The 226,645-nt window shown below is 67.3% G+C and carries 222 protein-coding genes (2 of these 222 only partly in view); 90 read left to right on the forward strand and 132 right to left on the reverse strand.

The genetic code is table 11. The features are described 5' to 3' along the window. Positions 1-2,451, forward strand: the 3' portion of a protein-coding gene (locus ACFK0J_RS24995; RefSeq protein WP_378731256.1) for a TIGR02680 family protein. The gene continues 1,734 nt to the left of window position 1, outside the view; only the last 2,451 of its 4,185 coding nucleotides appear in the window; its start codon lies off the left edge, out of view; its stop codon occupies positions 2,449-2,451. On the opposite strand, the gene ACFK0J_RS25000 is transcribed toward ACFK0J_RS24995, so the two are convergent. Then, positions 2,448-3,038, reverse strand: coding sequence for a TetR/AcrR family transcriptional regulator (locus ACFK0J_RS25000; protein WP_378731258.1), 591 nt, complete (start codon positions 3,036-3,038; stop codon positions 2,448-2,450). The two genes, ACFK0J_RS24995 and ACFK0J_RS25000, sit on opposite strands and share 4 nt — an antisense overlap. A 124-nt stretch (positions 3,039-3,162) precedes the next feature. On the opposite strand from ACFK0J_RS25000, the gene ACFK0J_RS25005 reads away from it, so the two are divergent. From ACFK0J_RS25005 to ACFK0J_RS25035, 7 genes are all read left to right on the forward strand, one after another. After that, complete coding sequence (locus tag ACFK0J_RS25005; RefSeq protein ID WP_378731261.1) at positions 3,163-4,332, forward strand: hypothetical protein; 1,170 nt, start codon at positions 3,163-3,165, stop codon at positions 4,330-4,332. A 228-nt stretch (positions 4,333-4,560) separates the two neighbouring features. Continuing rightward, positions 4,561-5,991 carry an amino acid permease gene (locus ACFK0J_RS25010; RefSeq protein WP_378731264.1) on the forward strand — a complete coding sequence of 477 codons (1,431 nt, stop codon included), beginning with the start codon at positions 4,561-4,563 and terminating at the stop codon, positions 5,989-5,991. Beyond that, entirely contained in the window at positions 5,988-7,085 is a 1,098-nt protein-coding gene (locus tag ACFK0J_RS25015) for an alpha-hydroxy acid oxidase (RefSeq protein WP_378731266.1), read from the forward strand. Before ACFK0J_RS25010 ends, ACFK0J_RS25015 begins: the two co-directional genes overlap by 4 nt. Then, positions 7,082-7,429: a RidA family protein gene (locus tag ACFK0J_RS25020; protein ID WP_378731268.1), complete on the forward strand. Its 348-nt coding sequence runs from the start codon at positions 7,082-7,084 to the stop codon at positions 7,427-7,429. The genes ACFK0J_RS25015 and ACFK0J_RS25020 overlap by 4 nt, the downstream gene beginning before the upstream one ends. A 22-nt stretch (positions 7,430-7,451) precedes the next feature. Next, on the forward strand, positions 7,452-8,462 hold the full coding sequence (locus ACFK0J_RS25025; RefSeq protein ID WP_378731270.1) for a hypothetical protein: 1,011 nt from the start codon (positions 7,452-7,454) through the stop codon (positions 8,460-8,462). A gap of 118 nt (positions 8,463-8,580) precedes the next feature. Beyond that, on the forward strand, positions 8,581-8,979 hold the full coding sequence (locus tag ACFK0J_RS25030; RefSeq protein ID WP_378731272.1) for an FAD-binding oxidoreductase: 399 nt from the start codon (positions 8,581-8,583) through the stop codon (positions 8,977-8,979). Then, complete coding sequence (locus tag ACFK0J_RS25035) at positions 8,976-9,329, forward strand: FAD-linked oxidase C-terminal domain-containing protein (RefSeq protein ID WP_378731274.1); 354 nt, start codon at positions 8,976-8,978, stop codon at positions 9,327-9,329. The genes ACFK0J_RS25030 and ACFK0J_RS25035 overlap by 4 nt, the downstream gene beginning before the upstream one ends. A 4-nt stretch (positions 9,330-9,333) precedes the next feature. On the opposite strand, the gene ACFK0J_RS25040 is transcribed toward ACFK0J_RS25035, so the two are convergent. The 8 genes from ACFK0J_RS25040 to ACFK0J_RS25075 all read right to left on the reverse strand — a co-directional run bounded on the left by ACFK0J_RS25040 (position 9,334) and on the right by ACFK0J_RS25075 (position 16,618). Then, positions 9,334-10,731: a serine hydrolase domain-containing protein gene (locus ACFK0J_RS25040; RefSeq protein WP_378731276.1), complete on the reverse strand. Its 1,398-nt coding sequence runs from the start codon at positions 10,729-10,731 to the stop codon at positions 9,334-9,336. A gap of 28 nt (positions 10,732-10,759) precedes the next feature. Then, positions 10,760-11,779, reverse strand: a complete 1,020-nt coding sequence (locus tag ACFK0J_RS25045; RefSeq protein ID WP_378731279.1) for an alpha/beta hydrolase — start codon at positions 11,777-11,779, stop codon at positions 10,760-10,762. 178 nt (positions 11,780-11,957) lie between these two features. After that, positions 11,958-12,488 carry a M15 family metallopeptidase gene (locus ACFK0J_RS25050; RefSeq protein ID WP_378731281.1) on the reverse strand — a complete coding sequence of 177 codons (531 nt, stop codon included), beginning with the start codon at positions 12,486-12,488 and terminating at the stop codon, positions 11,958-11,960. Positions 12,489-12,539: 51 nt separating this feature from the next. Further along, positions 12,540-12,788: a hypothetical protein gene (locus ACFK0J_RS25055; RefSeq protein WP_378731283.1), complete on the reverse strand. Its 249-nt coding sequence runs from the start codon at positions 12,786-12,788 to the stop codon at positions 12,540-12,542. 71 nt (positions 12,789-12,859) lie between these two features. Next, on the reverse strand, positions 12,860-13,120 hold the full coding sequence (locus ACFK0J_RS25060; protein ID WP_378731285.1) for a hypothetical protein: 261 nt from the start codon (positions 13,118-13,120) through the stop codon (positions 12,860-12,862). 489 nt (positions 13,121-13,609) lie between these two features. Then, positions 13,610-14,077, reverse strand: a complete 468-nt coding sequence (locus ACFK0J_RS25065; protein WP_378731287.1) for a hypothetical protein — start codon at positions 14,075-14,077, stop codon at positions 13,610-13,612. 199 nt (positions 14,078-14,276) lie between these two features. After that, on the reverse strand, positions 14,277-15,620 hold the full coding sequence (locus ACFK0J_RS25070) for a diguanylate cyclase domain-containing protein (protein WP_378731289.1): 1,344 nt from the start codon (positions 15,618-15,620) through the stop codon (positions 14,277-14,279). A 140-nt stretch (positions 15,621-15,760) separates the two neighbouring features. Then, positions 15,761-16,618 carry a class I SAM-dependent methyltransferase gene (locus ACFK0J_RS25075; RefSeq protein WP_378731291.1) on the reverse strand — a complete coding sequence of 286 codons (858 nt, stop codon included), beginning with the start codon at positions 16,616-16,618 and terminating at the stop codon, positions 15,761-15,763. A gap of 258 nt (positions 16,619-16,876) precedes the next feature. Here ACFK0J_RS25075 and ACFK0J_RS25080 point away from each other — a divergent pair, with 258 nt between their 5' ends. Next, complete coding sequence (locus tag ACFK0J_RS25080) at positions 16,877-18,043, forward strand: alkane 1-monooxygenase (RefSeq protein WP_378731293.1); 1,167 nt, start codon at positions 16,877-16,879, stop codon at positions 18,041-18,043. An 8-nt stretch (positions 18,044-18,051) separates the two neighbouring features. On the opposite strand, the gene ACFK0J_RS25085 is transcribed toward ACFK0J_RS25080, so the two are convergent. Continuing rightward, a complete protein-coding gene (locus tag ACFK0J_RS25085) occupies positions 18,052-19,728 on the reverse strand; it encodes a fumarate hydratase (RefSeq protein WP_378731295.1) in 1,677 nt (558 codons plus the stop codon). 270 nt (positions 19,729-19,998) lie between these two features. Here ACFK0J_RS25085 and ACFK0J_RS25090 point away from each other — a divergent pair, with 270 nt between their 5' ends. Then, positions 19,999-20,469, forward strand: a complete 471-nt coding sequence (locus ACFK0J_RS25090; RefSeq protein ID WP_218469954.1) for a MarR family winged helix-turn-helix transcriptional regulator — start codon at positions 19,999-20,001, stop codon at positions 20,467-20,469. 4 nt (positions 20,470-20,473) lie between these two features. Here ACFK0J_RS25090 and mftD read toward each other — a convergent pair whose 3' ends face one another. Beyond that, entirely contained in the window at positions 20,474-21,712 is a 1,239-nt protein-coding gene (gene mftD / locus ACFK0J_RS25095; RefSeq protein WP_378731297.1) for a pre-mycofactocin synthase MftD, read from the reverse strand. Continuing rightward, positions 21,709-22,455 (reverse strand): mycofactocin biosynthesis peptidyl-dipeptidase MftE, encoded by a 747-nt coding sequence (mftE, locus tag ACFK0J_RS25100; protein WP_378731299.1) that lies wholly within the window; start codon positions 22,453-22,455, stop codon positions 21,709-21,711. The genes mftD and mftE overlap by 4 nt, the downstream gene beginning before the upstream one ends. A gap of 40 nt (positions 22,456-22,495) precedes the next feature. Here mftE and mftR point away from each other — a divergent pair, with 40 nt between their 5' ends. The 7 genes from mftR to ACFK0J_RS25135 all read left to right on the forward strand — a co-directional run bounded on the left by mftR (position 22,496) and on the right by ACFK0J_RS25135 (position 28,404). Continuing rightward, positions 22,496-23,089 carry a mycofactocin system transcriptional regulator gene (gene mftR, locus ACFK0J_RS25105; protein ID WP_378731301.1) on the forward strand — a complete coding sequence of 198 codons (594 nt, stop codon included), beginning with the start codon at positions 22,496-22,498 and terminating at the stop codon, positions 23,087-23,089. 127 nt (positions 23,090-23,216) lie between these two features. Next, on the forward strand, positions 23,217-24,122 hold the full coding sequence (locus tag ACFK0J_RS25110; RefSeq protein ID WP_218469957.1) for an STAS domain-containing protein: 906 nt from the start codon (positions 23,217-23,219) through the stop codon (positions 24,120-24,122). Positions 24,123-24,137: 15 nt separating this feature from the next. Continuing rightward, on the forward strand, positions 24,138-24,527 hold the full coding sequence (locus ACFK0J_RS25115) for an STAS domain-containing protein (RefSeq protein WP_218469958.1): 390 nt from the start codon (positions 24,138-24,140) through the stop codon (positions 24,525-24,527). Beyond that, on the forward strand, positions 24,505-24,930 hold the full coding sequence (locus tag ACFK0J_RS25120) for an ATP-binding protein (protein ID WP_218469959.1): 426 nt from the start codon (positions 24,505-24,507) through the stop codon (positions 24,928-24,930). Before ACFK0J_RS25115 ends, ACFK0J_RS25120 begins: the two co-directional genes overlap by 23 nt. Next, positions 24,923-25,558 (forward strand): SpoIIE family protein phosphatase, encoded by a 636-nt coding sequence (locus tag ACFK0J_RS25125; RefSeq protein ID WP_218469960.1) that lies wholly within the window; start codon positions 24,923-24,925, stop codon positions 25,556-25,558. Before ACFK0J_RS25120 ends, ACFK0J_RS25125 begins: the two co-directional genes overlap by 8 nt. A 7-nt stretch (positions 25,559-25,565) precedes the next feature. After that, positions 25,566-27,914 carry a SpoIIE family protein phosphatase gene (locus ACFK0J_RS25130; RefSeq protein ID WP_378731304.1) on the forward strand — a complete coding sequence of 783 codons (2,349 nt, stop codon included), beginning with the start codon at positions 25,566-25,568 and terminating at the stop codon, positions 27,912-27,914. Between the two features lie 151 nt (positions 27,915-28,065). Next, positions 28,066-28,404 (forward strand): STAS domain-containing protein, encoded by a 339-nt coding sequence (locus ACFK0J_RS25135; RefSeq protein WP_378742995.1) that lies wholly within the window; start codon positions 28,066-28,068, stop codon positions 28,402-28,404. Positions 28,405-28,480: 76 nt separating this feature from the next. Here the strand turns inward: ACFK0J_RS25135 and ACFK0J_RS25140 are convergent, their stop codons facing one another. Next, complete coding sequence (locus tag ACFK0J_RS25140) at positions 28,481-29,521, reverse strand: LLM class F420-dependent oxidoreductase (protein ID WP_378731306.1); 1,041 nt, start codon at positions 29,519-29,521, stop codon at positions 28,481-28,483. A 184-nt stretch (positions 29,522-29,705) separates the two neighbouring features. Here ACFK0J_RS25140 and ACFK0J_RS25145 point away from each other — a divergent pair, with 184 nt between their 5' ends. The 4 genes from ACFK0J_RS25145 to ACFK0J_RS25160 all read left to right on the forward strand — a co-directional run bounded on the left by ACFK0J_RS25145 (position 29,706) and on the right by ACFK0J_RS25160 (position 33,439). Next, the gene (locus tag ACFK0J_RS25145) at positions 29,706-30,365 is read left to right on the forward strand and encodes a cyclodeaminase/cyclohydrolase family protein (protein WP_378731307.1); all 660 of its coding nucleotides are present in this window, start codon (positions 29,706-29,708) and stop codon (positions 30,363-30,365) included. A gap of 77 nt (positions 30,366-30,442) precedes the next feature. Next, on the forward strand, positions 30,443-31,423 hold the full coding sequence (locus ACFK0J_RS25150; RefSeq protein ID WP_378731309.1) for an LLM class F420-dependent oxidoreductase: 981 nt from the start codon (positions 30,443-30,445) through the stop codon (positions 31,421-31,423). A gap of 214 nt (positions 31,424-31,637) precedes the next feature. Next, the gene (locus tag ACFK0J_RS25155; protein WP_378731311.1) at positions 31,638-32,387 is read left to right on the forward strand and encodes a L,D-transpeptidase family protein; all 750 of its coding nucleotides are present in this window, start codon (positions 31,638-31,640) and stop codon (positions 32,385-32,387) included. Between the two features lie 143 nt (positions 32,388-32,530). After that, positions 32,531-33,439: an alpha/beta hydrolase gene (locus ACFK0J_RS25160; RefSeq protein ID WP_378731313.1), complete on the forward strand. Its 909-nt coding sequence runs from the start codon at positions 32,531-32,533 to the stop codon at positions 33,437-33,439. Here the strand turns inward: ACFK0J_RS25160 and ACFK0J_RS25165 are convergent. After that, positions 33,436-35,193 (reverse strand): ABC transporter ATP-binding protein, encoded by a 1,758-nt coding sequence (locus ACFK0J_RS25165; RefSeq protein ID WP_378731315.1) that lies wholly within the window; start codon positions 35,191-35,193, stop codon positions 33,436-33,438. The two genes, ACFK0J_RS25160 and ACFK0J_RS25165, sit on opposite strands and share 4 nt — an antisense overlap. An 84-nt stretch (positions 35,194-35,277) precedes the next feature. On the opposite strand from ACFK0J_RS25165, the gene ACFK0J_RS25170 reads away from it, so the two are divergent. Continuing rightward, positions 35,278-35,703: a MarR family winged helix-turn-helix transcriptional regulator gene (locus ACFK0J_RS25170; RefSeq protein WP_378731316.1), complete on the forward strand. Its 426-nt coding sequence runs from the start codon at positions 35,278-35,280 to the stop codon at positions 35,701-35,703. A gap of 195 nt (positions 35,704-35,898) precedes the next feature. Then, the gene (locus ACFK0J_RS25175) at positions 35,899-36,657 is read left to right on the forward strand and encodes a hypothetical protein (protein WP_378731318.1); all 759 of its coding nucleotides are present in this window, start codon (positions 35,899-35,901) and stop codon (positions 36,655-36,657) included. 52 nt (positions 36,658-36,709) lie between these two features. On the opposite strand, the gene ACFK0J_RS25180 is transcribed toward ACFK0J_RS25175, so the two are convergent. Continuing rightward, entirely contained in the window at positions 36,710-37,561 is an 852-nt protein-coding gene (locus ACFK0J_RS25180; protein WP_378731320.1) for a bifunctional 5,10-methylenetetrahydrofolate dehydrogenase/5,10-methenyltetrahydrofolate cyclohydrolase, read from the reverse strand. Positions 37,562-37,798: 237 nt separating this feature from the next. On the opposite strand from ACFK0J_RS25180, the gene ACFK0J_RS25185 reads away from it, so the two are divergent. Continuing rightward, entirely contained in the window at positions 37,799-38,671 is an 873-nt protein-coding gene (locus ACFK0J_RS25185; protein ID WP_378731322.1) for a YdcF family protein, read from the forward strand. Between the two features lie 120 nt (positions 38,672-38,791). Next, a complete protein-coding gene (locus ACFK0J_RS25190; protein ID WP_378731324.1) occupies positions 38,792-39,598 on the forward strand; it encodes a putative protein N(5)-glutamine methyltransferase in 807 nt (268 codons plus the stop codon). 5 nt (positions 39,599-39,603) lie between these two features. Here ACFK0J_RS25190 and ACFK0J_RS25195 read toward each other — a convergent pair whose 3' ends face one another. Further along, the gene (locus tag ACFK0J_RS25195) at positions 39,604-40,434 is read right to left on the reverse strand and encodes an SDR family NAD(P)-dependent oxidoreductase (protein WP_378731326.1); all 831 of its coding nucleotides are present in this window, start codon (positions 40,432-40,434) and stop codon (positions 39,604-39,606) included. Positions 40,435-40,463: 29 nt separating this feature from the next. Continuing rightward, positions 40,464-42,035: a succinic semialdehyde dehydrogenase gene (locus ACFK0J_RS25200; protein ID WP_378731329.1), complete on the reverse strand. Its 1,572-nt coding sequence runs from the start codon at positions 42,033-42,035 to the stop codon at positions 40,464-40,466. 171 nt (positions 42,036-42,206) lie between these two features. On the opposite strand from ACFK0J_RS25200, the gene ACFK0J_RS25205 reads away from it, so the two are divergent. After that, positions 42,207-42,881: a TetR/AcrR family transcriptional regulator gene (locus ACFK0J_RS25205; protein WP_378731331.1), complete on the forward strand. Its 675-nt coding sequence runs from the start codon at positions 42,207-42,209 to the stop codon at positions 42,879-42,881. A 178-nt stretch (positions 42,882-43,059) separates the two neighbouring features. Here ACFK0J_RS25205 and ACFK0J_RS25210 read toward each other — a convergent pair whose 3' ends face one another. After that, positions 43,060-44,553 (reverse strand): flavin-containing monooxygenase, encoded by a 1,494-nt coding sequence (locus tag ACFK0J_RS25210; protein ID WP_378731333.1) that lies wholly within the window; start codon positions 44,551-44,553, stop codon positions 43,060-43,062. Between the two features lie 555 nt (positions 44,554-45,108). Between ACFK0J_RS25210 and ACFK0J_RS25215 the strand changes: the two genes are divergently transcribed. The 8 genes from ACFK0J_RS25215 (at position 45,109) to ACFK0J_RS25250 (ending at position 53,761) form a co-directional block, all read left to right on the forward strand. Next, entirely contained in the window at positions 45,109-46,158 is a 1,050-nt protein-coding gene (locus ACFK0J_RS25215) for a 3-oxoacyl-ACP synthase III family protein (protein ID WP_378731335.1), read from the forward strand. Positions 46,159-46,166: 8 nt separating this feature from the next. Further along, the gene (locus ACFK0J_RS25220; RefSeq protein WP_378731337.1) at positions 46,167-47,075 is read left to right on the forward strand and encodes a hypothetical protein; all 909 of its coding nucleotides are present in this window, start codon (positions 46,167-46,169) and stop codon (positions 47,073-47,075) included. Further along, entirely contained in the window at positions 47,072-48,754 is a 1,683-nt protein-coding gene (locus ACFK0J_RS25225) for a fatty acid CoA ligase family protein (RefSeq protein ID WP_378731340.1), read from the forward strand. The genes ACFK0J_RS25220 and ACFK0J_RS25225 overlap by 4 nt, the downstream gene beginning before the upstream one ends. Next, a complete protein-coding gene (locus ACFK0J_RS25230) occupies positions 48,751-49,020 on the forward strand; it encodes a hypothetical protein (RefSeq protein WP_378731342.1) in 270 nt (89 codons plus the stop codon). Before ACFK0J_RS25225 ends, ACFK0J_RS25230 begins: the two co-directional genes overlap by 4 nt. Then, positions 49,017-50,063, forward strand: a complete 1,047-nt coding sequence (locus ACFK0J_RS25235; protein WP_378731344.1) for an NAD-dependent epimerase/dehydratase family protein — start codon at positions 49,017-49,019, stop codon at positions 50,061-50,063. Before ACFK0J_RS25230 ends, ACFK0J_RS25235 begins: the two co-directional genes overlap by 4 nt. Before the next feature lie 32 nt (positions 50,064-50,095). Next, positions 50,096-51,346 carry a peptide synthetase gene (locus ACFK0J_RS25240; RefSeq protein WP_378731346.1) on the forward strand — a complete coding sequence of 417 codons (1,251 nt, stop codon included), beginning with the start codon at positions 50,096-50,098 and terminating at the stop codon, positions 51,344-51,346. After that, positions 51,343-53,457, forward strand: coding sequence for an MMPL family transporter (locus ACFK0J_RS25245; protein WP_378731348.1), 2,115 nt, complete (start codon positions 51,343-51,345; stop codon positions 53,455-53,457). Before ACFK0J_RS25240 ends, ACFK0J_RS25245 begins: the two co-directional genes overlap by 4 nt. Positions 53,458-53,560: 103 nt before the next feature. Then, positions 53,561-53,761, forward strand: a complete 201-nt coding sequence (locus tag ACFK0J_RS25250; protein WP_378731350.1) for a hypothetical protein — start codon at positions 53,561-53,563, stop codon at positions 53,759-53,761. Positions 53,762-53,785: 24 nt separating this feature from the next. Here the strand turns inward: ACFK0J_RS25250 and ACFK0J_RS25255 are convergent, their stop codons facing one another. Beyond that, positions 53,786-54,829, reverse strand: a complete 1,044-nt coding sequence (locus ACFK0J_RS25255; RefSeq protein WP_378731351.1) for an NAD(P)/FAD-dependent oxidoreductase — start codon at positions 54,827-54,829, stop codon at positions 53,786-53,788. Positions 54,830-54,884: 55 nt separating this feature from the next. On the opposite strand from ACFK0J_RS25255, the gene ACFK0J_RS25260 reads away from it, so the two are divergent. Both ACFK0J_RS25260 and ACFK0J_RS25265 read left to right on the forward strand, forming a co-directional pair. After that, entirely contained in the window at positions 54,885-55,490 is a 606-nt protein-coding gene (locus ACFK0J_RS25260) for a helix-turn-helix domain-containing protein (protein ID WP_378731353.1), read from the forward strand. A 168-nt stretch (positions 55,491-55,658) separates the two neighbouring features. Then, on the forward strand, positions 55,659-56,414 hold the full coding sequence (locus tag ACFK0J_RS25265; RefSeq protein ID WP_378731355.1) for a nucleotidyltransferase domain-containing protein: 756 nt from the start codon (positions 55,659-55,661) through the stop codon (positions 56,412-56,414). 24 nt (positions 56,415-56,438) lie between these two features. Here the strand turns inward: ACFK0J_RS25265 and ACFK0J_RS25270 are convergent, their stop codons facing one another. The 4 genes from ACFK0J_RS25270 to ACFK0J_RS25285 all read right to left on the reverse strand — a co-directional run bounded on the left by ACFK0J_RS25270 (position 56,439) and on the right by ACFK0J_RS25285 (position 59,587). Next, complete coding sequence (locus ACFK0J_RS25270) at positions 56,439-56,669, reverse strand: ferredoxin (protein ID WP_378731357.1); 231 nt, start codon at positions 56,667-56,669, stop codon at positions 56,439-56,441. An 11-nt stretch (positions 56,670-56,680) separates the two neighbouring features. Continuing rightward, positions 56,681-57,883, reverse strand: coding sequence for a cytochrome P450 (locus ACFK0J_RS25275; RefSeq protein WP_378731359.1), 1,203 nt, complete (start codon positions 57,881-57,883; stop codon positions 56,681-56,683). A 106-nt stretch (positions 57,884-57,989) separates the two neighbouring features. Next, on the reverse strand, positions 57,990-58,586 hold the full coding sequence (locus tag ACFK0J_RS25280) for a TetR family transcriptional regulator (RefSeq protein WP_378731361.1): 597 nt from the start codon (positions 58,584-58,586) through the stop codon (positions 57,990-57,992). 65 nt (positions 58,587-58,651) lie between these two features. Further along, positions 58,652-59,587, reverse strand: a complete 936-nt coding sequence (locus ACFK0J_RS25285; RefSeq protein WP_378731363.1) for an alpha/beta hydrolase — start codon at positions 59,585-59,587, stop codon at positions 58,652-58,654. A 463-nt stretch (positions 59,588-60,050) separates the two neighbouring features. Here ACFK0J_RS25285 and ACFK0J_RS25290 point away from each other — a divergent pair, with 463 nt between their 5' ends. After that, complete coding sequence (locus ACFK0J_RS25290) at positions 60,051-60,254, forward strand: cold-shock protein (protein WP_069166293.1); 204 nt, start codon at positions 60,051-60,053, stop codon at positions 60,252-60,254. Positions 60,255-60,610: 356 nt separating this feature from the next. Here ACFK0J_RS25290 and ACFK0J_RS25295 read toward each other — a convergent pair whose 3' ends face one another. The 8 genes from ACFK0J_RS25295 to recC all read right to left on the reverse strand — a co-directional run bounded on the left by ACFK0J_RS25295 (position 60,611) and on the right by recC (position 72,207). After that, a complete protein-coding gene (locus tag ACFK0J_RS25295) occupies positions 60,611-61,120 on the reverse strand; it encodes a methylated-DNA--[protein]-cysteine S-methyltransferase (protein WP_378731365.1) in 510 nt (169 codons plus the stop codon). A gap of 62 nt (positions 61,121-61,182) precedes the next feature. Continuing rightward, positions 61,183-61,461: an Ada metal-binding domain-containing protein gene (locus ACFK0J_RS25300; protein WP_378731367.1), complete on the reverse strand. Its 279-nt coding sequence runs from the start codon at positions 61,459-61,461 to the stop codon at positions 61,183-61,185. Continuing rightward, positions 61,448-62,176, reverse strand: a complete 729-nt coding sequence (locus ACFK0J_RS25305) for a 2OG-Fe(II) oxygenase (RefSeq protein ID WP_378731369.1) — start codon at positions 62,174-62,176, stop codon at positions 61,448-61,450. Before ACFK0J_RS25305 ends, ACFK0J_RS25300 begins: the two co-directional genes overlap by 14 nt. A 32-nt stretch (positions 62,177-62,208) precedes the next feature. Further along, positions 62,209-62,826, reverse strand: a complete 618-nt coding sequence (locus tag ACFK0J_RS25310; protein ID WP_378742997.1) for a methylated-DNA--[protein]-cysteine S-methyltransferase — start codon at positions 62,824-62,826, stop codon at positions 62,209-62,211. Beyond that, positions 62,826-63,299, reverse strand: coding sequence for an RNA polymerase sigma factor (locus ACFK0J_RS25315; RefSeq protein WP_378742999.1), 474 nt, complete (start codon positions 63,297-63,299; stop codon positions 62,826-62,828). Before ACFK0J_RS25315 ends, ACFK0J_RS25310 begins: the two co-directional genes overlap by 1 nt. Before the next feature lie 49 nt (positions 63,300-63,348). Next, the gene (recD, locus tag ACFK0J_RS25320; RefSeq protein ID WP_378731370.1) at positions 63,349-65,262 is read right to left on the reverse strand and encodes an exodeoxyribonuclease V subunit alpha; all 1,914 of its coding nucleotides are present in this window, start codon (positions 65,260-65,262) and stop codon (positions 63,349-63,351) included. Further along, complete coding sequence (locus ACFK0J_RS25325; RefSeq protein WP_378743001.1) at positions 65,259-68,639, reverse strand: UvrD-helicase domain-containing protein; 3,381 nt, start codon at positions 68,637-68,639, stop codon at positions 65,259-65,261. The genes recD and ACFK0J_RS25325 overlap by 4 nt, the downstream gene beginning before the upstream one ends. A gap of 127 nt (positions 68,640-68,766) precedes the next feature. After that, complete coding sequence (gene recC / locus ACFK0J_RS25330; RefSeq protein WP_378731372.1) at positions 68,767-72,207, reverse strand: exodeoxyribonuclease V subunit gamma; 3,441 nt, start codon at positions 72,205-72,207, stop codon at positions 68,767-68,769. 656 nt (positions 72,208-72,863) lie between these two features. On the opposite strand from recC, the gene ACFK0J_RS25335 reads away from it, so the two are divergent. Beyond that, positions 72,864-73,709, forward strand: a complete 846-nt coding sequence (locus tag ACFK0J_RS25335; protein ID WP_378731374.1) for a tat pathway signal sequence — start codon at positions 72,864-72,866, stop codon at positions 73,707-73,709. 22 nt (positions 73,710-73,731) lie between these two features. Here the strand turns inward: ACFK0J_RS25335 and ACFK0J_RS25340 are convergent, their stop codons facing one another. Further along, the gene (locus tag ACFK0J_RS25340) at positions 73,732-75,183 is read right to left on the reverse strand and encodes a cytochrome P450 (protein ID WP_378731376.1); all 1,452 of its coding nucleotides are present in this window, start codon (positions 75,181-75,183) and stop codon (positions 73,732-73,734) included. 292 nt (positions 75,184-75,475) lie between these two features. Between ACFK0J_RS25340 and ACFK0J_RS25345 the strand changes: the two genes are divergently transcribed. The 3 genes from ACFK0J_RS25345 (at position 75,476) to ACFK0J_RS25355 (ending at position 78,393) form a co-directional block, all read left to right on the forward strand. Then, the gene (locus ACFK0J_RS25345) at positions 75,476-76,969 is read left to right on the forward strand and encodes an NAD(P)/FAD-dependent oxidoreductase (RefSeq protein WP_378731377.1); all 1,494 of its coding nucleotides are present in this window, start codon (positions 75,476-75,478) and stop codon (positions 76,967-76,969) included. Positions 76,970-77,316: 347 nt separating this feature from the next. Then, positions 77,317-78,033: a hypothetical protein gene (locus ACFK0J_RS25350; RefSeq protein WP_378731379.1), complete on the forward strand. Its 717-nt coding sequence runs from the start codon at positions 77,317-77,319 to the stop codon at positions 78,031-78,033. A gap of 216 nt (positions 78,034-78,249) precedes the next feature. Then, on the forward strand, positions 78,250-78,393 hold the full coding sequence (locus tag ACFK0J_RS25355; RefSeq protein WP_378731381.1) for a hypothetical protein: 144 nt from the start codon (positions 78,250-78,252) through the stop codon (positions 78,391-78,393). On the opposite strand, the gene ACFK0J_RS25360 is transcribed toward ACFK0J_RS25355, so the two are convergent. From ACFK0J_RS25360 to ACFK0J_RS25380, 5 genes are all read right to left on the reverse strand, one after another. Further along, positions 78,370-79,026 carry an urease accessory protein UreD gene (locus ACFK0J_RS25360; RefSeq protein ID WP_378731383.1) on the reverse strand — a complete coding sequence of 219 codons (657 nt, stop codon included), beginning with the start codon at positions 79,024-79,026 and terminating at the stop codon, positions 78,370-78,372. The genes ACFK0J_RS25355 and ACFK0J_RS25360 overlap by 24 nt on opposite strands. Continuing rightward, positions 79,016-79,735, reverse strand: a complete 720-nt coding sequence (gene ureG / locus ACFK0J_RS25365) for an urease accessory protein UreG (RefSeq protein WP_378731385.1) — start codon at positions 79,733-79,735, stop codon at positions 79,016-79,018. Before ureG ends, ACFK0J_RS25360 begins: the two co-directional genes overlap by 11 nt. Before the next feature lie 26 nt (positions 79,736-79,761). Further along, positions 79,762-80,403 (reverse strand): urease accessory protein UreF, encoded by a 642-nt coding sequence (locus ACFK0J_RS25370; protein WP_378743003.1) that lies wholly within the window; start codon positions 80,401-80,403, stop codon positions 79,762-79,764. A 456-nt stretch (positions 80,404-80,859) separates the two neighbouring features. After that, positions 80,860-81,729, reverse strand: coding sequence for an SDR family NAD(P)-dependent oxidoreductase (locus ACFK0J_RS25375; RefSeq protein ID WP_378731387.1), 870 nt, complete (start codon positions 81,727-81,729; stop codon positions 80,860-80,862). A gap of 160 nt (positions 81,730-81,889) precedes the next feature. After that, positions 81,890-83,392 (reverse strand): MFS transporter, encoded by a 1,503-nt coding sequence (locus ACFK0J_RS25380; RefSeq protein WP_378731389.1) that lies wholly within the window; start codon positions 83,390-83,392, stop codon positions 81,890-81,892. 91 nt (positions 83,393-83,483) lie between these two features. Here ACFK0J_RS25380 and ACFK0J_RS25385 point away from each other — a divergent pair, with 91 nt between their 5' ends. Both ACFK0J_RS25385 and ACFK0J_RS25390 read left to right on the forward strand, forming a co-directional pair. Next, a complete protein-coding gene (locus ACFK0J_RS25385; RefSeq protein ID WP_378731391.1) occupies positions 83,484-84,164 on the forward strand; it encodes a TetR/AcrR family transcriptional regulator in 681 nt (226 codons plus the stop codon). A 53-nt stretch (positions 84,165-84,217) separates the two neighbouring features. Further along, positions 84,218-85,216, forward strand: a complete 999-nt coding sequence (locus ACFK0J_RS25390; protein WP_378731393.1) for a zinc-binding dehydrogenase — start codon at positions 84,218-84,220, stop codon at positions 85,214-85,216. 6 nt (positions 85,217-85,222) lie between these two features. Here the strand turns inward: ACFK0J_RS25390 and ACFK0J_RS25395 are convergent, their stop codons facing one another. Both ACFK0J_RS25395 and ACFK0J_RS25400 read right to left on the reverse strand, forming a co-directional pair. Continuing rightward, positions 85,223-85,900: an O-methyltransferase gene (locus tag ACFK0J_RS25395; protein ID WP_378731395.1), complete on the reverse strand. Its 678-nt coding sequence runs from the start codon at positions 85,898-85,900 to the stop codon at positions 85,223-85,225. A 64-nt stretch (positions 85,901-85,964) separates the two neighbouring features. After that, positions 85,965-86,597, reverse strand: a complete 633-nt coding sequence (locus ACFK0J_RS25400) for a TetR/AcrR family transcriptional regulator (protein WP_378731398.1) — start codon at positions 86,595-86,597, stop codon at positions 85,965-85,967. 70 nt (positions 86,598-86,667) lie between these two features. Here ACFK0J_RS25400 and ACFK0J_RS25405 point away from each other — a divergent pair, with 70 nt between their 5' ends. Next, the gene (locus ACFK0J_RS25405) at positions 86,668-87,075 is read left to right on the forward strand and encodes a DUF6463 family protein (protein WP_378731400.1); all 408 of its coding nucleotides are present in this window, start codon (positions 86,668-86,670) and stop codon (positions 87,073-87,075) included. Here the strand turns inward: ACFK0J_RS25405 and ACFK0J_RS25410 are convergent. From ACFK0J_RS25410 to ACFK0J_RS25430, 5 genes are read right to left on the reverse strand one after another with little or no spacing between them, the layout of a single operon-like run. Then, a complete protein-coding gene (locus ACFK0J_RS25410; protein ID WP_378731402.1) occupies positions 87,072-88,781 on the reverse strand; it encodes a hypothetical protein in 1,710 nt (569 codons plus the stop codon). The two genes, ACFK0J_RS25405 and ACFK0J_RS25410, sit on opposite strands and share 4 nt — an antisense overlap. Beyond that, positions 88,778-90,601, reverse strand: coding sequence for a hypothetical protein (locus tag ACFK0J_RS25415; protein ID WP_378731405.1), 1,824 nt, complete (start codon positions 90,599-90,601; stop codon positions 88,778-88,780). The genes ACFK0J_RS25410 and ACFK0J_RS25415 overlap by 4 nt, the downstream gene beginning before the upstream one ends. Then, positions 90,598-91,896: an ABC transporter substrate-binding protein gene (locus ACFK0J_RS25420; RefSeq protein WP_378731407.1), complete on the reverse strand. Its 1,299-nt coding sequence runs from the start codon at positions 91,894-91,896 to the stop codon at positions 90,598-90,600. Before ACFK0J_RS25420 ends, ACFK0J_RS25415 begins: the two co-directional genes overlap by 4 nt. Before the next feature lie 37 nt (positions 91,897-91,933). After that, the gene (locus tag ACFK0J_RS25425) at positions 91,934-93,232 is read right to left on the reverse strand and encodes an SPFH domain-containing protein (protein WP_378731408.1); all 1,299 of its coding nucleotides are present in this window, start codon (positions 93,230-93,232) and stop codon (positions 91,934-91,936) included. Then, a complete protein-coding gene (locus ACFK0J_RS25430; RefSeq protein ID WP_378731410.1) occupies positions 93,232-93,663 on the reverse strand; it encodes an NfeD family protein in 432 nt (143 codons plus the stop codon). Before ACFK0J_RS25430 ends, ACFK0J_RS25425 begins: the two co-directional genes overlap by 1 nt. 141 nt (positions 93,664-93,804) lie before the next feature. On the opposite strand from ACFK0J_RS25430, the gene ACFK0J_RS25435 reads away from it, so the two are divergent. The 3 genes from ACFK0J_RS25435 to ACFK0J_RS25445 all read left to right on the forward strand — a co-directional run bounded on the left by ACFK0J_RS25435 (position 93,805) and on the right by ACFK0J_RS25445 (position 95,680). Beyond that, positions 93,805-94,632: a DUF3097 domain-containing protein gene (locus tag ACFK0J_RS25435; protein ID WP_378731412.1), complete on the forward strand. Its 828-nt coding sequence runs from the start codon at positions 93,805-93,807 to the stop codon at positions 94,630-94,632. A 90-nt stretch (positions 94,633-94,722) separates the two neighbouring features. After that, entirely contained in the window at positions 94,723-95,538 is an 816-nt protein-coding gene (locus ACFK0J_RS25440; protein ID WP_378731414.1) for a hypothetical protein, read from the forward strand. Continuing rightward, positions 95,438-95,680, forward strand: a complete 243-nt coding sequence (locus tag ACFK0J_RS25445) for a trypsin-like serine protease (protein ID WP_378731416.1) — start codon at positions 95,438-95,440, stop codon at positions 95,678-95,680. The genes ACFK0J_RS25440 and ACFK0J_RS25445 overlap by 101 nt, the downstream gene beginning before the upstream one ends. 32 nt (positions 95,681-95,712) lie before the next feature. Here the strand turns inward: ACFK0J_RS25445 and ACFK0J_RS25450 are convergent, their stop codons facing one another. The 10 genes from ACFK0J_RS25450 to ACFK0J_RS25495 all read right to left on the reverse strand — a co-directional run bounded on the left by ACFK0J_RS25450 (position 95,713) and on the right by ACFK0J_RS25495 (position 105,596). After that, complete coding sequence (locus ACFK0J_RS25450) at positions 95,713-96,237, reverse strand: hypothetical protein (RefSeq protein ID WP_378731418.1); 525 nt, start codon at positions 96,235-96,237, stop codon at positions 95,713-95,715. 71 nt (positions 96,238-96,308) lie between these two features. After that, a complete protein-coding gene (locus tag ACFK0J_RS25455; protein WP_378731420.1) occupies positions 96,309-97,370 on the reverse strand; it encodes a ferrochelatase in 1,062 nt (353 codons plus the stop codon). A gap of 15 nt (positions 97,371-97,385) precedes the next feature. Continuing rightward, positions 97,386-98,222 carry an NADH-dependent enoyl-ACP reductase InhA gene (inhA, locus tag ACFK0J_RS25460; protein WP_378731423.1) on the reverse strand — a complete coding sequence of 279 codons (837 nt, stop codon included), beginning with the start codon at positions 98,220-98,222 and terminating at the stop codon, positions 97,386-97,388. A 44-nt stretch (positions 98,223-98,266) separates the two neighbouring features. Continuing rightward, entirely contained in the window at positions 98,267-98,989 is a 723-nt protein-coding gene (gene fabG1, locus ACFK0J_RS25465; RefSeq protein WP_218470024.1) for a 3-oxoacyl-ACP reductase FabG1, read from the reverse strand. Between the two features lie 58 nt (positions 98,990-99,047). Then, the gene (locus tag ACFK0J_RS25470) at positions 99,048-99,713 is read right to left on the reverse strand and encodes a molybdopterin-dependent oxidoreductase (protein ID WP_378731425.1); all 666 of its coding nucleotides are present in this window, start codon (positions 99,711-99,713) and stop codon (positions 99,048-99,050) included. A 280-nt stretch (positions 99,714-99,993) separates the two neighbouring features. Beyond that, a complete protein-coding gene (locus ACFK0J_RS25475; protein WP_218470026.1) occupies positions 99,994-100,995 on the reverse strand; it encodes a VWA domain-containing protein in 1,002 nt (333 codons plus the stop codon). Next, positions 100,992-101,948, reverse strand: a complete 957-nt coding sequence (locus tag ACFK0J_RS25480; RefSeq protein ID WP_378731428.1) for a DUF58 domain-containing protein — start codon at positions 101,946-101,948, stop codon at positions 100,992-100,994. Before ACFK0J_RS25480 ends, ACFK0J_RS25475 begins: the two co-directional genes overlap by 4 nt. A gap of 26 nt (positions 101,949-101,974) precedes the next feature. After that, entirely contained in the window at positions 101,975-103,192 is a 1,218-nt protein-coding gene (locus ACFK0J_RS25485) for an AAA family ATPase (protein ID WP_378731430.1), read from the reverse strand. 148 nt (positions 103,193-103,340) lie between these two features. Continuing rightward, a complete protein-coding gene (locus ACFK0J_RS25490; protein WP_378731432.1) occupies positions 103,341-104,756 on the reverse strand; it encodes an NlpC/P60 family protein in 1,416 nt (471 codons plus the stop codon). 264 nt (positions 104,757-105,020) lie between these two features. After that, a complete protein-coding gene (locus ACFK0J_RS25495) occupies positions 105,021-105,596 on the reverse strand; it encodes a DUF6676 family protein (RefSeq protein WP_378731434.1) in 576 nt (191 codons plus the stop codon). Positions 105,597-105,963: 367 nt separating this feature from the next. Between ACFK0J_RS25495 and ACFK0J_RS25500 the strand changes: the two genes are divergently transcribed. Continuing rightward, positions 105,964-108,783 (forward strand): aconitate hydratase, encoded by a 2,820-nt coding sequence (locus ACFK0J_RS25500; RefSeq protein WP_378731436.1) that lies wholly within the window; start codon positions 105,964-105,966, stop codon positions 108,781-108,783. An 87-nt stretch (positions 108,784-108,870) separates the two neighbouring features. Further along, on the forward strand, positions 108,871-109,437 hold the full coding sequence (locus ACFK0J_RS25505) for a TetR/AcrR family transcriptional regulator (RefSeq protein ID WP_218470032.1): 567 nt from the start codon (positions 108,871-108,873) through the stop codon (positions 109,435-109,437). 97 nt (positions 109,438-109,534) lie between these two features. Here ACFK0J_RS25505 and ACFK0J_RS25510 read toward each other — a convergent pair whose 3' ends face one another. The 4 genes from ACFK0J_RS25510 to ACFK0J_RS25525 form a co-directional block, all read right to left on the reverse strand. Continuing rightward, complete coding sequence (locus ACFK0J_RS25510) at positions 109,535-110,356, reverse strand: SDR family NAD(P)-dependent oxidoreductase (protein ID WP_378731438.1); 822 nt, start codon at positions 110,354-110,356, stop codon at positions 109,535-109,537. A 195-nt stretch (positions 110,357-110,551) separates the two neighbouring features. Then, positions 110,552-110,686: a hypothetical protein gene (locus ACFK0J_RS25515; RefSeq protein WP_378731440.1), complete on the reverse strand. Its 135-nt coding sequence runs from the start codon at positions 110,684-110,686 to the stop codon at positions 110,552-110,554. A gap of 95 nt (positions 110,687-110,781) precedes the next feature. Further along, positions 110,782-112,308 (reverse strand): amidohydrolase family protein, encoded by a 1,527-nt coding sequence (locus ACFK0J_RS25520; protein ID WP_378731442.1) that lies wholly within the window; start codon positions 112,306-112,308, stop codon positions 110,782-110,784. A 75-nt stretch (positions 112,309-112,383) separates the two neighbouring features. After that, positions 112,384-112,890 carry a MarR family winged helix-turn-helix transcriptional regulator gene (locus tag ACFK0J_RS25525; protein WP_378731444.1) on the reverse strand — a complete coding sequence of 169 codons (507 nt, stop codon included), beginning with the start codon at positions 112,888-112,890 and terminating at the stop codon, positions 112,384-112,386. Positions 112,891-113,047: 157 nt separating this feature from the next. Between ACFK0J_RS25525 and ACFK0J_RS25530 the strand changes: the two genes are divergently transcribed. The 4 genes from ACFK0J_RS25530 (at position 113,048) to ACFK0J_RS25545 (ending at position 115,668) form a co-directional block, all read left to right on the forward strand. Further along, positions 113,048-113,461, forward strand: a complete 414-nt coding sequence (locus ACFK0J_RS25530; RefSeq protein WP_378743005.1) for a cupin domain-containing protein — start codon at positions 113,048-113,050, stop codon at positions 113,459-113,461. 20 nt (positions 113,462-113,481) lie between these two features. Further along, complete coding sequence (locus ACFK0J_RS25535) at positions 113,482-113,958, forward strand: acyl-CoA thioesterase (protein WP_378731446.1); 477 nt, start codon at positions 113,482-113,484, stop codon at positions 113,956-113,958. 274 nt (positions 113,959-114,232) lie between these two features. Continuing rightward, complete coding sequence (locus ACFK0J_RS25540) at positions 114,233-114,694, forward strand: hypothetical protein (protein WP_378731448.1); 462 nt, start codon at positions 114,233-114,235, stop codon at positions 114,692-114,694. A gap of 44 nt (positions 114,695-114,738) precedes the next feature. Further along, positions 114,739-115,668, forward strand: a complete 930-nt coding sequence (locus tag ACFK0J_RS25545) for a hypothetical protein (protein WP_378731450.1) — start codon at positions 114,739-114,741, stop codon at positions 115,666-115,668. Here the strand turns inward: ACFK0J_RS25545 and ACFK0J_RS25550 are convergent. The 3 genes from ACFK0J_RS25550 to ACFK0J_RS25560 all read right to left on the reverse strand — a co-directional run bounded on the left by ACFK0J_RS25550 (position 115,662) and on the right by ACFK0J_RS25560 (position 118,289). After that, positions 115,662-116,222, reverse strand: coding sequence for a dihydrofolate reductase family protein (locus ACFK0J_RS25550; RefSeq protein ID WP_378743007.1), 561 nt, complete (start codon positions 116,220-116,222; stop codon positions 115,662-115,664). The two genes, ACFK0J_RS25545 and ACFK0J_RS25550, sit on opposite strands and share 7 nt — an antisense overlap. A gap of 121 nt (positions 116,223-116,343) precedes the next feature. After that, the gene (locus ACFK0J_RS25555) at positions 116,344-116,577 is read right to left on the reverse strand and encodes a helix-turn-helix domain-containing protein (RefSeq protein WP_040736162.1); all 234 of its coding nucleotides are present in this window, start codon (positions 116,575-116,577) and stop codon (positions 116,344-116,346) included. A gap of 80 nt (positions 116,578-116,657) precedes the next feature. Next, entirely contained in the window at positions 116,658-118,289 is a 1,632-nt protein-coding gene (locus tag ACFK0J_RS25560) for an ABC-F family ATP-binding cassette domain-containing protein (RefSeq protein ID WP_378731452.1), read from the reverse strand. Between the two features lie 161 nt (positions 118,290-118,450). On the opposite strand from ACFK0J_RS25560, the gene ACFK0J_RS25565 reads away from it, so the two are divergent. From ACFK0J_RS25565 to ACFK0J_RS25580, 4 genes are read left to right on the forward strand one after another with little or no spacing between them, the layout of a single operon-like run. Further along, positions 118,451-119,215: an SDR family oxidoreductase gene (locus tag ACFK0J_RS25565; RefSeq protein ID WP_378731454.1), complete on the forward strand. Its 765-nt coding sequence runs from the start codon at positions 118,451-118,453 to the stop codon at positions 119,213-119,215. Positions 119,216-119,231: 16 nt separating this feature from the next. After that, entirely contained in the window at positions 119,232-120,371 is a 1,140-nt protein-coding gene (locus ACFK0J_RS25570) for a lycopene cyclase family protein (protein WP_378743009.1), read from the forward strand. Then, positions 120,368-121,297 carry a Ku protein gene (locus ACFK0J_RS25575; RefSeq protein WP_378731456.1) on the forward strand — a complete coding sequence of 310 codons (930 nt, stop codon included), beginning with the start codon at positions 120,368-120,370 and terminating at the stop codon, positions 121,295-121,297. Before ACFK0J_RS25570 ends, ACFK0J_RS25575 begins: the two co-directional genes overlap by 4 nt. Positions 121,298-121,331: 34 nt before the next feature. Further along, a complete protein-coding gene (locus ACFK0J_RS25580) occupies positions 121,332-121,886 on the forward strand; it encodes a GNAT family N-acetyltransferase (protein WP_218470043.1) in 555 nt (184 codons plus the stop codon). 2 nt (positions 121,887-121,888) lie between these two features. On the opposite strand, the gene ACFK0J_RS25585 is transcribed toward ACFK0J_RS25580, so the two are convergent. Beyond that, on the reverse strand, positions 121,889-122,266 hold the full coding sequence (locus ACFK0J_RS25585) for a nuclear transport factor 2 family protein (protein WP_378731458.1): 378 nt from the start codon (positions 122,264-122,266) through the stop codon (positions 121,889-121,891). Positions 122,267-122,352: 86 nt separating this feature from the next. Between ACFK0J_RS25585 and ACFK0J_RS25590 the strand changes: the two genes are divergently transcribed. Then, entirely contained in the window at positions 122,353-123,168 is an 816-nt protein-coding gene (locus tag ACFK0J_RS25590; RefSeq protein ID WP_378731460.1) for a helix-turn-helix domain-containing protein, read from the forward strand. Position 123,169: 1 nt separating this feature from the next. Here ACFK0J_RS25590 and ACFK0J_RS25595 read toward each other — a convergent pair whose 3' ends face one another. From ACFK0J_RS25595 to ACFK0J_RS25605, 3 genes are all read right to left on the reverse strand, one after another. Further along, positions 123,170-123,655, reverse strand: coding sequence for a hypothetical protein (locus tag ACFK0J_RS25595; RefSeq protein WP_378731462.1), 486 nt, complete (start codon positions 123,653-123,655; stop codon positions 123,170-123,172). Between the two features lie 178 nt (positions 123,656-123,833). Continuing rightward, positions 123,834-124,436 (reverse strand): hypothetical protein, encoded by a 603-nt coding sequence (locus ACFK0J_RS25600; RefSeq protein ID WP_378731464.1) that lies wholly within the window; start codon positions 124,434-124,436, stop codon positions 123,834-123,836. A gap of 191 nt (positions 124,437-124,627) precedes the next feature. Then, positions 124,628-125,494 (reverse strand): MetQ/NlpA family ABC transporter substrate-binding protein, encoded by an 867-nt coding sequence (locus ACFK0J_RS25605; protein ID WP_378731466.1) that lies wholly within the window; start codon positions 125,492-125,494, stop codon positions 124,628-124,630. 132 nt (positions 125,495-125,626) lie between these two features. On the opposite strand from ACFK0J_RS25605, the gene ACFK0J_RS25610 reads away from it, so the two are divergent. The 3 genes from ACFK0J_RS25610 to ACFK0J_RS25620 are packed head-to-tail and all read left to right on the forward strand — an operon-like array spanning position 125,627 to position 128,222. Further along, the gene (locus ACFK0J_RS25610; protein WP_378731468.1) at positions 125,627-126,502 is read left to right on the forward strand and encodes a MetQ/NlpA family ABC transporter substrate-binding protein; all 876 of its coding nucleotides are present in this window, start codon (positions 125,627-125,629) and stop codon (positions 126,500-126,502) included. After that, positions 126,499-127,548 carry a methionine ABC transporter ATP-binding protein gene (locus ACFK0J_RS25615; protein WP_378731471.1) on the forward strand — a complete coding sequence of 350 codons (1,050 nt, stop codon included), beginning with the start codon at positions 126,499-126,501 and terminating at the stop codon, positions 127,546-127,548. The genes ACFK0J_RS25610 and ACFK0J_RS25615 overlap by 4 nt, the downstream gene beginning before the upstream one ends. Positions 127,549-127,559: 11 nt before the next feature. Beyond that, positions 127,560-128,222 (forward strand): methionine ABC transporter permease, encoded by a 663-nt coding sequence (locus ACFK0J_RS25620; protein WP_218470050.1) that lies wholly within the window; start codon positions 127,560-127,562, stop codon positions 128,220-128,222. Here ACFK0J_RS25620 and ACFK0J_RS25625 read toward each other — a convergent pair. The 5 genes from ACFK0J_RS25625 to ACFK0J_RS25645 form a co-directional block, all read right to left on the reverse strand. Then, positions 128,111-128,521, reverse strand: coding sequence for a DUF4189 domain-containing protein (locus tag ACFK0J_RS25625; RefSeq protein ID WP_378731475.1), 411 nt, complete (start codon positions 128,519-128,521; stop codon positions 128,111-128,113). The two genes, ACFK0J_RS25620 and ACFK0J_RS25625, sit on opposite strands and share 112 nt — an antisense overlap. Before the next feature lie 7 nt (positions 128,522-128,528). Further along, positions 128,529-128,954 carry a DUF4189 domain-containing protein gene (locus tag ACFK0J_RS25630; protein ID WP_378731477.1) on the reverse strand — a complete coding sequence of 142 codons (426 nt, stop codon included), beginning with the start codon at positions 128,952-128,954 and terminating at the stop codon, positions 128,529-128,531. 176 nt (positions 128,955-129,130) lie between these two features. Further along, on the reverse strand, positions 129,131-129,556 hold the full coding sequence (locus tag ACFK0J_RS25635; RefSeq protein ID WP_378731479.1) for a DUF4189 domain-containing protein: 426 nt from the start codon (positions 129,554-129,556) through the stop codon (positions 129,131-129,133). A gap of 150 nt (positions 129,557-129,706) precedes the next feature. Next, a complete protein-coding gene (locus ACFK0J_RS25640; RefSeq protein WP_378731481.1) occupies positions 129,707-130,204 on the reverse strand; it encodes an LppA family lipoprotein in 498 nt (165 codons plus the stop codon). Between the two features lie 76 nt (positions 130,205-130,280). Further along, positions 130,281-131,972: an alpha/beta hydrolase gene (locus ACFK0J_RS25645; protein WP_378731484.1), complete on the reverse strand. Its 1,692-nt coding sequence runs from the start codon at positions 131,970-131,972 to the stop codon at positions 130,281-130,283. A 91-nt stretch (positions 131,973-132,063) separates the two neighbouring features. On the opposite strand from ACFK0J_RS25645, the gene ACFK0J_RS25650 reads away from it, so the two are divergent. Next, positions 132,064-132,381: a WXG100 family type VII secretion target gene (locus ACFK0J_RS25650; RefSeq protein ID WP_378731486.1), complete on the forward strand. Its 318-nt coding sequence runs from the start codon at positions 132,064-132,066 to the stop codon at positions 132,379-132,381. A gap of 67 nt (positions 132,382-132,448) precedes the next feature. Here ACFK0J_RS25650 and ACFK0J_RS25655 read toward each other — a convergent pair whose 3' ends face one another. The 11 genes from ACFK0J_RS25655 to ACFK0J_RS25705 all read right to left on the reverse strand — a co-directional run bounded on the left by ACFK0J_RS25655 (position 132,449) and on the right by ACFK0J_RS25705 (position 143,782). Further along, on the reverse strand, positions 132,449-132,958 hold the full coding sequence (locus tag ACFK0J_RS25655; protein ID WP_378731489.1) for a hypothetical protein: 510 nt from the start codon (positions 132,956-132,958) through the stop codon (positions 132,449-132,451). After that, entirely contained in the window at positions 132,955-135,330 is a 2,376-nt protein-coding gene (locus ACFK0J_RS25660) for a hypothetical protein (RefSeq protein WP_378731491.1), read from the reverse strand. Before ACFK0J_RS25660 ends, ACFK0J_RS25655 begins: the two co-directional genes overlap by 4 nt. Before the next feature lie 76 nt (positions 135,331-135,406). Then, the gene (locus tag ACFK0J_RS25665) at positions 135,407-135,673 is read right to left on the reverse strand and encodes a hypothetical protein (protein WP_378731493.1); all 267 of its coding nucleotides are present in this window, start codon (positions 135,671-135,673) and stop codon (positions 135,407-135,409) included. 292 nt (positions 135,674-135,965) lie between these two features. Then, complete coding sequence (locus ACFK0J_RS25670; protein WP_378731496.1) at positions 135,966-136,334, reverse strand: metal-sulfur cluster assembly factor; 369 nt, start codon at positions 136,332-136,334, stop codon at positions 135,966-135,968. Next, entirely contained in the window at positions 136,327-136,827 is a 501-nt protein-coding gene (gene sufU / locus ACFK0J_RS25675; RefSeq protein WP_378731499.1) for a Fe-S cluster assembly sulfur transfer protein SufU, read from the reverse strand. The genes ACFK0J_RS25670 and sufU overlap by 8 nt, the downstream gene beginning before the upstream one ends. Before the next feature lie 3 nt (positions 136,828-136,830). Continuing rightward, positions 136,831-138,120: a cysteine desulfurase gene (locus ACFK0J_RS25680; protein ID WP_378731501.1), complete on the reverse strand. Its 1,290-nt coding sequence runs from the start codon at positions 138,118-138,120 to the stop codon at positions 136,831-136,833. A gap of 1 nt (position 138,121) precedes the next feature. Beyond that, complete coding sequence (sufC, locus tag ACFK0J_RS25685) at positions 138,122-138,940, reverse strand: Fe-S cluster assembly ATPase SufC (RefSeq protein ID WP_378731503.1); 819 nt, start codon at positions 138,938-138,940, stop codon at positions 138,122-138,124. A gap of 38 nt (positions 138,941-138,978) precedes the next feature. Continuing rightward, entirely contained in the window at positions 138,979-140,202 is a 1,224-nt protein-coding gene (gene sufD / locus ACFK0J_RS25690) for a Fe-S cluster assembly protein SufD (RefSeq protein WP_378731505.1), read from the reverse strand. Positions 140,203-140,225: 23 nt separating this feature from the next. After that, entirely contained in the window at positions 140,226-141,662 is a 1,437-nt protein-coding gene (gene sufB / locus ACFK0J_RS25695; RefSeq protein WP_218470065.1) for a Fe-S cluster assembly protein SufB, read from the reverse strand. Further along, complete coding sequence (locus tag ACFK0J_RS25700) at positions 141,659-142,462, reverse strand: helix-turn-helix transcriptional regulator (RefSeq protein WP_378731507.1); 804 nt, start codon at positions 142,460-142,462, stop codon at positions 141,659-141,661. Before ACFK0J_RS25700 ends, sufB begins: the two co-directional genes overlap by 4 nt. A gap of 528 nt (positions 142,463-142,990) precedes the next feature. After that, positions 142,991-143,782, reverse strand: a complete 792-nt coding sequence (locus ACFK0J_RS25705; RefSeq protein WP_378731509.1) for a TetR/AcrR family transcriptional regulator — start codon at positions 143,780-143,782, stop codon at positions 142,991-142,993. Between the two features lie 94 nt (positions 143,783-143,876). Between ACFK0J_RS25705 and mptB the strand changes: the two genes are divergently transcribed. The 5 genes from mptB (at position 143,877) to pip (ending at position 151,520) form a co-directional block, all read left to right on the forward strand. Next, positions 143,877-145,571 (forward strand): polyprenol phosphomannose-dependent alpha 1,6 mannosyltransferase MptB, encoded by a 1,695-nt coding sequence (gene mptB / locus ACFK0J_RS25710; protein ID WP_378731511.1) that lies wholly within the window; start codon positions 143,877-143,879, stop codon positions 145,569-145,571. A gap of 73 nt (positions 145,572-145,644) precedes the next feature. Continuing rightward, complete coding sequence (locus ACFK0J_RS25715; protein WP_378731513.1) at positions 145,645-146,577, forward strand: ABC transporter ATP-binding protein; 933 nt, start codon at positions 145,645-145,647, stop codon at positions 146,575-146,577. Further along, on the forward strand, positions 146,574-147,365 hold the full coding sequence (locus ACFK0J_RS25720; protein ID WP_378731515.1) for an ABC transporter permease: 792 nt from the start codon (positions 146,574-146,576) through the stop codon (positions 147,363-147,365). The genes ACFK0J_RS25715 and ACFK0J_RS25720 overlap by 4 nt, the downstream gene beginning before the upstream one ends. A 177-nt stretch (positions 147,366-147,542) precedes the next feature. Continuing rightward, positions 147,543-148,511: a heme A synthase gene (locus ACFK0J_RS25725; RefSeq protein ID WP_378731517.1), complete on the forward strand. Its 969-nt coding sequence runs from the start codon at positions 147,543-147,545 to the stop codon at positions 148,509-148,511. A gap of 2,022 nt (positions 148,512-150,533) precedes the next feature. Next, on the forward strand, positions 150,534-151,520 hold the full coding sequence (pip, locus tag ACFK0J_RS25730; RefSeq protein WP_378731519.1) for a prolyl aminopeptidase: 987 nt from the start codon (positions 150,534-150,536) through the stop codon (positions 151,518-151,520). A gap of 61 nt (positions 151,521-151,581) precedes the next feature. Here pip and ACFK0J_RS25735 read toward each other — a convergent pair whose 3' ends face one another. Genes ACFK0J_RS25735 through ACFK0J_RS25785 form a run of 11 tightly spaced genes read right to left on the reverse strand, consistent with a single transcriptional unit; the run spans position 151,582 to position 161,263 of the window. Further along, positions 151,582-152,193, reverse strand: coding sequence for a TetR/AcrR family transcriptional regulator (locus ACFK0J_RS25735; RefSeq protein WP_378731521.1), 612 nt, complete (start codon positions 152,191-152,193; stop codon positions 151,582-151,584). Further along, positions 152,190-152,864 (reverse strand): TetR/AcrR family transcriptional regulator, encoded by a 675-nt coding sequence (locus tag ACFK0J_RS25740; RefSeq protein WP_378731523.1) that lies wholly within the window; start codon positions 152,862-152,864, stop codon positions 152,190-152,192. The genes ACFK0J_RS25735 and ACFK0J_RS25740 overlap by 4 nt, the downstream gene beginning before the upstream one ends. 38 nt (positions 152,865-152,902) lie before the next feature. Next, positions 152,903-153,484 carry a hypothetical protein gene (locus tag ACFK0J_RS25745; protein WP_378731526.1) on the reverse strand — a complete coding sequence of 194 codons (582 nt, stop codon included), beginning with the start codon at positions 153,482-153,484 and terminating at the stop codon, positions 152,903-152,905. Positions 153,485-153,499: 15 nt separating this feature from the next. Continuing rightward, the gene (locus ACFK0J_RS25750) at positions 153,500-154,444 is read right to left on the reverse strand and encodes an MlaD family protein (RefSeq protein ID WP_378731528.1); all 945 of its coding nucleotides are present in this window, start codon (positions 154,442-154,444) and stop codon (positions 153,500-153,502) included. After that, positions 154,441-155,460, reverse strand: a complete 1,020-nt coding sequence (locus ACFK0J_RS25755) for an MlaD family protein (protein WP_378731530.1) — start codon at positions 155,458-155,460, stop codon at positions 154,441-154,443. The genes ACFK0J_RS25750 and ACFK0J_RS25755 overlap by 4 nt, the downstream gene beginning before the upstream one ends. Beyond that, positions 155,457-156,506 (reverse strand): MCE family protein, encoded by a 1,050-nt coding sequence (locus ACFK0J_RS25760; protein WP_378731532.1) that lies wholly within the window; start codon positions 156,504-156,506, stop codon positions 155,457-155,459. Before ACFK0J_RS25760 ends, ACFK0J_RS25755 begins: the two co-directional genes overlap by 4 nt. Beyond that, on the reverse strand, positions 156,506-157,552 hold the full coding sequence (locus ACFK0J_RS25765) for an MlaD family protein (RefSeq protein WP_378731534.1): 1,047 nt from the start codon (positions 157,550-157,552) through the stop codon (positions 156,506-156,508). Before ACFK0J_RS25765 ends, ACFK0J_RS25760 begins: the two co-directional genes overlap by 1 nt. After that, positions 157,549-158,556: an MlaD family protein gene (locus ACFK0J_RS25770; RefSeq protein WP_378731536.1), complete on the reverse strand. Its 1,008-nt coding sequence runs from the start codon at positions 158,554-158,556 to the stop codon at positions 157,549-157,551. Before ACFK0J_RS25770 ends, ACFK0J_RS25765 begins: the two co-directional genes overlap by 4 nt. Continuing rightward, positions 158,553-159,581, reverse strand: a complete 1,029-nt coding sequence (locus tag ACFK0J_RS25775) for an MlaD family protein (protein ID WP_378731538.1) — start codon at positions 159,579-159,581, stop codon at positions 158,553-158,555. The genes ACFK0J_RS25770 and ACFK0J_RS25775 overlap by 4 nt, the downstream gene beginning before the upstream one ends. 3 nt (positions 159,582-159,584) lie before the next feature. Next, positions 159,585-160,454, reverse strand: a complete 870-nt coding sequence (locus ACFK0J_RS25780) for an MlaE family ABC transporter permease (RefSeq protein WP_378731540.1) — start codon at positions 160,452-160,454, stop codon at positions 159,585-159,587. After that, on the reverse strand, positions 160,454-161,263 hold the full coding sequence (locus ACFK0J_RS25785; RefSeq protein WP_378731542.1) for an MlaE family ABC transporter permease: 810 nt from the start codon (positions 161,261-161,263) through the stop codon (positions 160,454-160,456). Before ACFK0J_RS25785 ends, ACFK0J_RS25780 begins: the two co-directional genes overlap by 1 nt. Before the next feature lie 80 nt (positions 161,264-161,343). On the opposite strand from ACFK0J_RS25785, the gene ACFK0J_RS25790 reads away from it, so the two are divergent. The 4 genes from ACFK0J_RS25790 to ACFK0J_RS25805 all read left to right on the forward strand — a co-directional run bounded on the left by ACFK0J_RS25790 (position 161,344) and on the right by ACFK0J_RS25805 (position 165,999). Continuing rightward, positions 161,344-161,730 carry an NAD(P)-dependent oxidoreductase gene (locus tag ACFK0J_RS25790; RefSeq protein ID WP_378731544.1) on the forward strand — a complete coding sequence of 129 codons (387 nt, stop codon included), beginning with the start codon at positions 161,344-161,346 and terminating at the stop codon, positions 161,728-161,730. A gap of 128 nt (positions 161,731-161,858) precedes the next feature. After that, entirely contained in the window at positions 161,859-162,563 is a 705-nt protein-coding gene (locus tag ACFK0J_RS25795; protein ID WP_378731547.1) for a TetR/AcrR family transcriptional regulator, read from the forward strand. Next, positions 162,560-165,169 (forward strand): PEP/pyruvate-binding domain-containing protein, encoded by a 2,610-nt coding sequence (locus ACFK0J_RS25800; protein ID WP_378731549.1) that lies wholly within the window; start codon positions 162,560-162,562, stop codon positions 165,167-165,169. The genes ACFK0J_RS25795 and ACFK0J_RS25800 overlap by 4 nt, the downstream gene beginning before the upstream one ends. A 20-nt stretch (positions 165,170-165,189) precedes the next feature. Further along, entirely contained in the window at positions 165,190-165,999 is an 810-nt protein-coding gene (locus ACFK0J_RS25805; protein WP_378731551.1) for an alpha/beta hydrolase, read from the forward strand. Here the strand turns inward: ACFK0J_RS25805 and ACFK0J_RS25810 are convergent. Further along, positions 165,996-166,781, reverse strand: coding sequence for a transporter substrate-binding domain-containing protein (locus tag ACFK0J_RS25810; RefSeq protein ID WP_378731554.1), 786 nt, complete (start codon positions 166,779-166,781; stop codon positions 165,996-165,998). The genes ACFK0J_RS25805 and ACFK0J_RS25810 overlap by 4 nt on opposite strands. Before the next feature lie 4 nt (positions 166,782-166,785). Continuing rightward, entirely contained in the window at positions 166,786-167,136 is a 351-nt protein-coding gene (locus ACFK0J_RS25815; RefSeq protein ID WP_378731555.1) for a hypothetical protein, read from the reverse strand. A 61-nt stretch (positions 167,137-167,197) separates the two neighbouring features. Here ACFK0J_RS25815 and ACFK0J_RS25820 point away from each other — a divergent pair, with 61 nt between their 5' ends. After that, positions 167,198-168,163 carry a quinone oxidoreductase family protein gene (locus ACFK0J_RS25820; protein WP_378731557.1) on the forward strand — a complete coding sequence of 322 codons (966 nt, stop codon included), beginning with the start codon at positions 167,198-167,200 and terminating at the stop codon, positions 168,161-168,163. 12 nt (positions 168,164-168,175) lie between these two features. Here ACFK0J_RS25820 and ACFK0J_RS25825 read toward each other — a convergent pair whose 3' ends face one another. Next, the gene (locus ACFK0J_RS25825; protein ID WP_378731559.1) at positions 168,176-168,772 is read right to left on the reverse strand and encodes a TetR/AcrR family transcriptional regulator; all 597 of its coding nucleotides are present in this window, start codon (positions 168,770-168,772) and stop codon (positions 168,176-168,178) included. A 91-nt stretch (positions 168,773-168,863) separates the two neighbouring features. Here ACFK0J_RS25825 and ACFK0J_RS25830 point away from each other — a divergent pair, with 91 nt between their 5' ends. After that, positions 168,864-170,285: an FAD-dependent monooxygenase gene (locus ACFK0J_RS25830; RefSeq protein WP_378731561.1), complete on the forward strand. Its 1,422-nt coding sequence runs from the start codon at positions 168,864-168,866 to the stop codon at positions 170,283-170,285. 3 nt (positions 170,286-170,288) lie between these two features. Here ACFK0J_RS25830 and ACFK0J_RS25835 read toward each other — a convergent pair whose 3' ends face one another. Then, on the reverse strand, positions 170,289-171,278 hold the full coding sequence (locus tag ACFK0J_RS25835) for a heme o synthase (protein WP_218470091.1): 990 nt from the start codon (positions 171,276-171,278) through the stop codon (positions 170,289-170,291). A gap of 560 nt (positions 171,279-171,838) precedes the next feature. On the opposite strand from ACFK0J_RS25835, the gene tkt reads away from it, so the two are divergent. The 6 genes from tkt to ACFK0J_RS25865 all read left to right on the forward strand — a co-directional run bounded on the left by tkt (position 171,839) and on the right by ACFK0J_RS25865 (position 180,775). Continuing rightward, a complete protein-coding gene (gene tkt / locus ACFK0J_RS25840) occupies positions 171,839-173,998 on the forward strand; it encodes a transketolase (protein WP_378731564.1) in 2,160 nt (719 codons plus the stop codon). Positions 173,999-174,004: 6 nt separating this feature from the next. Then, positions 174,005-175,135, forward strand: coding sequence for a transaldolase (gene tal / locus ACFK0J_RS25845; protein ID WP_378731567.1), 1,131 nt, complete (start codon positions 174,005-174,007; stop codon positions 175,133-175,135). 5 nt (positions 175,136-175,140) lie between these two features. Next, complete coding sequence (zwf, locus tag ACFK0J_RS25850; protein WP_378731569.1) at positions 175,141-176,700, forward strand: glucose-6-phosphate dehydrogenase; 1,560 nt, start codon at positions 175,141-175,143, stop codon at positions 176,698-176,700. Then, on the forward strand, positions 176,697-177,605 hold the full coding sequence (opcA, locus tag ACFK0J_RS25855; protein ID WP_378731571.1) for a glucose-6-phosphate dehydrogenase assembly protein OpcA: 909 nt from the start codon (positions 176,697-176,699) through the stop codon (positions 177,603-177,605). The genes zwf and opcA overlap by 4 nt, the downstream gene beginning before the upstream one ends. Beyond that, entirely contained in the window at positions 177,598-178,383 is a 786-nt protein-coding gene (pgl, locus tag ACFK0J_RS25860) for a 6-phosphogluconolactonase (protein WP_378731573.1), read from the forward strand. The genes opcA and pgl overlap by 8 nt, the downstream gene beginning before the upstream one ends. 103 nt (positions 178,384-178,486) lie before the next feature. Next, positions 178,487-180,775, forward strand: a complete 2,289-nt coding sequence (locus tag ACFK0J_RS25865; protein ID WP_378731575.1) for a thiamine pyrophosphate-dependent enzyme — start codon at positions 178,487-178,489, stop codon at positions 180,773-180,775. A gap of 3 nt (positions 180,776-180,778) precedes the next feature. On the opposite strand, the gene ACFK0J_RS25870 is transcribed toward ACFK0J_RS25865, so the two are convergent. Genes ACFK0J_RS25870 through ACFK0J_RS25895 form a run of 6 tightly spaced genes read right to left on the reverse strand, consistent with a single transcriptional unit; the run spans position 180,779 to position 186,510 of the window. Continuing rightward, on the reverse strand, positions 180,779-182,011 hold the full coding sequence (locus ACFK0J_RS25870) for a cytochrome P450 (RefSeq protein ID WP_378731576.1): 1,233 nt from the start codon (positions 182,009-182,011) through the stop codon (positions 180,779-180,781). Continuing rightward, positions 182,008-183,291, reverse strand: coding sequence for a cytochrome P450 (locus ACFK0J_RS25875; RefSeq protein ID WP_378731578.1), 1,284 nt, complete (start codon positions 183,289-183,291; stop codon positions 182,008-182,010). The genes ACFK0J_RS25870 and ACFK0J_RS25875 overlap by 4 nt, the downstream gene beginning before the upstream one ends. Further along, complete coding sequence (locus ACFK0J_RS25880) at positions 183,288-183,902, reverse strand: ATP/GTP-binding protein (protein WP_378731580.1); 615 nt, start codon at positions 183,900-183,902, stop codon at positions 183,288-183,290. The genes ACFK0J_RS25875 and ACFK0J_RS25880 overlap by 4 nt, the downstream gene beginning before the upstream one ends. Further along, positions 183,883-184,251: a DUF742 domain-containing protein gene (locus tag ACFK0J_RS25885; RefSeq protein WP_378731582.1), complete on the reverse strand. Its 369-nt coding sequence runs from the start codon at positions 184,249-184,251 to the stop codon at positions 183,883-183,885. The genes ACFK0J_RS25880 and ACFK0J_RS25885 overlap by 20 nt, the downstream gene beginning before the upstream one ends. Positions 184,252-184,294: 43 nt before the next feature. After that, positions 184,295-184,711, reverse strand: a complete 417-nt coding sequence (locus ACFK0J_RS25890) for a roadblock/LC7 domain-containing protein (protein WP_378731584.1) — start codon at positions 184,709-184,711, stop codon at positions 184,295-184,297. Next, positions 184,708-186,510 (reverse strand): ATP-binding protein, encoded by a 1,803-nt coding sequence (locus tag ACFK0J_RS25895; RefSeq protein ID WP_378731586.1) that lies wholly within the window; start codon positions 186,508-186,510, stop codon positions 184,708-184,710. Before ACFK0J_RS25895 ends, ACFK0J_RS25890 begins: the two co-directional genes overlap by 4 nt. A gap of 454 nt (positions 186,511-186,964) precedes the next feature. Between ACFK0J_RS25895 and ACFK0J_RS25900 the strand changes: the two genes are divergently transcribed. Further along, positions 186,965-187,444, forward strand: a complete 480-nt coding sequence (locus tag ACFK0J_RS25900; RefSeq protein WP_378731588.1) for a hypothetical protein — start codon at positions 186,965-186,967, stop codon at positions 187,442-187,444. 68 nt (positions 187,445-187,512) lie between these two features. Here the strand turns inward: ACFK0J_RS25900 and ACFK0J_RS25905 are convergent, their stop codons facing one another. Continuing rightward, a complete protein-coding gene (locus tag ACFK0J_RS25905; RefSeq protein ID WP_378731589.1) occupies positions 187,513-188,115 on the reverse strand; it encodes a hypothetical protein in 603 nt (200 codons plus the stop codon). Between the two features lie 137 nt (positions 188,116-188,252). Then, complete coding sequence (locus ACFK0J_RS25910; protein WP_378731591.1) at positions 188,253-189,242, reverse strand: alpha/beta hydrolase; 990 nt, start codon at positions 189,240-189,242, stop codon at positions 188,253-188,255. 55 nt (positions 189,243-189,297) lie between these two features. On the opposite strand from ACFK0J_RS25910, the gene ACFK0J_RS25915 reads away from it, so the two are divergent. Next, positions 189,298-190,146, forward strand: coding sequence for an SDR family NAD(P)-dependent oxidoreductase (locus ACFK0J_RS25915; protein ID WP_378731593.1), 849 nt, complete (start codon positions 189,298-189,300; stop codon positions 190,144-190,146). A gap of 55 nt (positions 190,147-190,201) precedes the next feature. On the opposite strand, the gene ACFK0J_RS25920 is transcribed toward ACFK0J_RS25915, so the two are convergent. Then, the gene (locus ACFK0J_RS25920) at positions 190,202-191,035 is read right to left on the reverse strand and encodes a LysR family transcriptional regulator (protein ID WP_378731595.1); all 834 of its coding nucleotides are present in this window, start codon (positions 191,033-191,035) and stop codon (positions 190,202-190,204) included. 69 nt (positions 191,036-191,104) lie between these two features. Here ACFK0J_RS25920 and ACFK0J_RS25925 point away from each other — a divergent pair, with 69 nt between their 5' ends. Next, positions 191,105-192,238: a YbfB/YjiJ family MFS transporter gene (locus tag ACFK0J_RS25925; RefSeq protein ID WP_378731597.1), complete on the forward strand. Its 1,134-nt coding sequence runs from the start codon at positions 191,105-191,107 to the stop codon at positions 192,236-192,238. Here the strand turns inward: ACFK0J_RS25925 and secG are convergent. Continuing rightward, positions 192,225-192,458: a preprotein translocase subunit SecG gene (gene secG / locus ACFK0J_RS25930; RefSeq protein WP_378731599.1), complete on the reverse strand. Its 234-nt coding sequence runs from the start codon at positions 192,456-192,458 to the stop codon at positions 192,225-192,227. The two genes, ACFK0J_RS25925 and secG, sit on opposite strands and share 14 nt — an antisense overlap. A 114-nt stretch (positions 192,459-192,572) precedes the next feature. On the opposite strand from secG, the gene ACFK0J_RS25935 reads away from it, so the two are divergent. Beyond that, positions 192,573-193,376 (forward strand): maleylpyruvate isomerase family mycothiol-dependent enzyme, encoded by an 804-nt coding sequence (locus ACFK0J_RS25935; RefSeq protein ID WP_378731601.1) that lies wholly within the window; start codon positions 192,573-192,575, stop codon positions 193,374-193,376. Here the strand turns inward: ACFK0J_RS25935 and ACFK0J_RS25940 are convergent. From ACFK0J_RS25940 to ACFK0J_RS25965, 6 genes are all read right to left on the reverse strand, one after another. After that, positions 193,373-195,028, reverse strand: a complete 1,656-nt coding sequence (locus ACFK0J_RS25940; RefSeq protein ID WP_378731603.1) for an MFS transporter — start codon at positions 195,026-195,028, stop codon at positions 193,373-193,375. The genes ACFK0J_RS25935 and ACFK0J_RS25940 overlap by 4 nt on opposite strands. Next, positions 194,983-195,537 carry a flavoprotein gene (locus ACFK0J_RS25945; RefSeq protein ID WP_378731604.1) on the reverse strand — a complete coding sequence of 185 codons (555 nt, stop codon included), beginning with the start codon at positions 195,535-195,537 and terminating at the stop codon, positions 194,983-194,985. The genes ACFK0J_RS25940 and ACFK0J_RS25945 overlap by 46 nt, the downstream gene beginning before the upstream one ends. A 27-nt stretch (positions 195,538-195,564) precedes the next feature. Next, on the reverse strand, positions 195,565-196,776 hold the full coding sequence (locus tag ACFK0J_RS25950) for a multiprotein-bridging factor 1 family protein (protein WP_378731606.1): 1,212 nt from the start codon (positions 196,774-196,776) through the stop codon (positions 195,565-195,567). An 830-nt stretch (positions 196,777-197,606) separates the two neighbouring features. Beyond that, positions 197,607-198,515: a DMT family transporter gene (locus ACFK0J_RS25955; protein ID WP_378731608.1), complete on the reverse strand. Its 909-nt coding sequence runs from the start codon at positions 198,513-198,515 to the stop codon at positions 197,607-197,609. A gap of 226 nt (positions 198,516-198,741) precedes the next feature. Beyond that, positions 198,742-199,299, reverse strand: a complete 558-nt coding sequence (locus ACFK0J_RS25960) for a hypothetical protein (protein ID WP_378731611.1) — start codon at positions 199,297-199,299, stop codon at positions 198,742-198,744. 9 nt (positions 199,300-199,308) lie between these two features. Further along, positions 199,309-199,938: a TetR/AcrR family transcriptional regulator gene (locus ACFK0J_RS25965; protein ID WP_378731613.1), complete on the reverse strand. Its 630-nt coding sequence runs from the start codon at positions 199,936-199,938 to the stop codon at positions 199,309-199,311. Between the two features lie 170 nt (positions 199,939-200,108). On the opposite strand from ACFK0J_RS25965, the gene ACFK0J_RS25970 reads away from it, so the two are divergent. Both ACFK0J_RS25970 and ACFK0J_RS25975 read left to right on the forward strand, forming a co-directional pair. Further along, the gene (locus ACFK0J_RS25970; RefSeq protein ID WP_378731615.1) at positions 200,109-201,527 is read left to right on the forward strand and encodes a lipase family protein; all 1,419 of its coding nucleotides are present in this window, start codon (positions 200,109-200,111) and stop codon (positions 201,525-201,527) included. 48 nt (positions 201,528-201,575) lie between these two features. Beyond that, complete coding sequence (locus tag ACFK0J_RS25975; protein WP_378731617.1) at positions 201,576-202,358, forward strand: META domain-containing protein; 783 nt, start codon at positions 201,576-201,578, stop codon at positions 202,356-202,358. 121 nt (positions 202,359-202,479) lie between these two features. Here ACFK0J_RS25975 and tpiA read toward each other — a convergent pair whose 3' ends face one another. The 9 genes from tpiA to ACFK0J_RS26020 form a co-directional block, all read right to left on the reverse strand. Then, positions 202,480-203,280: a triose-phosphate isomerase gene (gene tpiA / locus ACFK0J_RS25980; protein ID WP_378731619.1), complete on the reverse strand. Its 801-nt coding sequence runs from the start codon at positions 203,278-203,280 to the stop codon at positions 202,480-202,482. Positions 203,281-203,294: 14 nt separating this feature from the next. Then, a complete protein-coding gene (locus ACFK0J_RS25985) occupies positions 203,295-204,509 on the reverse strand; it encodes a phosphoglycerate kinase (protein ID WP_378731621.1) in 1,215 nt (404 codons plus the stop codon). 4 nt (positions 204,510-204,513) lie between these two features. Next, a complete protein-coding gene (gap, locus tag ACFK0J_RS25990; RefSeq protein WP_107657914.1) occupies positions 204,514-205,533 on the reverse strand; it encodes a type I glyceraldehyde-3-phosphate dehydrogenase in 1,020 nt (339 codons plus the stop codon). A gap of 542 nt (positions 205,534-206,075) precedes the next feature. Beyond that, positions 206,076-207,059 (reverse strand): DNA-binding protein WhiA, encoded by a 984-nt coding sequence (gene whiA / locus ACFK0J_RS25995; protein ID WP_218470117.1) that lies wholly within the window; start codon positions 207,057-207,059, stop codon positions 206,076-206,078. Continuing rightward, the gene (gene yvcK / locus ACFK0J_RS26000; RefSeq protein ID WP_378731624.1) at positions 207,050-208,096 is read right to left on the reverse strand and encodes a uridine diphosphate-N-acetylglucosamine-binding protein YvcK; all 1,047 of its coding nucleotides are present in this window, start codon (positions 208,094-208,096) and stop codon (positions 207,050-207,052) included. The genes whiA and yvcK overlap by 10 nt, the downstream gene beginning before the upstream one ends. 76 nt (positions 208,097-208,172) lie before the next feature. After that, a complete protein-coding gene (gene rapZ, locus ACFK0J_RS26005; protein WP_378731626.1) occupies positions 208,173-209,153 on the reverse strand; it encodes an RNase adapter RapZ in 981 nt (326 codons plus the stop codon). A gap of 253 nt (positions 209,154-209,406) precedes the next feature. After that, complete coding sequence (gene uvrC, locus ACFK0J_RS26010; protein ID WP_378731628.1) at positions 209,407-211,434, reverse strand: excinuclease ABC subunit UvrC; 2,028 nt, start codon at positions 211,432-211,434, stop codon at positions 209,407-209,409. Between the two features lie 76 nt (positions 211,435-211,510). After that, a complete protein-coding gene (locus tag ACFK0J_RS26015) occupies positions 211,511-211,948 on the reverse strand; it encodes a hypothetical protein (protein ID WP_378731630.1) in 438 nt (145 codons plus the stop codon). A 159-nt stretch (positions 211,949-212,107) separates the two neighbouring features. Continuing rightward, on the reverse strand, positions 212,108-212,803 hold the full coding sequence (locus ACFK0J_RS26020) for an HAD family hydrolase (RefSeq protein ID WP_378731632.1): 696 nt from the start codon (positions 212,801-212,803) through the stop codon (positions 212,108-212,110). A 211-nt stretch (positions 212,804-213,014) separates the two neighbouring features. On the opposite strand from ACFK0J_RS26020, the gene ACFK0J_RS26025 reads away from it, so the two are divergent. Next, positions 213,015-214,976: a gamma-glutamyltransferase family protein gene (locus ACFK0J_RS26025; RefSeq protein ID WP_378731634.1), complete on the forward strand. Its 1,962-nt coding sequence runs from the start codon at positions 213,015-213,017 to the stop codon at positions 214,974-214,976. 540 nt (positions 214,977-215,516) lie between these two features. Here the strand turns inward: ACFK0J_RS26025 and ACFK0J_RS26030 are convergent. The 5 genes from ACFK0J_RS26030 to ACFK0J_RS26050 all read right to left on the reverse strand — a co-directional run bounded on the left by ACFK0J_RS26030 (position 215,517) and on the right by ACFK0J_RS26050 (position 219,219). Then, the gene (locus tag ACFK0J_RS26030) at positions 215,517-216,083 is read right to left on the reverse strand and encodes a hypothetical protein (protein ID WP_378731636.1); all 567 of its coding nucleotides are present in this window, start codon (positions 216,081-216,083) and stop codon (positions 215,517-215,519) included. A 49-nt stretch (positions 216,084-216,132) separates the two neighbouring features. Beyond that, on the reverse strand, positions 216,133-216,624 hold the full coding sequence (locus ACFK0J_RS26035; protein ID WP_378731638.1) for a PH domain-containing protein: 492 nt from the start codon (positions 216,622-216,624) through the stop codon (positions 216,133-216,135). Between the two features lie 80 nt (positions 216,625-216,704). Beyond that, complete coding sequence (gene ribH / locus ACFK0J_RS26040; protein WP_218470125.1) at positions 216,705-217,184, reverse strand: 6,7-dimethyl-8-ribityllumazine synthase; 480 nt, start codon at positions 217,182-217,184, stop codon at positions 216,705-216,707. Between the two features lie 30 nt (positions 217,185-217,214). Next, positions 217,215-218,459 (reverse strand): bifunctional 3,4-dihydroxy-2-butanone-4-phosphate synthase/GTP cyclohydrolase II, encoded by a 1,245-nt coding sequence (locus ACFK0J_RS26045; RefSeq protein ID WP_218470126.1) that lies wholly within the window; start codon positions 218,457-218,459, stop codon positions 217,215-217,217. A gap of 136 nt (positions 218,460-218,595) precedes the next feature. Then, the gene (locus ACFK0J_RS26050; protein ID WP_218470127.1) at positions 218,596-219,219 is read right to left on the reverse strand and encodes a riboflavin synthase; all 624 of its coding nucleotides are present in this window, start codon (positions 219,217-219,219) and stop codon (positions 218,596-218,598) included. Between the two features lie 575 nt (positions 219,220-219,794). Here ACFK0J_RS26050 and ACFK0J_RS26055 point away from each other — a divergent pair. Next, complete coding sequence (locus ACFK0J_RS26055; protein ID WP_378731640.1) at positions 219,795-220,265, forward strand: hypothetical protein; 471 nt, start codon at positions 219,795-219,797, stop codon at positions 220,263-220,265. Between the two features lie 18 nt (positions 220,266-220,283). Here ACFK0J_RS26055 and rpe read toward each other — a convergent pair whose 3' ends face one another. Then, positions 220,284-220,940, reverse strand: a complete 657-nt coding sequence (gene rpe / locus ACFK0J_RS26060) for a ribulose-phosphate 3-epimerase (protein ID WP_378743011.1) — start codon at positions 220,938-220,940, stop codon at positions 220,284-220,286. Positions 220,941-221,035: 95 nt separating this feature from the next. Here rpe and ACFK0J_RS26065 point away from each other — a divergent pair, with 95 nt between their 5' ends. Next, the gene (locus ACFK0J_RS26065; protein ID WP_218470129.1) at positions 221,036-221,458 is read left to right on the forward strand and encodes an ATP-binding protein; all 423 of its coding nucleotides are present in this window, start codon (positions 221,036-221,038) and stop codon (positions 221,456-221,458) included. Continuing rightward, positions 221,458-222,429, forward strand: a complete 972-nt coding sequence (locus ACFK0J_RS26070) for an RNA polymerase sigma factor SigF (protein ID WP_378731643.1) — start codon at positions 221,458-221,460, stop codon at positions 222,427-222,429. The genes ACFK0J_RS26065 and ACFK0J_RS26070 overlap by 1 nt, the downstream gene beginning before the upstream one ends. 8 nt (positions 222,430-222,437) lie before the next feature. Here the strand turns inward: ACFK0J_RS26070 and ACFK0J_RS26075 are convergent, their stop codons facing one another. Continuing rightward, positions 222,438-222,788 (reverse strand): MmcQ/YjbR family DNA-binding protein, encoded by a 351-nt coding sequence (locus ACFK0J_RS26075; RefSeq protein WP_378731645.1) that lies wholly within the window; start codon positions 222,786-222,788, stop codon positions 222,438-222,440. Positions 222,789-222,913: 125 nt separating this feature from the next. On the opposite strand from ACFK0J_RS26075, the gene ACFK0J_RS26080 reads away from it, so the two are divergent. Next, the gene (locus ACFK0J_RS26080; RefSeq protein WP_378731647.1) at positions 222,914-223,288 is read left to right on the forward strand and encodes a VOC family protein; all 375 of its coding nucleotides are present in this window, start codon (positions 222,914-222,916) and stop codon (positions 223,286-223,288) included. Positions 223,289-223,327: 39 nt separating this feature from the next. Here the strand turns inward: ACFK0J_RS26080 and ACFK0J_RS26085 are convergent, their stop codons facing one another. The 4 genes from ACFK0J_RS26085 to fmt form a co-directional block, all read right to left on the reverse strand. Then, positions 223,328-223,963: an HD domain-containing protein gene (locus ACFK0J_RS26085; protein ID WP_378731648.1), complete on the reverse strand. Its 636-nt coding sequence runs from the start codon at positions 223,961-223,963 to the stop codon at positions 223,328-223,330. Positions 223,964-224,162: 199 nt separating this feature from the next. Beyond that, positions 224,163-225,728 carry an RsmB/NOP family class I SAM-dependent RNA methyltransferase gene (locus tag ACFK0J_RS26090; protein WP_378731650.1) on the reverse strand — a complete coding sequence of 522 codons (1,566 nt, stop codon included), beginning with the start codon at positions 225,726-225,728 and terminating at the stop codon, positions 224,163-224,165. Positions 225,729-225,829: 101 nt separating this feature from the next. Then, the gene (locus ACFK0J_RS26095) at positions 225,830-226,045 is read right to left on the reverse strand and encodes a hypothetical protein (protein WP_378731652.1); all 216 of its coding nucleotides are present in this window, start codon (positions 226,043-226,045) and stop codon (positions 225,830-225,832) included. Next, on the reverse strand, positions 226,042-226,645 hold the 3' portion of the coding sequence (fmt, locus tag ACFK0J_RS26100) for a methionyl-tRNA formyltransferase (protein WP_378731654.1). It continues 320 nt past the right edge of the window; only the last 604 of its 924 coding nucleotides appear in the window; its start codon lies off the right edge, out of view — the gene reads right to left on this strand; the stop codon is at positions 226,042-226,044. Before fmt ends, ACFK0J_RS26095 begins: the two co-directional genes overlap by 4 nt.

Consider the following 226,645-nt stretch of genomic DNA (forward strand, 5'->3'; position numbering starts at 1 on the left):
GCACGGACGAGGCAGCCGGACGACCGGACCGGCGCCCCGCTGTGGCGACTGGTCCGCTTCGCCGACGACGTGACACCGGAAGCGGCCGCGGGTATCGAAGCCGCGCTGCACGCCGCCGATCTGCTCGACGGCTGGGTCTGCGCGGAACTGCCGTCGACATACGACTCGGACCAATTCCTTGTCCCGCTGCCCGCGAAGGAACGGCCGAAGGGCCGCACGCTCGCCGATGTCCTTGTCGTCGAGGAGGATTCGGACGAGCTCACGGTGCCGCGACAGACGGTCGCCGACGTACTGGCCTCCATTGCCCTGCACGAGGGCAAGGGTGATCCGGCGTCCGGGATCGCGGTCAGCACCGCGGGCGGCTTCCGGCAGGGCGTGCAGGTGGGCAGGCACCACAAGGCCGACGCCGAGTTCATCGGCGCCACCGCCCGTGCCCGCCGCCGTGAACTCCGGCTGACCGAACTCGCCGCCGCGCTCGAAGCCGCGACCGAAACCCAGCGGCTGGCACAGGACGAGGAGGCGGCCGCCACCGCCGAACTGGCCCGAATCTCGGCCGCCGCCAAGGCCTTGCCGCGCGCGACCGCGGTCAGCGCCGCGTTGCGCGCGGTCTCCGAGACGGCGGGCATGATGCGTTCGCGCACCGAGGCCGCCGCGCAGGCCGAACGCGATCTCGACCAGGCGGTCGCCGAGGTCACCTCGGTCGAGAAGAAGCTGCGCGCGGCAGCCACGAAACATCGGACCCCGCGCGATCCCCGCGAACTCGACGCGTTGGCCGCGGCCATCCGGCATTTCGAGAACACCGGCACCGGCCTGCTGCGACTGCGCACCGAACACGACCGGGAGCGGGAACGCGAACGCGAGGGCAGCGACCGCTACGCCGAGGCCAAGGACCTGGCCGAAGCGTTCGCCGAGGAAGCCGAGGCGGCTGAATCCGGCTACCAGGAGCAGCTGCGCAAACTCGAAACCCTGCGCGAGGCACTGGGTGCCGGCGCCGCCGATATCGATCAGGAACTCGACCGAGCGCGCGCGAAGATCGAGGCGACCAAGGCCGAGCAGAAAGCCGCCCGCAAGGCCGCCAACGAGGCGATCGAGGCCATCGGCGACGCCGAAGCCGCCTACCGCACCGCACACGAATCCCTGGGTACCGCGCTCACCGAGGTGCTCGCCGACGTGAAAGCCCTTGCCCCGTACGCCCGGCCGGACCTGCTCCGGCTGCTCGGCGCCTCGACCGAGGGCCGCTGGCCCAGCAGCGAGGCCGCCTGGTCGACACCCGAACAGCTGCTGTACCGGATCGCCAAGGCCGGACCGGACGCCGAACCGCGGGTACTGCCCGAGGAAGTCGCCGAACTGTTCGAAAGCCTCAGCACCGCAACGGCTTCGGTGCGGGCCAGCGAGGCGACCCGCAAGTCCACCCGCAGCGCGGTGACGGCCGCGCTGCAGGAGTTCGATGCCGCGCTCGCCGGGTCGGGTCGCGACTACCGGTTGCAGTGGGACGCCGCCGACGGGCTGACCGTCGTGCAGGTCCAGGACGATGACGGCATGTCGGCGCTCGCCGATTTCGCCGCCCGCATCGACAGCGCCCGCAAGGATCAGGAGCTACTGCTCACCGACGCGGAGCGACGCATCCTGGAAGACGCGCTGCTGACCGGGCTCGCCCAGCAGATCTACGAACGCACCAGCGACGCACGCGATCTCATCGCCCGGATGGGCGCGGAGATGAAGCAGCGGCGGATGTCCTCCGGCAACACCATCGGTGTGCACTGGGTGCTGGCCGACACGCTCTCCGACCCGGCCCGAGCCATGTGCAAACTGCTCGACCGGGACGCGTCGGCGCTCGGCGCGGACGAACTCGCGACGATCCGAGCGCATTTCGCGTCCGAGATCCGGGCGGCCCGGGCCGCGCACCCGGAACGCTCCTACCCCGAAATCCTGGCGGCCACCCTGGATTACCGCACCTGGCGGGTGTTCTCGTTCACCCTGATCTCGGCCGATGGCAGCGAGGACAAGCTCACCGTCGCCAGGCACAGCGCGTTGTCCGGTGGCGAGCAGTCGGTGTCGCTGCACCTGCCGCTGTTCGCGGCCGCGCACGTCATGCTCGATTCGGCCGACCCGCAGGCGCCGCGCCTGCTCGCGCTGGACGAGGCGTTCGCCGGTGTCGACGACAACGGCCGCAGCGAATTGCTCGGGCTCAGCGTGCAATTCGATCTCGACCTGTTCATGACCGGCTACGACCTGTGGATCACCTACCCGCACGTGCCCGGCTGCGCGCACTACGATCTCGCGCACGCCGCCGCCGAGAACACCGTCAGCGCAACGCTTCTGGTGTGGGACAGCGGCGACCTGCTCGCCGAACACGACGGCACCGACCTGACCGCCGCCCTCGGCTCGCCCAACCGCCGTCGCGTCCCGACGACCATCGAAGGCGGGATCGAGCTGACGCCGGTCGGCTAGACGCGGATGGCGAGGGCGCCCGCGGCGGCGCGGGCGAGCTGGTCGGTGACGCGGTCAGCCGACCAGTGCTGGTGCACGGTGAGGTCGTAGACGACACGTTCATCGAAGATGGTGATCCACATCAGCACCGCGAAGGTGCGATCGCTCAGTGCTGTCTTGCCTTGCCGGACAAGCGCGTCCAGTACGTCGGCGAGGATGTCGTGCAGCGCGGTGATCGAGGCGTCGCCCGCGGCGAGTCGTTCGATGAAGCCCTTGTGGCTGCGGATGTAGCGGACCGCGGGACCCCACTGCCGCGCCTGCGCGACCCAGGTGCGGCAGAACCGGTGGAACCGCTCGACCGGGTCGGTGGTCGGGTCGATCGCGCCGAGCGCCTCCAGCAGTTGTTCGATCGCCCGGCGATGGAACGCCTGCATCGCGTCCTGCGGTGTCGGGAAATGCCGGTACGCGGTGGCGACACCGACACCGGCGGCACCGGCCAATTCGGGGATCGAGAAGCCGACCCGGCCCTCGTCCAGCAGGTTGCCGATCGCGTCGACCAGCACCGCTCTACTGCGCTGGGCATCGCTGCGGGTGTTCACCGTTGGCACGACTCCATCCTGCCCGTTGCACAGCGGGCATTGCCGTCCATCTGGATCGACACGCTTGAGTAGAGAAGATCTTCTCAGTTTGCTACCTTGTCAACCGAGAAGATCTCCTCACTTGGGAGGGTGGATGCGCTCAGCTGCTCCCGGCATGTTGCTCGTGCTGATCATGGCTCAGCCCAACATGGCGACCGGCATGATGCCGTACTACCGCCATGCCTGGGACCTGGCGCCGCTGCTGATCACCGTCATCTTCGCCGCGTACCTGTTCGCGCTGACACCGACCCTCTCGTTCATCGGCACCCCGCCCGCGCGCGCGGCCTGGTGGTGGCGGATCGGACTGGGCAGCGCCTGCGGCATCGGTGCGGACATCGCGATGAGTCTGGCCGATTCGGCGGGGCCCGCCCAGGTGGCGCGGGTGCTGGCGGGGCTCTCGGTCGGGCTGGTCACCGGGTCGCTGGCCGGGCTGATCCTGGAGCGGTCCGGCGAAGGGGGCCGGACCGCGATGGCCACCGCGACCGTGCTCGGTTCGGCACTCGGCACCCTGGCGGCCGCGTGGGTCGCTCAGTATCTGCCCGCGCCGGGTGTCACGGTCTATCTCGGTCATGCGGTGTTGCTCGGTGTCGTCGCGGTGGTCGTGCTGCTCGATCGAAGCGTGCGGGATCGCGTTTCCGTCGGCACACACCGACCGGTGCAGCCGCCCACCGAACCTCCGACCGCGGGGTACCTCAACGGAATTGCCGCGTGGGTGTCGGCGGGGCTGGTGGTGGCGCTGCTGCCGAGCTATGGAGCCGAACTGCTCGACACGACGAGCCTGCCGCTGCTGGCGCTGCCGGTCACGCTGTATCTCGTCAGCGCCTGGGTCGTCCAGCGCGCGGTGCCGCCGGGCGCCTTGCCCGCCGAACCGATCCTCGGTCAGCTGACGATCATCGTCGGTGTCGCGCTGGCCGCGACCGTGGCCGCGACCCCGAGTCTCGCGTTGCTGTTGACCGGCGCGGTGGTCGCGGGGTGCGGGCAGGGTATCGCCTACCGCACCGGCCTGCGCATCGTCAGCGCCGCGACCCCACCCGATCAGCACGCGCGGGTGGCGTCACGCTACGCCGCCGTCGCGTATCTCTGCGCGGCCGTCGCGACCATCGGTTTCGGTGTCGTCGCCACCCTCGGCACGATGCAGGACGCCGTCATCGCCGCCGCGCTGGTGTTGCTCGCGGTCGCGGCGGCCACCGTTCTCGTCCGGAAACGTGCAGTGCCGCACGCCATTACAGCCGCGCCCACCGCGGCAGCCGAAACAACCGCATAGCCGGATATTCGTCACCGAATTATCCGCCGATCACTCGATGCAGCGCAGCGCTCCGCTGCGCATTTCGGCGTTGCCGAACTACTTGATAAACAATAGTTTTCACGGATCGGGCGAAACAGACACGTTACCTGAGTTCACCAGAACACAAAGGACGGCTGATTTACTGAATTACAACCACCGAGAAGTACCGGTGTAATTCATATTTCGCACAGCGATCGGACCGTTGACATGGCCGCACCGACACAGCTCCGCCCCGTTACTCACCGCCGCTGCAACCCGTCTCGATTCGCCGCGACCCGTGCGGCGGAGGCTGCCGGAACCCAGCCGCTCAAACGCACGCTCGGCCGTTTCGACCTGGTCGCGATGGGTGTCGGCGCCATTGTCGGCGCGGGCATCTTCGTCACCACCGGCGTTGCCGCCGCTACCAAGGCGGGACCGGCGATCGTGCTGTCGTTCGTGCTGGCCGGGACGATCTGCGTGCTGGTCGCCCTGTGTTACAGCGAACTCGCCTCGATGACACCGCTTTCCGGCAGCGCGTACACCTACACCAGGGCGACGCTAGGCGAAGCACCCGCGTTCCTGGTCGGCTGGAATCTACTGCTCGAATACGCGGTCGCCGCGGCCGCCGTCGCCATCGGCTGGTCCGGACTGTTCACCGCTATGCTCAATTCCCTTTTCGGCGTGACACTTCCACGTGAAATAACCGCGGGCCCGGCCGATGGCGGCATCGTCAATCTGCCCGCCCTGTTGATCACCGCCGCGATAATATCGGTGCTGATATTCGGTGTCGAGCTCACCGCGGCGGTAGTGAAGGCATTGGTGGCGGTGACGGTCGTCGTTCTGATAGTGGTGATCGCAATCGGCGCACCGCAGGTGGACACCACCAATTGGACGCCATTCATGCCGTTCGGCGTCAATGGCATCGCCGCGGGCGCGGCACTCGCCTTTTTCGCCTACCTCGGTTTCGATATCGTCGCCACGTCCGCGGAGGAAACCCGCGACCCGGCGCGCGATCTGCCCTGGGGCATCATCGGTTCCGTTGTTGTCGCCACCGGACTGTATGCGGCCGTCAGCGCCGTACTCACCGGCGTCGCGCCCTACCCGAGCTTGAACAACGCCGCCCCGGTTGCCACCGCGCTCGGCGCGATCGGCGCGGGCTGGATCGGCCAGGTCATCCTGGTCGCCTCGGTGATCGCGCTGACCAAGGGCCTGCTGATGCTGTGCTACGGGCAGACCCGGCTGATCTTCGCGATGAGCCGGGACGGAATGCTGCCACGCGCGCTCTGCCACACCAGCCCCCGCGGCGCGCCGGTCCGCCTGAGCCTGCTGCTCGGTGCGGCCATCGCCCTGGTCGCGGCATTGCTGCCGATCGGGACGGTCGCCGAGCTGGTGAATATCGGCGCGCTCTTCGCATTCGTCATCGTCGCGCTCGGCGTGCTGATCCTGCGCCGCAGCGCTCCGGATCGGCCGCGCCCATTCCGCACGCCGCTGGTGCCGTTGGTGCCGCTCGCCGCGATCGCCGGATGCATCTGGTTGGCAACCACTTTCGAGGGCCTCACCTGGCTGCGATTCGCGCTGTGGAGCGCGCTCGGTGCGGCCGTGTACTTCGGCTACGGCCGCCGTCATTCCGTTGTTGCCGCACAGGAAGGATTCCGGTGACCGCACAGCTCGACAGCATGTACCCGACCACGGTCGACTTCGGCACGCTCGACGAGATCCATCGGGCCGCCCGTGCCGTGCTGCCCGCGGCGGTATTCGACTTCGTGGAAGGTGGTGCGGGGCGCGAGATCACATTGCGGGCCAATCGGGAGGCGTTCGACCGGTGGCGGATCCTGCCGGACCCGATGAGCGGGGTGGCGAATCCGTCCACCCGCACCTCGTTGCTCGGCAGGACGCTCGAAACGCCCATCCTCACCGCACCGTTCGGGGGCGATGCGATGTTCCATGCCGACGGGCATCTGGCGGTGGCACGGGCGGTGCGGCGGCACGGGACGGTGACGATCGTCCCGGAGGCGGGTAGTTACTCCTACGAGCAGATCCGTGCGGCCGCCCCGGATGCGGCGCTGATTGCTCAGCTGCATCCGTTCGCCCACGCGCCCGCCGTCGCCGAACGGATCTACCGCGCGGGCTATGCCGCGCTGTGCGTGACGGTCGACTGCCCGATCGGCGGCTTCCGCACCCGCAACATGGCCAACCGCTTCGCGCCCGACATGCGGCAGTTCGGCGGGAACCTCACCGGCCGCGACGGCGCTCCCGGCGTCGCCGAGGTGTTCGGGAAGCTGCTCGAACACGGTGCCGCGGCCTGGAATTGGGCCGATCTGCGGGAGGCTGCCGCACTGTTCCGGCTGCCATGGATCGCCAAGGGCGTGCTCACCCCCGATGCGGCCGAACGGGCGCTGGCCGCAGGCGCTTGCGCGATCGTGGTGTCCAACCACGGTGGCCGCCAACTGGACCCGGCACCGGCCAGCCTGGACATGTTGCCGCCCATCCGGGCGGCGGTGGGCCCGGAGCTGCCGATCCTGTTCGACAGCGGAATACGCACCGGCAGCGACGTTTTCCTCGCGCTGGCATTGGGCGCGAACGCCGTGGTGATCGGCCGGTCGGCGATCTACGGCCTCGCCGCCGCGGGCGAGGCGGGGGTGAGCCGGGTGCTCGAGCTGCTCACCGAGGAACTCCGCACCCTGATGACCCTGTCCGGTGCCGCGACCATCGACCGAATCGACGCCACCCGACTGATCGGAGCGCAACCATGAGTAGTGCACCCTTTCCGTCCGCTCGCCGTGGTTCCGGGCTGGTGTTCACCTCGGGGCTCGCCGCGATCGACCCCGCCACGCTGACCCCCACCGCGACCACCTTCGCCGCGCAGGTCGAATCGGTGCTCGACCAGCTGGACAAAGCACTCACCGAGGCGGGCAGCTCCCGAGCGCAGACACTGAAGCTGGACTGCTATCTGGCGGACCGCCATTGGTTTCCGGAATGGAACGCCGCGTTCGCCGAGTTCTTCGGCGCCACCGCTCCAGCTCGCACCACCACCGTCACCACCCTGCCCATCGAGGGGCTGCTCATCGAAATCCAGGTAATCGCGCTCGCCGATTAGCCGTGTATCAGGAGGATCCGCCATGACCGCTGCAACAACCACCGTCGCGCTGTTCAACCACGCACCGCCCGCCGGGCTCACCATCCGCGATGTCGTCGAGGGGCAGACCGCCGCGCAACTGGTAGTGGCCGCCGACGATTGGGGATGGTGGGCAACGCTGTTGAACGGCGACTCTATCGCGCCGACCAGCGGCATTCAGCAGACCGTCAGCGACGGCTTGGTCCGCGCCGGGTTCCTCACCCGCCGCGGGCACCGGTTCCAGCTGACGCACACCGGCCACGATGTCGCCAAGAACCGCGGCTTCGTCCGAATGGTCACGCGCGGTTGGGAACCCACCTTCCGGCAGCTGGCCGACAGCGCCGATCGGGCGTTCATCCCCGCCGCCACCGATGCGGGCGCGGTGGCGCGTGGCTGCACGGATATCGCGCGGCGGCGCCCGGAGATCCTGCAAGGCATCGGAAAAGCCATCGCCGCAAGCGGTCCCGGCTGCACGGTCGACCTCGGCTGCGCGGACGCGGGCCGGGTGCGCGCACTCGCCCAGGTGGCTCCGGCGGAGCAGTTCATCGGCGTCGATATCGAGGCCCAGGTGATCGCGGCCGCGTCCGCCGAGGTGGTGCAGTCCGGCTACGCCGACCGAATCACGTTGCTGCCCGGCTCCGTTCAACCCGAAGCATCTGATCCCGAATGGCTCGCGGTGCTCGACCGGAGCAAGGTGACCACGGCGATGTCGTTCTTCCTGCTGCATCAGCTGGCCAGCGACGGCGGCGGCATCATCGCCGTATTGCGGGAATGGATGCGCTGGTTCCCGAATCTGGAGCGACTGGTCATCGGCGACGGGTACCTGCTGGCGGCACCGCAGTGGTCGGGGCAGCCATGGTTCTCGCCGACCTACGAGATCTACCACACCATCACCGGTGTGCGGCTGTGGACGAAAGAGGAGTACGAGGCGGCATTCGCGGACCTGGGCTGGACCGTCGCCCGCACTTTCGACGACCACACCATGCTGGTGACCTCGATCCTGGAGCGGTCGTGACCACGGTCGCCGACCGATCGACATCCGGGCGGCGGCACTGGACGAATACACCGTCGACGAGACCGGCCGTTGCGGACAGCGCCCGCGCGGCATCGTCCGGGCGGCCGACCTCGAGGATGTGCTCGGCACCGTCGAATGGGCAAGGCACACCGGCACTCCGATCATCTGCCGGGGCGCGGGCACCAGCCTGGCGGGTCATCCGCTGGCGCGCGGCGACGAAGTGGTGCTCGATCTGTCCGCGCTGGACGCAATTCGTGACATCTCCCCCACCGACTTCACCGCGACCGTGCTGCCCGGCGTCACCCGGACCCGACTCAACGCGGCCGCGGCCGCATACGGGTTGCAGTTCACCGTCGACCCCGGCGTCGATGCCAGCCTAGGTGGTATGGCCGCCACCAATGCCAGCGGCACCACCACCGTCCGGTACGGCGGTACCGCTCGGCACAGCCTTTGGGAGATCGGCACAACCTGTTCTTCGCACTCGAGGCCCGCCATTTGGGCCACCGGTTCCTGGTGACCGACACCGCCGTGCCGTACTCGCGGATCGCCGACGCGGTGGCGGCGGCCGAGCGGCTCGGCGGACTCCTCGACCTGAATATCGCGGTCGCGGGCCACATCTGCGACGGCAATGTGCACGTGGTCGTTCCCTACACCGCCCAAACCATGGCGCGAGCCCGGGAGTTCTCCGATCAGGTTGTCCGCCATGCACTCTCGGTCGGCGGGACCGCCTCCGGGGAGCATGGCATCGGGCTGGCCAAGAAGCAGTACCTGCGTGCCGAGCACGGTGCCGCCGTCGAGTTGACGGCCGCGGTCAAACGCGCGCTGGATCCGCTCGGACTGTTGAATCCGGGCAAAATCCTCGACTGACGCCTCAGCGGGGCCCGTGCCCGAGGCCGAGCAACGCGGCGACGATCTGGCCGGTGGAATCGAGCATGGCCGCGAAGATGTCCTGCGGCACCAGCTTTCCATTGCACCAGAGGACATTGCAGTTCGACGGGGCGTAGGGACCGACACCGAACAGGATCTGGGCGGTGTGCTCCGGATCCACCCAGAAGGCGAGATCGTCCAGGCCGCTGATGGGCGGGCCGAAGGTGTCGCCGTAGCGGTAGGGGTCATCGACCGGTTCCGCGGGCACATCGGCGACGGCCGCGACGACGCGGCGCAGGAATTCCTTGTTGTCCGGGTTGGATTCGGCCGCCAGAGAGGTCTGCACATTGCCGGTGTCGATGCCGCCGGGCACGCCGAGCCGGACGATCACCATGTCGCGGCTGGGGATCACCACGTTGAACTGGCCGAGTGCGCCGACGAAGGCGTACAGGTCGCGAGGTGTGCCGGGGAACATCGGATGGTCGAAGGTTTTGGCGGTGGGCACCGACGCGGTCTTATACGAGTCACCGGCATTGAGCCAGAACAGGAATCCGTAGCCGCCGTTCGCCGCCGTGGGCCGGCGGGCCTGCCGAATGTAGTCCGGGTCGATGAGTTGGGTATCGCCCCAGCGGCCTTCGTGCAGCAGGAGCAGACCGAGCCGGGCCAGGTCATCGGCACGCATGGCCAGACCGCCGTTGACGGCGGTGTTTCCGCTGCGGTCACGCAGCCACACCCACTGGTCGCGGGCAATACCCAAGGGCTGCATCAATTCTCGCTGGACGAAGTCCTGAAAGTCCATCCGGGTGCTGATTTCCACGATCTTCGGCAGCAGCGCCAGCACCGCCTGCGCGTACTGGAAGGTGGTGCCCGGCTCGAATACCGGTGGCGTGTTCAGCGTTTGCAGCACCTCGTCGGTGGCGATCCCCGCGATATCGGCGGCCCAGGAGAAGCGCAGGCCGGTCGTCTGATTCAGCACCTGACGCACGGTGAGCGCGGCATGTGCGGCATCGGCCCGCGGGAAGAACTTGCCGAGCGGATCGTCCAAGCCGAAGTAGCCCAGGGTGATCGCGCGGCCCACCGCGACCGACGTGACACCCTTGGTGGAGCTGGCCAACGGCACCGGTAGGTTGCCCGTGCCGGTGCGGTCACCGACCAGGCAGCCGTGGCGGTATACCTGAATCGCGTACGCGCCCTTGGTCGAACCGAAGTTCAGCGCGTCCGTCAGCGCGGCGGTATCGATTCCGGCGGCGGCCGGATCCACTCGCTGGGCCGATTCGCCCGCGGCGGGTTCGGCACACCGGGCCGTGCTGCTGGGTGCTGCCGCGGCGTTGGGGCCGACCAGCGAAAGGGTAACCATGGCGGTGGCGCCGAGCCCACCTGCCCACGCTCGACGGAATTTCATTCTCGACCCATTTCTGTTTCGTGCCTGGTTAGTTCAGGGCGTCGGCAAGTGCGTTGCGCTGCACGCTGAAGTACGTCTTGTCGGCGGGCAATCGCCAGTTCGGGCCGATGAAGTACTCCGCGGCGGTGTGGTCACCGAATGCCATATAGCGCAGCCACGCCAGCGCGGTGCCCGCGGACAGGTAGTTGTCGAGCCCGTCGACCGGCGAAAAGTGGCTCACGCCACGGGCGTTGGCGATCCACGCGGGCGCCTGGAAGGTGAGGTTGTATTGCCACCAGCGCACCCAGGCGAAGTCGGGCACCACGAAATCGTTGTAGCCGGTGACGAACAGCGTCGGCACCGTCACCAGTGCACCCACCGCGAGCGGTCCCGGTTCGATCGCCAGCACGCCGAGCACCCGCATGGCCGGATCGATGATCGGCGCGATGCCGGGGAACACCGTTCCCGCTTGCAATGCCGCCTGCCCACCGCCGGAATGACCACCGAAGATCGTGCGGCTCAAGTCGATTTTGTTGTATAGCGGGGAAGTCGAGTCACGATTGGCGACGACCGCGGTGGCTACGCCGAGGGCAGGCACGTGGACGAGCGAGTTGAAGAACTCGTACGGAATCGCCACGACGAATCCGTGGCTGGCCCACTGTCTTGCGAGCGCGTCGTACATCCCGGGGTTCGCGCCGAACCCAGAGGTGAACACCAGCAGCGGGGCGGCGGGGAGTTCGGCGATATCGGCCGGATAGTAGGTGTTCACCCCGATCGGTGACGCCAGACCGTTGGGAAACGCCTGGGTACAGGTCATGTCGTCGCGGTTGCCGAACATGTGCACCACGATGTGCTCGAACATGCCGAAAACGGATTCCTGACATGGATTCGTCCGCACCGGTGTCGCGACTGGGTGCGGGCCGGGCTTGTTGAATACGCTCTGCGCGGTGGCGCCGGGCTCCAACTGGTCCGCGAGAGCGGCGGGTGCCGCGAGCACGGCGGCCGAGACCGCCATCGTCGCCACGAAAACCGCGGCCCCCGAGCGCATTCGGGCGACATACCTCATCATCGAGGGCTCCCTCATCCATCCGGCAGCGTCGCCGGACTCACTTCAGTTGATAGTGAAACCATTCGGTCTCGCATTTCGGAGGCTACCCGGAAGTGGCATACGACACAATGGGCATACGAAAGTGACCCAGTCCGAATCGGACTGGGTCACTTTCCTGCTCGCCGGAACTACTCCGGCACTACCGGGTGCTCGCGTCCGGTCGCATCGGCGGGCAGACCCCGCCGGGGGTGGTCGCCAATTCGAAATGCCACCACTCGTTGTCATACATCCGGCACAACCCCCACCGAGTGCCGTTGGCCTCCAGCCACTGCGCCCCCTCGATCGGCCCGACGTCCACGGCACGACCCGACACATGCGTCGACTCCTCGGGCGGCAGCACCCACCGGCGCGCCGCATCGGGGCCACCGTAGGTCGCCACCCCGTTGTCCCACATCTGCTGCTGTTCCTCGAACGAGCGGTACCCGGACGTGATCGACAACGGCACCCCCTGCGCGTGCGCCTCGGTCTCCGCCAACGTGTACGCCAACGCCAGCCTCGGCTCCAGCCCCTCGGCCCCGGCCGCCGACCCCAGCGCCTCCCGCTGATCGATCTGCACCCCCGGCCCGGCCACCGCCTGCGGCGCCATCAACCCCGCCGCGACCAGCGCGGGCAGCACCGCCACCGGTAGACCGAGCACCAACCGAGTCCGCACACCACTCCGCAAAACCATGTCGGCGATGGTAATGGCCCGCTTCCGCGATGGGGGCGGTCGGTCCGACACTCAGAGATCGAGTTCGATCCGTAGCTTCGACGACAGGCTCTCCATCGTCTCGGTGCTGAGCTCGCCGAGTGGGCCGGACAGCCACGGCCGATAGGTGCTGGTGATCAGGTCGACCCTGACCCAACCCGCCACCGGATCCGCACTGCCGAGCAGAACCGCGACCATCGACTGCGGGTCCAGGCATTCGACGGGCGCGGTCAGCACCCGAACGCGCTCGTCCGGCAGGCGATAATCCGCCGAGACGACCACACGATATGGGGTGCGCGGATCATTCTCCCGAGAAGGGCGGTCCCGCTCGAACTGGTAAACCTCGCCCCGCCTCATCCGCGCCGGCCCCGACGCGCCTCGGCGTCGACTTCTGCCCCGTGTAGGTCAGCGAGCTCGGCCTCGGCCACCTCGACGTCGTGCATGCCGAGACTGCTATCGCGCGCCGCCGAGCGAATGGCGTCCTGGTAAAGCATCCAACTGTGCGCACAGCGCGCGAAATACGGCGACAGCTGCATCCCGGCATCGGCGGCGCCCTGCTGCAGGTCAGCAAGCACTGCCTCATCAACGGTGAGAGTGATCTTCCGCGTCGCCATACGGTTCACCATACCACTGGCCATACCGGCAGCCCGCGATGTCGGTTGCGCGGTTCGGACTCGTGCGATCGATCTCGGCGCTCGACCGGACAAGGGGGACGACGAGGAGTCATAGTCATTGGGCATGGCCCATGCTTACCCGAATTCCCTTGCGTGGCAAATGCTTCATCCACAAGGAACGGACGTTGTCCACAATCTATCCCGTGCTGTGGATCACAGTGTGCGGTCGGCTGCTACCAGTCCGATTCGCGAAAATTACGGTGTTTCGCCAAGTTTCACGACCGTACCGTTTTCCGCCAGACTCCCCCCCACCGCCGCCGATGCGCCCCGAGCAGGCCGCGGACGGCACCCTGGCCGACTCGAAGGGTGTTCGTCCGCAGGCCGAGCGGGTTGTGCACAGGCGGCGGAAGCGTTCACATTTGCTCCCCAGTCATGTGAACAGGTACTACAACGGACAATTCGACTACGACACCGGACAATTCGACCGGATCACTCGCGTAACGGGGTGACCAGCGTGAGGTGGTCCCGCTCGAGGTTGGGCGCCCGCATGGTGGCGGTCCGGCGAATCGCCTCGGCCGCTTCGCGATTGCGCCCGATCCGCTCGATGATCTCGTTGCCGTGGTCGCGGGCGTACTCGATGGCGATCTTGATCTTGCCGGTGTGCAGGCTCGACTTCGCGCTGAGCAGTTCGATGCGCCGATCTACCGGGCCATCCAACTCCTGTAGGCGCGCAACCACTTCCCAGACGTCGGGTCCCGCGACGAGCGCGGCGCGGCGATCGGTCATCGGTCCGCGGAAAACGATGCCGGGATGATCGAGCTGATCGACGCCCTCCCGGATGAGGCGGTCGAGCAATGCGGTAGAAGTGGTTCCTTCACGTGCGGCACGTGCGGCCAACCGGCGGCTGGCGGATTGCGAGAGACGCAGTGTGGTGGTGACGACCCTGGACGTACTCATTGCCCTCCTTGACCTTCAATGGCATCTGCGATGAACGGCACTGGAATCAACGACGTACATCGCTAAGGGTGCCTCGCAAATCGGCAGCGCCACCCCGGCGATCGGGGTGACACTGCGTTGTCCGCACAGAAGCCTCTTCGAAAGTCGAACACCCAGTTCAGGGGCCTACCCGGGGCATGGGCGCGGCCGCCAGCAACCGCTACTTAGCCGCAATGCCCTGATATTCCCCCAGACCATCCGCCGTCGGCCGCCGCTCGAGGTGCGGTTCGAGCGTGTGCAGCACCCAGCGATCCTTGCCGTCCGCCTTCGCTCGGTAGAGCGCGGTATCCGCGGCATCGAGCAACGACTCGGCCTGGGTGCCGGACACCGCCGCCAGCACCGCGCCGATGCTCGCCGACATGCGTAGCCGCAGCGCGTCGATCGAGACCGGGTCGACCAGCGCCGACTGGAGACTGTTCGCCACCGCGCTCACGCTGGAGTTGTCCGCGGGCGGCGGAATTACCGCGACGAACTCGTCGCCGCCGATGCGCGCGACCGGACATCCGAAGTCGAGCACACTGTCGCGCAACCGGCCCGCCACCGCCGCCAACACCTGGTCGCCCGTGCCATGCCCGTAGCGGTCGTTGACGCTCTTGAACCCGTCGATATCGATGAAGCACAGCCCGACCCGATCGCCGAGGTCCGCCGTGGCGATCATCGCTTCGACCCGCTCGAGCAAATGCCGCCGATTCGGCAACCCGGTGAGCAGATCATGGCGCGCCTGCCGATGCAGTTCATCGCGCAACCGATGCTGCTCGGTCACATCCTCCCCCACCGCCAGCAAATAGTCCGCCTGCCTGCCAACCCCCTTGACGAAGGTGATCGCGAACGAGGCCCACCCGTAAGACCCGTCCGCGCGCACCAGCCGCTGCTCCAGCTTGACGGTCCCTTTCCCGTTCGGCACCAGTTGCCCGTAAACGAGGGTTCGAATGTTGTCCCGGTCGTCGGGGTGAACGAAGTCGTAGACGGATACGCCGCGCAGATCTTCGACCGACACACCGATCACGTCGGCAAGGCCGCGGTTGGCATCCAGCAGGGCGAAATCGGTGTCTACGATCGCTATCGCGACCGCCGCGTTGTCGAAAACCGCCCGGAATCTTTCGTCCGCCGCACGCCTGGCTTCTTCCCTGGCTTGTTCGACAGACTGCCGTTCGAGGAAGAACTGTCGATGCAATTCCGCGCCGTATCCCTGACCGAATGCCGCCAGCAGCGCGGCGAGCCGACCGCCCGAATCGGGACGGTGACGCCGCTCGACCATCCTGTACAGCACCTGCGCGGAAACGGCAGGCACCTCGCGACCCATCACTCCGGCGGCGACCAGCGCGGCTCCCGCATCCGCGGCGGCACTCGCGTCGAAGGGATTCGCATGGAGACCTGCTTCCAGTTCACCGACCAGACTGGCGAGCAATCGCAGCGTCTCGTGAGGCGGCACCGGCATGCGGCACACGGCGGACAACGCGTGCCACCACTCGTGCGCCAGCGAAGTCCGTTCGGTCTCTTCCACCACGACCCCCTGATTGTTCGGCCGTCGCCGGCTCGCCAACGGTGCCATCGAGTCCCACGTCTAACACGCAGGAAATCCGGCTCGCGCCGGTGTATCCCATTGTTAGCCAAAACATCAGATCGGTGGGGTCCGAGGGTTACCTACTCGTGCTGGAAGCGGATCACGGCCGACCATGGGTTGCGCAACGGCTTGCGCGGATCTGGCGCGGGCAAGTAGGTGAACGGGCGCAGATACCACGGAACGCGGCCCAGCTTTCGAGCGTGCACCAGAATGTTCTCGATCTCGATCGGCTGCCAGCCCAGTTCCTCGAAAAAGGTGAGCCCGTTGGGCGGATCGAACTTCATCGGTGCGTTCGCGAACAGCGAACCGGTGCGCATGCGGTCCATCCGCAGCAGGATATCGGCTGCCCACCAGGCGATTTCGGGACGCGCCAAGGCATGCGCCAGCTCTGCGACCGTCGCCGGATCAAGGTAGAAAAGCAATCCTTCGGTGAGTACGAGCGCTTTGGTCGCGGGTGCACCGGCCGAGCCGAGCGCTCCGACTGCGTCGTCGAGGAACTCGTCGCGTGCGACCGGATCGGCAAGATCGACCGGGCGACGGATCAGCGTGCAGTTCGGGGCTTCCCCGGCCAGCGCGCTTTCCTTTTCCGCGAGGATCTGCGGCAGATCCGCCTCGACCCAGACGAAGTCGGCTGGCAACGCGAGACGGTAAGGGCGGGTGTCCAATCCGGCTGCTAGGTTGAGGATTCGATCGCATCCCTCGACTATCGCCTTCGCGACGAGGTCATCGATCAGCTTGGTCCGGGTGACGACCGGCCAGCCGCTGCGCATGAGACGTGGTGCCACGTCGATGATCGAATGTCCCCTTGGTCCGGCCAGCCGATCCGCGAGTGGATCAGAGAACAGCGCGTCGGGCCGCGCGGACTCGCGCGCACGATAGGCGGCCACCCAGCGAGCGGTGTCCGACACATTCGAAATCGGTGCGTCCCCTCCAGCCATGCGGCCAGTTTGGCACACCGGCCTGGGCGATTCCGGTACGGCGCGGTCGCTGTGCCGACCGTTAGCGGGCGCGCCTCAGCGGCTCCGGCAGTGCTGAGGTGAGCGGCTTGTCACGATTCGGAACACATTCGGTCCAGACCGGTAACGGGAGCCGTATTCTCGGCGACTCAGCTATCACAGACAATCGCAGCTGTAGTAGATATTGACCCGTCACAACTGATTACGGTCGCGCGTCGCCGGAATCGCATCGAAAGAAGCATGAAGATCATCCGTCGACCTCCTCGCGGCCAGGACCGCAAGCGCCCGCTGTGGGTGCTCGGCCTGATCGCTCCCTCGTGTGCGCTCCTGCCCTCTCAGCTCGTGCTGCACACCGGTGCGCCCGTCTTCTGGTGGATCGGCCCGATCATCGTGTTGATCGTGATCCCGGTGCTGGACTGGGTGGTCGGTGAGGACGGCGCCAACCCGCGCGACGAGGATTACGAGCTACTCTCCGGCGACCGCTACTACCGTTGGTGCACTTATCTTTTCCTGCCGATCCAGCTGGCCGGGCTGGTGATCGCCAGTTACCTGTGGTCGGGCGACGAACTGCGCGCGGTGGACAAGCTCGGCCTCGCCGTGACGCTCGGCTTCGTCAGCGGTATCGGCATCAACGCCGCGCACGAGCTCGGGCACCGGGTGGAGCACCTGGAACGCTGGCTGGCCAAGCTCGCGCTCGCCCAGTCGGGGTACGGGCACTTCTTCGTCGAGCACAACCGTGGACACCATGCGCGGGTCGCCACGCCGGAGGATCCGGCCAGTGCGCGGCTCGGTGAGTCGTTGTGGGAGTTCCTGCCGCGCAGTGTGATCGGCAGTTTCCGGTCGGCGATCCAGCTGGAGCGCGAGCGCCTGGCGCGCAACGGTAGGCGCTGGTGGGATGTGGACAATCACATTCTGCAGGCCTGGTCGATGAGCGTGGTCCTGTTCGGCGCGCTGATCGCGGTGTTCGGCGTGACCATCGTGCCGTGGCTCGCCTTGCAGGCGGTGATCGGGATCGCGTTGCTGGAGACGGTGAACTACGTCGAACACTACGGCTTGTTGCGGGCCCGCCGCAGCAACGGCCGCTACGCGCGGTGCTCGCCGCGGGACAGCTGGAACAGCGACCGGCTGGTCACCAACATCTTCCTGTTCCATCTGCAGCGGCACAGCGATCACCACGCTAATCCGGGACGCCGATACCAGACCCTGCGCAGCTCGGCGCAGGCACCGCAACTCCCCGCGGGCTACGCGACGATGGTCGTGCTCGCCGCCATCCCGCCACTGTGGCGCACGGTGATGGACCATCGCGTCCTCGCCCACTACGGCGGCGACATCACCCTCGCCAACGTGCAACCCCCCAAACAGGGACGACTACGCGCCACCCTGACCTACCGACGGGCTACCAGCTGACCGCTGGTTCAGACGCGTTCCGCGGAGCGGGTGCGGACCCGAAGGGCAATGGGCTTCTGGGTTTCGGCGAAGAAGTCGTTGCCCTTGTCGTCGACGACGATGAAGGCGGGAAAGTCTTCGACTTCGATCTTCCAGACGGCTTCCATGCCCAGTTCGGGGTATTCGAGCACCTCGACGGATTTGATGCAGTCCAGCGCGAGCCGGGCGGCCGGGCCGCCGATGGAGCCGAGGTAGAAGCCGCCGTGCTCCTGGCACGCCTTGGTCACCTGGGCGGAGCGGTTGCCCTTGGCCAGCATGACGAAGGAGCCGCCCGCGGCCTGGAATTGGTCGACGTAGGAGTCCATCCGGCCCGCGGTGGTCGGCCCGAACGAGCCGGAGGCGTAACCCTCTGGCGTCTTCGCCGGTCCCGCGTAGTAGACGGCCATCTCGCGCAGGTATTCCGGCATCGGCTCGCCCGCGTCGAGCCGTTCCTTGATTTTGGCGTGCGCGATATCGCGGGCGACCACCAGCGGCCCGGTCAGCGAAAGCCGGGTCTTCACCGGGTATTTCGACAATTCCGCGCGGATCTCCGACATCGGGCGGTTCAGATCGATCCGCACCACGTCACCGCCGAGGATCGAGTCGGTCTGCTCCGGCAGATAGTGCGCGGGCTCACGCTCGAGCTGCTCGAGGAACACGCCCTCCGGCGTGATCTTGGCCAGCGCCTGCCGGTCCGCCGAGCAGGAAACCGCGATGGCCACCGGGCAACTGGCGCCGTGCCGGGGCAGCCGCACGACGCGCACATCGTGGCAGAAGTATTTGCCGCCGAACTGGGCACCGATGCCGAAGGACTGGGTGAGCTTGAAGACCTCCTCTTCCAGCTCCAGATCCCGGAACCCGTGCGCGGCCAGCGATCCCTCGGTGGGCAGGTTGTCCAAGTAGTGCGCCGAGGCGTATTTGGCCGTCTTCAACGCGAATTCGGCACTGGTGCCGCCGATCACGACCGCGAGGTGGTAGGGCGGGCAGGCCGCGGTGCCGAGCGACCGGATCTTCTCGTCCAGAAACTCCAGCATGCGCGCGGGGTTCAGCACGGCCTTGGTCTCCTGGTACAGGAACGACTTGTTCGCCGACCCGCCACCCTTGGCCATGAACAGGAACTTGTACGCCGGATGCCCGGGATCGCCCGGCGTGGAATACAACTCGATCTGCGCGGGCAGGTTGGTGCCGGTGTTCTTCTCGTCCCACATGGTGATCGGCGCGAGCTGGGAATAGCGCAGGTTCAGCTCGGTGTAGGCGTCGTAGACGCCCCTGCTGATCCACTCGGCGTCGTCCGCGCCGGTCAGCACGCCCTCGGACTTCTTGCCCATGACGATCGCGGTGCCGGTGTCCTGGCACATCGGCAGGATGCCGCCCGCGGAGATATTGACGTTCTTGAGCAGGTCCAGCGCGACGAAGCGGTCGTTGCCGCTGGACTCCGGATCATCGATGATCTTGCGCAGCTGGGCCAGGTGCGCGGGCCGCAGGTAGTGGCTGATGTCGTGCATCGCCTCGGCGGTCAGCAGGCGCAGCGCCTCGGGTTCCACCTGCAGGAAGGTCCGGCCGTTGACCTCGAACGTGCTGACGCCCTCGGTGGTGAGCAACCGGTACGAGGTGTCGTCGGCGCCGATCGGCAGCAGGTCTGAATAGCGGAACTCCGGCGCGGTCACGGGACGCACTCCTTCGGGCGGGCCCGGGCGAGGTGAGCCGGGCTGGTCACAAGCACAGCGAGCCTATCCAGCAGGCAACGTCACGCCGTGCTTAGGCAAGGCTTATCTCTAGGAGTTGCCACAAAAGGTTGCACGTTCAACCCCGGTAGTGCTACCTGTCGTCTCAGACAAAAGCGTTCGGACGTCCAAGCGTCCGCCCGCCGCAACACCGTCGCGCGACGCACAACGACGCGCGACAATGTATGACACGCCAGAGTTTGGAGCGCTATCGTGACCGATCCCCATTGGCTCGATGACGTCGAAATGCGCGCCTGGGTGGGCTTTGTGCGCACCCGCGACCTCATCGCCGCGGCGGTCGGGCGGGACTCGACGCGGGAGTCGAACCTCACCTACGTCGAATACTCGGTGCTGGCCTTCCTCAGCAAGACACCGGAACACCGCTGCACCTTCGCCGAGCTCGCCGCCAATCTCGAATGGTCGCAGAGCAGGCTCTCGCATCAGATCACCCGAATGGAGAAGCGCGGCTTGGTCGTCCGCGAGCCGATCCCCGACGACGCACGCCGCACCGCGGCCCGGCTCACCGCGCGCGGCGCCGAGGTGCTGACCGGCGCGGCACCCGCGCACGTGCTCAGCGTGCGCAGGCACATGATCGACGTGCTGGACCGTCAGCAACTGGCCGCACTCGCCGACATCTACGACACCTTGCTCGCTCATCATCGACAAACGACGAGCGAGAACTGACAACTCAGGCGGGCGTGCCCGCCGCGTCCACCAACTCGACTGTGACATCTGCCAATTCGCGGGCCGGACGGGAAGGCACGCCGAGCGCCCGCTCGAACCCGTCCGGCACCACCAGATCGTCGCGATCGAGTTCGGCCACGCTGGTCTTGCGCAACCCGAGCAGCGCCGAGTCGATCCCGCCGCGCAGGATGTCCAGCACGTTCTCGACCCCCGCTTGACCATTGGCGGCCAGGCCCCACAGATACCCGCGCCCGATCATTACCGCGCGAGCGCCGAGGGCCACCGCCTTCACCACATCACTGCCGCGCCGGATGCCGCCGTCCAGCACCACCTCGATCTGCCCGCCCACCGCGTCGGCGACCGCGGGCAACGCCCGGATCGCGGCGGGGGTGCCGTCGAGGTTATTGCCGCCGTGGTTGGACACGGAGATGGCGGCGACACCGGCATCCACCGCCCGCAACGCGTCGTCGACCCGGATGACGCCCTTGAGCATCACCGGCCCATCCCACTGTTCGCAGATCCATCGCACGTCCGCCCAGTCCGGCGGCGGTGTCCCCATCCATTCGCCGTAGGCGCCGAAGAACCCGGGTGCCGGGCCGTCCCCGATCGCCATGTTCGGCGCGGTCAGATCCGGGATATGCCCGGACTTCACATAGGCGGCGAGCCAGCGCGGCCTGGCCAGCGTCTGCGGCGCGAATTTCAGCATGGTGCGCAGGTCGAGCTGTTCCGGGATCACCGGACTCCCCCAATCCCGGCCGTGCGAGAACGACCAGTCCAGAGTCAGGATGAGCCCCACCGCGCCCGCTGCCTTCGCCCGCGCCAGGCGCTGCGAGATCTCGTCTTTGCTGCCGCACCAGTAGATCTGGAAGAAGGTCGCCGGATTGGCCGCGATGACTTCTTCGATCGGCTTGCTGGCAAAGGAGCTGAGCCCCATGGCGATCCCGCGCGCCGCCGCCGCCCGCGCGACGGCCACCTCGCCGTCCGGGTGCACCGCCTGCACGCCGGTGGGCGAGATCAGCACCGGCATCGAAAGCTGCTGGCCGAGAACGGTTGTCGACTGGTCGCGGGTGCCGATGGGACCGGCGACGTGCGGGGCGAAACCGAGTTCGGTGAACGCCTGCTGGTTGTCCTCGATGGTTTGACCGCGCTCGGATCCGGCGATCAGCGCGCCGTACACCGATTTCGGGAGTCGCTTCTTCGCACGCCGCTGCGCTTCGGCAACGGTTTCGAACCACGGGTTCATGTTCCGGTCCTTTCCGGGGAAGTCACCGGCCACCACAGCCGGGTTCTGTCGAGCAAGTCGGTGGTGAGGTGGTCGAGTAGCGCCGTACCCTCGGCGGCGCTCGCCTCGGTCGGATCGCCGAGCACGCCGTTGGCGCTGACCGAGCGCACACCCGCGCCGCGCAGCAGCGGCATGAGTTGCGCCAACGGGCGGACGTCGCCCACTTCGGCGCGGTCCAGCGCGACGCGGTCCGGCGTGAGTGCCAGTTGAACGGCGGTTTCCGACCGTCCCGCATGCAGGTCGCCGCGGTAGCGCGGCAGATACACGCGCACGTCGCGAGACTCGCCGCGCAACAGCGCCTCCGCGCGCCGCAATGGTTCGAGGTTGCCGCCGTGCCAGTTGACCAGCAGGATGCGGTCGAAGGTATCGGTGGCCGAGCGGCACAACTCGACGATCAGCAGCTCCAGCGCCGCCTGTCCGATCGACAGGGTGCCGGGGAATCCGGCGTGCTCGCCGCTCGCGCCATACGGAATCGCCGGTGCGACAAGCACATCCGGTCGCAGCACGGCAAGCCGGGCGCACAGCGCGGCGGCGATATCGGTGTCGGTGGACAACGGCAGATGCGGACCGTGCTGTTCGGTCGCACCCACCGCGACGGCGAGAATCGCGGCCGCGGCGGCGCGCTCGCCCACTTCCGGCCAGGTGAGATCCGCCACCAGGCCACCGGTCGCCGCGCGACTGTGGCCTGTGACACTTTCGGACATGTCCGGAGATTATCGTCAGTCACTGACATAATCAATAGCCGTGACAGCCAGGACCACCCGCGGTCGCCCGCGCGGCACCAGCAAACGCGAACTCGAACTGATCGCCATGCGGCTGTTCACCGAGCAGGGCTTCGAGGACACCACCGTCGAGCAGATCGCCGCCGCCGCGGGCATCAGTGGCCGCACCTTCTTCCGCTACTTCCCCAGCAAGGCGGAGGTGCTCTGGTACCAGTTCGATGACGAAGTCACCGCTCTGCGCGCCGCCTTCGCCACCGTGCCGGACGATATTCCGATGATGACCGCGGTGCGTCGAGTTGTCGTGAACGCCAATCGGTATCGGGCCGAGGACGTGCCCGAGCTACGCACTCGCATGCACCTGGTCGCCACCATCCCAGCCCTGGCGGCCACCGCGGGCGCGCACTACGACGCCTGGGAACGCACGGTCAGCGACTTCGCCGCCCGCCGGCTCGGCGAACCGGCCGACGGCCTGATCCCGCTGGCCGTCGGGCGCGCCACACTGGCCGCGGCCCGCGCCGCCTTCGATGCCTGGCTGGCCCGCGCCGACGCCGATCTCACCGTCTATCTGGAGGAGGTGCTGCTCGGGCTGGAACGCGGCTTCGCGCCCGCGCCGTGAATCGCAGGCGAACAACCGGCAGGTTTCATCCGCGACACGGTTGGGGTATGACTAGGCTCGGTGTCGGCCTCACGGCCGAAACGTACGACGATCCCGACTCAAACCGTCGAAAGGGGCAGGAGTTTCCATGTCCGAGGTGTCCATGAGCCTTTCGGCGGATTCGCTGAACACGGGACCGGTCGACAAGCTGTTACCGCAATTGGTCGAACATCTGCGCCAGAACCGCACCGCGCTGCGCGAGGTATGGGCCCGGCGCATCACCGACGCGCAGTTGCTGACCGCGATGACCCCGGAGGAGATCTTCTCCGAGGCGACGTCCGTCTACGACAACTACGTCGAGGTGCTCGAGACCGGTAGCGTCGAGGCGCTGCAGGCCTACGCACGCGACCTGTCCGAGCGCATCATCCCGCGAGGCGTCGAGACCGACGAGATCCTCGGCATCGTGCTACTGCTGCGCGACGTGCTGGCGCGCTCGCTGTTCGAGAAGTACCAGGCCGACTTCCAGCTGCTCAACGCCGTGCTCGATGCTTACGAGCCAGCCGCCAACCGCATCGCCAACACGGTGGGCGTCTCCTTCGTCCAGGAGCGCGAGCGCGTCATCCGCCAGCAGCAGGAGGCGATCCGCGAGCTGTCCACCCCGGTTCTCCAGGTGCGTGAACAGCTGCTCATCCTGCCGATCATCGGCGTGCTGGACAGCCAGCGCGCCCGCCAGCTCACCGAACAGCTGCTGCGCGCGATCCGGGCCAACCGCGCCAAGGTGGTCGTCATCGACATCACCGGTGTGCCGCAAATCGACTCCACCGTCGCCAACCACCTGGTGCAGACCGTCGACGCCTCCGGCCTGATGGGCGCGAACGTGATCATCACCGGCCTGTCCTCGGAGATCGCGCTGACCCTGGTCACCATCGGTCTCGACCTGTCCAAGATGAACGCGGTCGGCGACCTGCAAGGCGGCATCGAGGAAGCGGAACGGCTACTGGGTTACGAGGTTTCCCGAGTCGCCGAGCGGGTCACCGAACGCGACGGTCGCTAGACCAGGGCGGGCACCATGCCGGTACCGATTCTCAAACAGGGCACCTATCTCATCGCGTCGGTTCAATCCGCCTTGACCGACGCCGATACCGAGCGCCTGCAGGACGACCTGATGAAACAGGTCAGCAAATATCGGGCGCAGGGCATCATCGTCGACGTCACCGCGATCGACATCATGGATTCCTTCGCCGCGAGATCGTTGCGTACGATCGCGCACATGACGCAGTTGCGCGGCGCCGAAACGGTGATCGTGGGACTGCAACCGGAAGTGGCCTTCGCGATGGTGCAACTCGGCCTGACGTTCGAGGACATGCACACGGCCCTCGATCTGGAAGAGGGACTCGCCTGGCTCAACCGGAAGACCGCCTCACCACGCCAGCGAGATGGTCGTGACAGTGGCCGCTGAGAACCTGGTGATTGCGGTCAGAGTGTCGGGCGACATCGTGATCGCACGTCAGGCTGGACGCGAACTGGCAGCGAAGCTCGGATTCTCACTGACAGACCGCACCATGATCTCGACGGCGATCTCCGAAATCGCCCGCAACATCACCAGTTACGCGGGCAACGGCGAGATCCGGTTGATGGTCGACGAACGGGAAGGCCGTCAGGCACTGGTGGTACAGGCCGAGGACCAGGGGCCCGGCATCCACGACATCCCCCGCGCGCTCGAGGACGGTTATTCGACCGGGCGCGGGCTCGGCCTCGGTCTCCCCGGCGCCCGCCGACTGATGGACCGGCTCACCGTCGAATCAGCACCTGGCCGCGGCACGTTGGTGGAGATGTGGAAGTGGGTACCCAACGGTGCATGACGACGGGTTCATCGGCCGAATCGAGTGGGCGGTGGCCGGTCGCCCGCTGCCCGGCCAACGCGTCTCGGGTGACCGCGGCGTCATCTTGGACACCGGCGGCGGCACAGTCCTTTTCGCCGTCCTGGACGGGCTCGGGCACGGCGCACCCGCGGCCGACGCGGCCGACCGGGCGGCCCAGGTGCTCTCCGAGAACCGCGCCGAACCGCTGGACGTCCTGATGGTGCTGTGCCATCGAGCCATGGCCGACACCCGGGGTGCCGCGGTATCGCTCGCCCTGTTCGATCCCAGCGACACGGTGCGCTGGCTCGGCGTCGGCAACGTGGAATCCCAAGTGCTCACGGTGAGTCCGGGTGGCCTCGCCGTCCGCGCGACCATCTTGCTGACCGCCGGGATCGTCGGCTATCGACTACCGCAGAATCTGCAACCGCAGACCATTCAGGTGCGCCCCGGCGACCTGCTCTTGATGTCCACCGACGGCATCGTCAGCGAATCCGCCGACGCGATCGACCTGTCCAAGTCGACCGCCGAGATCACCGCCGACATCCTGGCCAGGCACGCCAAGGACACCGACGACGCGTTGGTGCTCGCCGCCCGCCACCGCGGCTCGGCGCAGGGCCCGGAGTCGTGAGGGCTCGATGACCGGACCGCTGGCCGACTTCCTCGACGCCTACGCGAAAGCGCTTCGGCGACACCTGGACGCACCGACCCAGGCCACCCTCGCCGAGGGGTACGAGCTCGGCCGGCGGGCGCTGGTCGAGGGCATCAGTCTGCTCGACCTGACCGAGAACCACTTCCGGGTGGCCCAGCTCGCGGAGCACGCGGCGAACGACGGCGACGCCGGGACCCGGCTGGCCGAGACCGCGCTGGAGTTCCTGCTGCAAACCCTTGCCGCACTGGACATCGCGACCCGCGGTTATCTCGACGGGGTCGGCCGCTACGAGCAACAGCGTTCCCGCGCAGACGATCTCGCCGGGCGTGATGCCTTCCGCACCGCGCTGGTCGAGTCGCTGCAGGACGGCTTCTTCGTCGCCGACTCGCAGGGCACCATCGTCGAGGTCAACTCCGCGTTCGGCGCGCTCACCGGCTACGGCGCCGCCGACGTTCCGTACCCCCTGCCGCATCCGTGGTCGATGCCGGAGGGGCCGCGCTACCCCGATCTCGGTACGGAGGCACAGCGTTTCGTCATTCCCATCCGGCACCGCGACGGCCGCTCGGTGTGGCTGGCGGTGAGTACCAGCGCGCTGATCAAGCCGGAGAACAACGAACGCATCTTCGTCGGCACCATCCGCGACGTCACCGCCGAGCACGACGCGCAGGCCCGCGATCAGGCCGCCTCCCGGCTCGCCACCGCCGTCGGCGCGGCGACCAGCGTGGTCGAGGTACTCGCGGTCGGCCTGGACGAATTGCGGCGCACCGTCGGCGCGCAGACCGCGGTGGTGGCGGTGTGGCCGAGCAGGCACGTGGAGCCGGAGGTGTATGTCTCCGGCACCGAGGGCTCGTCGGACAGACGCGAGAGCACCGAACTCGACGCGCGGGCACGGGCCATGCTGGAGCGCGCCAGGCGCCGACCCGGCCGCAGCCTGTTCGCGATTCCGGAGGGCGCCGACAGCTCCGAGGGGATCGTCGCCCCGCTCGGCGAAACCGGTGACGCGGCACTGTGGTTGCGGTTCGCCGCGCCGCGGGCGATCAGCGCCGCCGACTGGACCTTGTTCTCGCTGCTGATCGGTCACCTCAGTCTCGCGGTGCAGCGGGCACGCAACTTCGACCAGGCGCGCTCGACGTCGCTGACGCTACAGCGGGCCATGCTCGGCCCGATCGAGCTGCCGCCGCGGTTCTCGGTGCACTACGAGCCCGCGCTGCCGCCGCTGGAAATCGGCGGCGACTGGTACGACGTGGTTCCGTTGCGCGACGGCACCATCGGCGTCGTGGTCGGCGATTGTGTCGGTCGCGGTTTGTCCGCTGCCGTGGTGATGGGCCAATTACGCACGGCCGCACGGGCTTTGCTGTTGCGCGGGGCGGGCCCGGCGCAGCTGCTCGCCGAACTCGATACCGTCGCGGGCCGGATCCCCGGCGCGATGTGCACCACCGTGTGCGCCGCGGTGCTCGATCCGGTGCGCGGGCTGGTCCGATACAGCAGCGCGGGGCACATGCCGCCGATCTTGGCCGACGTCGCCGCCACCGGTCGCTTGCTCGAAGGCGGGCGGTCGGTTCCGCTGGCCACCTTCGACCCGCCGCGCCGCCCGGAAGCGACGACCGCGTTGACGCCGGGCTCGACGCTGGTGCTGTTCACCGACGGGCTGGTCGAACAGCGCGGCGTCGACATCGACGACAGCTTCGCCAAGATCTCCGCAGTGCTCGCCGACACCTCCGCCAAACTGCCGCGCGAAGTGGCCGACGCGGTGCTGTCCCGGCTGCGGCCCGCCGCGGGGTACGACGACGACGTCGCCATGGTGGTGTATCGCCAACCGCCCGCCCCGCTGCGGCTCGAGGTGCCCGCACACCCGGATGAGCTTGCCGCACTGCGCCGTACGCTCAAGGCCTGGCTGGCCGCCGCCGCCGTGCCGCACGATCTCGCGTCCGACCTGGTGGCCGCGGCAAACGAGGCGTGCAGCAACAGCATCGAGCACGCCTACCGCAACGGCGCGGCGCCGACCGGCCGACCGGCGAGCACCGACCGCTCGATGGGCCGGACCACCAAGGCGCTGCGCGACCCCGCCGCCGACGCCGACCGCGTCCAGCTGACCGCCACCTGCAACACCGAGACGGTGGTGATCACCGTCACCGACGCGGGCAGTTGGAAGCCGCGCTCGGCCGACCCCGGACACCGCGGCCGCGGCATCGACATGATGCGCGCGCTCACCGAAGAACTCGATATCGATCACACCGGACCCGGCACCCGGGTGCGCATGTCGGTCACCCTGCCCGCCATCACCTTCCCGGTAGCCAACCCGTTGCGCGGCACGAATCGCCGCATTTCCGGGTGACCAACCGGACCGCCGCCGACAGCGGTTGCCGGGCGGACAGGTGACGGTCGAGCGTTATCCCGGTCGTTGCAGGGAAATCCGGGAAAGGTCACTTGTAGAGTGTTTTGCTGTGACCAATACTTCCGGAGACGCGTATCCCCTGGCGGACACGATGACAACCACCGTCGCTGCACAGGACGGTGCGACGGTCCTGACGGTGGCCGGCGAGGTCGACCTGGCGACGGCCCCCGCGCTGGAGAGTTCGATCGAAACGATCCTCAGTGGCAAGCCATCGGCCCTGATCATCGACCTGAGCGCGGTCAGTTTCCTGGCCTCGGCGGGCATGGCCGTTCTGGTCGCGACGCATCAACGCGCCGGTGACGCCACCGCGATCGCCGTCGTCGCCGACGGCCCGGCCACCAGCCGACAGCTGAAGATGACGAGCCTCGATCAGGTCTTCGCCGTCTATTCCACCCTGCAGGAGGCCCTCGCCGGGCTCCGCAATCGCTGACCCGAATGGGTCACGGTCTCGAATGTGACGGTGGGCGGGCCCGGTCGGCCCGCCCACTCGTGTTTTCCGGTGCTGCTCAGTCGCAGAGCCCGCGCAGCTGCTCGACCAGCTTGACCCGCTCGGCCGGCGTGGCCGCCATCGGCACGACATTGAGGACGGTGACGCCCGCTTCGGCGAACGCGGCAACCCGTTCCTTGACGTAGCCCGCCGGGCCGACCAGCGAAATATCGCGGACCAGCGCGTCCGGGACCGCCTTGGCCGCCTCTTCCTTCTTGCCCGCCAGGTAGAGCTCCTGGATGCGGTCGGCCTCGGCGGCGTAGCCGTACTTGGTGGCCAGCGTGTGATAGAAGTTCTTGCCCTTGGCGCCCATGCCGCCGATGTAGAGGGCGAGGTGCGGTTTCACGAATTCCAGCAGCGGCTCGACATTGTCGCCGATGGCCAGTGCCGGGCCCGCGTAGACCTCGAGGTCACCGAGCTGCGGATCACGCTTGGCCAAGCCCGCCGCCAGCGACTCGCCCCACACCTGTTTCGCCTGCTCGGGCAGGAAGAAGATGGGCTGCCAACCTTCGGCGACCTCGGCCGCCAGCTGCACATTCTTCGGACCGAGCGCCGCGAGCAGCACCGGAATGCGTTCGCGCACCGGATGATTGATCAGCTTCAAGGTTTTGCCGAGGCCGGTGCCCTGCCCCTCGGGGAGCGGGATCTGGTAGTACTTGCCGTGGTACTCCAACTTCTCGCGGCGCCACACCTTGCGGCAGATCTCCACCAATTCCCGGGTCCGCCCGATCGGCGCGTCGTACGGCACGCCGTGGAAGCCCTCGATCACCTGCGGACCCGATGCGCCGAGGCCGAGGATGAACCGGCCGTCGGAGACGAAGTCGAGGCCCGCCGCGGTCATCGCCGTCAGGCTGGGCGTGCGGGTGTAGATCTGCAGGATGCCCGAGGCCAGTTCCAGGCGCGAGGTCTTGGCGGCCAGGTAGCCGAGCGCGCTCACCGCGTCGAACGAGTACGCCTCGGGGACGAACACGATGTCCAGACCGGCCCGTTCGAGGTCGGCCACCTCCGCCGCCGCCTCTTTGAAACCACCCGAGTAGTTGATGCCCAATCCGATCCGCATAGCTCTCAACATAACGGCGACTACGGGTAAACGCCGCACCGGACCAGGCCGTGGCCCCGCTCGCGGCCTGAGCGAAGTCGCAAGTGCGCCCAGCGGACCGGTCCCGCAGGGCCGGTCGGCGGCCAACCGGTAGCGTTGACCGCGCACTCCCCACCCTCGCCGCACTAGGAAAGGCCACGCACCCGTGTCGCAGCCGAGCACACCGTCCCAGGAAACTGCGTCCACCTTCGGCGGGGCCACGCTCGCGCAGTACCTGTCGGATCTGGCCGCCAAGATTCCCGCGCCGGGCGGCGGCGCCGTGGCCGCGCTGCATGCCGCACAGGGTGCGGCGCTGGTCGCGATGGTGGGGCGCTACACGACGCGCGCCAAAGACGCGGAGAACCGACCGGTGGTCGACCGCATCATCGAGGCCGCGGATGCCGCCCGCGCCAGGGCGCTGGCCCTGGCCGAGGCCGACGCGGCCGCGTTCACCGCGGTCGGCGCCGCGTACAAGCTGCCGAAGACCACGCCGGAGGAGACCGACGCGCGCACCGGGGCCATCAACAGCGCCCTGATCGAGGCCGCGCGGGTGCCCGCCGCCGTGGTCGACGAGGCCGATGAGGTGCTTTCGCTGGCGACCGAGCTGTTCCCGATCGGGAACCCCAACGTGGTCACCGATATCGGCGCCGCCGCCGACGCCTGTCGCGCCGCGGCCGCCAGCTCCCAGCTCAATATCGAGATCAACGTCGCCTCGCTGCCCGCCGCGGACGGCGACCGGTTCGCCGCCGTTTTGCTGCGCATCGAGGAAATCGTCGCGCGCGCCGACGGCCTGCACGCCGACGTGGTGCACGCGGTGCGCGGCTAGGTTCCCACTCGGCGTGTTTCCTGGCCGCGCGGCCGGGTATGTCGGCGAAAGTAGCTGACCGAGCCGAGGAGGTAGCCGTGCAGATCGGATACAAGCTGGCCGCGGAGGCATTCGGACCGAAAGAGCTTATGCGCCAAGCGGTTCGGGCGGAATCCGCCGGTTTCGACTTCGTCGAGATGAGTGATCACTATCATCCCTGGCTCGATGTCCAGGGGCATTCGCCGTTCGCCTGGACGGTGCTCGGCGCGATCGCCGCGCAGACCGAACGGATCGGCCTGGCGACCGGGGTCACCTGCCCGACCGTCCGCTATCACCCAGCGATCATCGCGCAGGCCGCGGCGACGCTGGCGCTGGTCTCCGATGGACGCTTCACCCTCGGTATCGGCTCCGGCGAGCGGCTCAACGAGCATGTGGTCGCGAAGGAATTCCCGGATGTGCGCATCCGACAGGAGATGCTGCGCGAGGCGCTGGAAATCATTCGATTGCTGTGGCGCGGCGGGTACCAGTCCTACGACGGGCGCCACCTGTCGCTGTCGGACGCCCGTGTCTTCGACCTACCCGACCAACTGCCGGTGATCGCCGTCGCGGCCAGTGGTCCGCCCTCGGCCCGAATCGCCGCCGAACTCGGCGACGGACTGTTCGCCACCGAACCGAAAGCCGACATCGTCGACCGGTACCGAGAGGCCGGCGGCTCCGGACCCCGCTACGCGGAGGTTCCCATGGCCTGGGCCCCGGACGAACAGACCGCTGCCAAGGCTGTACACGAAACCACCCGATGGGCGCTGACCGGGTGGAAGGTGATGAGCGAACTCCCCAACCCCGTCAATTTCGACGCCGCCTCCCGCACCGTCCGCATCGATGACATCCTCGAGCAGTTCGCCTGCGGGCCCGACCCGGACCGCTACATCGAGGTCGCCCAACAATTCGTCGACGCGGGCTTCGACCACCTCGTCATGCAGAACGCGGGCCCGGACCCCGACGGCTTCATCGACTTCTTCCAGCAAGACCTGGAACCCCGCCTTCGCCAACTCACTCCCCGAAAGACTGTGAACGCCTGACGGTCATCGCGGAGCGCTGATATCTCGAACCTTTTCGGCCGCAACTGGGGGGCGGTGCTGGGTGGGGTTTGTTCGCGGGTGGGGCGGGTAGGCAGCATAGACAAGGCAATGGTGGTCGATACGACCACAGAAGGCCTGGTCAGCTGGGAGATGGCTGATCTTGCAGGCCTGGCATGACAACTGCCTACCCACACCATCTTGGAGGGGTGGAGCCATGAGGCACGTAATCAGATATCTCTTCTTCGCGATCTTGATCCTTGCGCTGGGCGTATTCGGCGCGGGTGCCGCGACATCAACGCTGGTCGGCACGCCGCAGACGAACTCCGTCGAATCGATCGGCCCCGCTAACGGCGCGGTGGTGGGTGTGGCCCACCCGGTGACCATCCGATTCGCCGCTCCGGTCGCCGATCGGGCCGCCGCGGAGCAGGCCATCGACATCAAGGCCGCGGAACCATTGAACGGTACTTTCGCCTGGACGAGTGATCGGGAGGCGGTGTGGACGCCGACCGGCTTCCTGCCCGCCAACGCCGACATCACCGTCGGCGTGGGTAACACCCGCACCCAATTCCACACCAACGTAGGCGTTTTCGGTGACGCCAACATGTCGGCGCACACCTTTACGCTGACCGTCGGCGGCATCCCGAGGACGATGCCCGCCTCCATGGGTAAGCCGGGTTATGAAACTCCGTCGGGCAATTTCCCGGTGCTGGAGAAGGCCCGCTCCGTCGTCTTCGACTCGCGGACCATCGGCATCCCGCTGAGCTCCCCGGAGGGCTATGTGATCAACGGTGAATTCGCCGAACGCCTCACCTGGGGTGGCGTTTTCATTCACTCCGCCCCGTGGTCGGTCGAGGATCAGGGCCGGGCGAACGTCAGCCACGGCTGCATCAACCTGTCCCCCGAGAACGCTGAATGGGTCTACAACACCATCAGTGTCGGCGACCCGGTCTCCGTGCACTGGTAACAGCACCCGCGTGGCACCGCCCGGCAAGATATCGTCGGCGGTGCCACTGGCGTCACTCAGATCACTCCGTAGCTCCCATTCATGACATGATCGAGCGAATGGGACAGCAAGTCTCTATCGCTGAGATTCGGTAGGAGCTGACGATGACGACCACACCTCGCGCGGACATCGCCTTTGATTCGAACGGCACCACGGTGCGGGGTTGGCTGTATCGGCCTTCCCCCACCGGCCGAGCGGTGCCCATCGTGGTCATGGCGCACGGACTCGGCGCCGTCAAGGAAATGCGGTTGGACGCCTTCGCCGAGCAATTCGCCGCAGCCGGGTTCGCCGCGCTGGTCTTCGACTACCGGCATTTCGGTGCCAGCGACGGCGAACCCCGACAGCTGTTGAGCATCGGCCGCCAGCTCGCCGACTGGTCGGCGGCGATCGACCACGCCGCCACCCTCGACGGCATCGATCCGTCTCGAATCGCCTTGTTCGGAACATCTTTCAGCGGCGGCCACGTGCTGCGGGTGGCGGCACAGGACAAGCGGGTCGCCGCGGTGGTGTCCCAGTGCCCGTTCACCGACGGTCCCTCATCCGCGCCGACGGTCGGACTGCGACCGCTGCTCACCATCGGCGTACGCGCGGGCTTGGATCTCCTAGCGGCGGCGTTGCGTAGGCCGCCGGTCACCGTGCCGCTCACCGCCGAGCCAGGACAGACGGCGCTGATGAACGCACCTGACGCCAAGCCCGGCTACACCGCCCTCGCACCGGCGGACTTCACCCACCAGAACGAAGTCGCGGCCCGGATCGGGCTCACCCTCCCCCTCTACCGCCCCGGCCGCAGCCTCCGGAAGATCCAGTCCCCGGTATTCCTCGGCGTCTGCCTCGACGACAGCGTGGCTCCGGCCCGCCGCACCCTGCGCTACGCGGCGGCCGCCGGACCCAATGTCGAGGTGCACGAATATCCGGCAGGCCACTTCGACATCTACGTGTCCCCGGATTTCGACAAGGTGGTGGCCGACGAAACCGCCTTCCTCGTCCGGCATCTCGACCCGAGCCGGGCCTAGGCGGCCGCGATCAGCGCATCGTCGCGGGCGAGCAACGACGCGTAGCGACCGCCGAGTTCCATCAACTCGTCGTGCGATCCGCGTTCGATGATGCGGCCGTGGTCGAGCACCACGATCTGGTCGGCGTCGCGGATGGTGGACAGCCGGTGCGCGATGGTGATCGTGGTGCGGTCGACCGACAACGCGTCGATGGCCCGCTGCACCTCCTGCTCGGTGCGGGTATCGAGTGCGCTTGTCGCCTCGTCCAACACCAGGATCGGCGGGTTGCGCAGGACGGCGCGGGCGACGGCGAGCCGTTGCTTCTCGCCGCCGGAGAACCGGTAGCCGCGTTCGCCGACGCGGGTCTCGTAGCCGTCGGGCAGGCTCATGATGTGCTCGTGGATCTGCGCCGCGCGCGCCGCGTCGTGCAATTCCTGTTCTGTCGCATCAGGTTTCGCGAAACGCAGATTCTCGGCGACCGTCGCGTGGAACAGATAGGTCTCCTGCGACACCACACCGACGGCCGCGGCGAGATCGGCAAAGGACAAGTCCCGCACGTCCTTTCCGTCGATCCTGATCGCACCGGAGCTCACGTCGTAGAGCCGCGCCACCAAATACCCCAACGTGGTCTTGCCGGAACCTGTTTCGCCGACGATCGCCAGGCTCGACCCGGCGGGCACGGTGATGTCGATGTCGCTCAGCACATCTCGATTACCCGCCCCGTACGAGAAGCCGACGTGGTCGAACCGCACCTCCCCGGTGACCGCACCGAGCGCGACGGGCCGGGCGGGTTCCTCGATATCGGGCTTCAGGTCCAGGTACTCGAAGATCCTGCCGAACAACGCCATCGAGCTCTGCACCTCGACGCCGGTGGAGAGCAACTGCACCAGCGGCCGCAGCAGCGTCGTCTGCAACGTAGTGAACGCGACCAGCGTGCCGATCGAAACCAGCGGCCGTCCGGCCGTGACGGTGAGCCCCGCGGCCCAGTAGATGACGGCAGGCATGGCCGACATGACGATCGTGATGGTCGACTGCCGCCACCGCCCCGCCATGCTCGAGCGGATCTCCAGATCGACCAGCCCCCGCGACTCCCGCGCGAAGCTGTCGACCAGTGCGGGCGAGCGCCCCATCGTGCGGCCGAGCAGGATGCCGCTCACCGACAGCGACTCCTCCACGATCGCCGACATTCCGGCCATTTTCTCCTGCCGCTGTGCGGTGATCTTCCGGCGTTCGCTGCCGACGCGGCGGCTGATCCACACGAAGAAGGGCAGCATGATCAGGGACACGATGGTCAGCCGCCAGTCGAGCACGATCATGGCGGTCACCGCCGCTACCACCGTGGTGAAGTTGGAGACCAGCGACGTCGCGGTCGAGGTGACCGTCGACTGCATGCCGCCGATGTCGTTGGCGATGCGCGACTGCACCTCGCCGGTGCGCGTTCTGGTGAAGAAGGACAACGGCATTCGCTGCAACTGCGCGTACACCGCGGACCGCAGATCGTGCATCACGTCCTGGCCGACGGTGGTGGAGATGTAGGTCTGCAGCACGCCGAACACGCTGGTCAGCGCGGCAACGGCGACCATACCCGCGGCGAGCAGCGTCAACAGGCCGGTACGTCCGTGCGGGAGCGCGTCGTCGAGCACCGCGCGGAGCAGGAACGGCGTGGCCAGTGCGACGACCGAGGACAGCCCGACCAGGGCTGCCACGAGGGCCAGCCGGGCCCGATAGGGCCGGAAGAGCCGGACGATCCGGCGAAGCTGATGTGGGGGCTGCAAAGGCGCCTCCTTCCGAGGAAACTACGTCATAAAACTGAGCATGGCTCATAATTGTTCCCAAAACAATGAGTTATGCTCAGAATCATGGAGTCCGCCGAGACCGACCTGCCCGAATTGTTCCTGCGCGCGGCCAAACGGATCCGGCGCAACCAGGTCGCCCGGCTCGCCCCGCTCGGCCTCACCCCCGCCCAGGCACGGGCGCTGCGGATCATCGGCCACCAGCAGGAACCGCTGCGGATGACCGCGCTGGCCGACCGTCTCGGCATCGTCCCGCGCTCGGCCACCACGGTCGTCGACGCCCTCACGGGCGCGGGCCTGGTGACTCGCGCGCCCGATCCCGACAACCGCCGCGCCACCCTGGTGACGCCGACCGAAGCCGGGCGGGCCGCCCTCGCCCGCATGTCGGACGCGCGCCGCGAGGCCGCCGAGGAACTGTTCGCCACCTTGTCCGCCGAACAACGCGAAACGCTGCGAGACCTGCTGGCCACCCTCGATTCCGCCGCCTGTTAGACCGATTCGACCGGTTGGCAATCCCGATCGACAGCGCTACCGCCCGGTATCCCTAGGGCGTACCCGACTCTCGGCAAACGGGCAGTATTCTGCCCGGAGCGACAGCGAAGTCGGCTGGACATACGCGTCTACGCGTTGCTGCATTTCAGGAACGGTGCGGATAACCTGGCGATATGACCTGATGAAGGTGGGGCGATGGATCGACCGGAGATGGGCTCACGACCTGGATACGACTACGGGCGGGGGCCGCAGATGATGAAACGTGGTGCGCCGGAACAGCAGTACGCACCCGACGAGCGGTACCAGGGGGCCTATTCCGACTGGGTCGACCGGCCGCCCGCGCCGGAACCGGACTACGAACCGGAACCGGACGACGAACCGAACTACTTCGAAGACGAGTTCAGCGGCCTGATCGATCGGTCCAAGCGGCGCCGATCGGCACGCCGGTGGGCGGTGCCGCTGGGCGCGCTCGGGGTCGCCGCCGTGGGCGCCGCGGCCTTCGTGCTGTTCGGCGGTGATTCGGAACCGCCCGCGGCATCGAACACGCCGACCCAGATCGGCACCGCGGCCTCCTCCCCCGCACCGTGCACGGCCGAACGGGTCGGGAACCGGATCAAGGGCAACGACCCAGGCGGTTTCGATTCCGGTCCCGCCGCCATCTTCGCCTTCCAGCACGCGTATTACGTCGCGCGATCCGGTGACGAGGCGCGCGCCGCGACCACCCCCGACGCGGCGGTGGAGCCCGCGGACGCCATCCAGCGCGGCATCGACAGCATTCCGGCGGGCACCACCTACTGCGTGGCGATCACTCCTGGCGCGTTCGCGGGTCAGTACATGGTCGTCGTCACCGAGAACCGGCCCGGCCGCCCACCGGTCACATACAACCCGCAGCTGGTCACCACCACCCAGGAGGGCGACCGCACCCTCATCAGCGCCATCAGTCCCGGCCAATAGGCCCGGCGCTCAGGCGAATTCGGTGCCATCCGCAGCCCGAAGGCGCAGCAGGTCAGCGTCGAGCGTTCTCCGCGGCGAGGACGACGTGCCGCATGAGCAGGGCGGTGGTGACGGGGCCGACGCCGCCGGGGACGGGGCTCAGGGCGGCGGCCTTGCCGCGCACGGAATCGGCCTCGACATCGCCGACGATGCCGCCGTCGGCGGACTCGTTGGTGCCGACGTCGACGACGACCGCACCCTCGCGCACATGTTTGCCGGTGACCAGGCCGATGCGGCCCGCCGCGGCAACGACGATGTCGGCGGTCGAGGTGACCGCGGGCAGGTCGGTGGTCCGCGAGTGGCAGACGGTGACGGTGGCGTTCTCGGCGAGCAACAGCTGGGCGAGCGGCTTGCCGACGACGTTGGAGCGGCCGACGACCGCGACATGCCGACCGGAGAGCGGAATGTCGTGGTGCTTCAGCAACTCGACAACTGCCTCGGAGGTGGCGGGCACGAACCCCTCCAGGCCGGAGGCGAGCAGGCCGAGCGACAGTGGGCTCACCCCGTCGACGTCCTTGGTGGCGACGATCGCGGAGCTGACGTCGTCGAGGGTGATGCCCGCGGGCAGCGGTGTCTGCAGCATGATCGCGTCGGTCGCGCTGTCCGCGCTGCGCGCCTCGAGTTCGGCGCGGATCGTATCCGCGGTCGCGTCGGCACCGAGATCGACCGTGTCGCAAGCGATTCCGAGACGCTCGGCGGCCTTGCGCAGCGAGTTCACGTACCAGGCGCTGGCCGGGTCGTCATTCGCCACGATCAGGGCCAGGCGCGGCGCGGCACCGGCCTCGGTACGCGCGGCGGCGCGCTGCTTGGTGTCGGCATTGATGGCGGCGGCGAGTTCCTTGCCGGTCAGCGAAGCGGTATCCACGCTGTCACACATTAATGGCTCCGCGGCGGTGGTCCGTTCGCAGACCGTACCCGCGCCCGACCAGCCCCGCCCGGTTTGTCCCGATGCGGTAAATACGCCGCAGAATCCCCCCGGCTAATACGTGATTTCGAGATCACTCGGCCGTATGGTGATCACTGCTTGCCCACGGCTAACTGCCAGCACGTGCCCCACCCGTTTCATGCCGAGTATCAGCATCGCGGAAAGGTGTCGACTGTAGTGAAGATCTCGAGGCACTGGAAACATCTAGCCGCGACCCTGTTCGCGGCGCTCTCCCTGACCGGCCTGGCCGGTGTCCCGGCCCACGCCGCCGGCGAAACCGACGCCCTCTACAACTCCGCCCAGCGGCACTTCACCGACGGCAACGACGTCGCCGGTCGCGCCGACCTCCGCGACCTGATCGGCGCCGACCCCAACGACGCCGAGGCTCTCTCGTTGCAGGCCATCTGGTCGCACTACGCGGGCGACCTGCCCGCCCTTGCCGACGCGATGGCCCGGCTCAACGCCGTGGATCCCGGCATGGCGGCGGGCACCACGCACGTGCTCAACGCGATCGGCGCCGCGGTCGGCACCCTGCCGAATCCGCTGCCCGCCCTGGTCGGTCCGCAGACCGGCATCGTCGTCCTCGGCTACGGTCTGCTGCCGGACGGCGCACTGCGGCCCGAATTGGTGAACCGATTGACAGCCGCATGGCTGCAATCGATCGCCTCGCCCATGTCACCCATCGTGGTCACCGGCGGCAATCCGCAGAACGGCATCACCGAGGCGGACGCGATGGCGGGCTGGCTGATCGGCCACGGGGTGCCCGCGTCCCGGATCAGCGTGGAGAGCCGGGCCGGATCGACCGTGCAGAACGCGCTGTTCAGCACCAAGCTGCTGCGTGAGGTGGGGGCGACGAGCGCGGTGGTCGTCACCTCGCCCAACCACATCCGGCGCGCCGTAGCCGACTTCATCGTGGCGGGCACCACGGTGGTCGGCGCGATGACCTCGCTGGAACAGCTGGTCTCCCAGTTGCCGCCGCCGGCCAAGCAGTCCCAGCGGGGCATCTACCTGGATGCCACCCGGACGTTCCAGTTGGCCACTTCGCGCTGAGTTCGGCACCCGGAATCCACCCGCCGACCGTGCGGATTCCGGGTGGGCGGCGAACGCCGAGACCGACGTCACCCGAAAATCCGCTGGCAGTGCCGGGCGCGGGCACGGCAGTATGTCCGGATGATGGCAGCAGTCAGTACCGAGGTGGTCGCGACCCTACGCGCGGCGGGTTGCGTCTTCGCCGAGGACGAGGCCCGCCTGCTCACCGCCGCTGCCGCGGAGACCGGAACCGACCTGGACACCCTGGTCGCCCAGCGAGTCTCCGGTACGCCACTGGAGCATTTGCTCGGCTGGGCCGAGTTCCACGGCCTGCGGGTCGCGGTCGCGCCCGGCGTGTTCGTGCCACGGCAACGCACCGCGTTCCTCGTCGAGCAGGCGGCGGGCTTGGCTCGCGCCCGCGACCGCCATTCGGTAGTGGTCGACTTGTGCTGCGGCACAGGTGCGTTGGGCCTGGCGCTGGCCACCATCCTGGCCGCCGAGCAGACACCGGTGACCCTGGCCGCCGCCGACATCGACCCCGTCGCCGTCGACTGCGCCCGCCGCAACCTCACCCCGCTCGGCGCGCCGGTCTACCAGGGCGACCTCTTCGAGCCGCTGCCCGCCGAACTGTGCGGCTGTATCGACATCCTGCTCGCCAATACCCCGTACGTCCCGTCCGAGATGATCGCGCGGATGCCGCCGGAGGCCCGCGATCACGAACCGCGCACCGCGCTCGACGGCGGACCCGACGGCCTGGACGTCTTCCGCCGCGTCGTCGAGGGCGCCGAATCCTGGCTGGCACCGGGCGGTCACCTGCTGGTCGAATCCAGCGAGGCGCAGGCTCCGGTGGCGGTCGCGGTGCTGGCCGAGCACGGGCTCATCGGCCGGATCGCCGAATCCGACGAGCACTACGCCACCGTCGTCATCGGCACCCGGCCCACCCGGTAGCCCGACTACTTCTTCCGGCCGGTGAATTCCTCCATCGAGCGGTAGACGCCGACGCTGTTGAGGAACAGGTCGCGGAGCTTGACGGGCAGGATTCCGGACAGAGCCTTGTTGAGGCGGGAGGTCCAGGGCAGGATCACCAGCGGCGTGCCGTTCTTCATTTCCCGCCAGGATGTATCCACCACCTCGTCCTGTTCCAGGATCGGAGTGAACAGGAAACCCTTTGCGCCGTCGAACATTCCGGTATTGATGTAGGTCGGGCAGACCGTGGTGACCGTGACGTGGTCGTGGCCCGCCTGCTCCAACTCGATGCGCACCGAATCGGACCAGCCGAGCGCCGCCCACTTCGACGCCGCGTAGACGCTCATCCGCGGGTTCGAGACCAGAGCCGCGGAGGAGGCGATGGTCAGCACCCGCGCCTGGGTCGAACCGGCCACCATCGCGGGCAGAAATTCCAGGGTGACGTACATCGGCGCGTGCGCGTTGATCGCCATCGTCTTCTCGATGTCGGCGCGGTTCTCGGTCTCCCAGAAGTAGCTGTTGCCGCGCACGATGCCCGCGTTGTTGACCAGGATGTCGATGGTGCCGACCTCGGCGCGGACCGATTCCGCCGCCTCGGCGATGGCCTCCGGCACGGACACGTCGACCACGAAGTGGTGGATATTGCCGCCGCGACCGGTGAGCTCAGCGGCGGTGTCCTTCAGCGCGGCTTCGTTGATGTCCCACAGCACGACAGCGGCCGCACCCTCACGCACCGCGCGCTCGGCGAACAACTTGCCGAGGCCCATCGCGGCACCCGTGACCAGAACCTTCTTGCCCGCAACCGTGTCGAGTTTCATCCGTCCCTATCCTGTCGATTCGCTGAAAGTTACTTCTGCCGCAGTGCTTTCATGACACCGAAGTAGAAGGTCATGGTCTTGGCCCACAGTTCCTCGGACATGCCGGGCAGCGGCGCGATCGGCAGCATCCGCTGCACCGCGATGGTCTGGGTGTCGATGTACTTCAACAGTCCCTCGGGTCCGTGCCTGCGCCCGGTGCCGGAAATGCCGAGCCCGCCGGACGGCGCGTCGGCGCTGCCCCATGCCGCGATGAAGCCCTCGTTGATGTTCACCGAACCGGCGTTGATCCGCGCCGCCACCTCGCGGCCACGGGCGATGTCCTTGGTCCAGACGCTGGCATTGAGGCCGTACGCAGTGTCGTTGGCTTGCTCGACCGCCTCGTCGTCGCTGCCGACCCGGTAGATCGAGACCACCGGACCGAAGGTCTCCTCGCGATACACCGTCATGCCCGGGCGCACGCCGCTCAGCACCGTCGGCTCGTAGAAGTACGGGCCGAGATCGGGTCGCGCCCGGCCACCGGCGAGCACCGTCGCGCCCTTGGCCACCGCGTCGTCGACATGCGCACGGACCGTGGCCAATTGGCGCGGGAAGGTGAGCGAACCCATGTCGCTGTCGTAGTTCAGCCCGCCGCCGAGCTCGATTCCCTGGACGTGCCCGATGAATTCGGTGACGAACTGGTCATACACCTTGTCGTGCACATAGATTCGCTCCATCGATTCGCACAGCTGCCCCGCCGAGGCGAAGCAGGCGCGGATCGCGATCTTCGCGGCCCGGGACACATCGGCATCCGCGAGCACCACGAGTGGGTTCTTGCCGCCGAGTTCGAGCGAATAGCCGATGAGCCGCTCCCCCGCCTGCTGGGCGATGGTGCGGCCGGTCGCGCTGGAACCGGTGTAGTCGACATAGTCCGCGCGGCCGATCACTTCATGGCCGATCACCGAGCCGCGCCCGAGTACCGCCTGCCACAGCCCGCGCGGCAACCCGGCGCGTTCGGCGGCATCGATCGCCCACAGCGCGGTGAGCGCGGTCTGGTTGTCCGGTCTGGCCACCACGGCGTTGCCCGCGACCAGGGCGGGCAGTGCGTCGGAGGCGGCCAGCGCGAGGGGGTAGTTCCACGGCGAGATCACCGCGACGACACCCTTCGGCCGGTGCCGCACGTCTACCTGGGTGAGCACCGGCAGCACGCCGCGCGGCTTCCGGGTGGCGAGCAGTTTCGCGGCGACCTGCGCGTAGTACCTGGCATTGACCGCGACGTCACCGACCTCGTCGAAAGCGTGCGCGCGGGACTTGCCCGTCTCGGTCTGCACGATGTCGAGGATGGTGTCCTGCTCGGCCAGCACGATGTCGTGGAAGCGGCGCAGCACGGCGGCGCGCTCGCGCATCGGCCGGCGCGCCCACTCCCGCTGCACCGCGCGTGCTGTCGCGAAGGCCCGCTCGATATCGGCGGTCGCGGACTGCGGCAGGTCGGCGATCTTGCGTCCGGTGGCCGGTGCGAACACCTCGACAGCGGGCGCGCCACCGGCCACTGCCCGGTCCAGCAGCGGCTGGACCAGCGACGACGGCAACGCGTCTGCGGCGGTGAGCTGGGAGGCGGTCGTCATGTCGGCCCTCTCGATCGGATGGTCGGACGGGCCGGAAGCGCTTCGTCCATTAACTGAACACTAGTGTTAGATTAATGGGCGTGCCACACCTCGTGTCAAGCTCTTCGTCATGGAACACAGACATGACCGGCTGCTCGCTGTGAGGCAGCACCATGTCTGCGGCGCGGCGCGGTGACCGAGGCGACCACCCGGCGGGGCAGGCCGCCGCAGACGCAGGAGCAGGCGGACGAGGTCCGCGCCAGGATCGTGCTCGCCACCGCGGCGGTATTCACCCGCAACGGCTCACGCGGGCTGAGCGTCGCGCAGATCATCGAGCAGGCCGGACTGGCGCGGCCGACCTTCTACCGCTACTTCGGCAATGCGACCGAGCCGCTGCACGTGCTGCTGAATACCTCGAACGAGGGCTTGGTCGACGGCATCCGGGTGGCGCTCACCGGCACCGACGAACCCGTCGAACTCGGCATCCGGTTGATCGACGCCTACCTCGCCTGGGCAGGCGGGCACGGCCCCATGCTGCGCCCGCTGTTCGCCGAACTGCACGACCCCGCCTCGCCGGTCTCCGCGTACCGGGAACGGGCGCTCGACGATATCCGTGCCCTGGTCCGCTCGACGTTCACCGAGCTGGGCCGCCCCGTCCCGAGCCCGCTCGATCTCGATGCCGCACTGCACGTCTGCGAATACGTGGTCTACCGGATCTCCGCGGGCACCGAGCCCGGCGGCGAACCCGACGCGGAAACCGTTGCGGCAGCGCGCCTCACAATGATTCGCGTACTACTGACCACCCTGGGCACCCGCACCGACATCGAATACGCGATGAACCTCCCCGGGATCTTCCCCACCCCCTGAAGTCAGCCGCACACCCCCTTCGTAACCTGCACACCCGCTATAGGAGGTGTACAGCTTACGAAAAGGGTGTGCTTCTCATTGCCTCAGCCGCACACCCTTCGTGTGTGCAGGACAGGAGTAGGCGACGCCGGGCAGCACCCGCCACTGCTCGGTGAACACCGGAGCCGGAGCGGGCGTCTCAGTCCCGCGCGGAAACCCGCTCGGTGTGCCCGGCCCGCTCGAAGCTCATCGCGTCGTCCGCGATCGACCCGTGCCGCAAGGTGACCAGGTCACGCAGGTAGTTCATCCGTAATCGCCACGGCGCACGGTCGCCCTGGATCGGGAACTGGTTCGCCGCCCGCTGCACGTAACCCGGATTGAAATTGAGGAACAACGATTCGACGCCGACGGACGGATCCCGCACCGGCATGCAGCGCACATAGCCGTGCGCGTCCATGTGCCGCAGCAAGCGAACCACGTACTCCGACACCAGGTCCGCCTTCAGCGTCCACGAGGCATTGGTGTAGCCGAAGATGTAGGCGAAGTTCGGCACGTCCGACAGCATCATCGCCTTGTAGGCCATGCGCTCCGCGAGTCGCACCGGCTCGCCGTCCACCACGAGATCGATGCCGCCGAACGCGACCAGATTCAATCCCGTTGCGGTGATGATGATGTCGGCGTCGAGGGTGGCACCGGAGGCCAGCCGCAGGCCGGTCTCGGTGAACGTCTCGATCCGGTCGGTGACCACCGCCAGCTTGCCCTTGCGGATGGCGCGGAAGAAATCGCCGCTGGGCGCCAGGCACAGTCGCTGGTCCCACGGGTTGTAGCTGGGTGTGAAATGCGTGTCGATGTCGTAGCCCGGCGGCAGCCAGCGTTCCTGCCAGCCGCGGATGCGTTTGCGCACACTCGCCGGATAGCGTTGGCTCAGTTGGTAGAACGCCGTGCCGATGGCCACATTCTTGGCGCGGGCCAGCGCGTAGGCGGCGCGGGGCGGCAGGTGGCGGCGCAGCTTCAAGGCGAAATCGTCGCGAGCCGGCGCGGAAATGATGTAGCTCGGGCTGCGCTGCAGCATGGTCACGTGCGCGCCCTGTTCGGTGAGCGCGGGGCCGAGGGTGACCGCGGTGGCACCGCTGCCGATGAGCACCACCTTCTTGTTCGCGTAATCCAGATCCGCGGGCCAGAACTGCGGGTGCACAACGGGTCCGGTGAATCGGTCGGCGCCGGGGAAGTCGGGGACATAGGGCTCGTCGTAGCGGTAATAACCGGCGCAGGAAAGCAGGAATCCGGCGGTGAGCGTGACGGTTTCGCCGGTGTCGGTGCGCTCGGCCAGCACGGTCCACCGATTGTCGGCCGAGGACCATTCGGCGCTCAGCACCCGGTGCCGGAAGCGGATGTGCCGGTCGATGCCGTTCTCCGCGGCGGTTTCCCGCACGTAGTCGAGGATGGTGTCGCCGTCGGCGATCGATTTATCGCCCAGCCACGGCTTGAATCGGTAGCCCAGGGTGTACATATCGGAATCGGAGCGAATTCCGGGGTAGCGGAACAGATCCCAGGTTCCACCGATTGCCGCGCGGCTCTCCAGGATCGTGTAGGTCCGTCGCGGAAAAGCCCGTTGTAGGTGATAGGCCGCGCCGATGCCGGACAACCCGGCCCCCATGATGAGCACATCAGTGTGCTCGACAGCGGTCGTCATCGCTCTCTCCTCGGCTCGTCGGCAGCTGACCCAGCTTATCGAGCCTGGCGGTATTCGGACGTAGCCGCCGGGCCGACCGCGTCGTGTCGACCGGCCCCTCCGCCCGGACCGCGCGGGTTCGATTCGCCCGCAACATAGTTGAGTGTTGTACGAAATGGCTGCGCCGAGCGATAACGAACGACATTCCAGTGCACGACTCGCAGTGAACTCACTCACATCACCGTGGCGCGCCACCCATTGTTCCCGCGAGTCATTATGTTAGCCAGCGATTCGCCATCTCGCGGCCAGAATGCCAGGAGCGCCCGCCCGCCCGCTGGGCGCGCCAGACCTGAAACCCGTTGGCAACCCGTCGTATTCAACCGATCCCGTCGGTTCGGGCCGCCCATAGCCAGTCGATCACCAGTTAGTGATACCTCACGAAACATGTACTTGTGCACAGTCGATCAGGGCAACTTCTGAGGCATAGGCGTTTCTAGTTACCGTCGGGTAGTGTCCGTCGCACCGACGATCAGAGACGATCCGGGACGTTTCTTTCCACGATTTCCAGGAGCGCGCGTGTCGCATTCTCGATTCGAATCCATCGGTGCCTATCTACCTTCGAAAATCGTCACCACCCAGGAGTTGCTCTCCCGGTTGAAGGAACCTCCGTCTTTCGATCTCGAAAAAATCACGGGTGTCAAGGAACGCCGGGTGCACGACACCAGCCCGGAGAACTACGAAGACTCGTTCGCGATCGCCATGAAGGCTGCCGAAGACTGTCTGTCCAGGTCGCGCTACGAAGCGGCGGAGCTGGACGTGATCATCTCCACCTCGATCACGCGGAGCAACCACGCCACCCGCATGTACATGGAGCCGTCCTTCGCGGGTTCGATAAGCCGCCTTATCGGGGCGAAGAACGCTATTACCTTCGATGTTTCGAACGCCTGCGCCGGAATGCTCACCGGCACTTACATCCTCGATCGGATGATCCGCTCCGGCGCGGTACGCAACGGCCTGGTGGTCAGCGGTGAAGCCATTACCCCCATTGCCGATACCGCGGTTGCCGAGATTTCCGAGAAATACGATCTGCAGTTCGCGTCGCTGTCGGTGGGCGACTCGGGCGCCGCGGTCGTGCTGGACGAGGCGGTCGACGACAACGACAAGATCCACTACATCGAGATGATGACGGCCTCGGAGTACTCGCACCTCTGCCTCGGCATGCCCAGCGACAAGAGCCAGGGTGTTGCGCTGTACACCGATAACCGCAAAATGCACAACGAGGACCGGTTCCTGTTGGGCACCAACAGCCAGATCAACTATCTCCAGGCACAGGGGCGCACCTTCGCCGACGAGAAGTTCGACTACGTCATCCACCACCAGTTCGGCGCGGCCGCGATCCCGTGGATGAACGCGATCTGCGAGCGCGAGTTCGGCACCCCGATGCCGCCGGATCTGCGGGTCATCGAGAAGTACGGAAACACCTCGACCACTTCGCATTTCATCGTCCTGCACGATCAGCTCAGCGAGCAGAACATCCCGGCGGGCTCGAAGCTGCTGATGATTCCCGCCGCCTCCGGCATCGTGACCGGCTTCCTGTCCACCACCATCTCGTCTCTGAAGGTCTGAGGTCAGCCATGGGCGTTCGCATCAAATCCGTCGGCATCAGCCGCGACACGCAGAGCAGTGTCGAGAACAGTGGCCGGGCCGCGAAGCAGAGCCTGGAGCGGGCGGGGGTTCGTCCGGACCAGGTCGGCGTGCTGATCAACGCCGGTGTCTTCCGTGACGCCAACACCGTCGAACCGGCCGTCTCCGCGCTGATCCAGAAGGCGGCGGGCATCGGCCTGGAATACGCCAAGGACGACCCGCGGACCTTCTCGTTCGACCTGATGAACGGCGCCACCGGCGTGCTCAACGCGGTCCAGGTGGCCACCGCCATCCTGGCGACCGGCAGTGCCGAGCACGTGCTCATCGTCGCCGGCGACGGTCACCCGTCGATGACCCGCTCGGCCGCCACCGACGACTTCCCTTACGCCACTTCGGGCGCCGCGCTGCTGCTGGAGCACACCGACGAGCCGGACGGCTTCGGCCGGGTGCACACGGTGAACGGCGCGGGCACCCCCGCGGTCGAGGCCTATGTCGACACAGCCACCATGGGCAGCGTCGGACGCGGGGTGATGACGGTCGTGCGCGAGCCGGACTTCGCGGATCGGCTGCTGAGCGTGGCGATCGAGGCGGCGCGGGCCGCGCTCGCCGAGTCCGGGCACAGCGACCTGGCCGGTACGGCACTCATCGCCTCGACGCCGACCGCCGAATTCCCGAAGCAGCTCGCGGATGCTCTCGGCATCAACCAGGATTCGGTGCGCACGCCGGATCTGGCCGATGGCGACCCGCACACCGCGGCACTGCCGCAGGCCTATGACCGTGCGGTCGTGGCGGACACCCTGAAAGAGTTCACCCATGTGCTGTTCGTCGCGGCGGGCGCTGGTCCGTCGGCGGCGGCGGTGCTGTATCGGTTGCCCGCGTTCGCCGGGGCGGTTGCGTGACGTCGGCAACCTATTGGGCGGCGATCGACCGGTTCCGTGCGTTCGCGCGCACGGAGCCGGATCGGGAAGCGGTCATCTATCCCGACGGAAAAACGAAATCCGGTGACCTGCCGACCTATCGGCACGTCAGCTACCGCGAGCTCGATGACTGGTCCGAGGCGATCGCCGAGCGCCTCACCGCGGCCGGTGTCGGGGCGGGTACCCGCACCATCGTGCTGGTGCTGCCGAGCCCGGAGTTGTACGCGATCCTGTTCGGGCTGTTGAAGATCGGCGCCGTACCCGTGGTGATCGACCCGGGCATGGGCCTGCGCAAGATGGTGCACTGCTTGCGCGCGGTCGAAGCCGAAGCGTTCATCGGTATCCCGCCCGCGCACGCCGTGCGGGTGTTGTTCCGGCGCAGCTTCCGCAAGGTGCGCACCACGGTGACCGTCGGCCGGCGCTGGTGCTGGCGCGGCGAGCGGCTGGCGGCGTGGGGTACCCGGCCGACCGGCGTCGCGCCCGAGCGCGTGCCCGCCGCCGCGGACGACGTGCTCGTCATCGGATTCACCACCGGCAGTACCGGACCCGCCAAGGCGGTCGAGCTGACCCACGGCAATCTCGCATCGATGGTCGAGCAGGTGCATACGGCCCGCGGCGCGGTCGCGCCGGAGACGTCGCTGATCACGTTGCCGCTGGTCGGAATTCTCGATCTGCTGCTCGGATCGCGGTGTGTGCTACCGCCGTTGATCCCGAGCAAGGTCGGCTCCACCGATCCGGCGCATGTCGCGCACGCCATCGAGAAGTTCGGTGTGCGGACGATGTTCGCCTCACCCGCGCTGCTGATCCCGCTGCTGCGCCATCTCGAGCAGCACCCGATCGAGCTGAAAACCTTGGGCAGCATTTATTCCGGTGGCGCGCCGGTGCCGGACTGGTGCATCGCCGGGCTGCGTGAGGTGCTGGCCGAGGACGTGCGGATCTATGCCGGATACGGGTCCACCGAGGCATTGCCGATGTCGCTCATCGAATCCCGGGAACTGTTCGACGGCCTGGTCGATCGAACGCACCGCGGCGAGGGCACCTGCATCGGGCGTCCGGCCGACAAGATCCAAGCGCGGATCGTCGCCATCACCGACGACCCGATCCCCACCTGGTCACGGGTCGAGGAACTGGCCGGTGAGCTCGAAAGATCGCGAGGCATCGGTGAACTCGTCGTCTCGGGTCCGAACGTCAGTACGCACTACTACTGGCCGGAGGAGGCGAACCGGCAGGGCAAGATCGTCGACGGTGACCGAATCTGGCATCGCACCGGCGATCTCGGGTGGATCGACGACACGGGCCGAATCTGGTTCTGCGGACGCAAGAGTCAGCGAGTGGTCACGGCGGATGGCCCGATGTTCACCGTCCAGGTGGAGCAGATCTTCAATAACGTTGCGGGCGTGGCGCGGACGGCACTGGTCGGCGTCGGTGCGCGGGGGGCGCAGCGGCCGGTGCTGTGCGTCGAGCTGAAGCCCGATGCTGACGCCGCGACCGTCGAAGCCGCACTGCGGGCCCGGGGTGCGGAGTTCGATCTCACCCGGCGGATCGCCGATTTCCTGGTTCATCCTTCGTTTCCGGTCGATATCCGGCACAACGCAAAGATCGGGCGCGAGCAGCTCTCGCAGTGGGCGGCGAAGCGGATCGGAACGGACGCGCAGCGATGAAAACAACGGCATTGCGGGCGATTCCCGTGCTCGGCTGGTTGTACCTGGCCGGTGGGGTTGTCGCGGTCGCGACGGATCGGGTGCCCGAAAGCCGGGTGCTGCGCGCCGCGTGGTGGATCGACGCGTTCCTCAGTGTCGTGGTGCACGCGGCCCAGATCCGGCCCGCGCTCCGCGCGGCGGAGGGGTCCGGCCGCTCCCCCATCGCGACCGCCGTTTTGACGCAGATCTTCGGAATGACCTGGTGGCGAACGCAGGAGAAGCGATGAGCAAGGTGCTGGTAACGGGTGCGTCCGGGTTCCTCGGCGGCGCGCTCGTGCGCAGGCTGGTCCGCGACGGCGAGCACGATGTGTCGATTCTGGTGCGGCGCACCAGCAATCTCGCCGATCTCGGCGCCGACGTCGACCGGGTGCAACTGGTCTACGGCGATCTCACCGATCAGGCGTCGCTGGTGCAGGCGACCAATGGCGTCGACATCGTGTTCCACAGTGCCGCCCGGGTGGACGAGCGCGGGACGCGCCAACAGTTCTGGGACGAGAACGTGCGAGCGACCGAACGGCTGCTGGAGGCGGCGCGGCGCGGCGGCGCCTCCCGGTTCGTCTTCATCTCCAGCCCGAGCGCGCTGATGGACCGCGACGGCGGCGATCAGCTCGACGTCGACGAGTCGATCCCCTATCCGCAGCGGTACCTCAACCTGTATTCGGAGACCAAGGCCGCCGCGGAACGCGCCGTATTGGCCGCGAACACCACCGGTTTCACCACTTGCGCGCTGCGGCCGCGGGCGATCTGGGGTGCGGGCGACCGGTCCGGGCCGATCGTGCGGTTGCTCGGCCGGACCGGCACCGGGAAGCTGCCGGATATCTCGTTCGGTCGCACGGTGTACGCGTCGCTGTGCCACGTCGACAACATTGTCGACGCGTGCGTCAAGGCGGCCGCCTCGGATGCGGTGGGCGGCAAGGCTTATTTCATCGCCGACGCCGAAAAGACCAACGTGTGGGAATTTCTCGGTTCCGTCGCGGCGGATCTCGGCTATCGACCACCGACCAGGAAGCCGAACCCCAGGGTGATCAACGCGGTGGTGGCCGTGCTCGAAACCATCTGGCGGATACCGGCTGTCGCGACGCGCTGGTCGCCGCCGCTGTCGCGCTACGCCGTCGCACTGATGACGCGCAGCGCGACCTACGACACCACCGCCGCCACCCGCGATTTCGGCTATCGCCCCGTCGTGGACCGGGACAGCGGACTGACCACCTTCCTGGCGTGGCTCGAAACACAAGGCGGAGCCGTCGAACTCACTCGGAATCTGCGCTGAAACTCCAGCACCAGTCGTTACCGGAGGCCCATATGAACGCAGCATCGCGCAGTAATCCCAGGCGGGATGGCGGCCGGGATACGGGCGGGCCCGACACCGTCTTCCGCAGGAAGATCTCGCCTACCGAGCGCCTGTACTTCTTCACCAGGGAAGTGTCGCCGCCGTTTCTGATGCACCTCGTCGTGCACGGCAACGGCATCCTCGACCCGGACGCGCTGCAGCGCGCCGTGGAGGTGGCGTCCGCGGCGAATCCCGGTGCGCGGCTTGTCCGGGACGGCCGGTACTGGGTGGACAGCGGTGTCGCCGCCGAGGTGCGGGTGGTGCCGGGGTGGACGCTCGACTACGCCTCGCTGGAGGACGACGCGGTACTGAACAGCCCGATCGGACCCACGCCGGACCGGACCACCGAGGTGCTGCTGCTGACGGGCGCCCAGACCACCGTCGTCTTCCGGGTCTTCCACGGCGTGATGGACGGCATGGGCATGCGGATGTGGGCGGACGACGTCTTCCGCGCGTTGCGCGGGGTGGCGCCCGTCGGTGCCCCCGATCCGATCGCCGACGCCGAATTGGTGGCGCGGGTAGGTGCACCGGGCAAGCAGACGCTGGTGCTTCCGGTCTATCCGGCGGCGACCGGACGTGGCCGCCAGGACCCGGACGCGTCGCGATGGTTGTTGCGGCACCGCACCATTCACGCCACCGGTAAGGGGATGGTCGCGCGGGTCTCGGCGATCCTCGCCGAGGCGGCCGGTAGGAAGTCCCGTTTCATGGTTCCGGTGGACCTGCGCAGGCACGACCCCGCGCTGCGGTCCACCGGGAATCTCGCGCTGCCACTGTTTCTCGACGTCGCGCCCGGCGAGAGCTGGGAGACGGTCAGTGCCCGCATGCGGGCCGGGCTGCAGCAGAAGACCGAATTGAACCAGTTGGACAACGGCGGCCTGTCGAAGTTCCCGCCCGCCGCGGTGCGCGCGGTACTGCGGGCGAGCAACTGGCTCGGCGCTCGGTACAACCGGAACATGGTGTCCGCCACCGTGTCGCACATGGGCAAGTTCGATCTGGACGAGATGGCCGTGCCCGGGTGGACACCCAGCACGATGCGGGTGCTGCCGCAGCACAGCGGCGCGATGCCGTTGCTGTTCGGGATGGTGGAGTCGCGCGGGCAGATCGAGCTGACCGTCTCCTGTCGCAACGGTGCGGGTGTCGAGCCGCGACTGGAGGCCCTGCTCGACAAGATCGCCGCCACCTTGGCGGCCGATCTCGCGCCGCATGATTCGCCCGCCCGATGACTGCGTGGGCACGGTTCGTCATCGCCCGACCGCGCACGGTGCTTGCCGTAGTCATCGGCGGCATGCTGGTGTTCGGGCTGCTCGGGATGAACACCGCGGACAAGGTCAGCGCCGCCGGATTCACTGACCCACACAGTGAATCGGCCGCGGTCGACCAACTGGTCCGCGAACACTTCGGCCCGCAGACCCCCGATGCGGTCGCGCTGTACACCGCGCCGGCAGGCCAGACCCTCGACGATATCGGTCCACGCGTTCAGGAGTCGCTGGCCCGGATCGATCCCGCGCTGTTGCAGCGTCCGATCGAAACATATTGGAACAGTGTGCCGCCGCGTAAGCAGTTCCTGCGGTCGGCCGACAACCGGCAGGCACTGGCCGCGGTGTTCCTCGCGGGAGACGACAACCAGCGGGTCACCGCCTACCCGGATATCGAAACGGCGCTGCGGGTTCCGGGCGTGGAGACCAAACTTTCCGGTTACAGCGCGCTGGCCACCGAGATCAACGGTCAGTCCCAGCACGATCTAGTGCGCGCCGAATCCATTTCGCTGCCACTCACTTTGCTGATCCTGGTGCTAGTGTTCGGCGGCGTGGTCGCGGCGTCGCTGCCGGTCGCGGTCGGTGTGCTCGCGGTGCTCGGCTCGATGGGCACCATTCGGATCCTCACCGAGTTCACCGAGGTGAGTACCTTCGCGGTGAATATCGCGTCACTGCTCGGGCTGGGCATGGCAATCGACTACGGCTTGTTCCTGGTGACCCGATTCCGGGAAGAACTCGCGGGCGGACACGGTGTCGAGTCCGCCATCGCACGCACCTGCGCCACCGCGGGCCGCACCGTCGCCTTCTCGGCGCTACTGCTGATCTGCGCGTTCGCCGGCACTTTCGTCTTCCCGCAGGCGGTGTTGCGGTCGCTCGGTTTCGGCGCGATCGCCGCGGTCGCGCTCGCCGCCGGGCTCTCGCTCACCGTGCTTCCCGCCATGTTGGCGCTGTTCGGCGCTCGAATCGGCAAGGCGGGCAGCACCGATCGGACCGAGCGATTCTGGGGCCGGGTGGTGGACGCGGTGCTGCGCAGGCCGGGCACCGTCACCATCGTGGTCGGCGCGGCGCTCCTGCTGCTTGCCGCGCCGCTCACCGGCGCCCAACTAGGCGATATCGACCATCGGGCGTTGCCCGCGGGCAACGAAATGCGCACCACTGTAGACGAACTCGCCGCGGGGTTCCCCGCGGCGAGCAGCGGTGTCACCGCTGTGCTGCGTGGCGTCGACGGACCACCACAGTCGGGGGCCGTCGACGCCGCGAGCACCGCGCTCGGCCGGGTCGACGGCGTCCGGCAGGTGCTCCAAGTGGGCCGTGCCGACGACTTCGTCGTCTTCCACGCGTTCTTGGACGCCACCGACCGTAGTGAAAAGGCCACCGCCACCGTCGAAAACATCCGTGCCCTGACTCCCCCGGACGGCACGATGCTTCGGATCGGCGGTGACACCGCGGCCACCGTCGACAGCGTCCACTCCATCGTGCACGCCATGCCGTGGATGATCCTGGCCATGGTGACGGCGACCGTACTGCTGCTCGCGGCGGCGTTCCGGTCGATCGTGTTGCCGCTCAAGGCGGTCGCGATGGCATTCCTCAGCCTCGCCGCCACCTTCGGCGTCCTCACCTGGATCTTCGACGACGGCCACCTCGCGGGCGTCCTCGGCATCAGCCCCGGACCGCTCGCCGCGGGCATGCTCGTCCTGATCATCGCCGTCGTCTTCGGGCTGTCCACCGACTACGAGGTCTTCCTCCTCTCCCGGATGGTCGAGGCGCACAACGCGGGCGCCGACACCGCCACCGCCGTCCGCGTCGGCACGCTGAAGACCGCCCGGGTGATCACCGCCGCCGCGACCCTGCTCGTGATCGTCACCGGAGCCTTCACCCTCTCCCCGTTGACCCCCATGCGTTTTCTCGGCCTCGGCATGATCATCGCCCTCCTCATCGATGCCACCCTGGTCCGCATGCTCTTGGTCCCCGCCCTGGTCAAACTCATGGGCCCGGCCAACTGGTGGACCCCGGGCCCGCGCCGCCGCCTGATCCCCGCCACCGTCGAACACGTGGAGCGTCCGGCCCGGATTTCCTAAATGTCCGTGAATGTCCTATTTGCGGAATAATTTTCATACCGATCGGTCGCCACGCCGCCGTGAAGATTGCAATACCTCGGGCCACTACCCAGGCTTAGCTCCCATGTCCGCCGCCTGCCCCTCCTGCTCCTGGCCATCGCCGATGCTCGTCTCCTCGCGCGGGGCGGTGCGCTATTTGCGCTGCGTGTGCGGAAGATTCCTGGTCTCGCACGGCGGCGGCGTGCATCTGGTGGCCGGTCGGCGGGCCTGCGGCACAGCCACGGTCGCCGAGCACCTGGAGCTGATTCCGCTTCCCGAAGGATGATTCGCACGGGGTAGCCGTACGGGTTCACAAGCCGTGGCGACGGTCGGCCGCCACCAATTCGGCGACTCTGGCTTCGTTTTCGGACGAGAACGGGTTCCGGTATGCGGCAACCGCCCGATCGGTGTCCTCGGTGATCAAGTCGGCGTTGAGCTGGGCTGCCGCGAAAGCGCCTGTCGCCGCGGCGCTGCCGACCTGGGCAAACAGATCGGTGATATTGCCCGCGACCCAGACGCCGGGCACCTCGGTACGACCGGTCACCTCCGCAGGGATGTGTTGCCCCATCCCCGAGGGGTGTTCGACAGGCCGGAGTCCAAGCGGCGCAAGGAAACCGGCCCGCGCCGTCATCCGCGCCACGACCGCCAGCGCCTGGCGGGCAACCACCCGGCCATCGCTCATCCGCAGACCGACGAGGCGGTCGTCGGCGACTTCCAGCGCCGCCACCTCGCCCGGCACGACTGTGATGCCACGGGCAGCCAGCTTCTCCGCGTCCTCACCGGTCGGTGCCGGCATGGTGTGTGGGAAGAGCGTGACGTCGGGGCTCCACTGCCGGAACAGCAACGCCTGGTGCACCGCCATCGGCCCGGTGGCCAGCACGCCGATGGCCTGGTCGCGAATCTCCCAGCCGTGGCAGTACGGACAGTGCACGACGTCGCGTCCCCATCGAGACCGCAACCCCGGTATCTCGGGTAGCTCGTCGACCAACCCGGTAGTGACCAGCAATCGACGCGCGCGGACCGACCGGCCGTCGGCCAGCGTCACAGTGAATCCGTCGCCCGCGCGAGCGACCGTGTCGACCTCGCCGGAAACCACCTGGCCGCCATACCCGCGGACCTCCGCCCGGCCGCGTTCCAGCAGCTCGTCCGGCGGGATCCCCTCCCGGGCGAGCAGTCCGTGCACGCCGTCGGCCGGGGCGTTACGCGGTGCACCCGCGTCGATCACCAGCACCGACCGGCGCGCTCGGCCGAGCATCAGCGCCCCGGTCAATCCCGCGGCGCCACCGCCGACCACCACCACGTCATAGCCGTCTTCCAGCTGTTCGGTCACGTTGACCACCTCCGCTACCACCATGCGAGCGAGGCAGTCGTATGTGCAAACTTTATTGCCGATCTGGCAAACTGTTCTCATGGACGACGACCTCGATCAAGCACTCGACGCGGTCGGGCCGCGCCTGCGCGCGCTGCGCCGACAACGCGAAACCACGCTGGCCGAGCTGTCGGCGGCCACCGGAATCTCGGTGAGCACCCTGTCCCGCCTGGAGTCCGGCGGTCGCCGGCCGACCCTCGAGCAATTGCTCCCCCTCGCCCGAGCCCACGGCGTCACCCTCGACGAACTCGTCGACGCCCCACCCACCGGCGACCCGCGCATCCACCTGCGCCCGGTCACCCGACACGGCATGACCCATGTGCCGCTGACCCGCCGAGCCGGTGGCATCCAGGCGTTCAAGATGGTGATCCCCGCCAGCCCGCGCCGCAAAGAGCCGACCCCGCAAACGCACGAGGGCTACGAGTGGGTTTACGTCCTCAACGGCACACTGCGACTCGTCCTCGGCGAACGCGACCTCGTGCTCGCCCCCGGCGAAGCGGCCGAGTTCGACACCCGCGTACCGCACTGGTTCGGCGCCGCGGGCACCGACGGCGTCGAACTACTCTGCCTCTTCGGCAAACAGGGCGAACGCGCCCACCTGCGCGCCCGCCCGAAATCCCGGCGATCACCCGAAGAGCTCGACTGACCCTCGCCGGAAAATCGGTCGAGCTCGACGCGGCGTCTCGGTAGGGTCGCTGTCGTGGAGTGATGACGATGCCGAGTGCGCCCGCCGGATAACGCTGCCCCCGTTGTGGTTCAGCGGCCAGCGGTGCTGCCCGTACCTTCCACCATCCGCTCCTACCCAGGAGAATCCATGACCGACAAGACCTTTCTTGCCCATGTCGCCGACCAGTTGGCCGCTCTCCCCGGCGTCGCAGCCGTCACCCTCGGCGGATCGCGCGCCGAGGGCACCCACACTCCGGACAGCGACTGGGATTTCGCCGTCTACTACCGCGAACATTTCGACCCCGCCGACCTACGTGAAATCGGCTGGCCCGGGGAGGTTTCCGAACTCGGTGACTGGGGCGGTGGCGTCTTCAACGGCGGGGCCTGGCTCACCATCGACAACCACCACGTCGACGTCCACTACCGCGACCTCGACGTAGTCGAACACGAACTCGCCGAATCCGAACAAGGCCGCTTCCATTGGGAGCCACTGATGTTCCACCTGGCAGGCATCCCCAGCTACCTGCTGGTCGCCGAATTGGCTATCAACCAGGTCCTGCACGGCACGCTACCGCGCCCCACCTACCCCGAGGCGCTCCGCGAATCGGCCCCACCGATCTGGCGGAACCGAGCAGCCATGACACTCCACTACGCCAAGGGCACCTACGTCCCCCGCGGCCAAGCCACCGAAGTGGCAGGTTCACTGGCCATCGCCGCAATGCAAACCGCCCACGCGGTCCTGGCCGCCCGCGGCGAATGGACCACCAACGAAAAACGCCTGCTGCACCGAGCGGGACTGCGCGGCATCGACACCATTGTCGCTGGTCTGTGCCCCGACCCGAAATCCTTGCAGCACGCGGTTATCGAGGCGGAAGCACTGCTCGAGACGGCACCCCTGCCCTGAAAATGGTGCGCGCGAAGAGGCACATTATCGCTCAGGGGCGATGATTTCTCCGGTATCGGCGGCGCGGACGAGGATTGCTTCTACCGGGCACGAGTCGGCCGCGTCGATGACGAGATCGTCCGGGGTGACGATTTCCGCTGTGGGACTGGAACGGCCGTCGATCAGGGTGAAGTGTTCCGGGGCCAGACCGGTGCACATGCCTGAGCCCAGGCAGGTGCTTCGGTCGACCTCGATTCGCCAATGTTGCTCAGCCATGCGAGTTCCCCCTACCAGGTCACCGGAAGAGCTTTCGGACCGCGCACCAAGAGGCCGGTTTTCCACGGCACCTCCTCGACCGGCACCGCGAGGCGCAGCGTCGGGAACCGCCGCAGGAGTGAGCTCAGCGCGACTTGAAGCTCCAGCCTGGCCAATTGGGCGCCGAGGCAGTGGTGCACGCCGTGCCCGAATGCCATGTGCGGGTTGCTGGTCCGGGTCAGATCCAGCTCGTCGGGGTGATCGAAGACGCCTTCGTCGCGGTTGGCGGCCTGGGTGTTGACGATCACCGCCTCGCCCGCCCGCACGGTGACGTCGCCGATCCGGACGTCCTCGGTGGCGACCCTGGCGAACGCGCCGCCGGAGCCGAGTTGGACGTAGCGCAGCAGTTCCTCGACCGCGCCGGGCACCAGTTCCGGCTTGCCGCGCAACAGTTCCCAGTGCGCCGGCTCGGTGAGCAGCAGGTAGGTGAAGTTGGCGATCTGGTTGGCTGTCGTCTCGTGGCCCGCGATGAGCAGCCCGATGCCGAGGTTGACCAACTCGTCCTCGCTGAGCCGATCGTCGTTGTCCCGCGCGGCCACCAGCGCCCCGAGTAGGTCGTCGGTCGGCTGTCGCCTGCGCTGCGCCACCAACTCGGCGAGGTACATCTCCAGGGCGGTCCGCGCGTCGGTGATCTGTTCGGAGGTGTGCGCGGTGGTGGACAGCACGGTGTCGGAGAACTCCCGGAAGCGGTGCTGGTCTTCGGTGGGAATGCCGAGCATCTCGCAGATCACCGTGACCGGTAGCGGGAGCGCGAGACTCTGCACCAGATCGGCTACCGGGCCGGACGCTTCGATCTCGGCCAGCCGCTGATCGACGATCTGCTGGGCGCGCGGGCGGAGTTGCTCGACCCGGCGAGCGGTGAACGCCTTGGCTACCAGCTTGCGCAGCCTGCTGTGCTCGGGCGGGTCCATGCTCAGCAGCGAGTTGCGCGCGGCGGGCTGTGGCGTGGTTCGAGGGATGTCCTCACGTTCCACGGTGGCGGCGCGGCTGAACCTCGGGTCGGCGAGCACCAGTTTGGCGTCCGCGTACCGGGTGACCAGCCAGCCTTCCCCGCCGTAGGGCAGCCGAACGCGCGAGATCGGTTCCTCCCGGCGCAGTTTCGCGTAGAGCGGGTCCATGTCGAGGCGGACGGGTTCACCGAAAGGATAGTGGCGCACCTCGGTTTTCACGGTCATGCGAGCTCCCTTCGCCGACGCCGACTGGCGCGGTAGCGATGTAAGCAATCGCTTACAAGTCTCAATGTTAGGGAGGTCACAACGCCCCGTCAACGGCCGGATTCCGTTACGGCGGTGGGAAATTCACGTCTACATCGGCCAGCAGTACCTGGGCCGCGCGCAGCACATGATGGGCAACCGTCGCCGGATCGGCGCTGGCCAGCGGCTCTCTGCGGTGCACCGAGCGCATCAGGCCGATGCCCAGCAGCCAGGCGAGCAGCAGGTCGGCACACAGCTCGCTATCGGGGTCGTCGGTGAGCGAGGAGAGCGCGCGGACATACTCGTCGCCCAACTCGCGACGGATCGCCGACACGCCCTCATCGTGCCCGCCGGACCGCAGTGCGGCCTGCAACCAATGCCCTTGCGCCTCCGCGCCGGTCGGCTCGAGCGCCCGCGCCAGCAGCCTGCCGAGCAACCCGGCGACCGGCCCCTCGTCCAGCACCCGTCGCCCCTGATCCGCGATCGCCGCGCGAAACAACTCGTCCTTGCTACCGAAGTACCGGAACAGCAGCGCCTGGTTCACCCCGGCCCGCCCGGCGATATCGCGTACCGTGGCGCGCTCGAACCCGCGCTCGGCGAACAGCTCCTGCGCGGCCGCCAGGATCGAGGCCCTGGTAGTCGCCGAATCTCGTTTTCGGCCCACCGGTTCGTTCTCACTCGTCATGCATCCTCCGGTTGCCGATCTCCGGAAGAGCAGCGTAGAGCAGGGGCTGTGGTCGCGCTTCGGGTTCAGGCGCCGATGGCGCGGGCCAGATGCGGCCAGGAGTCGTGCAGGTCGGTCTCGAACTGGCCCCAGGTGTGCGAGCCTTCGGGGCGGTTGATGTGGGTTGCGGGTAGCCCCAGTTGGGCGAGTCTGCCTGCGAAGGCCGCGGTGCACGAGCTCGCGATGGCTTCGATCGGCGGGAACGGCAGCCCGCCCTCGTCGATCGCGCCCGGCGTGCCGGTGGCGGCGGACAGGTAGATCGTCTTCCCGGCCAGTGCGCCCGCATTGGCGAACGCGTCGTGGGCACGCCAGATCGCGTCGCCGGGGGCGCCCCACATGTTCATCGTATTGCCCCCGCCGCGACCCACCTGGGCGTTGACCATCGCTACCCCGAGGGGATCCGAGGTCCACGGGCAGCCGCTGTAAGCCGCCGCGGCGCTGTACACGTCGGGCGCTTGGATCGCGAGGTCGACCGCGGAGGCCGCACTCATCGACACTCCGGCTATCGCGTTGCGTCCGGTGGAGTTGAGCTCCGCGTCCAGGACACCCGGGAGTTCGCGGGTGAGATAGGTCTGCCACCGGTTGCGGCCGACCGCGGGATCGTCGGCGATCCAGTCGGTGTACATGCTGTACGCGCCGCCCACCGGCATCACCACATTGACGTGCTTGTCGGCGAAGAATTCCCGGACATCGGTGTCATCCCACCAGGAGATGCCGTCCTGACCGCCGCCGATGCCGGTGAGCAGGTACAACGTGGGCGCGGGAGCACCGGTGGCGCGAATCACCCGGTTGGTCACCACCCGATCCATGGCGGGTGAATAGACATCCATTCGCGAGACGGATCCGCCCAGCGACGCTTCCTCGACCACCCGCGCACCGGCCGGGTTCGCCGCCGCGGGAAAAACGGTCAGCACAGAAACCACCAGCGCACCCACCAACGAAACCAAATATTTTGACGCCACCACAATTCCGTTATACCGCCCGAAGATCAACATCAAACCTTAAGCAAAGGACCAAGTTTCGGGTCTTGACAGGTCAGCCATCCACGTCCCAACGGGTAGTGTGCGCCGCGTTGTCGCCGCCGGACTTCGAGGGAACGACACGAGCAGCGGAAACGGCCGCACCGAACGCCAGAGCCGACGGCGACCCCCGATCCGGTGCCGCGGCGCGCCGAACGATCAGCACCGGTTGTCCGTCGAGCCGCCTGGGCGGCGTCACCCGGAATCGAGAGGAAAAAGGTAGGCTTGCGCGGCGCTAGTGCTGTCGGCCGCAGGCCGGTAGAGCAGTGAGCGGAGAATGCTTTTGCACACAATCCGCCCGCCCGCGTTAACCATGCGGCGAGCGCGCATGGAATGCTGTCCACTGAGTCCTTCTTTTTTGCAACATTTCTGTGGACTGAACAATCACCGAGTAAGAGGAGAAAATATGACACAGGGCGTCGTCAAGTGGTTCAACGCGGAGAAGGGGTTCGGCTTCATCGCGCAGGACGGCGGCGGTCCCGACGTCTTCGTCCACTACTCGGCTCTCGGCGGGTCCGGGTTCAAGTCCCTCGATGAGGGACAGCGTGTGGAGTTCGAGGTCGGCCAGGGCCAGAAGGGTCCGCAGGCCACGGACGTCCGCGCCATCTGATCAGGCCGGATTGACGCTCCTCCCACTTTTCGAGTGGGAGGGGCACACCTGCCGAGGCAGGGCGCTAGACCACTACGGAGTCGCGGAATCCGCCCGGGTGGTGCGCTGCCGTCGGCGTGCGAGATTTCCGTCAGCCACCCCGGTCGAGCGTGTCCGAATTCCGCCGATCGAGGTCGCCGAGCCGGTAGGCTCAGCAGGCTATCCGATTGCCGCGGGTGCACCGTGGATGCGAAAAAGGTTGCGAGATTGCCTCCAGCCACAAAATTTTGCGTGTGAGTTGCCTCACACATTCGAGCATCTTCTGCTGACTAACTCTGGGCGACCACCGGAGAGCTGTCTCGTCGAGTTCTCGCTGTTCAGATTGCCAGGGGCAGAAAGAGTTCGGCGGACTCGAGGTCCAGCAGAGCTCGTTTCGCGGCGAGTCCGCCCGCGTAGCCGGTGAGCGAGCCGTCCGCACCGACAACTCGATGGCACGGAATCAGGATGAGCAGCCGGTTACGGGACAGCGCTCCGCCGATTTTCCGCGCATCCGCCGGTCCACGACCGAGGACGCGGGTGAGCGCGCCGTAGGTGGTCGTGTGGCCGTGCGGAGTTGTCGTTTCCAGAGTTTCGAGAACTCGGCGGTCGAAGGCGCTCATGGCAGACCGATCGGTGGGAACAGTGAATTCGTGGCGAGCACCCGCGAGGTAGCCGTCGATCTGGGTGATCGCGGTGACGAGATATTCGAGTGCGCAAGAGTTTTCGGCAATCGGCGGCGACGGGGCGTCGTCGGTGAAGACGACCCGGGTGATGCCCGTCGGGCTCGCCTCGATGCGCAGGTTGCCCAGTATCGAGGCATGGACTGTGCGAGCGGCGGGGATCTGCATGATGTGCTCCTGTTCGGCGATCTTGTCACCTGGTAGACGCCGACCGAGCCGCGAACGTGAGATCACTGAGACTTATCGCACTGAACCGCTTTCCAGGCCGCGTACCGATCCGGCAGGCAGACGGCGCACGGGCGGTAACCCGCGCTGATCGCGGTGGCTTCGTCGGCGAAGAAGACGCGGTGGGTCCGGTAGGCGTTACGGGACAGGGCGCGCAGCGCGGACGGGCAGTCGAGTCGGCCGTAGATTCGGCCGCGCCGGTGGCCGCCGTATCGGCCCGGTGTCGGGCTCGGATACGCGCGACCGTCGGCGTCGAGCAGGGTGTACCGGCTATTCGGCGTCATGCAGGACGAGACCGAGGGTGTGTCGGATGCCGCCGCGGATTCGGCTGACACCGTGGCGGACCGGAGCCCGAGACCAGCCGCGGCTCGACGGGGTCGGCCGGTCGCGCGTCGTGAAGATCAGGCCGTGGCCCTGTTCCAGCACGGTGACCGTCGCTTTCGACTGCGCGCGCGGGCGTTGCTCGACGAGCAGGAACTCGCCGCCGGTGTGGTCGATGCGCGGCCGGTCCAGGCCGATCACGACCTGCAACGGGAACACCAGCTCGCCGTAGAGGTCGCGATGCAGGGCATTCCAGTCACCTTCGGTGTAGCGCAACAGGATCGGCGTCGGCTTGACCTGCCCGGCCGCATGGCACGCGTCGAGCCAGTCGGCGAAATCATCCGGCCACGGTGCCGGATCACCGAGCCGTTCGGCCCAGGATCTGGCGACGGGCAACAGCTTTCGATAGAACGCGGCGCGCATGGCCATGATCGGCTCGGGCACCGGGTCGGCGAAGTATCGGTAGGTGCCCTGGCCGAATCGGTAGCGCGCCATGTCGATGGTCGAGCGGAATCGCGGTAGGTCATCCCACATTCCGGTGAACTCGGCACATTCGTCCGGCGACAAGAGTGGGCCGGTCTGCGCGCAACCGTACGCATCGATCTCGTCGATGAGGTCCGGCCACGACTGTGCGTTCACTCGATTGGTCAGTGCAGCAGTGCTTTTCGTGCTTCGCATACCGCCTCCAAGTCAGCGGGTGGTTGGGTGGTCTAGGCCGCTTCCAGGGTCAGCAGCGCGGACTTGGCTTCGATCCCACCCACGTACTGGCCGATCGTCCCGTCACTGCGCACTACCCGATGACACGGAATCACCACGGGCAGTGGGTTGTGCGCACAGGCCGACCCGACAGCGCGCACCGCCCGTGGATTGCCGACGGCGGCGGCCACGGCGGCATAGCTTTCCCGGCGTCCATAGCCGATGTCGGTCAGGTGCTCGATCACCTGGCGGCGGAATCCACCGGTCAGTCGCAGGTCGAGCGGCAGGTCGAAATGTGTTCGGGCACCGGCGAAGTACTCGTCGATCTCGCGTGCCGCGGCGTCGAGGCGGGCGGGGGCGGCGAGCACGCGCGGACTGATCCGCTCGGCGAGCATGGTCAAGACGGCGTCGTGATCCTCGATGGGGTAGGCGACGCGCACCAGACCGGCCGGGGTGGCCGCGAGCAGCAGCGTGCCGACGGGGGTGTCCAAGGTGCGGTACGCGACGTCGAGCAACCCCGCGGCCTGCGCCTCGGCCGCCAACCTGCGGTGCAGTTGAGCGAGGAGATCGGCACTGTCCGGGCTCAGGCCGTCGAACAGGCCGTCCGGGTCGCCACGGTCGATGGTGGCCATCATGTTTCATCCTTCGAGTAGAGCTTGCGCAGCGTCTTCAGGCCGTCGGCGGCGGCACGGCGGGCGGCATCGGTGGAATTGCCGAGCAGCGCGGCGATTTCGGCGTGCGGGAGGCCTGCCAGATAGTGGTAGGCGACCGCCTGGCGCTGCTTGGGCGGCAGCGCTTGTAAGGCGGCCCAGAGATCGGGGTCGTAGTCGGCGGGGTCGGGCGCCGCCGACGGACGCTCGGGCAGTGTCTCGGCCGGGACCGGAGCGCGGGTGAGCGCGCGCCCGACGTCGATCGCGCGACGGTGCGCGATGGTGACCAACCATGCCTCGATGTTCGCGTCGGGGTCGAGGTCCGGATACGCGCGCAGGGCGGACAGGAACGTCTCGGACCACGCGTCGGCCGCGTCCGTCGGACCGAGCACCGCCCGGCAGACGCGCAACACCATCGGGCCGTACTCGGCCACCACTTCCTCGAACGGAGGCAATCTCACACTGGGTAGACGCACAGAACGTCGGAAACGTGAGATTGCCTGGTCATCGGCTGTCGTCCGCGCGCCGGGACAGCCCGCTGGCGCGCAGCACCCGGCGCGCGATACCGGCTCTGATGGATTCGTCGGTGCCGATGACGCGGACGTGGCGGCGGGCGCGGGTGATGGCCGTGTAGAGCAGTTCCCTGGTCAGCAGGGTCGATTCCGGCTCCGGCAGGACCACCGAGACGGTGTCGTACTGGCTGCCCTGGCTGCGGTGGATGGTCATCGCGAACACGGTGACCACGGCCGGGAACTGGGTCGGATGCACCAGGTACGGCTCGCTGCCGCGTTGCAGTGCGGCGCGCAGCGAACCGTCCGGCATGCGCACGACGACACCGGTGTCGCCGTTGTAGATGCGGGCCTCGTGGTCGTTGGCGGTGACCAGCAGTGGTTGTCCGGCATACCAGGGGGCCTGGTAGGAGTCGGGGCCCGCGCCACCGGCGGCGGCCCATTCGGCGGCCATCCGATCCCAGCGTTCGACACCGAACGGGCCCTGCCGGTGCGCGCACAGCAGGCGGTGCGATTCGAGGGCGGCGAGCGCACCCGCGGCATCGCCGTCGAGGGCGGCCGCGGTCACCTCGCGCGCGGCGCGCACGACATCCGCACGGACAGCGGCCATCTCGTCGGGGCCGCTGAGCGACAATTCGTCACCGCCCGCGCGGAGCAGTTCGAGTGCGGCGTCGGCATCGCCCGCGCGAACCGCGACCGCGAGGTCGGCGATCCGACCGCCGAAACGGCGACCGCGGGTCAGTCGAACGATGCCGCCGCGCAGGCGTGTTCGCTCCAGCGCGGTCAGTGCGGCCGGATGCTGTTCCGGCGCGGCGGATTCCGGCGAATCGGGACCGAGGATTTCATCGAGTATCGGATTCGGCGTGCCCGCGACAGGCCCCGCGACCAGGTCGGCGAGGACCGCGCCCGCGTCGACCGAGGCGAGCTGGTCCGGGTCGCCGACGAGCACCAGCCGGGTATCGGGCCGTAGGGCGGCGAACAGCCTGCTCATCATGGTGAGCGAGACCATGGACGTTTCGTCGACGACGATCACGTCGTAGGGCAGCCGGTTGAATTCGTGGTGCTTGAACCTGGTGGTGCGGCCGCGCTGCCAGCCGAGTAGGCGGTGCAGGGTGGCGGCGGTGAGGTCGGGCAGGCCGAGCGCGTCGGCTTGTTCGCGCACCGCCTCTTGGAGCCGGGCCGCGGCCTTGCCCGTCGGCGCCGCGAGGGCGATACGCAGCGCGGGCAGTTTGGGATTGGCCTTGCGGTGCGCGTCGAGCAGGCCGATGATGCGTGCGATCGTGTGCGTCTTGCCGGTGCCCGGACCACCCGCTACCACGGTGGTCCAGTGCGTCGCGGCGAGCGCGGCCGCGAGGCGCTGCCGGTCGGGCACCCCGCCGACCGGTGCGTCGAACAGTCGATCCAGTTCGCGGCGAATGATATTCGGGTCGACCACCGGGTGGTGCCCGGACCGTTCGGTGAGGACGCGGCGGACGGTCTGCTCCTGCTGGTAGTACCGATCCAGGTAGAGCAGCGGACCGGTATCGTCGCGGCGCTGCGATTCCACCAGCCGCAACGGTTGCAGCGGACCCGCGGGACCACCGGTTACCAGCGGACTGACCCGCAGCGCCGCCACCACCGCCTCGATATCGGGCCACGGCAGCGTCGCCGGATCGATTCGCTCGCCCGTGTCCCAGGTTTCGTCGGCATCGATACCGATCTCCCGCATCCGATGCAGTTCCAGGCACACCGAGCCGGAACGGACCGCGCGCACCGCCAGCGCCGCCGCGAACAGCACCTCCTCGGTGGCCTCCCGACCGAGACGCCCCAATCGCACCGCGACATGCACGTCGGCGGCGGACAGCACCCCCGCCTCGTTGAACGTCCGCAACAGCCCGGTTCCCCGCTGCGCCAACTGAATCGAGGTCATCGGGTGACCTCACCGGCGAGCAGCCGGGACAGCGCCACGATCAGCGGAGCGGGCGGGTTCCAGTCGAAGACGCCACAGCCGCTGGGGGTTTCGGGGCCGATCATGCCGCGGACGAACAGGTAGCGGGCGCCGCCGAGGTGGCGGGCCGGGTCGTAGCCGGGCAGGCGCCAGCGCAGGTAGCGGTGCAGGGCAACGGCATACAGCAGAGCTTGCAGCGGGTAGTGCGAGCGCATCATCTCGGCGGCCATCCGCTCCCGGGTGTAGTGCTCGACGGTCAGGTCGCCGGTGCCGAGGCGGTTGGTCTTGTAGTCGACGATCACGAATCGCGAGTCGGTGCCGTCGGCGACCCGCAGCACCGCGTCGATGCTGCCGGTCAGGTAGCCGCGCAGTGGGATGTCGTCGAGGGTGGCCAGGTGGTCGGCGTAGCCGAAAAGGTCGTCGTCGGCGGGCAAGTGGGTGCGCAGCAGGTCCGCGATCTGACGCAGGGTCGCCGACTCGGCGCCCGGCGCGTCACCACCGGCCAGCGGCAGCTCGAATTCCAGTTCGTTCAAGCGGTCCCGGCTGGCGATGTCGGCGAGCGAGCCGATGCCGAGTGGCGTGCGCAGCACGGCCAGGAGGGCGGTGCTGAGCACTGCCGGATCGGCTTCGGCCATGAGTTCGTCGATCGCGGCCCGGCACCGGTTGTCCACCTCTGCGGCCAGATCCGTTGCGTCCGTGTCGATCAGCTCCAGCACACCGTGCACGAGGGTGCCGAACTCCGCGCCGTAGGGCAGCGAGTTCATCAGTGAGGCCGGACCGGCGAACACCTCTTCGATTTCGGCGACCACCGGGGCGCTCGGCTCGTCGGCGGGACCGCGCGTGTCCTCGGGTTCGATGTCCAGCTCCGGCGTGACCGGGCCGTGCGCGGACGCGGTCAGCGCCGAGTACGAGGTCCGCCGCCACTGGTGGTCGAGCACGCGGTCGAAGCGGGCGGCGGCCAGCTCGCCGGTGACCGGTTCGGTGCGCACCCGCCGGAGCGCGACGTCGTCCGTCCCGGCGACTGCCGTCACCGAGATCGCCGCGCCCGCTCCCCCGGCCCAGGCCGAAAGCAGTCCTGGCGCAACCGCATCCGCCGGTACCGCGGCTCGCGGTGGGACGGTGTCGCCGCCGTCCGGCCGCCCGAGGACCATCCGGTGCAGTGGCGATGCCGCGGTGGTGATCGCGGGCGCCCACCATGCGACGACCTGGCACATGGCACGGGTCAGCGCGACGTACAGCAGGCGCAGTTCCTCGCCCGCCTCCTCGGTTTCGCTGCGCAGCTTGCGTTCCGCGTAACCGGACGCGTCCGGACCGCCGACGTCGAGCACGCGCGAGCCGTTGTCGTCGTGGAAGAGCAACGTCGCCGGGTAGGGGTTCTTCGCGTTGTCCCAGGCGAACGGCAAGTAGACGATGGGGAATTCGAGACCCTTGCTGGCGTGCACGGTGGCGATCTGCACCGCCGCGGCATCGCGGTCCAGCCTGCGGCTGCGGTCGGCGACGGTGCCGGACGCGGGATCACGCACCCGATCGGCCAGCCAGCGGGTCAACGCCGTCAACCCGAGCGACTCGGTGAGCGCCACCTGGTCCAGCAGCTGCGCGATGTGCCGCAGATCGGTGAGCTGTCGCTCCCCGTTCTCGACGGCGAGCAGCCGGTGCGCCAGATCGGCTTCGGCGGAGATCTTTTCGAAGACCGCCGCGAAGCCGGCGCGGGCGAACAACCGGGCGGCATCGCGCAATTGCGCACTGACCCGGCCGACCAGATCCGCACCACCACTGTCGATCTCGGCGGCGGTGACCCCGATCAACGGCGTGCACGCCGCCAACCGCACCCGGTCGGCGCGATGCGGCTGCTCCAACGCCCGCAGCAGCCAGAGCCAGTCGGTGGCACTACTCGTCGCGAACACGCTGGTGCCGCCCGCCAGCACGGACGCGACGCCGACGTGATCCAAAGCCGCTCGCACGACGTCGATTTGGGACCGCGTCCGCACCAGGACCGCGATATCGCCGGGGCTGATCGGCCGACGCGTCGCGGCCTCCGGGATCCGCTCGCCCGAATCCGGCACAGTCGTATCCTGAGCTGCGCGGCTCGGCTGTGCGTTGGTGGCCACCATGGTCCCGGACTCCAGGAGACGAACGATGTCGGCGGCGAGGTCGTCCGCGACCTTCGCGCGCATGCGACCGACCGCGGGAAAGCCGGATTTGTTCAACGGTCCGGCCCCGGTCCGCGTCAGGCAGCGCATGCGCAGCGGAGTGATCAGCTCGTCGGGCCCGGACAGGCGCGACCACGGCCTGGTCGCGGCCACCGGATAGACGGTGATCTCCTTGTGCCCCAAGGCCGCACCACCCTGCAAGTGGTCCAGCGCGGCCAGCAGACCGGCATCGCTGCGCCAGTTGGTGGGGAGTTCCTTGCGAGTGTCGGCGTGCGCGACCGCGTCCAGATAGCTGAGCACCTCGGCACCGCGGAAGGCGTAGATGGCCTGCTTCGGGTCGCCGACGAGCACCAGGGTGGCGTGGCCGTGGAAGGAGCGGTGCAGGATGTCCCACTGCAGCGGGTCGGTGTCCTGGAATTCGTCGACCAGCGCGACCCGGTAGCGCTCGCGGATGCGGCGGCAGGCGCGAGGTCCGTGCTCGGGATCGGCCAGCACGTCGTGCAGCAGCACCAGCAGGTCGTCGAAGTCGCGCAGCCCAGCCAGTCGCTTCCGCCGCTCGGTCTCGGCGCGCACCGCGGTCGCGAAGGCCACCCGTTCGCCCGCCGCCGAGTCGCCCTTCGGCACCAGCACCGCGTGCCGGTCGCGCACGGCGGCCAGCGCCAGCGTGTGCGCCTCCTTCACCGAGAACGGCGGTTCGGTACGGGCGTACCGGTTCAGGTACAGGTCGTCGGCGACCGTGCCGACCAGCTCGTCGACGGTCTCGACCAGCCGCGCACCGGGATCGTGCTCACCCGCCAGCCCGAGCTCGTCCAGCATGCGCTGGCAGAAGCTGTGCGTGGTCGCGATGGTGCCCGCGTCGAAATCCGAAAGGGCCGCGAGCAACCGAGCCCGCCTGCGCCGCACCTCATCCGAATCCGCTTGCGCCAGATACCGAATCAGGTCATCGGCGTGCGCACGGGCCAGTTCCGGGTCGGCGAGTCCCGCCGCGACCGTCACAAACCGGTCCCTGGTGCGCTCGCGCAACTCCTGGGTGGCCGCCCGGCTGAACGTAACCAGGAGCAGCTGCGAGACATCGATCCCGGTCTCGGCCACGTACCGCACTGCCAACCCGACGATCGCGTGCGTCTTGCCGGTTCCCGCACTCGCCTCCAACACGGTCGTCCCGGTGGGCAGCGGACCGTATGGCTCGAAGCTGTCGGGTGCGTCCATGTCGGGCACCACGAACGAGGCGTCTTGCACGGTCACGCGAACACCCGCCTTTCGACCCGCCGAAACCGCCATTCTGCCGGTCCGACACGCGACCCCGCGCCACCGACACGCGTGAGGGTGCCGACCGTCACGGTTGCCCCTGGCTCTCGGCGCTCAGCAACGGCACCCACATGCGGCGGGCCAGCGCGCCGAAGCGGGTGGTCTCCCCTGGCTCACCGGGCGGGGCGGGAATCGCCATGAGGTGTTCCAGGCGCGGCGCCGGGCCCCAGACGTAGCGCAGGTGGCGGTCGGTGTGGTCGCCGAACGGGCCGGGGCCGTTCGGGCCACCGTTGAACTCCCGTTCGGCGGCGACGATGGCCTCGTCGGTGTTGGCGCCGCGAAAGCGGCGTTCGGCGTAGGCCGCCGTGGCACCGGGCGCGACCGGGAGCGGTTCGGTCATTCCGGCTTCTCGCAGGGCAACGAGTTCGCGCAGGATGGCACGGGCCGCAGGCATATCCGGCGCGGTGATCTCCGAACGCCATGCGGGGGGGCCGAATTGGCCGCGACCAGTGGTGACGGCACGCCACGAGCGATCCTCGGTGACCGCGAGGGCCAGCAGCGAGACCCACGCGGCGATCCGGTGTTTCGGGGCGAGCCGGGAGAAGGTGGTGCGGACCAGGGTCTCGCCGCGCACCTCGGGCACGGTCCCGGTGAGCCTGCGGCCGTTGCCGAGATCCACCGCGATATCGACGGCGCGCGCGGCGCCCTCGTAGTCGCCTTGTGACGCGCGGACCAGCTTGTCCACCGTGTGCTCGACCTCGTCGAGCACCGCGGCGCCGAAACCGAAGGGCGGCAACGTGCCGCGTCGCCACTCGGCGGCGCGCAATGCGGCCGGGTCGGCGCCGGTCAGCCGGGCGGCGAGCAGGCGCTCGCCCAGCTCCCATTTCGCCAGTCCGTCGAGTTCGATGGGCAGGCGGTCGGCGATGTCCTCTTCGTGTTCGGGGACGCGCAGGCCGAGGCGCTGCCACAGGAAGGCGCGGATCGGGTGCTCGACGAACGAGATCAAGTCGGCCAGTGCCACATCCGCGAGTTCCGGTGCGGGCAGCGGCTCGGGCAGGAACGCGGGCCTCGGCACCGGCGGCTGCCCGGCGGACCGGGCACCGGCCAGCGCGACGGTGTCGAAACTGAACGGATCCTCGGCGCGGAAATTCCGGCGATCGAACGCCTGCAAGGGATGTCGGGTCAACACCGCGGCCATGCCCGCCGCCCCGACGTGGGCGCGCAGCACGTCGAGCAACTCGGCCACCGGAATGGCCGGCGGGCGATGCGCGCCGGTGACCGGGTCGGCACCGGTGTGGAAAACCAGCAGCTTGTCCTTGGCCGCGAGGATCGCGTCGAGCAGCAGCTGCCGATCCTCGCTGCGCGGATCCCGTTCCCCGAGTAACGGATTGCGGGCCAGCACGTCGTCGCCGTCGACGCCGCTGGTGCGCGGGAACACGTCGTCGTCGAGGCCGAGCAACACCACCACCCGGTGCGGCACCGAACGCATCGGCACCATGGTGCACACGGTCAGCTCACCGGTGCGGAAGTTGGCGCGGGTCGGCCGGGCCGCCAACCGGGAATGCAGCAGCACCCCGACGTCGGCGAGCCGCAGCGCCACATCGCCCGCGTGCTCGGTGGCGGCGGCCAGCTCCTGGCGCGCCTCGGTACGCACCCAGGCCTGTGAATCCGGTACATCCGTCAGCAGATCCAGTGCCCGGCCGAGCACCGCCGCCCAGTCGTGCGCGGGGCGCGGACCGCGCAGATCGCGCAGGCAGACCGCGAGCCGGTCGATGAATTCGGCGAATCGCCCGGCCAGATCGACGTCGTTGCTGTCCACGTCGTCCAGTGGCAGGGCGAGATCGAGCCAGCCGGCGGTGCTTGCCGAGCCGCCATCGACTCCAGCTTCGGAGGTTTCGCCCGCCGTGACGCCCAGCAGGATTCGGTCCACCGCGGCGTTCAAGGTGTTCTGCGCGAAATCGGCGAGCCCGAACGCCTGTCGCTGGCGCTGCCCGATCCCCCACCGCGCACCGGACTCGGCCGCCCATTCGCGCAGCCGCTCGATATCGTCGTCGTCGAATCCGCAACGCCGCCGGACCGTTTCGGCCGCCGCCAGATCGAGCACCTGGGTCACGGTGACCCGGCCGTCGGCCAGTTCGAGCAACACCCCGATCACCGCGAGCAGCGGATTGGTGATGCCACGCCCGCGATCGGCGAGCCGCACGCGCAGGCGGTGCGCCGGATGCCCCGAATCCGGCGCCGTCTCCACCGATCCCGGCACCCGATGGCCGAACGCGGCCCGCACCAGCGGTGCGAACGATTCCACCTCGGGACACATGACCAGCACGTCTCGCGGCTCCAACGTCTCGTCCGCGGCGAACAGTCCGAGCAGGCATTCCCGCAGCACCTCGACCTGCCGCGCGGGTCCGTGGCACGCGTGCACCTGCACCGTGCCGTCGGCACGCACCTCGACCGGCGGCCACCGGTCGTCGCGGATACCGGCTTGCAACGCCTCGAGCAAGGTCGACGCCCGACTGTCGTCTCGCGTATCCCCGTCCGGCACAAGATCATCCGAGGCGGCGCGGCTCGGGTGGTAGGTGTCCGAGCTCGCGGGCTCGGACAACCGCTGTTGCAGTTCCCGGACATCGCGGGCGAGTCCGGTGAGCAGCGGATGACGAAGGACCGTCGCACTGAGGTCGGCCGCGCGGTCGCCCACCGCGGGCGTACCGGCGAGTTGCGTCCACATCACCGGACTCGGGTGCGGCAGCCACAGATGGATCTCGCGGTTCTGGGCCAGCGCCGAAAGCACGGCGAGTTGATCGGTCGACATTCTGGTCGCACCGAAGAGCGAGAAACGCGGCGGAAATGAAACAAGTTCAGGCTCGGCCCGCAGGCGCGCGCACGCGGCAGCCAGTCGCTCGGCCGGACTCGGCGCACCCACCTCGGCACGCAACCGCCGCCACAGTTCGGGCTGCCACAGCAGATCGTCGGGCACCGCGTTGCCCGCACCGTCGGTGTCGGACCCCGCGGCCCATTCGGTGACGAGTCCGGGTCGCTGCGCCGCGTAACTGTCGAACAACGAAGCCAAGTGCGCCGCGGTGGCATAGCGACGACCGATCCGGTGATCGCGTCCGGCCGGATCCTGCGCGCCGAGATGCCGGGCGAGCACCGCGCACCACGGCTCGGGAAGTGCGGCATCGATCACGCGCAGCAAGGTCCACACGACGCGTTCGGCAGCCCACGGATCATCCTCCGGCCGCACCCTACTCGCCGCGGCCAATGCCTCCACGACCAGGCTTGCGGGCGAGGGGAACTGGATATTCGCCGCAATGCCGTCGGTCGACGCGGCATCGAACGGCGCGGAAAAAGTCACGGCCCCGGACACTCCGAGCACCATCGACAACCGCTGCGTCAACCACCGCTCGACACCCTTGGCCGGTACCGCGACCACTTCCGCCGCGAACGGATCCGGCAGTGGCGTGGCCAACAGTCCGGCCAGTTCGTCCGCCAAGACATCGGCGCGCTCGGCACGGTGGATGTGCAGCGGCATCTGCGCCCTCTCGGTCGGTGGGTATCGGAATGCGCCGGGTTATCGAACCGCGCGGTTCGCGCTCGCTGATTGCTCGGGTGCGGCGAGACGCCTCGGGCCTCGTGCACGTTTATACGCCCAGCGACTTTTACGCAACTTTGCCGCCCCGCAACGGTGCCAGTGTGACTGGAGTGAAATGAACCACACAAGAACACATTCCTACGCCGTGTCCGCTCGGATCTACGCGCCCGATGTGCGACAGTGCTGAACCGGGGAGGACGAGAGAGCTGCACCGAAAGGCTGGTTCGCGTTCATGAATGCGATGGTGATTCCCCTGGTTCCGCGAGGCGGGTTCACGGTCCGCCGCGTAGGAGATCGTTGGGAGCTCGTCAACTCGCGAGGCTACGGCCGCACCGTCGTCCTACACTCCTGGCCACGCGATCGGCACACCGAGGCGTTCGAGCACTGCTACCGGCTGAACGGGCGCACCGTAGAGGAACTGCAGGCCGCGTTTCGCTGAACCACCCAATGGTGGCCGAAACCCGCTGGGACGCAAGTGCGCAACGTTCGCGATAGCACAAGGCGCACCCGAGCTCAAGACGTGCGCCGAGCTCGCCGATGTGCGATCGTGATCCCTCGTGCGTAAACCCTCGCCCGCCACCCGGTCCGTTCCCCGCGTGGCCGCATCCGCCTGTGTCCTCGCCGCTGCGGCGATCCTCATCCCCAGCGCGCCAACTCTGCTGCCCAGCGCGGCCGCCGTACCCCTCGCGCATACCAGCGCGTGCCTGTCCGGTTTCGACTGCGATATGAGCAGACGGATCAACGCGGTCGACAACTACCTGACCACTCGTCCCGGCGTCACCGGTTACGTTGTGCGCGACCGGGTCACCGGTGGCATCTACGCGAATGCCAACGCGGAGAACGCGGTATGGACCGCCTCCACCATCAAGCTGGCGATCGCCGAGGATCTGCTGAACCGGGCCCGGGTCGGCGCGATCGTGCTTTCGCCGGAGGATCGCGGGTTGATGGAGGCGATGCTGGCCACCTCCAACGACGGCGCGACCGACCGGCTGTGGGCCAAGTACGCGGGCCTGGACCGGATGGCGTTCAACAACGCGTTCCGCGCCAACGGCATGAGCACGCTGGTGCCGCAGCCGACCAATACCGCGCTGTTCCCCGACTGGTCGTTCCAGAAGTGCACCGCCGCCGACCTGGACCGGCTGATGGACAACATCCTCACCAACATGCACCCGGACGATCGCAATTACCTGCTGGATCGGATGCGCTCGGTGGACAGCAACCAGCACTGGGGTGTGTGGGGCGCGGGCGAGAAGATGCGGCCGGGCCTGAAGAACGGCTGGTCCGAAGAACAGGGCGGCTGGGTCGTGAATTCGGTCGGCTTCGCCGGACCGGGCGAGCGGTACACGCTGGCTATCATGACCGCGCTCGGCGGTGCGGGCGGCTACACCGAGGGCGCCGACACCGATACCAAGGTCGCGGAGATGTTGTTCGCCGGGCGTTAACCGCCCTTTACGCACACTGGGTTCAGGCGGAGCGCCGACGCAGCACCATCGGCGCTCCGTCCCTCGGGAACGGAATCGTGGTGAACCCCCACGGCATTCGGTACTTCTCCGGAATCTGCCACGCGTACGCACGCACCAGCGCGGCGATCACCGTCTTCACCTCGAACGTGCCGAAGTGCATGCCGATGCACTTGTGCGCGCCCGCGCCGAACGGCAGCCAGGCCAGGCGATGCGACTTGTCCTCGTGCCGGTCCGGGCTGAACCGCTCGGGATCGAACAGTTCGGGATGGGTCCACAACTCCGGCAGCAGGTGATTGACCTGATAGGCGAGGTCGATCGCGGTGCCCGCCGGAATGTAATGTCCGGCGATCTCGGTGTCGCGCACCGCACGACGCGACAGTCCCGGCACCGGCGGCATCAACCGCAGGCTCTCCTTGACCACCAGATCGAGATCGGTCAGCCGGTCCAGGTCGGCGATAGTCGGTGCCGCGCCGTCGATTTCGGCGTCGAGCGCGAGCACCTCGGCCCGCACCCGTTCCTGCCATTCCGGGTGTTTGCCCAGGTAGTAGGCGATGGCGGTGGCCGTTGTCGTGGTGGTGTCGTGCGCGGCCATGATCAGAAAGATCATGTGGTTCACCACATCCGCGTCACCGAACACGCCGCCGTCCTCGCTGCGCGCGTGACAGAGGCCGGAGAAGAAGTCCGGTGTTTCGGCGCGCCGCTTCTCCGGCAGCATCGCGGTGAAGTACTCCTCCAGGACCTTCCGGCCGCGCAGCCCGGACCGCCAGTTGCCGCCGGGCACCGAGTGCCGGATGATCGCCAGACCCGCATGCGTGCAATCGACGAACGCGTCGATGAGCTCACGCCTGCGCGGCCCGACGTCGACACCCATGAAGGTCTCGCCCGCGATATCGAGGGTCAGTTCCTTGATGGTCGGATACAGGCGCACGGTCTGTTCGGCGTTGCCGCCCTGGGGAACCCAGCGCTCGATGCTCGCGCGCACCACCGGGGTCAGCGCGGCGAGGTGGGCCTCCAGCCGGTCCCTGGTGAACGCCTGCTGCATGATCCGGCGATGGAATTTGTGCTCCTCGAACTCGAGCAACAGCAGTCCGCGCCGGAAGAACGGGCCGATGAAATAGTCCCAACCCTGGCCGAAGTCGCGGCGCCGCCGACCGAGTACCTCGTCGAGCGCCTCGGGACCGGCGACCAGCACGCGGTCGACGCCGAGCGAGGTGCTCACCGAAACGGGGCCGTATTTGCGATACCGCCCCACCATCTCGGCCGGACCCCAGCGCATGTACTGCAGCGCGCGCCCCAGATACGGCAGTCCGGCGTCACCGTGCACCGCGGCGGCATCGCTGCCCGGTGGCGGTGCCGCGAGGATGTGGTGGCGTTCCGGTAGCAGGCCGAGCGCCCGATCGACCAAATGGTCGTGCGGTACTTCGATCAGCGCGCTGTTCTCGGATTCGGTCATGCCCGCGGATTGCCCACGCACGCTGGGCTTTCGGCCGACTGCACGGTCCCCGGCGACCATGGCAAACCTCCCTGAGCGACAGCATTTATCGTATTCTCTTTCGCGCATTCATTCGGTCGGTTCGCCGCAACACAGGACAGCGAACGCGGCCCGGCGGCACCGCGGCATCACCGGCGCAACACACCCGGAACAGGGATGTCGCCGTGACGGTCGAGATCGACCCGACTACGGTTGGGACCTGTCAACAACCGTTCGCGGGGGCCAAACCCCAGGTCTGTCGAGGAGCAGGACGATGAGCACAGCATCGCGTAGCGATTCGGTGAGGGGCGGTGGCCGGGAGACGGGCGGGCGCACTCCGTCGGTCGAGAACCGTCGTCACCGGGTGGTGGTGATCGGCTCCGGCTTCGGCGGCCTGTTCGGCACCAAGCACCTCAAGCGCGCCGACGTCGACATCACGTTGATTTCCAAGACCACCTCGCACCTGTTCCAGCCGCTGCTCTACCAGGTCGCCACCGGCATCCTCTCGGTCGGTGAGATCGCGCCCGCGACTCGGCTGGTGCTGCGCAAGCAGAAGAACGCCCAGGTGCTGCTCGGCGATGTCATCGACATCGACCTCGAAGCCAAGACGGTCACCTCGCGCCTGCTCAACCAGAACACCGTCACCCCGTTCGACAGCCTGATCGTGGCCACCGGCGCGCAGCAGTCGTACTTCGGCAACAACCAGTTCGCCACCTACGCGCCCGGCATGAAGACCATCGATGACGCGCTGGAACTACGCGGCCGCATCCTCGGTTCGTTCGAGGGTGCGGAGCTGGCCACCAGCCAGGAGATGCGGGACCGGCTGCTCACCTTCGTCGTGGTCGGCGCCGGGCCCACCGGAGTCGAATTGGCCGGGCAGATCGCCGAACTCGCCGATCGCACGCTCGAAGGCACGTTCCACAACATCGATCCGCGCGACGCCCGCGTCGTGCTGCTCGAGGGCGCGGGCGCGGTGCTCGGCCCGATGGGCCCGAAGCTCGGCAACAAGGCCAAGCGGCGGCTGGAGAAGATGGGCGTCGAGATCCAGCTCAACGCCATGGTCACCGATATCGACGCGCTGGGCGTCACGGTCAAGGACGCCGACGGCACCATCCGGCGCATCGAGTCGTCCTGCAAGGTGTGGTCGGCCGGGGTGCAGGCCAGCCCGCTCGGCAAGATGCTCGCCGAACGCTCGGACGGCACCGAGGTGGACCGTGCCGGACGCGTGGTGGTCGAGCCGGACCTGACCATCAAGGGACATCCGAACGTCTTCGTCGTCGGCGACCTCATGTCGGTGCCGGGGGTTCCGGGACAGGCGCAAGGCGCGATCCAGGGCGCCACCTACGCGGCCAAGGCGATCAAGGCCGGACTGCACGGCCAAGCGCCGCAGGACCGTAAACCGTTCAAGTACTTCAACAAGGGCAGCATGGCGACCGTGTCGCGGTTCAACGCCGTGTGCCAGGTCGGCAAGCTGGAATTCAGCGGGTTCATCGCCTGGCTGGCCTGGCTCGCGCTGCACCTGTACTACCTGATCGGCTACCGCAGCCGGATCATCACCGTCATCCAGTGGTTCGTCACCTTCCTCGGCCGCAGCCGCGGCCAGATGGCCGCCACCGAGCAGTGGGTGTTCGCCAGGCTCGCGCTCGAGCAGGTCAACTCCGACGAGGAGGAGGCCGACGAACTCGCCGCCGCGCTCGGCGCACCGCCCGCGGACAACGGCAAGCTCGCCGAGAAGGCCAAGGCCGCCATCGAAGGCAGAGTGGGCTAGCTCCACGGCCGTACCGCCTGAGCCATCCGGAGGCGTTCTTCGTTCTGTCCGACAGAGCGAAGGACGCCTCCGGTGGTTTCCGGGCCGAGGCGGTTCGGGTGGGCAGGCCGGGGATGTCGGAAGTGTCCGGACGGTGGCCTGAGGCGCGCATCCGCAACCCACACGTAGCTATTTGTCGGCAACGGCAGTGCGGGCGAGTCGGCCGAAAATGAACCCATCCAGGTGCCCAGTGGGTCCGAATGTGGGACGTCGAAAGTGACATCTCTTCTGACCTGACGAAAGGCGATCTACCTATGGGCACAGGCAAGCACAGAGCCCCCAACCCACAGCGGCAAAAGGTGGGCTCGATGGTCGCGGCAGGTGCGGTACCGCTGGTCCTCGCACTGGTCGGCACCGGCACCGCCAATGCCGAGCCTGCACAACCCAATGCGGCGGCACAGGACATGCCGGCACAGTGGCCCGCGGCCGAGCCGCCGAACGCGATGCCGTACGAGGGCTTGAACATCCCGGACAACACCCGCAGCTCGCTGCAGTGGTCGCGGCCGCTGCCGGAGAAGAAGTACCTCGCGCCGGTCGGCGTGCTGCACGCACCCATCCCGGTGGCACCGGTGCCGCCGATCGCGCCGCCGCCGGGCAAGTTCCGCTTCGGCGACGTGCAGGTCGACGCGCCGGACTGGATCGACCAGGAACAAGCGATCCAGATCAACGACAACTCGGCCATGATCGAGGCCAACCTGGCGACCTTCCTGGACTCGATCGGGATGGAACGCAGCCGGTCGGACCGGATCGCCGGGCAGACCGTCGGCACGGCGGCCCTGGGCGCGATGGCGGGTGCGGCATCCGGTGCGCCGTTCGCGGCGGTCTCCGGGCTCGTCGGTGGCACGCTGGGCCTGGTAGTCGGGCTGCCGTTCGTGCCGGTCGGCATCGTCGCGGGGCCCATGCTCGGCGCCTCGTTCGGCGCTGCCGTGATCACCGTCCCCGCGGCGGCGATCGGCGCGGCGGCCGGTGCGGCCGTCGGTGCGGTCAATGCGTTCAACGCCCCCTCGCGGGTCGTCGGCGACTGACCAACTCGAGTGGCTAGTGCGTGCAGACCGAAAAAGGGTGGGAGCCCGACGACACTGTCGAGTTCCCACCCTTTCTCTATCTCCCGTTCCGGGGCCGCCACACTCGAACGTGACGGCCGCCACCGAGGCGCGGAGCGGGCTCGGCGAGTCGCTCTGGGCGAGTCGCTTTATGGTCAAGATCAGCGCAACACGACAGCAATTGGCGGGAGGGGTGCCATGGAAACAGGCGACTGGATGGTCGTCTTGCTGGGCGCGGTGCCCTTCTTCGGGATAGTCGGCGTGGCGGCCGCATTCCTGGTCCGCAAGTGGCGGCGACGCGCCGCTAGGCCGCCCCGATCAGTGGGCGGCGACGAGCAGTGAGCTCGTCCGGGTGAGCAAGCTTCCGCCTGCTGCCAGTGGTAAGCGCATCTCGGTCAGACCCGTCGTCTCCACCGGGCGATCGTCCGGGTAGCGCAGTTCGCTTTCCAACGCTCGGGGGGCCGCGAGCGCGTCATCCGCGGCGGTGCCCGCACCCAACTCCAGACGATGCCGCAGTAACGGGGTTGCGCCGACATCGGCGATCAAGTCCCCGCGCCAGCCACCACTGTCCTCACCGGAGCGTCCGATTTGCACCCGCTCCCGCAGCCGCAGCCGAGCGTCCGCGGCCAGCAGGATCGAGGTGATCGTTTGGTGGTGTGCGCCGCCCGCCACGATCGTCGGCTCCGGGTCGAAGTCGAGCTCTCCCCCGCTGTCGACCTGGAACCGCCAGTGCGCCAAGGACAATGGCGTCCGCACACTGGGCAACGCGAGGGTGGCCGCGACCGAACGGACCACCAGCCGCGCACCGGGACCGACCACGATGGTGATGTCGAGTTCGTCCCCGCCCAGCGGGGTCGCGGCGGTGCCGATCAGGTGCACCGTGTGCGGGCCGGTGCGGCGGGCCGACAACCCGCCGCTCGCGTGGATCTCGGGCAGCGCGGCGGCGGTCGCGACGATCTTTACGTCAGTGCGCAACAGCGGATTCGGCGCCGGTCCGCCGATCCTGTTCCGCCATGGCACGCAACTGCTCGCGCACCCAGGCCAGCACCGGCGTCGCGGCCGGGTCGTCGGTGAGCGAGATCAGCGCGGTCGGGCGGCCTTCACGCACCTTCGCCGCGTCCCGCTCCATCACCCCGAGATCCGCGCCGACCAGCGGGGCGAGATCGGTCTTGTTGACCACGAGCAGGTCCGAGAACGTCACGCCGGGACCGCCTTTGCGCGGCACCTTGTCGCCGCCCGCGACGTCGATAACGAAGATCTGCACGTCGATCAGGCCCGAGGAGAACGTCGCGGTGAGGTTGTCACCGCCGGATTCCACCAGGATCAGATCCAGTGGCGGATTCGCCGCGATCAGGTCGTCGATGGCGTCCAGATTCGCGGTGATGTCATCGCGGATGGCGGTGTGCGGGCAGCCGCCGGTCTGCACAGCGGTGATCCGCTCGTCCGGTAGCACCGCGTGCCTGCGCAGGAAGTCGGCGTCCTCGGTGGTGTAGATGTCGTTGGTCAGCACGGCGAGCGAAAGTTCGTCGCGCAACTGTCGGCACAGCGCGGCGACCAGCGCGGTCTTGCCGGAGCCGACCGGCCCGCCGATGCCGATGCGCAGCGCTTCACCCGGTGTGCGTTGACGTTTCGGCCGATCGTGGGTGTGGTCGTGCGGTTCACCGTCGATCAGGTGCGGGGGCATTGTGGCGCTCTCCTTCTTTCGGGGACTCAGCTGGCGAACAGGGGCATATCGCGGCGCAGGTGGCGCTGGGCGAGGACGTCTTGCAACGGGTCGGACAGGCAGGCGAGACCGTCGGCCGCTTCCGCCGCGGTGCGGTCGCAGAGGTCGGCGAGGCGGACGGTGCATCCGGCGATGGCGGCCGGGTCCAGCGCGAGCAGCCGTTGGGCGGCGGTGGCCGCGCCGGTCAGGGTGGTGTAGACGACCACCCCCGCGATCTCCTGCGGCGGCACGGTGCAGGCGGCGCCGACCATCCCGAAGACCGTCGACAGGTGCGGCCGGGTGCCCAGCGGCGACCAATCATGGTGTGGCCACAGCTGTTTGGCCAGTCGCAGCAGGCCACGGCCCTGTGCCCGCGACGCCGTGCGCGCGGCGGGCGCCGGTGTCCGCGCGTCCGCCTCGGCCTCGGCCCGCTGCGGTTCGAGCGCGCCCGCGCACACCGCGGCGGCCAGCGAGGCCGCGACCAGTCCCGAGGTCCGGATCCGCCGACGCAGGTACAGCTCAACCGTCGCGACATCGCGCACCAGCCCGGACGCCACCGCCTCCTCCACCCCACCGGAGTGCACATGCCCGCCGATCGGCAACCGCGAATCCGCCAGCGCGAACAACATCGCCAGACTCGTCGGACCCATTTCACCCACCGAGCGATCCTAAGCCCCGGCGTGTCGCGGGCGTGTCCGGGTGGCGCCGCCGCCCATCGGTCAGCGAGTGGGACATGACGGAGGCAAACACCGAGTAGCGCCTCCACTATGTCCCGTTCGACTGGCACGGCCAGCACACCGCCACAGCGAACGGGACACGACGCCAACGAACATCAAGCAGCGCCTCCACCATGTCCCGGCCAGCACACCGCATCAGCCCGCGGGACACGACGGAGGCAAACACCGAATAGCGGCCCCACCATGCCCCGCTCGACTGGCACGGCCAGCTCATCGCCACAGCGAACGGGACACGACGGCGGCAAACATCGAGTAGCGGCTCCGCCATGTCCCGTTCGACTGGCACGGTCCGTTCATCGCGACAGCGATGGGACATGACGGTGGCGAGCGTTGAGTGGCGGGTTCGTCATGTCCCGGGCGGTGGCGCGGTCAGCGGCGGAAGGCGCGTTCGAAGAAGCGCTGGACCTGGTTGCGGGTGAGGTCGGTCCAGGCTTGGACCGGGCCGGACCACCATGGGGCGATCTCGCGGGGTTTGGCGGTGACCGCGTGGCAGACGAGGTCGGAGGCTTCGTCGACGGTGAGGCCGGGGACGCGGCTGAAGTCGGTGGGCGCGCTCATTCGGGTGTGTACCAGCGGCATGTAGATGGAGGTGGTGGTGACGCCGTCGGCGGAGACCTCCGCGGCGACGCTGCGCAGCCAGACGTCGAAGGCCGACTTCGACGCGCCGTAGGCCGCCCACTGCGGGGCGGGTGGCATGAGCACACCCCAGGTCGAGATGTTGACGATGTGGCCCTGTTTGCGTTCGCGCATATCCGGCAGCAGGGTGAGCAGCAGGCGCACCGGGCCGAGATAGTTGATGTCGATGGTGCGGGTGAAATCGTGGAAACGGTCGTAGGACTTGCTGATCGAACGGCGAATCGACTTGCCCGCGTTATTGATCACCACATCCAGGTGGCCGTGCTCCGCCAGCAGTTGCCGACCGAGCCGTTCGACAGCGTCCATGTCGGTGAGGTCGGTGGGATAGACGTGCGCGGTGCCACCGTCCGCCTCGATCTCGGCGGCAACCTGGTGCAGGTCTTCGGCGGAACGGGCGACCAGCAGCACGATCGCGCCCGCCGCGCCGAGCTTGCGGGCGCTGGCCTTGCCGATGCCGTGCGACGCGCCGGTGACCAGAACGACCTTGCCGTCCACGGCCTCGCGCAGCGTCTTTTCGCGCGGGCGTGAGGTCGGATACAGCAGTCGGGTCGCTACTCGTTCGGCGATCGGCCGCCCATTGCTCTGCGCCGGAGGTTGGTTCACCCTTCCGACTTTAACGGGCAGAGCCGGTCAGAGTCCGTCGTCAGACTCGCGCGTGGCCGTAGCGGATGCGGAGGTACGTCTATTAGCAGTTGACGCGTGGTATTCGGGCGCATGTTCACCGGCGACCTCGCGAAGGTGGCCGCCGGTGATCATCGCGCACCTAGTGACCGGCGCCCGGGTTCACCTTGATGTGCCGAGGCGAGGCGAACCGCGCGATCATCGCCATCGCGATCAGCACCGTGGCACCGACCGCGGTCGCGATATGCATTCCCGAGACGAAGGATTCGCGCGCGGACTCGATCACCGCCGCGTTCCCGTCCGCCTGCTGGATGGTCTCCCCCAGCGTCGACGCGTAGTCGCCGCCGGACCGGAAGACCAGTGCGGCAAGCGATCCCAGCAATGCCAGGCCGAGCGCGTTGCCGAGCTCGAAGCTGGTCTCCGAGATACCGACCGCCGAGCCGGCCCGCTCCGGCGGCACCGAGGACACCGCGACATCCGACACCAGCGTGAAGGCGAGGCCGTAACCGACTCCGGCGATAGTGGACCCGACCAGGTACCACCAGAGCCCACTGTGCACGCCCACGCCGAACAACATGAGATTGCCGACGGCCGAAGCGGTCAGCGCGAAGACAAAGGTGTTGCGCGCCCCGAAGCGGTGACCGACGCGCGCGCCGCTCATCGAGAAGATGAACACCGCGACCGCCATCGGAATGCCGAGCACCGCCGCGGCGAGCGGATCGCGTCCGGTGACCGATTGCAAGTAGATGCTGGTCAGGTAGCTCAGCGCGGCCAGCGACATCATGCCGACGAGGCTGGACCCGATGGCCACCGAGAATCCGGCGCGGGTGAACAGCCGCAGGTCGAGCAGCGGCTCGGCGAGCTGGCGCTGTCTGCGCACGAAGACGGTCAGCACCACCACACCGATCAGCGCGATGATGATCGATTCGGCGTCGATCCCTTCGGCCGCGGCGTGTTTGATCCCGTACACCAGCGGCAGGATGCCGCCGATGGACAGCGCGACGCTCGGCAGATCCAGCGGTCCGTGCACGCCGGCCCGATGCTCGGGCAGCACGAACGGACCGAAGGCGAGCAGGATCAGCAACACCGGGATATTGATGAGAAACACCGAGCCCCACCAGAAGTGGTGCAGCAGAACGCCGCCGATGATCGGGCCGACCGCCGAACCGCCGGCGAAGAACGCGGTCCACACGCCGATGGCGGCGGCCCGTTCGCGGGCGTCGGGGAACAGGGTGGAGATCAACGCGAGGCTGGACGGCAACAGGGTCGCACCGCCGACGCCCATCAGCGCACGCGCGATGATGAGCACCGCGGGGCTCGGCGCGAAGGCGGCGAGGATCGACGCGATGCCGAAGATGGTGGCGCCGACGAGCAGGATGTTGCGCCGCCCGATCCGGTCACCGAGGTTGCCCATGGTGATCAGTAGGCCGGCGATCAGGAAGCCGTAGATGTCGAGGATCCATAGCTGCTGCGCCGCCGACGGATCGAGGTCGACGGTGAGCGTCGGCATCGCCAGGAACAGCACCGAGATGTCCATCGACACCAGCAGCACGGGGAGCAGCAGCACCGCAAGGCCGAGCCAGGCACGGCGCGAGCCGACAGCGGGCGCCGCCGGTGTGGCCCGCGTGGCCTCAACGTCTGTCATCCTGAAGTTTCCTCTCCATCTCGCGTACGCCGTACGCACAACTGGAGTACAGTGTACGCAAGCTCCCCCGGAAGTGAAAGTGAGTCATGGGATGACTGAGCTCAAGCTCAACCGAGCCGCCATCATCGACACGGCGATAACGCTTGCCGACGAGGAGGGCCTCGATGCATTGTCGATGCGGCGCATCGCGGACAAGATGGGCGTCGGCGCGATGTCGCTGTATCGGCACGTCGCGAACAAGGACGAACTGCTCGCCGCGATGACCGACGAGGTGGCGCGGCGCAATCCCTACCCGTCGGCGGAGGGTCAGCAATGGACCTGGCGCGACCGGGTCCGCATCGCCGCCGAGATCGATTGGGCGCTCTACCAGCAACATCCGTGGGTGCTCCTCACCTTCGCCACGCCGCGCTACAGCTTCGGCCCGCAGAGTCTGGCCTGCCTCGCCTGGATGGTCGAGGGATTTTCCGAGCTGAACGTCTCCACGCGCGAGGCGACGACCATGGCGTTCACCGTGTGGAACCACATCTCCGGCGCGACGCTGCCGCACATCAGCGCCTCGTTGATGGCACGCAAGGGGATGAACCCGGAGGGTGACAACGGGCTGCGCACCATGCTGAAAGGAAGATCACAATTCCCGGTGCCGCCTGCCCTCGCCGACCTGGAAGGCAGCGGGATCAACGACCTGTCCCAGGAAGACCTGCTCTACGCGGGTCTGGCCGCGCTGTGCGACGGGTTCGAGGCGAGGGCGCGGCAGAAGGCCGACTTGACCTGAACCTAAGTTGATGTCGCACGGTGGTGGACGTCCAGCCACGAACAGGAGCTACCGTGCACGCGATTCGCCTTCATGCCTTCGGCCCGGCCGAAAACCTGCGCTACGAAACGCTGCCCGACCCGACGCCGGGTCCGGGTCAGGTGCGAATCACCGTGGCGGCCGCCGGCGTTCACCTCATCGACACCGCGCTCCGCAAGGGACTGCCCGGGCCGTACCCGGTTCCCGAGCTGCCCACCGTGCCGGGTCGTGAGGTCGCCGGAACCATCGACGCGGTCGGCGCCGACGTCGATTCCGACTGGGTCGGCAAGCAGGTGGTGGCGCATCTCGGCATGGCGCCGGGCGGCTATGCCGAGCTGGCCGTGACCGAAGTTGCTCGGCTGCACGAGATTCCGGCGAACCTCGAACCGGCCGAGGCGGTGGCGATGATCGGCACCGGCCGCACCACCATGGGCATCCTGCAGTTCACCGAGCTCGGCCCGGACAGCGTCGCGATCGTGACGGCCGCGGCGGGCGGAATCGGCACGCTACTGGTGCAATACGCGAAGAACGCGGGCGCGACTGCAATCGGGCTCACCGGTGGCCCCGCGAAAGTCGCACTCGTGCAACGCAATGGCGCCGACCTGGCCGTCGACTACCTACTCCCCGACTGGCTCGATCAGGTCCGCGAATTCCTCGGCGACCGCGCCGCCACTGTCCTGTTCGATTCGGTAGGCGGCGAAACAGCCCGCGCCGCCCTCGACCTCCTGGGCAAGGGCGCGCAGCACCTGGTCTTCGGCGCATCCGGCCAGAGCCCGAAAGACGCAGCTGCCCTGACCTTCTCAGCCGAGGAGCTGGCCGACCGCGGCATCACCTCCGAATTCGTCCTCGGCCCACCCATGCTGCAGCGCGCAGGCGGCGACATCCGTGTCCTCGAAAGCCGCTCGCTCGCCGAGGCCGCCGCCGGTCGGCTTCGCCCTGCGGTACAACGCTTCCCGCTGGCCGAAGCCGCCACCGCGCACCACGCCCTGGAGACCCGCGCCACCACCGGCAAGGTCGTCCTGATTCCGGAATGAGATGAGTCAGTCGGTCGGGTCGCCGTTCACTACGGCGTAGGCGAAGCCGTCCCAGCCTTTGCTGCCGACAGTCTGTAGGGCGGTGGCGTCCAGGGTGGGTTCGGCGGCGAGCAGTTCGAGCACTGCGCGGCTGGCGGTGATCGTCGGATCGTCCGAAGTCGCGTCGGCGAGACCGCCGTTGCGGACGACATTGTCGACGATGATCACCGAGCCCGGCCGGGTCAGGCGCAGCGCCCACTGGACGTAGTTCGGGTTGTTGACCTTGTCTGCGTCGATGAACACCAAGTCGAACGGGTCGGGGCTTTCCCCGGCCAGCACCGGCAGTGTGTCGAGGGCCGCGCCGACCCGGATCTCGACGCGATCGCCGACCCCCGCGCTGTCGAGGTTGCGGCGCGCGATCTCGGCATGCTTCGGCTCGAATTCGAGGGTGACCACCTGCCCCTTCGCGCCCACCGCCCGGGCTAGCCAGATCGTGCTGTAGCCACCGAGCGTGCCGATTTCCAGCACCCGCCGCACCCGGGCGGTCCGCGCGAGCAGATACAGGAACTTCCCTTGCGGCGGTGACACATCGATCGCGGGGAGCTCCGCCGCGGCATTCGCCGTCAGCGCCGCCGCCGTCTCCTCGTCCTGCACCAGCGTGTCCACGATGTAGCGGTCCACGTCGGCCCATTCAGCTGTTGTCATACCAGGAAGTCTGCCACCGTGACGCGCCCCACCGGGCTCGTCTGATCGGTAGCCTCCGTCACAATCAGGACCCGCCCGACCGTCCGTCCTGGGCGCCGGGCGGCAGAGCGCCTGCGATCAGCGCGTCGGCAACGATCCGGGCGACCACGGGGGCGAACTCCGGTATGCGATCGGGATCCTCGCCGAGCACGATCAGCCAGCTGAACAGCGGGCCGAGCAGCAGCGCGTGCACGACCGCCGCGTCCGGGCGCCCCGGTAGTTCGCCACGGGTCACAGCGCGATCCAGCAGGGTGGCGATGACGGAGCGCTCGACCGCCAGGTAGGTAGCGGCGAAGCGGGCACCGAGCGCCGCGTCGGCCCGGACGTCGGCGAGCAGCCCGGTCATCACGTCGGCGGCGGATCGGCCGATCTGGTCGCCGATCCGGGCGGCCAGCGCGGTGAGGTCGCCGCGCAACGATCCGGTGTCCGCGGGCGGTTCTTCGCGGAGATCGTGGACCAGTACCGCGAACGTCATCTCCTGTTTGGTCGCGTACCGCCGATAGATGGCCGCCTTGCTCACCCCGGCGCGGGCGGCGACGGCGTCGACAGTGAGCGACGCGTAGCCGTGCTCGGTCAGCAGCGCCCGAACTGCCTCGGCGAGCGCGTGATCCACCCGACTCTCGCGGGGACGTCCTCCGGCTTGTTTAGCGGTCGACATGCTGGCAGTATACGAGACCAGTAGTATCGGAACTAACCGTCTCGTATCTAGACGGAGCACGGAGCAACTCATGATCACCTGGTCCGGCCGCATCCTCGCGTTCCTCGGCGCCCTGCACCTCACTGTCGGGACACTGTTGAGCTCGCGCTACCTCGGCGAGTGGCTGTCGTTCCAGCTGTGGTTCGACGGCACCGATGTCACCGAACTGCGCCCGGCCGTCGGCGCATTCTGGTTGGGCCCGGGCAGTTTCGGGCTGCCGCTGCTGCTGATCGGTTTGCTCATCGAGTGGATGGACCGGCGCGACATCGTGCCGCCTGTCTTCTTGCCTTGGGCGTTGCTCGCCTGGATCGGCGTGGGTGCCGTGATCCTCGAACCGGCTCCGTGGCTGGTGGCGGGAGTCGCCGCCGTCCTGCTCCTGGTCGGTGTTCGACGGTCCGCCGCCGCCCCGGCGATCGATGGCGTCCCGCAGGCCGGTTAGCCCGACGCCGCGGGATCGCCGACGGGCAGCGGCCAACGGTCGAGCACGACCGGCCCGTCCGGCCGAGGTGGGAATCTGCGCATTCCGTTCCAGCGACGGTCCGCACCCAGCGCCGAACGAGCCTCGGCCCCATAGTTTTCCGGGTAGTGCGGCGCGGGATGCAGACGGTGAGCCTCGGCGAGCCAGCCGCCGGCCTGGCGGTGCACCTCGGCGCGGGTCAGCGGTGGGTCGGCACCGAGCAGGGTGCCGCCGTGTTCGGGAGCGACGACCATGGCGGAGCCGAGGTGGCGCAGACAGCGGGCGGTGCCGAGGTCGTCGGCCAAGGCGCGGTAGCCGGTGAGCGCCTGTTGCCAGCAGCGCAGCGCGCGCCGCGGCTCGCCGCGTGCCCACCAGGCGATGCCCATCGTCTCGTGGATGTGCGCGCGACCGTCTGGGTCCCGACCGGTGCGGGTCAATGATTCGGCCAGCTCCAAGCGGTCTTGGGCGGCATCCAGCCGGCCCTGGTGGATATGCACGACGGCGAGGTTGATCAGGGCGCACACCTCGCCCGCCACATCCTCGCGTGGCAGCAACCACCATGCGGCCTCCAACCGGGCCGCCACCGCGGGCAGATCGGTGGGCGATTCGGCCAGCAGACGCAGCGCCGCACGGTGTTCCCAGCGGGCGGCCAGACCGGTGGACAGATTGCGGGGCCGATAGCGTTGCGGCCGGTCACCCAGCCGTTCCGCCCGCATCCATGCCAGATCCCGATGCAGCACAAGGTCTTCCAGCCCGTGCACGCCGCACAGGTCGGCGGCCAGCCCGGACTCGTTCTCCGCCATCCCGATTCGGGCGTACCACCCGTCCAGCGCATCACCGATCCGCACCAGATCCGGCACCACAGTGGCCGGGATGGCCGCGCCGAGCGACGCGCAGGCCGCGACGAGCTCGCGCAGATACGGCTCCTCGGCCTCGAACCAGAGCCGCGCGCCCGCGGCGAAGCGCGCCGATTCCAGCGCGAGCGCCCAGCGGGTGGCACGGTCGGCGTAGTAGTGCACCAGCGCGGTCGAAGCCGCCCGCCACTCGGGCTTCGCGATCACCTCCGCACGATCCGGCAGCCGGGGCACCCGGCGCAGGCAATAGCGTTGCGCGCCGACGAGGGTCACGATCCGTTGCCGCCGCAAGTCGTCGAGCAGCACGGCCGGGGTGGATTGCGGCGGAAGCTGCTCCAACGGCAACCGGGCCGGTGCGTCGAGCGCGGCGGTCAAGACGGCGAGCAGTGCGGCCGTTTCGAATTCACGTACGGGCAGATCCCGCAACACCGCGCAGATCACCTTTCCGTTCAGCTCATCAGCACTGCGCGGCGGCGGGGGCCACGGGTCCGCCGCCGGGGCGAGCACCCGGGGGCCCGGCTCGACGAGGTCGGCGATCAGCTCGAGTTCCCGTGCGGTACGGACCCTTTCGCGATACCGGAGGATGAACCGGTACCCGACATACATCGCCGCCACCGCGACAACGAGCACCGAAAGCCAGCGCAACGTCTCCGCCAGCACCTCGACCGCGGTGCTCTCGCCGAACGAGTTCACCACCAGGTTGCGCGCCAACTCGAACAGCAGCGCGTAGGCCACCACCGACGCCGTGCCCAGAAACCCTTGCCAGATAGACGATCTCGGCGTGCTGGGCTCCGCCGAAGCCGCACCGTCGCGCGGCTCTTCGGGCTGACTCATCGCAAAGCTCCCCCGGTCAGTCCGGGCACCAGCCACCGCCGCCAGGTCGCCAGGAGCAACGCCACCGGAAGGATCGCCGACATCAGCGAACCGGCCGCCAATTGGGCCGAGTTCTCGGTGAATTGGCGTGCCTCGCCCCACAGCAGCAGCGACCAGGGGGTCGCGCCCGCCCCGCTGATCAGCAGCCCGATCACGAAATCGTTCCAGACCTGGATGAATTCGAGGACCGCCACCGCGCCGAGTGCCGGGCCCGCCGAGGTCAGCACGCGCCGCGCGATCGTTCCTGGACCGGCCAGCCCGTGCAATGCGTCGGCGGCCGAGCTACCCGGCGCGGCCAGCAGGGCACCGCGTAGCACGAGGATCGCGATCGGCAGTCCGGCCGCCGCGTGCAGCAGGATCAACGGGATTCGAGTGCCGGACAGTCCATAAGTATCGATGAAGGTGTTCACCGGGCCGAGGTAGCTCTGCACCGGCAGCACCGAAAGCACCACCAGCGAGACCACCGCGATGCTCGCGGCAGGCCGGTTCGGTCGCAGTGCCGCGAGCCGATATGCCACCGGCACCGCGGCGGCCACCACGACGATGGTCGTCAGACCCGCCACCCACGCGGAGGTCTCCAGCGACCGCAGCAATGCCGGATCCCGCCACACGCGGGCGACCGCGCCGAAACCGAAACCGTTCCGGTCCTGCAGGCAGGCCAGCACCAGCACGCCGATCGGAACCAGCGCCAACGCCGATACCGCCGAAACCCCCAGCGCCCGACGGAATCCGAACCGTTGCCGCGGCTCGACCCCGACCGGTTCCGCCGGTGCGGACCAACTTGTCCGGTGCCTGCGCACATCGGTCTGCAGCAGCCACGCCACGAACCCGACCAGCACCGCGAGCGGCAACCCGTACGCGGCCGCCTCGCCCGCGTCGACCTCGGCGTCGACGGCCAACCGCCACCAGTGCACGGTCGCACTGTCGACCTGGTACTGCATCGAACCCGGCACGCCGATCAACACCACATCGAAAATTCGGGCCGCGGCCACACCGACGGCCAGCCCGACGATCAGCACCACCGGGCGCAGTAACTCATAGAGCCGCAGCGCCATCGGCCGGCCGTCGCCACGATGCAGGTGACCGGTGCGCACCGGATCGGTCTCGATGGCGCGGATGCCTGCCCGGAACAGCCCGGTCACGAAGCCGAACCAGGTCCACAGGAACGCCGAACCCAGCATCACCGCGAACCACACTCGGTAGCCGCCGACGCTGTTGATGCCGAGCCGGTCCCCGAGGTACTGGAAGATCAGCCGGAAGGCGACGCCGGATACCACCGCCGAGATCCCGAACGGCACGATCAGCGGCCGCCACAGCCACCGCGAGTCCCGCCCCCACCAGGCAATTCCCAGCGCGGCCACCAACAGCACTATCCCGAACAGCACCCAGACCAGCGTGCGCAGATACGCCCAGCTCCCGTCCCGGCCGAGCGCGGCGCCGAGCAGCCACAGACCAGCGACGACGACAACCAGCAGCGGCGGCCACAGCAGCAGCCGAATCCCGCCGTACCAACGGTGCCTGACGAGTTGCGTCACACCGACCGCACCGACCGCGACCAGCACGCACGATGTCACCACCAACGGCCGCGCCCGCACCGCGATCAGCACCGTCCACACCACCGGCACGACCACCAGCGACACCGTCAGCACGGTCGCGGGCAGCCCGGCCGCCCAGCCGATCCACCGGCGCGGATGACTGCCCGCGATCAGTGGCCCGCGCATGCGGCGGGTGGCGAGTTCGAGCTCCAGCCCGTCGGCCCGATAGCGGGGCGGGCCCGTCATCGCCGCCGCCGATCCACCGCGTCAAGGGCGGCGATCGCCCGATCGATCGCGTCGTCCAGCCGGTCGGTTGCCCCGTCCCCGATGGCGGTAAGGAAGTCGGTCAGGATGCGCCACAGCCCATTTCGGCCACCAACCGCGCCGATCCGATCGGACAGATCGAACGCGCTGCGCGAACTCAGCGTGCGCGCCGACGGTCCGAGCAGTGTCGAATACCGCGCGTTCGTCCGCAGATTCGGGGCGATGAAGCCGCCATAGTCTTCGATCCACGGCAGCGGCGCCGTCGGGGTGGCAAGTGCCGCAACCAATTCCATGGCGCGGTCGGTCGCCGACTCGGTCACCACCATCACGTCACCGCCGACAATGCGCGGCGCACCTATCTCCTGATCGACTGCCGGGAACCCGGCGACACCGACCGCGTCCTGCGTGCGCCGCCCGGACCGGCGCACGGCGGCGCGCACGATCGGCTCGGCGAAGTCCGGCTCGACGACCATCACCGCCCGCCGGTGCTCGAATACCTCGCGCACCGCGTCCGGGAACTGGCGGGTCAGCACGGCGGCGACGCCACCGGGAAACGCGTGCCGCTGTCCCCACAGCGCACCGAGGTGACCGAAGGCGGCCCGCACGGCCGGGTTATCCCAGGCCCGATCGTCGCCTGCGGCGGCCACCTCGTCGTAGCACCGGGGCGATTCGGCGAGCAGCGCGTTCTCGAACACGTCGGTCAATACCCAGCCGTCCGCCGCGCCCAGGGCGAGCAGCCGGACCGGGGTTTCGGCGAGCACTTCCATCCGGTCCACCCAGTCGGCGAACGTCCAGCCGGCCGGGTCCCCGAGGCGGTATTGCTCGACCAGTTGCCGGTCGTACCAGACCAGCGACTTGTCCGCCGCCTTGAACGGCACGCCGTACGGTTTTTCGTTGTGCCACAACAATTCCCGCCAGACATCCGGATAGCGCCAGCCGAGCTCGTCTTTCCACAGCGTCTCGGCGACCGGCCGCAGCTTCCGCTGCTCGGCAAGCTCGCGCACCCGGCCCGCCCTCGGCAGCATCACGAGGTCGGGTGCCGACCGGCCACCCGCGGTGAACGCGGTCTCGATCTCGTCGCCCAGCGGAACGACATCGACCCGCCGGTTGTCGTAGCCGATGCGGGCGAGCACCGCGCGGAACGCCGCCAGTTCGGATCCGCTCCAGGACACCCCGATGCGGATCACACCGGGGTTGCCGAGCAGCAGATCCGGGGCACAGGCGGCGGCGAGCGGCCCCACCAGGGCCACTTGCAGCAGTTCCCGCCTGGTTCGCATGTCCCCCCGTGCCGCCACGCCTACTTCGAGTGACCGCTTACTTCGAGAAGTTCTCCGGCGGCTGCCACGGCCGTCCATGCGGGTCGTCGGGGCGGTAGGACGGCTGTTGTTGCTGCTGCGGCGGTTGCTGCTGCTCCGGCGGCGTCTCCTCCTGCGGCGGCGGGAAAGCCTTCTCCTGCGCGGGTATCACCGATTGATGCGGCGACGACTGGCGTGGCACGGTGGGCGGTGGGGTCATCAAGCCTTCCACCGGCGTGCGAGCGGTCGCTTCGGCGTCGCGGACCGCCCGTTCGATAGTGGGGTCCGGAGCGGTATCGAACCAGTCCGCCACGTCGGAGTCGTCCTCCACCTTGACCGGTTCGCTGTCGGCGGCGGGCGGTTCGTAACGGAAGATGCCGTCCTCGCCCTTGCTGCCGAAGCTGGTGGCGAAGCCCTCCAGCGCCTTACCGAAATCGCTCGGCACCAGCCACACCTTGTTGGCGTCGCCGCGGGCGACCATCGGCAACGTCTGCATGTATTGGTAGGCAAGCAGTTCCGGCGTCGGCTTGCCGTTCTTGATTGCGGCGAAGACCTTTTCGATGGCCTTGGCCTGGCCCTGTGCCTGCAGATACGAGGCGGCGCGCTCACCTTGGGCACGCAGGATGCGGCTCTGCCGTTCACCTTCGGCCTCCAGGATCGCCGATTGCTTGGCGCCCTCGGCGGACAGCACCTGCGCCTGCTTGGCGCCTTCGGCCATCTTGATCTGCGATTCGCGGGTGCCCTCCGCGGTGAGGATCATCGCGCGCTTCTCGCGATCGGCCTTCATCTGCTTTTCCATCGACTCCTGGATCGACGCGGGCGGATCGATGCTCTTCAGCTCGACCCGCGCCACCCGCAGACCCCAGCGGCCGGTCGCCTCGTCCAGCACGCCGCGCAGTTGGCCGTTGATCTGGTCACGGGAGGTCAGCGTCTGTTCCAGGGTCATGCCGCCGACCACGTTGCGCAGCGTGGTGACGGTGAGCTGCTCGACCGCGGCGATGTAGTTGCTGATCTCGTAGACCGCCGCCTGCGGGCTGGTGACCTGGAAATACACCACGGTATCGATGTGCAGCGTGAGGTTGTCCTCGGTGATCACCGGCTGTGGCGGGAAGGACACCACCCGCTCGCGCAGATCCACCTTGGCGCGAATGCGGTCGGCGAACGGGACGAGGAATGTCAGCTGACCGGAGACGGTGCGCGAATACCGGCCGAGCCGCTCGATCACCGCCGCCTCCGCCTGCGGTACCAGCGCGATCGACTTGAAGACCACCACCACGACCAGCAGCACGAGCACAGCGGCAACGATCAGTACAGTCATTACGGCCCCTTCCAAACGACGGCGGTCGCGCCTTCGATCCTCATCACATACACCTTTGTTCCCGGTTCATAAACCTCGGACTCGTCCATCGGCCGCGCGGTCCAGACCTCGCCATCCAGCTTCACCTGGCCGGAGTGCTCGGCGACCTGCTCGAGCACCAACGCGGACTTACCCTGCAAGGCATCCACGTTCGTCGGGATCGGCGGCGGAGTTCCGAAGCGGCGCCGCAGCAGCGGGCGCACACCCAGAAACAACACCAGCGTCAGCACACCGAAAACAATCGCGTCCAGCACGATCGAGGTACCCGCGACGGCACTGATGCCCGCGGTACCGAGCGCGGCGGCACCGAGCATCAGCAGTGTGAGGTCCCCGGTGAGCATCTCCGCCGCCGCGAGCAAGATGCCCGCGACCAGCCAAACTATTGCGGCCACGCCGACCACTCTAGTGGGCGGATCATGATCGCGGGCCGCACTGAGGCGACTACAGATCTCGGGTGAATCACGAATCCGGCCGCGGCGACCCGGCCGCGCCGCTGTACCGAAATCGCCAGCGGCGGTGCTAGCTTCAGGCGGGTGAACGGGCATGACAGCTATGGCGGCGACATCTTCGCCGGACACTCCCGGGCGAAAAAGCGGGCGGTACCGCGCGTGACGGCCGAACGCGACCTCGTGGTCGAGGACGCGGCCAGCGGATTCTGCGGCGCCGTCGTGGGTTTCGATCGCAGCTACGACGGCGAGTTCGTGAAGCTGGAGGACGCGCGCGGCGCGGTGCGCCTGTTCGCGCTGCGCGAGGCCGCGTTCCTCATCGACGGCGAACCGGTGACGCTGATCCGGCCGACGGCCGCCACCCCGAAGCAGGAAACCCGCTCGGCGTCCGGCTCCACCCGGGTCGAAGGTCTGCGCGCCCGGGTCGCGCGGACCAGCCGGATCTGGGTGGAGGGCGTGCACGACGCCGCGCTGGTCGAGCGGGTGTGGGGGCACGACCTTCGGGTCGAGGGCGTGGTCGTCGAACATCTGGCGGGCTTGGACAATCTGGCCGAACGGCTCACCGATTTCGCGCCGGGACCCGGCCGCCGCGTCGGCGTGCTGGTGGACCATCTGGTCACCGGATCGAAGGAGACGCAGCTCACCACCGGGCTCGGCCCGAACGTTCTGGTCACCGGTCATCCGTTCATCGACGTTTGGCAGGCGGTGCGCCCGGCGGCCGTCGGAATCTCCGCGTGGCCGCAGGTACCGCGCGGGGAGGACTGGAAGACCGGCGTGTGCGACCGGCTGGGCTGGGGCACGCCGCAGGACGGCTGGCGGCGGGTCTACGGCGCGGTCGAATCCTTCCGCGACTTGGAGGCGCCGCTCATCGGGGCGGTCGAACGCCTCATCGACTTCGTGACCGAACCGCAATAGCAGGTTCGTGCGCCGGACTCGCGCCGCTGCTCAGCAATGCCGTTCACGGGAATGCCCGCGAATAACCGTCACCCTTTATGCTCGATAATTATGTGCTCTCCTAGTGCCACGCTGACGGTGTGGGCCGGCTCATGGCTGGCCGGCTGTAGCGCGCCCGATGACGTATTGGAGGCGCTGCACGCGTGGGCGCCCACGCACACCATCGCCGCCGGTGACCCGGTCACCGGTGGCCGCACCGACCTGCCGTGGTCGTCCCGCGGCAACCTGCCTGGCACCGGAATGATGGCGCTGCTCAAGGTGATTCGGGAAACCATGGCACAGCCCGGCGCGCAGCTGCGGCTGGTGCTTCCGGTGCCGGGCGACGTGCGCGGCCTGCCCACCGGTACCGCCTTCGCGGCCGACGCGATCGAGGCGGAGGAGGGTCTGCTCATCGGCGTGCCCGGCACGGACGGCACCGGCCTGATCCCGCAGTGGACCGACGACGACACGCTCCAGTGGGCCGTGTACAGCACCCCGATTCCACAAGCGCCGGGCCAGGACATGTCGCTCGGCGAGGCCGAATACGCGATGCGCGAAGCGGTCCGGGATGCCGCCGACGCGCTGATGCAGCTGCACACGACCTCGGTCGGTTCGGCCGACTCGGACCCCAGGGAACTCATCGAAGCCGAGCTGGCCGACTACTCGCGGCACGACTATCCGGACTCGATCCCGTTGCGCGCCAGGCGGATTCTCGATACCGCCGATCATGTCGCCGCCATCCTTACGGTGGCGCAACGGGAACCGGCTTCCTCCCCCACCTCGGCCAGTGCCATCGGCGCCCAGGAATCGCTGCTGCGTCCGCTGTGGGACGCGATCCGCGCCGCTCGTCTGGTGGCGATCCACGCGGCGGCCCGAAGCACGCCCTGATACCCCGAACACCGACCAATTCGACAGCGGCGGTCCACTTTTCGTCGACGGCGAATTGGTCGGCCTCAGCTCGTGGGGCAAAGGCGCTGCCCGCCCAGGCTTTTCGGGCGTCTATACCGAGCTGTCCGCCGTCATGTTCTGATCGCCGGACAGCGGCACGTCAGCCCTTCGTGTTCAGTGCTGCGCAGGCGGCTGGTACTGCTGCTGCGGGTACTGCTGCTGCACCGGATGTGGCTGCTGCGGCGTATATGGCTGCTGGTATTGCTGTTGCGGCGCATATGAGTGCTGCTGGGCGGGATACGCCTGTTGCTGTCCTGGATACGGCTGCTGGCCGGGATACGGGTACGGTTGCTGCTGCGCCGGATACGGCTGTTGCTGTCCCTGGTAGGGCTGCTGTCCGGCGTATGGTTGCGGCGGCAGATAAGGCGGTGACCCATTGTGCTGCTGCGGAAATCGCGTCTGTCCCTGCGGGTTGGCATTGCGCTTCTTGCGGGCCGAGGCCCAGATGAGAACCGCGACGCCGACCACGACGAGCCCGATACAGATCAGCCCGACTATCCACCCGCCGCCTTTTCCCCGCCCCCTGCTACCTCGGCGCCGGGCTTCGCTGGACTCCAGCGCGGCCGTCCAGACCGTGTTGTCGGACCAGAGCTGCGGATCCAGCAGTCCAGTCGCCGTCAGCATATCGGTATACGTCATCGAATCTCATCTTTCACCCCGCTTCGGCTTCCTCCGAAGGCGAATGAGATGTTAGCGCAACCCGATTCACCTCACTTTTCGGCGGCGACCCGCCGTGGCGGCGCACAGCAACCGACGGCGCACGGCGTGCCGTTGAGCGTGCAGCCATAGCCCGGGACCTCGCCGAGGCGGCGCGGTTCGAGGTCTGTGAGGTGCTCGGTGATGAGTTCGACGACCAGTTCGGCGAAGCGAGGATCGGTGCCGGGCGTGGCCGCGCGGGCGAATGCCATGCCGAGTTCGGCGGCTTTTTCCGTCGCCTCGTTGTCCAGATCCCAGATCACCTCGAGGTGGTCGGAGACGAAGCCGACGGGACAGACGACCACAGCGTCGACATTCTTGGCGGCGAGGTCGTCGAGGTGGTCGACGATGTCGGGTTCGAGCCAGGGCACCTGCGGTGGGCCGGAGCGCGATTGCCAGACGACGTCGTAATCGGTGAAACCAGTTGCGGCGGCGGCCAATCGAGCGGCCTCGGCAACCTGACGGCTGTACAGGTGGCCGCCGTCGGCGGGCGGACCCGCGCTGGTATCAGCGGATAGCGGGATGGAGTGTGCGGTGAAAACGAGGCGGGCGTCGTCGCGACGGTCGGCCGGAAGTTCTTGCCGGGCAGCCCGAATGGCGTCGGCGAAGGCCTCGATCAACAGCGGATGGTCGAAGTACTGGCGCAGTTTCACCAGCTCCGGCGCGCCGTCACCGAAAGCGGAACGGGCTCTTGCGATGTCCTCGTGATACTGCAGGCAACCGGAGTAGCCACCCCACGCCGAGGTGGGGAATACCAGGGCGGAGCGGACACCGTCGGCGGCCATCCGCGCGACGGTATCCTCCACCATCGGATCCCAATTCCGATTACCGAAGTACACCGGCAGATCGATTCCGGCACCGGCCAATTCGGCCTCGACCGCCGCGATGATGTCGCGGTTGAGGGCGTTGATAGGCGAGACGCCGCCGAAGTGCAGGTAGTGCTCGGCGACCGCTTCGAGGCGTTCGCGCGGGACGCCCCGGCCCCGAGTGACGTTCTCCAGGAATGGCATCACGTCCTCGGGGCGTTCCGGGCCACCGAAGGACAGCAGCAAAAGTGCGTCGGCAGCCCGAGCCACAGTGCCCTCCTCGCGTCAGTTGATCGACATGCCCTCGGGGAACCAGGTGTTGTGGCTCGCCCCGCCGTCGACGTAGATGATCGACGCCGTCGTACCGGGCAGCCAATCCGACAGCAGCGCGACGATCGACTTGGCGACCACCGTCGGGTCGTCGACATCCCAGCCGATCGGCGACGCGCCGTCCCAGTACTGGTTGAGCTGGTTGAGCTTGGCGGCATCGTCGGTCGCGGTGCCCGCGATGGCCTTGGCGGCCAGCGTCTTGATCGGGCCCGCGGCGATGAGGTTGGAGCGAATCTTCTTGGCGGCGCCCACTTCTCGCGCCACATACCGGTTGACCGACTCGAGTGCGGCCTTGGCCACACCCATCCAGTTGTAGTACGGCATCGCGGTGCGCGGGTCGAAGTCCATGCCGACAATCGAGCCACGTTCGTTCATCACCGGCAGCACGGCGCGGGCCAGCGACGCGTAGCTCCAGGCGGAGATCTCGAACGCCTTGGCCGCGTCGGGGCCGGGACCGTCGAGGAACGGACGCGCCTCCGGACCCATCAGCGTGCGCGGCGCGAACGCGATCGAGTGCAGCACGCCGTCGACGCCCTCGGGCGCCAGTTCGCGCACCTTGTCGGCGAGCTCGCCGAGGTTTTCCTCGTTGGTGACGTCGAGCGGGATGGCCGGGGGGACCTCTTGCGGCAGCCGCTTGGCGATCCGATCAATCAGCCGCAGCCGCTCCGGGATGCCGGTGATGATCACCTTCGCGCCCTGCTCCTGCGCGACAGCGGCCGCGTGGAACGCGATCGACGAGTCGGTGATGATGCCGGTGACCAGAATGGTCTTGCCTTCGAGCAGTCCGCCCATAGGTTTTCGGTTCTCCTGAATTCGAGGGTGTCGGAAGGAGGTTACTAGTGGCCCATGCCGAGGCCGCCGTCGACCGGGATGACGGCGCCGGAGATGTAGCCCGCATCATCGGAGGCCAGGAAGCTGATCGCCGCGGCGACCTCCTCCGGCTGGCCCATCCGCTTCGCCGGAATGCCGTACTTCAGCACCAGCTCGCGCATTTCCTCGGTGACCTCTTCGCGCGTCATGTCGGTTTCGATGAAGCCGGGCGCGACGACATTGGCGGTGATGTTGCGGGAACCGATCTCCATGGTGATCGAACGCGCCATACCGACCAGGCCCGCCTTGGAAGCGGCGTAGTTGACCTGCCCGGGTCCGCCCTTGAGGCCGACCACCGAGCCGAGGAAGATGATGCGGCCGAATTTCGCGCGCAGCATCGACCGGTTGGCCCGCTTGGCACAGCGGAAGGCGCCGGTGAGGTTGGCGTCGATGACTCGGGTGAACTGCTCTTCACTCATCCGCATGAGCAGCGTGTTATCGACGATGCCCGCGTTGGCGACGAGCACCTCGACCGCACCTTGCTTCTCCTCGACCTCGGCGAACGCGCGGTCCACCGACTCCGAGTCCGTCACATCGCATTTCACGCCGAGCATGCCGTCCGGCGCGCCCGAACCGCGATGCGTGACGGCCACTTTGTGACCGTCGGCGACTAAGCGTTGTGCGACTGCGAGACCGATGCCACGGTTACCGCCGGTCACCAGGACGGACCGGGATGTGATGTTCGACATGGGCATCAACCTACCTGGTCCGATCCGTCGGTCACGACCGGCCCGGCCCCCGCGCCCGCTACCGTTTGAGGCTGCCTCGGGCACTCAGCTTGCGGATCGGCCCGATGAGCGCCCGGTAGATGGGCCGCACCAACCGGCCGGGTAGATAGCGGTGCCGTTCCTCCTGCCAGACCCGCGCCCTGCGGTGCGCCGCGAGCGGCGACCAGCGCTCCGGATCCGGCGGTTCGGCGGTATGGAATTCGATGCGGCACAGGTGCTTCGTGCTGACGAAGCCGTACTGGCCGGGGCTGACCAGCCGCACTGGAGCGCCGTGGTCGCTGTCGAGCGGGCGCCGGTCGAGCCGGTCTGCGATCAGCACATCCTCGGCGAGGGTGTCCTCGAGCAACACGATCGACCGATGGCCGTCGAGACCTTCGAAGACCACATGGCTGATCGACGCACCCGTCGCGAGCAGTGGTTCGACCCGCGTGCGGTAGAGGGTCTCGAACGCGACTCCTTCCCACAGCAGGTCGGTTGCCGACCATCCGGCGACACAGTGGAAGTCGGCTCGAATCTCTTGCCGCGGTAGCTTTTCGAGCTCGGTCACGGACAAGGTGATGGCCTCGGTCAAGGCTCCGCCGAGCTCGATCACCGGGTCGGCGGGGACTGGCGGCGGCGGGTGGTGGAGATGGGTGCCGAACCGAGGGAATCCATCGACGGCGCGTTGGCCCGGGGGAAGTGTCACGTGCGATCCTTCTTCGAACCGCAGTGCGGAGCGTCGAGCATCAGCGGCTCCGCAGGACCCGCCGAGCCGATGTCTCCGTACCGCGGGACGCATCGTCAGCAGCTAGGACACCACTGTAGGACGGTGGCGGTGCATCCCAGTGTGGCAACGGATACAGTCCGACAATTCTCACATTTCGCCGCCGTGCCACCCACCGGATCGGTTGACACCGAACTGGCCGACACGGCAATCGCCCGCCGTTCGGCGATGCCGGAACGGCGGGCGCGCAACCACTTTCGTGCTATGGAATCCGCTGGCGATAGAGCAGGCCGGTGATGACGCCCGCGGCGGTCAGCAGCAGTCCGAGCAGCAACCACGGACGGCTGGCGTCACCTCTGGTCAGCTCGTAACCGATCTGCTGCTGCAACGTGTCGTATACCTTCGTCAACTCCTGCAATGACGACGCGGTATAGAACTCCCCACCGGACAGCCGCGCGATTTCCTGCATCGCCTCGTCGTCGACTTCCACCTTCACCTGATCGCGACCGCCGTCTTCCCGCGGGATCTCGACCACACCCCATTTGGTGCCGAAGGAAATCGTCGATATCGGGATGTTCTTGTTCTTGGCGAGTCGGGCGGCTACGTACTCGTGCCGTGGGTTGTCCATGTCGTCGAAGGCCGGGACGGTCTGTTTTCCATCCGACATCAAGACAATTCGGGCGGGCGGCGGGTCTTGGGCGCCACCGAGTACCGAGGCGAGCGTGTCGATCGCCTGGAGTGCGGTGATGATGCCTTCGCCCGTTGCCGTGCGCTCGGCGAGTTTCGCGTTGTCGATGGCCGCCTTGACCGATTCATGGTTCGTTGTCGGCGTCACCATCACCGAGGCGGTGCCCGCGAAGGTGACGAACCCGATGTTCAGGCCGACCGGAAGACCGTCGACGAACTCCTTACCGGCCTTCTTCGCGACCTCGATCCGGCTCGGCGGCACGTCGGTCGCCTCCATCGAGAGCGACACGTCCATCACCAACATCACGGTGGCGCGGTTGCGTGGCACCTTCTTGACCGCCGTCGGCCCGGCCGCCGCGACGGTCAGGAACACCAAACCGACCAGCATGAGCGCGATGGGCACGTGCCGGAACTGACTCGGCCGCGCCGGAGCGACCTTCTCCAGCAGCTCCATATTGCTGAACCGCAGCATGTGCTTGTGCCTGCTGCGCTGCACCAGGATGTAGCCGAGCGCGATCAGCGCGATGATGGCAAGAAAGCCGAGCCAGATCTGCGCGGTGAAATGCGAAATACTCACTGGCGTGGCACCCGCCCGGTCGGGGCGCCGAAGCTGTGGCGCCGAGTGGACACGAACCGGACCACATCGGCGATCCAGTCCCGGTCGGTTCGCAGGGTGAGCACCGGCGCGCCGCAACTACGCAAAGCCTGTTCGACCTGTTCCCGATGCCGCTGCGCGGCGGCCGCGAAATCGGCGCGCAGCGTGGGGGTCACGCTGAATTCGCGGGTGCGCCCGGTCTCCGGATCGTGCAGCACGACGTCGCCGACGTCGGGCAGCGACAGATCGCGCGGGTCGAGCACCTCCACCGCGAGCAGGTCGTGCCGCGCCGAGATGGCGCGCAGCGAACGCTGCCAGTCGATGTCACCCAGGAAGTCGCTGATGATCACCGCGAGTCCGCGCTTGCGCTGCGGGCGGCGCAGCGACTCGATGCCGCCGCGCAGATCGCCGCGCACACCGTCGCGGGCGTGCGGCGTGGTCGCGATGCTGCGCAGCAGCGACTGCGCGTGCACCCGCCCACTGCGCGCGGGTATCCGAACCAGCTGCTCGCCGGTGGCGACGACCGCGCCGATCCGGTTGCCGCCACCGCTGGTGAGATGGGTGATGGCGGCCGCGGCGGCGATCGCGAGGTCGCGCTTCTGGCAGTACGCGGTACCGAAGTCGAGGCTCGCCGACAGGTCGACGACCATCCAGGTTTCCAGCTCCCGGTCGGCGATCATCTGCCGCACGTGCGGGTGGGTGGTGCGGGCGGTGACCGACCAATCCATCTGCCGCACATCGTCACCCGGCTGGTAGGTGCGCGCCTCACCCGGCTCGGAGCCGGGGCCGGGGATCAAACCGAGGTGGTCACCGTGCAGCACGCCGTCGAGCCTGCGCCGCACGGTGAGCTCGAGCGTTTTCAGCGCCGCGGTCAGCCGCGGGTCGGTCAGCTCGCCCGCCTGGAACGACGGCGGAGCGTGGGGAGACCTGGCCACTCGGGGAAGCGGTTCCGGCGCCGCGGTCACTTGTTCTGGACGTTGCCGGCGGGCTGGGACTGCTGCCCGTTCGGCGGCTGCGGCACGGGCTGCGGAACGCTCTGCTGCTGCGGATGCTGCGCGGGACCCTGCTGCGGTGCCGAACCCTGTTGCGGCGCACCGGAACCGAGGGCGGGCGCGGCGGGCGCACCCGATGCGACGGCCTGCGGGGCGACCTGCGGCATGCCGACGGTCTGCAGCACCCGCTTGATCACTTCCTCCGGGCTGATCTCGTCGGCGAGTGCGTCGTAGGACAGCACGAGTCGGTGGCGCAGCACATCCGGGATCACCTCGACCACGTCCTGCGGCACCACGTAGTCGCGGCCGCGGATCAGCGCGACGGCGCGGGCCGCGGCGATGATGCCGAGGCTGGCACGCGGCGAGGCGCCGTAGGCGATCCAGCTGGCCACGTCCTGCATGCCGAAGTCGGCGGGCTTGCGGGTTGCCGCGATCACCCGGACCACGTAGTCGACCAACGCGTGGTGCACGAACACGTTGGCAGCGACCTGCTGCAGCCGGACAACCTGCTCCGGTTCCAGGATGCGCGTCGCCTCCGGCGGGGTGACACCCATCCGGTAGATGATCTCGCGCTCCTCCTCGACCGAGGGGTAGTCGACGACGACCTTGAACAGGAAGCGGTCGCGCTGCGCCTCGGGCAGCGGGTACACGCCCTCGCTCTCGATCGGGTTCTGGGTCGCCATGACCAGGAACGGATTCGGCATCGGGTAGGTCTTGCCGCCGATCGAGACGTGCCGTTCGGCCATCACCTCGAGCAGCGCCGACTGCACCTTCGCGGGCGCGCGGTTGATCTCGTCGGCGAGCACGAAGTTCGCGACGACCGGACCGAGCTCGGTGTCGAATTCCTCGCGGCCCTGCCGGTAGATGCGGGTACCGATCAGGTCGGTCGGCACCAGGTCCGGGGTGAACTGCACCCGGGAGAACGAGCCGCCGACCACCTTGGCGAAGGTCTCGACGGCCAGCGTCTTCGCGATACCCGGCACGCCTTCGAGCAGCACGTGGCCGCGCGCCAACACACCGACGAGCAGCCGCTCGACCAGTCTGTCCTGGCCGACGATCACCCGCTTGACCTCGTAGATCGCCTTCTCCAGGGTCTGGACGTCACGCTCCAGGGTGCTCGCCACGGGCGCAGGCGCATCTTTCGCCAAATTCGCCCCGCTCACACCATCTGTCGAAGTCACCAACATCCCCGCTTTCGCCTTGGTCCTGTGCGTGCTGCCACAACTATTCCAGGTAATGGCCGTATGTGCCGCAACCGGACCCGACATGAAGGGAATTCGAAGGTTCGGGTGTCCGGTTGGGCAAGTATGTCGGTTCGGCGGGCAATCGTCAGCGTCAGCTGACGATCCGCACCGCGTACGGCATGATGCCGCCCTCACGCACCGCCGATACCCGGACCACCTCACCCGACTGGGGCGCCTCGACCATCTGCCCGCCGCCCAGGTACAGCGCGACGTGCTCGCTGCCGTTCGGCCCCCAGAACAGCATGTCGCCGCGGGCCCGCTCGGCTACCGGCACTCGGGTGCCTGCGTTGTACTGGTACCCGCTGTAGTGCGGCAGCGAAACCCCGATTCCGGCAAAGGCATAGATCATCAGACCCGAGCAGTCGAAGCCCACCTTGTTGTAGTCGCCGAAACTGTCGGCGACGCCGCCGTCGCGAATGCCGTAGGTCGGACCGTTCTCATCCCCGCCGCCCCAGGCGTAGATGACGCCCAACTGGGACATGGCGCGGTCGACCACCGTTTCGATCGCCGCGGCGCCACCGATGGACGGCAGGCTCGGCCGCGGTGTGCTCTGCCGCGGCGGTGGCGCGTTCTCCAATTGCGTATGTGGGCGTTTACCTTCGCCGAGTTGCCCGGCGCGCCCCTGCGCGTTCTGATCGGCGGCGGCCCGAGCGGCGGCGGCCGAGGCGGCGGCGCGGGCCGCGGCCTCTTCCGCTTTGCGCTGCTGATCCCAATTCAGGTAGGCCTCGCGCTGGCCCTGTAGTCCTGCCACGTGCTGGCGCGCGAAATCCAAACGGCCCTGCGCATCCTGACGCTCGCGGAGCAGGTTGTCGCGCTGCACCGTCTGCTGGTCCAGCGCGGCCTTGGCGGCGGCGACCGCGTGCTCGGCGTCGATCTTCTTCTGCTCGGCGGCCGCGGCGGCCGCGTCGGCGTCCGACTTCGCTTGGCGCGCACTGGAATTCTTGTTGCCCTGGTCGATCTGGGCACGGCGTAGTCGGTCCAGCACCTGCTGCTGGTTCTTCGACACCAGGGACAGCAACTGGGCTTGATCGAGGGCGGCGGCCGGGGTGGCGGCGGCGAGGTAGACGACCATCGAATCGGCGGCCGGGCGGGTGTAGGCCTGCGCGGCGAATTGATCGAAGTTGCGCCGCGCCGCGCCGACTCGCGTTCCGGCGTCGGCCAATTCGCGCTGGGTTTCGACGACGACGGCCGCGGCCGCATCCGCGGCGTCCCGCGCGTTCTGCAGATCGACGAGTGCCTTGTTCACTTCCTCGCGCTTGCGGGCGACCTCACTGTCGAGCTGCTGCAACTGCTGGTCTACCACCGCGACCTGATTGATCAGCGCGCCGACCTCGGTCACGCCCGCGTCGACTTGCGCTCCGGCGTCGGCGAGCTGGCCGTCGCTCGGATTCGGCGGGGCGGGCGGCACCGCGACGGCAGGTCCGGCGAGCATCAGGACGACCGACACCAGCAACCCCAGGGCGATCCCCATCGGACGCCGAAGGGCGGCCTCGCCGTTGTTGCGCATCGCACCTCCCAAGGACCCGACTCCAGCAACACCCCGTAAGCACCGACCGAACCAGCAAGCACAATGGTCAGCAGATGCCCCTGACAGCACTTCTTCCCCATCAGCAACTACACGACCGTACGACACTTCCGTCACCAAAGGAACTCCAGCAACAGAATGACAGGCAGGTAATTTGCCCTTTGCCGGTAATTAGCCGGATGCGGCAAAGGTTTCCAGTCGGTAGAACATACCGACGGTCAGGAAAAGTAGCTGAGTAGAAACCAGCTATGAAGTGGAAGCCCGGTCGCCCTCGGCGTCGGAAACCCCCACCGGCGTGGCAGGTTCGGCACGCCGACGCGACTTCACGAAGTACAGCCCGACGACCACGGCAGCCGTACCCGCCAGCAACACACTGGCGATCACGGTCCAGGACACAGCCTCCGGCTGCTCCAGCTTGTCCACGAAAAGCCGTGCCGCCTCGGCGGAGTGGCCGCCCTTGTACTTCGCCTTGTCCTCGGCCCACTCGAGCCGGACCCGGCTGATCGAGTCGCTATAGGTGCCGACCCAGTCGTCACTCAACACCACCACGGTGCCGTGCTGGGTCTTGCCGATCTCGGTGGCCAGGTCACGTAAGCTCGAATCGTGGCCTGGATTGCCGGGAACAACCACGATGCTCAGCGGGATTCCGTGCGCTCTCGCGTCGGCGGCGACTGCCGCCAACTCCGTCTGATCCTTACCACCCACCGTGGCGACGTGATTGTCGGCCAGATCGGCATTGATGGTGGTGACGGTGTCCTCGGTGATGTTCGGTGGCAGTTCGGCGGCCATGGGTGTGAAAACCGAGGTGTGCGAGACGGTCATCTTCCATCCGGTCTGTCGAGCCGCATCGGCATCCGAAGCGACGTGCATCCAACACTGCAGGCGAGCGCGGGGCTCCCCGGGCTGGCTCCGAATGCACAGTACGCGACCGCGAGTCGTAGTACGCGCACACGGCACGCGACGCGCCTTGACGCCGACCGGCCCTCGCTGTCACATCCAGTGTTCCGTCGAGGCCCACTTGGCTCACAGGACAAGCGTACTGTTAAGGTCGTAGCGCGAGGAACCGGCGCCTTCCGGCGCTGGAGCACCTGCAAAGACACCCGTAGCGACCGCTTGCAGGTCGCTCGAAAAGATCGGTCGCCGGCACAGCCCCGCCGACGGCCAACCCTCACAGACGAGTGGAGCTGACGTGACGACAAGTATCGATACTTTCGGCGCCAAGGGCACCCTCGAGGTCGGAAGCAACTCCTACGAGATCTTCCGCCTCTCCGCCGTGCCCGGCACCGAAAAACTCCCCTACGCACTCAAAGTCCTCGCGGAGAACCTGCTCCGCACCGAGGACGGCGCCAACATCACCGCCGATCACATTCGCGCCATTGCGAATTGGGATCCGTCGGCCCAGCCGAGCATCGAGATCCAGTTCACGCCTGCCCGCGTGATCATGCAGGACTTCACCGGCGTGCCCTGCATCGTCGACCTCGCCACCATGCGGGAGGCCGTCGCCACCCTCGGCGGTGACCCGAACAAGGTCAACCCGCTGGCGCCCGCCGAGATGGTCATCGACCACTCCGTCATCATCGACGTCTTCGGCCGCGCCGACGCCTTCGAGCGCAACGTCGACATCGAATACTCCCGCAACGGCGAGCGCTACCAGTTCCTGCGCTGGGGCCAGGGCGCGTTCGACGACTTCAAGGTCGTCCCCCCGGGCACCGGCATCGTGCACCAGGTCAACATCGAGCACCTCGCCCGCACCGTCATGGTCCGCAACGGCCAGGCCTACCCGGACACCTGCGTCGGCACCGACTCGCACACCACGATGGTCAACGGCCTCGGCGTCCTGGGCTGGGGCGTCGGCGGTATCGAGGCCGAGGCGGCCATGCTCGGCCAGCCCGTCTCGATGCTGATCCCGCGCGTCGTCGGCTTCAAGCTGAGCGGTGAGATCAAGCCCGGCGTCACCGCCACCGACGTGGTGCTCACCGTCACCGACATGCTGCGCAAGCACGGCGTGGTCGGCAAGTTCGTCGAGTTCTACGGTCGGGGCGTCGCCGAGGTTCCGCTGGCGAACCGCGCGACCCTCGGCAACATGAGCCCCGAGTTCGGTTCCACCGCGGCGATTTTCCCGATCGACAGCGTCACCATCGACTACCTGCGGATGACCGGCCGTAGCGAAGAGCAGCTCGCGCTGGTCGAGGCCTACGCCAAGGAACAGGGCATGTGGCACGACGCGGAGCACGAGCCCGCGTACTCGGAGTACCTCGAGCTCGACCTCGGCGACGTGGTGCCGTCCATCGCCGGCCCGAAGCGCCCGCAGGACCGCATCCTGCTGAGCGAGTCGAAGACCGCCTTCCGCAAGGACATTCACAACTACACCAACGACGCGGAGAGCGGCCCCGCCGCCGTCACCCCGCACACGCACCTGGACGAGGCCATCGAGGAGTCCTTCCCGGCCAGTGATCCCGCGGTGCTGTCCTTCGCCGACGACGACGCCGAGTTCGTCCCGTCGGCCGCCAACGGTGCGGTCGGCCGCCCGAGCAAGCCGGTCAAGGTCTCCTCGGAGGAGTACGGCGACTTCGTGCTCGACCACGGTGCCGTGGTGGTCGCCTCGATCACCTCCTGCACCAACACCTCCAACCCGTCGGTCATGCTCGGCGCCGCGCTGCTCGCCCGCAACGCGGTCGAGAAGGGCCTGACCTCCAAACCGTGGGTGAAGACCTCCATGGCGCCGGGTTCGCAGGTCGTCAACGACTACTACAACAAGGCCGGCCTGTGGCCCTACCTGGAGAAGCTGGGCTTCTTCCTGGTCGGCTACGGCTGCGCCACCTGCATCGGCAACACCGGCCCGCTGCCGGACGCCGTGTCGAAGGCGATCAACGACAACGACCTCTCGGTCACCGCGGTGCTCTCCGGCAACCGCAACTTCGAGGGCCGCATCTCTCCCGACGTGAAGATGAACTACCTGGCCTCGCCGCCACTGGTCATCGCCTACGCGCTCGCCGGAACGATGGACTTCGACTTCGAGACCGACCCGCTGGGTCAGGACGCCGACGGCAACGACGTCTTCCTGAAGGACATCTGGCCCTCCTCGAAGGAGATCCAGGACACCATCAACGCGTCGATCAGCCAGGACATGTTCATCAAGTCCTACGCCGACGTGTTCAAGGGTGACGAGCGCTGGCGCGGACTGCCCACCCCGGAGGGCAAGACCTTCGACTGGGATCCCAAGTCCACCTACGTGCGCAAGCCGCCGTACTTCGACGGCATGCCGCAGACCCCCGCGCCGGTCACCGACATCAAGGGCGCGCGCGTGCTGGCCTACCTGGGCGATTCGGTCACCACCGACCACATCTCCCCGGCGGGCAACATCAAGCCGGGCACCCCGGCCGCGCAGTACCTGGAGTCCAACGGCGTCGAGCGCAAGGACTACAACTCCTACGGCTCGCGTCGCGGTAACCACGAGGTGATGATCCGCGGCACCTTCGCCAACATCCGGCTGCGCAACCAGCTGCTCGACGACGTCTCGGGTGGTTACACCCGCGACTTCACCCAGGACGGTGGCCCGCAGGCGTTCATCTACGACGCCTCGCAGAACTACCAGGCCGCGGGCATCCCGCTGGTCGTGCTCGGCGGTAAGGAGTACGGCTCCGGTTCCTCGCGTGACTGGGCCGCCAAGGGCACCTCGCTGCTCGGCGTGAAGGCCGTCATCACCGAGTCCTTCGAGCGCATCCACCGCTCCAACCTCATCGGCATGGGCGTCATCCCGCTGCAGTTCCCGGCCGGCGAGTCGGCCGCGTCGCTGAAGCTGGACGGCACCGAGACCTTCGACATCGAAGGCATCACCCAGCTGAACGAGGGTGTGACTCCGAAGACCTTGAAGGTCACGGCTACCAAGGAGAACGGTGAGAAGATCACCTTCGACGCGGTGGTCCGGATCGACACCCCCGGTGAGGCCGATTACTACCGCAATGGCGGCATCTTGCAGTACGTGCTGCGCAACATGATTCGCGGCTGATCACGCACTCGCCGTACGTCGAGGGTCCGCGCACCGCGTTTTCGCGGTGCGCGGACTTCTCACACCTCTTGGAGGAGCCCGCCCGCCATGCCCAAAGTCAGTGACGATCACCTCGCCGCCCGGCGCAGTCAGATTCTCGACGGGGCGCGGCGCTGCTTTGCCGAATACGGGTACGAGGGTGCCACCGTTCGGCGGCTGGAGGAAGAGATCGGGCTGTCCCGCGGAGCCATCTTCCACCACTTCCGGGACAAGGACGCGCTGTTCCTCGCCCTCGCGCAGGAAGACGCCGAACGGATGGCCGACGTGGCGGCCAACCAGGGCATCGTGCAGGTGATGCGCGACATGCTCGCCCACCCCGAACAATTCAACTGGCTCGGCACCCGCCTGGAGATCGCCCGCCGCCTGCGCACCGACCCCGAATTCCGCGCCGGTTGGACCCAACGATCCGCCGAACTCACCGCCGCCACCCTCGCCCGCCTCGAACGCCGCAAGGCCGCGGGCGCCCTGCGCGACGATGTCCCCACCGACGTCCTCCTCGGCTACCTCGACTTGGTCCTCGACGGATTGATCGCCCGCATCGCCTCCGGACACACAAACGAAAACCTCACGGCGGTACTGGATCTCGTCGAAGCGTCGGTTCGTCGGCGGGACTAGCCCGGCACGGGGATCCGGCGTTCGGTGCGCGCCAGCAAGACTCAGGAAGCCGCCACCGACCCCGTCGGTCACAGTGAAATGGTTCCACGGTGGTGGGTTACGCGGCGTGCGATGGCTGGCGGCTCCAGGCGGCCAGCCGGGCGCGGGCCCGCGAATTGCCCACCAGTGCGGCCGACTTGGCCTGCTCGAGACCTTCGTAGTAACCGCCGTTGACGACGGGTGTCGCCGCATCGCTCAGGATGGCAAGCAGCTCGGCGGCCGCATCGCGGGATGCGCCCGCGTGGCTGCGCAGCTGCGGCATGTCGATTTCGAAATCGGCGGGACTCACGCTGATGGCGGTCAGCCCGGCGGGCCCGCTCTCGGCGAGGGTGCGGGTGAACATCGTCAACGCCAGCTTCGCCTGCGCGTACACCGCCATCGGTGTGTAGAGACCGCGGTTTCGATCCATGTCCGAGTAGTCGATATTGCCGCCGACGTGCAGCCGCGAGGACACCGAGACCACCCGTCCCCGCGCGGCCGCGATCGCGACGGCCAGCGCCATGGTCAGCCGCCGCGGTGCGAGATAGTTGACCTGGAAGGTCAATTCGTAGCCGTCGGCGGTGTTCGACCGGCGCTGCGGACCGGGGATGGCCGCGGCGTTGATCAGGGCGTCGAGTGCGGGCACGGTCGCGGTCAGTGTCGCGGCGAGCTCGTCGACCTCGGACAGCTTGGTGAAATCGGCGTGCATCATGCGCAGGCGGTTCGGGTCCGCGCCGTCCCCGATCAGTCGTTCCAGTGCGGCGTCGGCGAGTTCCTTGTCCTGGGCGTGCAGGAGCACGGTGACACCGTCGGCGGCCAAGCGCTTCGCCGTCGCGTAGCCGAGGCGTTCGTCGACGCCGGTCACCAGAACGATCCGGCCGCCGGACGAGAATTCGGACATAGCTCTCCCATCGAGTGAGCGTGCGTCCCGACTCAGGGTCGCGAAAGACGCACGCGAAGAACGGCTCCGCGATCAGAGGTCGCGGATGGTGAACTCGCGCGGCACGGCACCGGCCGGGCACGCGAGTGCAGGTTCCGCGCAAGAACGTGCGCGAGATGCTGCCGCGCAGCACAATTCCGCAACGCGGCTAATGGATCACACCGGACTCGGCGGCTCGTCCTCGCTCCCGAAGCCGACACGCTCCAGGGCGGAGGGAAGTTCCACATCGAGGCACACGGCAACACCGAGCAGTCCGCGCAGCGCGCGACGAAGGCCGGAAGTTGCGGTCATACCGTGATCCAAACCGATCACCGAGATCAGGGGCAAGCCATCCGCACCTGATTTGACGGTTCCTTAGCGCGAGCGCATCCCCGGAGCTGGCGCGCTCACCTACCGTGCGCGCAGCAGTGCGGCAGCATCCCGCCACTCGGCAGGACCTCACCGTCGTCTTCCGCGGCCGCCACCTCGACCTCGCGAAAGATTCGTGCCCGGTCCTGATCGGACAGATACCGCCCACGCGATACCACGGCATGGATTCGGCGCGTATTGCCGATATCGGCCAACGGATCACGGTCCAGGACAACGAGATCCGCGTACTTGCCGACCGCGATCGTGCCGGATACCTGCTCCAGACCCACACACCGCGCGGCGTTGACGGTCGCGGCCTGCAAGGCTTGCATCGGCGAAAGCCCCGCCAGCACCAGCCAAGCCAGCTCTTCATGCAATGAGGCGCCGGGAAACACGAAGGGATTGCCCGCATCGGTACCCGCCACGATGCCCACACCCGCCGCGTTCATCGCCCCGATCAGCCGCAGTCGCGCCTGAAAGTTCTGCTGCGCCACGTCGATCTCCGCATCGGAGGGCTGCTCACCCGTGCCGCGTGCAGTCCAGAACTGCCGGACGAAGCCCGGCATGTAGCGCAGCATCTCCGCTGCGTCCGGCCCCTGGGTGGGTGCGCCCGTGAGATATCGCTGTTCCACCGTGATGGTCGGCGACTGCCAGGTGCCTTGCTGGATCATCCGATCGAACAGCGCCGCAGCGCGTTCCGGGCTGTAGGTCTCTCCGGCTTCCCGTTCCATCGAGCCCCGGCGGGCCAGCTCCACCTTCGGATCCGACCACGTGGCCTCGATTTCGGCGTAGAACTCGGGTGTTCGGGTAGACGTGGACAGCTGCATGCCGTACATGTGCTCGATGGTGTGCTGTCCGAGCTCGACCGCCTCGGCCACCGGAATGCGGTGCGGCACGTGACCGGCGAAGGGCAGCCCCACCTTTCGCGACTCGTCCGCGATCGCGGTGAAGGTTTCGCGGGACAACAGCGAGTAGACCTTGACGAAGTCGGCCTGATTCGCCTTGGTCCGCCGCACCGCCGCCCGCGCTTCGGCCTCGGTGGCGACCACCTCCGAGCCGGGCCAGATGCCGGGTGGGCCGTCGATGATGTTGCCCGCGAACACCATCCGCGGGCCGAGCAGCTTCCCCTCATCGATCCGCCGACGCAGATCCCCGGTATGCGGGAAGCCCCACATCTCCCGGATCCCGGTCACGCCGTGCACCACGTGCAGCGGCAGAAAGGTTCGTTCGGCGTCCGCGATGTGGGTGTGTATGTCCCACAGCCCGGGGATGACGAATTTGCCCGCCAGATCCAGCATTCGCACCCCGGGCGGCAGCGGGATCTCGGGGAATCGTCCGACCGCCACGATCCGGTCACCGGCGAGCACGACCGTGCCATCCGGCATCGGGGGCGCGCCGGTGCCATCGATCACCGTCGCCCCGGCCAGCACCGTCACCGGCGCGGACGGTCCTGGATCGGCACCCGCCGACCGGCCGGCCAGGCTCGAAAGAACGCCGCCCGCTACCGCACCGACGGCACCTTTGGCCACCCAGGCCAGGAATTCACTGCGCTCGATCTCGCGCACGGCCACCTCCCCGTCGCTCGACCGCAGTCTACGACGAAAGGTAACCGCCTGGGCCGCAATGACTTCGGCACCAGCTCAGCCGTCTTCCTCGAGACTGCCGAGCAACGCGCGGACAATGCGGTCGAGTTCGCGGCGGTCTTTCGCGGAAAGCACCGACAGCATGCGAGTTTCGTTCTCGGTGTGCGCGGTGACGACCTTGTCGATGAGCGTGCGGCCGTCGTCGGTCAGTGCCACGCGCACGGCACGGCGGTCGTCCGGATCGGCGATCCGCCGGACCAGCCCGGCCGATTCCAGCCGGTCGAGGCGCCCGGTCATGCCCGCCCGGGACAGCATCAGCGTGTCGGCGAGGACAGATGGGTTCAGCTCCCATGGATCGCCCGAACGGCGCAGCGCCGCAAGCACATCGAACTCGCCGCGCTGCAATCCGTGCGCGGTGAAGACCTCCTCGATCACCCGCTGGGCCACGATGAGCAGGCGGCCGAGGCGGCCGAGGATCGCCATCGCGTCCAGCTCGAGATCCGGGCGCTCGCGCCGCCACTGGTTCACGATCGCGTCGACGTGATCCGGTTTGTGCTCTGCCATGGACAGGATTCTATTCACCGATATATAGTTCGGTAGCGAATTATCAATCACCGAATCAGTTGGAGCCACCATGATCACCACCCCCCGCAAGGACGTTGCGATCCGGCAGCCACAGGACGCCGAGACGCTGCGGACCGACACGGTCACCGTGCGGCTGCTGCTCGACGCCGAGGAGGCGGGCGGAGCGCTGAGCACCCTCGAGGTCACCATGGCTCCAGGTGCCGATGGCGCGGCACCGCACTACCACACCACCTCGGACGAGTTGTTCTACGTTGCCGACGGCGAATTGCAGCTGCTGGCGGGCGACCAGATCGTCACGGTCGGTGCGGGCGGCTCGATAGTCGTGCCGAAGTTCATGCCACACGCCTTCGGTGCTACCCCCGACAGCGGCGCGCGCATCATGATCGCCCTGATGCCCGGCACGGAGCGCTTCGAGTACTTCCGCTTACTGGACCGGATCGCCAAGGGCGAATCGACCTTGGCCGACCTCGCGGCGGCACAGGAGGAATTCGACAACCACTTCGTGGACGCGCCGCGCTGGTGGACCGAGCGGAACGCCAACCGCCACTGAAGCTCGTGCACAATTCGGCTGTGACCAACCCATCAATGCAGGTCGGGAACAATTCCGCCCTCGAAGGAGGTTCGCCGGAGATGACCTTTTCCGTCCCCATTGTCGTCCGCGGTTACGAGCTCGATACGCAAGGCCACCTGAATCAGGCGGTCTACCTGCAATATGCCGAACACGCCCGATGGGAACTGCTCCGCGCGGCCGGGCTGCCCCAGGACAAGCTGATCGCCAGCGGCATCGGGCCGGTAGTACTGGAGACCACCATCAAATATCTGCGCGAACTGCGCAGCGGCGACGAGGTCACCGTCTCCGTCGAGTTCGCCTGGCAGACCGGCAAGACCTTCCGCTTCCGGCACGAGATCCGCAAACTCGACGGGACCGTCGCGGCCGAGATATCGGTGCTCACCGGCCTGCTCGATCTCACCGCCCGCAAGCTCGTCACCGAGCCGGGTGAGCGCATGGCGGGCCTGGCCGAGCGGCCCGACCTGCTCGGTCTTTGAATCGGTACGTACGGATGCACAGCCGCCAATCCTGGGCTATACCTCTCAGTTTCTTGCCACTTGGAAGTAGCTAAGTGATTGCGCCGGAACTATCCTCGGTCCACCGAAAAACTTTCGGCGCTAGCGCATCCGGCACCGAAATCCGGTTTGCCACCGGCCGTGAAATCTCTCGATCCGAACCGATCCGCGCACTCTGCGCGATATGATCCAACTCACGCTCGGGGGTCGTGGCAAATCGCGAGCAGATCGGAAGCAGCCAGATCGGAGAACAGTTATGACCGACGCACTCCGCCTCCCCGGAACCGCGCCGAAGGGTAACCGCGTCCCGCCGCTCCAGGGTTTGCTGGTAGCGGAGTCGGAACGAGATATCACCGTGCGGGTCGCCGAGGGAACGTGGACTTTCCGTCGGTCCGATGTCCTGCGTGTGCTCGATTCGGCGCTGCCCGACGGTCTCGCACCGGACCGCGGCCGCCCCGTGCTGGTGGACATCCGCGCGGGCGCCACCGCCGATTTCACCCGCCGCATGCGCATCGATCTCGTCGACCGGCCGATGACGATCCCGGAGGCACCCTCGGCGGCCCTCGGCGACGAGCAACTGCAGCGACTCACCGAAACCTGGGCCGACAGCCTGCAACTCGTCGACCTGACCGGCTCCCACGGCGCCACCTTCACCTACTGTCAGACCAAGTCGTTCGCGACCAGCGATGACGGCATCAACTGCGACAGTCTCGACTGAGCGGCCCACGCATGGCGGCACGCCGGCCAGGTTCGGTCCTCATCGTGTCGGAAGCCGACGATCTGCACGGCACCGCCATGGCGGCGACGCTGCGAGAACACCACGGGCTCAGCGCGGTTCACCTCGACCTACGCGACTTCCCGCGTGAGTCGGCCAGTTTCCGGCTGGACCGGCTCGGCACCGCGCGCTCGTTCTCGCACCTGATCGGTCTCGACGATGTGCGCTCGGTCTGGTGGCGACGCCCGCATCCCTGCCAGGTGCCCGCCGGGGTCCGCGCCACCGACGACGACTTCCGCCAGGCCGAATGCGACGGGTTCATCCAGGGCCTGCTGTGGTCCATTCCGGCCAACTGGGTAAACGACCCAGGCGCCGACCGCACCGCGGGCCGCAAGATCGTGCAACTGGAGACCGCGCTGCGGGCCGGGTTCGCGGTACCGGAAACGCTGATCACCAACGATCCGGACGAGGCCCGCAGCTTCGTCGAATCACGGCCGGGCCCAGTCGTTTACAAGCGCACCGGAACCAGCCGAGCCGAATTCGCCGAGACCAGGATCATCACCGAGGCGGACTACGGCAGACTGGCGGGCATCCGCTCCGCGCCGACCACCTTCCAGGACTATGTCGATGCCGAATGCGATCTGCGGGTCGTCTGGGTGGACGGCGTCGAATGGTCGGTGCGCATCGACTCGCAGGCCGGTGTCGGCCGCGTCGATTCCCGCCTGGACACCTCGGTCGACTTCGTGCCCGAACATCTGCCCGCCTCGGTGAGCAAGTCGCTGGCCACGTTGATGGGTGCGCTCGGATTGTCCTTCGGTGTCTTGGACATTCGGCTCGGCCTCGACGGCGAGTACTACTTCCTCGAGGTCAACCCGCAGGGACAGTTCGCCTATCTGGAGATCAAGACCGGCCTGCCCATCTTCCGCAGCCTCGCCAACCTCCTCGTCGACGGCGATGGCGCCGTCGAGGACTACTGACGGCGATAGGTCTGCAGCACGACACCCGAGGTGGGGAACGGAACCACCTCGACCAGCCGCAGCGGCTGCGGCGGCACCGCATCGAAGAGCCGCTGCCCGGCACCGAGCAGTACCGGAAACACCAGCAGCCGAAGCTCATCCACCGCACCGAGCCGCAGGAACTCCTGCGCGGTGCGCGCACCGGCGAAGAGCACGACCGGCTTGCCCGGCTCGTTCTTCAGCTCGGCGACCTCCGCGGCGAGCTCCGCGCCGATGCGGCGCGCGGGCTGCCACGGCAGATCCAGATCCGGCCGGGTGGACACCACGATCTTCGGCAGCGCGTTGACCAACGGAGCCAGCATCGCATCACCGGGCGTCGCCGGATCCTGTTGCGCGCCCGGCCAATACTGAGCGAGCAGCTCGTAAGAGGCGCGGCCGAACAGCTGGGCGTCCACCGCGCCGAGCAGCTCGGCCAGATACGCGTCCAGTTCGGGGTCGTCGACCTCGATCCAGTCCAGCGCTCCATCCGGGCCGGCGGCGTAGCCGTCCAGCGTCACCATCATCTGCAGCAGCATTGTCCGCACCCGAGGCTCCTTTCGAGAGTCGTGCCTCGACAGTGCAGACGGCGCAGGTCAGCCGAACTCATCGGTTCCGGCGAAAAACATACCGCCGAAACCGGTTTCGAGTCCCCGGCCGCTACTGGCTCTTACGGCGGTTGGCACCGCCGCGGCTGCGGAGTTGCACATGCGACTCCACCAGCACGTTGTGGATGAAGCCGTAGGAGCGACCGGTCGCTCGCGCGAGGGAGCGGATGCTCGCACCTGCCTCGTACTGCTTCTTCAGCTGGGTCTGTAGGCGGTCCCGGGACTTCCCCGTGACGCGTGTTCCCTTACCCAGGGTGGCTTTGACTTGCGTGGGCCTGTCGCTCATGGCTTCCTCCGAGTCGCCGAGCAGCTCTTTCCAGGCTAAGCACTCGAGGGTCCGTGATCAACGGATTCTTGTGATGAAACTCACGCAAGCTGAATAAGTTCCAAATAATCGGCGGACCAATGGTCTTCCGTACCGTCCGGTAGCAAGATCACGCGCTCCGGCGACAGCGCCTCCGCGGCCCCCGGATCGTGCGTGACCAGCACGACCGCGCCCGCGTAGGTGCGCAGCGCGTCCAGCACCTGCTCACGCGAGACCGGATCCAGGTTGTTGGTCGGTTCGTCGAGCAGCAGCACGTTGGCGGCCGAGGAAACCAGCCCGGCGAGTGCGAGGCGGGTCTTCTCACCACCGGACAGCGTGCCGGCGGGCTGATCGAGTTGCGGACCGGTGAACATGAACGCACCGAGCAGGCTGCGCAGGTTCTGCTCCCCCGCGTCCGGGGCCGCGTGCCGGATGTTCTCCCACACGCTGGCCTGGTCGTCGAGGGTGTCGTGCTCCTGCGCGAAGTAGCCGACCTTCAAACCGTGGCCGGGCACCAGCTTGCCCGCGGTCGGTTGTTCCACCCCGGCGAGCATCCGGAGCAGCGTGGTCTTGCCCGCGCCGTTGAGGCCGAGCACCACGACCCGGCTGCCGCGGTCGATCGCGAGGTCGACGCCGGTGAAGATCTCCAGTGAGCCGTAGACCTTGGTCAGGTTCTCCGCCATCAGCGGCGTCTTGCCGCACGGGGCGGGTTCGGGGAACCTGATCCTGGCCGCCTTGTCGGCGACCCGCACGTCATCGAGCTCGGCCATCAACCGGTCGGCGCGCTTGGCCATGTTCTGTGCCGCAGTGGCTTTCGTGGCCTTGGCGCCGAGCTTGGCGGCCTGGACGCGCAGCGCGCTCGCCTTCTTCTCGGCATTGGCGCGTTCGCGACGGCGGCGCTGTTCGTCGGTGGCGCGCGCGTCCAGGTACTTCTGCCAGCCCATGTTGTAGACGTCGGCCTCGCCGCGCACCGCGTCCAGGAACCACACCTTGTTCACCACGTCGCCGAGCAGTTCCACGTCGTGGCTGATCACGATGAGGCCGCCGTCGTGGTTCTGCAGGAAACCGCGCAGCCAGGTGATGGAGTCGGCGTCGAGGTGGTTGGTCGGCTCGTCGAGCAGCAGGATGGTGTCGGAGCGCCCGCCGCTGCCGTCGGAGGCGGCGAACAGGATGCGCGCCAACTCGATTCGGCGGCGCTGGCCGCCGGAGAGGGTGCGCAGCGGCTGGGCCAGCACCCGATCGGGCAGGCCGAGACTGTGGCAGATGCGGGCGGCGTCGCTCTCGGCGACATAGCCGCCGAGCGCGGAGAACCGCTCCTCGAGGCGGCCGTACTTGCGCACCGCCTTGTCCCGTTCGGCCTCGTCGGCCACCTCGGCCATCAGCGCCTGCTGCTTCTCCATGTCCCGGATCAGCGTGTCCAGGCCGCGCGCGGAAAGCACCCGGTCGCGGGCGAGCACATCGAGGTTGCCCTCCCGCGGATCCTGCGGCAGGTAGCCGATATCGCTGGAACGCAAAATCTTTCCGGCATACGGCTCGCCCTCGCCCGCCAGGATGCGCAGCGTGGTGGTCTTACCGGCACCGTTGCGTCCGACCAGTCCGATCCGGTCGCCGGACTGCACCCGCAGGGCCGGTCCGGGGGCCGACAGCAGGGTGCGGACTCCGGCCCGGACCTCCAGGTCGGTCGCGGTGATCACAGATTTCTCCTCGCGGATCAGTGGTACTGGGCGGTCGCTGCTCGATTGTGCGACGCGATACGCACAAGAACCACCGATTTTACCTGGGTTCGGCGACCGCATTTACACCCAGCGATCTGTATGTGACGGCACTAACTGAACGGCGAGTAACCTGCCGTTGCATGAGTAACGATCTTTTAGGCAAGAGCGCTCTGGTCACGGGGGCCAGCCGGGGCATCGGCAAGGCGGTGGCGGCGGAACTGCTCGGCCGCGGCGCGAACGTGCTGATCGTCGCGCGCAAGAAGGACCCGCTGGAAGAGACCGCCGCGGAGCTGCGCGCGCTCGGTCACCAGGGCGAGGTCGTCGCGCTCGCGGGAAACGCGGGAAACGCGGAGGATCGAGCGGCGGCGATCGAGCGGATGATGGCCGAATTCGGTTCGGTGGACGTGCTGATCAACAACACCGGCATCAACCCCGTGTTCGGCTCGTTGATGGACGCCGATCTGGACGCGGTGCGCAAGATCTTCGACGTGAACGTGGTCGCGGCGCTCGGCTTCATCCAGGAGGCGTTCAAGGCGTGGATGGGTGAACACGGTGGCGCGGTGGTCAATGTCGCCAGCGTCGCGGGTATCCGCTCGTCCGGCGTGATCGCCGCGTACGGGGCGTCGAAGGCCGCGCTGATCCGGTTGACCGACGAATTGGCTTGGCAACTCGGCCCGAAGATCCGGGTGAACGCGGTCGCGCCGGGCGTGATCAAGACGAAGTTCGCCGACGCGCTGTACTCCGCCGACGAGGAGCGGGCGGCGAGCATGTATCCGATGAAGCGGCTCGGCACGCCGGAGGATGTGGCGCGGCTGATCGGGTTCCTGGTCTCGGACGAGGCGGCCTGGATCACCGGTGAGACCGTGCGGGTGGACGGCGGCTTGCTGTCCACGGGTGGTATCTGAGGCTGCCGAAACGACCATGGCCGTTCGGGATTCGCCAAGCGGCGTGCGCGTTGACGTCATTGTCTGCGGCCTCGGACCGGCGGGCAGGGCGCTGGCGCACCGATGCCTCGCACGCGGACTTTCCGTCCTCGCCGTCGATCCGGTACCGGATCGGCTGTGGTCGGCGACCTACGCGGCATGGGGCGACGAGTTGCCCGGATGGCTGGACCCGGTGGCCGTGGCGGCCACGGTCGAACAGCCGACGGCCTGGGGAACGCGCGCTCACCGAATCGACCGGCGGTACGTCGTGTTCGATACGGCACGCCTACAGGCGTCGCTGACGCTGACCGGTGCCGAGGTGATCGCCGAACGCGCGGTGGGCCTTACGTCCGAGACGGTGACGCTGGCCTCTGGTCGGACGCTGAGGGCGCAACGGGTCATCGACGCACGAGGCATCGCGCGCTCCCCCGCACTGGCCGAGCAGACGGCGTACGGGCTCGTCCTCGATGAGCGGCAGGGCGCCGGGATCGAGCCGCTGTTCATGGACTGGCGGACGGACAACGGCGCACCCGCCGACGCGCCGCGCTCGTTTCTCTACGCAGTGCCGCTCGGCGGCGGCGCGATGCTGCTGGAGGAAACCTGCCTGGCGGGGCGGCCGGCGCTCGACGGCACCGCGTTGCGTGACCGGCTGCATCACCGATTGCGGTCCCGCGGAATCGAATTCACCGGTGACGAACGGATCGAGCGAGTGCGTTTTCCGGTCGAGGGTGGCCGACCGGGGCGAACCACCTTCGGCGCGGCAGGTGGGTTCGCTCATCCGGCCACCGGTTACAGCGTGGCCGCCTCCCTTGCCGCCGCCGACCTGGTCGCGGCGGGAGCACCGGCGTGGCCGATATCGGCGCGCGCCGTGTACCGCCTCCGCGCGGCGGGCTTGCGTGCACTGCTGGCGCTCCCGTCCGCCGATATCCCCGTGTTTTTCGACGCTTTTTTCACCCTGCCGGCCGATTCGCAACGCGCTTATCTCTCGGGGCGGACCGACCTCGGTGGCACCGTGACCGCGATGCGGCGGCTTTTCACCGCACTCCAGCCCCCACCGCGTCGGCGCGTCGCGGCCGCGACACTCTGGATTCCGATTCGCTCGCGTATTCGAATGCCTTCCGCCATCATGGAGGTATGAGGTCGATCTGGAAGGGCTCGATCGCATTCGGGCTGGTTAACGTCCCGGTCAAGGTCTACACCGCGACCGAGGACCACGACATCCGATTCCATCAGGTGCACGCCAAGGATGGAGGTCGGATCAAATACGACCGTGTCTGCACGGTGTGCGGCAAGTCCGTGCAGTACGCCGATATCGATAAGGCGTACGAATCACCCGACGGCGACAAGGTCATTTTGACCGACGAGGACTTCGCCAAACTGCCCGCCGCCGAGAAGCACGAAATCCCGGTGCTGCAATTCGTCCCGTCCGAGCAGATCGACCCGATCCTGTTCGACAAGAGCTATTACCTCGAGCCCGACTCCAGCACACCCAAGGCGTACGTGCTGCTCGCGACCACGCTGGAGCGCATCGATCGCACCGCGCTCGTGCACTTCACGCTGCGGCAGAAGACCAGGCTGGCGGCGCTGCGAGTGCGCGACGGAATGCTGGTGCTGCAAACGCTGCTGTGGCCGGACGAGGTGCGCGAGGTCGACTTCGAATCCCTCGACGGGGTCGCCGAGCCGCGCCCACAGGAAGTCAAGATGGCCGAGACGCTGGTCGAGACCATGTCGGATGATTTCGACCCGGACCAGTTCACCGACGAGTACCAGATCGAACTCAAGCGCCTGCTGGACGAGGCAATCGCCAGTGGCACCGGCAAGGTGCCCGAACAGCCGGAGGCCGCGCCCGCCGAGATGGACGCGGAGGTGGTCGACCTGGTCGCCGCGCTGCAACGCAGTCTGGAAGCCAGCGGTCGCCGCGCCTCCGGCGGCGACGACAACGGCAAAGCCGCACCGGCCAAGAAGACGGCGAAAAAGGCCCCCGCCAAGAAGACCGCCGTTAAGGCCGCCGCAAAACCGGCGAAGAAGGCTGCCAAGAAGACCGCCACGCGCAAGGGCGCGTGAGGGAGGGAACGCTTCCAGCTGGCAAACTGTCGGCATGGATTCTGCCGTTGTGATCGTCCCGATGGGTCTCGGCCACTTGCGCCAGGTCCTCGACCTCGGTCACGAAGTCTTCGACGTCACCGCCAAGCCGTACACCTCGTGGTCGCTGACCTCGGTAGCCGAGCACCTCGACAGCCCCGACAACGCGTGCTGGGTCGCCCTCGATTCCGACCGAGTGGTCGGTTTCGTGCTCGGATCCATGGAATTCGAGAACCGGGACGACTGGGCCTACCTCGAATGGATCGCGGTCGCGCCGGACATGCAGGGCCACGGCATCGCCCGGCGGCTGGTGGATGTCTGCTCGGAGGCGCTGTTCGCGCGCGGTGCCCGGCGCATCGTCACCGATGTAGAAGACCGCAACGCCGCCTCGACAGCCTTGATGACGCGCAGCGGATTCACCCCTGCCGCCACGGTGACACTGTTCGTCCGGCCGAATCCCGATGATCCCGATCCGGAGGCCCAGCTGACCCCAGCGGCCATCGCGCCCGGCACCAAGCGGGCGCTGATCCGCAGGGGCCGCCTGGCCGGTGACAACCGGATGGCCCGCTGATCTCAGAACATGCCGTTCGGGATCCGGTCCTCGTCCGGCACCGGCTGCGCCGCATGCCAGTGCTCGGTGATCACGCCGTCGATCAGCCGCCAGATATCGATGACGGCAATGCCGCGCGGGTTATCCCGCGGAATCAGGTGGTAGTGCACGACGACGTAATCGTCGTCGGCGATCACTCGTTTGATGTCGAGCCGCGCTGACGCGACCGGGGAGTTCTCGGTGAATTCTAGGAAAGCGTCTCTGCCGGAGGGGTTTCCGGGGACGTGCTCGATAAAGTTCTCGTGCAGCAGCGCGCGCATTGCGTCGAGGCCGCCTTCGGCGAATTCCGCGAGGCCGTGCACGACGAGGTTCTTGTTGCGAGTAGCGAGGGTTTCGGTCATGCGGCCACCGTCGCAGTCGTGGTCGCGGACTGTCGATTACCAGGCATGTAATGGCCGCTTGCCGGGTACGCGGCAATACTGGTCGGGTGGATCACGATCATCGTCCGGTGGGTGAGCTGCTGCGGGAGTGGCGGTTGCGGTGCGGGCTGAGCCAGCTCGAGCTGTCCATTCAGGCCGACATCTCGACCAGGCATGTGAGTTTCGTCGAGACGGGGCGAACCATTCCGAGCGCGGCGATGGTCGAGCGGTTCGCCGAGCAGCTGAATATTCCACTGCGCGAACGCAATCGGTTGTTGGTCGCGGCCGGGCACGCGCCCGTCTACCGGGAACGGGCACCGGACGATCCGGAGTTGACCCGGGCACGTGCCGCCGTCCGGCGGGTGCTCGATGTGCACGAGCCCTATCCCGCGCTGGCCGTTGATCGGCGGTGGAATCTGTTGTTCGCGAATGCGGCCACGCGTGTCTTCTTCGACGGGGTCGACCCGGCGCTGCTGCGAACACCGACCAATATGATGCGGATCGGGTTGCATCCCAACGGGTTCGCGCGACGCCTGCGCAACCTGGACCAGGTGCGCGGGTTCCTGTTGCCGCGCCTGGCTCGCCAAGCCGCACAGACCGGTGATCCCGACCTGCGCGCCCTGTACGACGAGTTGAGCTCGTACTACCCTGCGGCCGAATCGATTCCGATTGACGCCGCGGAGGTCGCACTGCCGATCCGGATTCGGCACGGTGACACCGATCTGTGCTTCTTCAACACGATCACCACGTTCGGTGCACCCTTCGACATCACCCTCGACGAGATCGCCGTCGAAGCCTACTTTCCCTCCGACGCAACGACTTCGGACTACTTACACGCACTTGCTCGGGAGACCGCGGCTGAGCCGACTGCAGTCGAGGGGTAGCTCAGGCCGCTGCCGCGCGTCCTTGCTCGAAGAATGCCAGCAGGCTCGCCACCGTGTTCACTTCTTCGCGCGGACGCAATGCCCCGAACGCGGCATTCCAGAACTTCCCGGTGCGCGGCGTCCACGGACCGACGTAGGCGTACGGCCCGGGATGATCCGCATCCCCCGGCGACACTCCGTAATTCACCTCGCCTGCCGCGCTGGACAGATCGAAATGTTCCGGCCACAACACCGGTGTGGTGTCCGGGGCCAAACATCGTAACGCCTTGTCTCCCAGTGCGAACCACGCACCGATCTGCTGCGCCGCGCCAGGATCGATGTCGATCTCGCGAGCCGGATCGACCCCCGTGGTGTCCTTGTACAACCCCTTCGGCGCCGCCGCCTCGAACCCCGCCGCCTTCCCGACGTCCCGATAGGTCCCGCGCAACGGCGCCCGCCCCTCCGGCCACACCAACTCGGTTCCCACCACCGAAACGGGCCACCGCACACCCCCGAACCCGCGATGCACGACCCGTAACCGAATCGTCCCGTACTGCCGATACTGCGGCCCCGCACCAACAGCTCCGCCGCCGCATGCAGTCCCACCCGCGATCGCATGTAGGTCTGCTCGTCCACACCGGAATCATTGCCGGTGTGGACGCCACCCGCAGGAATTTCGACTACTACTAGCCGTCTACCTCGGGAATCACGATCCCGAAGTGCGCCACGATGGCGCTGACGCCGCGCTTCAACCCCGACACGTCATGCTTCAACTCGGCCACGTCATGCTTCAACTCGGCCACGTCATGCTTCAACTCGGCCACGTCTTGCTGCAAAGCGGAGACGTCCCGTTTCAGTCCTGACACATCTCGCTTGACCGCCGTGAATTCGTCGCGGACCTCCTGCTTGAAGACTCCCATCTCGTGCTTGAAGGTCCCCATCTCTTGCTTGAAGACCCCCATCTCGTGCTTAAAGGTCCCCATCTCCTGCTTGAAGGTCCCCATCTCCTGCTTGAAGGCCCCCATCTCCTGCTTGAAGACCCCCATCTCCTGCTTGAAGACCCCCATCTCCTGCCTGAAGGCCCCCATTTCCAACCGGAACACCCCGAAGTCCTCCCGGACCTCCCAGACCTCCTGCTGGATCCCCCGCACCACCCGGCGGATCTTCTTCACCTTCCTGTTCGTCTGGAAGATCGCGTCCTCGTACGCGCGCCGGTCCTCGTCCAGCACCCCGTATTTGGTCTCCAAACTGGTCACCCGCACCTCCAGTGCTTGCAGCGTCGCTGACATGTAGAGCCCCCTGTCACCTCGAATGAAGGCCCCAGTGTAGAGCCGGGCACCGCCACGAACACCAGGAAATTTGGGCGAAAATTACCTCGCAGACCGGCTTGCCGACGACCCGCCGACGCGGCCCGACCGCAACCGCATACGACCGCCGCAGCGGGAGGCTGCGCGGGTGCCCTCGGCGTCCCTGAGAGGAACTACTTGCGAAACCTGGCTTCCAGTTCGACCGCCGTGGCCTGTAGGTCCGCCGGATCATTGGTCTTGAAGATGCCTTGGTATCCGGTCTCGGCCCGGACCGCGGCCTCGACGTCCGGATCGTGGTACAGCTGGGCCAGTTTCAGCAATGTCGGGTTGTCTTTGTCCGCAGCGCGGGCGGCGAAGATGTTGATGTACTGCTTCAGTTCCGGCCGTTCCGGATCGTCGGTGTAGATGGTCTCGTTAGCGGTCAACCCGGCGGGCCTGGCGAAGGTGTCGTCGACGAAGGCGGCGTCGACGCTGCCGAGGGATTGCGCGGTCAGCGTCGGGTCGATGGTGGTCAGCCGCACTTTCGAGGCGTCGGCGTCCACGTCCTCGAGCTTCGAATCCCAACTGGCGCCGCCTTTCAGCACGATCAGCCCGGCCGCGGCCAAGCTCAGCAGCGGACGCACCTGGTTGGCCGGGTTATTGCTCAACGTGATCTGGCCACCCCGGGGAATGTCGGCGACCGACTTGTGCTTACGCGAGTACAAGGCCAGCGGGAAGATTTCCGTCGCGCCGATCGGCACCAGCGTGTCGTTGTTGCGCGCGTTGTAGTTGGCCAGGTACCGCACGTGCTGGAACTTGTTGAGATCGATGCGACGTTGCGCCAGTGCGGGATTGGGCTGGTTGTAGTCGGTGAAGTTGACGAACTCCACGGTGATGCCCTGAGCTGCGGCCTTCTTCTTGTACACATCCCAGTGCGGCAGTGCGAGATCGTTCACACCGATGCGGATGGCGTCGTCGCGGTGTTCCGCACCACAGGAAACGGCGGTGACGGTGAGCGCGGACAGGATCGGAATCAGCAGTAGCCGGTGCATCAAGCGCATTGCGAGCAAACTAGACGACCGTCCAGGTTTTGCACAGGGTTTCGCTCACCACAATTCGAACCGTTGTCGCACCGGTTGCCGGATCGCTTGGATTACCGGGTTCATATTGCGACAAGCATTTCGGGAGCACGAGTGAAATTCCATCGGGTACTGGCGATCCCGGTCCTGGTAGCCACCGCGGCCCTCACCCTGACGGCGTGCGGTTCCGACGACAAGGCATCCTCCGACACGGTAGTGCGGATCGGCACCACCGACAAGGACAAAGCCTGGGACGTCTTCGAGCAGCGGGCCAAGGACAAGGGCATCACGCTGAAGATCACCAACTTCTCCGATTACAAGCAACCGAATCTCGCGCTGTCGCAGCGGCAGATCGACGTGAATCTCTTTCAGCACCTGCAGTTTCTAGGTGCCTACAACGTCGCCAACAACGACACCCTGACCCCGATCGGCTCCACCTACATCGTGCCGCTCGGCCTGTACTCCAAGAAGCACAAGGCGGTCGCCGACATTCCACAGGGTGCGGAGATCGCGATCCCGAACGATCCGACCAACCAGGCGCGGGCCCTGTTCGTGCTGCAGGGGGCGGGCCTGCTGAAGTTGTCCTCGGATACCAACGCCCCCTCCCCCGCTGACATCGACAAGGGCGCGTCCAAGGTCCGGGTGACCCCGGTCGACGCGGCGCAGACCGCACTCTCGCTCGCCTCGGTGGACGGCTCGATGATCAACAACACCTTCCTCGACCGCTCCGGCATCGACCCCAATTCGGCGCTGTACAAGGATGATCCGAACAACCCGGCGGCCGAGCCGTACATCAACACACTGGTGACCAGGGCCGAGGACAAGAACGATCCGAAGTTGCTGCAGTTGGTCGAGCTCTGGCACGACCCGGAGGTACAGCGGGCGCACAGCGAGGTAACCAAGGGCACCGCCGTCGAGGTGCGGCGCACCGGCCCGGAGTTGGAACAGATCCTGCAGCGGGTGCAGCAGACCATCCGCGACGGCAAGTGAGCGAGCAGCCACCTGCGGTCGAGTTCCGTTCGGTCACCAAGGTTTTCGGCAACGGCAAGGATGCCCACGTCGCACTCGACAGTATCGATCTGCGGATCGAGCAGGGCGAAATCTTCGGCGTGATCGGCTATTCCGGTGCGGGCAAGAGCACGCTGGTCCGGTTGATCAACGCGTTGGAGAAGCCGACCAGCGGCACCGTCGAGGTCTCCGGCACACCCATCACCGGGGTGCGGGAGGCCGAGGTGCGGCGGCTGCGCCGGGACATCGGGATGGTGTTCCAGCAGTTCAACCTGTTCCGCTCAAGGACGGCCGCAGGCAATGTCGAGTATCCGTTGAAGGTGGCGGGCTGGAAGCGAGCCGAACGCAAGGCACGGGTCGCGGAGTTGCTGGAGTTCGTCGGGCTCTCCGACAAGGCTCGCAGTTATCCCGATCAGCTGTCCGGGGGTCAGAAGCAGCGGGTCGGCATCGCGCGTGCCCTGGCGACCTCGCCGTCGCTGCTGCTCGCGGACGAGTCGACATCGGCACTGGACCCGGAGACCACCGGCGAGGTGCTGCGGCTGTTGAAGAAGATCAACCGCGAACTCGGCGTCACCATCGTAGTGATCACCCATGAGATGGATGTCATCCGCGCGGTGGCCGACCGAGTCGCGGTGCTCGCGGCGGGCCGAATCGTCGAACTCGCCAGCACCTTCGAGGTTTTCGCCACCCCACAGGCGGCGTCGACGCGGTCGTTCGTGGAAACCGTGCTGCACAATCGGCCCTCCGAGAACGAACTGCGCAGGCTGACCGAACTACACGGCGGCAGGCTCGTCACGGTGGACATCGATGATCGGCGCGGGATCGGGGCGGCGCTGGCCATGGCGGCGCACGCCGACGTCCGCTTCGAGGTGGTCTACGGCGGGGTCAGCACCTTGCAGGACAAGACATTCGGCAGCGTCACCCTGGCACTGCATGGCGCGGACGACGCGATCGACAAGGTGATCGACGAGCTCGAGCATCCGCCGCTGCCTGGTCGCAGTTCGCTCGAACAGACCAGCACGGGCTGAAAGGGGTACCGATGCATACGGATTGGGACAAACTCCGGCCGGTCTTGAACGAGGCGATCGGCACCACCATCTATCTGGTGCTGCTCACTTTCGTGGTCGGCGGACTGATCGGGCTGTTCCTCGGCACCATGCTCTACACCACCCGCAAGGGCGGGCTGCTGGCGAACGCGCCGATCAACCTGTTGCTCAACGTGATCGTGAACGTGGTGCGGCCGATCCCGTTCATTATTCTGCTCGCCGCACTGGGACCGGTGACGTTGGAGGTGGTCGGCACCACCATCGGCACGGAGGCCGCGGCGTTCGTCATGATCGTGGCGGCGTCGTTCGGCATCGCCCGGATCGTGGAGCAGAACCTGGTGACCGTCGACCCCGGCGTCATCGAGGCGGCGAGGGCGGTCGGCGCGGGCCCGCTGCGAATCATCTTGACCCTGTTGATCCCCGAAGCACTCGGCCCCTTGGTGCTCGGCTACACCTTCGTGGTGATCGCGATCGTCGACATGTCTGCCATGGCGGGCACCGTCGGCGGCGGCGGGCTGGGCGATTTCGCGCTGGTCTACGGCTATCAGCGGTTCGACTGGCAGGTCACCCTGGTGGCCACGTTGATCATCATCGCAGGCGTGCAGGGCATCCAGTTCTTCGGGAACTGGTTGGCCCGAAAAGTATTGCGCCGGTAGCGACCGTCACGCTCCGCTATGGCACCGCACCCGTCGACGAAACGGACGATGATCTCGCAGTTCGAGCCGCCCTTGCGGCGGCAGGTCGCAAGGGCGTCGACATCGGATTCCGCCCAGTTCGGGTAGTTGAATGCCACTGCGGTGGGCGCGTCGGTCGAATCTACCGAGATCGCGCGCGAGCCATAGTAGGAGCCGTCCGGGCCGGGTTCGGCGTCGGCCTGCCCAGTACCCGCGACGACGAAAGCGACTGCCGCCGAGGCGAAGATGGCGATGGTTCCCCGGCCGGGTGAGTACTTCATGGCTCGCCTACTCGGGAGTGCAAGCCGAGTGCAGGATCTCGGCGGACTTGGGTGCCGAGCTGCCGAAGTTCGGGAATGGTGGCGCCAGCGGTCCGAGGTTGGCGATGGCCGCCCGTTCCGCCTCGGCACGGGTGCTGCCGGTGCCGACGGCCCAGTTGCCGTCCGAGGTCGCCGAGACGGCGCCGCACCCATCGGCGAAGCGCACGACGACGAAGCAGTCCCAGCTGCCGCACTCGGCGAGGGCGTCGGTATCCGACTCCGCCCAGCTCGGGTAGTTCCACGCCGCGCCGGTCGCACCGGACTTGGAGTTCAGTGCGATCGAGCCGTAGTACCGGCCGTCCGCACCCGGCTCGGCGTGTGCGGCGCCCGCTGCGACCAGGGTGGCGGCGGATGATGCGACCACGCACATGACGGCCTTGCGCGACAAAGACATTGTGATCTCCCCGAGAAAAGAAATGTTTCCGGGTCAGATCATGGTACACCGCATCCGAATTGTCCAAACAGTATTGATTCGCTAGTCCGCATGAAACCTACTGGTACACAGAGTCTTTCGAAACGAAACTGTCAGATTTCAACCCGACGATGGGCGGTGAAGGGATCGTGACGAGGTCAGCTCGCGTTCTTGGTGCACGAGGACAGCACGACACTCGCCGCCCGCGGCGATGCGCTGCCGAGGTCGGGGAACGGTGGCGCACTCTCGCCGAGCTTGCCGACCGCCAACCGCTCCGCGTCCTCCCGCGACGGCGCCGAGTCGGCCGCGAACCTGCCGTCGGCACCCCGCGCGACAGCCGCACAACCATCGGAGAACCGCACCACGATCTGACAGTCGTAGACGCCGCAGTCCCGGATCGCCGCCGCGTCCGCCGCCACCCAGGTGGGGTGATCGGTGGCCTCGACCACCTTTCCGGTACCGGGCGAAATTGCCAGCGTCCCATAGTATTTGCTTGCCGCAGCGGCCGAACCCGCCCCCATGATGGTGAGTGCCGCGGTGGATGTCAGAGCCGCACCGAGCGCGGCCCTACCTAGAAGTGACACGATGGCCCTCCCCGTTCAAAGAAGTAACGCGGAGCTGATCATCGCCGAGCGGTGCCTGTTATGTCCAGTATTTGTTTGCGGCCCAGTGGGTTCCGATGTTGCACCGACCTCCAGGCCACGCCGCACAATGGCCGACGAGGCCGCCCGCGCTCAGTTCCCGGGCTGCTTCCGCAGGTCTTCTTCCCGGTAACGACAACCGGTCAGTCCAGTGATAGTGGCGGCCTTGCGGGTGCCGATTTTGATCTCGTTACCGTGGTCGGGCGAGTGCAGCACTATGTCGTGGTGTCCGGGCGTGTCCGCGCGAACGGTGAGCGCTGTAATGCCGCTCCGGGCGGCGATGTCGCGCGCAACCTTCAGTACCTCGGGCCACTGGGTGTCGCTGATCGGCACCGACGACACAAGCGAGTCGGTGGTCATCGAAACACCGTCGGTCTCGAGATACGGCGAGGGGCAGCCGAGGGTGCCTTGCCCGCGATTGACCTCGGTACGCCAGTCGAGTTCAGGCGCAACGGTTTTGGCTCCGTCGGCGATCTGCCGGATCGTCGCCGCGAGTTCTCGTTCAGTGGCTTCCACGGACGGCAGCTCGCGCATCTTGGCCTCGGCGTGCGCGATGTCCTCCTTGGGCACCGGGCTGTTGGGGTCCTTCAAGCTGTCTCCACATCCACTCAGGACCGCCGCTGCGACGATCGATACAAATATTCGGACGGCTGTCTGCTTCCTCATGTCAGCGCACCGCCAGTTCCGGTAGTCCAGCGATGATCACTGCCATGTTGTATCCGGCGGTGCGCAGTGTGCCGTCAGCACTCGGCCGCGGGTACTCGCTGTGCCCGTTGGAGTCTTCGCGATGTACGCCGTCTTTCGTCGTGGCCTCAGCGACGGAGAGTTGCTCCAGCTTCGTGGTCACGGGGTCGGGACCGAACGTGCCGAAGCCGTCCGCCAAGGTGATCGGGTCGTCGGGTGCCCGCATCACGTAGCCGCGGCCCTGTGGCAGGCCGAGATCCGGCTCGTCGTTGGCGTTGATACCGGGTGACCCGTAGAAAACAGCATCGTCGACGGGTTGGCCTCTGCCGGAATCCTGTAATGCCAGCGCCGTCGTATAGGACCCGTAGGAGTGGCCCAACGCCGTGATGTGCGGATCCGGTTTGTTCGATGCCACATCCAGACCTTCGAAGAAGTTCGCCAGCTTGGGTGCGCCGTCTTTGGCTCGATCGGCGCTCGCCGCCTCCGGCCCGATTTCCGGCGGAGGTTCATATCCGAGCCAAGCGATCGACGCCACCCTTTGTCCAGGACGGCCCTCTTCGTTCAGTTGGAATTTCGCCTCTCGCTGCAGCGCCTCCGCCTCGCGTGTCATCCCGTCCAACGACTGCACGGTCGTCGAAACACCCGGGACGGCGACCGAGACGTGGTCAGCATTGTCGGGATCACCGACGGCAACCGCGGCCATCCCCTTGTCCCCGGTCTGCATGTCCAGCAACAGCAGGCGTGCGCCGGTGTCCGGGTTGGCCGGATCGAGCGGGCGGTCCTTCAGGATCTGGTCGATCGAGTCGAGATCCTTCAGCTTCGCCTCGACCCGGGCCAGTTCCGCTTTCTCCTCGCCATACGGATCCGGTGCGTTCGGATACCGCGACCCGGCGGGCGCGTCCTTCAACTTCTCCTGCAGCGCGTCGCGTTCCTGCGTCAACCGAGTCCGCTCGTCGTCGATACGGTTGACGTTCGCTTCGTGCCGCGCCATCGACGGTATCCCGTCCCGGTTACCAACCCACTCGGGATGCTGTTCGATGACCTCGCGACGCTGCCGCTCGTCCATTGCATCCCAGTATTCCTTGTTCTGTTGCGGTGTCCCGTTCTCCGGCGGCGCGGGGGCGGTCAATCCGCCTTGCGACGCGCCGGCCGCGGAGGCCGCGGCAATGTCGGTAGCGCCCTTGTCGTCGATCTGACCGTCGGCGGCTTTGTTCAGGACCGCCGCAGCGTCCGCGTCGATGTCGTCGGCCTGGCGCATCACCGCGTGCACGGCGTCCTGTAGTTCCAGCCGCAAGGCCTCTACCGACGCCGCGTCGGGCGCGTTCGGCGCGTCGGCGATCGTGACGTGCCCGGCGTCCCAGATTTCGAGTCCGTTCGCCGCGGCGGTCTGTTCGATCGTGGCCAGGGTTTCCTTGAGGTGCTTGACGGCTTCCCTGGTCTGCTTCGCCAATTCTCGGACGGCGCCGAGCGCGGCGGCTTCATCGATCAATTGGTCGGCGGTGACGGTGAACCTGCGCCTCGCCGAATTCGCGGAATCACCCGCCCAACCCGGGAGTTTGCCGATGTCCGCCAGCTGGTTGGTGACATCTTCGACCGTGGTGATGCGGCGAGACAGCGAGGTCTCGAGCATCTCCAAAGCGAGCTCATTCCACCAGCGAATGTCCGGTAGCAGCATCGACCAGCTCCCCCACAGAGTCAGAACTCCTTAGCGACTATAGGTATCGTAGCGAACGACCACAGCGATTCCGTGCACACAGGGGGCATCCATGGCTGATTCCGTATCGATCGATCCGGAAGTCCTTCGCGGCGCGGCCGGTCGACTCGATCTGCTGTACAACGACGCGGGTGCGACCCTGCGAGCCACCGACCAAGCGATCGCCAACAGCCGCGACGGCTGGAAAGAAGCGTCGTCGAGCGCCTTCACCCGGTTCACCACCTACCTCGACACCCGCCGAACCACGCTGCAACAAAACCTGGCCGAACTCTCGGAATCGCTCACCACCACAGCGAACACCCTCCAGTCCCAGGACCAATCCCGAGCCACCACAACCAACCAGCTGACCCAATCCAGCCTCAACCTCTGAACACTCAGCCCGATCAGCGGTGCGCTGACATCCGGCGCGGCACAACCTGTACGGGTTGACCGCCCGTTCAGACACCCGGCGGAAGGAGAGGTACGAGTTCCTCGGCCACGGTGGTGAGCGTTGGGCACGCCTCGATCGGAGACTTGGGCACAAGGTAGAGCGACAGTATCCCACCGGTCATTTCGATATACAGGTTGCAAAATTTTGTTTCTAGCGGTAGCGATTGTATTTTCGCAGCGCGCCCAGCGATCTGAACAGGTCTAACTGTATGCGGTTCCAACTGAGCTACTTGGCTAAGCGGGCTATTACTGACCATAGCGCCGAAGTCGTAAGCCTGCCCTGAGTACTTGCAACCCCAATATATGTAGCCATCAATGAGGTTGTCCAGGGCCTTTGGCGCGTTGTCCAAGTGGTGATCCGAAAGAAACTTGCCCGGCATCTCGCGGCATGGGTTTAAGACCTCGTCGTACAGATATTTCGTCGAGCTGGTGTCGACAGGCGCTTCTTCGTTCGCGCAACCTACCATCGACGCACACAGCAAAGCGGCACCGATAACTGCTCGCAGTTGCCCGCTCACTTCGGGGGCTCCGGGGGCTTGCCGGTCACCAGGTAGGTCATATCTCCCGGCCGTTGAGCTGTGCCGACAACTGACGTGAAAGCATGCTCGTTGGCATAGCTGCGAGTGAAGTCAAGTAGATTCCGGTCACTGAGGAACTGATTAAGTGTTGGCTCTCGCGGTGTACCGATAAACGGGGCGACATCGAGCGGCTTACCGTCAGAGCCCAGGAACTCTGGCGGGAGTTGACCACTGGCGTGCAGCGTGGTGAACAACTGCTGGATGATCTGCTGATGGGCTTCACCGGTCGCCTCGATAGGATTCGGGTAGGTCGGGTATTCCTTCTCGGGTTCAGGGTTGAACTTTTCCATCGCCGCGTCGTAGCCCTCTTCTTTGGCGACCTCGAGTACTTGGTTACCGATGACGCTGATCGGCGTCCGCCCGGGGGCCTCCAAGTTGTCAAGGGTCAGCGATTTGACGATATCGCCGACTTTCTGCCGCATTTCATACGTATCTTGTTTCTCGTTGAATGCGTCGTCGCTGACTTTTTCAGCCTGATAGGTAAGCGCATTGACCGAGGCGTAGGTGATCCGCCCGTCCAGGGTGGCGAGGTGGGGGGCATTGATACCGAGCCACCTCTGTGGATCACCACCACCGTCGGTGACCGCGCGCTCCAGAATAGCGGCTTCGTACGCTTGCCGGGCAAACTCGAGATTGAATCGGCCGCCCTCGGACTGGCTGGACAGAAACAGAAGTCGATCGGCATCTACCCGATCGAAACTCACGTTGGGCTGATTCCCCGACATCATAGGATCATCGAAAATCCCGGTTTCCGTCTGCAATGGGTTCACGAAGGTCTCCATATTGTTCGCCAGCACATGCGAAAGCCCGTCCGCAAGCTTCGGATTGGCGACGAACGCTTTCGCGTTGTCTTCGAAGATCGTGCCGCCGTCACCCTCCTTCAGCTTCGACCTCCCCAAATCGTCTTTCTCCTCCGGCGCGAAGACATCCGGCAACTCCGCCAGCGCCTGCTTGGCCAGCACCCCCTCCTGCCCCGGCTTGTCGGTGGCGTCCGCGATCCACTCATACAGTCCCGCAGCGGTTTTACCGTCGTCGGTCCATTCGTGCTGGAAGATCGACGCGGCGAACTTGTCCCGATCGAACGGCTCCGGGTTGTATCGCTCATCCCCCGCACCGAAGGACAGGTCGCCCGGGATGTCCTGGCCGGTACTGGGATCCTTCCCCGTCAGCAGCGCGTAGCTGGATTCGGTGTTGCGAGTACTCGATTCGAGGAATTGCCGACTCGCATCCTCCACTTTGTCGAGATCGCCCGTGGTGAAGCCAAGTGGATAGCCGTCCCAGTCCGACTTGCCGTATTCAACGTATTCGGCGAGGCTGGCGCTCTGCCTGCCCAGTTCGATGCCCATGGTTTGGCCGGGTTCGTAGCCGGGGTTGGCTTGGGTAAGCAGTTCGGCGAGCGCCGCCTGTTGGAGCATCTGTTCCCGGACCGGGACTTGTCCAGAGATCACGGCGTCGTCGCGCTCTTCGTACCGGCCGGAGATCAGCTCACGCACGTCGGCAGGTAAATCGGCGTAGGAGCCCTTCTTGTCTCCAGAGCCGATCCGCTCGTTCGACACCACCATCAACGAGTTGGCGAGGTTATCGCGCTTCATCGCCGCGACGGGGTCGCCGGCTTGTTCTCGCGCCGCAAGGCGTTCGTTCAGCGCGAGGACGCCTTCCTTGCCCGCCTCCTGATACAGCGCCTTGTAGTAATCCTGCACGCTGGCCGGAACGGTACTGACCTCTTCACCCGCAGCGAATCGGCGCAACTCTTCCGGACTGAGCACATGTTCGGGCATATCGGAGGCGATCTGATCCAGCATCGCGGTATCCCGGGTGCGGGCCGCTTCGGAAAGCGCCTTGCCGTCTTGACGGCCGAACCGAGCGGCTTGGTTGTCGGCGTCGGCGACGTCGAGACTCGAGCCGAGCAGGTCACCGGCCGACCTGATCTCCAGCGCTTGGTCGCCGATCTGCTTCGCCAGGTTCTCGACCGCGTCCCGAAACGGGAAATAGGCGCCGTTGATGGATTCCTGGTGCGCGCGAATTACTTCGGCGTCGACACCTTCCTTGTCCAACACCTTCCAGGCGTCATCGACGAACAACTGCGCCGCCCGCGCATCATTCAACCTTGCCAGCAAGGTGGCGTGGTGCGCGGCCACCGTGCTGGCACCTTTGGTCGCGAGATCGACCAGCTCGTCGATCTCATATCCGAGCTTCTTGCCCTGCTCGTGGTCTTGGCCGATCCGGTTGTAGGCGGCCTCGTAGGCGACGCCCTGCCAATCTCGGCGGACCTCGTCGAAGTGGCTGCGGGCGAAGTCCAGTCGCTCCATCATGGCTGTCCGCGAAGCACCGAGCTGGGCCACCCACGTTGTCAGTGCCCCGAGATCCCATCGTTCGACATCGCTGGGGCTAAGCACGGTGCACGTCCATCCCGTGCAGCAGGTCGGCGAACTGGGTGTCGGTAACCTGCAGGTTGTCGGCCGCCACCGTCGACTTGTTCGCGACATCCCGCATCCGTTCGGCGACGCGCAGGTACGCACCCTCGACGAACTCAGCGGCCAACTCGATCGCCCGTGGAATGTCCGACCCCGGCAGCGCGGCATGCAATCCCGCTGCCCCGGTACGCACATCGAGGCTGTCGATCTCCCTGCCGACACGCGACAGTTTGTCTGCCATGACGCGGATCTGGTCTACATCAGCTTTTAACAACCCCCGACCCCTCTGCTCGACGAATCAGCTTGGATCGTAACAGGATTGGTTTCGGTTCAGAGTTGCCGCAAAACGCCTGCCAGAGCGTCGACCAGTCCGCGACTGTGGCGGCCGTTGCCCAGCAGGCGCGCCGAGTGGCACACCTTGTCGGCATTCGCCACAGCCTTGCGCCACTCGGGGCTTGTTCGAGGCGCGGGGACGCCGTCCTCGGGTAAACGAAATCGGCCCGGGGTGAGCCGGGCCGATTGGATGGTTCGTGTCAGACGGTGAAGCCGAGGGCGCGGAGTTGTTCGCGGCCGTCCTCGGTGATCTTGTCGGGGCCCCAAGGTGGCATCCAGACCCAGTTGATCTTCAGGTCGTCGACGAGGCCGCTGCGGACCAGGGCGTTGCGGGACTGGTCCTCGATGACGTCGGTGAGCGGGCAGGCCGCCGACGTGAGGGTCATATCCAGGATGGCCACTTCGTCCTGCACGGACAGGCCGTAGACGAGGCCGAGATCGACCACGTTGATGCCGAGTTCGGGGTCGACGACGTCGCGCATCGCCTCCTCGAGGTCCTCGAGGCGCTTGATGTCTTCGGCGGACAGCTCGACCTGCTCGGCGGTCTCGGTTGCCGGTGTGTCATTCATGAAGGTCCCCGTTTCCCATCGAACCTGTGTTTCCCATCGAACGCTGCGCCTCTTCTGCCGAGGTTATCCGGACCACCGCGTCTTTGAACGCCATCCAGCCGAGCAATGCGCATTTCACCCGCGCCGGGTACTTGGAGACGCCGACGAAGGCGATGCCGTCGCCGATCATGTCCTCGTCACCCTCGATGGTGCCGCGGCTGGAGATCATCTCGTTGTACGAGTCGACCACCTTCAACGCCTGCTGCACCGGCAGCCCGATCACCTGGTCGGTGAGGACCGAGGTGGCGGCCTGGCTGATCGAGCAGCCCTGGCCGTCGTAGGAGACGTCGGCGACGTCGCCGTTGTCGTCGAGTTGGACGCGCAGGGTCACCTCGTCACCGCAGGTCGGGTTCACGTGGTGCACTTCGGCACCGTACGGCTCCCGCAGCCCGCGGTGGTGCGGGTGCTTGTAGTGGTCCAGGATCACTTCCTGGTACATCTGCTCCATGCGCATGTTCTATGCAACTCCACTGTGTCCATTGTCGGCGTTCGCTTCGCGCACACCGAAGAAGCTCTGAGCCTTCCGCACGGCGGCAACCAGTGCGTCCACCTCATCGAGTGTGTTGTAGGCGGCGAACGAAGCGCGCACGGCAGCCGGAACACCGAGCCGACGCAGCAGCGGCCAGGCGCAGAAGTGACCGACCCGCACCGCGACGCCTTCATCGTCGAGAATCTGCCCGACATCGTGGGCATGGATCCCGTCCACCACGAACGACACCGCGCCACCGCGGTCCACGTTCTCGAGGGGACCGATGATTCGCACCCCATCGATCGCGCGCAGACCCTCGATCGCGGCACTGACCAGCATATGTTCGTGCGCGGCAACGGCTTCCATGTCGAGCGCTTCGAGATACCGCACGGCAGCGCCCAATCCGACCACCTGCGAGGTCATCGGCACGCCGGCCTCGAACCGCTGCGGCGGCGGCGCGTAGGTGCTGCCCTCCATGAAGACGGTCTCGATCATCGAACCGCCGGTGATGAACGGCGGAGTCTCCTCCAGCAGCGCCCGGCGGCCGTACAGCACGCCGACACCGGACGGGCCGAACATCTTGTGTCCGGAGAATGCGGCGAAGTCGACGCCGAGTTCGCGGAAGTTCACCGGCATGTGCGGCACCGACTGGCAGGCATCGAGCACGGTCAGCGCGCCGACCGCCTTTGCGCGGCACACTATTTCGGCGACATCGGTGATGGCGCCGGTCACGTTGGACTGATGGGTGAACGCGACAACCTTGGTAGCGGGCGACAATTCGAGCGAATCGAGGTCGATCCGGCCGTCGTCGGTGACCCCGTACCACTTCAATGTCGCACCGGTCCGGCGCGCGAGCTCTTGCCACGGAACGAGATTCGCGTGATGCTCCAGCTCGGTGATCACGATCTCGTCGCCGGGGCCGACGTGGTACGGGAACCGGCGGTCGGCGAACGAGTACGTCACCAGATTCAACGATTCGGTCGCGTTCTTGGTGAACACGATCTCACCCGCGTCGACGCCGACGAACCGGCCGATGGCGGCTCGGGCGTCCTCGTAGGCGTCGGTCGCTTCCTCGGCGAGTTGGTGCGCACCGCGGTGCACCGCCGAATTGTGGGTGACCAGGAACTCGCGTTCCGCGTCGAGCACTGCCAGGGGTCGCTGCGAGGTCGCGCCGGAGTCCAAGTACACCAACGGTTTCCCGTCCCGAACCGTGCGGCTCAGGATCGGGAAGTCGGCCCGGATACGGGCCACGTCGAGGGTACGGACTGTGGCGGTCATGTCAGGCTCCCGCGGTAGCAGACTCGGGGACGGCAGTCGGCGAAGCCGACGGGGTGGGTGAGCCCTGAGTGAAGCGGACGTAGCCGTTGGCGTCGAGCTCGTCGGCCAGTTCCGAACCACCCTCGGCGACGACGCGGCCGCCGACGAAGACGTGCACGAATTCCGGCTCGATGTAGCGCAGGATCCGGGTGTAGTGCGTGATCAGCAGCACGCCACCGTTCTCGCGCTCCTTGTACTTGTTGACGCCCTCGGAGACGATGCGCAGCGCGTCGACGTCCAGGCCGGAGTCGGTCTCGTCCAGGATCGCGATCTTCGGCTTCAGCAGACCGAGCTGCAGGATCTCGTGCCGCTTCTTCTCGCCACCGGAGAAGCCCTCGTTCACATTGCGCTCGGCGAAGGCGGGGTCGATCTCCAGCTCGCTCATCGACTCCTTGACTTCCTTGACCCAGTGCCGCAGCTTGGGCGCCTCACCGCGGACGGCGGTAACGGCGGTACGCAGGAAGTTCGACGTGGAGACGCCGGGCACCTCGACCGGGTACTGCATGGCCAGGAACAGGCCCGCACGCGCACGCTCGTCGACCGACATCGCGAGGACGTCTTCGCCGTCGAGGGTGATCGAGCCGGAGGTCACCGTGTACTTGGGGTGCCCGGCGATCGCGTACGACAGAGTCGACTTGCCGGAGCCGTTGGGGCCCATGATGGCGTGCGTCTCACCGGATTTGATGGTGAGGTTCACGCCCTTCAGGATCTTGATGGGCTCGCCGGACTCGTCCGGGTTGGCGACCTCGACGTGCAGGTCCTTGATTTCCAGGGTGGTCATCGAATTCGAGTTCCTTTGTGAAGGTGTGTGGTTCGGGTTCAGACGCCGACAGCGGCGAGTTCGGCCTCGATGGCCGACTCCAGCCGCTCCCGGATCTCGGGGACCGCGATCTTCTGGATGATCTCCTGGAAGAAGCCGCGCACCACCAGGCGTCGCGCCACATCTTCCGGAATGCCGCGGGCGCGCAGGTAGAACAGCTGCTCGTCGTCGAAACGACCAGTGGCACTCGCGTGCCCGGCCCCGGCGATCTCGCCGGTCTCGATCTCCAGATTGGGTACCGAGTCGGCGCGGGCGCCGTCGGTGAGCACCAGGTTGCGGTTCACCTCGAAGGTGTCGGTGCCTTCCGCGGCGGCGCGGATCAGCACATCGCCGACCCACACGGTGCGCGCGTCGCCCTTGGGCGACTGCGGATCACCTTGCAGCGCACCCTTGTACAACACGTTCGACTTGCAGTTCGGCTGCGAGTGGTCGACGAGCAGGCGCTGCTCGAAGTGCTGGCCCGCGTCGGCGAAGTAGAGGCCGAGCAGTTCGGCATCGCCGCCGGGGCCCGCGTAGCGGACGGTTCCGGTGAGCCGAACCAGGTCGCCGCCGAGGGTCACCGCGATGTGCCGCAGCGTGGCGTCGCGGCCGAGCAGTGCGTGGTGCGCGGTCGCGTTCACGGCGTCGTCGGCCCAGTCCTGGACCGCGACGACGGTCAGCTTCGCGCTGTCGCCGAGCACGAATTCCACGTTCTCCGCGTAGGTTCCGCTGCCGCGCTGATCGATGACCACGGTGGCGGTGGCGAAGTTGGCGAGCCGGATCTGCAGGTGGCCGTAGGCGGTCTTGTCCTCCCCCGGTCCGGTGACCGTGACGACGACCGGTTCGGCGACCTCGGTCTCCGCGCCGACCGACACGACGGTGGCCGATTCGAAGCCCGAGTACGCCTGGGCGGCAACGCGATCCGCGGGCTCACCCGCGGCGCCGAGCCGCTCGTCGGACCGATCGACCGTCTCGACCCGAACACCCTCGACCGAGCTGACCTCGACGGTGGCCCGACCGTCCTGGACGGCGGTGCCGTCGTGCAGGCCGCGCAGTCGGCGCAGCGGGGTGAACCGCCACTCCTCGTCGCGGCCGGACGGCACCTCGAAGGCGTTCACATCGAACGAGGTGAAGACCTCGCCCTTGTTGATCGCGGCTCCTGCGCCCGGGTTCTGAATCGGCTTGACCGTAGGGTTTTCGCCCTCGACCGCTTCGGCCAGAGCGGAGCCTGCGGAGCGACCCAACAAACTACTGTCCCCAGTCGCCATCAGCCAACGGCCCCTTCCATCTGCAGCTCGATGAGCCGGTTCAGTTCCAACGCGTATTCCATCGGCAGTTCCTTGGCGATGGGCTCGACGAAGCCGCGCACCACCATGGCCATTGCCTCGTCCTCGGTCATGCCGCGGCTCATCAGGTAGAACAGCTGATCTTCGGACACCTTCGACACGGTGGCCTCGTGACCCATCGTCACGTCGTCCTCGCGGATGTCGACGTACGGGTAGGTATCCGAGCGGCTGATCGTATCGACAAGCAGCGCATCACATTTCACGGTCGACTTGGAACCGTACGCACCCTTGTTCACCTGCACGAGACCGCGGTAGGAAGCCCGGCCACCGCCGCGCGCCACCGACTTGCTGATGATGTTCGAGGAGGTGTGCGGCGCCAGGTGCAGCATCTTCGCGCCGGTGTCCTGGTGCTGGCCCTCGCCGGCGAACGCCACCGAGAGCACCTCGCCGCGGGCGTACTCGCCGGTCATCCAGACCGCCGGGTACTTCATGGTGACCTTGGAACCGATGTTGCCGTCGACCCACTCCATGGTCGCGCCCGCTTCTGCCTTGGCCCGCTTGGTGACCAGGTTGTAGACGTTGTTCGACCAGTTCTGGATGGTGGTGTAGCGGCAGCGGCCGCCCTTCTTCACGATGATCTCGACCACCGCGGAGTGCAGCGAGTCGGACTTGTAGATCGGCGCGGTGCAGCCCTCGACGTAGTGCACGTAGGCGCCCTCGTCGACGATGATCAGGGTCCGCTCGAACTGGCCCATGTTCTCGGTGTTGATCCGGAAGTAGGCCTGCAGCGGAATGTCGACGTGCACGCCCGGCGGCACGTAGATGAACGAGCCACCCGACCACACAGCGGTGTTCAGCGCGGAGAACTTGTTGTCGCCCGCGGGGATCACCGAGCCGAAGTACTGCTGGAAGATCTCCGGGTGCTCCTTCAACGCCGTGTCGGTGTCGAGGAAGATGACGCCCTGCTTCTCCAGATCCTCACGGATGGAGTGGTAGACGACCTCCGACTCGTACTGCGCCGCGACACCCGAGACCAGGCGCTGCTTCTCCGCCTCCGGGATGCCGAGCTTGTCGTAGGTGTTCTTGATGTCGGCGGGCAGATCGTCCCAGGTGGCGGCCTGCTTCTCGCTCGAGCGCACGAAGTACTTGATGTTGTCGAAGTCGATGCCGTCGAGGTTGGAGCCCCAGTTCGGCATGGGCTTGCGATCGAAGATGCGCAGGGCCTTCAGCCGGATGTCGAGCATCCAGTCCGGCTCGCTCTTCTTCGCCGAGATGTCGCGGACAACCGCCTCGGACAGACCTCGTTGCGCACTGGCTCCGGCCACATCCGAATCGGCCCAGCCGTAGCCGTATTTGCCCAGGGAAGCAATGGTCTCTTCCTGAGTGAGCGGCTGCACCTGGTCGGTGGTTGTCGTCATTCGGCACTCCTTCCGGAGTCGTTCGTTCGTACCGCTGCGGGCTGCGCAGCGATTTCTGGTGAAGTTTTCTTGGTGATCGGCAGTACGAGCAGCGGCACGTGCGTCGTGCACGCGCAGTCGCCGTTGGCGATGGTGGCCAGCCGCTGCACGTGGGTGCCGAGCAGGTCACGGAACGCCTCGAGTTCCGCCGCGCACAACTGCGGGAATTCCTCCGCGACGTGCGCGACCGGGCAGTGGTGCTGGCAGATCTGCACGCCGGTACCCACCTTGCGGGTGGAGGCGGCGAAACCGGCCTCGGTGAACGCCTCCGCGATCTCCTCGGCCTTGGCCTCGGTGTGCTGCGGAGTGTGCTCCTCGACCGGTGCGATCCCGGCCACGATAGTCCTGGCCCGTCGCCTGGCGAACTCGGTGATGGCCTGTTCGCCGCCGATCTCGCCGAGCTGGCGGATCGCCGCGCCCGCCAAGTCGTCGTAGGCGTGACCCAGTTGGCCACGTCCCGCCGCGGTGAGTTGATACTGCTTGGCGGGGCGGCCACGGCCCTTCTGCTGCCACGGCGCGGACCTGCTGGCCCGGGCCTGACCGGAGTCGATCAACGCGTCGAGGTGACGGCGCACCCCGGCCGGAGCCAGCCCGAGGGTTGTCCCGATGGCGGTCGCGGTGATCGGACCCTCTTCCAGCAGCAGCTGGACGATAGCCGCGCGGGTGTGCCCCTCGGTGACCGTCGCGGGCGCAGCCGGAGACCCGGTACCGGTCTTGCGACCAGCCCGTTCGTCCTCGTTCCGCAAACCCACGGTTTTCACAACATCAGTGTGGCGGAATTCCTTCCCGAAATCTAATAAGGGTGCCCTGAGTTCTCGGCCCACATGACCTGCATGGACCGCTGCTCAGGGGTGGGTTCGCGCGGAATCGGGGGTGCCGTGGAGTTGCAGTTCGGCTTAATAGCAGCGCGGTAGTTCGATCTCACGGTTGCTCGACCGCGCAGCCCTGTTCTGACCTGCCGATTCAGGAGCCGACTCCTAAGCATCGGCGGCTGCGGGCTGTTCGCCGTTGATACACCGGCTGCCTCGGCGATGGCCGCCCGGATGATCACGCTCGCACCGATTACGCGCAGTGTGTTACGTCACACGTGATCATCGAACCCCGTATCGAGACCGTCAACCGGTGGCGACAAGGTTCCTCGGCGTCTCCAACAGAGCATCCACAGCCTCGTCGCAGTTTGCTGTCCGGGTGGTGACGAGTCCGAGGGCGGACAAGGGCGGATAGCTGATGCAGTTGCCGGTGCGGCCGCGCAGGCAGGCGAGATAGGTGTCGTAGAACGTTCTTTCTAGTCAATCCTTCTCTGGTGACTTCGGCTGCTCAGCAACACCATCCGAAACTTTTCCAATATCCGGGTCCGCCGCGGCCGCTGCCACCACCCGTGCTTCGACGTCGAGTGGTGCCATCTCCACGACCGGCTTTCCGGCGTCCAGATCCGGCATTCCGGCGTCGATGTCCGACGAGCCCGTGCCGGGCGGATCGGCGTCCGTCGCATTGGCTTCGGCAGTGGGCAGCGCCGCCGCGGTGAAGGTGACCCGGATCAGCTGCTCCATCGCGGCCGCCACGGTGCGCAGTGGGGCCTCGGTGCGCCGCACCCTGGCCAGAATGGTCGCACCTTCATACGCGGCGACGACCGTGGTGGCCAGGTCCCCCGCTTCTTGCGCGGACAGGCCCAGCTCGGCGAGCAGCCCGGCGAAAGCCTGCTCCATCGTGTCGAAGGCGGTCCCGCAGGCCGCGCGTACCGCCTCGACATCGCTGCCGCCGTCCAGCGCCGGAGTGCCGATCGGGCAGCCGTCGACCCATTCCGAACCGGCCAGCTTGCCGATCATGAGGTCGAACAGGGTTGTCGTGGTGGCGAAAACATCGGTAGGTGCCTGCCGGATCATCCGTCCGGCCATCGTCCCCGTCCCGGTGATGGCGGCGACCGCGATCTCCTCTTTGCCGCCCGGAAAGTGATGGTAGATAGAGCCATACGGCAGTCCGGCCGCCTCGCTCAACGCCTTCAAACCGAACCCGTGATACCCGTGTCGAGCGAGCAGCCCGCACGCGGCGACCTCGATCCGCCGCCTGGACTCCGAAACCATGTGTCTGATTGTGCCCCGCTCGGCGACGCTTCCGATCGGAACGAGCAGGGCTGGTACGTGGTCTGTAGCCGGACTCCGTCCGGCTGCGACCCTTATGCTTCGTCTCGTGGCGGTACTGGAGGGCGCGCGGCGCAGAACACTGGCATTCGGGCGCCGGGCACTCGGGTTGGATGTGCCGGCCGCCGATCACACGATCGCGGTCCTGCACCAGGACGAATCCGAGGTACCCGGCCTCGACCGCAAGGAACTGGTCCAGCTCGACCGGATCCGGCTGATGGGCGCGACCGGAACGGTGCTGATGGCGATCAGCGCCCTCGGCATCGGCGCGCAACCGGTGCACCAGAACCCGACCTCGGGTGTCCGCGTCCTCGGTATCTTCGCCCGGGCGCACACCGGCTCACTGGCCATGTGCATGACCGGCACCGTCGTAGTGGTGCTGGCCTGGCTGCTGCTCGGCCGGTTCGCGGTCGGGGGTATCGGCGGCTCGCCGCTGCACCGCCTGACCCGCTCCCAGCTCGATCGCACCCTGCTGCTCTGGATCATTCCGCTCAGCATCGCGCCGCCGCTGTTCAGCAACGACGTGTATTCCTATCTGGCGCAAAGCGAAATCGCGGCACGCGGCATCGACCCTTATCAAGAAGGACCGGTCGCCGGGCTCGGCATCGATAACGTACTCACCAACAATGTGCCGACCATCTGGCGCGATACTCCGGCACCGTACGGACCGCTGTTCCTCTGGATCGGCCGCGGGATCGCCGAAATAACGGGCGACAACATCATCGCGGGCGTGTGGGTGCACCGGATACTCGCATTGGCCGGTGTCGGGCTGATCGTCTGGGCGTTGCCCCGACTCTCGGTGCGCTGCGGGGTGGCCCCGGTGAGCGCGCTGTGGCTGGGTGCCGCGAACCCGCTGGTGCTGTTCCACCTGGTCGGCGGCGTGCACAACGACGCACTGATGCTCGGGCTGATGCTGGCGGGAATGGAATTCTGCCTGCGCGCCATCGAGGACATCCATCCGTTCGACGGGCGGGCCTACGCGTGGTTGATCGGCGGGGCGATCGTCATCACCTTGTCGTCGTCGGTGAAACTCACCTCGATCGTCGCGCTCGGGTTCGTCGGCATGGCGCTGGCTCGGCGCTGGGGATTCAGTCTGCGCCATATCGTTGTCGCGGCCGCCATGCTCGGCGCGATCGCCATCGGCACAACACTTTTCATCGGTTCGGCGAGCGGGCTCGGCTTCGGCTGGATCTACACCCTCAATGTCGCCAACGCGGTGCGAAGCTGGATGTCGGTACCGACCGTGCTCGGGATCGTCACCGGGTTCGGCGGGGTACTGCTCGGACTCGGCGACCACACCACCGCCCTGCTGAGCATCACCCGGCCGATCGCCGCGGTGATCGCCGGATTCCTCACCGTGCGCATGCTCGTCGCCACCGGCACCGGGCGCTTGCATCCGGTCGGCGCGCTCGGCGTCGCGCTGGGTGCGATCGTGCTGCTGTTCCCGGTGGTCCAGCCCTGGTATCTGCTGTGGGCGATCGTGCCGCTGGCCGCGTGGGCGACCCGGCCGGTGTTCCGCGTTCCCGCCGTGGCGTTCTCGGCTGTTGTCAGTGTCATCCTCATGCCGCGCGGCGCCGACCTCGAGGTCTTCCAGATCGTCGGGGCCGCAATCGCCACCGTCATCGTGACGGTGCTGTTCATCGTCATCACCCGTAACAAACTGCCGTGGCGCGGTCAGCAGGGGGTGTCGGCTCCGTCACAAGTGCCCACCTCTTACGGTGTGACATCGTGAGCGAGCGGAGCGAGCGAACCATAGGCGGAGCGCCCTCGGGCACGTCGGAGCCGAGCGACGGCGAGGCCCGGTCGTGACGACAGCCGCCGGACCCGCCGTCCGCGTCGACGGTGTCGTCAAGCGCTACGGCGAGACCACGGCGGTCGATGATTTGAGCTTCGATGTCGAACGGGCGCAGGTGCTCGCGCTGCTCGGTCCGAATGGGGCGGGCAAAACGACGACGGTCGAAATGTGTGAAGGGTTCGTGACGCCCGACGCGGGGTCGGTGCGGGTGCTCGGGCTCGATCCGATCGCCGATTCGGATCGGTTGCGGCCGCGCATTGGGGTCATGTTGCAGGGTGGCGGCGCGTATCCGGGGGCCAAGGCCGGGGAGATGCTCGATCTGGTCGCCGCCTACTCCGCTGATCCGCTCGATCCCGCCTGGTTGTTGCGAACGCTCGGTTTGCAGGACAACCGTGGGACGCCCTACCGGCGGCTCTCCGGCGGGCAGCAGCAGCGGCTCGCACTGGCGTGCGCGCTGGTCGGCAAGCCGGAAATCGTGTTCCTGGACGAACCGACCGCGGGGCTGGACGCGCAGGCCCGGCTCATCGTGTGGGAGTTGATCGACGCGTTGCGCCGCGACGGCGTGACCGTAGTGCTCACCACGCACCTGATGGACGAGGCCGAGCAACTCGCGGATCAGTTGGTGATCATCGATCACGGCCGGATCGTCGCTTCCGGCACGCCCGCCGAGGTGACCGCGCACGGCGCCGCCGGACAGCTACGTTTCTCCGCCCCACCGAAACTCGATTTGGAGCTGCTGAAATCGGCGCTGCCGGAAGGCTTCTCGCCACGCGAGACCACGCCCGGCACGTATCTGGTGGAGGGTGAGATCAATCCGCAGGTGCTCGCCACGGTGACCGCGTGGTGTGCGCGAGTCAATGTGCTGGCCACCGACATCCGGATCGATCAGCGCAGGCTCGAAGACGTCTTCCTGGAACTCACCGGACGGGACCTACGCGGATGACCCAGCCCGACCTGACCGCCAACCGCTTCACGCCGGGCACCTTCGCGCCCGATCCCCGGCCGAGCTCGCGCGTCGCGATGATGATCGCACAGACACGACTCGAACTGATCCTGTTGCTGCGCAACGGCGAACAGCTGCTGCTCACCATGTTCATCCCGATCACGCTGCTGGTCGGGTTGAGCCTGTTGCCATTCGGCGACCTCGGTACCGACCGGGTGGACAAAATCGTGCCCGCGGTGATGATGGTGGCCGTCATGTCGACCGCGTTCACCGGGCAAGCCATCGCGGTCGGCTTCGACCGGCGCTACGGTGCGCTGAAACGGCTCGGCGCCACCGCGTTGCCGCGCTGGGGCATCATCGCGGGTAAGAGCGCGGCAGTGCTGATTGTGGTTGTGCTGCAAGCGATTCTGCTCGGCGCCATCGGATTCGCCCTCGGCTGGCGGCCCGACCCCGCCGGACTTGCCGTGGGCGCGGTCGTAATCGCGCTCGGGACCGCCACTTTCGCGGCCATGGGCCTGCTCCTCGGCGGCACCCTGAAGGCGGAAGTCGTGCTCGCATTGGCGAACATCCTGTGGTTCGTCATGCTCGGCATCGCCAGCGTCGTTTTCGCCGCCGACGACCTGCCCACCATCGTGAATGTGCTTGCCCGCCTGGTCCCATCGGGCGCACTGGCCGTCACTTTGGAGGATGCGATGCGGTCCAGCATCGACTGGTTCGGCATAGCCGTACTCGCCGCATGGGGCGTCATCTCCGGCACCCTCGCGGCTCGCTACTTCCGCTTCCAGTAAGTACGCGACCCGACCGCACACCCCGTCCTGAACCCACACCCTGCGGATTAGCCGCACGCCCGGTGTACCGAGTGTGCGGATGACACAGCGGGTGTGCAGGTTGGTTGGGAAAGGTGCGGGGCAGCTGGAGGCAGTACCAACGACAGCGTGTAGTTGACTGTGCTCTACCATCGTGACGTGCTGTATCGCGCCTTTCTGCGACTCGTCGACAAGCTGCCGCTGCCCTCGCTGGGGGTGCAGCGTGGGATCGCGATCGCGGTGATCCTCACGCAGGCGGGCATTGCGGTCACCGGTGCTGTCGTCCGGGTCACCGCCTCCGGTCTCGGCTGCCCGACCTGGCCGGAGTGCTTCCCGGGCAGCTTCACTCCCGTTGGTGTGTCCGAGGTCCCGGTGCTGCACCAGACGGTCGAGTTCGGCAACCGGCTGCTCACTTTCGTCGTTTCGCTGTGCGCCGTGCTGATCGTGCTGGCGGTCACCCGCGCCCGCCGTCGCCGCGACGTGCTGATCTACGCCTGGCTGATGCCCGGCGGCACCCTGCTGCAAGGCATCATCGGCGGCATCACCGTGCGTACCGGCCTGCTCTGGTGGACCGTCGCGGTACACCTGCTGGCCTCCATGCTCATGGTCTGGCTCGCCGTGGTGCTCTACGCGAAGATCAACGAACCCGACGACGGATTCGAAATCGTGCAAGCACCCGCGCCACTGCGCTGGCTGACCGCACTCAGCGGTGTCACACTCAGCGGCGTGCTGATCGCCGGCACCCTGGTCACCGCCGCCGGCCCGCACGCAGGCGACAAGAGCATCGAACGCCAGGTCGCCCGCCTGCAAATCGAGATCGTCACCTTGGTGCACCTCCACTCCCAACTGCTCGTCGGCTACCTGGCACTGCTGGTCGGCCTGGCGTTCGGCCTCTTCGCGGTAGGCATCACCCCAACTGTCCGCAAACGCCTGTTCGTACTGCTCGCCCTGGTGTCCTCGCAGGCTCTAGTCGGCATAGTGCAGTACCTCACCGACGTCCCAGCAGCCCTCGTCGTAATCCACGTAGGCGGAGCCGCAGCCTGCGTCGCCGCAACAGCCGCCCTCTGGGCGTCCCTGCGCACCCGCGAACACGTCCAGACCCCCCAAGCAACAAAGCAAACCGCCTAAAGACGCTCGCCCCCAAAGCCGTCGGATTCCCAAAGCCTCCCGAAAACAGCACCACAGCCAGTCGACCACGCTGGAACCCGACTTCCAATCCCCAAGCCGCGGAAGAGAAAGCCGGGAACCCCACCCCACGCGCCCAGCATTAATCCGGGCATCCCGAGGATGGGTCACCGACCGCTGGCCAGCACACCCGGGGAAATCTTTAAGCACTCAACCGTGGGCGAGTACCCCCGCGCACGGTTTCTCCCGCCGCGCACCAAACAGCTAGCGAACTGGTGCGCGGGAGGCGGAAATGCGCGCTGTCCTGGGTGAGTACACCAGAGACGCCCCGTAAAGGTTTGCCTACCAAGGGTGTTACTGAGCAGTGCTGGGCGCGTCGGGTGCCGTACCCGGCTTTCTTTAACAGTCGAGAGCGTGGGGTGGAGGTTCCAGCGTGGTCATCTGGCTGTGGTCCCGTCTCGGGAGCTGCTGGAAAGGCGAGGGTGCTCAGGTGGCGGTTCTAAGCGTCGTTCGGAGCCGTTGTTGAGCTGTCCCGCCATGGATCGCACAGGGTTTCATGGGTACTCACAGAGCTTCCCTCCGGTCCACAGCGGGTGTAGCAACCTGGAACCGTACGCACGCTCTGTGAGATCAGAACGGGCCGGGCGCGAGACTGCGCTGCGGGCGTGCCGCGCAGTTGGCCGACCTGTAAGTGAACCTCGGGTCCCGCCCGAAGCCGCTGTCGGGCTCTCGCCGTGTATCGCACGGGGTTCGAGGTACTTACAGAGCTTTCCTACGGTTCACAAAGCCTCTAACCGCTGTGAACCGTGTGCACTCTCTGTGAGATCACAACAAGCCGGGTGCGAGGACGCGCTGGGGGCGTACCGCGCAGTCGGCCGAACGTGGTGAACCTCGGGGGCCGCTCGGAACCGTTGTTCGCTCTCGCCGTGCATCGCATGGGATTTCGGGGTACTCACAGAGCTTTCCTACGGTTCACAAAGCCTCTAACCGCTGTGAACCGTGTGCACTCTCTGTGAGATCACAACACGCTGGGTGCGAGGACGGGCTGGGGGCGTAGCCGCGCAATTGGTCGCGGAAAGCACCGGAAGACCGCGCCGGAGGGCACTGGTAGCGAACCCGTCGCTCCGGACGGTCACCCGCAGCCGCCATTGCTGCCCTCCACATACCGCCTACCTCCACCAGCCCGCCCCGCCCATGATCAACGGGACATGACGGTGGGCCTACTCGCACAATGCCTCCACCAGGTCCCGTTGATCATCGTCACCCCACGTTCGCACCTGGCGTTCATGATCAACGGGACATGACGGTAGGCGTTCTCGAGCTTTGCCTCCACCGGGTCCCGTTGGTCAAGGTCAGCTCACGTGCGCCCGTGGTGTCCGTGATCTACGGGACGTGACGGTGGGCCTACTCGCACATTGTCGCTACCAGGTCCCGTTGATCATGGTCAGCCCACGTTCACGCGCGGTGTTCATGATCGACGGGACGTGGTGGTGGGCTTACTCGCACATTGCCGCTACCAGGTCCCGTTGATCATGGTCAGCCCACGTTCGCGCCTGGTGTTCATGATCAACGGGACATGACGGTGGGCCTACTCGCACATTGCCGCTACCAGGTCCCGTTGATCATGGTCAGCCCACGTTCGCGCCTGGCGTTCATGATCAACGGGACATGACGGTGGGCCTTCTCGGGCTTTGCCGCTACCAGGTCCCGTTGGTCATGGTGAGGCCATGTTGGCGGCGTGGGCGGCGCTGCGGTCACTGTCGTCCACGCGCGGTGTTCATGATCAAACGGGACTTGGTGGGGGCTTCTCAGGTTGGCCACCACTGTGTTTCGTTGATCATGGACGGGCACGCTTAGCTTTTCGACCCTTGGGGGGCAGCACCATCCGTGTCGGGGATTTGCCCTTTTGGCGGGGCCCGACGGGGTGCGGGTGCCGAGGAAGGGGGCAGGTGGCTGGATGAGGGTGGCGAAGTACGCTCGGAGGTTGGTGGCGGTTGGCGTTACCGACGGGAAGTGGGAGGGGCGATGGGCGTGGGGAAAGTGGAAGGTGTTGGGGTGGAATCGTTTCCGGAGATTGAGCCGTACGCTCGTGGGTTGTTGGAGGTGGGGGACGGGAATCAGATCTACTGGGAGGTCAGTGGGAATCCGGTCGGTAAACCGGCGCTGGTTGTGCATGGGGGGCCGGGGAGTGGGGGGCGGCGGGGGGCGCGGAAGAATTTTGATCCGGAGGTCTATCGCCTCGTTCTGTTCGATCAGCGCGGGTGTGGGGAGAGTGTGCCGCATGCCTCGGATCCGGATGTGGAGCTGACGCATAACACCACGGCGCATTCGATCGCTGACATGGAGCGGCTGCGGGTGTACCTCGGGATCGAAAAGTGGCTGCTGTATGGCGGTTCGTGGGGTTCGACGCTCATCCTTGCTTACGCCGAACGGTATCCGGAGCGGGTCTCGGAGATCATTCTGGTCGGTGTCACGATGACTCGGCCGGAAGAGACCGACTGGCTCTACCACGGTGTCGCCCGCTTCCTGCCGGGGGAATGGGAGGCATTTCGTGACGCGCTGCCGGAAGCGGAGCGCGACGGGAATCTCGTTGCCGCGTATAGCCGGATGGTCAATGACGCCGATCCCGAGGTGCGTGCGGCGGCCGCGCGGAGTTGGTGCGCATGGGAAGACGCCGTGAGCGCGCACGAATCTCTCGGCAGCCCAGGGGCATACAGCGACAAACCCGATGCGGCGATGCTCGCGATGGTCCGGATCTGCACGCACTACTTCGCCAATAACGCCTGGTTGCCCGACGGCCAACTACTCCGAGACGCACACAAGCTCGCCGGAATCCCTGGCGTCCTGATCCACGGTCGTCTCGATCTCAGCAGCCCGTTGCAGACCGCCTGGCAATTGGTACGGGCGTGGCCCGACGCGGAACTGCACGTCATCGATGATTCGGGCCATACCGGCAGCCCCACCATGCACGCGACAATCCTCGACGCCATCGCCCACTTCGGCCGCAGCTAGGTATCCCCTACGGCCGCCATCGTTCGCTCCGGCCATGCTGGCCTGGGACGGACAGCGCGAATCAAGGTTCGAGCGCCGCACGAACGAACTCGACGAGGTCCATCCTGACTCGCGCCTGGTCGAGCCCGTCGGCGCCACCGCGAATCGCGGACAGCATGGCGGACAACAGGATCGAGAGCAGGATCTCGCCGGTGAGTCGCGGATCGAGCGAGGGATCGATGTAGCCGAGGACGATCCCTTTCTTGATCCGAGCAGTAGCCTCGTCACCGTAGACGCGCAGATTCTCCAGTGAACGTTCGGCCACGCGATCATCGATCGACGCCGCCTCGAGCAGGATGAAGCTGACCAAACCGGGTTCGTCTTCGACCAATTCGTAACAGTGGTCGACAATCCGGCCGAACAACGCGCAGAACTCGTCGAGTGTCTGCGGGCGCTGCCCGGTGACCGCCTGACCGAAGACCCGGTCCCGGATCAGTGCGAAATAGTGGTCGATGACGGCGTCGAGGATGTCGCGTTTGTTGTCGAAGTAGTTGTAGAACGTGCCATGGCTGACACCGGCGCGGGTCACGATGTCGGCGACCACGACCGAGCGATATCCCTTGTCGACGAACAGTTCATACGCCGCAAGGATCAGCTCGGCGCGGCGTCTGGCGCTGCGGTCCGCGGCGTTCATGAAGCGGTTCCGGCTGCGGCGGAATCGCGTGGCCGCAATGCCTTTTCGAGCAGGGTGAGCACGCCGGCGGTGGCCCGTTCCCGGGCTTGCGGCGTGTTGTCGCCGCGCATCTCTTGCAGCAGTCCGGGTACCACCAGGGTCAGCACGGCGTGCGCGGTCACCTCCGGATCGATGCTCGCGCGAATCCAGCCCGCCGCGATGCCGCGGCGAAGTTCTTGCGCCACAAAGGTACTGACGAACAATTCCAGGCCGAACAGGCGATCGCTGAGTTCCCTGTCGATGGCGCTGGCCTCGACCAGCAACAGCCGCACGAAGTCCGGCTCACGCTCCAGCATCGCGTACAACCGATCGATGGCCGTATGCACACCCGCGAGCAGCTCATCGGCCGACGTCGGCCGGCTCAGCAGCGTATGCGGCTGCAACGCGTCGACGAGCTTCTCGATGCCGAAATCGACTACGTGGTCCAGAATTTCGCGTTTGCTGGCAAAGTACCGGTACACGGTTCCCTGCCCGATACCGGCGTGCGCGGCCACATCTGAGATCGCGGTTCCCTCGTAACCACGTTCGACGAATACGGCGTACGCCGATTCGATGATCTGCTGCCTGCGCCGTTCCGGCAGACCGGCAAGCGGTGGCCGACCGCGGCGGGCCGCGCGGGGCTGGTCCGGCACAGCACTCCTTCTCGACGCAACCAGGACTTGTCAGCTTATCAACGCCCCGGCGCCTCCCCCTTCGGGCCGTAGTCCACCACCTGCCAGCTGCCATCGTTCTTCGCCACCGTCACCACCAACAGGTTCGGCACGGTCGCCGGCGTGGGTTGCTGGACGTTCTGGGTCTTCTGCGTCGCGAACACTGTCACCGAATACTGGTCGTTGCCTTGCGCGTCCACCGCCGTGCCGAGCACTTGGCCGGTGGCAACGACCTGCGCTTCGGTCATGATCTTCGCCAGTGTGTCGTGCACCTCGTCGTAGCGCTTGCGCAGTGCGTCGGAGGTGTCGCGCTGCACGCCGTCGAAGAAGGCGGGCAGGTTCTTGTGGTCGTAGGTGAGCGAGCGCAGCGTGTAGTCCTTGGCGACCTCGGCCGCCTTGTCGCGGTCGGCGTTCTGTTGCCGCAGCGCGTCGAGGTCGTCGGAAGTGGACTGCCAGGAGAGGCCGAGCGTGATGCTGAGTGCCGTCAGCAGGACGGTGAGACCGCCGAGAATATAGCCGATGCTGCTGCGCTGCAGTACTTTCGGTGACGACGGTGGGTCGGTGACGGTTTCGGCCGCGTCGGCGGGCTCGGTCGTTGTCATGATGTCCTCAACTCTCTACTTCGGAACGTCGAGCGTGATACGGGCGGTCCCGCTCTCCGGGAACGTCGCCGACAACAGGTCGATAATCGAACCCGCGTCCACCCGAACGGGTTTCAGCACACTGGTGGCGGGTTTCAACGCGGTGGCGATATGCGCCAGGTCCGGACCGAGCACCGCGAGATATTGATCGATCTGCCGCACCAGCGGCCCGAGCGGCTCATCCCAGACGTGTTCACCCGCATAGGAATAACCGCGGAGTCCTTCGATGAGGTGCACTACCTCGGGTAGCACCGTGGTGAAATCGTCGGCCCAGTCGCCGATGACAGGCCCGTACCCAGCAAAGTTTTCGGCGAGCTCCTGCCCCGTCAGATACAGCCGGGTGATCGCGTCCCGCTTGTCGTGCAGCAGTTGCGCTGTCATCCGCAGTGTCCTGGTGAGGTTGGCGATCTCCTTTTCGCGCCCGGCGTAACCCTGGGACAGGGTGGCGGCGAGTTGTTCGATCTTTGCCGGGTCGATCTGCGAGTTCAGCACATCCATCTTGGCCAGCGCCTCACTCACCGTCGTCGCGATGCGCACCTGATGCGCGGGGATGACGCTGCCGTCGGTGAGATATGGGCCCGCCGAGCCGGTGGGGCGGAAATCCATGAACTGCTCCCCCGCCGCCGACAGGTTGCGCACGTGCACCTCGCTATCGATCGGTACCCGATATTTCGCGTCCAGCTCGATCCGCACCGCCAGCCCGGTGCCGGTCGCGGTGATGGCACGCACCTTGCCGATGCGCATACCACGTAGGTCCACTTGGGAGGTCCGCATCAGCCCGCCGGACGAATCCATCAGCACCGTAACGGTATTCGTCTTGCGACGCGGATCGATGTCGAGCACCCCGACCGCCATATACGCCGCGCACACCACCGTCATCACCAGCAGCAGTACCAGCGAGACCGGACCGGAGAGCTTCATCGGACCATTCCTATCGACCGCAGCACCCGGATCATCTCGTCCGAGCGCGCCGAGGCGTCGGCGGCGATCGCCTCCGCCGTCACCCGCTGCACCCGAATGTTCGGTGGTGCACTGAAGAACGGGATCAACTTGTCGCGCAACAACCGGTTCATCACGTCGACGTTCATCGGGACCGTGCTGTCGGCGCTCGCGATGGTGAGCGCCGCGGGCGCGAGGATGGAGATGATGTCGTGCAGATCGCCCCGGATCGGCAGCGCGAGATCGGCTACGTAGCTGGCCAATTCACCGCCGTCGATGATCAGCTGGACCAAGCCGAACAGCACCTCGGACAGGCCTGCGGCGCGACCGGGTCCGAGAGTTAGCGTGCGGTCGACATTGTCGTTGTTCGCCGCCAGCGTTGTCGTCACGCTGGCGGCCGCGGCGAGGATCCGGTCGAGATCGTCGGTGTGCGTGGCGAGATCGTGCAGGGCGTTGCGTCCACCCGCCAGGATGCGCGCCAGATCGGCGGGATCGGTCGGGAACGAGGCATTGACACTCGCGACGAGCTCCTGCATTTCGCCGAACCGGCCGCCCGTGACGATATTAGACATCGCCCGCAGAATGTCTTCCACATTCGCGGCGGGCACGGTGCGCGTCCGCGGGATGACATCACCGTTCCCCAGAAACGGCGGACCGGTGTCCGGCGGCGCCTGCAACGCGATGTGAATGTCACCGAGGATCGTGCTCTGCCGCAGCTCCGCCGTGGCCGACTTGGGCAGTCGCACATCGGCTTTCAGATCAACGGTGGCGACAGCGGTATCGCCGATCAGCTCGATGCGATCGAGCATGCCCACCTCGACGCCCTCGACGATGACCTTCGCCCGGTCGGGCAGGTTGAGCACGGACCCGAATTCGATCCTGATCGCGAAGGTGTCCCCCGCCAGGTAAGTACCGGGAATCGGCACGTCGGTCGCGCGGATACCGCAGCCGGTCAGCAACAGGGCCACCGCGGCGAGCACGAGGAGCACACGCTTCACGGCGCCCCCAGCGATCCGACGATCACCTGGACCAGCCCCAGCTGGCTCCCGTCGGCTGACTCGTAGTGCGGCGGCCGATAGTTCACCCGCGCCGCACCCGTGGCCGGGTCGAACATCTGAATCAGATGCCCGGCGAGCGGCGGCAACTGCACCAGCAGATCCACGATGCTGCCCGCCAGCACCGCGTAGCGGCGTACCTCCGGCACGATCCGGTCCAGGAACTCGTAGGACTGCTGGTCGTACTTGCCCACATTCCGAGCGATCACCGGCAAGAACTCGAGCCCGAGATCGACCGCCCTGGACAATTCCGCCGAGAAACCCTCCACCAGATGGATGCCGTTCTTCAGGTTGTCCAGCAGCACTTGCATATCCGGCCAGTGGGTGATGAACATCGTGGTGAGCAGATCCAGGTTGTCGACGAGCCTGCGGATCACCACATCTCGGTCGGCCGGATCGCCGATCACCTGAGACAGGCGCTGCAGCAGGGCATTCCCCTGCGGACCGGTGCCGTCGAGAGTGCGGACCGCACCGGTGATCGTCTGGTCGAGCAAATTGTCCGAGGGCGCACCCGGCGTAGGCGACTGCTGCGCGCCCAGCAGATCGCCAGAGAGTCGCCCGAGCGCATCGAGTGCGTCGCTGATGCCGACCGGCGTCCTGGTCCGCTCCAGCGGAAGGCACTGCGCGGTATCGAATTTCGGTCCGCCGGTGTAGGTCTTGGTCAGCTCGACGTGCCGGTCGGTGACGATCGAGCTCGACATGGTCACGGCTTCGACGTCGGCGGGCAGGTCGAGCTTGCCGTCGATAGTCATCGTCACCCGCATGCGGTCGCCAAGCGCCTCGATCTCCGAGACGGTGCCGATCTCGACACCGAGCATGGTGACGCTGTTGCCGTCGTAAAGCCCGACCGTGTCGGTGAATTCGGCACACATGGTCTGCTCGGCAGGCCGCACGCGGTCGAGCCAAGTCGCGCCGCTCACACCGACAACCACCGCCACGGTGACCGACACCGCGCCGACGACCAACCCGGTCCGTGCTCGAGCCCGCATCAGCACGCCTTCCCCTCGAACGGAATGCACAGTGCCGGACCGCGTACCACGCTGGCGGACTGATCGATGGTCACCCCGTCGGCGCCGAGCATGGCCGAGATCGTTCCGATGAAGTCCTTGATCCCCGCGACGACCGTGTCGAGCCGCCCGGGGTCCTGCACGAGCTTGTTGAACAGCTCCTCGAACTCGGCCACTGACGGTTCGATCGAGTCACCGTAGGCCGTCACCGGTCGATGAATCACCGCGAACAACCGTTTGAGCAGTTCGAAGACCTGGATCACCTCGCCCCGGCGCTGCCCGAGCACCAAGGCGACGCCACCGAGTTCACGCACGAAATCGGCGAGCACCGCCCGGTCGGTCGCGATCGCGCCGACGTATTCGTCGGATACCCGCACCGCCGAGTCCAGTTGCTCGGATCGATCGGCCAGCACACCGGACAGGTCGTTGAAGTTGCCGATGATCGAGCGCACCGCGTCCGGCTGACCGGCCAGCGCGGCGTTCACTTCGGCAATGGTGCTGCGCAGCGTGGTGCCGTCGACCTGGCTCAGCACCGGGGTGGCGACGTCGATGATGTCGGTCAGCTCGAACGGCGTGGTGGTGCGTTCCGGGGGAATGTGCTTGCCGCCCAGCGCTCGCTCCCCCTGCGGAGCGAGCGACAGGTAGTGCCCGCCGATCGGCGTCAGCATCTTCACCTCGACCGACGAACTCTCTCCGACGTGCACCTCGCGGTCCACCCCGAAACGCACCTCCACGTGGTCACCGACCAGCTCCACCGCGCGGACCTGCCCCACCTTGATGCCCGCGATCCGCACCTCGTCGCCGGTGCGGACGCCACCCGAGCTGCGGAAGTCCGCGGTGTAGGACTGCTCCCCGAACGGCACGACATACAGCACCGCGGCGGCGAGCAGGCCGAGCACGCTCAACAGCACACCGGCGATCCCCCACCGCAATTGCGACCAGGACTCCGATTTCTCGGCCCGCAGCTGTTTGATCTCACCGAGCAACCGCACCGGTATTCCGGCCAGTTGTGTTGCCGCACCGGTCATTTGCACACCACCAGCTTCTGATTGCCGAGCACGACATTGCCGATGCCGGGGACGCCGAGCTCACCGCCCGCACACGAATATGTCTTCGCCTCGCCACTGGCCGGGACGTTCTGGTTGAGCCCCGAGATCAAAGACGGCATCAGCGAAAGGATTTCGACCAGTTGATCGGTCTGCGGTAGCAGCCTGCGCAACAACCCGTCCAAGGGCAGATAACTGTCGTCGTAGGCCGCCTGCACCTCTTCGATCAGCGGGATGATCGGCACCAGGGTGCGGTTCGCCTGCTCGATGGCTTTGATGATCGTCGCGGTGCGGCTGCCGAACTGGTTCAGCACGCCGTTGAGCTGTTCGACGAGAGCGCCCACCGCCGCGGACTTTCCACCGATCGAGCGAGAGATCTCACCGAGGTTGTGGATCAGCAACACGATCACCGCCTCGCTGCTCTTCGCGTGTTCGGTCAGCCGGTCGAGATCGGCGAGCGCGGGGCCGACTCCGCTGCCGTCGCCCTGCAGCACCCGCAACATGTTCATGCCGAACTGGTTGAGCTGGGCCGTGTCCAGCGTCTCGAACAATGGTTTGAAGCCATTGAAGAGTTTGGATACGTCGAAACTCGGGATGGTCCGTTCCACCGGAATCGTGGCGCCCGGCGCGAGGCGCGAACCGCCGGACTTCGCGGTCAACAGTTCAATGTAGCGCTGCCCGATCAGGTCCTGGTATCGCACTGCGGCTTCGGTGTTGTCGTACACCGGACGCTGCCGATCGACGGTGAATCGAACGCGCGCCCGGGTGCCGTCCAACTCGACATTCTCGACCTTACCGACCGCCACCCCCGACATCCGCACCGTATCTCCGGCGTACAGACCTGAGATATCGCTGAAGACAGCGTCATACGAGACCTTGTCCTCCGGCACCGGCGTATTCAGTGCGGCGACAATGAAAGCCGAACACACCGCGACGATCGAGACGAAGACACCGAGCTTGATGGCGGCGGCGGTGACACTGTTCATCGCGGCACTCCGATGATCGAATCCGCGAGGTATGGCATGTCCTTCACGATCACCTCTAGCTGGAGCTGCACCCGGCCGTCGATCACCGGGAACGCGCTGTCGATGCGGGCGAGCAAGGCGGGCAGCCGGTTGTACGCGGGCGCGACCGTGCCGATCGACGCGCTGATCGGCACGACCAGATCCAGCACCCCGCCGATGATGGCGGCCAGCTCCGGGTTGTCCCTGCGCAAGATGTCGGTCACCGGCAGCAGCAGAGCGGTGTCCAGAGCCGAGAGCGCATGCTTGGTCCGCTCCCGGTTCTCGACGGTGCCGAAATACTCACTGTTGTCGAGCACTCCGAGGATGACGTCGATGACCGGCGGCGTCGTCTCCGCGACCCCCGTGCCGACGTCGGCGCCGATACCCAGGTAATGCCCCAGTGGCGCACGCTGATTCACCGCGAGCACCCGGGCGGTGGCGAAGAACGACTGCACGGCGGGCCCGAGCGAGGCGGTGTTGTCCAGCAGTAGATCGAACAGCGCGCGCACGGTGTCGGAATCGAGCACCTGGGTCAGCCGCGCCGCCCTACGGAATACGCTCGACACGGTCGCGTTGCTCGCGTTGGCGCCGATGAACAGCGTGGTGTTCTCCGGCAACTTGCCGCCCTTACCGGTGTTCACCAATTCGATTGCGCTGGAACCGAAGATGTTCGACGAGGTGAACCGCGCCGACACATCGTCGGTCAGCGCCGCGGCCTGGGTGCGATCCAATTCCAGCTCGATGCGCTGGTGCCCGTAGCCGACGGTATCGACCGCGCGCACGGTGCCGATCGCGAACCCGCGGAATTTCACCTCCGCGCCCGGCGCGAGGCCCTCGCCCAGAGTCGCCGCGTCGATGGTGAGAGTGAACCGGTCGGCGAACTTGCCTTGCGCGTACTGCGTGGTGAACACCGCCACCACGACGATCACCGCGGCGACGACCACCCCGCGCAGCCGGAGCATCCACCGCCCCGCGGTCCGTCCCGAATGATCAACGAATATCGGCATGCGTCACCCCGAGATCTTGATTCCGACGTCGAGACCCCAGAAGACGATCGTCATGATCATGTCCGCGATCACCACCAGCACCAGGCTCGCGCGGATCGCCCGGCCGGACGCGCGCCCGACACCCTCCGGCCCACCGGTCGCGTAAAACCCTTGGTAGCCGTGGATCAGGATGATCATCACCACGAAGACCGTCGCCTTGATCAACGACGCGATCACGTCGCCGGGTTGCAGGAAGGCGTCGAAGTAGTGGTAGTAGGTGCCCGAGGACTGCCCGTGCAGCACGTTGACGACCACCGCACAGGAGAGGTAACTCAGGATCAAGGTCAGCAGATAGAGCGGGACGATGGTGATCATGCCCGCGATCACCCTGGTGGTCACCACGAACGGAATCGGCCGGAGGCCAATGGCTTCCAGCGCGTCGATCTCCTCGGAGATGCGCATCGCGCCGATCTCGGCGGTCATCCGGCAGCCTGCCTGTGCCGCGAAGCCGATCGCGGCGACCATGGGCGCCATCTCCCTGGTGTTCGCGTACGCGGAGACGAAGCCGGTGAGCGGACCCATGCCGACCATGTTCAGCGCGGTGAATCCCTCGACGCCGATCGAGCCGCCGACCGCGATGCCCAGGAAGATCAGCACCGCCACCGTGCCGCCGCCGACGATGATATTGCCGCTACCCCAGGTGATATCGGTGAGCGTGAGCATCGTCTGCCTGCGGTAGGCACGCAGCGTGTGCGGCACCGCGGCGAGCACCTGAACGACGAAAGTCAGCTGGTGACCGAGCGATTCGAAGAGTGTCAGCGGCCCACGCGTGCCCCGCTCGACAAGGCGACCGGCCCGGCCGAACGGCCGATACTGGGCAGGTACTTCGGTCATCAGCCCACCTTCTGTGGCAGGAACATCGAAACCAGCTGGGTGATCACGAGATTCACGCCGAACGCGGCGATCACCCCGATCACCACGGCCGCGTTCACCGCGTTCGCGACGCCTTTCGGCCCGTGCGTCGCCTCCAATCCGCGCTGACACGCGACGATCAGCACGATCACCCCGAAGATGACCGATTTCACGATCGCCACCGCGAGATCGGCCATCGTCGCGAATGCCGCGAAGGAAGACAGGTAGCTGCCCGGAGTCACCCCTTGGAACCCGACCGCCACCACATAACCGGTGAACACCCCCATGAAAATGACCAGCAGGCACAGCAGCGGCGTGAGCACGATCATCGCCGCCAGCCGCGGCGCGACCAGCCGCCGCACCGGGTCGATCCCCATGGTGCGCAACGCGTCCACCTCCTCACGGATCGTGCGCGCGCCCAAATCGGACGCGATCGCCGACCCGGCCGCACCGCCGAGGAGCAGTGCGGTGACCATCGGCGCACCCTGCCGGATGACGCCGAGCCCGCCCGCCGCACCGGCCACCGAGGTGGCTCCCACCTGCTGAGTCAGACTTCCGACCTGCACCGAGACGATCACGCCGAATGGAATCGCCACCAGCACAGCGGGAATCGCGGTTACGCTGACAATGAACCAGCCCTGCTGCAGGGTGTCCCGCCAGGGATGACGCAGCTTGATGATGTCGGTGACGAGATAGCTGAACGCGGCGACCGCGAGTTGCAGTGTCCGGCCGAAGGTCCGCAGGCTTGTGAGAACCAGATCGAATCCCCAGCGCGCCAGTGGCTCGGACATCCGCGCGACCCTGTCGACCACCACCGCTACCTCGATTCCGCCGGCTCCACCCCCGACGCCGCACAATTTAGCCGACTGATATGTCACTCTGTGGCGGATTCGACCGAATCATTCCACTGACTGAGACAGCTGCGACGCGCAGTGAACGAATGGTCGACGCCGCATTCCTCGCCGCGATGAAGGGCAACGCCATCCTGGTAAACATCGCCCGCGGCCCCATCGTGAACACGAATGCCCGACTGGCCGAACTGAACTCGGGCCGCCTACGCGCCGCCCTCGACGTCACCGACCCCGAACCGCTGCCGCCCGGCCATCCACTGTGGACGGCCCACAACCTCCTGCTCACACCGCACGTCGGCGGCAGCAGCTCCGGCAGGCGCGAACACGGCCATGCCGTCGCCCGCGTCGAGACCACCCGCTTCGTCGCGGGCGAGGATCCGAAAGACCTGGTCGGCGGCGAGTATTGAGCCGGGCACGGCCCCCGCGCTGGTGATCGCTCGATCACGTTCGACGAGGGTTGACCGAGTCCGAGCCGGGGCGTACCGTCGGCTTTGACACTTTCACAAATATTGTCAAACTGACGAATGTCGAGGTCATGAGCGTCAATGAAGTCGAGCGCGAACAAGCGATCCTCGATGCGGCCGCCGAACTGCTGTGCCGGATCGGCTATCACAAGCTGACGATGGGCGATGTCGCCGAAGCCGTTGCGCTACATCGAGGTCTGGTCTATCTACAGTTCAAGTCCAAAGACGAGCTCGTCGAGGCGACTGTGCTCCGCGAACTGGGCCGGTACGCGCAGGTATGGCGTGCGCATCTGGAGGCGGATCCGCACGCGGGCAGCGTGGCCAGCGTCTATCGGGCGATGGTGCACACGCTGACGCGGCTGCCCCTGGCCGCGGCGATCGTCGCACGAGACGAGGACGTCTTCGGTAGGTACCTCCGCAAGCCGGGCAGCGTCTTCGAACGGCTACCGCAGGTCAGCACGCGCGAGTTCCTGCTCCGCATGCAGCAGGCGGGCACCGTGCGGCCCGACGTCGATACCCGCACGACCGCTTACCTTCTCGACGCGTTGACGCCCGCCATCCGGGCCACCTTGCCCACGGAGGGGGCACTGCCCGCCGATCCCGATCGGCCGTCCGCGGACGAACTACTCGCGACGCTTGCCGACTTGCTCGAGCGTGCCCTGACCCCACCGGACGGCGCCGACCTCAGCCGAGGCAAAACGCTACTGCTCGCCGGACTCGACCAAGCCCGCGCCGACATGTCCACCGAAGCCGTTACGCAGGAAGAAGTCTCATGATCACCTCCGCAGATCCACTCGTCCTGCCCTTGGCCGACTCGGCCGCCACCCTGGAACTCGTCGGTGGCAAGGGTGCGTCGCTGGCCCGCCTGGCCGCGGCGAAGCTGCCGGTGCCGCCCGGATTCCACGTGACAACAGCCGCATACCGGCAGTTCGTACGCGGGGCGGGCTTGCACGAGCGGATTCTCGATGCGGCCGCGATGGCCGACCCTGATCGGCCGGCCACGGTGGACGCGGTGGCCGACGAGATCGCCGCGTGGTTCGCCGAACAGCCGGTGCCGGAGGACATCTCGGCTGCACTGCGATCGGCCTACGCCGAACTCGGTCCCGACGTCGCGGTCGCGGTTCGCTCCTCCGCCACCGCCGAGGACCTACCGGAGATGTCCTTCGCCGGGCAACAGGAGACCTACCTGAACATCCGCGGCACCGACGAGGTCGTGGCGGCGGTGAAACGGTGCTGGGCGTCCCTGTGGACGGCCAGGGCCATCGACTACCGGGCTCGTCAGGGCGTTGCGGCCGACGACGTGAACCTGGCGGTCGTCGTCCAAGAACTCGTACCTGCGGACTCAGCCGGTGTCCTGTTCACCGCCGACCCGGTGACCGGGGCACGCGATCAGGTGCTGATCAATGCGGCTTGGGGGCTGGGTGAGGCGATCGTGAGCGGAAAGGTCACGCCCGACACGATTCTCGTCGCGAAGGCCGATGCGGCGATCGTCCGGCAGGAGATCAGCGACAAACAGGTCATAACGGTGCGGACCGCCACCGGCACGCACGAGGAGCCGGTGCCCGCGGCCAAACGGCACCAGCCGGTACTCGGCCTGGACCAGATGGCCGAGCTGTCCCGCATCGCGGTACGGATCGAGGAGTTGTACGGCACGCCGATGGATATCGAGTGGGCGATGCACGACAAGAGCCTGTTCATCGTGCAAGCCCGGCCGATCACCGCACTGCCCGACCATCGACAGCCGGTCGACTGGAAGCTGCCCGACCCGCACGGAAAGTACATGCGGGCCAGCGTCATGGAGCTACTGCCCGATCCATTGTCGCCGCTGTTCGCGACGCTCGGCATCCCGGCACTGGCCCGTGCCACCGTCGATCGCTATCACGACATGGGGCTGCCGTATTTCGACGATCCGCTGGCCGTCATCAATGGATACGGCTACTACAACGTCAATTACACGTTCGGGCTGCTCGGCCGAATGGCGTTGGCACAGCCGCGGTTTCTCGCGTCGACGCTGCCGCGTGCACTACGGACGTCACCGCAGCGTTGGCGCACGGCGCACGAGCGGTACGCCGAACTCACCGCGCACCTGCAGGCGATGGACCCGGCCGCCGCAACAGCTGCGGAATTGCTCGATGGTGTGCGGGAAATCGTCGATGAAGCGGCGCGCTACTACCTGACCCTGCAGAGCGGTGTGCTGCCCACGGCATACATCAGTGAGGCACTGTTCACCGCAGTGTACAAAAGCATGCGCCGCCACGACGATCCACCGGCACTGACCTTTCTGCTCGGCTTCGACAGCAAGCCGGTGCGAGCGGAGAAATCCCTCTACGATCTTGCGCGGTGGTTACGCGAACACCCGAAGCTCGCTGATCGCATCGAAAAGCTTTCCGGTGCCCAGGTTCTCGAGTTGATTCGAGGCGAGGACAACTCCGCCGACGAGGCGGAGTTGGCGGAGTTCCGTACTCGGTTCACCCAACATCTGACTGCCTACGGCAACACGGTTTACGATCTCGACTTCGCCAAACCGCTGCCCGCCGAGGACCCGGCACCGATGCTGCAGACGCTGGCATTCTTCCGCACCGACAATGCGCCGGACCCGTACGCGCGGCAGCGCACCGCGAAGACCGCCCGCGAGCAGGCGACCCGCGTCCTCGCCGCACGCAGGCTCGGCGTACGGCGCGGCCTGGCGCTACGACTGTTGCGCTGGGCGCAGACCATGGCTCCATTGCGCGAGGACGCCCTCGCCGACGTCGGCCTCGGCTGGCCTGCCGCCCGCACGTTGCTGCACGAACTGGGCAGGCGGCTCATAGCCACCGAAGCCATCACCACGATCGACGAGGTGTTCCTCTTGCGCCTCGATGAGTTCGAAGAGGCGGTGCGCGCCCTGGATTCCGGACGCGAGCCCGCGGATTCGCGTGCTGTCGTGGCGGAGCGGGAAGCGACCTGGCGTGCGCAGCAGAAGGTCGCACCACCACCCGTCCTGCCGGTCTCGGGTGGCGCGAAACTGCTCGGCCTCGACTTCGGCAAACTCATGCCGTCGCACGCGCAGCAGGACTCGGCCGTCGTCAAGGGGGTGCCGGGGAGTCCGGGGCGGATCACTGCGCCCGCGCGAATCATCCACGGACCCAGCGAGTTCGATCGCATGCGCCCCGGCGACGTGTTGGTCGCCAAGATCACGACACCGGCTTGGACCCCGTTGTTCGCGCTGGCCGCCGCAGTCGTCACCGATGTGGGCGGCTCGCTCAGTCACAGTTCGATCGTCGCCCGCGAGTACCACATTCCCGCCGTGCTCGGCACGGGGGTGGCGACCGAGCGGCTGCGCGACGGCGTCCCGGTCACCGTGGATGGCGATGCGGGAACAGTGACCCCCGCCACCCCCTGAACCGAATCACCGCGAGAGGCATGATGAACACGACCGAAGAGATCATCCCGCTGTGGCCCGAATCGACTGCGGGCAGCCCGAACCCGTACGGCCAGGAGGCCACCGTTCCCGCGGCCACCGGCCACAGGGACGTCACTTTCATCCGCAATGTCACCGAACCCGCGCTGAACGTCCACCGTCCCGACCAGTCGCGTGCGACCGGCACCGCTGTCATCGTCTGTCCAGGAGGCAGTTTCGTCACCCTGACGAACGGCACCGGCGTGGCCGTCGCGAAAGCACTTGCCGCGTACGGTTTCACCGCCTTCGTGCTCAGGTATCGGCTGCTGCCCTCGGCTCCTCGCGACGAGGACTTCGCGAAGCAGTGGGCGAACTACCGCATGGACGAGATCAAGGCGCAGTCCCGCGTCGCGGTGGCGGACGCCGTGCGCGCGGTTCAAGTAGTCCGGGAACAGGCACCGACCTGGGACCTCGATCCGCATCGCGTCGGCGTCCTCGGCTTCTCCGCGGGCGGCCTGCTGACCATCGGCGCCGCAACGACATACGACGAGCACAGCCGTCCCGATTTCGCCGCGGCGATCTATGGCCCGCCGTGGCACGAGTACGTCGTCCCGCCGGACGCGCCCCCGCTGTTCATCGCTTTCGCCAGTGACGATACCGGCGAGGATGTGGTGAACGGAAACCTGGCCCTGTATCGGGCCTGGCAGGCCGCGGGCCACTCCGTCGAGATGCACATCTACGCACGGGGCGGCCATGGTTTCGCGATGGAAGCCCAAGGGCTGCCTTGCGATAGCTGGATGGACCGGTTCCTCGACTGGGCGCGCGCGGGCTAGTTCTCGGTGGCGGCGGGGCCGATCCACCGGTCGAACAACCGATCCACCGCACCGGTGGCGAGTTGGCTCGCCAGCCACCCGTTGAGAGCGGTGGCCAGGACCGGGTCGTCCTTGCGGATCAGGAAGACCTTGCCGAACGAGTCGAAAGGCTTGTCGGGGTGCAGGACCTGGAGGCCGGGGTGCTGGCGGACGCGGTAGCGGCCCTCGACGGCGTCGGTGACGAAGACGTCGGCGCGGCCCTGCTCGACCTCATCGAAGATGGTCAGATTCTCGGGCCAGAGGGTGAGTTGGGCGTCGGGGAAGTTCTTGCGCGCGAATTCCTCGTTGGTGCCACCGCGATTCGCTATCACGCGCACCTCGGGACGGTTGATCTGCTCGATGGTCGCGTAGTCGGCATCGTTCCCGCGGCGTGTGACGGGTGTCTTGCCGTCGGTCCCGTAGGTGATCGAGAAGTCGGCGAAGGCGCGGCGGGCGGGCGAGTCGGAGATGCCACCGACGGCGATATCGCAGTGCCGCTCAGCGAAATCGGTCTTCAAGGTCGCCCAGGTGACCGGCACGAAGTTGATCGGCCTGTGCAAAAGCTGGGCGAAACCACGAGCCAACTCGATATCGACGCCGCGGTAGCCGCCCTCGGCAACCGAATACGGCGGATAGTCCCCCGGCGTGCACACGCGCAGGGCGTTGATCTCGTCGGCTCCCGCCGGAATCGCCGGGGCCGCAAGGACTGTCAGACCGGCAAGCAGTACCGCACCGAGGCGACCGGTCAGCCGCGCGAGTCGCATGTGCTCAGTTCTCGTTGCGCGCCTTGGGGAATCGCTTCTGCCGGGCCACCCAGCCCGCCATCTGCGCCCAGTGCGACTTGCGCGGGGTGACGACGGAGGTCAGCTCGCGGTCCCACTCGTCGGCCTCGGTGAGTCCTGCTACGGCGGCAACGAGTTCCTTCGCGGCAGGCAGGTCGGCGACGACCCGGTCGCCGAGGATGCCATCGGAACCCACCAGCGTCACTCGGACACCGATGCGGCCGAGCGGTTGCAGCACGGCCGTGGCCGAGCCGCCGTGATCGGCGACGAATCCCTTGACGGACTCCACGAGGGCGCCCGACAACTTCACTGGAGCCGTGGCGGCATGAGCACTCATGCCAGGGAGTTTACCGACCAGTAGGAAACGGTCCAGTCCCCTCGGGTGTAGAACAGATCTCATGCGCGCGATTCAGGTATCCGAACACGGCGGTCCCGAAGTCCTGAAGTACGTCGAGGTGCCCGATCCGCAGCTCGGATCCGATCAACTGCTGGTCGATATTCAAGCGATCGGCATCAATTTCATCGATACCTACATCCGCACGGGGCGCTACCCGCAGGCCGTGCCCTACATCCCGGGCTCGGAGGCGACCGGCGTGGTCGCCGAGGTCGGCGCGAACGTGACCGAATTCGCGGTCGGCGACCGGGTCGCGTGGGCGGGCGGGCCCGGCAGCTACGCCCAGCGCATCGCGGTGAACGCGGCCGTCGCGATCAAGGTCCCCGACGGCGTCGACCCGCCGGTCGCCGCCTCGGCACTGCTACAGGGCATGACCGCGCACTACCTGCTCGAATCGATCTACACCCCGCAGCCCGGCGAGTCCGTCCTGGTCCACGCCGGCGCGGGCGGTGTCGGCCTGATCCTCACCCAGCTCGCCACCGCCCGCGGCGCCCGCGTGATCACCACGGTGTCCTCGGATGCCAAGGAGAAGCTGTCCCGGGAGGCGGGCGCGGCGGAGGTGCTGCGCTACGACGACGACCTCGCCGATCAGGTACGCGCGCTCACCGATGGCGTCGGTGTGGCGGCCGCCTACGACGGCGTCGGCGCCGCCACCTTCGAGGCCAGCCTCGCCGCCCTGCGCGTCCGCGGCATGCTGGCCCTCTTCGGCGGCGCCAGCGGTCCCGTCCCGCCGTTCGACCTCCAGCGCCTCAATGGCGCGGGATCGCTGTTCGTCACCCGCCCCAGCCTCGGCCACTACACCCGCGACCGCGCCGAACTCGTCTGGCGCGCAACAGACATCCTCACCGCCATCGCCGATGGCACCCTGCGGATTCGCATCGGCGCCACCTACCCGCTCGCCGACGCCGAACAGGCCCACCGCGATTTGGAAGGCCGCAAAACCACCGGGTCCATCGTCCTGCTCCCCTGAGTTTCCACCAGGTCAGTAGTCCAGGCCGGTCAAGCCTCGGTAGATGAACCGGGTCAGGCCGTCGACGGCCTGCCGATCGGTGAGTTCGACCGTGCCGTCCTCGACCGCTTGGAGCAGGCCCGTCGTGAGCAGGAACATCATGGCGAGGCTGGCGTCGGGGGTGCTGGGTAGCGTCAATCCGCGCGGTCCGAAGCCGTCCAGGTGATCGGCGATATCGCGGCGTTGCTGGATCGCGAATTGCCCTGCCTGCCGGGCGAACTCGTCGTTGACGAGGGCTGCCTGCTGGATCGACCGGTAGACGGCCCAGTGTTGCCGCGCGGAGATCCAGTACTGCTCGACATGAAAGCGGATCGCGTCCGGTTCGGTGAAGTCCGGGTTGTGGTCCGGTCCTTCCGCCGTGATGTCGCCCTGGGCGGCGACGTCGTTCAGCAGTGCTTGGAGTAGCTCCTCCTTGCCCGCGAAATGGTTGTAGAACGACCCGGCCGCGCGACCGGCCGCCGTCGTGATGTCGGCGATCTTGGTGTTCAGGTAGCCGCGCTCGGCGAACAGCCGCAGGGCCGCCGCTTTCAGCGCGTGCTCGGTCTCGGCCGACTTCTCCTTGCGACTCATCGACACCCGCACCCACCTCCTTGACAGGCAAACTACCAACTTCCATACTGAATAAGCATTCACTGAAAATAGATTCATAAATGGAGGAACGGTGCAAGACCAGGTACTCATCGCAGGCGCCGGGCCCACCGGCCTGACCCTTGCTATCGATCTCGCACGCCACGACATCCCGGTGCGCATCGTCGACCAGGCGACCGAGTTCTTCGCGGGGTCGCGCGGTGACGGCATCCAGCCCCGCACCTTGGAGGTATTCGACGACCTGGGGGTGCTCGAAGCGGTGCGTGCCGCGGGCGCGCCGACTCCGGTGCTGCGCGCCTACCTCGATGGCGAGTTCGTCGGCGAACGCAGAATGAGCGAGCCGGTCGAGCCGACCCCCGCGGTCCCCTACCCCAATACCTGGGTGCTCGGGCAGTCCGGAACCGAGGCGATCCTGCGCGCTCGACTCGCGGAATTCGGCGTGCGGGTCGAACTCGGCACCGCGCTGTCGGCGTTCACCCAGGACGCCACCGGCGTCACCGCCACCCTGACGCGCGACGGCGCCGAGGAGATCGTGCGCGCCGCCTACCTGGTCGGCGCCGACGGCGGCCGGAGCACGGTCCGCAAGGCGCTCGGCATCGCGTTCGAGGGCACGACGGACGAATCACTGCGGATGTTGCTCGGCGATGTCCGGGCCGACGCCCTCGACCACGAAGTCGGCTACTGGTTCGCGACGGCGGAGCGGCCGATGGAGGGCATCGCCCTGTCCCCCTTGCCGGGTGGGCGCCAGTTCCAGTTCGCCGCACCGCTGACCGGCGACGCCGAACCGACACTCGCGGTCCTGCAGGAGTATGTGGACCGGTACTCCGGCCGCACCGACATCACCTTGACCGAGCTCACCTGGGTGACGGTCTGGCGGCCGAATGTCCGGTTGGCCGAACGGTTCCGGGACGGCCGGGTCTTCCTGGCCGGTGACGCGGCCCATGTGCATCCGCCGACCGGCGGCCAGGGGATGAACACCGGTATCCAGGACGCGTACAACCTCGGCTGGAAATTGGCCGCCGCGGTCCAGGGGAACGAATCACTATTGGACAGCTACGAATCCGAACGCAGGACAGTCGCCGCCCGCGTGCTCGGCATCAGCTCCGCATTGCTCGACAAACTGGTCGACGGCGACGAGGACGCGATGGCACGCGGCCCGGAGACGCAACAACTGGACATCAGCTACCGCGATCCGGCCGACCCGAGTCCGCTCGCCCCGGGCGATCGTGCCCCCGACGCGCCGTTGAAGGACATGGCAGGCAACCCGATTCGCTTGTTCGACCTGTTCCGCGGCCCGCACGCGACGCTGCTCTGCTTCGGCGAAACCGGAGAACTACCCGCGCAACCCGAGGCATACGCGGTTGTCCGGCCCGGCACCCCGGCGGCCGGACGGCACGTCATCGACGTCGAGGGTCACGCGTTCGCCGCGTATCACGCGACCGACGGGACCCGGGTCACGGTCCGACCGGACGGATACGTCGGCAGGTGCGACTGACGGTCAGCCGAAGAAGCTGCCGATGGTGTCCCAGCCGAGCACGGAATCGACCGCGAGACCGCAGAACACCACCGCGAGATAGTTGTTCGACTGCAGGAACAACCGCAGCGGCTTCACCGATTCGCCACGCCGCACGCCCGAGTACAGCTGGTGCGCCATGAGCAGGAACCAGGCTCCGGCCACCAGCGCCACGGCGGTGTAGACGACGCCGGTCGCGGGAGCCAAGGCCAAGGTGGTGAGCACGGTGAGCCAGGTGTAGATGACGATCTGCTTCGTCACCACCTGCTCGGTGGCCACCACCGGCAGCATCGGCACGCCCGCCGCGCGGTAGTCCTCCTTGTAGCGCATGGCCAGCGCCCAGGTGTGCGGCGGCGTCCAGAAGAAAATGACACCGAACAGCGCGATCGCGGGCCAGCCGATGCCGCCGGTCGCCGCGGACCAGCCGACCAGCGCGGGCATGCAACCCGCCGCGCCACCCCACACCACGTTCTGCGAGGTGCGACGCTTCAGGCCGAGGGTGTAGACGAAGACGTAGAACAGGATCGTCGCGACCACGAGCAGCCCGCTGAGCAGGTTCGCCTGCCACCACAGCCAGGCGAACGAGGCGAGGCCGAGCAGCACACCGAACACGAAGGCGTGCGAGGTGGGCACCGCTTCCCTGGCCAGCGGTCGCTTCGCAGTCCGCTTCATCACCTTGTCGATATCGGCGTCGGCGACACAGTTGAGCGTGTTCGCACTCGCCGCACCCATCCACCCACCGAAAAGCGTGACCAGGATGAGCCGGATGTCGATGTGGCCACGATCGGCGAGCAGCATCGTCGGAATCGTGGCAACGAGCAGCAGTTCGATGACCCGCGGTTTGGTGAGCGCGATATACGCCAGCACCCGTCGCATCAGTTTGGACGGCAGGCCAGGACCCGTGAACCGATCGGCCAGCGCCGTCGGAGAGGAGCCGTGCGCGCCATTGCCACCCGGCTGTTGCCCAATCCGCACTGTTTCTCCTCGCACGCTGTGCATCGCATCCGGCATGGACCAAGCAGCGCGCTCGGTCCCACTGAGCTGGATGCGCGAGAGCTGGACCTTCGCCCGCCTCGGCGCCTCCTTCAGCCGGTGCGGCGCGGCTACTACTACAGAGGATGGTAGACCCCCGCCAACCCCACTCCTCACATAGCCCCACACAACAACATTGAGAATGTGATCCATCAGACCAAGCCGTCCGACCCCAGCTACGGCAACCCTCCTCGCCCCATACCCACCCAACCCAACCCCCACAAAGCGAGTCTTACGAGCGCGTTCGCGGCCCGTCTCGCGTCCGAGCGGTCGAAGCGCACGCGACGAAGTCGCAAGTCTCGACCGCTCGGACGCGAGACTTCCCGGGGCCGCGAACACGCCGCGCCCGCGCGGCCAATAAACACAGGGTTCCTATGTTGCCGCTCAGCGGGCACATCTAGGGTGGTTGGGTACACACCCGGTATGCACGCCGTCGCTGTTGTGCGTTCATCGCCGCCAGTAAAGCCGCCGTCGACGAAACCAATGTCAGGAGAACCTCGGTCGTGTCAGTCACAGACGACATCCGCGCCCTCACTCAGCCGAATCACCCGGACGACTGGACGGATCTGGACACCAAGGCCGTCGACACGATACGGGTGCTCGCCGCCGACGCGGTGCAGAACGCCGGAAACGGTCACCCGGGCACCGCGATGAGCCTGGCCCCGTTGGCGTACTCCCTGTACCAGCGGACCATGCGGATCGATCCGAGCGATCCGAGCTGGGTCGGCCGGGATCGGTTCGTGCTGTCCTGCGGTCACTCCAGCATCACCCAGTACATCCAGCTCTACTTGGCGGGTTTCGGTCTGGAGCTGGACGATCTGAAGAACCTGCGTAAGTGGGGTTCGCTCACGCCGGGTCACCCCGAGTTCCGGCACACCGACGGCGTCGAGATCACCACCGGCCCGCTCGGTCAGGGTCTGGCCGCCGCGGTCGGCATGGCGATGGCGGCGCGCCGCGAGCGCGGGCTGTTCGATCCGGACGCCGCGCCGGGCGCCAGCCCGTTCGACCACTTCATCTACGTGATCGCCTCCGACGGTGACATGGAGGAGGGCGTCACCTCCGAGGCGTCGTCGCTGGCGGGCACCCAGCAGCTCGGCAACCTCGTGCTGATCTACGACGACAACAAGATCTCCATCGAGGACGACACCACCATCGCGTTCAACGAGGATGTCGCCAAGCGCTACGAGGCGTACGGTTGGCATGTCCAGGTGGTCGAGGGCGGCGAGGATGTCGTCGCCATCGAGTCCGCGCTGGCCGCCGCCAAGGCGGAGACCGGCAAGCCGTCGATCATCGTGCTGCGCACCATCATCGGCTACCCGGCGCCCAACAAGATGAACACCGGCGCCGCGCACGGTGCCGCGCTCGGCGCCGACGAAGTGGCCGCCACCAAGAAGATTCTCGGCTTCGACCCGGAGCAGTCCTTCCAGGTCGACTCCGAGGTGATCGGGCACACCCGTCAGGCCATCGACCGTGGCAAGCGGGCGCATGCCGCCTGGCAGGAGCAGTTCGACGCGTGGGCGCAGGCCAACCCCGAGCGTAAGCAGCTGTTCGATCGTCTCGCCAAGCGCGATCTGCCGGCGGGTTGGGCCGCGAATCTGCCCACCTGGGAAGCCGATCCGAAGGGCATGGCGACCCGCAAGGCGTCCGGCAAGGTGCTCGCCGCGCTGGCCCCGGTGCTGCCGGAGCTGTGGGGCGGCTCGGCCGACCTCGCCGAGTCGAACAACACCACCATGCCGGACACCCCGAGCTTCGGCCCCGAGTCGATCTCGACGGGGATGTGGAAGGCCGACCCATACGGCCGCACCCTGCACTTCGGTGTGCGCGAGCACGCCATGGGCGCGATCCTCAACGGCATCGCCTTACACGGCCCGACCCGCCCGTACGGCGGCACCTTCCTGGTGTTCAGCGACTACATGCGCCCGGCGGTGCGCCTGGCCGCGCTGATGCGCGTGCCCGCCATCTACGTGTGGACGCACGACTCCATCGGCCTCGGCGAGGACGGCCCGACGCACCAGCCGATCGAACACCTCGCGGCGCTGCGCGCGATCCCCGGTCTGAACGTGGTTCGCCCCGGTGACGCCAACGAGACCAGCTACGCGTGGCGGACCATCCTGGAGCGCGACAGTGCCGAGCACACCTCGCACTTCTCCGTCTCCGAGATGCCGCACCAGGACGGCCCGTCGGCGCTGGCGCTGACCCGCCAGGACCTGCCGATCCAGGAGGGCACCAGCTTCGAGGGCGTCAAGAAGGGCGGCTACATCTTGGCCGAATCCTCCACCGACACTCCGCAAGTGATCCTCATCGCTACCGGCTCGGAGCTCCAGCTGGCCGTCGAGGCCCGCACTACGCTGGAGGAGCGGGGCATCGGAACCCGGGTGGTGTCGATGCCGTGTGTGGAGTGGTTCGACGCGCAGGACCAGGCTTACCGCAACGAGGTCTTGCCGCCGACCGTCACCGCGCGCGTCGTCGTCGAGGCCGGTATCGCGATGCCGTGGCACCGGTTCGCCGGTGACGCGGGCCAGATCGTCTCGATCGAGCATTTCGGTGCTTCCGCCGACTACAAGACCCTCTTCCGCGAGTTCGGATTCACTACCGAAGCCGTGGTCGCCGCCGCGCTCACCACCTTCGAGAACAGCGGCGCAGTCGAAAACGTGAAGGGATAAGCGCTCATGACACAGAACGCGAATACCGCCGCCCTCGCCGCGGCAGGCGTTTCCGTATGGCTCGACGACCTGTCCAGGGACCGCATCCAGTCCGGCAACCTGGCCGAGCTGATCGACACCCGCAGCGTGGTCGGGGTGACCACCAACCCGACGATCTTCCAGGGTGCGCTGAGCAAGGGCCACGCCTACGACGGACAGCTCAAAGAGCTTGCCGCCCAGGGCGCGGACGCCGACGCCGCGATCCGCACCATCACCACCGATGACGTGCGCGCCGCCTGCGACGTCTTCGCCGGCGTGTACGAGGCGTCCAACGGCGTGGACGGCCGCGTCTCCATCGAGGTGGATCCCCGCTTCGCGTTCGACGCGGAGAAGACCATCGCGCAGGCCATCGACCTGTGGAAGACCGTCGACCGGCCGAACCTGTTCATCAAGATCCCGGCCACCGAGGCGGGTCTGCCCGCGATCACCAAGGTGATCGCGGAGGGCATCAGTGTGAACGTCACGCTGATCTTCTCCGTCCAGCGCTACCTTTCGGTGATGGGCGCCTACCTGGACGGTCTGCGCAGCGCCAAGACCGCGGGCCACGACCTGGCCAAGATCCATTCGGTCGCTTCGTTCTTCGTGTCCCGGGTGGACACCGAGATCGACAAGCGGCTCGAGGCGATCGGCTCCGACGAGGCGCTCGCGCTGCGCGGGCAGGCCGGTATCGCCAATGCCCGGCTGGCCTACGCCGCGTACCAGGATGTCTTCGACGGCGGCGCGCACACCTCCACCTACGCCCACCTCGGCGCCGCGGGCGCGAATCGGCAACGGCCGCTGTGGGCTTCGACCGGTGTGAAGAACCCGGAGTACTCCGACGTCATGTACGTCACCGAGCTGGTGGCGCCGAATACGGTGAACACGTTGCCGGAGAAGACCCTCGAAGCCGTCGCCGACCACGCCGAGATCCGCGGCGACACCGTCAGCGGCACCGCCGCGGCGGCCCAGGAGGTCTTCGACAAGCTCTCCGCCGTCGGCATCGACCTGGACGACGTGTTCCAGGTGCTCGAGCGCGAGGGCGTGGACAAGTTCGAGAAGTCGTGGGCGGAACTGCTTTCCGCCACCGCGGCGGAATTGACCGCCGCCGGGAACAACTGACCACGATGGCCGGCCCCAAAACCCCGACCTGGCAGAACCCGCTGCGCGACGAGCGGGACAAGCGGGTGCCGCGCATCGCGGGCCCGTGCAGCATGGTGATCTTCGGAGTCACCGGTGACCTGTCCCGGAAGAAGTTGATGCCGGCCATCTACGACCTGGCGAACCGGGGGCTGCTGCCCCCGGGTTTCGCGCTGGTCGGCTTCGCGCGGCGGGACTACGCCGACGAGGACTTCGCCAAGGTCGTGCTCGACTCGGTGAAGGCGCACGCGCGCACGCCCTTCCGGCAGGAGGTCTGGGACCACCTTGCCGAGGGAATCCGGTTCGTGCAGGGCAGTTTCGACGACGACGCCGCCTTCGCCACGCTCGCCGATACCCTGGCGAAGCTGGACAAGGATCGCGGCACCGGCAGCAATCACGCCTTCTACCTGTCGATTCCGCCGAACATGTTCCCGGTGGTGCTCGATCAGCTGTCCGAGCACGGGCTCGCTCAGCCGAACGTCACCGACGCCGCGGGCCGTAAGCCGTGGCGGCGGGTGGTGATCGAGAAGCCGTTCGGGCACGACCTGGAGAGCGCGCAGGAGCTGAACGCGTTGGTCAACCGGGTGTTCCCGGAAGAGACGGTGTTCCGCATCGACCACTATCTCGGCAAGGAGACGGTGCAGAACATCCTGGCGCTGCGCTTCGCCAACCAGCTCTACGATCCGATCTTCAACGCCAACTACGTCGATCATGTGCAGATCACCATGGCCGAGGACATCGGATTGGGCGGTCGCGCAGGCTATTACGACGGCATCGGTGCGGCCCGCGACGTGATCCAGAACCACCTGCTGCAGCTGCTCGCGCTCACCGCGATGGAGGAGCCGATCAGCTTCCAGCCCAAGCAGCTGCAGGCCGAGAAGATCAAGGTGCTCTCGGCTACGAAACTCGTTGAGCCGCTGGATGAAACCACCGCGCGCGGTCAGTACGCGGAGGGCTGGCAGGGTGGCGAGCACGTGGTCGGCCTGCTCGACGAGGAGGGTTTCGACCCCGAGTCGCGCACCGAGACCTATGCCGCGATCACCCTGGCGGTCGACACGCGCCGCTGGGCCGGTGTGCCGTTCTATCTGCGCACCGGAAAACGGCTGGGCCGCAGGGTCACCGAGATCGCGGTGATCTTCAAGCGCGCTCCGCACCTGCCGTTCGACCAGACCATGACCGAGGATCTCGGGCAGAACGCGTTGGTCATCCGGGTGCAGCCGGACGAGGGCATCACCACCCGGTTCGGGTCGAAGGTGCCGGGGTCCAGCATGGAAGTGCGCGACGTCAACATGGATTTCAGCTATGGCGAGGCGTTCACCGAGTCCTCCCCCGAGGCCTACGAGCGCCTGATCCTCGATGTGCTGCTCGGGGTGCCGTCGCTGTTCCCGGTGAACGCGGAGGTCGAATTGTCTTGGGGCATCCTGGATCCGGTGATCGAACACTGGGCGACCGAAGGTAAACCCGAACCCTACGAGGCGGGCACCTGGGGTCCGGCCTCGGCCGACGAGATGCTCACCCGCACCGGGCGCGAATGGCGGCGGCCATGATCATCGACATTCCGCAGACCACCACCGGCGAGGTCACCAAGCGCATCGTGCAGTTGCGCGAAAGCAACGGCGTGATCACCATGGGCCGGGTGCTCACCCTGGTGGTGTGCACACTGGACAGCTCCGAGGCCGAGGACGCGATCGATGCCGCCAACGACGCGAGCCGCGAACACCCTTGTCGGGTGGTCGTTCTGGCGCGCGGCGACCGGGAGGCCGAGACTCGGCTCGATGCGCAGATCCGGGTCGGCGGTGACGCGGGCGCGGCCGAGGTGATCGTGCTGCGGTTGCAGGGCGAGCTGGTGAACCACGAAAGCAGCGTGGTCATCCCGTTCCTGCTGCCGGACACCCCCGTGGTCGCCTGGTGGCCGCGCGGCGCGCCGGAGTTCCCGTCCAAGGACTCGGTGGGGCGCTTGGCAACTCGGCGCATCACCGACGCCACCTACGCGGCCGACCCGCAGGCCGCGATCAAGAAGCGGCTCGACTCCTACGCGTCGGGTGACACCGATCTGGCCTGGAGCCGAATCACCTACTGGCGTGCGCTGCTTGCCGCCGCGTTGGACGAACCGCCGTTCGAGCCGGTGCAATCGGCGCTGGTGTCCGGGCTGCGCGACGAGCCCGCGCTGGACATCCTGGCGGGCTGGCTCGCCATCCGGCTCGACTGCCCGGTGACTCGCCGGACCGGTGCGCTGAAGGTGGAACTGCATCGACCGTCGGTGTCGGTCGCGATCGAACGGCCGCAGACCGGCCGCACCGCGACGCTGACCCGCACCGGCGACCCGGACCAGCGAATCGCGCTGGCCCGCCGGGAAACTCGCGACTGCCTGGCCGAGGAGCTGCGCAGGCTCGACGCCGATGAGATCTACGCCGAGGCACTCGCCGGAATCGAGAAGGTGACGTATGAGTGAGCGCAGCGTGGGGCCGGGTGGCAGCGCCGCCGAGTTCCCGACCGACTTCCCCAGCGACACGGTCGAGGTGCACCTCGACACCGAATCGCTGGTTACCGCCGCGGCGACCCGGTTCGTGAGCGTTGTCGTTGCCGCCCAGGCCGAACGCGGATCCGCGTCGGTCGTGCTGACCGGCGGCGGCACCGGCATCGGCCTGCTCGAACAGGTCCGCAAGGCACCCGGCGACATCGACTGGTCTCGCCTCGACGTCTTCTGGGGCGACGAGCGCTTCGTTCCCGCGGGCGATGCGGAACGCAACGACCGGCAGGCCCGCCAGGCCCTGCTCGACCACGTCCCGGTGGACCCGGCCCGGGTGCACCCGGTGGCCACCTCCGACGGCGAGTACCCCGACCCGATCGAGGCCGCCGCCGAATACTCCGCCGCCGTGCACGCCTACCTCGCCGAACACGACGCCTTCGACCTGCACCTGCTCGGCATGGGCGGCGAAGGGCACATCAACTCGCTGTTCCCGCACACCGACGCGGTCCGCGAAGACCACGAACTCGTAGTCGCCGTGACCAATTCACCGAAGCCACCGCCGGTCCGGGTGACCCTCACCATCCCCGCCATCCGCCGCACCCGCCACGTGGTGCTCGTCGTCGGTGGGGCGGCCAAGGCCGAGGCGGTCGCTGCGGCGATCGCGGGCGCGGACCCGGTCGACATTCCGGCTGCGGGCGCGGTCGGCCTCGAATCCACCACCTGGCTGCTCGACCAAGAGGCGGCCAGCGCGGTGAAGTAGCCGCGCCGACCATTCAGACGGAATGAGATCGTCGGACGGAAAATAGTCCGGTCAGATCGGCGATGGCGCGCAAAATCATCGGACGACCGATAAGCTGGCGCGAATGAGCGAGCGGGACGCGACCCCCGGATCCAGCCCGGCGAAGGTTCTTGACGATCGGTTTCGTGCGGCGGTCAGTGCGCTGACACCCGGACCTGATCATGGCGCAGCCGACGACATCGCGCCGGGGATCACCGGCGCGACCCTGCTGGAGCTGTTCGAGGCGCAGGCGACGAGCAGGCACTTGGATCTGGCGGCGCGGCAGTTGGGGGCGAGCAAGCGCGGGTACTACAGCATCGGGTCGTCCGGGCATGAAGGTAACGCGGCGCTCGGGTTGGCGCTGCGGGTGACCGATCCCGCGTTGTTGCATTACCGGTCGGGGGCGTTCTTCGTGCAGCGCGCTCGGCGGGTGGCGGGTCTCGATCCGATCCGTGACGTGCTGCTCGGTGTCGTCGCCGCGGCGGCGGATCCGATATCCGGTGGGCGGCACAAGGTTTTCGGCAGCAAGGCCGCCGCCATCATTCCGCAGACCTCGACCATCGCCTCCCACCTGCCGCGCGCGGTCGGTCTGGCCTTCGCGATCGATCGTGCCGCACGCCTGGGTGTAACGAGTGAGTGGCCGTCGGATGCGGTGGTGCTGTGCAGTTTCGGCGATGCCTCGGCCAATCATTCCACCGCGGCCGGTGCGATCAATGCCGCGATTCACACTGCCCGCCAAGGGGTTCCGCTGCCCATCCTGTTCCTCTGCGAGGACAATGGCATCGGCATCAGTGTCCCTACGCCCGCGGATTGGATCCAGCAGGCTTACGGCACCCGCCCCGGCCTGGAATACTTCGGTGCCGACGGTTGCGATCTCGTCGACGCGCTGACCACCTCGACCGCTGCCGCCGCCTGGGTTCGCGAGCACCGCAAACCGGCCTTCCTGCACCTGCGAACGGTCCGACTGATGGGCCACGCGGGCTCCGATGTCGAAGCCGCCTACCGCAGGCCCGCCGATATCGCCGCCGACCTGCTTCGCGACCCGGTGACCGCGACCGCCCGGCTGCTGGTGCACACCGGCGTCGCGACGCCCGCCGAGGTGCTCGACCGCTACGACGACATCGCCCACCGGGTCACCACCATGGCCGAACTCGTCTGGCGCGAACCGAAATTGACGTCCGCCGCCGCCGTGATCGCCCCGCTCGCGCCGTCGCGTCCCGCGCAGGTGCGAGCCGACGTGCTCCGAGACGCACAGGGGTCGGTCGATGGCGGAGTCGCCGCCTCGCAAAGCGCGACAGGGACATCTGGCAAACCGCGGGATATCGCCGAGCGCGGTGCGGACGTGAATCGCGATGCGGCGGCTACTGAACCGATGACCCTCGGTCAGGCGATCAATCGCACCCTGGCGAGCCTGCTGGCGCGCGACTCCGATGTGCTCGTCTTCGGCGAGGATGTCGGCCGCAAGGGCGGCGTGTACGGCGTGACCAAGGGCCTGCAGAAGCAGTTCGGCAAGCGCCGGGTCTTCGACACCCTGCTCGATGAGCAGAGCGTGCTCGGCACCGCACTCGGTACCGCGCTCGCCGGTTTCGTGCCGATTCCGGAGATCCAGTACCTGGCCTACGTGCACAATGCCGCCGACCAATTGCGCGGCGAGGCCGCCACGCTCTCGTTCTTTTCCCATGGGCGCTACCGCAATCCGATGGTCGTGCGGATCGCGGGCTACGCCTACCAGAAGGGCTTCGGCGGCCACTTCCACAACGACAATTCGATCGCCGCCCTCCGCGATATCCCCGGCCTGCTCATCGCCTCCCCGTCCCGCGCCGACGACGCCGCCGCGCTGCTGCGCACCTGTGTCTCCGCCGCTCGGGTAGACGGCCGTGTCTGCATCTACCTGGAACCCATCGCCCTCTATCACACCCGCGACCTGCACGAGCCAGGCGACAACGCTTGGCTCGCAACACTTTCCGACAACCATGTCGAAATCGGCCGCGCCCGCATCTACGGCACGGGCACCGACCTCACCATCGTCAGCTTCGCCAACGGCGTCCCCATGAGTCTGCGCGTGGCCCGCCGCCTGGCCGAACGCGGCATCCACGCCCGCGTCCTCGACCTCCGCTGGCTCTCCCCCCTCCCCCTGGACGACCTCCTCCAACACGCCCGCGCCACCGGCCGAGTCCTCATCGCCGACGAAACCCGGCACAGCGGCGGCGTCTCCGAATCCCTCTGCGCCGCACTGATCGACGCGGGCTTCGAAGGCCGAATCTCCCGAGTAACCAGCGAAGACAGCTTCGTCCCGCTCGGCCCCGCCGCCGACACCGTCCTGCTCGACGAAGCCAAAATCGAAACCGCCGCAGGGAAACTCATGGCGGAGTAGTTGTCAGCCGAGGTGGACGGGGAAGGCGGCCAAGTCGTTTTGGGTGAGGACGGGGAGGTTGCGGATTTCCTCGACCGGGACTGCCAGGCGGAGGTTGGGGAAGCGTTCGAAGAGGGCGGGGAGGGCGATGCCGGCTTCCAGGCGGGAGAGGGCGGCGCCGGGGCAGATGTGCGGGCCGTAGCCGAAGGTCAAGTGGCGGTGTGCGGTGGAACGGGCAATGTCGAAGTTGTCGGAGTCTTCGCCGTGGATGGCGGTGTCTCTGCCGATCGCCCGGTAGGACATGACTACGCCCTCACCTTTTTCGATGACGGTGTCGCCGACGGTGATGTCTTCGGTGGCGAAGCGCATGAGCAGGTGGGTGACGGGGCTGTCCCAGCGCAGGGTTTCCTCGACGGCTTGTTTCCACTCGAAGTCGCCGCTGCGAATCTTGCTCAGCTGTTCGGGTTCGGCCAGCAGAGCACGCACGGCATTGAGGATCAGGCCGACCGTGGTTTCGTGACCCGCCGCCACAAGGGCTTTCAGGTTGCCGACGACCTCTTCCTCGGTGAGCGGCTCGCCGCCGTCGGTGGCGTGGATGAGCGCGGTGGTGAGGTCGTCGGTGGGATCGGCGGTCTTCTTCCGCACCAGATCGGTGTAGTACACGTCCATTTCGTCGATGATGCGTAGTCGCTCGTCCTGCGGCGTGAGCAGCGAGAAGAACGCCTTGTACCAATCGAGGAGCATCGGGTGGTCGGTGCGGTCGACGCCCATCAGCTCACTGATGACGCGCATGGGCAGTGGGTAGGCGAACACCTCTTTGAGGTCGACCACCGCACCGCCGCTGCCCGCGACGCTGAGATCGTCCAGGAGCTCGGCGGTCAGTCGCTCGATCGCCGGGCGGATAGCTTCCAGTCGACGCGGCGACAGGGCCTGCGTGGTCTTGATCCGCAGCCGCCGATGCTCGGCGCCGTCGACGGTGAACATGGACCGGCCCGCGTCGATCATCCCGATCAGCGGCCACTGCCGCGTCACCACGCCGGAGGTCCACAACGACCAGCCGTTGATGTCCTTGATCAGCCGGGGGTCGACGAGCAGCTGTCTGGCCACCGCATGCTCGGTGACCGTCCAGGCGGGAACGCCCAGCAGTTCGATCCGTGCCAGCGGACCGGCGGCGCGCAGTCGGGCGGTCTCCCCGGCGAGGTCGCCGACCATCGGGTCGATCGCGATGGGCTCGGCGAATGGACAGGTTTCAGTCACGGGGTACCTCCGACTGCACGAACTGGGGTGAAATGAACCGGCAATGACGTCATGCCGCGCAAGAACGCCGACGGCCGCCGCACCAGGTTCTGCGCGGGAACCATGAGATCGATATCGGGCAGCCGGTCCAGCAGCACCTCGATGCTGGTCCGCGCGATGATCTCGGCTAGTTGCTGCGCGGGGAACGGGCAGCGGTACTCGCCGTAACTGAACGCGAAGTGCGCGCTGTTGCCGGTGTGCGCGGGTTCGGCACCGTCGACCAGATGCTGGCGCACATGCGGATCGGCGTTGGCGGCCGCCAAACCGAGCAGCAGCATGTCACCGGCCCGAATCACCTTGTCGCCCAATCGCGTATCGCGGGCCGCCCAGCGTCCCGCGAGGATCTGCGTCGGCGTGTCCTCCCACAACACCTCGTTCATCGCCTCGCCGACACTGCGCCGCCCACCGCCGAGGGCCGCGGCGAACCGGTCGTCGGTGAGCATCAGCCGCACCGAGTTCCCGATCCAGTCGGCCGTCGGCAGATGCCCGGCGGCGGTGACCGCCATCAGGTCCTGCACGTACTCCTCGTCGGTGAACTGCCCCGGGTGCGCCAGCATCCGCGACACCAGATCCGCACCGGGCCTTGCCTTCTTCGTGGCGAGCACGTGCTGCATCTGCTCGTAGAACCGCCCGTACGCCGCCTGCGCGTCGGCGCCACCGTCGGCGAGCGCCTTCATGCTCCAGGCCAACCGCGCGCCGTCCTCGTCGGGAAAGCCGAGCACCCGGGCGAGGGCGAGCACCGGCATCGGCACGGCGAACTCGGCGACCAGATCGGCCTCGCCCCGGCCGCAGAAGCCGTCGATCAGTCGATCGGCCAATTCCTCACAGGTGCGGCGCAATTCGAAGGGATCGACCGATTCCAGCGCGGGTTCGACCATCGCCACGTGCCTGCGATGCTCGGCGCCCGCGGTGAAGTAGATCGACGGCCTCGGCTGCCCGACCATCGGCAGCAGCGGCCAGTCCTCGGGGATGTTGGGCCACTGGTTCCACAGACCGACGTCCCGCGGGAACAGCTCGGGATCGCTGGTGACCTGGTGCAATTCGCGGTACCCGATGACCAGCCAGGCCGGCACATTGCCCGGCAGTTCGACGGCGACGACGGGCCCGTGTTCGCGACGCATCTCGCGATAGAGATGTTGTGGATCGGTGTGGAAGCGGGGGCCGCTCAGCGGCACCGCTCGGGCGTCCGGGTGGACCGGGCAGCCGCCGGTGGCGTCCGGCGTGGCGCTCGAGGTGGTCATGAAGCGGTCTCCGCTCGCGGGGCATGGGCGTAGATGTGCTCGACGAGGCTGATCAGAACGCGCTTGCCGGATTCGCGCGACCGAGCGTCACAGTCGATCAGGGGTACGTGGGGATCGAGATCGAGGGCCTCGCGGACCTCGGCGGGCCGGTACGGTGCGCCGAAGTTGTTGCAGGCCACGATGAATGGGGTGCGCTGCGCTTCGAGCCGATCGATGGCGTACCACGAGTCGGCGATCCTGCGCTGGTCGACCAGCACGATCGCGCCGAGCGCGCCGCTGAACAAGCGGTCCCAGAGGAAGAAGAACCGCTCTTGCCCTGGCGCACCGAACAGGTAGAGCACGTTCTCGGCGTCGATGGTGATCCGGCCGAAATCGAAGGCGACCGTCGTCGTGGACTTGCCCGGCGCACCGCTCGGATCATCGATCCCGATGCCCGCGTTGGTCATCGTCGCCTCGGTGCCGAGCGGGCGGATCTCGCTGACCGCGCGCACCATGGTGGTCTTGCCGACGCCGAAGCCGCCGACGATGACGATCTTCAGGCCGTGGCGGGTTGCGCTGTTCAGTGGTGCGTCGGCTCGGGTGGGCCGAGCGTCAAAGGTTGCGGAGTCCAACAAGCACCTTCTCGAGGGTGGTGGAGTCGGGCACCGAATTCCACGGCGCGTCGGGATCGAGGCCGACATCGGGATGCCGGACGGTGATCTTGCCCGCGTGCAGCAGGTCCGACAGCAGGATGGTGGCGATGCCGACCGGTATTCGCAGTTCGGCGGCGATCTCGACGACGGCGGTCGGGGCCCGGCACATGTCGAGGATCGCCACGTGCTCGGACTGCATGCCCTGCGTCGGCGCGCACTCGCTGACCACCAAGGTGACCAGGTCGAAGCTGTCCGAGTCCGGTTTGCTGCGTCCACCGGTCAGTGTGTAGAGCCGGTCGGGGGTGTCGTCGCGGCCTGGCCTGTTCACAGACGCGCCTCGCTGACGCTCGGCAAAGCCGTGGTTCGCTCGCTCACGACACGCTCGCTCCCCCGACGCGCGGGGTGGACGCGAGATGGTGGCCCAGCTGTTCCACCAGTTCCCGCATGTTGTGGCCGACCAGGCCCGCGTCGGCGTCCTCGGCGGCGATCACCGCGATATGCGCCGCGAGGCCTGCCTCGACGATGAACAGGATGCCGCCGTAGAACTCCGTCATCGACTGGCGCACACCGCCTCTACCGTCGCCGAACTCGACGGAAGCACCGTGCGACAAGCTCTGGATGCCCGCGGCGATGGCGGCGAGCTGATCTGCCTTGTCCATGCCGAGTTCCGGGGTGTGGCAGATCTTGAGACCGTCACCGGAGAGCAGCAACGCGTGGCGGGTGCGCGGGGTACGGGCGAGCAGTTGCTCCAACAGCCAGCTCAGTTGCGACGGCACAGACGTTGTCATCGATCATTCTCCACGGCAACGGTAGGGGACGGGGAAGGTATTGCGGCAGCGGGGCTCTCGGGATCCCGGCCCGCCAACGCGCGCTGAAACGCGCCGAAGGAGGCAGCCGTCACTACCGGCGGGGTCGCCGCGGGCGCGTCGGGCTCGGGTAAGGAAAGGCCCGCAGGGTGGACGGCGGCCAGTGTGCTGCCGCGACGCCGCTTCGGTAGCCCCATGCTGGTGACCTCGACAGTTGGTGCTGGTTGAGGAACGGGCTGCGACTGGTGGGTGGCAGGCAGCATGGCGTCTGTGAGCGGCGTGGCGACGGGCATGACTACAGCAGCCTGCGTGGCCGCGGGCAGCGTGGCCGAGACAGGCGACGCAGCAGCAGATCTGGGGGCGGGCTCCGCGGCAGTGGTGAGGTTGGCGGCGGCAGCAGACTTGGCGGCAGGCTGCGTAGCAGCCGTGGGCGGCGTGGCAGTCATAGGTGATGCAGGGGGCGTGGTGGCAGCAGCGGCCTTGACGGCCCCCGACGACGCGGCGGCAGCGGGCGACCCAGCAGCAGGTGTGGCGGCAGGCAGCGTGGCGGCGGCAGGCGACGCCGCGGTCCCAGGCGACGCAGCGGCAGCAGATGTGGCGGCGGCACCAGGGTCCGCGGCGGCACCAGGATTCGCGGCGGCACCAGGATTCGCGACGGCACCAGGATTCGCGGCGGCGGCTGGGTTGGGGGCAGCGGCGGGGTTGGGGGCGGTTGCTGGTGCGGTGGCAACTGGCGAGCTGGCGGTGGGCGGCGAGGCCGAGGCATGCGATGCGATGCGTAGTGACGGGCTTGTCGCGAGCGAGGCCGGTTGGGAACGATCGAGGCGCGCGGTGAGGTCGCGGGGCACGACGACGACCACCGCGGTGCCGCCGATGGCGGAGGGGCGGTAGGACACGGTGAGGCTGTGCTTGCGCGCGAGGTGGCCGACGACGGCGAGGCCGAGCCGGGTGCCGCTGAGCGAGGACAGGTCCGCGGAACGCTGGCCGCGACCGTCCGGGCCCGCGCTCGATACGGTCTGTTCGGCGCGGCGCAGCGCCGATTCGCTCATCACCAGCCCGCTGTCCTCGATGGTGATCACCACACCGGCGGGTACCTCGGCGGCGTAGACGTGCACCTCGGTGGTGGGCGGGGAGAAATTGCAGGCGTTGTCGAGGAGTTCGGCCAGCGTGTGCATCACGCCTTCGGCCGCGTGACCGGCGATGGCGATTTCGGCGACGGCGCGCAGTCGGACCCGCTGGTAGCCCGCGACACGGCCCATGGCGCCGCGCAGGATCGATTCCATGGCAATGGGTTTGGCCCAGCGCCGCCCGGATCGGGCACCGCTGAGCACGGCGATGCTGTCGGCGAGTCGACCGGCCTGCGCGGTGCGATGGTCCAGCAGCAGCAGGTCGGCGAGCACCTTCGGGTCGGCGTGCCGGTGCTCCATCTCGCGCAGCTCGGCGAGCATGCTGGTGGTCATCGCCTGCATACGGCCGGCGGCACCGGCGAAGGCGGCCATCGCCGCGGACCGGCGGCTCTCACTGTTCTTCGATTCCCACGCTTGCGCGGCCGCGGCCGCGCCGGCCGCCGCGATCCGGGCGCTCGCCGCAGCGGTGACGGCTGCCGCGGCTCGTCGGGCCCGCACGGCTTCGCCGCGGTAGTACACCGCCGCGGTCACCGTGGCGCACAACGCAATCGCCGCTATCACGGCGCCCACTGTCAGCGGAACGCGGAAGTCGGTCGGCGCGAGGAACACCGCGATCACCACCCCGACGGAGGCGATGGCGGCGCAGGTCAGCATGACTAGCAGGGGTATGCGCAGTCGGCGAAAGAGAGGTTCCCGAGGCTCGCCTTCCGGCGCGTTCAATGACTGTGACAAGTTCCGTACTTCCGCACTCACGTTCACCAAGAAGGCATTCCGCCGATCCCCCGGCCCCTCCTACCTGTTCGGGCTGCACACAATGTACAGATCGCCGAGCGGTTCCGCATCTCGGCAGCACGCATCCGCCGCAGGCCACGCGGTGGTTGTATTGTATTGCGCTACTTTATTTTTCAATGACTCCGGGTAGCGCATCGGCTACTCGTCGGTAGCTCTCGAACGCCGCTTCACCGCACCTCGCGGCCGGGCCGCCGCCGTCGTCCGCAACCCGCCCGCCGAGCGCCGCGCCGTGCCGGGATTCCAGCGATTCGGATTCGACCGAGGAATACTGGAAATACAGTGGCAATGACGGTGACCAGCAGCGAAGGGCACGGAGATGACCATGATGTCCATGCTCGGTGAGGTTCGGCCGGAGCACGACCACCCGGATGACGGCGGTTTGGTGCTATTGCACTATTTGCGTTCTTTCCGCAAGCCGGTGCTCGAAGTGTGGTCGGCGGCGACCGAGCGCGGTCAGTTGGCGCGATGGTTCGGCACGGTGTCCGGCGGCAACGGCAATCTGACGATCGAACCGATCGACGGACCCGTACCGGGTCCCCTCGCGGTCCGCGTCGACCATTGTCAGGCGCCGCACGAACTCGTCGTGCACATCGACGGTTGTCTGCTGGAGCTCCGGATGACCCAGGTCGGCGTGGTCACCACCGTCGAACTGGTGCGCCGCCACGTCTGTCCGGATGAGGCGGGTGCGATCGGCCCCCGCTGGCAATACCTCCTGGATCGGCTGACCGCGTACTTGGACTTCCAGCCGCTACCGCAGTGGGCCGACTACCCGAAACTGGCCGACGAATACCGCTGAGGCGTGCGCCCGAGTTCGCTCCCGAGACGGTCGACCCGCGCCGCGCATATGCTTGCGCCGCACCGCCTTCAGAAGAAGAACCCCGCGATCCCCCAGCCCGGCCGCGCCTGCGCCTCGCGGATCCACTCCATGCACGATTCGATGGCCGCGAGTACCTCGTGGTCGACCTCCTCGCGGTCCTTCGGGGTGGTGGATTCCCACTGCACCAACGCTTCCGCGCATTGTTCCGGGGTCCACTCGCCGTAGCCGGGGAGTTCGTCGGGTTCGGGTAGCGCGGCAGGTAGGGCGTGGTGGACGAAGTCGGCGAGGCTGATCGCCTTGATGCCGAGTTCGGCGAGGCCCTCGTCGACCTGTTCCAGCCAACTGCCGCGGAACGGCGAGAAGTAGCGGTTGTCCAGAAATCTGCCGTAGAACTGGCAGATCGTTTGGTACGCATAGGCGTACTGGAAGCCGTGCGACGGATCGAACGGGCCGCCGTCGATGACGGCGCGCACCGCGTCGTAGCGGGTCGGGGCGCCGTTGCCGATCTCGTCGGCGAACCAGTCGTCGGCGTGCGCGAGCTGAGCCCTGAACCGACCGCCGATCATCCGCCGGAGCTTGTCGTCCCGCGAGCCGATGGCGGCTCTGACCCTATCCAGTTCGACGACGTAAACGCTCAGGCTGTAGCTCATGACTGCGCCTCGCTGGCGCTCGGCTCCGTCATGCGCGACGCGCGCTGGCACATGATTCGCTCACTTCGTTCACTCATGACCGAACATTAGCGGTGCCCACCGACAATGAACGCCGCACCGGCGGAAGGCGTTTGACGCTACGCGGGCACGTCGGACGGGTTCGGGACGAGTTGGCGCAGGTGGGCCGTGAGCAATGCGTCGACCTCCGTTGCGCGCTCCAGCTGAACCAGGTGACCGGCGTCGGCGATCTTCGTCACCTCGCGCAGCTCGGGGACGTAGCGGCGCAACGTCGCCAGTGGGTCGCGGCCACTGAATCCCTCCATGTCCGGGTCGCGATCGCCGTAGAGGAAGTAGGCGGGAACCGTGACGGACGCGTCGGCGTAATCCGCCGTCAGCTCCCAGTTGCGGTCGAGTGCGCGATACCAGTTCAGGCCACCGGTGAACCCGGTGCGCTCGAAATCCTGTGCCAGAATGTCGAATTCGTCCTGGGTAAGCCAACGCCACGGCAGCGGCGGGGCTTCCGGCAGCACATCGAGATATCCGGTGCCCTCCGCGGGGAACTGCCAGGTGTCGAGGTAGTGGTAGTCGGCACTGAGCGAGTAGTACACCCGCGCCAGGAACTCCCTCGGGCGCGCGCCCAGTTCCGCGTCGGCCACGCCGGGGGCCTGAAAGTAGTGCAGGTGCAGGAAGTGTCGCGCGGCAGCCTTGGCCCACAGCTGCGACGGAGCCCGTGGCGGTCGCGGCGCGAAGGGGTTGTTCAACACGATGACGCCGCGCACCCGCTCCGGTGCGCGCAAAGCCAACTCCCACACCAGTGCCGCGCCGAAATCGAGGCCGACGAACACCGCCTGCTCGGCGCCGATGTCGTCGAGCAGGCCGAGCAGATCACCGATCACCGCCTCGTTCGTATAGGACTCGACGTCCGCCGGTATGTCGGTCTGCCCGTAGCCGCGCAGGTCGGGGGCGATCGCCCGATACCCGGCCGCGGCGACCGCGGCCAGCTGGTGATGCCAGACGAACCAGGTGTGCGGGAAGCCGTGGCAGAAGATCACCGGATACCCCTCGCCCTGTTCGGCAACGTGCATCCGGACGCCGTTGGTCGTCACGAACCGGTGCGTCAACTCCACTATGGCCTCCGAAAACCTAGAACGTGTTCTCGTTTCACGGTAGTGTCCCGAAGTCGTGAGCGGAATACCTGAGACACTCGACGGCAAGATCGCGGTGGTCACCGGCGCGAGCCGCGGCATCGGCAAGGGCATCGCGCTGGAGCTCGGGGCGGCCGGTGCGACGGTGTATGTGACCGGACGCTCGGCAACGCCCGGTCGCTTGCCTGGCACGGTGCACGAAACCGCGGCCGCGATCGACGCGGCGGGCGGTGTCGGCATTCCGTTCGTCTGCGATCACCGCGACGACGACGCGGTGCGGCGGCTGTTCCAGCTGATTCGCGACGAGCGCGGCCGCCTCGACGTGCTGGTGAACAATGTCTACAACTCCCCCGCCGCCGCCCGCTGGCTCGGCAAGCCGTTCTGGGAGGTGCCGCCGAAGGCATGGGACGAGACGTTCGATATCGGCGTTCGATCGCATTATGTGGCAAGCGTTTTCGCGGCTCCGCTGCTGATCGGGTCGGGCGGGCTGATCGTCAACATTTCCTCGCCGGGCGCGCGCCGGTACATGCACAACGCGGTGTACGGCGTCGCGAAAACCGCACTGGACCGGCTCACCGCCGACATGGCGCACAACCTGTCCGACACCGAGGTCACCGTGGTCTCACTGTGGCCCGGCATCGTGAATACCGAACTGCTGCAAATGGTTCCGGCCGATGCACAGGGCCAGCGCTTGGTCACCCTGCCGGGCGAGGGCACCTTCGACCTCGCCGAGGCGGAAACACCCCGCTTCCCCGGCCGGGCGGTCGTCGCGCTGGCCACCGACCCCGATCGCCGCTCCCGCACCGGATCAGCCTGGCGCGTAGCGGATCTGGCGGAGTCCTACGCCTTCACCGACGTCGACGGCCGCGTCCCGCGCGCCGACTGAGCTGGTCGATGATCACCGGGAACTACTAGCGATAGTTCGCCGCCACCAGTTCCTCTCACGCGACGCCGAGGAAGCGCTGCACCGCGCGCGACGGCGCGGGCTTGGCGTGCCACGCGAGGTACACGTGGGAGGGCGGAGCGTCCGGAATGTCCAGGTAGACAACGCCGGGGTGGGGTGCGCGGCTGCGTGCCAACGCGGGTACGCCGCCGATCCCCCGGTTCGCCGCGACCAACTCGATCCACTCGTCGAAGTTCCGGCAGGTGATGATCTGCCGATCCGGGTCGGCCTGCTCCCACGAACCGGCGTGAGTGGTGCCGGACACCACGTTCACCACCAGGGGATAGTCGGCCAGATCGGCCCAGCGCAGGTCGGTTGCCTCGGCGAGGGGCGAGTTCGCGGCGACGGCGAGCACCCGCTGCTCGGTCGCGATCACTCGGGATTCGAGGTGGCTCGGTAGCCGAGTCGCCCTGCGGAACAGCGCGATATCGATCGACCTGGCCTCGAGCGCGGCCAGCGGATCATCGATGCGGCGCAGCGTGATCCGACCGCCGAGGGCCTCATAGCGACGGCGGGTGGCGGCCAACCAGGTGGCGGGCAGTAGCCATGCGAAGCCCACCTCGATGGCGGCCCGCGAGCGCAGCTGCGCGGTCACCGTGTCGACGTCGGCGAGGATCCGCCGCGCGTGTGTCAGCAGTTCCGCACCCTCGTCGGTCAGTTCGAAGCGGCGCGAAGTGCGTTCGATCAACCTGCATTCGACCAACCGCTCCAACTGCTGAATCGTCCTGGTCAGCGCGGGCTGACTCAGGTGCAGGCGGGCCGCGGCACGGGTGTAGTTCGTCTCCTCGCACAGCACCAGGTACGCCCTCAGGTGCCGCAGCTCAACATCCATGCATTCAGCGTATACATTGTGCATAGAAAGCATTTCACAGGTACGGCAAAGGTCCGTACGGTCGCTGAGGTGACCGCTACTCTCGCTCCCGCACCCCGCAGCAGTCTCGCTCCCGCCTTCGCGGCCGCCGCCGGATTGGCCGCCGCGGTGGGCGTCGGCCGTTTCATCTACACGCCGCTGCTGCCGATCATGGCGGACGCGCACCGGATCAGCGCGCACGACGGCGCCGTGATCGCGACCGCCAATTACGCGGGTTACCTGCTCGGCGCGATTCTGCTCACTCGATGGCCGGAACTGAACAGCCGCAATATCTTTCGCCTTTCGGCCGGGCTGCTGATCGTCAGCGAGGCGCTGATGGCCGTGCCCGCGCCCGCGCTGTTCGGCGCCGCGTTGCGCCTGATCGCCGGTATCACCAGCGCGGTCGTGTTCGTCGCGTGCGCCGGGGTGGCCGCACGACACGGCAGCAGTCGGGACGCGGCCGGAATCGCCTTCAGCGGAGTCGGATTCGGGATCGCGCTGACCGGGTTGCTGGTGCTGGCGGTACGGCCGTTCCTGGGTTGGCAGAGCATGTGGCTCGTCTCGGCGGTGCTGACAGCGGTGTTGCTGCTGCCCACCTTGGGTTTGGATATCCGGCCAGGTCGTCGCGCGGGCAAGGCCACCATCCGTTCGGCGGGCGCGTGGCGGGCGCTGCTCGTCGCCTACTTCCTGGAAGGGGTCGGCTACATCGTGATCGGGACGTTCCTGGTGGCCGCGGTCAGCGACCAGCGTGGGCCGGTGGTCGGCTCGGCGATCTGGGTGGTGGTCGGCGCGGTGGCGGTGCCGACCACTGTGCTGTGGGGTGTTGCCGCGCGCCGCTGGGCGCCGGCCGTGGCCTTGCCGATCGCGGCACTGGCGCAATGTGTTTCGGCTGTGCTGCCCGCCGTCTCGACCGCGGTGTGGCCTGCCGTGCTCTCGGCGACACTGTTCGGCGCGACGTTCATGGGCATCGTCATGCTGGCGATACGGGTCGGCGGCGAGTTGTCGGACGGCGGCGCGGCCGCACCACTCACCGCCGTCTATGGCGCGGGGCAGATGCTGGGTCCGTTGGTGGTGGCGCCGGTGATCGGCGACAGCTATCCGGCCGCGTTCGTCATCGCCGCCATCGTGCTGGCGGCTGCGACGATCGCGGCCGGTATGGTGACGCGCCTGATCAGGAGAACTTGATCTCCAGGCCGATGCCGAGGATGGCGATGACCCACACCAGCCCGGTGAAGACGGTGACCCGGTCGAGGTTCTTCTCCACGACGGTCGAGCCGGAGAGGCTGGACTGCACACCGCCGCCGAACAGGCTGGACAGACCTCCACCCTTGGCGCGGTGCAGCAGCACCAGCAGCACCAGCAGCACGCTGGTGACGATCAGGAGGATATCCAGAAACATCCGCATGCCCGACAGTGTATGCGGGCGATCGAATCCCACCGAATCAGGCACCACGGACGGTCACCACGACCGATTCGTTCAAGCCGATACGGCGCCGTTCCGCCGACAATGGAGCGCTCGATGAACATGAGGAACGGAGCGCGGGACATGGATGTCGTGGCGGAAGCGGTACGAACGATGGCTCGGAGGTTCGCCGATCTGGCGTCGTCGGCACCGGACCAGCCGGTCACCGCCACGCCGGGCTGGTCGATCGTCGACGTCCTCGGTCACGTGGCGATGGAGCCGTCCCGATATCGGGAACTGGCGCTCGGCCGAGGTCGATGGCCCGCCCGCGCGGCCGACCTGCCCGCGTTCAATGCCGAGCAGATCGCGACCTTGCCGACCCGTGACCCGCGCGAACTGGCCGCGAAGCTGGTGGCCGACACCGATGCGTTCCTGGCTACGGTTGCCGACGCCGAAGCTGATCGCATGATGATGTTCGACGGTGATCAGCGGATTCGCGTCGACCGGTCGCGCGGCACGTTGCTCGGCGAATTCGTCGTGCACGGGTACGACATCGCGCGCACCCTCGGCCGGAGGTGGCCGATCGAACCGTCGCACGTACCGATCATCTTGGACGGGCTGAACCAGGTGGTGCCGGGCTGGGTCGACGCGGCCAAGTCCGAAGGCCACACCGCAACCTACGAACTGCGGTTACGCGGTCTCACGCGATACGTGTACCGATTCACCGACGGACAGTTGACAATCAACCCGGCCGAGCCCGGACCCGTCGACGTGCACATCAGCGCCGACCCGGTGGTCGCGCTGCTGCTCAACTACGGCCGGATCGGGCCGTGGCGTCCCGCGCTGACCGGGCGGGTTATCACCTGGGGGCGCAAGCCGTGGCTCGGCCTCGGTTTCAGTGGACGCTTCCTGCCTGCCTAGCGTGGCGAGATCGCGACCAGGTGGGTGACCTGGTCGTCGCCGATGGTGAATTTCGACGCCTCCTGCTCGCGGATCTGGTCCTGCGCGGTGAGCCGGACCTGGTGCTGGTGCATGTGCTCGGCCCAGGACCGGACGACGAACGCCTCGACATAACGGTCGAGCACGCCGACGTCGCGATACAGCCGCCACTCCATCGCGCCGGTGCGTTGCCGAGACCGGCCGACGAACGCCATCGCGGTCATGAACTCGTCCACGTTCTCCGGTGGCACGTCGTAGGTGCGCAGCACCAGCACCGGGCCGTCCGCCGGATCCGGTTCGACTACCAGCTGCGGTTCCGGCCAGAACGCAGACGGCGTCTGGTCCAAGTTCTCCGCGTTGTGACTGATCGGCAGCCACACCGTGCTCACCGCGCACAATGCGAGCAGCGTCGCGGCGATCAGCAGCGCGGACACCGGCCCGGCGGCGCCGGCGACCACACCCCACACCACTGAGCCGATCGCCTGCCCACCCATGAACACCAGCAGATACACCGAAAGGCCGCGGGCGCGCACCCATGCGGGCAGCAGCAACTGCATGGTCGAGTTCATCGTGGACATGGCGAGCAGCCAGGCGAAACCGGCGAAGACCAGCAACACCAGCACGACCGGCACGACGTGCAATACGGCGGTGGCTGCCGTCGCGAGCCCGAAGAGGACCGCCGCTGTGGTCAACCGCTGGGTCGGCGTCAGGAGCGTGCGCAGCCGCGATAGCCCGACGGCGCCGAGCACCGCGCCGAGACCGAGTGCGGCGAGCATGAGGCCGTAGCCGGACGAGGACAGCCCCAGTTCGTCGCGCGCGATCACTGGAAGCAGCGCCCACAGCGCGCTGGCCGGGGCGATGAATAGAATCGACCGCAGCAGTACCCGTCGGATCGCCGGGGCGGCTCGAATGAATCGCGTTCCGGCCTGCAATGCCGCCAACGGGCGTTCGCTCGGCAGCTGCCGATCCGTCGCGGGTCTGCGCCACAGGCCGAGCACCACGACGATGCCCACGAACGACACCGCGTTCAGGGTGAACACCAAGGTCGGCCCGGACAGCGAGACCAGCACCCCCGCGATCGCCGGACCTACCGCGCGCCCGATATTGATGCTCATGCTGCCCAGTGCCGCCGCCGATGGAATCTGCTCGCGCGGTACGAGTTCCGGCTGAATCGCCTGCCAGGCGGGCCCGGTGAGCGCTTGCCCACAGCCGAGCAGGAACAGCAGAGTGAGCAACACGGCCGGGGTCGTGTGCCCGGTCGCCGTCGACACCGCGAGCACCGCGGCGAGCACCGCCATCGTCGACTGCGCACCGAGCAGCAGCCTGCGTCGATCGACCAGGTCGGCGATCACGCCGGACGGTATGGCGAGCAGCATCACCGGCAGCGTGATCGCGGTCTGCACGAAGGAGACCAGGACGGCCGCATTCGGCTCGTCGACCAAAATCCACTGCGCGCCGACGGTCTGCATCCAGGTGCCCAGGTTGGATACCAGCTGCGCGATCCACAAGGCGCGATACACCTTCGACCGCAGTGGCGCCCAGGTCGAGATCGGGGTGGAGGCGGCAATGGTCACTCGCCGAAGCTTAGCTAGTCCGGGTGTGCACGCCACGGATGCTGGAGCAACGACTGCCATGCCGCCGCCCAGGGGAAACGGGCCGCGTGGTCATCGCCGGACTTCGGCTCATGCGGCGGATCCTCCAGCAACATCGTCACGCCCCAGGTCGACAGTTTGTGCACGGCTTCCGCCACCGGCGGAAAACTGATCAGCGCCCGATTGACGAACGGCACCGCGACCACCGGCACCCGCAGGCCGACAGCCTCCACCAGCAGGCCGAGCGGCAATGTATCGGAGATCCCCGCCGCCCACTTGGCCAGCGAATTCGAGGTGATCGGCGCGACGATCATGCCGTCGGCAGGTGGGAGTACGTCCGGTGCATCCGGTTCCTTGTACTGGCTCCGCACCGGGTGCCCGGTCTTGGCCGCCAGCGCGTCGGCATCGATGAACCGCCGCCCCTCCGGCGAAGCGATCACACAGACATCCCACCCGTCCCCCTGCGCCAGATCCACCAACTTGCCCACATCGCGAGCGACAGACGAGCCGGTCACGATGAGGTAGACGACCGGGGTTCCCTGATCATTCATCCGTTCATCGTGTCAGGCACCAGCGGATCAGGGCGCCAACCCCAAGACAGACGCGAGCCGCTGGGCGTCGGGCCGCACGGTTGCGCCGCCGTGCGCGACGAGGTCCGGCACAGCCGACCGCGCGAACAGTGAGAAGCCGAACGTATCGGGTGATTCCTTGTGCGCCTTGCTGAGTAGCGCCACCGCTGCCATCGGCTCGTCCCGCATATGGTGTGCGCGCGCAATCTCGGCGGTGTGGAAGCTGCGGCGCGTGGCTGACGGCATCTTGGTCAGATCGACCTTGGCTGCTTGCCGGATCGCGTATCCGCTGTGCATCAGGTCGAGCTGGACCGTGATCGCGTACGCCTGGACCATCTGCCGTCCGAAGATCAGCCACGGATGGCAGTAGGCGTCGCCGAGGGAGCGGGCGGCCTTGTCCGCGTTGTCCCAATATCGCAGGGCGTCTCCTTCACGTCCGACCTTCGCATAGGACAGCGACATGGCGAGTTGCAGCAGCCCCCACAGCGCGCGGTCGTCGTCGGATTGCTCGGGCGCCAACAGATCGGACACCTCGCGCGCCAATTCCACGCGCGCCTCGTGCTGTTCGCCCGCGTCCCGGTAGATGTGGTTCACATACCAGGCGGCAGCGGCCATCGCATGCGGGTCGTCGGCATCCTGCGCGGCGGTCATCGCACGATCGCCGGACATCAGCACCAGCGCGGCCGCGGGTTGGAACGACAGATACAACTGGGTCAAGTGGTAGACCTGAGCCAAGGTGGACAGTGCCATTCGGCGCTCGTTCCCATCGAGCTGACGCACGCCGATGCGGGCGTCACACAGCAGGTCGGGCAAAACCGTTGCCACGGCCGAACGCTGACAGGCGGCACCATGCCACAGCGCCCACGCTTGTCGGGTTCGGGCCGCCAGCGCCGCCGCGGACAGGTCGGGGTCATTGCTGCTCGCCGCCACCGGGTAGGAAACCAACGCCTCCGACACCTTCGCCAGGGCCGGGTGAACGGTCTTGCCGTAGCTGGCTCGCGACAGCGCCTGCTCCCCGGTCAGTTCGGTGAGGTCGCCGATGTCGAGGATCTCCGCCAGTCGGATCAGCATCGGCAACCGTGGCTGCTGAAGCCGTCCTGTCTCAACGGCTTTCACCCAGCTCGCCGAACGACCAGCGAGCTCCCCCAGTACCGAACGCGTCATGCCCGCTCGCCGGCGCAAATGTTGCAATCGCTGACCGAAGTCTCCGGGGTGAACCATGACGGGCTCCCTAAGCCACTGTCGAACAGACGTTCTTTGTCCAGATTACTCGGCAGCGCGGAATCTCGAATTCCGAACAGGGACACATTGTGTGCCTCTGCGCTGGCTGATGTGGGTCAACGTCAACGGCAGCACCGCCTCGGGCGGCGGGTGCCACCAACGACAGCGAAACGGCAGGGGTGAAGCGGTGGGGTTCAACTGGTGGCGAGACGGCGAGTCCGATGGCACGTCGGTTCAGGACATTGTGGACCGGGTGCAGGCTGAATGGCGAGCTGAGCGCCGAAGTGTTCGGGCCGAGGATGCTGGACTATGGCCGCATCGGTGGCCGCATGCGGCGCCGGAGTATCCGCTGAGCGTGTCTGAAGCGCACCGAATCATGCAGCAGCACCGCGGGTGTCGGGTATCGGACTGCCCGCGCAAGGCAGCGGCGCGGCAAGCCCTGATCGATGCGGGCCGGATGCGGCCGGATCCATCACGAGAGCGCTGAGCGCTGGGCGCTGCGAATCGCTCCCGCGCGACCGCACACCCCGGCTCTCAGCCGCACACCCGGTGTACTGGGTGTGCGGCTGAGACAACCAGTGTGCGGATTCGATTTCGGGTCAGTCGATCAGTGCGCGCGGGTGTTGCTGAGACGACGCAACGCGGCACACGGATCGTCTGGCATCCTCTCGGCATCGATGGCCCGAGAACGAAAGCGGTGTCCCGACAACGAGATCAGTGGCCTCCACCTTGCATGGCGTGGCGTGTCGGACCGATGACCTCCCGCGCTCACCCGACGCGGGAGGACTCGGTCGTCCGGCTAGGACCGGCTGAACGGTGCGGTTCCGGTGCTACGCCCGGTCCCCTCTCCGTGGCTGGGTGCTGGCGAGGATCAGCGCCGAGCTGAGGAGGCCGCCGCCCATCATGCCGAGGGGTGTGAGGCGTTCGCCGAGTACGAAGGCCGCGAGGACAGCACCGGTCAGCGGCTCGAGTAGGGCGAGGACGGCGGCGGTTCCCGCGGCGGTGTCGGAGAGCCCGTGGAAGTACAGCGTGTACGCGATGGCGGTCGGGATCAGGCCCAGCGTCAGCAGCAGGGCGATGCTGACGACGGTCGGCTGGAAGGTGATTCCGGTCGTCAGGGCCAGCGGCGCCAGCAGCAGTGCGCCGCCGGTGAAGCCCAGAGCCGTCGTGGTCATCGGGTCGAGACCGGTGACCGGCCGCGAGCCGATGACGGTGAGTGTCGCGAACGCGCTGGCGGACAAGGCCGCAAGGGCAGCGCCGACGAGCAGGCCGGTGGTGCCCACGTCGCCGGACGGGACGCCGACCAACAGGGCCAGCCCGGCCAGTGCGAGCCCGATCGTCCCGGCCCGCCGCCGGTCCAACGCCCGGCGGCCGGTGACCTGCTCCAACAACGCGACCACCACCGGTGACATCCCGATGGTGATCAAGGTGGCGACGCTCACCGACGACGCGGCGACCGCACCGAAGTAGCTCGCCTGGAAGATCGCGGCGAGGGCAGCGACCGCACCGATCCGCCGCCACGCCAACGGATTCCGTGGCACCGGCCGTCGGGTCGCCGCCAGCAGCGCGACGAGCAGCAGACCGCCGACAGCGAGTCGGCAGGTGGCCACCGCAACGGGTGACAAACCGGTGGCACGGCCGAGCAGCGTGCCGAGCAAACCGCCGGTGCCCCAGAGCATTCCGGCGCCGACGAGGTAGACCAGGCCGGACCGGCCCGCAGTGGACAGAGTTGTGGACATGAAAGTTCGCGCTCCTGCGACAGAGAGGGATGGGGTCGCGGAAGCGAGGTGCACAACGAATGCCGAAGGGGCGCGCTCACCCCACGGGTGGCGCGCTGACTGTTACACCTCGCTCAGGAGGCGGGCGGCGGTGTGATCGGAAAGCATCGGTGCACGCGGCCGATCTTAATATCCGGCGGCATGATCTGTCGCCCGGGTTACGGGCGAGCGCGTACCGCTGCCGCAGTCACGGCCTGTCTTCGGCCGGGCTCCGTCCGGCGGCGCTCAGTGCGCGCAGGGCGGGATCGGCCGCGATGCGGGCGGCGGTCTCGGCATCGGGCTGGTAGGGCTTGGCGCGGATGATCCATTCGCGACGCAGCTCGGGCACCGTCACCTGCAGTTCGTCCCACTCGGAGGTCAGCTGACCGGACCAGTCCATCTGTTCCGGTCCGTCGAGGAAGCCGCCGGTGTAGCCGAGATAGTCGTTCCACACCGCGTACGACGTGGCGAAGGTAACCGCGTCCGGCACATCGAGTTTCAACAACCACCTGCCGTGCGCCCACTCATGGTCTCCCAGAAGGGCATTCGCCACACGCCGGACGGTAGACCCGCGCAGCCCGCGCCCCGGCCAGCACCACACCGGCGGCGCGTCACCGCAGTCGATGCCACGCCGCGTCATCTCTTCGGCCATGGTCCGGAAGGCGGGGTGCCAGTTCGGTGAAATGAGATCCCATCTCGCCCGGTACGACCCGCTCGACCGCACCGAGGCGACCACTTCGGGCGCCTGCAACGTCCACAATCTCATCGGCCCGGCCTATTCGTCGACCGCGTCGGCATAGGTCTGCAGCATGTCTTCGATCAGCATGAGGACCGCATCGTCGAGCTCGGGCCGCTGATACACGCCGCGGACCACCGCCTGCCCCGAAAACAGGTGCAGCACAAGGAAGAACAGCGGCTCGCGCAACCGCTGCGGATAGCGGTGCAGCACGCCGGTACGTTCGACGGCGGCGACGATCTCGTCGTAGTAGTTCTCCACCGTCGGCGCGATCCTGGTGCGCAGCTCGGCATCCGAGCGCGCCGCGAGGTAGATCTCGCGCAGCGCGTGGGTGATGTTGTCGGACTGGGCCGCCCGCAGGAAGCGCAGCGCGGTGTCGAGCGGATTCGCCTGGTCCCCAAGGTGTTCCATGATCACAGTGAAAGCGGCCAGCTGCCGCGTGACGATCTCCTCGGCGGTCCGCACGATCAGATCGAGCCTGCTGTCGAACTGCCGGAACATGGCTCCGACGGACAGGCCGGCGCGCCCGCAGATCTCCTGCACGGTGGTGCGCTGGTAGCCGACCTCGCCGATCGCGGCGATGGTCGCATCGATCAGCTTCGCGACGGTGGCGGCGCGGCGTTCCTGTTGCGTCCGGCGTGGACGCGATGTTTCGGCGCTCCCGGTCATGATTGCCCATCCTGCCCGGTCGGTCCCGGACCGGTGGTCATCGGGTCAGCGTGATCGTTGACACAGCGACGGAACGCACTTTACAGTCAACGCGCCAGTTAGGAAGCAAACGCTCCCTTTTTGCCCGAGGGCCGTGGCGCGCAGCGTTACGTAGATGTCGAGGAGTCGCTATGAAGATGGGCACTGTCGGGAGCACCAAGAGGATGGTCGCGCAAACTTGCCTGGCATTGACCGCGGGGTTGACCGTCGCGGTGTGCCCCGTAATGGTGGGGGCAGCGCACGCGGAACCCGTGCCGGTCGCGCCGCCGCTGCCGTTCCCCCTTCCGCCTGCCCCGCCGTATCTGGACCAGGGGTTCTACAACCCTGATCCGGCCAAGGTCGCCGCGGCGCAGCCCGGCGAGATCCTGGCCGCACGGCAGGTCAACCTCGCGAACTTCTTCTTGATCCCGCTCAACGTGCGGGCCTGGCAACTGTCCTTCCGCAGCACCAATACTCGCGGCGAGGCGATACCCGCGGTGGCCACCGTGATCGTGCCGCACCGGCCCTCCCCTACCCCCGACCGCAGCCTGGTCTCCTTCCAGTTCGCCGAGGACTCCCTGTCGCAGAACTGCGCGCCGTCCTATGTGTTGCAAATGGGTTCACTGCCCAACCCGACAAATACCGTCATCGGGCTGGAGTTCGTCGAGGCCCAGGCCATGCTGCAACTCGGCCACGCGGTCGTCGTGCCCGACCATCAGGGCCCGAACGCGGCCTACGCGGTGGGCCCGCTCGGTGGCCGGATCACCCTGGACGCCATCCGCGCCGCCCAGAACTTCGAACCGGCAGGTCTCCCGGGAGCCGCCACGCGGACCGCGCTGTGGGGCTATTCGGGCGGCGCCATCCCGACCGCGCACGCCGCCGAGCTGCAACCGGAGTACGCACCGGAGTTGAACCTGGTCGGCTCCGCCACCGGCGGCCTGATGGCCGACATCCGCACGGCGGTCGACTACAACAACGGCACGTCGACGTTCGGCGGTGCGGTGCTCGGCGGATTGTTCGGTGTGGCAAGGGAATACCCGGAGGTCGCGCGGTTCATCGATCAGTACATGAACCCGTTCGGCAAGGCGATCCGGGTCATTCACGAAGGGCAATGTGTCGCACTGCAATTCGCGGGCTTCCCGTTCGTGAACATCAAGGGGTTGTTCGACTATCCCGGCGATCCGATGCGCGCACCCGAAATGCAGCCGGTGCTGGACGAATTGAGCCTCGGCCGCCGCGGCGTACCCACCGCCCCGCTGTTCATCTACGAGGCGCCACTCGACGAGGTGATGCCGATCAACGCGGTCAACAAGCTCTACGACACCTACTGCAAGGACCCGAACGCCAAGGTCTTCTACACCCGTGACCTGCTCAGCGAGCACGGCATCGCGGCCGTCTCCGGGGCCGGTTCGGCCGCGATGTGGCTGAACGATCGGCTGAACGGTATCCCCGCCGCGGAAGGGTGCAGCAACCGTGATGTGCCGTCGCAGATCCTCGACCCCGGCGCGTTCGCCACCTTCGCCAACGCCATCGGCCAGACGCTCGCCTCCGCCCTCGGCATGCCGGTCTGACCGGCCGAAAACCCGGCCGAACCGCACGACATCGGTAGCATCGCCCTCATGTCGGCTAAATTCGTGCGGTTCGGCCCGATCATTCTGTTGGCGCTCCTCGCCGTCACGGCCTGCTCGAGCGACGACTCGAATTCCAGCTCGACCGAGCAGACCCCGATGGGCCGCACCTTCGTCTCCACCGGCGTCGAGGGTGCGCCGATCCCCGGCGGCGGGCCGCTGACCTTGACGTTCAAGGACGGCCGTGTCTCCGCGGACGCCGGCTGCAATTCGCACTCGGGATCGGTCGAGCTCGACGACCACAAGGTGCATGTGTCCGGCCTGGCGAGCACTCTGATGGCGTGCCCGGGTGACCGTCAGGGCGCCGACGAATGGCTCAGCGCGCTACTGAATTCCGAGCCGAGCTGGCAACTCGACGGCGCGAAGCTGACGCTGAAGAGCGACAAGCTGACGGTGTCCATGCTGGACAAGAAGGTCGCCCAGCCCGACAAGCCGATCAAGGGCACCACCTGGATCGTCACCGCTCTCATCACCCCGGACGCGCAAATCCGGTCGCAGACCCTCGACGAGGTGAAACCCACCCTCACCATCGCCGACGACGGCAGCGTCTCCGGCAGCGCGGGCTGTAACCGGATGACCGGCAAGGCCACCGGCAGCGACGCCGAACTCACCTTCCAGGTGGGCACCACCAAGATGATGTGTGCCCCCGAGGTGATGGAGGTCGAGCAGGCGGTGCTGAAAGCCTTGGACGGCAAGACAACCGCCACCGTGGACGCGGACACCCTCACGCTGCGCAACGCCAACGGCAGCGGCCTCACCCTGCACGCGGAGTGAATTCCACAGGCCACCCGAGCTCATGACCGGACGTGCCGCAGTGCAGCGGGCGCACGCTCCGCGCAACAAAGCAGGGCCGGACATCGCTGGTGCGACATCCGGCCCTTCTTCGTGAAAACCGTTACGGCAGTGGACCGCCCGCGGCGATCGCGGACAGGGTGGCGAACTCGTCACCCTTGAGCGAGGCGCCGCCGACGAGTGCGCCGTCGATATCGGTTTGCCCGACGAGCTCACCGACGTTCTTGGCGTTCACCGAGCCGCCGTAGAGCACGCGGACGCCCGCCGCGACCTCCGGCGAGGCGAGCACGCCGAGCTCCGCCCGGATCGCGCCGCAGACTTCCTGCGCGTCCGCGGGCGTGGCGACCTTGCCGGTGCCGATGGCCCAGACCGGCTCGTAGGCGATGACGATCTTCGAGATCTCCTCCGCCGTCAGGCCTTTCAGCGATCCGCGCAGCTGCTCGAGGTTGTACTCGACGTGCGTCTGCGCCTCGCGGACGTTCAGGCCCTCGCCGATGCAGACGATCGGGGTGAGCCCGTGCCCGAGCGCCTGCTTGGCCTTGGCGAGCACGGTGGCGTCGTCCTCGTGGTGGTACTGCCGCCGCTCCGAGTGACCGACGGTCACGAAGGTGCAGCCCAGCTTGGCCAGCATGGCACCACTGATCTCACCGGTGTAGGCGCCCGAGTCGTACTTCGAGACATCCTGCGCACCATAGGTGAGCAGGAGCTTGTCGCCCTCCACCAGCGTCTGCACGCTGCGCAGGTCGGTGAACGGCGGCAGCACCGCCACGTCGACCTTGGCGAAGTACTTCTCCGGCAACGCGAACGCGATCTTCTGCACCAGGGCGATGGCCTCGAGGTGGTTGAGGTTCATCTTCCAGTTGCCCGCGATGAGCGGCTTCCTGGCAGCGAAGGACTTTGTCACAGCCGTACCACTCCTCAATCTTCCAGCACTGCGATGCCCGGAAGTTCCTTGCCCTCCAGGTATTCCAGCGACGCGCCGCCGCCGGTGGAGATATGCGAGAAACCGTCATCGGGCAGATCGAGCGCACGCACGGCCGCGGCCGAGTCACCACCGCCGACAACGGTGAACGCGCCCTTACCGGTCGCGGTGACGATGGCCTCGGCCACGCCGCGAGTACCGGCCGCGAAGTTCTCGAACTCGAACACGCCCATCGGGCCGTTCCAGAACACCGTCTTCGCTTCGGTCAGCAGCGCCGCGAACCGGGCGGCCGACTCGGGGCCGATGTCCAGCCCCATCCAGCCGTCCGGAATCTCGTGCGCGGGAACGACTTTCGAGTCGGCGTCGGCCGCGAACTTGCTCGCCGCCACGATGTCGCGCGGCAGATGGATGACGTCCGCGTACCGGTCGAGCAGGTCCTTGCAGGTGTCGATCATTTCTTCCTGCAGCAGCGAGCTGCCCACCGAAAGGCCCTGCGCGGCAAGGAAGGTGAAGCACATGCCGCCACCGATGACCAGCGTGTCGACCTTCGGGGCAAGCGCCTCGATGACCGCCAGCTTGTCGGAGACCTTCGAACCGCCGAGCACGACCGCGTACGGCCGCTCGGGGTCCTGCGTCAGCTTGGCCAGCACCTCGACCTCGGCGGCGACCAGTGTGCCCGCGTAGTGCGGCAGCAGTTTCGCCACGTCGTACACCGAAGCCTGCTTGCGGTGCACCACACCGAACCCGTCGGACACGAACGCGCCGTCGTCACCGACCAGCTCGACCAACGCGGCGGCGAGCTTGCCACGCTGCGCGTCGTCCTTGCTGGTCTCGCGCGGATCGAAGCGGATATTCTCCAGCAGGAGCACATCGCCGTCGGTCAGCCCCTCGGAGCGCGCGAGCGCGTCCTGGCCGACCACGTCACCGGCGAGCTGGACATTGCGGCCCAGTTCTTCGGCGAGCTTCGCGGCAACGGGCGCCAGCGAAAGCTTGGCATCCGGTTCGCCTTTCGGACGACCGAGGTGCGCGGTGACGACCACCTTCGCACCGGCCTCGACCAGCGCTTTGATGGTGGGGACCGACGCGATGATGCGCCCGGGGTCGGTGATCTGTCCGCTGTCGTCGAGGGGGACGTTCAGGTCGGAGCGCACGAGCACGCCCCGACCCTCGACACCCTCGTTCAGCAGATCCTGGAGTGTCTTGACTGTCATGGCCTCAGAGCGACTTGCCGACGAGGCCGATGAGGTCTGCGACACGGTTGGAGTAGCCCCACTCGTTGTCGTACCAGCCGACGACCTTCACCTGGTCGTCGATGACCTTGATCAGCGGCGCGTCGTAGATGCACGAGTGCGGGTCGGTGACGATGTCGCTCGACACGATCGGGTCGACGTTGTACTTGAGGATGCCCTTCAGCGGGCCCTCGGCGGCGGCCTTGTACGCGGCGTTGATGTCGTCGATCGAGGCCGACTTGCGCAGGGTGACGGTGAGGTCGGTGACCGAGCCCGTCGGGACCGGCACGCGCAGCGCGTAGCCGTCCAGCTTGCCCTGCAGCTCGGGCAGCACGAGGCCGATCGCCTTGGCCGCACCGGTGCCGGTGGGCACGATGTTCAGCGCGGCGGCGCGGGCGCGGCGCAGGTCGCTGTGCGGGCCGTCCTGCAGGTTCTGGTCCTGCGTGTAGGCGTGGATGGTGGTCATCAGACCACGCTCGATGCCGAAGCTGTCGTTCAGCACCTTGGCCAGCGGGCCGAGGCAGTTGGTGGTGCACGAGGCGTTGGAGATGATGTTCTGGCTGCCGTCGTACTTGTCGTCGTTGACGCCCATGACGACGGTCAGGTCCTCGCCCTTGGCGGGCGCGGAGATGATGACCTTCTTGGCGCCCGCGGCGAGGTGCCCCTTCGCCTTGGTGGCGTCGGTGAAGATGCCGGTGGACTCGACGACCACGTCGACGCCCAGGTCGCCCCACGGGAGTGCCGCCGGGCCTTCCTTGATGGCCAGCGCCTTGATCCGCTGGTCACCGACCACGATGGTGTCGTCGCCGTCGAGCGAGACATCCTGCGGCAAGCGGCCCAGGATCGAGTCGTACTTGAGCAGGGTCGCGAGCGTCGCATTGTCGGTGAGGTCGTTGACCGCGACGATCTCGATGTCGGTGGTGCCCAGCGCCTTCTGCGCCTCCACCGCCCGGAAGAAGTTACGTCCGATACGACCGAAGCCGTTGATGCCTACCCGGACAGTCACGTTATCGCTCCTCAGCTTTCAAGCGGATCATTCCGATGTCTAGTAACAGTAGTGCCCGCCTGTAACCCCACCGACATGCACCTGTCCGTTGTGAACTGGCGGTCTCGCTGCGGTTGTCAGGTCACCAGGGTGCGAACGTTCCCGAGTCACCACATCACTACGGTAACCAGGGAAATCAATCACCGACTGGTCTGTTTCCTCACAGTCCGGCGCGCCGACCAGCGCAGGAACATCGTCAAGAGTCCTGGCAATCCGACACACCGGTCATTCCGACGCATTCGCCGGTCGGGTTACCCCGCTGTTGTTCCGGCACACACGCGCCGGTTCGAGTTTTCAGTCGAACGGGCTTTCAGTCAGCCGTCAGTCCGGTGTCGCTGGAATCAAGTGGCGACTTCCGGCTGGAAGTCTCCGGCTCGGTCCGCGCGGCAGCCGGGAGGACGCGCGGCGACATCCCGCCGAACGCGACATCCCGCCGAACAACCGGGTCCATCCGGCCGGTGGACACGATGGCCAACCGGCCGGATGCCAGCTTCCCGGGTCGATCAGGCTTCGTCGAGCAGTTCAGCCGTGACGGCCGATTCGGTGTCGGGCACGCCGAGCTCCTTGGCCCGCCGGTCCGCCATCGACAGCAATCGCCGAATCCGTCCCGCCACAGCGTCTTTCGTCATCGGCGGTTCGGCGAGCTGGCCGAGTTCCTCCAGCGACGCCTGGCGATGCTGCACCCGCAGCTTGCCCGCCGCGGCGAGATGGTCCGGCACGTCGTCGCTGAGGATCTCCAGTGCCCGCTCCACCCTGGCCGCCGCGGCGACCGCGGCCCTGGCCGAACGGCGCAGGTTGGCGTCGTCGAAGTTGGCGAGACGGTTGGCGGTGGCCCGCACCTCACGGCGCAGCCTGCGCTCCTCCCAGACGATGCGGGTGCCGTGCGCACCCATCCTGGTGAGCAGCGCGCCGATGGCCTCGCCGTCGCGGACCACGACCCGGTCGGTGCCGCGCACCTCCCGCGCCTTCGCGGTGATGCCGAGCCTGCGGGCCGCCCCGACGAGCGCGAGCGCCGCCTCCGGACCGGGGCAGCTGACCTCCAGGGCGGAGGAGCGACCGGGTTCGGTGAGCGAGCCGTGCGCGAGAAACGCTCCGCGCCAAGCGGCTTCGGCGTCGGCGATGCTGCCGCCGACCACCTGCGCGGGCAGGCCGCGCACCGGACGACCGCGCACATCGAGCAGCCCGGTCTGCCGGGCCAGCGCCTCGCCCTCCTTGGACACGCGCACCACGTAGCGGGAGGTCTTGCGCAGACCGCCCGCACCGAGCACGTGCACATCGGAGCCGTAGCCGTATAGCTCGAAGATCTCCCGGCGCAGCCTGCGCGCGATGGAACCCATGTCCACCTCGGCCTCGACGATCACCCGCCCGCCGACGATGTGCAGGCCGCCCGCGAACCGCAGCAGCGCGGACAGTTCGGCCTTGCGGGAACTCACCTGTGACACGGTGAGCCTGCTCAGCTCGTCTTTCACATCGGCTGTCATCGCCACGAGACGCGCTCCTTTCCACCCAACCCGGAACGCACATCCTGACCCATGTGCCGTCCCTCGACTCGAAGCCCTGCCATTTGCGGCCGAGGTTGCCGGATCAATTGATCCAGTGCGGCGGCAAGCTTTCCGGGATGATGCCGGTCCGTTCCCGCTTCGGCGACATCGGAGAAGGTTACCCGTGCCCGCAACTGTTCGGCAGCTCTCGCCACATGTTCTCTTTCGCGACCCTCGGGCACCGACCCCGAATCGACCAATACTTCGTCGACCACGAATTCCGGTGCGTGCTGGGACAATACATGCAGGTGCCGTTCGGCGGAGAAACCCGCCGTTTCGCCGGGCTCGGCGGCGAGGTTCAGCACGAGGACTTTCCTGGCTCGGGTGTACACCAGCGCCTCTCGTAGTTCGGGGACGAGCACATGGGGGATGACGCTGGTGAACCAGGAACCTGGTCCGAGAACGATCACATCGGCGTGTTCGATGGCCGAGGTGGCTTCCGGACTGGCCGGCGGATCGGATGGAATCAACCGCACCCGCCTGACCTTTCCGGGAGTGGTCGCGATGGCAACCTGGCCGCGAATGCACCGGCTGACCCGCGGATCCGCTTCCAGCCCAGCCACATCCGCTTCGATATCGAGCGCGATGGGGGACATCGGGAGCACTCGTCCGGTGATGCGCAACATCTTCGCGACCTCGTCGAGCGCGGCAACGGGGTCACCGAGCACCTCGGTCAGCCCGGCCAGGATGAGGTTGCCGACCGAATGTCCGGCCAGCGCGCCGGTGCCGCCGAAGCGGTGCTGCACGGTCTTCGTCCACACTCCGTCGGCGTCCGCGGCCAGCGCGGCCAGCGCCATCCGTAGATCGCCGGGCGGCAGTACGCCGAGTTCGGCGCGGAGCCGACCGGACGAACCGCCGTCGTCCGCGACGGTGACGACCGCGCAGATCTTTCTGGTCAGCCGCCGGACAGCGGTCAACGTCGCGTATAGGCCATGCCCGCCACCCAGCGCGACTATGCCGGGATCGGATTCCCAACCCGTCATGCCCGCGCCTCGCTGACGCTCGGCTCCGCCATGCCGGAAGGGCGGCGCTGCGACATGATTCGTTCGCTGCGCTCACTCATTCGCGCCCCAGATCCCGGTGGACGACCCGCACCACATCGGCTGGTTCCTCGGTCACGCCGGTGACCTCGCTCATCAGTTCACCAAGAGCCTCGGCTATCGCCACGCTGCGGTGCCTGCCTCCGGTGCAGCCCACTGCCACCGTCATGTATCGCTTCCCCTCTTGGCGGTAACCGTTCATCGTCAGTTCGACCAGGTGGTGGCAGGTACGCAGGTAATCGTCCGCGCCGGGGCGCGACAGCACGTACTCGCTCACCACTGATTCCTGACCAGTGTGTTCCCGCAATTCTGGAATCCAATGTGGATTAGGTAGAAAACGCACATCCAACACCATGTCGGCGTCGAGTGGAACCCCATGCTTGAAGCCGAAGGATTGCACGGTCAGCTGCAGCGCGCTCGGCGCGCCGTCGCCGTACGCCTCCTCCAGCTTGCGGTGCAGCTGGTGGATGGAGAGTTCGGTGGTGTCGATGACCAGATCCGCCGCCGCTTTCACGGCCGAGAGCCGGACCCGTTCGGCGGCGATGCCCGCCGAGAGGGTGCCGTCCTTGCTCTCGCTCTGCAGCGGATGGCGGCGCCGGGCGAAGCCGAAGCGCCGGATCAGCACGTCGTCGGAGGCCTCGAGGAACAGCACCCTGGTCTGGATGCCGAGTTTGCGCAGCTGCTCGGTGACCACCGAGAGGTCACCGGTGAAGAACCTGCTGCGCACGTCCATCACCAGGGCAAGACTCCGGATCGGCGGATCGGCCGAGGCGCCCAGTTCGACCATCCGGCCGATCAGCTCCGGTGGCAGGTTGTCGGTGACGTACCAGCCGAGGTCCTCCAGCACGCGGGCGGCTGTGCCGCGGCCCGCGCCGGATAGTCCGGTCACGATTACGACCTCGACCTGCGGGTTCGCCGCTGAGACAGCGCTCGAGGGGCCGGCCCGCCCCTCGGTCTGTCGCGGATTGCCCGCAGTGTTGTTCGATTCGACGCGTGTCATGTCCTACCGGATCCGTCACACGACCGCGCCTCGCTGGCGCTCGGCTCCGCCGTGTGCCGTGGCACGCTGTGTCGTTGGTTCACTCGCTGCGCTCGCTCTCTGGTACCTCTCGAATCATCCCGCACCGGCTCCGGTATCGGGCGCAGACATGCGCGATGACCCTCCGTGGTGACAAGGACGGGTCACAAACATGTGTTGGAACGGTACCGAGGATATAGGTGGAACGGAGCAAAGCCGACGATTCCGATGTACCTCAGTCCTCCTGCAGGGCAGCCAGCACTGCCTTCGCGGTCGCCAGGCCGATGCCGGGGACCTCGGTGATCTCGTCCACCGTGGCCTGCTTCAGTTTGGCGACGGAACCGAAATGGGTGACCAGCGCGGTTCGGCGCGCCGCGCCGAGTCCGGGCACCGAGTCCAGCGCGGACGCGGTCATCCGGCGGGAGCGTTTGCTGCGGTGGAAGGTGATTGCGAACCGGTGTGCCTCGTCGCGGACCCGCTGCAACAGGAACAGGGCCTCGCTGTTGCGCGGCATGATCACCGGATCGCTCTCGCCGGGCACCCACACCTCCTCGAGCCGTTTGGCCAGGCCGATCACCGCGACATCGGTGATGCCCAGCTCGTCCAGCACCTCCGCGGCGGCGGCGACCTGGGGTGCGCCACCGTCGACGACGTAGAGATTCGGCGGGTAGGAGAACTTGCGCGGACGGCCGGTCTGCGGATCGATGCCCGGGCGGGAAACGAGTTCCGCCGCCTCATCGCCGTTTTCGGCCGCCGGGTCCGCCGCCGACGCCGCCAGATCCTCGCTCGCCATCAGCTCACGCTCTTTTTGCAGCTTGTAGAACCGCCGCCTGGTCACCTCTCTGATGCTGCCGACGTCGTCCGACCGGCCCTCGCCCGCGGCCTCCTTGATAGTGAAATGGCGGTACTCGGATTTGCGGGCCAAGCCGTCCTCGAACACCACCAGCGAGGCGACCACGTCGGTGCCCTGCACGTGGCTGATGTCGACACATTCGATCCGCAAGGGTGCGCTGTCGAGTTCGAGCGCGTCTTGAATGGCTTGTAGCGCAGCCGATCTCGAGGTGAGGTCGCCCGCCCGCTTGAGTTTGTGCTGCTGCAGGGCCTCCATCGCGTTGCGCTGCACGGTCTCGGCGAGCGCCTTCTTGTCGCCGCGCTGCGGCACCCGCAGGCGCACGGCCGAGCCGCGCAGGTTGGCCAGCCACTCTTGGATCTGGTCGGCATCGGCGGGGAGTTCGGGGACGAGCACCTCGCGCGGCACCACGGCGGCGGGCTGCTCGGCCTCGCCGAGTTCGGCGACGGCCACCTGCTCACCGTAGAACTGGGTGAGGAACTGCTCGACCAGCACGGCCATCTCGCTGCCCGCCTCCGGTGCGTCGATGGCGTCACCGGATTTGTCGACCACCCAGCCGCGCTGGCCGCGGACTCGGCCGTCGCGGACGTGGAAGATCTGCACCGCCGCCTCCAACTCGTCGGTGGCGAAGGCGATCACGTCGGCGTCGGTGCCGGTGCCGAGCACGACCGCCTGCTTCTCCAGCGCGCGACGCAGCGCCTGCACGTCGTCGCGCAGGCGGGCGGCGTTCTCGAAATCCAGGTCTTCGGCGGCGTCCTGCATGCGGCGTTCCAGCTGGCGGACCATGCGGTCGGTGCGCCCGGCCAAGAAGTCGCAGAAGTCCTCCACGATCTGGCGGTGTTCCGCGGCGCTGACCCGGCCGATGCACGGTGCCGAACATTTGTCGATGTAGCCGAGCAGGCAGGGGCGGCCGATCTGGTTGTGCCGCTTGAACACTCCATTGGAGCAGGTGCGCGCGGGGAATACCCGCAGCAGCAGGTCGAGGGTTTCCCGGATCGCCCAGGCATGCGCGTAGGGGCCGAAGTAGCGCACGCCCTTCTTGCGGGCGCCGCGGTAGACGAACAGCCGGGGGAACTCCTCGTTCAACGTCACCGCGAGCACCGGATACGACTTGTCGTCGCGGTAGCGCACGTTGAACCGCGGGTCGAATTCCTTGATCCAGTTGTATTCGAGCTGCAGCGCCTCCACCTCGGTTGAGACGACCGTCCACTCCACACTCGCCGCCGTGGTGACCATCTGCCGGGTGCGCGGATGCAGCGAGGCGACGTCGGCGAAGTACGAGTTCAGCCTGCTCCGCAGGCTCTTTGCCTTGCCGACGTAGATGACCTGCCGATGCGCGTCCCGGAACTTGTATACCCCTGGTTCGACGGGAATCGTGCCCGGCTTGGGCCGGTACGTCGCTGGATCTGCCACCTGTCAAGCCTAAAGGGCACCGCCGACAGAGTCGGTCCGTAGACCGCGCATGGCCGGAGCGAATGCGGAGGTACGCCTAACTAGGAGGTCCGACAGGGCTGGCGAACCATGCCTTCGTTGCGGGGCGGCACAACTGGTAGACGATGGCGGGGGTCGTCGCGAGTGAATAGACCACTGCCACCAGCCATAGTCCGGGTGGGATGTCGATGGGATGGGTGCGCAGGCCGACTACCGCCTGGGCGGCGGCCAAGATGATCGCCAGGACGCGCACGCCGGTCGCGCCTCGGGTGAATCCACAGACGACGATGCCGAGTAGCCAGCTGAACAGGAACTGGATCGCGGCGCCGCCCGCGGCTTCGCCGCCGAATGCCAGTCCCATGATCACCGGATAGGCGAGACCGAATCCGGCCAAGCCCCAGGCGGCTTCCCTTGCTTCACGAGCAGGTATGGGTATGTCGTCCAGTTCCCAGGTTTCGGCGACAGCACAATCCTCGTCCGGAAATTCCGCGCGCACGGCGCTCCCCCAACTTCAGGTCGACACTCTCGGCCCGAATCAACGGGCGCGCCGGCAGAACGGTAGAGCACTCGGGAGAGTCGGACAACTCGGGCACTGCGGCGGTGATACGGGAATGATCCGGCGCTGATATCGGCGTAGAGGTTGGGGCAACCGGTATCAGCGGTGCCGCGAAAGTCCGTGCTGGCGTAGGGCGTCGAGGAGGCCGGTTGGGCGCTCGCGGGTCGGTAGGGGTTCTACCAGGGCGAATCGACAGCCGAGTGCGGTTGCGCCACCATCTGCTTCGGCGCTGTCGCCGACCATCAAAGCGGCCTCGGGGTCGACGCCGAGTTTGTCGAGGGTGGCGGCGAAAATGCGGGGATCCGGTTTCACCGCGCCGATTTCGAACGAAAGGGCGAAGGCTTCGACATATCGGTCCCAGTTGCGACTGGTGAAGGCGGGGCGGATATCGAAGGCGATATTGCTTACCACGCCGACCTGAATGCCCTGGGCCGCAAGCAGAGTCAGCGATTCTTCGACGTCGGGATAAGGCGTCCAGGCCATCGGGTCGATCAAGCGCTCGTAGAGGACGGCCGCTTGGTCATCGGTCGGTACGCCGGACTTGCGGAGGACTTCGAGGTAGGCCCGTCGGTGTAGCTTCGGATCCAGGTCCCGGTTGTCCCAGGCGTGCTGGCCTGCCGCGTCGAACTGGACGAGTTGATCGACGGGCGCCGTCATCCGGCGCAGGATCTCGGCCTTCTCGTGTACGTCGAAAGGTCGGCCGTCGGCCGCTACCAGCGCCTCACCCCACGATTCGTCCTCCTCCAGTCGAAACAACGTCCCGGAATAGTCGAAGAGCACCGCCTCGATGTTCACCGGACCAGCCTACCGACGGGTCGGTGTGCGGCGAGGTCAGCGCAGGTGGTGCGCGGTCCCGGTCGGGCCGGGGCGACAAACGGTGGCGCGCAGTCGCGTTCATCTCGATCCACCCAGTGCCGCGTTCTCGCGATGCGTCGCTTGCCGGTCGGCACCGGCGTGGTGCCAAAAACGCTCCCCCTGTGTCGGTGCCGACGGTTAGAGTCCCAGCATGAGGCGCGCGCGAGGAACCTGGACCGGTGTGGCGGCGGCGATGCTGCTCACGCTGGGGACGGTCACGGCTTGTTCTTCCGATGAGGACGCGGCCGGAGGCATCTGCGAGACGGCACCGAACGGGACACCCGTGGCCGCGACTTCGGGGGTCACCGGGGGCAAGACGCAGGACATCAGCACCAACCCGGAGATTTCCACCGGATACCGGTCGGGAATGACGCCGGTGCGCACGAAAACGTACGCCGTGGCGACAGCGAATCCGGTGGCGACGAAGGCCGCGTGCGCGGTGCTGCGTGAGGGCGGTACCGCCGCGGACGCGTTGATCACGGCGCAGACGGTGCTCGGGCTGGTGGAGCCGCAGGCGTCGGGCATCGGGGGCGGCTCGTTCCTGATGTATTACGACGCCAACACCAAAACCATCGACGCCTACGACGGGCGTGAAGTCGCGCCCGCGGCGGCGACCGAGAACTACCTGCGCTGGGTCAGCGACACCGACCGGACCGAGCCGAAGCCGAACACGCGGGCCAGCGGCCGATCCATCGGCGTGCCGGGAGTGCTGCGGATGCTGGAGATGGCCCACCGCGACCACGGCAAGTCCGGCTGGCGCGAACTGTTCGATCCCGCCATCGAGCTGGCCGATCGCGGGTTCCCGATCAGTCCGCGATTCGCCGGGCAGATCGCCGAATCGGCCAAGGATCTCGCTACCGACGAGGCCGCGAAGGCGTACTTCCTGAATCCCGACGGCACACCCAAGGCCGCGGACACCATGCTGACCAACCCGGCAATGGCGAAGACGTTGGGCGCCATTGCCTCCGAAGGTGCCCAGGCCTTCTATACCGGCGCCATCGCACGCGACATCGTCGACGCGGCCACCTCCGCCTCCGGCGGGCGCACACCCAGTCTGATGACCACCGCCGACCTGGCGAACTACCAGGCCAAGAAGCGCACCGCGCTCTGCACGACCTACCGCGCGCACGAGATCTGCGGTATGCCGAATCCGTCGTCCGGCGGCAGCACCGTCGCCGCCACCCTCGGCATTCTGGAGAACTTCGACCTGGCCGCGCTGCCGCCGGACAACCTCGGCACCGGTTCCGACGCCCGCAACGGTGGCAAGCCGAAGGCCGAGGCGGTCCACCTCATCGCCGAGGCCGAACGCCTCGCCTACGCCGACCGCAACAAGTACGTCGCCGACACGGATTTCATTCCGCTGCCCGGCAATTCGCCCGACACCCTGCTGAACAAGGACTACCTGAAGCAGCGCTCCGGACTCATCGACCGCGGCCGCAGCATGGGCACCGCCCAGCCCGGCGACTTCGGCCCCGTCCCGCTCGGCGTCGGCCCGCAGCCGCCCGAACACGGCACCAGCCACATCTCCGTGGTGGACCAGTACGGCAACGCGGCCGCCATGACCACCACCGTGGAATCCGCCTTCGGCTCATTCCACCTCGTCGACGGATTCGTGCTGAACAACCAGCTCACCGACTTCTCCGCCGACCCGCTCGGCACCGACGGCGCGCCGGTGGCCAACCGGATCCAGCCCAACAAGCGCCCCCGCAGCTCGATGGCGCCCACCCTGGTCTTCGACAAGGCCCCCGACGGCACCCGCGGCCCCCTCACCCACCTCACCGGCTCCCCCGGCGGCTCGGTGATCATCCAGTTCGTCGTGAAAACCCTCATCGGCATGCTCGATTGGGGCCTCGACCCCCAGCAAGCCGTCTCCGCCCTCTCCTTCGGCGCAGGCAACACCCCCACCACCGGCCTCGGCGGCGAACACCCCAGCATCAACACCACCGACAACGGCAACCACGACGCCCTCGTCCTCCGCCTACGCGAACTAGGCCACCAGGTCTCCGTAGCCCCCCAATCCAGCGGCCTCAGCGCCCTGAAACGCGACGGCACCAACTGGACCGGCGGCGCCGACCCCCGCCGAGAAGGAGCAGTCCTCGGCGACACCCGCTAACACCCGCCCTCAACGGGACATGGTGCAGGCAAAGCCCAAGCAGCCCCACCACCACGTCCCGTTGATCATGAACACCACACTCGAACGTGGGATTGGCCATGATCGACGGGACATGGTGGAGGCAAAGCCCGAGAAGGCCCACCGTCATGTCCCGTCGATCATGAGCACTGCGCGCGAACGCGGACGACCATGATCAACAAGGCCTGGTAGCGGCGAAGCCCAAGAAGGCCACCATCACGTCCCCTTGATTATGAAAGCTGCCCTGGCAGGGTGAGCGACCATGATCAACGGGACTTGGTGGCGGCATTGTGCGGGTAAACCCTCCGTCATGTCCCGTCGATCATGAACGCCACGCGCGAAAGCGCGCCGTGGTTGGGGGTTGGGGCTCGTGATCAACGGGACATCGTGGGGGCGCAGTCCGAGGAGGGGCACCGTCATGTCCCGTTGATCATGAGCGGCGCGCTTGTAGGGGGAGTGAGGATGATCGACGGGACGTGGTGGAGGCGTTGTGCGAGTAGGCCCACCGTCAGGTCCCGTTGGTCATGGGGTGGCGGTGGGGGCGGGTGGTCCGGCGGGGCGGAGTAAGCCGTAGACGGTGGGGCCTTTGTTTATGGGGAGTTCCGCTACCAGGTGGAATCCGCCGTATTCGGCTATTGCCCTGCTGGTTTGATTCGTGGCCACCGTGAAGCAGTCGACGTCGGTGTTCGCTACGCGGGCCCGGATGATGTCGGATACGAGGCTTTTGCCTTGGGCGTGGGGCAGCGAGGCGCCGGCCGCCAGATATAGGTGCGGTTGCTTCGGTCTGAGGTGCTCCATGCGTCGGGACGTCGCGAGGACTCTTGGTACCGCTAGGCCCAGGGCGCGCAACAGACTTCCTGGTTTCGCCGCTATCGAGGTGACGCCGGGCGGGTCCCATAGGACGACGCTCACTATGTCGTTCGTGTCATCACGAACCGTATCCACGATGCCGTTTCGCCGCCTCGACTCGACGCGGGATTCCCAGAAGTACGGCATTGCGCGGTGTCGCCGGTTGGCGTCGGGCCAGAAGTAGGTCATCAGCGGATCGTCGGCGAATGCCTGTGCGAGGACTCCGGCTTCCGGTGTCATGGCTCGAGAATATGCCTGGATTCGGCCGAAACTGTGGTTACGCCGTCGATCAGTCGCTGGTGGTGGTGTACTTCGCGCCTAAGTCGCGGAGTTGGTCCAAGGCTCGGGCGGCGTGGTGTTTGTCGTTGGAGCGGATGGCCAGGAGGGGGACGTAGTCGTCGTTGACCAGTTCTAGGCGGGCCCAGGATTTGTGGTCGGGGAAGGAGACGCCACGGACTGTTTCCCAAGGGAAGTCGTTGTCTCCCAGGACGTTTCGTACCGACACCCCTTGGGCGCCGGCGCGTACCCGGGGGCGAGTGAGCATCAGGACGGCGCCGGCGATGAGGATGCCGATGACGATCATGGCGATCTGGTCGGCGACCCGGAAGTTCACGCCGGTCGAACCGGTGCGCAGCCAGATGCCGCCCGCGAGGAATGCGGCGGCGATCAGCGTGGCGATGATCCGACAGTTGCGAACCGCGCGGCGCGGACGCACCTCGAATTCCCACTCGGGCGTAGCAGCGGGTTGAGCGTTTCTACGGAAGATACGAACGACCGGCATCAGCTACCCCTCCCCCGCGTTCCCTGCGGCCCTCGCCGCGCCAGGCGCGCAGTCCGCCAACAGACTCCGAGCTGCGCCCATTATGCGGATTGCCGCAACGAGCGCAGCGTCAACGCCGCATCGAGCGCGGCGGCACAAGCCTGTTCACCTTTGTTCTCGGCGGACCCCGGGAGCCCGGCACGGTCCAGCGCCTGCTCCTCGTCGTTGGTGGTGAGCACCCCGTTCGCGACGGGAGTACCGGCGTCCAGCGACACCCGGGTGAGCCCGGCGGTCACCGCATCGCACACATACTCGAAATGCGGTGTGCCACCACGGATCACCACGCCGAGCGCGACCACGGCGTCGTGCGTGCGAGCCAGCTCCTGAGCCACCACCGGCAACTCCATCGCGCCCGCGCAGCGGACCACCGTGACGTGTAGGACGCCCGCGTCCTTGGCCACCTGTTCGGCGTTCGCCACGAGGGTGTCGCAGATCGTGGTGTGCCAGCGCGACGCGACGATGCCGAGTTTCAGGTCCTTGGCATCAGCGAGCGCGAAAGTCGGTACGCCGGTACCGCTCATCAATGTCTGCCTTTCCGTGAATCAGCGGAATCAGCGGGCGGTCTCGCCCAGATCGAGGTCGTCGAGCCCGATCAGATCGTGGCCCATCCGGTCGCGCTTGGTACGCAGGTACCGTAGGTTTTCGGCGTTGGCGCGCAACGGCATCGGCACCCGCTCGGTGATCCGCAACCCGTATCCGTCCAGGCCGACGCGTTTGGCCGGATTGTTGGTGAGCAGCCGCATCGAGCGAATCCCGAGATCCACCAGGATCTGCGCGCCGGTGCCGTAGTCGCGGGCGTCGGCGGGCAGCCCGAGCTCCAGGTTCGCGTCGACCGTGTCGTGGCCGGAATCCTGCAGCTGGTAGGCCTGCAGCTTGTGCATCAGCCCGATGCCGCGGCCCTCGTGCCCGCGCATGTAGAGCACCACGCCGCGGCCTTCCGCGGCCACCATTTCCAGCGCGGCGTCCAGTTGCGGACCGCAGTCGCAGCGCAGCGAGCCGAACACATCACCGGTGAGGCATTCGGAATGCACCCGCACCAGCACATCGTCGCCGTCGGCGAGATCGCCGCGCACCAGCGCGACGTGCTCGACCTCGTCGTAGATGCTCTGGTAGCCCACGGCCATGAATTCACCGTGCGCCGTGGGGATTCGCGCCTCGGCGACCCGCACCACGTGCTTCTCGTGCTTGCGCCGCCAGGCGATCATGTCGGCGATGGAGATCAGCGCGAGGTTGTGCTCGTCGGCGAAGACGCGCAGCTCCTCGGTGCGGGCCATATGGCCCTCGTCCTTCTGGCTGACGATTTCGCAGATCACGCCCGCGGGACGCAGCCCGGCCATCCGGGACAGGTCGACCGCGGCCTCGGTGTGGCCGGGGCGGCGCAGCACGCCACCGTCCTTCGCGCGCAACGGGACCACGTGCCCGGGCCTGGTGAAGTCGTCCGCCTTCGCCTCGTCGGAGGCGAGCAGCCGCATGGTGGTGGCGCGGTCGGCGCCGGAGATGCCGGTCGTGATGCCTTCGCGCGCATCGACCGACACCGTGTAGGCCGTGCCGTGCTTGTCCTGGTTCAACGCGTACATCGGCGGCAGGCCGAGCCGGTCGCAGTCGTCACCCGTCAGTGGCACACAGATATAACCGGAGGTATAGCGAATCATGAAGGCCACCAGCTCCGGGGTGGCCTTCTCGGCCGCGAAGATGAGGTCGCCCTCGTTCTCGCGGTCCTCGTCGTCGACGACGACAACCGCCTTACCGGCGGCGATGTCGGCGACTGCGCGCTCGATGGTGTCGAACCTGGTCACGTCTGTTGTGCTCCATCTCGAAATAGGTCCGCCCCTACAGTACGGCGTCGCCCGCGGGTGTTCCGCGCCCGGCCGCGTAAGGGGCGCGGCGCGACGAAGCTGGTCTGCGGGCCGTGCCCGGCCCACGCGAAGTCGCTCACCCGCGCTGCTGCAGGCGTTCGACGTACTTGGCGATCACATCCACCTCCAGGTTGACGGTGGTGCCGACGGTGGCAAAGCCGAGATTTGTCAGGGCAAGCGTGGTCGGGATCAGCGAGACCTCGAACCAGTCCCGGCTGCCCGCTTCCGCGGGCTGGTCGGCGACGCCGAGACCGGAGACGGTAAGCGAGATACCGTCGACGGTGATCGAGCCCTTCTCCACTACATAGCGGGCGATCGCGTCGGGCAGCGAGATGCGCACCACGTCCCAGTTCTCCGAGGGGGTGCGGGAGAGCACGGTGCCGGTGCCGTCGACGTGTCCCTGCACGAGATGTCCGCCGAGCCGACTGTTCAGCGCGGCGGCCCGTTCCAGGTTGACCTTGGAGCCGGTGTCCAGCTTGCCGATGCTGGAGCGGTTCAGTGTTTCCTGCATGACGTCGACGGTGAACGAGTCGCCGCCGATCACCTCGACGACGGTCAGGCAGACGCCGTTCACCGCGATCGAATCACCGTGCCCGGCATCGGAGGTCACCAGCTTGCCCCGGATCGTCAGCCGGGCAGCGTCGGCCAACCGCTCGGTGGCGACGATCTCGCCCAGTTCCTCGACGATGCCTGTGAACATGCCATGACTCCCTGTCGCGTCGTTGCCCTCGGTTGCGGAACAGCCCCGGCGCAGCGGGTATTCCCGCCGGTCGGTGCCCTGGGGCTCAGCCTAACGACGGCCGGTCGTAGGCGACAGCGCGGTCGGTTACGGGGCTCATCGAACCGTGTCCCGGCAACCGCCGGTTGAAGAAGACCGCCAGCCGGTCGCGACGGGTCGGAGCAAGCACTCGACAAAGAATCTCCGCCGAATTATGTTCGAGGATACGGAAATGTCATTAATTACTTATCACCAAGTTTATTCAAACACGTTTTTAGTACCGGCAGTCGGCATAATGTCAGCAACCTACAAATCCAACCCATACCCAGTTGCCCCGCATATTTAACATTTGCTTGCGCCGTGACCAAAATGGAAGCAATATTGTTATGTAGCTGATTCCTGACGTTCGACTGCTAGCCCGAGCCGTTCGAAGCAGAACAGTTCGACCTGGTGACGCAGGTGCGCCCCAGGAAGTTCAACCCAGGAACATCCACCACTCGAGGAAGTCAGAAGACCACAGTGGGACAAATCAGGTTCTACACACTTGGGGGCGCGGCGTGACCACTTTTCTCGATACGACGCTGGAAGTTCGCTGCGTGCAGTATCGGCGCGAATTCCAGCTGCCCGCTTCGATCGATCCGACCTCGCGTCGCATTTTGATACACATCGGTGCCCACTACGGTGCCATCACGATGCCCGCCGATATCGGCGTGCGGGTGCAGCAACGACTCGAGCAGGCAGGCATCGCGGGACCGGTCGTCGATCACCCCCGTGCCAAGCGCTGGACATTCCTCACCGGGCCGTACCGACCCGACACCCTCAGCGCGGCGGTTTCCGCCGAGCTGTTCCGGATGTACGCGACGGTCGCCAGCACCGGCAGCCAGGTGGTGTTGCCCTCGCCGGACGACGAACACACCGGTTACCGCACCTGGATCCGCAGGCCGGAAACCGCGAGGACACGGCCACCACTCAACGCGGTGATCGAGGCGGCACGCGCTATCGGAACTCGAAAAGTCCGCGCGCTGTAAGCGATTTCGCGAAGCTGATCAGCCGGCCCGCACCACGGCGGCCTGCCTGCGCAATGCTTCGACCGCGGCGCCGGGATCGGCCGTGTTGTAGACCGCGGACCCGGCGACGAAACAATCGATGCCCGCCTCCGCGGCCGCCTCGATCGTGTCGGTGTTGATACCGCCGTCGATCTCCACCAGCAGGCGCAGCTCACCCGCGTCGACCAGCCTGCGCACGATGCGCGCCTTCTCCAGCACCTCCGCGATGAACGACTGCCCACCGAAACCGGGCTCGACACTCATCACCAGCAACGTGTCGAACGAACGCAGAATCTCCAGGTACGGCTCGATCGGTGTGTTCGGCTTCACCGAGAGACCGGCCTTGGCACCCGCCGCGCGAATATCGCGGGCCACCGCGATCGGATCGTCGGTCGCCTCGGCGTGGAAGGTCACATTGTGCGCGCCCGCCTCGGCATACGGCGGCGCCCAACGACCCGGATCCTCGATCATCAGGTGGCAATCCAGCGGGATGTCGGTCGCCGCGAGCAGGCTCTCGACCACCGGAAGCCCCAGGGTCAGATTCGGCACGAAGTGCGCGTCCATCACATCGACGTGCAACCAGTCGGCGCCGGCCACCGCTCGGGCCTCATCCGCGAGGTGTGCGAAGTCCGCGGACAGGATGGAGGGGGCGATCATCGGGACGGCCGGGCGGGTGTAAGTCGGGGTGGACACAACGTCGGAGTCTATCGGTAGTGGGGTTGTCCACCGCGGGAGTGGGTAGCCTGCATAGCGTGATCAACATTTCGGCGGAACAGGGGCTTTACAGCACCCCGGTGGAGATTCGGGTGGCCGCATCGGTCACGCAGCTGCCCATCGTTCGTGGGCTCGCCGAAACTCTCGTCCTACTCAGCGATTTCACGCTGGACGAGGTGGCCGACATCCGGCTGGCCGTCGACGAGGTGTGCTCGACGCTGATCGCGGTCGCGGGGCCCGACACCAGCCTGCACTGCCGGTTCACCGTCGGCGAGACCGAACTGCTGGTCCGAGTCAGCGGGATCGCCGCCAAGCCGGGCCTACCCGACCAGCGCAGCTTCGGCTGGCATGTACTGCGCACCCTCACCGATGAGGTGCAGGCGACTCAGGATTCATTCGATTCGACGGTTTCCGGATATCCGACGACGGTCGAGTTCCGTCGGGTCCGAGGGAAAGCGTAGTGGCGGACGAGGACACCGTGTTCGACTCCGATCGCGACGACAAGAACGCCGACACCGTCACCGACCAGGCTGAAAGCGTCACCGACGAAGCCGAGACCGGCGCGGACGAAGCCGAGACCGGCACCGACGAGGCAGACGCCGGTACCGACGAGGCAGACGCCGTCTCGACCGAGGATGCGGTCGAGGAAAGCGAAGCTCTCGAAGCCGTCAAAACGGTCCCCGGTTACGACGATGTGGGGTTGCTCTTCGAACAGCTCGGCGCCAGCAAACCGGGCACCGCGCGGCACAGCGCGTTGCGGGCCGAGTTGATCAGCCGATGCATCCCGCTGGCTGACCACATCGCTCGCAAGTTCAGCGGGCGCGGTGAACCGTTCGACGATCTCACCCAGGTAGCGAGGGTCGGGTTGGTGCACGCGGTCGACCGTTTCGATGTCGAACGCGGCTCCAACTTCCTGTCCTTCGCGGTGCCGACCATCATGGGCGAGGTCCGCCGCTACTTCCGCGACAACACCTGGGCCATGCGCGTGCCGCGCCGGGTCAAAGAAACCCATCTGCGCATCGGTGCGGCGATCGACGCGCTCTCGCAGCGCCTCGGCCGGTCACCGACCGCCAAAGAGATCGCCGCCGAACTCGACGTGGACCCGGACGAGGTGACCCAGGCCGTCATCGCGGGCAACGCCTACCAACCGAGCTCCATCGACGCGGCCACCCTCGGCCGCGATACCGACGCCTCACTGCTGGACACTCTCGGCGAGGAAGAGACCCAATTCGACCGTGTCGAAGAGTATGTCGCGATCCGGCCGCTGTTGGCCGGGCTGCCCGAGCGCGAACGCCGCATCCTCACCATGCGGTTCTTCGAATCGATGACGCAGACCCAGATCGCCCAGCAGATGGGCATCTCGCAGATGCATGTCTCGCGCATTCTCGCGAAAACCCTTGCCCGGCTTCGCGAGCAGTCGAGTCGGGAGTAACTGCGCGGTCAATCCCTGTGCTGCTCACGCTGTTTTCGGAGCTTCGCGGAGGCGGTGAGCCACCAGGCGTCGTCGAGCATTTCGCGTAGCTGCTCGGTGCCGATGCGATCCAGGTCGATGAGGATGTACGGGTGGCCGTCGTAGTGCGGTGTCGTGTAAAACGCTGGATCACCGGAGGCCAGCAAGGCTTCCTTCTCGTTGAGCTCGCAGGCGAGGACCAGGCCGCCCTCGGCTTCGGCGCGTAGGCGTGCGAAACCTTTGCCGCCGACCTTCAGGGCCGGGCTGCGCCACCATGTCGACTCTTCGACATCGGGGAACTCGGTCGCGAGCGCGACCACGTCTTGCCACGTCAATGCCATGTCGACAGTGTGCTGGACGAACGTCCCCGCGGGCTTGGACGAATGGAATCAGGCGAGTCATGGTGCGGCATGCGGCTCGCGAGATACCGTCGAAGGGTTCAATCCTCGACGAGGGAGGTCCGGTCGTGACCGCCAGCGTGCGCTACATCGTCGACAACGTCGATGACGCCATTCATTTCTACGAACTGCTCGGTTTCCAGGTGCGGGCGCATCCCGGTCCCGGGTTCGCCATGCTGTCGCAAGGAGACTTGCGGCTCCTCCTGAACACCCCGGCGGGCGGCGGTGGTGCGGGCCAGGCCATGCCCAATGGGACACTCCCGGAACCCGGTGGGTGGAACCGATTTCAGCTCGAAGTCGACGATCTCGAGGCGTGCGTCGAACGCCTCCGCGCTGCGGGCGTGGGTTTCCGCAGCGAGATCATCACCGGCAATGGCGGCAAGCAGGTGCTGGCCGAGGATCCGGCGGGAAACCCGATCGAGCTCTTCCAACCCAAGTCCTGAGGTGGGCACAGGACTCGGGCTGGAAGAACGGGGCCAGGTCTAGTCGCCCCAGGGGGATACTCCGGCGGTCAGTAGTTCCAGTTCGGTGATGCCGGTCGCCTGACGTTCCTTGGTGAGTAGGTTGCCGAGGGAGAAAATGGGGGCGCTGTCATCGGATCGACTGGCATGGTCGACGATCGCGTCGGTCAGGACCTTCACCATGTTCAACCGGGGGTAGGCGGCGTGGATGGCCTCCTGATACTTATCGGTGAGGTCCGCGTTATAGCCGATGTCCATTTTGCTGCCCTCCGCGGTGAGGTAGGGCAGCAGACCGCGGCGCTCGGCGATGCCCTCGGACGTGTGGAAGGCAATCGCCTCCCACACCCGATCCACGGCCGCGGCGGGCGCGCCGTGCCGGGTGAGCACGTCGGCGGCGATGTCGGCGCCTTCGACTTCGAAGCGCGCCTTGCCCGGCGCCCGATTCCCGGTGCCGAGATCGTGCATCACCGTCGCCGCGAACACCAGCTCGCGGTCGTACTCCGGGTCGTTGATCAATCCTTGATGCTCGGCGAGAAGTTCGGCGAACAGGAAGCTACGCACGCTGTGGTTGGCGATCGGCTCCGGCAAGGAGCTCCACACGACCGCCATCACCGCATCCGCAAGCGAGCTGCACGGCAGATCCAGGGAGAATTCCATGGCGGCGACAATATTCCGCGTACCGCCGCAGCCCTTGGCACACCCACACCGTGTCCCATCCCAATCCAGCAACCCCCGCCCCACACCCCGCAACCTACGCGCAATGCCCCGCGCATGTCTCATGCAGCCGCGCACGTCTCATGCAGCCGCGCACGAAACCGCTAGCTGATTCGCGCCGCGGGTGAGGTGGGGCGCGGGATCAGGGTTTGCGTAGGGCTGCTAAGAACATGGCGTCGGTGCCGTGGCGGTGGGGCCAGAGCTGGGCGGTGGGGCCGTCGCCGAGGTCGGCGACGCCGGGAAGGAGGTCTCGGGTGTCCAGTTGTTCGGCCCCGGTGCGGCGGACGGCGTCGGCGACGACGGCCACTGTTTCCGGGAGGTGGGGGGAACAGGTGGAGTACAGGAGGACGCCGCCGGGGCGCAGCAGATCCCATGCGGCGCTGAGCAATTCGCGTTGCAGGGTGACGAGTTGGGCGACGTCGCCGGGGGTGCGCCGCCAGCGGGCCTCCGGTCGACGGCGGAGTGCGCCGAGACCGGTGCACGGCGCGTCCACCAGGATTCGGTCGTAGCCGGGGGTCAGGCCGCTGTCGCGGCCGTCGGTCACGTGCACATCGACCGGCAGGCCGTGCACGGACTTGCGGACGAGTTCGGCGCGGTGCTCGGCGGGTTCGACCGCGTCGACGCGGAAACCGTCGATCGCGGCGAGTGCGCCGAGCAGCGCCGCCTTGCCGCCCGGTCCCGCGCACAGGTCGAGCCAGCGCCCGCCGTCCGGTCCGTGCAACGGCGCCCGCGTCAGCGCGAGCGCGACGAGTTGACTGCCTTCGTCCTGCACACCGGCCATGCCTTCACGCACCGGCTCGAGTTTTCCGGGATCGCCGCTGTCCAGGTACACCGCGTACGGCGACCACCGGCCTTCCTGCCCGCCGGTCACCAAGGCCAATTCCTCGGCGGTGATTTCGCCGGGCCGGGCGACCAGGTGCACCGCCGGGCGGGCGTCATCGGCGGCCAGCGCGTCCCGCAGCTCCCCCGCTCGCGCACCGAGCGCGTCCGCGAAGGCTTGCGCGATCCACACCGGATGCGCGAACTCAAAGGCCAACCGCCCCACCGGATCCTGCGGAGCGAGTGCCGCCACCCACTCCTCGGCCGTCTTCTCCCCGGCCCGCCGCAGCACGGCGTTCACGAATCCCGCCTTGCCCGCCCCGAATTCGGTGCGCGCCAGCGCCACCGAGGTATCCACCGCCGCATGTGCCCCGATCCGGGTCCGCAACAGCTGGTACACGCCGAGCCGCAACACATCCAGCAACGGACCATCGATCTCGGCGATCGGCCGCCCCGCCCCCGCCTCGATCACCGCGTCGAGCAACCCGCGCGTACGGCACGCGCCATACGCGAGCTCGGTGGCCAAGGCCGCGTCCCGTCCGGTGATCCGCCGATCCCGAAGCAGCCCGGGCAGCACAAGATTCGCGTAAGCATCCCGCTCGCGCACGGCCCGCAACACGTCACGCGCGACGAGCCGAGGGGCATCGGCAACGTCGCCCGCGCCACCGCGTCCACCCGAGGCCGATCCCCGGTCCTTCGGCCCGCCACCACGTTTCGCGGCCGCGACCGGCCGCGCGGTCCCGCCGCGATCGGCCGAGCGCGAACCACCCTGCGCGGAGCGCTGCTTCGCGCCGCTGGATTGTCCGCGGCCAGTCCCGCCTGCCGCATCGGAGCGCCCGCGGGCATTCTCCCGCCGCGGGGCGGACTCGCCGGTGCGGGCGCTGTTCATTCGAGCAGCACTGCCGCGACCCGATTCGGCACCGCTCGGCCGATCGTTGCGTACTCGCCCAGCATCGCGAGAATCGTTGCCGCGATTACCTTCAGGGGGTGTCATTCGACCACCACGCCCTGCTCGAAACCGGCTTCGACAGCCCGGTCGGGTAGCAACACCGTGCGCCGTGCTGTCATATTCCACCACTTTCGTTGTGGCCGCGGGGCCGCACCCCGGACCTGGACGGTGCGCCGCGACGGGGACACGTCGGCGTGCCGGTGCCCCGCCTTCGGCTGCGCTGAAGCTTTACTGATCGGACGATCGAGGATCGTCACTCGACCACCGCGCCCGGCCGCAATCGCGCGCCGCGCGCCCAGTCGAGGGCGGCCATCATGCGTTTGCCTTGCGGCTGAACTTGATTCAGGCGGACCGCGGTAGTTGCCGTACCGACATAGACACCGGATTTGCGGACCTCGATGGCACGCACCGGCAGCTCCTCCTCGACCATTTCGACCGGGCCGAGTTTCAACCGGTTACCGTCGACCTCGGTCCAGGCGCCGGGCGTGGGGGTGACGGCACGGATGCGACGACTGATGGCGAGCGCGGGCTGGTCCCAGCGGATGTGCGCGGTCTCGGCGGTCACCTTCGGCGCGTGCGAGATTCCCTCGGTAGGCTGCGGAACCGCTTGCAGGGTCCCGTCTTCCACCCCGTCGAGGGTCGCTTCCAGCAAGCCCGCGCCGCTCTCGGCGAGCCGGTCCAGCAGGGTGCCCGCGGTGTCGGTGACGGCGATCTTGTCGGTGATCACCCCGAAGACCGGCCCGGTGTCCAGCCCGGCCTCGATCCGGAAGGTGGACGCACCGGTGATCTCGTCGCCCGCGTCGATCGCGGCCTGCACCGGCGCCGCGCCGCGCCAGGCGGGCAGCAGCGAGAAGTGC

The sequence above is a fragment of the Nocardia brasiliensis genome, assembly GCF_042691675.1.
In the GTDB taxonomy this organism is placed as follows: domain Bacteria; phylum Actinomycetota; class Actinomycetes; order Mycobacteriales; family Mycobacteriaceae; genus Nocardia; species Nocardia brasiliensis_D.

What these genes read in the sequence shown, in the direction of transcription:
- ACFK0J_RS25540 (WP_378731448.1), top strand. Translation starts at nt 114,233, where the DNA reads ATGACCGACGCACTCCGCCTCCCCGGAACCGCGCCGAAGGGTAACCGC.
- ACFK0J_RS25110 (WP_218469957.1), top strand. Translation starts at nt 23,217, where the DNA reads ATGTCCGAGGTGTCCATGAGCCTTTCGGCGGATTCGCTGAACACGGGA.
- ACFK0J_RS25945 (WP_378731604.1), bottom strand. Translation starts at nt 195,537, where the DNA reads ATGAATGATCAGGGAACCCCGGTCGTCTACCTCATCGTGACCGGCTCG.
- inhA (WP_378731423.1), bottom strand. Translation starts at nt 98,222, where the DNA reads ATGGGCGGACTGCTCGAAGGCAAGACCATTCTGGTCACCGGCATCATC.
- ACFK0J_RS25380 (WP_378731389.1), bottom strand. Translation starts at nt 83,392, where the DNA reads ATGACAGACGTTGAGGCCACGCGGGCCACACCGGCGGCGCCCGCTGTC.
- ACFK0J_RS25385 (WP_378731391.1), top strand. Translation starts at nt 83,484, where the DNA reads ATGACTGAGCTCAAGCTCAACCGAGCCGCCATCATCGACACGGCGATA.
- ACFK0J_RS25025 (WP_378731270.1), top strand. Translation starts at nt 7,452, where the DNA reads ATGACCGCTGCAACAACCACCGTCGCGCTGTTCAACCACGCACCGCCC.
- ACFK0J_RS25130 (WP_378731304.1), top strand. Translation starts at nt 25,566, where the DNA reads ATGACCGGACCGCTGGCCGACTTCCTCGACGCCTACGCGAAAGCGCTT.
- ACFK0J_RS25865 (WP_378731575.1), top strand. Translation starts at nt 178,487, where the DNA reads ATGAGCGAGCGGGACGCGACCCCCGGATCCAGCCCGGCGAAGGTTCTT.
- ribH (WP_218470125.1), bottom strand. Translation starts at nt 217,184, where the DNA reads ATGAGCGGTACCGGCGTACCGACTTTCGCGCTCGCTGATGCCAAGGAC.
- ACFK0J_RS25260 (WP_378731353.1), top strand. Translation starts at nt 54,885, where the DNA reads ATGGACGACGACCTCGATCAAGCACTCGACGCGGTCGGGCCGCGCCTG.
- ACFK0J_RS25405 (WP_378731400.1), top strand. Translation starts at nt 86,668, where the DNA reads ATGATCACCTGGTCCGGCCGCATCCTCGCGTTCCTCGGCGCCCTGCAC.
- ACFK0J_RS25395 (WP_378731395.1), bottom strand. Translation starts at nt 85,900, where the DNA reads ATGACAACAGCTGAATGGGCCGACGTGGACCGCTACATCGTGGACACG.
- ACFK0J_RS25065 (WP_378731287.1), bottom strand. Translation starts at nt 14,077, where the DNA reads ATGAGTACGTCCAGGGTCGTCACCACCACACTGCGTCTCTCGCAATCC.
- ACFK0J_RS25040 (WP_378731276.1), bottom strand. Translation starts at nt 10,731, where the DNA reads ATGAAATTCCGTCGAGCGTGGGCAGGTGGGCTCGGCGCCACCGCCATG.
- ACFK0J_RS25275 (WP_378731359.1), bottom strand. Translation starts at nt 57,883, where the DNA reads ATGACCGTGAAAACCGAGGTGCGCCACTATCCTTTCGGTGAACCCGTC.
- ACFK0J_RS25900 (WP_378731588.1), top strand. Translation starts at nt 186,965, where the DNA reads ATGACCATGATGTCCATGCTCGGTGAGGTTCGGCCGGAGCACGACCAC.
- ACFK0J_RS25815 (WP_378731555.1), bottom strand. Translation starts at nt 167,136, where the DNA reads ATGAGTGCTCATGCCGCCACGGCTCCAGTGAAGTTGTCGGGCGCCCTC.
- recC (WP_378731372.1), bottom strand. Translation starts at nt 72,207, where the DNA reads ATGCCGCTGCACATCCACCGTGCCGAGCGCGCCGATGTCTTGGCGGAC.
- ACFK0J_RS25075 (WP_378731291.1), bottom strand. Translation starts at nt 16,618, where the DNA reads ATGGCTGGAGGGGACGCACCGATTTCGAATGTGTCGGACACCGCTCGC.
- ACFK0J_RS25235 (WP_378731344.1), top strand. Translation starts at nt 49,017, where the DNA reads ATGAGCAAGGTGCTGGTAACGGGTGCGTCCGGGTTCCTCGGCGGCGCG.
- ACFK0J_RS25350 (WP_378731379.1), top strand. Translation starts at nt 77,317, where the DNA reads ATGGTCGCGGCAGGTGCGGTACCGCTGGTCCTCGCACTGGTCGGCACC.
- ACFK0J_RS25565 (WP_378731454.1), top strand. Translation starts at nt 118,451, where the DNA reads ATGAGTAACGATCTTTTAGGCAAGAGCGCTCTGGTCACGGGGGCCAGC.
- ACFK0J_RS25650 (WP_378731486.1), top strand. Translation starts at nt 132,064, where the DNA reads ATGGCTGATTCCGTATCGATCGATCCGGAAGTCCTTCGCGGCGCGGCC.
- opcA (WP_378731571.1), top strand. Translation starts at nt 176,697, where the DNA reads ATGATCATCGACATTCCGCAGACCACCACCGGCGAGGTCACCAAGCGC.
- ACFK0J_RS25890 (WP_378731584.1), bottom strand. Translation starts at nt 184,711, where the DNA reads ATGACAACGTCTGTGCCGTCGCAACTGAGCTGGCTGTTGGAGCAACTG.
- ACFK0J_RS26050 (WP_218470127.1), bottom strand. Translation starts at nt 219,219, where the DNA reads ATGTTCACAGGCATCGTCGAGGAACTGGGCGAGATCGTCGCCACCGAG.
- ACFK0J_RS25665 (WP_378731493.1), bottom strand. Translation starts at nt 135,673, where the DNA reads ATGGCAGACAAACTGTCGCGTGTCGGCAGGGAGATCGACAGCCTCGAT.
- ACFK0J_RS25660 (WP_378731491.1), bottom strand. Translation starts at nt 135,330, where the DNA reads ATGATGGAGCGACTGGACTTCGCCCGCAGCCACTTCGACGAGGTCCGC.
- ACFK0J_RS25820 (WP_378731557.1), top strand. Translation starts at nt 167,198, where the DNA reads ATGCGCGCGATTCAGGTATCCGAACACGGCGGTCCCGAAGTCCTGAAG.
- mftD (WP_378731297.1), bottom strand. Translation starts at nt 21,712, where the DNA reads ATGAACCCGTGGTTCGAAACCGTTGCCGAAGCGCAGCGGCGTGCGAAG.
- ACFK0J_RS25970 (WP_378731615.1), top strand. Translation starts at nt 200,109, where the DNA reads ATGAAGATGGGCACTGTCGGGAGCACCAAGAGGATGGTCGCGCAAACT.
- ACFK0J_RS25670 (WP_378731496.1), bottom strand. Translation starts at nt 136,334, where the DNA reads ATGAATGACACACCGGCAACCGAGACCGCCGAGCAGGTCGAGCTGTCC.
- ACFK0J_RS25345 (WP_378731377.1), top strand. Translation starts at nt 75,476, where the DNA reads ATGAGCACAGCATCGCGTAGCGATTCGGTGAGGGGCGGTGGCCGGGAG.
- ACFK0J_RS25935 (WP_378731601.1), top strand. Translation starts at nt 192,573, where the DNA reads ATGAACATGAGGAACGGAGCGCGGGACATGGATGTCGTGGCGGAAGCG.
- ACFK0J_RS25735 (WP_378731521.1), bottom strand. Translation starts at nt 152,193, where the DNA reads ATGAACGCCGCGGACCGCAGCGCCAGACGCCGCGCCGAGCTGATCCTT.
- mftE (WP_378731299.1), bottom strand. Translation starts at nt 22,455, where the DNA reads ATGTCCGAAAGTGTCACAGGCCACAGTCGCGCGGCGACCGGTGGCCTG.
- ACFK0J_RS25060 (WP_378731285.1), bottom strand. Translation starts at nt 13,120, where the DNA reads ATGGCGACGCGGAAGATCACTCTCACCGTTGATGAGGCAGTGCTTGCT.
- ACFK0J_RS25575 (WP_378731456.1), top strand. Translation starts at nt 120,368, where the DNA reads ATGAGGTCGATCTGGAAGGGCTCGATCGCATTCGGGCTGGTTAACGTC.
- ACFK0J_RS25605 (WP_378731466.1), bottom strand. Translation starts at nt 125,494, where the DNA reads ATGCGCTTGATGCACCGGCTACTGCTGATTCCGATCCTGTCCGCGCTC.
- zwf (WP_378731569.1), top strand. Translation starts at nt 175,141, where the DNA reads ATGGCCGGCCCCAAAACCCCGACCTGGCAGAACCCGCTGCGCGACGAG.
- ACFK0J_RS25485 (WP_378731430.1), bottom strand. Translation starts at nt 103,192, where the DNA reads ATGTTGGTGACTTCGACAGATGGTGTGAGCGGGGCGAATTTGGCGAAA.
- ACFK0J_RS25770 (WP_378731536.1), bottom strand. Translation starts at nt 158,556, where the DNA reads ATGAACAGTGTCACCGCCGCCGCCATCAAGCTCGGTGTCTTCGTCTCG.
- ACFK0J_RS25135 (WP_378742995.1), top strand. Translation starts at nt 28,066, where the DNA reads ATGACAACCACCGTCGCTGCACAGGACGGTGCGACGGTCCTGACGGTG.
- ACFK0J_RS25370 (WP_378743003.1), bottom strand. Translation starts at nt 80,403, where the DNA reads ATGGGTCCGACGAGTCTGGCGATGTTGTTCGCGCTGGCGGATTCGCGG.
- ACFK0J_RS25790 (WP_378731544.1), top strand. Translation starts at nt 161,344, where the DNA reads ATGTCACTCTGTGGCGGATTCGACCGAATCATTCCACTGACTGAGACA.
- ureG (WP_378731385.1), bottom strand. Translation starts at nt 79,735, where the DNA reads ATGCCCCCGCACCTGATCGACGGTGAACCGCACGACCACACCCACGAT.
- ACFK0J_RS25120 (WP_218469959.1), top strand. Translation starts at nt 24,505, where the DNA reads ATGGTCGTGACAGTGGCCGCTGAGAACCTGGTGATTGCGGTCAGAGTG.
- ACFK0J_RS25050 (WP_378731281.1), bottom strand. Translation starts at nt 12,488, where the DNA reads ATGGTTTTGCGGAGTGGTGTGCGGACTCGGTTGGTGCTCGGTCTACCG.
- ACFK0J_RS25550 (WP_378743007.1), bottom strand. Translation starts at nt 116,222, where the DNA reads ATGCTGCTGCAGATGATGGTGACGCTGGACGGCTACGCCGCCGGCCCG.
- ACFK0J_RS25305 (WP_378731369.1), bottom strand. Translation starts at nt 62,176, where the DNA reads ATGCGAAGCACGAAAAGCACTGCTGCACTGACCAATCGAGTGAACGCA.
- ACFK0J_RS25250 (WP_378731350.1), top strand. Translation starts at nt 53,561, where the DNA reads ATGTCCGCCGCCTGCCCCTCCTGCTCCTGGCCATCGCCGATGCTCGTC.
- ACFK0J_RS25265 (WP_378731355.1), top strand. Translation starts at nt 55,659, where the DNA reads ATGACCGACAAGACCTTTCTTGCCCATGTCGCCGACCAGTTGGCCGCT.
- pip (WP_378731519.1), top strand. Translation starts at nt 150,534, where the DNA reads ATGGGCGTGGGGAAAGTGGAAGGTGTTGGGGTGGAATCGTTTCCGGAG.
- ACFK0J_RS25170 (WP_378731316.1), top strand. Translation starts at nt 35,278, where the DNA reads ATGGAGTCCGCCGAGACCGACCTGCCCGAATTGTTCCTGCGCGCGGCC.
- sufB (WP_218470065.1), bottom strand. Translation starts at nt 141,662, where the DNA reads ATGACGACAACCACCGACCAGGTGCAGCCGCTCACTCAGGAAGAGACC.
- ACFK0J_RS25425 (WP_378731408.1), bottom strand. Translation starts at nt 93,232, where the DNA reads ATGACTGTACTGATCGTTGCCGCTGTGCTCGTGCTGCTGGTCGTGGTG.
- ACFK0J_RS25210 (WP_378731333.1), bottom strand. Translation starts at nt 44,553, where the DNA reads ATGACGACCGCTGTCGAGCACACTGATGTGCTCATCATGGGGGCCGGG.
- ACFK0J_RS25245 (WP_378731348.1), top strand. Translation starts at nt 51,343, where the DNA reads ATGACTGCGTGGGCACGGTTCGTCATCGCCCGACCGCGCACGGTGCTT.
- ACFK0J_RS25450 (WP_378731418.1), bottom strand. Translation starts at nt 96,237, where the DNA reads ATGACGTATACCGATATGCTGACGGCGACTGGACTGCTGGATCCGCAG.
- ACFK0J_RS25155 (WP_378731311.1), top strand. Translation starts at nt 31,638, where the DNA reads ATGAGGCACGTAATCAGATATCTCTTCTTCGCGATCTTGATCCTTGCG.
- ACFK0J_RS25410 (WP_378731402.1), bottom strand. Translation starts at nt 88,781, where the DNA reads ATGAGTCAGCCCGAAGAGCCGCGCGACGGTGCGGCTTCGGCGGAGCCC.
- ACFK0J_RS25300 (WP_378731367.1), bottom strand. Translation starts at nt 61,461, where the DNA reads ATGACGCCGAATAGCCGGTACACCCTGCTCGACGCCGACGGTCGCGCG.
- ACFK0J_RS25800 (WP_378731549.1), top strand. Translation starts at nt 162,560, where the DNA reads ATGATCACCTCCGCAGATCCACTCGTCCTGCCCTTGGCCGACTCGGCC.
- ACFK0J_RS25115 (WP_218469958.1), top strand. Translation starts at nt 24,138, where the DNA reads ATGCCGGTACCGATTCTCAAACAGGGCACCTATCTCATCGCGTCGGTT.
- rpe (WP_378743011.1), bottom strand. Translation starts at nt 220,940, where the DNA reads ATGATCGCCCCCTCCATCCTGTCCGCGGACTTCGCACACCTCGCGGAT.
- ACFK0J_RS26035 (WP_378731638.1), bottom strand. Translation starts at nt 216,624, where the DNA reads ATGCCGGTCGTTCGTATCTTCCGTAGAAACGCTCAACCCGCTGCTACG.
- ACFK0J_RS25020 (WP_378731268.1), top strand. Translation starts at nt 7,082, where the DNA reads ATGAGTAGTGCACCCTTTCCGTCCGCTCGCCGTGGTTCCGGGCTGGTG.
- ACFK0J_RS25975 (WP_378731617.1), top strand. Translation starts at nt 201,576, where the DNA reads ATGTCGGCTAAATTCGTGCGGTTCGGCCCGATCATTCTGTTGGCGCTC.
- ACFK0J_RS25220 (WP_378731337.1), top strand. Translation starts at nt 46,167, where the DNA reads ATGGGCGTTCGCATCAAATCCGTCGGCATCAGCCGCGACACGCAGAGC.
- sufU (WP_378731499.1), bottom strand. Translation starts at nt 136,827, where the DNA reads ATGCGCATGGAGCAGATGTACCAGGAAGTGATCCTGGACCACTACAAG.
- ACFK0J_RS25775 (WP_378731538.1), bottom strand. Translation starts at nt 159,581, where the DNA reads ATGCCGATATTCGTTGATCATTCGGGACGGACCGCGGGGCGGTGGATG.
- ACFK0J_RS25955 (WP_378731608.1), bottom strand. Translation starts at nt 198,515, where the DNA reads ATGTCCACAACTCTGTCCACTGCGGGCCGGTCCGGCCTGGTCTACCTC.
- ACFK0J_RS25750 (WP_378731528.1), bottom strand. Translation starts at nt 154,444, where the DNA reads ATGAAGCTCTCCGGTCCGGTCTCGCTGGTACTGCTGCTGGTGATGACG.
- mptB (WP_378731511.1), top strand. Translation starts at nt 143,877, where the DNA reads ATGCTTCGTCTCGTGGCGGTACTGGAGGGCGCGCGGCGCAGAACACTG.
- ACFK0J_RS25960 (WP_378731611.1), bottom strand. Translation starts at nt 199,299, where the DNA reads ATGAGATTGTGGACGTTGCAGGCGCCCGAAGTGGTCGCCTCGGTGCGG.
- ACFK0J_RS25510 (WP_378731438.1), bottom strand. Translation starts at nt 110,356, where the DNA reads ATGTCCGAATTCTCGTCCGGCGGCCGGATCGTTCTGGTGACCGGCGTC.
- ACFK0J_RS25825 (WP_378731559.1), bottom strand. Translation starts at nt 168,772, where the DNA reads ATGAGTCGCAAGGAGAAGTCGGCCGAGACCGAGCACGCGCTGAAAGCG.
- fabG1 (WP_218470024.1), bottom strand. Translation starts at nt 98,989, where the DNA reads ATGTCGAACATCACATCCCGGTCCGTCCTGGTGACCGGCGGTAACCGT.
- ACFK0J_RS26025 (WP_378731634.1), top strand. Translation starts at nt 213,015, where the DNA reads ATGAGGCGCGCGCGAGGAACCTGGACCGGTGTGGCGGCGGCGATGCTG.
- ACFK0J_RS25420 (WP_378731407.1), bottom strand. Translation starts at nt 91,896, where the DNA reads ATGCGAACCAGGCGGGAACTGCTGCAAGTGGCCCTGGTGGGGCCGCTC.
- ACFK0J_RS25255 (WP_378731351.1), bottom strand. Translation starts at nt 54,829, where the DNA reads ATGGTGGTAGCGGAGGTGGTCAACGTGACCGAACAGCTGGAAGACGGC.
- ACFK0J_RS25495 (WP_378731434.1), bottom strand. Translation starts at nt 105,596, where the DNA reads ATGACCGTCTCGCACACCTCGGTTTTCACACCCATGGCCGCCGAACTG.
- rapZ (WP_378731626.1), bottom strand. Translation starts at nt 209,153, where the DNA reads ATGACACGCGTCGAATCGAACAACACTGCGGGCAATCCGCGACAGACC.
- ACFK0J_RS25620 (WP_218470050.1), top strand. Translation starts at nt 127,560, where the DNA reads ATGCATACGGATTGGGACAAACTCCGGCCGGTCTTGAACGAGGCGATC.
- ACFK0J_RS25705 (WP_378731509.1), bottom strand. Translation starts at nt 143,782, where the DNA reads ATGGTTTCGGAGTCCAGGCGGCGGATCGAGGTCGCCGCGTGCGGGCTG.
- ACFK0J_RS25905 (WP_378731589.1), bottom strand. Translation starts at nt 188,115, where the DNA reads ATGAGCTACAGCCTGAGCGTTTACGTCGTCGAACTGGATAGGGTCAGA.
- ACFK0J_RS25795 (WP_378731547.1), top strand. Translation starts at nt 161,859, where the DNA reads ATGAGCGTCAATGAAGTCGAGCGCGAACAAGCGATCCTCGATGCGGCC.
- ACFK0J_RS25310 (WP_378742997.1), bottom strand. Translation starts at nt 62,826, where the DNA reads ATGGCCACCATCGACCGTGGCGACCCGGACGGCCTGTTCGACGGCCTG.
- ACFK0J_RS25440 (WP_378731414.1), top strand. Translation starts at nt 94,723, where the DNA reads ATGTGCTCTCCTAGTGCCACGCTGACGGTGTGGGCCGGCTCATGGCTG.
- ACFK0J_RS25745 (WP_378731526.1), bottom strand. Translation starts at nt 153,484, where the DNA reads ATGACAACGACCGAGCCCGCCGACGCGGCCGAAACCGTCACCGACCCA.
- ACFK0J_RS25190 (WP_378731324.1), top strand. Translation starts at nt 38,792, where the DNA reads ATGATGGCAGCAGTCAGTACCGAGGTGGTCGCGACCCTACGCGCGGCG.
- ACFK0J_RS25200 (WP_378731329.1), bottom strand. Translation starts at nt 42,035, where the DNA reads ATGACGACCGCCTCCCAGCTCACCGCCGCAGACGCGTTGCCGTCGTCG.
- ACFK0J_RS25765 (WP_378731534.1), bottom strand. Translation starts at nt 157,552, where the DNA reads ATGACCGGTGCGGCAACACAACTGGCCGGAATACCGGTGCGGTTGCTC.
- ACFK0J_RS25490 (WP_378731432.1), bottom strand. Translation starts at nt 104,756, where the DNA reads ATGCGCAACAACGGCGAGGCCGCCCTTCGGCGTCCGATGGGGATCGCC.
- ACFK0J_RS25965 (WP_378731613.1), bottom strand. Translation starts at nt 199,938, where the DNA reads ATGACCGGGAGCGCCGAAACATCGCGTCCACGCCGGACGCAACAGGAA.
- ACFK0J_RS25295 (WP_378731365.1), bottom strand. Translation starts at nt 61,120, where the DNA reads ATGCAGATCCCCGCCGCTCGCACAGTCCATGCCTCGATACTGGGCAAC.
- ACFK0J_RS25280 (WP_378731361.1), bottom strand. Translation starts at nt 58,586, where the DNA reads ATGACGAGTGAGAACGAACCGGTGGGCCGAAAACGAGATTCGGCGACT.
- ACFK0J_RS25160 (WP_378731313.1), top strand. Translation starts at nt 32,531, where the DNA reads ATGACGACCACACCTCGCGCGGACATCGCCTTTGATTCGAACGGCACC.
- ACFK0J_RS26030 (WP_378731636.1), bottom strand. Translation starts at nt 216,083, where the DNA reads ATGACACCGGAAGCCGGAGTCCTCGCACAGGCATTCGCCGACGATCCG.
- ACFK0J_RS26075 (WP_378731645.1), bottom strand. Translation starts at nt 222,788, where the DNA reads ATGGCATTGACGTGGCAAGACGTGGTCGCGCTCGCGACCGAGTTCCCC.
- ACFK0J_RS25355 (WP_378731381.1), top strand. Translation starts at nt 78,250, where the DNA reads ATGGAAACAGGCGACTGGATGGTCGTCTTGCTGGGCGCGGTGCCCTTC.
- ACFK0J_RS25340 (WP_378731376.1), bottom strand. Translation starts at nt 75,183, where the DNA reads ATGACCGAATCCGAGAACAGCGCGCTGATCGAAGTACCGCACGACCAT.
- ACFK0J_RS26090 (WP_378731650.1), bottom strand. Translation starts at nt 225,728, where the DNA reads ATGAACAGCGCCCGCACCGGCGAGTCCGCCCCGCGGCGGGAGAATGCC.
- ACFK0J_RS25630 (WP_378731477.1), bottom strand. Translation starts at nt 128,954, where the DNA reads ATGTCTTTGTCGCGCAAGGCCGTCATGTGCGTGGTCGCATCATCCGCC.
- ACFK0J_RS25045 (WP_378731279.1), bottom strand. Translation starts at nt 11,779, where the DNA reads ATGATGAGGTATGTCGCCCGAATGCGCTCGGGGGCCGCGGTTTTCGTG.
- ACFK0J_RS25625 (WP_378731475.1), bottom strand. Translation starts at nt 128,521, where the DNA reads ATGAAGTACTCACCCGGCCGGGGAACCATCGCCATCTTCGCCTCGGCG.
- ACFK0J_RS25785 (WP_378731542.1), bottom strand. Translation starts at nt 161,263, where the DNA reads ATGTCCGAGCCACTGGCGCGCTGGGGATTCGATCTGGTTCTCACAAGC.
- ACFK0J_RS25780 (WP_378731540.1), bottom strand. Translation starts at nt 160,454, where the DNA reads ATGACCGAAGTACCTGCCCAGTATCGGCCGTTCGGCCGGGCCGGTCGC.
- ACFK0J_RS25600 (WP_378731464.1), bottom strand. Translation starts at nt 124,436, where the DNA reads ATGTCAGCGACGCTGCAAGCACTGGAGGTGCGGGTGACCAGTTTGGAG.
- ACFK0J_RS25585 (WP_378731458.1), bottom strand. Translation starts at nt 122,266, where the DNA reads ATGACCGAAACCCTCGCTACTCGCAACAAGAACCTCGTCGTGCACGGC.
- ACFK0J_RS25515 (WP_378731440.1), bottom strand. Translation starts at nt 110,686, where the DNA reads ATGACCGCAACTTCCGGCCTTCGTCGCGCGCTGCGCGGACTGCTCGGT.
- secG (WP_378731599.1), bottom strand. Translation starts at nt 192,458, where the DNA reads ATGCGGATGTTTCTGGATATCCTCCTGATCGTCACCAGCGTGCTGCTG.
- ACFK0J_RS25010 (WP_378731264.1), top strand. Translation starts at nt 4,561, where the DNA reads ATGGCCGCACCGACACAGCTCCGCCCCGTTACTCACCGCCGCTGCAAC.
- ACFK0J_RS25760 (WP_378731532.1), bottom strand. Translation starts at nt 156,506, where the DNA reads ATGCGGGCTCGAGCACGGACCGGGTTGGTCGTCGGCGCGGTGTCGGTC.
- ACFK0J_RS25230 (WP_378731342.1), top strand. Translation starts at nt 48,751, where the DNA reads ATGAAAACAACGGCATTGCGGGCGATTCCCGTGCTCGGCTGGTTGTAC.
- ACFK0J_RS25875 (WP_378731578.1), bottom strand. Translation starts at nt 183,291, where the DNA reads ATGACCACCTCGAGCGCCACGCCGGACGCCACCGGCGGCTGCCCGGTC.
- ACFK0J_RS25290 (WP_069166293.1), top strand. Translation starts at nt 60,051, where the DNA reads ATGACACAGGGCGTCGTCAAGTGGTTCAACGCGGAGAAGGGGTTCGGC.
- ACFK0J_RS25140 (WP_378731306.1), bottom strand. Translation starts at nt 29,521, where the DNA reads ATGCGGATCGGATTGGGCATCAACTACTCGGGTGGTTTCAAAGAGGCG.
- ACFK0J_RS25325 (WP_378743001.1), bottom strand. Translation starts at nt 68,639, where the DNA reads ATGGACGCACCCGACAGCTTCGAGCCATACGGTCCGCTGCCCACCGGG.
- recD (WP_378731370.1), bottom strand. Translation starts at nt 65,262, where the DNA reads ATGACCTCGATTCAGTTGGCGCAGCGGGGAACCGGGCTGTTGCGGACG.
- ACFK0J_RS25680 (WP_378731501.1), bottom strand. Translation starts at nt 138,120, where the DNA reads ATGACCGCCACAGTCCGTACCCTCGACGTGGCCCGTATCCGGGCCGAC.
- ACFK0J_RS25940 (WP_378731603.1), bottom strand. Translation starts at nt 195,028, where the DNA reads ATGGCAGTCGTTGCTCCAGCATCCGTGGCGTGCACACCCGGACTAGCT.
- sufC (WP_378731503.1), bottom strand. Translation starts at nt 138,940, where the DNA reads ATGACCACCCTGGAAATCAAGGACCTGCACGTCGAGGTCGCCAACCCG.
- yvcK (WP_378731624.1), bottom strand. Translation starts at nt 208,096, where the DNA reads ATGACGGGTTGGGAATCCGATCCCGGCATAGTCGCGCTGGGTGGCGGG.
- ACFK0J_RS25920 (WP_378731595.1), bottom strand. Translation starts at nt 191,035, where the DNA reads ATGGATGTTGAGCTGCGGCACCTGAGGGCGTACCTGGTGCTGTGCGAG.
- ACFK0J_RS25580 (WP_218470043.1), top strand. Translation starts at nt 121,332, where the DNA reads ATGGATTCTGCCGTTGTGATCGTCCCGATGGGTCTCGGCCACTTGCGC.
- pgl (WP_378731573.1), top strand. Translation starts at nt 177,598, where the DNA reads ATGAGTGAGCGCAGCGTGGGGCCGGGTGGCAGCGCCGCCGAGTTCCCG.
- tal (WP_378731567.1), top strand. Translation starts at nt 174,005, where the DNA reads ATGACACAGAACGCGAATACCGCCGCCCTCGCCGCGGCAGGCGTTTCC.
- ACFK0J_RS26085 (WP_378731648.1), bottom strand. Translation starts at nt 223,963, where the DNA reads ATGGAATTCTCCCTGGATCTGCCGTGCAGCTCGCTTGCGGATGCGGTG.
- ACFK0J_RS25525 (WP_378731444.1), bottom strand. Translation starts at nt 112,890, where the DNA reads ATGGCAGAGCACAAACCGGATCACGTCGACGCGATCGTGAACCAGTGG.
- ACFK0J_RS25985 (WP_378731621.1), bottom strand. Translation starts at nt 204,509, where the DNA reads ATGACAGTCAAGACACTCCAGGATCTGCTGAACGAGGGTGTCGAGGGT.
- ACFK0J_RS25400 (WP_378731398.1), bottom strand. Translation starts at nt 86,597, where the DNA reads ATGTCGACCGCTAAACAAGCCGGAGGACGTCCCCGCGAGAGTCGGGTG.
- ACFK0J_RS25805 (WP_378731551.1), top strand. Translation starts at nt 165,190, where the DNA reads ATGATGAACACGACCGAAGAGATCATCCCGCTGTGGCCCGAATCGACT.
- ACFK0J_RS25005 (WP_378731261.1), top strand. Translation starts at nt 3,163, where the DNA reads ATGCGCTCAGCTGCTCCCGGCATGTTGCTCGTGCTGATCATGGCTCAG.
- ACFK0J_RS25175 (WP_378731318.1), top strand. Translation starts at nt 35,899, where the DNA reads ATGGATCGACCGGAGATGGGCTCACGACCTGGATACGACTACGGGCGG.
- ACFK0J_RS25555 (WP_040736162.1), bottom strand. Translation starts at nt 116,577, where the DNA reads ATGAGCGACAGGCCCACGCAAGTCAAAGCCACCCTGGGTAAGGGAACA.
- ACFK0J_RS25270 (WP_378731357.1), bottom strand. Translation starts at nt 56,669, where the DNA reads ATGGCTGAGCAACATTGGCGAATCGAGGTCGACCGAAGCACCTGCCTG.
- ACFK0J_RS25645 (WP_378731484.1), bottom strand. Translation starts at nt 131,972, where the DNA reads ATGCTGCTACCGGACATTCGCTGGTGGAATGAGCTCGCTTTGGAGATG.
- ACFK0J_RS25950 (WP_378731606.1), bottom strand. Translation starts at nt 196,776, where the DNA reads ATGGTTCACCCCGGAGACTTCGGTCAGCGATTGCAACATTTGCGCCGG.
- ACFK0J_RS25570 (WP_378743009.1), top strand. Translation starts at nt 119,232, where the DNA reads ATGGCCGTTCGGGATTCGCCAAGCGGCGTGCGCGTTGACGTCATTGTC.
- ACFK0J_RS25505 (WP_218470032.1), top strand. Translation starts at nt 108,871, where the DNA reads ATGCCCAAAGTCAGTGACGATCACCTCGCCGCCCGGCGCAGTCAGATT.
- ACFK0J_RS25895 (WP_378731586.1), bottom strand. Translation starts at nt 186,510, where the DNA reads ATGCTGACCTGCGCCGCCATCGCCTCCGTCGGGGTGGTGATCGCGGTG.
- ACFK0J_RS25195 (WP_378731326.1), bottom strand. Translation starts at nt 40,434, where the DNA reads ATGAAACTCGACACGGTTGCGGGCAAGAAGGTTCTGGTCACGGGTGCC.
- ACFK0J_RS25080 (WP_378731293.1), top strand. Translation starts at nt 16,877, where the DNA reads ATGAAGATCATCCGTCGACCTCCTCGCGGCCAGGACCGCAAGCGCCCG.
- ACFK0J_RS25415 (WP_378731405.1), bottom strand. Translation starts at nt 90,601, where the DNA reads ATGACGGGCCCGCCCCGCTATCGGGCCGACGGGCTGGAGCTCGAACTC.
- ACFK0J_RS25810 (WP_378731554.1), bottom strand. Translation starts at nt 166,781, where the DNA reads ATGCGACTCGCGCGGCTGACCGGTCGCCTCGGTGCGGTACTGCTTGCC.
- ACFK0J_RS25720 (WP_378731515.1), top strand. Translation starts at nt 146,574, where the DNA reads ATGACCCAGCCCGACCTGACCGCCAACCGCTTCACGCCGGGCACCTTC.
- ACFK0J_RS25240 (WP_378731346.1), top strand. Translation starts at nt 50,096, where the DNA reads ATGAACGCAGCATCGCGCAGTAATCCCAGGCGGGATGGCGGCCGGGAT.